Source organism: Bacillus sp. USDA818B3_A (genome assembly GCF_009928415.1).
GTDB lineage: Bacteria > Bacillota > Bacilli > Bacillales > Cytobacillaceae > Neobacillus.
This window is the reverse complement of sequence record NZ_JAABNN010000003.1, coordinates 260,831-491,516: the sequence shown is the minus strand read 5'-3', so window position 1 is coordinate 491,516 and position 230,686 is coordinate 260,831. Positions and strand designations below refer to the sequence as shown.

The following is a 230,686-nucleotide window of genomic DNA, read 5'->3' as shown; positions in this document are numbered from 1 at the left end:
GAGTTGGTAGACATGAAGTGGTCAGAAATTAGTATCCACACAACAAACGAGGCGATCGAACCTATTTCTAATATATTGCATGAAGCCGGGGCGAGCGGTGTAGTCATAGAGGATCCATTTGATTTGACAAAGGAAAGGGAAGATCAATTCGGAGAAATCTACCAACTTAATCCTGACGATTATCCTGAAGAGGGCGTTATTATTAAAGCCTATTTGCCAGTTAACAGTTTTCTTGGGGAAACTGTTGAGGCAATCAAAGAATCAATTAACAATCTTATTCTGCATGATATCGATTTAGGTCTAAACAAAGTAACCATTAGTGAAGTAAATGAAGAAGAATGGGCCACCGCTTGGAAAAAGTATTATAATCCAGTGAAAATATCTGAAAGATTCACGATTGTACCGACATGGGAGATTTATGAACCTGTCAGCAGTGATGAATTGATCATCGAATTGGATCCAGGCATGGCCTTTGGCACCGGTACACATCCAACAACAGTTATGTGTATCCAAGCATTAGAAAAGACCGTGTGTCCTCTTGACCGGGTAATAGATGTTGGAACAGGGTCAGGAGTCCTTAGTATTGCGGCTGCTATGCTGGGAGCAGAAGATGTTAGGGCTTATGATTTGGATGAAGTTGCGGTTACATCAGCTAAGTTAAATATTAAGCTTAACAAGGTAAATGATCGCGTTGTCGTCGCTCAAAACAATCTATTAGACGGTGTTGAGGAGAATTCCGCTGATGTGATTGTTGCCAACATACTAGCAGAAGTGATTTTACGATTCACTGATGATGTTGCCCGTGTGGTGAAACCGGGAGGCTCTTTTATAGCTTCTGGAATTATCCAGCCTAAAAAAGATGTCGTCAAAGATGCTTTAATTGCTTCCGGTTTTGAAATTATTGAAACGATTTTAATGGAAGATTGGGTTGCGATTATTGCAAAAAGGAAATAATGATTGAAAAAGGGGTGGATATAAAACCCCTTTTTATTTTCTTTATGTCCTTAACGTAGTAAAATAAAGAGTAATTTGTTTTTAGAGAGGTGCAATGTATGCAACGCTACTTTGTTCAACAAAAAGTAATGGATGATCACTTTTTTATTGATGAAGAGGACCGTCATCATATTATAAAGGTTATGAGGATGGAAATCGGTGATCAAATCATATGTGTGGATCCAGACGGTAAACAAGCGGTTTGCAGTCTTTCAGAAATTACCAATTCAAGTGTCGTTGCAGACGTTGTACAATGGATGGATGAGAGTCCCGAGCTTCCTATTTCAATTACCATTGCAAGTGGCTTACCAAAAGGGGATAAGCTGGAGTGGATCATTCAAAAAGGTACGGAACTAGGTGCTCATCAATTCCTGCCCTTTTCTGCTGCCCGTTCCGTTGTAAAATGGGATGCTAAAAAAGCGGCAAAGAAAATAGATCGTTGGGAGAAGATTGCTAAAGAAGCAGCTGAGCAATCCCATCGGACTATTTTACCAACCATTATTCATCCTATGACCTTTAAAGATTTGCTTGAAAAAAGCAAAGACTTCGACTATAAATTAGCAGCATACGAAGAGGCAAGCAGGCATAGTGAGACATCGGTCCTTTCTTCTACGTTAAATAATATGGCAAAAGGAAAGTCTCTCCTTTTAGTCTTTGGGCCTGAAGGCGGTTTAGCCGAGGAAGAAGTTCGGCAATTAAAGGAATATGGGTTTGATCTTTGCGGATTGGGACCGCGAATCTTAAGGACGGAAACCGCACCTTTATACACACTTGCGGCTATTTCCTATCATTTTGAACTATTGAGGTGAGATTTAAAGTGGCAACAGTTGCGTTTCATACATTAGGATGTAAGGTTAACCATTATGAAACAGAGGCCATATGGCAATTGTTTAAACAAGAAGGATATGAACGGGTCGATTTTGAATCGATTTCCGATGTATATATTATTAATACATGTACGGTAACAAATACTGGTGATAAAAAAAGCCGTCAAGTAATCCGCCGAGCGGTTCGTAAGAATCCAGATGCAGTTATTTGTGTTACCGGCTGTTATGCGCAAACTTCTCCGGCAGAAATAATGGCGATTCCTGGTGTCGATATTGTCGTAGGAACCCAGGACCGCGTGAAGATGCTGGATTATATTGAACAATTTAAAAAAGAACGTCAGCCTATTAACGGTGTTGGAAATATTATGAAAAACCGGTTTTATGAAGAGCTTGATGTTCCAGCTTTTACAGATAGAACACGTGCTTCTTTGAAAATTCAAGAGGGCTGTAATAATTTTTGTACTTTTTGTATCATTCCTTGGGCACGCGGGCTGATGCGGTCCCGTGATCCTAAAGAAGTTATTCACCAAGCACAGCAGCTTGTGAATGCGGGTTACAGAGAAATCGTCTTAACGGGGATTCATACAGGCGGTTACGGTGAAGATATGAAAGATTATAACCTTGCTGCGCTTCTACGTGATTTAGAGGCTGGTGTAAATGGCCTTGAAAGGTTACGGATTTCCTCGATTGAGGCAAGTCAAATTACGGATGAAGTAATTGAAGTGATTAAACATTCCAATATGATTGTTCGTCATCTTCATATACCTCTACAATCTGGATCAAATACTGTCCTAAAGCGTATGCGCCGTAAATACACAATGGAATTCTTTGCAGAACGTCTCGAACGGCTTAAGGAAGTCCTTCCAGGTCTTGCAGTGACTTCCGATGTGATTGTTGGCTTCCCTGGAGAAACAGAGGAAGAGTTTATGGAGACTTATAATTTTATTAATGAACATAAATTCTCGGAGCTTCATGTGTTCCCATATTCTAAACGAACCGGTACTCCTGCTGCCCGTATGGAAGACCAGGTCGATGAGGAAATTAAAAATGAGCGTGTTCACCGGTTAATTTCCCTTTCAGATCAACTTGCAAAAGAGTACGCGTCCCTTTTTGAAGGTGAAGTATTAGAGGTGATCCCGGAAGAGGAATATAAGGAAAAAGCAAATACAGGACTGTATGCAGGCTATACTGATAACTACTTGAAAGTGGTATTCCCAGCAACCGAAGATATGGTTGGCAAAATTGTTAAAGTGAAGATTACAAAGGCCGGTTATCCATATAATGAGGGGCAATTTGTTAAGGTTGTAGAGAACTCAGCATCATTAAAAGAAGACGTTTTTTCTAGAGAAGAAGCTGCTATATAATAAATGAAAAAAGGACCTCATTGGTCCTTTTTTTCATGAGTATAAACATAGGAATCTACCAAAGCTTATTGAATCGTATTTTTAGGCGCCCTGTCGTGTAAAAACAGAATCATTTCGCCGAATTTCGTTGCAAATGGCAAGATGAGTAATGAGGTAGCAACATTGAAAATGACACTGATATGTGCGAGTTGAACGTCCGTTTGATTGGCTAAGATTCCGGCATATTCCGTCAAAAGTGGGATAAGCGGGATAAAAAGTAAGACTCCAAAAACGTTAAGCCAAACATGGGCAAAGGCGGCTAAACGTGATTCTTTTCCTCCTCCGATCGATGCAATTACCGCGGTAATACAAGTACCAATGTTCGCTCCGAGGACAATTGCAATTCCGGCGTCAAGCTGAAGCAGACCCGCTGTTAAGAATCCCATGGCAATCCCAGTCATCGCTGTACTTGACTGAATAATGGAGGTTATAATGGTACCTGTCAGCAGACTTAATAAGATATTGTCATTAATGGATAAAATAAACTTATTGATTACGGGCAAAGCTGTTAGCGGCTGTGCTGTTAACTCAAAGCCTTTCATTGCTGTAAATACGGAAGCAATTCCAAAAAGCAGCATACCGATGCTTCGTGCCTTTTTATTTTTAAATAAAATAAGTACTGCCCCACTAACAGCTAAGGGAACAAGGATACGATCTATATCAAAAGTAATTAATTCTGTTTTGAAGGTGGTCCCTATGTTAGTTCCAAGAATAATCCCGATCGACTGTGGAAAGGTCATAATTCTCGCTGAAATTAGCCCGATGGTTATAACCATGACTGCGGAGCTGCTCTGCAGGAGGGCAGTAATAAATGTTCCGGTTAACATTCCTTTTAACGGAGTTCGTGTTAGTTTAATTAACCATGTTTTTAATTTGTTGGCTGATAAATTAAATAACCCAAACCTAATAATCGTCATTCCAAAGATAAATAATAGAATACATAGGACAAATAATAGAATGTACAGCATAACTATTGGCCTCCCTCTCTTCAATTGTATGGTGGAAATTCGAGGGACATGCCATTTTTTTAGACAAGCTTTAAGATTACGTGTGAAATTAAGTTGACCTTGTTTCAAGGTTATATTATAATTGCAAGGTACATGGATTGAATGTAAGTGTGTTGTGTTTCGGAGGGAGGGAAAGAGAATGTCTAAAACCGTCGTTCGTAAAAACGAATCGCTTGAAGATGCTCTTCGTCGCTTCAAACGTACAGTATCAAAAACTGGTACTTTGCAAGAGGCAAGAAAGCGCGAATTTTATGAAAAACCAAGTGTAAAACGTAAGAAAAAGTCTGAAGCTGCAAGAAAACGTAAGTTTTAAGAGAGGGTGTAATACATGAGTCTTCTCGAGCGTTTAAACAATGATATGAAACAAGCGATGAAAAACAAGGAAAAAGACAAACTCTCAGTTATTCGGATGGTGAAAGCTTCACTTCAAAATGAAGCGATCAAGCTCGGTACACAAGAGCTTTCCGAAGATGCAGAGTTAACAGTCCTTTCTCGCGAAGTAAAACAACGCAAAGACTCCCTCCATGAATTTGATAAGGCTGGTCGTCAAGACCTAGTTGATAAATTGCGTACAGAGCTTGAGATTCTTGAACTGTATTTACCGAAACAGCTTTCTGAAGAGGAGCTGTCAGAGATTGTCAAAGAAACGATCACTGAAGTCGGCGCAACATCAAAAGCGGAAATGGGAAAAGTGATGGCTGCTATTATGCCTAAAGTTAAAGGTAAAGCAGACGGTTCGCTCGTAAATAAATTTGTACAACAACACCTTTCATAAGTATTCTGACATAAAGACTGCAGGTTTTCATACCTGCAGTCTTTTTACATATAATGATAAATCTGAAACTTTTTAATGGCTAAGGACGTATAACATATAGTCAGAAAGAACTGAATAGAAAGGGGGGCCTTGTATGATTGAATTTTTAACAAACCCTGTTATTGTAACTATCCTATTAACTATTGCCGGAGTAGGAATCGTTTTAGAACTTTTTACTGCCAAATTAGGTATTGCAGGTTTAATAGGGATATTTGCGCTAATTTTATTCTTTTATGCTCACTTTCAAGCAGGTTTAGCAGGATTTGGAACATTACTTCTATTTGTTTCCGGCATTCTGCTTATTTTTTTAGAATTTTTCTTACCTGGGGCGATAGCAGGTACACTAGGATTCGCAGCTTTAATATTAAGTCTATTTTTAGCAGGCCAAGATGCCTTGCAAATGGGAGTTTCCATTTTAATTGCCATTGCTGTCTCAATTTTTATATTCTTTTTGATGATTAAGACTTTCGGAAAAAAACTTGTTTTATTTAATAGGATGGTATTAACCGAGGTGGCTAGAAAAGAGGATGGATATGTTTCAAATATTAATCGAACGGATCTTCTTGGGGTGGAAGGCCATACTCTCACCATCCTGCGGCCGGCAGGGACTATTGTTTTAAACAATGAACGCGTGGATGCTGTTTCGGAAGGCGGCTTTATCGATAAAAATGTCAAAGTGAGAGTTATCAAGGTTGAAGGGGCCCGAATTGTCGTCAGAGAAGTATAAAAAATGAAGGAGGAGATTGAATATGGATTTTGTATCAGGAGGAACTATCTTTATTATTGCAGTTGTTATCATTGCCCTTATTCTTTTAGGAATATTACTGTCATTTGTACCAGTCATGCTGTGGATCTCCGCACTGGCTGCAGGAGTCAGGATCAGCATTTTTACATTAGTTGGTATGAGACTTAGACGAGTAACCCCAAGCAGAGTCGTAAATCCACTTATAAAAGCCCATAAAGCCGGTTTGACTGTCACAACCAATCAGCTTGAGAGTCACTATCTTGCGGGAGGCAATGTCGACCGGGTGGTCAATGCGTTAATCGCAGCGCACCGCGCTAATATTGAATTATCTTTTGAACGATGTGCGGCCATTGACCTGGCAGGACGTGATGTATTAGAGGCCGTACAAATGAGTGTAAATCCTAAGGTAATTGAAACGCCGTTTATTGCTGGTGTGGCTATGAATGGGATAGAAGTGAAAGCGAAAGCAAGAATTACCGTACGGGCCAATATAGAACGTCTTGTTGGTGGTGCTGGAGAAGAAACAGTTGTAGCCCGAGTGGGAGAAGGCGTTGTATCTACTATTGGTTCGTCGGATAGTCACAGCAAAGTTCTTGAAAATCCAGATCTAATTTCGCAAACTGTTTTGTCAAAGGGACTCGACGCTGGTACAGCTTTTGAGATTCTTTCGATAGATATCGCTGATGTTGACATCGGTAAAAATATCGGGGCGGAATTGCAGACAGAACAGGCGGAAGCAGATAAGAAAATTGCTCAGGCAAAAGCAGAAGAACGCCGGGCAATGGCAGTTGCTCAAGAACAGGAAATGAAAGCAAAAGTACAGGAAATGAGAGCTAAAGTAGTGGAAGCAGAAGCGGAAGTACCACTTGCAATGGCAGAAGCGCTTAAATCAGGGAATATCGGTGTAATGGACTATATGAATTTTAAGAATATTTCTGCTGATACTGATATGAGGGGCTCAATTGGAAAAATGACGGGTGACAAAAAGAATGATCAATAATCCCCATGTTGCCAAAAAAGGAGGGAGACAGGTTTGGAAACGATATTAATCATGATTGTCGTTGGAGTCTTCTCAATGATTTTTGGAAAAACAAAAAGCAGCCAAGGACAATCTAGAAGAATACCCTTTGGCAATCGTCTGGGGGACATTCAAACCATGCTAAAAGAAATGATTGATATTCCGAAAGATACAATGGCAATACGGTCAGAAAAGAAGCAGGGGCCGCTGCAAAGTAACCAAGGTAAGCTTGAAAAAGAATACCTGCAGGTCAGACAAGAGTCAGAGGCTGGCAGGATGGGGATGGCATTGGCACGGACCCAAGCAGCAAATGGAGGACCGATAGAAAATCAAGAAGAAATAAAATACCCTATAAAAGAAGGTCCAGATTCGGGTGCAATAATAAATGGGATAATCTGGTCAGAGATACTAGCTGAACCCCGTTCAAAGAATCCGTATATTGTGAAAAAACGCTCGAGTTGATTTGAAACGAGTAGAAAAAGAAGTGCTAGAACCCCCTTTCATCTCATAAATATGAGATGAAAGGGGGTTCTTTTTTATGGCAAAAAAATGGGGCCAGCGTGTTCGAAATTGGATGGCTAATAATATGGATCTTCCTCAAGATGTCATGATGGATCTTCCTCGAATTACGATGATTGGTCAAATCCATATTTATGTGGAAAATCACCGCGGCCTGCTGTCTTTTACTGATAAAGAACTCCGTTTGTTGTTAAAACAAGGCCATCTACTAGTTAAAGGAAAGGGATTTGTCATTAAGACGATCCTGCCTGAGGAAATTTTACTGGAAGGAAAAATAGATCAAGTCATTTATATAAATGAAAATGCGGGAGGCACAAAATGAAGAACCAGTGGATTGAATTTATATATGGCAGGGTTACAGTCAGGGTAACAGGTAAAGGTCTTGAACGGTTTTTAAATGTTTTAACAAGAAACGGGTTACATATATGGAGTGTCAAGCGTCATGGGACAGAGACAATTACCTTTAAAATGCGGGTTCAGGACGCTATGGAAATTAGAAAGTTTGCAAGAAAAAGCGGCTGTAAAATCTCTTTTTTACATCGCAGCGGGGTCCCATTTTTACTAAAAAGGTTATGGAAAAACAGCGGCTTTATGTTGGGAGCCGCCGCCTTTTTATTTCTAATTATGATTCTTTCTAATATGGTTTGGGGGATTGAAATTAAAGGGGCAAAACCAGCAACAGAGTATCAAATACGAAAAGAATTGGACAAGATGGGTGTTAAAATCGGCAAGATACAATTCTTTGTTGATAATGTTGAAGGGATCCAAAGAAAATTAACTAATAATATTGGGGCATTAACATGGGTTGGCGTGGAGCTTAACGGGACAACCTACCACTTGCAAGTAGTGGAAAAGAATGAACCAAAAAAAACTGAACAATTGTCACCGCAAAATTTAATCGCTAAAAAGAAGGCGATTATCGTAAAAATGTTTGTAGAGAACGGACAAAAGGTTGTTGATATTAATGATCATGTCGAAAAAGGCCAATTACTTGTTTCGGGTGCATATGGTCAAGAAGAAAACCCTGAAATTACGGCAGCTAAAGGGAAAGTTTGGGGGGAAACCTGGTATAAAAGCCATGTTGAACTTCCATTAGTCACTAAATTTAACGTGTACAATGGCAAGGAAGTGCAAAAACATTCCCTGCTTTTTGGCGGGTTAGAGGTGCCTATTTGGGGATTTGGTAAACCTGAATTTAAGCACTTTGAGACAGAGAAAAATGAGCATAGAATAAAATTTTTGAAATGGGAGCTGCCCATTTCTTATATAAATAAAACCATCCGTGAACGAGAGCTGTATCAACGGACCTATTCAACGAGTGAGGCGGAAAAAATGGCGCTGGAACTTGCGAAAAAACAAATAAAAAGTAACTTAAATGAAGATGCTATGATAAAAGATGAAAAAGTTTTACACAAGGCAATGGAAAATGGTAAAGTTATACTAGATATCCATTTTAAGATAATTGAAAACATTGCAGTCGGACAACCGATTTCCAAGGAGATTCCTCATGACCGAAAAACTAACAACAATTAATGTGCAGCTAGAAAATCCAGCAGAAGCAATTACCTTGCTGGGGAATTCTGATCAAAACCTAAAAATTATCGAAGAAGAGCTTAATGTGTCAATCATTACAAGGGGTGAATCTGTCAGCTTATCAGGTGATGAAGAACATGTCATCATGGCTGGCGAAATATTAGACAGATTGATCTTTGTGATTCGAAAGGGCATAAATATAAGCCAGCGGGATGTTCTATATGCCGTTCAAATGGCACAAAAAGGCACGCTTGATTATTTTGTGAATCTATACGAAGAAGAAATCGGAAAGAATATAAAGGGTAAGTCGATTCGAATTAAGACGCTGGGGCAAAGGCAATATGTAACAGCCATTAAGAAAAATGATCTTGTGTTCGGGATTGGACCGGCCGGAACAGGAAAAACCTATCTTGCTGTAGTCATGGCCGTTAACGCTTTAAAAACAGGACAAGTCAATAGAATAATTTTAACGAGACCGGCAGTGGAAGCCGGCGAAAGTCTTGGTTTTTTGCCAGGAGATTTAAAAGAAAAAGTGGACCCATACTTACGGCCATTATACGATGCTCTGAACGATGTTCTAGGCGCTGAACATACTCAAAGATTAATTGAACGCGGGACAATCGAAATTGCTCCTCTTGCCTATATGAGGGGCCGTACATTGGATGATGCATTTGTTATCTTGGATGAGGCTCAAAATACCACTCAGGCCCAAATGAAAATGTTTCTGACGAGACTAGGGTTTGGTTCAAAAATGGTTATTACAGGAGACCAAACACAAATTGATTTACCAAAAGGTGCAAAATCAGGACTAATTGCTGCAGGAGACATTTTGCAAAATGTAAAAGGGATTTCGTTTATCTTTTTAGAACAAAGTGATGTGGTTCGTCATCCTCTCGTCGGCAGAATCATCGAGGCTTACGAAAAGCAGGGTAATCAACAGTAAATAAATGAGGGGTAAACCTTATTGGTTTATCCCTTTTTCCATATTTACGTAAAATCTCGTTTTAGAGCGTGAAACTTCACGTGAAAACTGATATGATTTTACATAAAGCGCATTTAGAGCCGTAATATGTTATTCTTTTGAATAGTACTTTGATGGATGGACCGTGTTTGGGGGGATAATAGTTGGATAAACTACAGCAGAACTTCATACGGATACGTAAATTACTTGACATAACTTTTTTCCGAATTATATTTTTTATTTTGTTAGGAATCGTTATGATTGGGACGATGTACAATCATGTAAAACCTGAGAAACTTGACGTCAATCTGTTTTCAGTCGCAGGAAACACGATACGATCCCCCGCAACATTCGAGGATAAGGAAAGTACTGAAAATAAGCGGAAAGATGCCATTAACCAAGTGCAGCCTGTATATGCATTGAAAAATGAATATACCCAAAATCGGGTGGATTTAATAACATCTATCTTTCAAGCAACGATAAAGGTCAATAATGAAATAGAAAAAGAGTTAAAAAAACAGGAAGAAGAAGCTTCAGAGGATACGGATACCACTATAGAAGAACCTAGTGATTCTGAAAAAATGGCACAACTCAAGGCAAAATTAACACCAAGTGTTTTAAAAGAGCTTTCTAGTCAAGTTTTTACAGCTTTGATTCATGCCGATAATGACGAATTAGCTATTGCAAAAGATTTAACTGTTACGGCGATCAATAATGTGATGACCAAGAGAATTTCCGCCGATGAAGTAGAAAATGCTAAAAAGAGGGTGGAAGAAGAATTAAAATATACTACTTTAAATGAAGATCTAAAATTAGCTGCCATTGAGCTGGGAAGGTATGCTGTAATCCAGAATGAGTTTTATGATCCAAATGCAACCGAGGAACTTAGACAGCAGGCGGCAGAAAGTGTCGAACCAGTAAAAATTCTTCAGGGCCAAATTATTGCTGAAGAAGGGGAATTAATCAATCAGGATATTTACCGGCAATTAAAACTGGTCGGACTCATAAATAATAAGCATTCCTATAAACCGTTTATTGGACTAACTGTATTAGTTAGCATCATTCTTTCAGCGATCTATTACTACTTTTATCAAATGACCATACTTGAAAAGCGGCAAACCTCGCTTCTTTTGTTTGGGATCATTTTCATACTTTCCATTTTTATTATGAAAATTATAAGTATGCTCCAAGTATTCAATTTTGAGGGAATCGGCTATCTATTTCCCGCAGCAATGGGCGGTATGTTAATTAAAATACTCATTGATGAAAAATTAGCCATATTTATGTCCATCTTAATGTCCGTTTGCGGGAGTATCCTTTTTAATGAAGGGATTACGGGGACACTGAATTTCTCAGTCGCTATTTACATTCTTTTTAGCAGCGTGGCAGCCATATTGTTCTTGAATAGTCAAAATCGCCGATTAAAAATCTTACAAGGTGGTTCATTGGCAGCCATTGTCAATGTCTTAACGATTGGTGCATTAATGATGCTTCCTAATGGACAGTATTCAGGTGTTGAATACGGTTATTATTTGATTTCAGCCCTTGTTTCAGGGATCAGCTCAGCTGTTTTGACAGTTGGATTACTCCCTTTCTTTGAAGCAAGCTTTGGTATACTCTCAACTATTAGACTTATTGAACTATCAAACCCGAACCATCCACTTCTTAGAAAAATTTTAATGGAGGCTCCGGGAACCTACCATCATAGTATTATGGTTGCTAATTTAGCGGAATCCGCCTGTGAAGCAATAGGTGCAAATGGACTGTTGGCTAGAGTCGGCAGTTACTATCATGATATTGGAAAAACTAAAAGACCGAACTTCTTTATTGAAAATCAAATGCATCATGACAATCCTCATGACAGATTACCGCCTGAAAAAAGTGCTCCTATTATCATCGCTCACGTTGTAGATGGAGCAGCGATTTTAAAAAAATATCACATGCCGAAAGAAATTATTGACATTGCTGAGCAGCATCATGGGACAACCTTGCTAAAATTCTTTTATCATAAGGCACTTCAGAGCGAGCCGGAGATTAAAGAAGAGGATTTTCGATATCCTGGCCCTAAAGCACAAACAAAGGAATCAGCCATTGTAGGCATTGCCGACAGTGTAGAAGCGGCAGTCCGCTCCTTATCACAGCCTACACCTGAATTGATTGAGTCTTTAGTCAAGAAAATAGTGGCGGAGCGTCTTGAAGATGGACAATTAAATGAATGTGATCTTACTATGAAAGAAATAGAAACTGTCTCCCACACATTGTGTGAAACATTGAAGGGAATATTCCATTCTAGGATCGAGTATCCAGAATTAACAAAAACAAAGCAGGTGAAACAAGCATGACATTACTGATTGATAGTGTCGATGAAACAAATGAATTAACAGAGCAGCAAATGCTCGAAATAGAAAGAATAATTAATTTTGCTGCAAGAAATCAGCAGATTGAAGAACATAGCGAGGTTTCTATAACCTTTGTTTCCAATGAGAGAATCCAGGAAATTAATCGAGAGTATCGTGATAAGGATATGCCGACTGATGTCATTTCTTTTGCGATGGAAGAGCTTGGCGAAGGCGAGGTTGAACTTACCGGAATTGACATGCCTCGTGTTTTAGGCGATATTATTATCTCCATCCCCAGAACCAAAGAGCAGGCAGAGGAGTACGGTCATTCATTTGAGCGGGAGCTTGGCTTTTTAGCTGTACATGGGTTCCTTCATCTCTTAGGTTATGACCATATGACAGAAGAAGATGAAAAGGAAATGTTTACATTGCAAAAGGAAATTTTAAATGAATATGGACTCACACGATAAATATAAGCCCATTTCATTAATAAGCTCTTTTTCAGTTGCCGTCATTGGTATTATGACTGCGATTAAAAATGAAAGAAATATGCGCTTTCATCTCATAACTGCCCTGATTGTATTGGTTGTGTCCATCTATTTTTCTATTACCAAAATGGAATGGCTGTTCATTCTTCTTGCAATTGGAGGAATGTTTGCCTTGGAATTAATCAATACGGCCATTGAAAGGGTAGTTGACTTAGTAACAAAAGAGTATCATCCTCTTGCAAAGCAGGCAAAAGATATTGCGGCAGGTGCTGTATTCATATATGCAATACTGTCAGTAATTATCGGGATGGTGATTTTTTTGCCATATATACTCAAAAGATTCTAAAATAAAAAGAATTTAATTGATTTGAAAACCAGTTTCGATTTCGGTAAAATAACTAAAATAATTTGTTTTTAACAAACAAGTTACATTATGAGAAAATTCTAATTTTTTAAAATTTTTTATTACTTTTTCATTGCAAGTAATGATTTTCTCATCATTTTGAGGTAAAATAAAGAAACAGCAGAAACTTGCTGGAAGGGAAGACGTTTTTTGGTGAAGATTGAGCAATTAATGGATGAAGCAAAAATAGCAAGAGAAAAAGCTTATGTTCCATACTCTAAGTTTGGAGTAGGAGCAGCCTTGTTAACAACAGATGGAAAAATATATCATGGCTGTAATATTGAAAATGCCGCCTATAGTATGTGTAATTGCGCAGAACGTACTGCCCTTTTTAAGGCATACTCTGAAGGTGACCGAGATTTTCAAATGATGGCTGTTGTTGCTGATACTGAGCGCCCTTGTTCCCCGTGTGGTGCATGCAGGCAAGTAATATCTGAACTATGCCCGAGTGACATGAAAATCATTTTAACTAATCTTAAAGGCGATGTTCAAGAACTAACCGTAGCAGAGTTGCTGCCTGGTGCCTTTTCTCCGGAGGATCTTAATGGAAAATAAAAGGAATGAAAACGCATACAAGTCAGGTTTTATCTCCATCATTGGCCGGCCGAATGTCGGGAAATCGACATTTTTAAACCGGGTAATTGGTCAAAAAATTGCCATTATGAGTGATAAGCCGCAAACGACTAGAAATAAAATACAAGGTGTATTATCACTTTCTGATGCCCAGATGATCTTTATAGATACCCCGGGTATCCATAAGCCAAAACACAAACTAGGCGATTTTATGATGAAGGTAGCACAAAATACACTTAAAGAAGTTGACTTAGTCTTATTTATGGTAAATGCCGAAGAAGGATTTGGACGCGGAGAAGAATTTATTCTCGAAAAATTTCAATCTGTTAATACGCCAATATTTCTTGTCATAAATAAAATTGACCAATTACACCCTGATGAATTGCTGCCTATTATTGAATCATATAAAGAAAAATATGACTTTAAAGAAATTGTTCCTATCTCCGCATTGGAAGGAAACAATGTTGAACGATTATTAGACCAAATAAAAGCATTTTTACCTGAAGGGCCGCAATACTATCCAGCCGATCAAGTAACCGATCATCCGGAAAGGTTTATTATTACCGAGTTGATTAGGGAAAAAGCACTGCACTTAACGAGGGAAGAGATTCCACATTCACTGGCCGTTGTTCTAGATAAAATGGAACGGCAGCCGAATAAGGATATCATTCATGTCATGGCCACGGTCATAGTTGAAAGAGATTCACAAAAAGGAATTATTATTGGTAAACAAGGGAGCATGCTTAAGGAAATTGGAAAGCGGGCTCGGGTCGATATTGAAAATCTCCTGGGTTCGAAGGTGTTTTTAGAGCTTTGGGTAAAAGTTCAAAAAGATTGGCGCAATCGAATGTCCCAACTCCGTGATTATGGCTTCAATGAAGATGAGTATTAGCATAAACCCTAATTAAAATATTAACTTCTAAACAGGATTATGCATGGACAACATTAACAATTATTTCGTCTTATATTTTGGCAAAGGCAGGCTATGATAATTATAAGGTTTGGGATTTAACATTAGGCTAGTCTAAATAATGAAAGGTGGGGTTTTCGATGATGGATTTTACGTGGAAAGTATTCCTACAGACAGGTAATATTGACACATATCTTCTCTTCAAAGAGCTTGAGAAGGAAAACCAAGAAATACCCGGAAATCAGAATGAAGATCTAGCACAAATTGATTTTCCCGTTTCATAAGTTTGTTTTCGCTCGTACGTTAGAAGGTGGATCAAATGCTTAAGAAGTATGAAGGCATTATTATTAGAACCACAGATTATGGAGAAACCAATAAAATAGTAACAATATATACTAGGGAGGGTGGTAAGATTGGTGTAATGGCGAGAGGAGCCAAAAAGCCAAACAGCCGCCTTTCCTCTATTTCTCAAGTTTTCACTCATGGATATTTTCTTTTGCAGACAGGTTCCGGCCTTGGCAGTCTTCAGCAGGGAGAAATAATTACTTCCTTACGTTCGATAGGGGAAGACATTTTTTTAACAGCCTATGCCAGTTATATTGTTGAACTTACCGATCGATGTACAGAAGACAAAAAAACAAATCCCTTTCATTTTGAATTGCTATATCAAACCTTAAATTTTATGAATGAAGGCTATGACCCCGAGATTCTCATGAATATCTACGAAATGAAGATGCTGAATGTAATGGGCTTATACCCGGTATTAGATAAATGTTCTGTTTGTGGAAGCACAGATGGGCATTTTTCATTTTCAATTAGAGAGGGCGGGTTTATCTGCCATCGCTGCCTGAAAAAAGATCCATACCATTTTCCATTATTACCTGCTACGGTTAAATTATTACGGCTATTTTATTATATTGATCTTTCAAGGTTAGGAAATATATCTGTAAAGGACGAAACAAAGGCTGAATTAAAAAAAATCATTTCTGCTTACTATGATGAATATTCCGGTCTGCATCTAAAATCAAAAAAGTTCCTTAATTCAATGGATCATTTTCGTAATCTGTTATAATTGCCTTGTTGACAATGTTAAAAGTTTTCGTTACTATTTCTTTAATATAATATTTGCTGTGACGGAAAGTAGTAATTAGAAATCTCTATAAAAGCGAACCTAGGGCGGTGTGAGCTAGGGTATAGAGCACTAATGAAGGCATTCCTGAGCAATCGTAATTAAGGAGGCTGCTTTTCTAGCAGCAAATAGGGTGGAACCGCGGGTAACTCTCGTCCCTATGCTTAGCACAAGCATAGAGACGTGAGTTTTTTTATGTCTTTCCTTGTGACTAAGACACATATGTTGATTGGAGCGGCAGGCACGAAGACTCCTGCGGGAGTACGGGGCTAGGGAGACCCCGGAGGCGCAATCGCGCCGAGGAGGCTCCCCGGCACGCCCGCGAACCGCTTGTGCCTGGAGCGGAAATCAACATCCATGTTTAACACAGCATATTTTTTAGAAGGAGCGAGAAAACAATGGGTGTAACAATGGAACAAATCGTATCACATGCAAAACACAGAGGATTTATTTTCCCTGGCTCAGAAATCTATGGAGGACTGGCTAACACTTGGGATTACGGTCCATTAGGTGTCGAATTTAAAAACAATATTAAACAAGCTTGGTGGAAAAAATTCGTTCAAGAGTCCCCCTATAATGTCGGTTTAGATGCAAGCATTTTAATGAACCCAAGAACTTGGGAAGCTTCCGGTCATATTGGGAACTTTAATGACCCGATGATCGACTGTAAAAACTGTAAGGCCCGTCATCGTGCGGATAAACTAATTGAAAATGCCCTTGATGAAAAAGGAATTGAATTAGTAGTTGACGGTCTTCCGTTTGAGAAAATGGAAGAATTAATTAAGGAACATAATATTGCTTGTCCTGACTGCGGCAGCCATGATTTTACCGGCATCCGCCAATTCAATTTAATGTTTAAAACTTTCCAAGGGGTAACAGAAACGAGTACAAATGAAATTTTCCTTCGTCCAGAAACCGCTCAAGGTATCTTTGTTAATTTTAAAAATGTACAACGGACAATGAGAAAAAAATTACCATTTGGAATTGCACAAATCGGTAAAAGCTTCCGTAATGAAATTACACCTGGTAATTTTACATTCCGTACAAGAGAATTTGAACAAATGGAACTTGAATTTTTCTGTAAACCGGGTGAGGAACTCAAATGGTTCGATTACTGGAAGCAGTTTGCAGAAAATTGGTTATTATCTTTGGGTCTTACAAAGGAAAATCTCAGACTCCGTGACCATTCAGAAGATGAGCTTTCTCATTACAGTAATGCAACAACAGATTTTGAATTCAAGTTCCCATTTGGCTGGGGCGAATTATGGGGTGTGGCTTCAAGAACCGATTATGACTTGAAACAGCATATGGAATTTTCTGGTGAGGATTTCCATTACCTTGATCAAGAAACAAATGAAAAATATGTACCTTATTGTATCGAACCATCACTCGGTGCTGACCGGGTTACACTTGCTTTCTTAATCGATGCTTATGATGAAGAGCAGCTTGAAGATGGTACTTCTAGAACAGTTATGCACTTTCATCCAGCCATTGCGCCATATAAAGCAGCAATACTGCCTTTATCGAAAAAACTTTCTGAAGAGGCAAGAGAGGTATTTGCTGACCTTTCAAAACACTTTACGGTTGATTATGATGAAGCGGGTTCTATCGGTAAACGTTACCGCCGTCATGATGAAATTGGAACACCATTCTGCATCACCTATGATTTCGATTCAAAAGAAGACAACATGGTTACCGTTCGTGACCGGGATACGATGGAACAAACACGTCTTCCAATAGCAGAATTAGTAAGCTTCTTGCAAGAAAAAATGGCTTTTTAGTATAAAAGGTGCGGGTGTCCGCACCTTTTAGCTTTTATTTAATATTTAAAATAGAGTGTATGTGGTATATAATATTTCTAATAAATATACAAAGTAAAAAGTACCATATGATATTAGGTGGTGAGTACAATCGAACTGACTAAACGCCAGGACCAAATATTACAAATTGTAAAGGATAATGGCCCGATTACTGGAGAGCAAATTGCGGACCAATTGAATTTAACACGTGCTACGTTAAGGCCAGATTTAGCCATTCTAACGATGGCAGGTTTTTTGGATGCCAGACCTCGTGTTGGCTATTTTTATACAGGTAAGTCGGGGGCCCAGTTATTAACGGAGAACCTCCAGAAAATTTTTGTATCGGACTTTCAATCGATACCAGTGGTTGTGAGTGAAAGTGTTTCTGTGTATGATGCCATTTGTACAATGTTTCTTGAAGATGTTGGCACATTGTTCGTAGTTGATCAACACTCGAGCCTGGTGGGGGTACTATCCAGGAAGGATCTTTTAAGGGCAAGTATTGGGAAACAAGAGCTTTCAAGTATTCCTGTTAATATTATTATGACAAGAATGCCCAACATTACAATGTGTGAACGTGAAGATTTATTATTGGATGTGGCCAAAAAGCTAATTGAAAAGCAAATTGATGCCTTACCTGTGGTAAAAAGAACGGACAGAGGTTTTGAGGTTATTGGCAGAGTCACGAAAACCAATATTACAAAGGCTTTCTTGGCATTAGGTGATGAGGAAATATAAAATAGGATTGGAGCTGAAAAGGGAGAATGAGTACACCTATCATTTATGTGGTCTCTGATTCGGTTGGGGAAACAGCGGAATTAGTGACAAAAGCAGCAATCAGCCAGTTCAATGGTTCTGGTATGACACTAAAAAGATTTCCATATGTTGAGGATAAAGAGCATATCGACGAGGTTTTATCACTGGTTTCCCATGATAGAGGTATGGTGGCCTATACACTTGTTAAACCTGAAATGCGTACATATTTAAAAGAAAGGGCCGATCAGGATGGTATTCAAGCAGTAGATTTAATCGGACCTATCATCGATCAAATTCAGATCTTCAGTGGTAAAACGCCACTATGTGAACCAGGTTTAGTAAGGAAACTGGACGAAGACTATTTTAAAAAGGTGGAAGCAATTGAGTTTGCCGTCAAATATGATGATGGACGAGATCCGAGGGGGCTTTTAAAGGCCGATATCGTGTTGATCGGGGTATCAAGAACCTCCAAAACCCCGTTATCTCAATATTTGGCACATAAACGATTAAAAGTGGCAAACGTTCCTTTGGTACCCGAAGTAGATCCTCCTGAAGAATTATATAAGGTTCCTATAGATAAGTGCTTTGGATTGAAAATTAGCCCGGAAAAGCTGAATAATATTAGAAGAGAGCGATTACTTTCCCTTGGGTTAAACGATCAGGCCAGCTATGCTAATATTGAACGAATAAAAGAAGAGTTAACTTTCTTTGAGAAAATCGTCAAAAAAATAAAGTGCCCCGTAATAGATGTGACCAATAAAGCTGTAGAAGAGACAGCAAACGTCATTTTAAATTATATTCAAAAGGGGAAATCCTGACACATAATCAAATGATTATGTGCTTTTTTGTTAAAAAAAATGAAAAAAAGTTATGGTAAAATGATAACGAATATACTATAATAAAAAATTGTGATAAAAATATATCTTTTTAGGTTTAGAGTTGCATTGGAACGAATAAACTATTTATTGTGAGATGTCAAGGAAGTCCCTTGAAAAAAATTCGACATAAACCCTTTTAATAAAAGTTTACCCTTTTAGAAGGAATATGTGGAGTAATGTAGAATTAATACTTATGGAAAAGCCAAACCGGCTATTTTGTCGATGCAGGTACTTGCCCGGTCGAAGAGGAAATTGTCGAAATTGTAATCTGTCCGCACGCGTTTTTTGTTGCTTCCTGTGATCAACAGTGTGAAAGAAAATCATTACATAGGCAACCTGGAAATACGTTTATTCAGAAATGGTGTTTCAATCTCTAACCATACAGTTAGAGGAGGAGAGGACAGTAAAGGGCAAAAACCTTACAATTTGAGGAGCGAGCAAGAATTGTGTTTCAATCAACAAAAAAAATGTCGAATTTTGCAGGAATTTTAATGATGCCTGCAGAATTCATGTAGTACAAATGGAGTTGTTTTCATGGCAGACCTTATTGCCGAAGAAAAGATTGACCAAATTCGTCAGGCTGTTGATATAGTCGAGGTAATTAGCGACTATGTACAACTGAAAAAACAGGGGCGAAATTACTTCGGATTATGTCCATTCCATGGAGAGAGCACCCCATCTTTTTCAGTATCACCTGATAAACAAATCTTCCATTGTTTTGGCTGTGGAGCAGGAGGAAATGCTTTTTCATTTTTAATGGAGCTAGAAGGGATCTCATTTCAAGAAGCAGCCATTAAACTTGCAGCAAAGGTAAGTATTGATTTAGGTGTAAACTTGCCGCAAACATTTGGCGGTAAAAAAGTTTCCAAAGACTTGCAGGCAATGTTGGACGCGCATGAGCTTTTAAGGAAATTTTATCATCATCTCTTAGTAAATACAAAAGAGGGCCAGCATGCTCTGGAGTATTTACTGAACAGAGGATTTACCCAAGAATCGATTGATAAGTTTCAAATCGGGTATTCATTAAACTCATGGGACTTTGTTTATAAATTCCTTACTAAAAGGGATTTTTCGCCTGAATGGATGGAAAAAGCCGGATTGATTATCAAACGAGAACGGGATGGAACCTATTTTGACCGATTTAGGGACCGGATTATGTTTCCAATTTTTGACCGACACGGTAATACGATTGCTTTTTCAGGGAGATCACTTGGGGCTGATGAGCCAAAATATTTAAATAGTCCTGAAACGGCAATCTTTAATAAAAGCAAAATTTTATATAATTATCACTTGGCAAAGCCGAGTATCAAGAAAATGCAATATGCTGTTTTATTTGAAGGATTTGCTGATGTCATTGCTGCAGACCGTGCGGGTGTAGAAAACGGCATAGCCACTATGGGAACAGCGCTAACAGATGAGCACATCGCTCTTTTAAGACAAAATGTACAAACAATTACCATTTGCTATGATTCCGATAAGGCTGGGATCGAGGCTGCTTTCCGGGCAGGGAATCATCTGAATGAAGCTGGTTTTCATTTAAAAGTTGCCATGATGACAGATGGTCTAGATCCTGATGAATATATTCTGAAAAATAGCGCAGAAAAGTTTCGAAATGAAGTAATTGGCGCTAGTTTAACGTGGATGGCCTTTAAATTTCTATACTTTCGCCGCGGAAAAAACCTTCAGCATGAAGGAGATCAGCTGGCATATATCGAACAGATAATTAAGGAAATCAGCAAACTTGATAAGGCAGTTGAAAGGGATCATTATTTAAGACAGCTGGCAGCAGAGTTTTCCCTATCTTTAGAGGCATTACAGCAGCAGCAAAAACAAATCTATTTTGCTGAAAAAAGAAAATCAAATGGTCAAAAAGAAATAACACACAAGCCGGTTTTAATCATCAAGCCTTCAGAAGGGCTTAAACCGGCATATATTACCGCTGAGCGAAGGTTAATTGCCCATATGCTTAAGAATCGTGACGTAGCTTATAGGGTTCAGGAATTACTTTCAGGACAAACGTTTAATCTGGATGAACATCAGGCAATAATAACCTATCTGTTAGGATTTTTTGAAGATCATATTGAACCTGATACCAGTGCGTTTTTGACCTATATTCAAGATGTTAACCTTAGAAGGCTGGTCGCCGACATTGAGATGATGTCCATCAATGAAGAGATGACAGATCAGGAATTATCTGATTATATCAAACAGGTGTTGAATTATCAAAAAAGGTTAAAGATAAAAGAAAAAGAAGTGGAACTCAAAGAAGCTGAACGAGAGAAAAATTTTACTCAGGCAGCGGCGATTGCCAATGAGATTACAAACTTGCGTAAATCGTTATAAATTTCCTATTATTGTCTTTGATTTTTGGAAGGAGGGGGACATATGGCTGCAGAAAAATCAGCCCGTTCAAAAGAGGTTGAAAATGAATTAACCCTTGAACAAGTAAAAGACCAGTTGACTGAACTGGGTAAAAAAATCGGTGTCCTTGCCTATGATGATATTGCAGAGAAAATGGCTAATTTTGATGTCGATTCCGAACAGATGGATGAATTTTATGAGTCCTTAACTGAGCAGGGAATTGAATTAGTAGGCGATAGTGAAGAGGAAGATCCAGATATTAAGAAAATCGCAAAAGAAGATGATGAAGAATTCGATTTAAATGATCTCAGTGTACCTCCAGGTGTAAAAATTAATGACCCTGTTCGTATGTATTTGAAAGAGATCGGCCGTGTTGACTTGCTCTCTGCCGAAGAAGAAATTAAACTTGCGAATCGAATTGAAGAAGGAGACGAAGAGGCAAAACGCCGTCTTGCCGAGGCGAATTTAAGGCTTGTTGTCAGTATTGCCAAACGCTATGTCGGCCGTGGAATGCTTTTCCTTGATTTAATTCAGGAAGGGAATATGGGTCTCATTAAAGCAGTTGAAAAGTTCGATTATCGCAAAGGCTTTAAATTTAGTACCTACGCTACCTGGTGGATTCGCCAAGCCATCACTCGTGCAATTGCTGACCAGGCAAGAACCATTCGTATTCCTGTTCATATGGTAGAAACGATTAACAAGCTAATTAGGGTTCAGCGGCAGCTGCTGCAAGATCTTGGGCGCGAACCAACACCGGAAGAAATCGGTGAAGATATGGATCTAACTCCTGATAAGGTTAGAGAAATTCTAAAAATTGCTCAAGAACCGGTTTCACTTGAAACGCCAATTGGTGAGGAAGATGATTCACACTTAGGAGATTTTATTGAGGATCAGGATGCAACCTCACCTTCTGAACATGCAGCGTATGAGTTATTAAAAGAACAATTAGAAGATGTTCTAGATACTCTGACTGACCGAGAAGAAAATGTCCTTAGACTCCGTTTTGGATTGGATGATGGACGGACTCGAACTCTCGAAGAAGTAGGAAAAGTCTTTGGTGTTACACGTGAACGTATTCGTCAAATTGAGGCTAAAGCACTCAGGAAATTACGCCATCCAAGCCGAAGCAAACGTTTAAAAGACTTCTTAGAATAAATGTGTATAAATAGCTTACTTCTTACCAGAAGTAAGCTATTTTTTTGTCTGAAAATAAAATGAAAGCACTTTCTGTAATTGTTATTTTACTGAATTGTCTCTCATTTTGCAAATGGACTTTTAGCATTTCAGCACGTTTATTATGGAAAAACATAATAATATAAAATTTTAAAATGTTGGGAATTATTTAGAAATCCTTATATAATAAAAAGAAAGCGCATTCAGTTCGCTTGGGAGGGATGGATATGGATTTTGACTTAACATCTGAACAGCAATTGATTAAACAAACGATCCGGCAATTTGTAATGGAAGAGGTAGCACCAGGAGCAGTTGAGCGTGACCGAACGAAGAGGTTTCCTGTAGAGATATTTAAGAAGCTAAGTGAATTAGGAATGATGGGCCTCCCCTTTTCTGAAGAATATGGCGGAGGCGGAGCAGATACCACCAGCTTTGCAATTGTTGTTGAAGAATTAAGCAAAGGCTGCGGCTCGACGGGGATCACTTACTCTGCACATATTTCATTAGGCGGTGCCCCGCTTCATTTATTTGGTACTGAGGAGCAGAAGCAAAAATATTTAACTCCAATTTGTACAGGAGATTCATTAGGCGCATTTGGCCTTACTGAACCAAATGCGGGATCGGATGCAGGAGGAACTAGGACTTCTGCGAAAGAAGAGCATGGGGAATTTATCATAAATGGAAATAAGTGTTTCATTACCAATGCCAGTTATGCGAAACATTTAGCTTTAACCGCGATAACGGGTGAAAAGGATGGCCAAAAGGAGATTAGTGCCATCATTGTTCCTACGAATTCAGAGGGGTTTACCATCATTGATAATTATGAAAAGATGGGATTGAATGCATCCAATACAACGGAGCTGGTGTTGGAGGATGTCAGAGTACCTGTTGGTAATCTTCTAGGGAAGCGTGGAGAGGGCTTTAAGCAGTTTTTAATTACTTTAGATGGCGGGCGTATTGGTATTGGTGCAATGGCTGTAGGTATCGCTCAAGGTGCCTATGAGAAGGCATTAACTTACGCAAAGGAAAGAAAGCAATTTGGTAAATCCATTTCATCCTTTCAGGCTGTTCAATTTAAACTTGCTGACATGGCCATGAAAATTGAGTTAGCTCGCAACATGGTTTATAAAGCGGCCTGGTTAAAAGACCAAGGCAGGCCGTTTTCAAAGGAAGCGGCCATGTGTAAGTTATATGCTTCTGAAATTTGTATGGAAGTCACGAACCAAGCAATTCAAATCCATGGCGGGTATGGGTATATGAAGGAGTATCAGGTGGAGAGAATGATGCGTGATGCAAAGCTGCTTGAGATTGGAGAAGGTACTTCGGAAGTACAAAGAATGGTTATATCCCGCCTTATAGGGTGTTAAAGGGATGATGAATGCTAAAGAGGCTGAGGAAATAATTTTTTATTTTTTCAGTCTCTTTTTTTCTGTTTTATAAAGATTATAGTGATAAAATAAGTTTAGGGCTTTTCCTTCTGTTATTTTTCAAGTAAAATAGTAGTTGTTTGTAGACTATTTATTTTTAACAGCGTTCGTACATAAGGGAGGTAAGATCATGAAACGGAATCCGGTAATTCCTTACATTCTTGTCATGGTTTTTGGGATCGTATTAGTGTTTGTCCTTTCTTTCAAAGGTCTGGGAGACATGAAAGAGGTCGCCAAGGATAATGGGGAAGGCAGCGAGAAAACAGAGGTTGCAGCATCCAAGCCTGAAGATATCTATGCGCAAACCTGTGTTGGCTGTCATGGGGATCAATATCAAGGGGTAGTTGGTCCTACATTAAAAGGTGTCGGCACGAAGTATTCTAAAGATGAAATCGTTGACATTATTACAAAAGGTAAGGGCAACATGCCAGCAGGTCTTGTTCCTCAAGAACAAGCGGAAGCCATGGCAGAATGGGTATCTAAAATTAAATAATTAAGAAGGGTCCTTTGCATAAGTGAAGGACTTTTTTTATACTGAAACGAAGAGCAGCAGCGCCTAGGCACTGCTGCTGGACATTTCTCTAAGTTCTATGTATAGGTAATATTATATTTTAGTAAATGTGGTGGAAATTTGAATACAGATAAATTATCAGTCAGATTAACGAGAGTTGCCAATTATGTACCAGAGGGGGCAAGGATGGCCGATATCGGATCGGATCATGCCTATTTACCCTGTTATTTAGCTAAAAATATAAAAATTCCCTTCGCTATTGCAGGTGAAGTCGCCGAGGGTCCATACCAATCTGCAGAGAAAAATGTGCTGGCAGAGGGACTGGCAGACCAAATTTCTGTTCGTATGGGGGATGGACTTGAGGTTATTCAACCTGGAGAAGTAGATTGTATTACCATTGCCGGGATGGGTGGTGCTTTAATTTCTACTATTTTGGATAACGGGAAAGACAAGCTTGATTCAGTAAAGCGTTTGGTCCTGCAGCCGAATATAAGCGCAATCTCCATTCGAACATGGCTTCTCTCTAACAATTGGGAGTTACTAGCCGAAGAGATTATTGAGGAAGATGGGAAGATCTACGAAATATTAGTAGCTGAACAGGGGGAACCTGATAGGCCTTATCGGGAAAAAAGGGAAGAAGGGCTTTTATTAGGACCTTTCCTATTGAAACAAAAAAATGAAATCTTTATAAAGAAATGGACAGCTGAAATGAAAAACTGGCAGCGGATTTGCCAAGCTCTAGAGGGTGCGACGGAAACTGCCGAGACCATTGAAAAAAGGAAAGAGCTAATCGAGAAAATCAGATTAGTGGAGGAGGTCCTAAAAAATGAAGAATCCTAACGGTCATGAAATCATTCAACTCTTTGAACAATTCTCTCCGAAGAATTTAGCGATGGAGGGAGACAAAATAGGCTTGCAAATTGGCCGCTTAAATAAAAAGGTAAAAAGGGTCATGATTGCTCTCGATGTTCTTGAAAATGTGATTGACGAGGCTATTGAAAAAGATGTTCAATTAATCATTGCCCATCATCCTATCATTTTTCGGCCGCTTAAAAACTTACTGACAGATACAACTCAAGGGCAAATGATTGAAAAGTTATTAAAACACGATATTGCTGTTTATGCCGCCCATACAAATTTAGATGTGGCCAAAGGCGGGGTAAATGATCTTTTGGCAGAAGCCTTAGGTCTTACGGATGCCGAGGTACTGGTGCCTACATATGATACAAAGCTTAAGAAATTAGTGGTCTTTGTCCCTTCTAGTCATGCCGAGGAAATGAGAAGAGTACTGGGGGATGCTGGGGCTGGTTTTATCGGAGAATACAGCCATTGTTCTTTTTCCGCAAGTGGTACAGGGAGATTTCTGCCTGGAGAAAATACGAATCCGTTCCTGGGAAAACGGGGTCAGCTTGAAGAGGTTGAGGAAGTAAGAGTAGAAACAATTGTACCTGAACCTATTTTAAAGAAAACCATAACTGCGATGATCAAAGCACATCCATATGAAGAAGTGGCCTACGATGTATACCCTTTAGAGAATAAAGGCGAAGTACTTGGCCTGGGGAGAATCGGTAAAGTGGATGAAATGACATTAGCCGAATTTGCTGAAAAAGTAAAAACTGCATTAGGGGTGTCTACAGTAAGAGTTGTCGGGGACTTGAACTCTAAAGTTAAAAAGGCTGCAGTACTAGGTGGAGACGGTAATAAATACTTCATGAATGCTAAGTTTAAGGGGGCAGATGTATATGTAACAGGAGATATATATTATCACACTGCCCATGATGCGATGATGCAGGGATTAAATATGATCGACCCGGGTCACAATGTTGAAAAAGTAATGAAAAAAGGGTTAACAAAAGTATTACAAAAAATGTGTCAAGAGTCAGGATATGAGGTAGACATTCTTCCTTCTGAAGCAAATACAGAACCGTTTCAATTTTTGTAAACCCATGAAAAAAACCGATCTTTAGATTGATCGGTTTTTTATTTATGCTATTTTCCAGCACTTTTTACTCTAGGAAGGATCTTATTTAATTGTACCTGTTTCCGGCGTTCCCATGTGGCTTCATTATTTGGATCAAATTGCTCAAGGAAGGAGACTACTTCCTTAGTGATTGGGGTTGGGGTAGAAGCGCCGGATGTTACGGCAACCGTTTTGGCATCCTTTATCCACTCGATATCTAATTCGGTTATATCGGCAATACGATATGCTCTAGTCCCTGCAATTTCCTCTGAAACCTGGGCAAGCCGGTTCGAGTTATTGCTTTTTGGATCTCCAACAACAATTGTCACATCTGCCTCTGTAGCTTGTTCAGCAACAGCTTCTTGACGGATTTGGGTAGCATGGCAAATCTCATTATAAACCTCCACATGAGGATATTTTTCCTGGACTTTTTCCATTGTTTCCCGTACGTCCCATTGGCTCATGGTCGTCTGGTTTGTAACAATAAGTTTATCACTTTGTATGGTTAATGCTTCAACATCTGCAGGAGTTTCAACTAAATGAACCATACCTGGTGCAACACCTACTGCCCCTTCCGGCTCTGGATGCCCCTTTTTACCGATATAGATAACTTGATAACCTTGCTTCGTCTTTTCCTCAATTAAATCATGTGTTCTGGTAACATCAGGACATGTTGCGTCAATGGCGACTAGGCCCTTTTTCTTAGCAAGCTCACGTACTTCCGGTGAAATGCCGTGAGCGGTAAAAATGACAGTACCTGAATCCACTTTTTCTAAGATATCCAGACGATTCTTACCGTCAAGAGTGATAATTCCCTCTTCCGCAAACGCATCAGTGACATGTTTATTATGAACGATCATCCCTAAAATATAGATAGGGCGAGGCAGTGTTTTATCTAAAGCGGCGTTTCTAGCAATCACCATGGCATCGACGACACCATAGCAGTATCCGCGTGGGGATATTTTAATAATTTGCATATAATAAAGTCCTCCTAATTGAACTTTGTTAACTAAACTTACGGAAAGTCTTTTCTGTTAGACTATGTATTTATTATATAAAACTAATAGATATAATACAAAGATACATTTTTCCTTTTCCAATGTCTGCAAAATAGAAAAGAATGCTGTTCTGCAGCATTCTGAATAATTAGATATACATTTTTGGCATGGAACTTCCTTTTTGATTATTTTTAGAACGTTCCTTCTTGCCCCTGCTTGAGTTGGATTGATGTTTCGAATGATTGGATTCCGTACTTTCCATAGTTGAAGAAGATTCTACAACGGCTTCAGCTTTGGTTTCCTTACTCGATGATTCAGTGTTCTTTGAAGCATTTTTTATACCTCTATATAGCTTCCACATCGCTGGCAGATTTTTTACCATTGGCCCGTACTGCTGGATAACGGGTCCGATGGATTGTGCGGTCTTTAATACTTGCTGAGTATTGTTTAAGATACCATTTAATCCTGCTGGATTACTTAAGGATTGTAATAAACCGCCGCTTCCTGCTGCTCTGTTTACTCCCATCATACCGCCGCCTGTGGCACCTGGTTGTGTTCCTCTTCCGAGAAGTTTGGAGAGTAATCCGCCGCCGCCCGTTTGATTCATCGGCCGGGCCCCCATTCTAGCTCCCATCATTGGATTTCCTCCACCGAAACGTCCTGCTGGGGGCCTATTCATCATTGGATTATACCCGCCTGGTCCCATCATCGGCCCACCTCCGCCGAACATTTGCTGCCCCATTCCGCCGTTAAAGGGCATTCTAGGTCTTGGCTGCATTCTAACGACCTCCTTTCATTCTGGCTTAATACATTAAACTATGCATAAAACTAAAAATGGTTTAGGTTTATACACAGAGAAAAAACTAAATTTCGTTTTAAAAACCAGCCAAAAAGTAAAAGCTGTGTATAAAAAGAATAGTTAACTGGTTATTTAGTTGAAATTTTACTATAATAACATGATGGAAATAGAGAAGGATGTACTTTGAGGAAATACTACTCCATAAGAAGATCAATATGAATAGGAGCTATTATATGAAAGCAAATCAATTTGAGAGATTTAAGTTTCAGCCCTTTATTATAGAAGCACTCAACGAATTTGGATTTTTTGAGCCTACCGAAATCCAGGAACGGATGATCCCATTGGTTCAAAAAGGGGAAAATGCCATTGGTCAGTCTCAAACAGGGACAGGAAAAACATATGCCTATGTGTTGCCGATTCTAGAGAAAATTGATCCTGACAGGCAAGAGGTTCAGGCCGTCATTACAGCTCCAACAAGAGAATTAGCCTCTCAAATATACCAGCAAATTTTGAAAGTCACCGAACATTGTAGTCCTGAAGGACAAATTATGACTAGATGTTATATTGGCGGGACAGATAAGCAGCGAACAATTGAAAAATTAAAAGTTCAGCCGCAAATTGTTGTAGGTACCCCGGGAAGAATTAAAGACCTGATGGTAGAGCAGGCATTATTCATCCATACAGCCAACATTCTTGTTGTCGATGAAGCGGATATGATGCTCGATATGGGATTCATAGAGGATGTGGACAAGGTTGCGGCAAAAATGCCTGATAAACTCCAAATGTTAGTTTTTTCTGCCACCATCCCTGAAAAGTTAAAACCATTCTTAAAAAAATATATGGAAAACCCAAAAACGGTTCAAATTGAATCAAAGAGAAGAGCAGTGGAGAACTTAGAACAGTTCCTTCTGCCTTCAAGGCACCGAAATAAAAAGCAACTGGTTCATGATGCATTGCTTACCTACAATCCATACTTAGCAATTGTCTTTACCAATACAAAAAAGATGGCAGATGAGGTTGCCAATTTTTTAAATGAAAAAGGTTTAAAGGTTGGACGGGTTCATGGTGATTTAAGTCCGCGTGAACGGAAAAAAATGATGAAACAAATACAGGACTTGGAATATCAGTATATTGTTGCGACCGACCTTGCTTCACGGGGGATTGATATTGAAGGTGTCAGCCATGTGATCAATTATGAACTTCCAACCGATTTAGATTTTTATATTCATCGAGTCGGACGAACAGCACGGGCCGGTAATTCAGGGATCGCCCTGACGGTTTACGAGAATTCCGATGAGGATGCTTTAAACCGGTTAGAAAAAATGGGTATTCAGTTTAAGCATGTGGATTTAAAGAATGGGGAATTCATTGATATTGATGATAGAAATAAACGAAAGAGTCGCGTACGTAAAGAGGATGAGGCAGATCGGACCGCTAAATCTATTATCAAAAAACCACAAAAGGTAAAGCCGGGCTATAAAAAGAAAATACAGTGGGAAATGGATAAAATCAAAAAGCGCCAGCGAAAGATAGAGAAAAGAAAGAAATAATCATAATAAGGGAGAGAAAAGAATGTTGAAAATCGGCTCGCATGTATCCATGAGTGGAAAAGATATGCTGCTCGCAGCCAGCGCTGAAGCCGTATCTTATGGTGCCAATACATTTATGATTTATACAGGTGCCCCGCAAAATACAAGAAGAAAGAAAATTGAAGACTTAAATATTGAAGCAGGCAGAAAACATATGGAGCTAAATGGGATAACTGAAATTGTCGTTCATGCTCCTTACATTATTAACATTGGAAATACAACGAATCCGGATACATTTGAGTTAGGGGTCAGATTCCTTCGCACTGAAATTGAACGGACTGAGGCAATCGGTGCAAAACAAATTGTTCTTCATCCGGGAGCACATGTTGGAGCCGGTACGGAGCTAGGCATCAAAAAAATCATTGAGGGCTTAAATGAAGTACTGACAGGTAAGGAACAGGTTCAAATTGCATTAGAAACAATGGCTGGGAAGGGTTCTGAATGTGGGAAATCATTTGAGGAACTTGCGATGATTATGGACGGAGTCAACTATAACGATAAATTATCTGTATGTTTTGATACATGCCATACACATGATGCAGGCTATAATATTGTGGAAGACTTTGATGGTGTCCTAAATGAATTTGATAAAATTATCGGTTTAGACAAGCTGAAAGTCCTTCATATTAATGATAGTAAAAATTCATCCGGAGCGAGAAAAGACCGCCATGAGAATATTGGGTTTGGACATATTGGATTTACGGCATTAAATTATGTGGTGAATCATCCGCAGCTTCAAGATATCCCTAAAATTTTAGAGACTCCTTTCGTTGGTGAGGATAAGAAAAATAAAAAGGCACCTTACAAGTTTGAAATTAACATGCTGCGTGAGCAAGTGTTCAATGAGAATTTGTTAGATGACATTATGCAAGGATAAGTAAAAGCTGTGCCCAGGCACAGCTTTTTATTGCTTCGTTAGTTGAATCAACAGTTTATTGACTTCACGCGCCGTTTCTGGACCGGCAGCTTTAGCAATTTGTTTTACCAATTGGGCCCGCTGTGCAGTATCAAATATATTAATGTTTTTACCTCTTAAGTATTCAGCAATCTTTTTTGCCTGTTGAAGACTAACCCTAATATTAAACTGGTTTGCATACTTTACCAGCTCTTCACCGGTGATGGTATTAATTTTATGATTAATGATGTTTTCAAATATTTTCACCCTCATCACTCCTCCATGCTAATGTATGAAAAAGGGGTTGGAGTGTGACAATGGAAAAAATAGATAGTCGAAAGGGAGTGTAGCATACTTTACATGTGGAAGTTCGTATTGTATACTACTTGAAGTTAAATCGGAATGATTCTTATAATTAAAAGTGAGTGTGTATAGAATGCAATCTATTATTGATATAAAAAATCTTTCTTACCGTTATGAAAAAGATAGTGTTCTTGAGGATATAAACATAACGGTACCAGAAGGTTCCTTTTTAGCTATTGTAGGACCGAATGGCTCAGGGAAATCGACCCTGCTGAAATTGATTTTAGGCTTATTAAAGCTGCAAAAAGGTGAAATTTTTTTATTTGGAGAGGAAATCAGTAAATTTAGAGACTGGCAAAAAATTGGTTTTGTTTCCCAAAAGGCCAATTCCTTTAATACCGGATTTCCAGCAACTGTATTTGAAGTTGTATCGAGCGGAATGACTAAAAAAATTGGTTTGTTTAGATTTTTAAAGAAAGAGCACAAACAGAAGGTCACCGAAGCCCTGGATGCAGTCGGGATGAAGGAGTTTAGCCATAGAAATATTGGCGAGCTATCCGGAGGGCAGCAGCAAAGGGTATTTATCGCCCGTGCACTCGTAAGTGAACCTAAGTTATTGATATTGGATGAACCAACAGTTGGAGTCGATGCGGAAAATGTTCACTCGTTTTACCAAATGCTGGCGGATCTAAATACTAATAGGGGCATTACTCTTCTTTTGGTGACCCATGATATTGGAACCATCTCAGATAAGGTTACACATGTTGCCTGTCTAAATAAACATTTGCATTTTCATGGGATTACCAAAGAATTTGAACAACTTAGCAGCAGGAACGAGTTGTCTAAGGTTTATGGCCATGATGTTCACGTACTTACCCATAACCATGAACATGGAGGCGTTAAAAATTGATCGAAGGTATTTTTCATTATGAGTTTCTACAGAATGCATTTCTAACTGGGATCATGATCGGTATTCTTGCACCATTATTAGGTGTATTTATTGTGGTTAGACGTTTATCGTTAATTGCTGATGCACTAAGCCATGTGACCTTGGCAGGTATTGCTGCCAGTCTGTTAATTGAAAACAAATTTGTTATGCTCGCAGGTTTGAACCCGCTTTATATGGGGATGGTTTTTTCCGTAGGGGGCTCTTTGTTTATCGAAAAATTACGAGGAGTATATAAACACTATCAGGAATTAGCTATCCCAATTATTATGTCGAGCGGAATTGGCCTAAGTGTCATCTTTATTTCACTTGCAAATGGGTTTAACACAGACCTATTCAGTTATCTATTTGGAAGTGTCTCTGCTGTCAGCCGAACCGATTTATGGATTATCCTCATCATTAGTATTGTCGTCATTTTAGCCATTATTTTATTTTATAAAGAACTATTTTTACTTTCTTTTGATGAAGAACATGCTAAAGCTTCAGGAATACCGGCAAAAACGATCCATTTTCTATTTATTGTCATGGTGGCTCTTGTGATCGCTGCTTCCATGAGAATTGTTGGGATATTATTAGTCTCCTCTTTAATGACACTTCCAGTTGCTGCAAGTATCCGAATTGCAAAAGGTTTCAAACAGACCATCATACTTTCAGTTATTTTTGGTGAGCTTTCCGTAGTAGGCGGCCTTTACACCGCCTATTACCTTGACCTTGCTCCTGGCGGTACGATTGTTATGATTGCTGTGCTCATTTTATTAATAGCTATCCTATATAAAAAATCAGTTCGTGCACTAGGAGGAGGAGCTAAGTGAATGTAAATGAAGCCATTCAATATTTAAAGGAAAATGGATTTAAACAGACAGGTAAACGAGAAGACATGCTGCAGCTATTTGCTGATCATGATAAATATTTAACAGCTAAAGAGGTACTTGATTTTTTAAAAGACGATTATCCAGGCTTAAGTTTTGATACCATTTATCGAAATCTCTCGTTATTTGTGAGTATGGGGATACTAGAGATGACCGAATTATCCGGTGAAAAACATTTCCGGTTTACCTGTTCAAGAAATCATCATCACCATCACTTTATCTGTTTGGACTGTGGAAAAACGAAAGAAATAGAAACCTGCCCAATGGATGGGTTAAGTGAAAATTTAAAAGGCTATGATATTTCAGGCCATAAATTTGAAATATATGGCCGGTGTCCGGAGTGCCATTAAAAAACAGCTTGTGATTACACAAGCTGTTTTTTACGTAGTGTTTCATTTGTTTTTAACCAATTTTCCACCCAATCATAAGCCTCTTTCCAATTCCTTACTCGTATAACCCCTTTTGGAACCGGATCCTGATTATAGGGTGTATCAAAAAGAATGACTGGAATCTGGCACTCCTCGTGTATCATGACTGCATTGTCATGTTTATCTTCAAAAAAGAGATCAACTTTATGTTTTTTGGCCGTTTCCACTTTATTATGGGAGCCAATTAATTCAATATGGTGAAAGGTTAATCCGTGCTGAAAAAACCATTGTTCCGTAACATCAAGTAAATGAGACCCGCGGGCACTGATAAAAAAAAGTTCATGGCCATGTTTCCATTTATTTAATACATCAATAGCATCATCTGCTGGAGGGGAGCCTTTATAAATGATTGGTTCATTTTCCGTAAACCAATGTGCAAATTCCTTTTCGTCTACATTCACAAAAGGCGTTAATTCGTACTGATTAACATCCTCATATAAAATATTTAAATTAAAGGCTTTGTTAATAAATGGTAGCAGGGAATCTGGGGAGGTTACCGTTCCGTCTATGTCAATACCAAATCTTTTCATTCTTTCTTCCTTTCGTTTTAGCTCTAAGTTCTCTTTATATTTTACCAAAGACCTCACAACAATAAAGGATTATTTTTATAAGTAAAATTTTCTCGAGTTTCTAATAAAAAACTATTTAAGACAAACATTAACATACTAAAAAACTTCAGGCAGTTCACAATAATAAATGCTCCTATTACTGAAAGTGAGGGATTAGGATGGCAGATGAAAGAGACACGAAAGTGCAAGAAGCGCTTCGAGGGCCAATCATTGGAGAGGATATTCCAAATTCTCCTTCCGCATATCGAGAAGAAACAGCTTCAGAAGTAGCGGCACCAATTAGGACTTCTTACTCCTTAAAGAAGTCTGAGAATACACCTGAGATTGGTGCATCCGTACCTCTCCGAACTTCTCCATACAGAGAAGAATCGGCGGCAGAGATTGCTGCACCAGTTCCTGTCACACTTCGTAAAAATCAAGGTATTACCAACGAAGGGCAGCAAGCTGGAGCAGGAACAGGGATGGGTGTCCTTGCCTTAGCGTTATCGATTTTATCACTGTTTGTAATGCCTATACTGTTTGGTGCAGCAGGAATTGTGTTAGGATTCGTTGCAAGAAGAAGAGGTGCCACAGGCCTTGGTGCATGGGCAATTGGTATTGGAGCTATTTCCATTATCGTTGGCATCTTTATTCTTCCGTTCTTTTAGCAATCTGCGCAGGAGCAAAAAGAAACCCGGTAAATTTACCGGGTTTCTTCATGTTTTTAATTGTTTGTTTTTGTTAGTTTTTCTTCTTCCGCCTTTTTACGGAAATACTCTTCGGCCACTTGGTCGATTTCCTTTTTCAACTCTTCAACCATTTGTGCCTCAGGAACCTTCCGGACGATTTCTCCTTTTCTAAACAGTAACCCTTCACCACGGGCACCAGCTATGCCAATATCCGCTTCACGGGCCTCTCCGGGACCATTTACAGCACAGCCCAATACTGAGACTTTAATTGGCGCTTTAATTGTAGAAATATATTCCTCCACTTCATTCGCGATTGAAATAAGGTCAATTTCAATTCTTCCGCAGGTTGGACATGAAATTAATGTTGCTGCATTAGAGGATAGTCCAAATACTTTTAAAAGCTCGCGGGCAACTTTTACTTCTTCCACAGGATCTGCACTTAAAGAGATACGAAGGGTATTTCCGATTCCCTTACTTATGATGGCCCCTAATCCGGCAGCACTTTTTACCGTTCCTGAGAAAAGAGTACCGGATTCGGTAATTCCTAAGTGTAAAGGATAATCGAAAGCGCGTGCGGCTTTTTCGTAAGCTTCAATCGCCAGATTAACATCTGAGGCCTTCATTGAGACGATAATATCATGGAAGTCCAAGTCTTCAAGTATTTGAATATGATGCAAGGCGCTTTCTACCATACCATCTGCGGTAGGATAACCATATTTTTCAAGAATTTTCTTTTCAAGCGAGCCTGCATTTACCCCAATTCGAATGGGGATACCACGTTCTTTTGCAGCTTTTACTACGGCTTCAACTTTCTCCCGTTTTCCAATATTCCCTGGATTAATCCGAATTTTATCGGCACCGCCTTCAATCGCCTTTAGTGCTAATTTATAATCAAAATGAATATCAACTACTAAAGGAATATTAATCCTCTTTTTAATCTCTGAAATTGCATTGGCAGCACGTTCGTCGGGACAAGCCACTCGGACTATTTGACAGCCTGCTTCTTCCAATCGTTTTATTTCTGCAACGGTTGCCTCCACATCGTGGGTTTTCGTTGTTGTCATGCTTTGAATAATAATTTCGTTATTTCCGCCAATCGTCAAATTACCGACTTTAATAGGGCGCGTTTTGGTACGATGTATAATTTCACTCACAGTGTAATTCGCTCTCCTTTAAAATGGACTCGAATTCGCATAAAATCCGATCTGGTTTAAAAAGCCTTCTTACAATAATAGATAGGGGAGAATCCCTCAGATGAAGGCTCAACTTATTTTATCAGCCATTTGCTATTTTTGACAAGATTAACGACTATCCTCTTTATTTTGAGTAATCAGGAAAATGATATGTAGAACCTATTTGAATTTTTTCAGGAGATTTTCCTTTATTTAATGTCTGGAAGTCCTCGATAAGTTCAGGAATCGATACAGGAAGGGATTTATTTATTTTGTGTTCTACTATGGATATGACTGTTTCACCTGGTTTTACTTTTGCATCAAAAGAAGGGATGCCAGTATCTGTATCTACGGGTGCCGATGCTTGGGTGTCTTCTGCTTTTGCATCTGCCTGTTGAGGAGGGGAGGTGGGAAGGGTGCCGGTTGTAAGGTCATAATATATAACGTATATCACAATTAAAGCTAAAACAAAGCCTAATAATTTCTTCATGGGACATGCCTCCATATGGGGTGTTTGTACATTGGTATGCTTGTCCACACTAGATTAGAACAAAAAAACGCCCTTTTAAAGGACGTCTTTTTGGGCGCTTTTAGGTTTTGGCACTTCTTTAATCGCGAGATATAACACAATGATGACAACGAACCAATTAATAATGAAACTGTTTGGTACGGCTGTTCTTAGGGTAGTCATAATGGTGAAAAACACCGTAGGCAATGTTTCGCTATATGCAGCCATTCGCCACATTTGTCTATAATTCAGTTTTTTACTTCCTTTTAACGCTAAGCCGATCAAGGCTAAAACAGAAACCTCAATGAAACTGGCAGCACTTGAGAATAAATAGATAAACAATGAGACAACCGGAATGATAATTCCTTTCATTCCACCGATTGTATCTAAAAAGTTGAACAAATTGTTATTGGTAATATGTAAATCAGTCATCATTGAATAAGGATAGGATTCAACGGTTCCGGCTGAGGCTAAAGCAAATTTATCCTTCAATAAAGCAAATGCATTTCCTGCCTCGGCCGCATCTTCTTCAGACATCGCTCCTGTAGGGTCAATAATGATTGTAAAATTTCCTTTGTCGATGGTAACAGGTACATCTGTTTTAGCTGTCAGGCGTCCATTTTGTACTGAGAAGGACGGAGCCTCGTCTTTTAGGATTGTTTTTGCAGCATCTATCCCTTCAATCAGGGCAGTACTGAAATAAATAATAGATGGCAGGATGGAAACGAAGGTCAAGAAAAACACATAAAGAATTGTTTTTCCAATTCCCTGAAACCGGAATAAGGCAATATCCCTTGGGGAATAGATACTTTTAAAAAATTGCTTGAAGATATTCATAAATAACCACCTTTAGAGAAAACAAAATTATAAACGAGTTCAAGAGAATAAGAATTCAAATTCTATTGTAGCCTGTGTCATTGAGATATACAAGAAAGTAGCGGCATCGAAACCATTTTGACGCTCATTCGTAGAAGTTAATTACAGAAGGAGGGTGAGAGCGATGGAAATCGTTTATTGGGTTATTATTAGTATTTTGTTCTTAGTAGCCTTTATTGGCTTAGTCTATCCGATTATCCCGAGTGTTTTGTTTTTACTAGCTGGATTTCTTTTATATGGAGTGTTTTTTTCCTTTGCGCCATTTAATTGGCTGTTTTGGATCATTCAAGGATTGTTCGTAGTCTTATTGTTTGCAGCGGATTATATCGCAAACGCAATTGGCATAAAAAAATACGGCGGTTCGAAGGCGGGGGTGTGGGGAAGTACCATTGGTATTATAGCAGGACCGTTTGTCATTCCAATCTTCGGAATATTAATTGGGCCTTTCATTGGGGCGATAATAGCCGAGCTGTTAGTTCATAGAAGATCTTTTAGTGAAAGTGTGAAGGTCGGAGTTGGCTCGGTAATTGGATTTGTAAGCAGCGTTGTTACAAAAACCATCATTCAACTCATTATGGTTGGTTACTTTTTTATGGAAGTTTTATAATAAAGCCACTTGCGATACCCAAGTGGCTTTTGGCTTTTAAAAATTTAATTGGCCTGAGTAATAGTTAATTGATCCCGCAAATTTCCAGTGGACAGTTTTGGCAATCAACTTCCGTTTTTAAATAGGCTAGGTTCTTTATCGTGAATTTTTGATTTTCATATAAAATAACATCCTTTTCTCGGAGCTCTTTTAAAGCACGTTGGATGACCTCTCTAGTGCCATATGTTAAGTTTGCAAGTTCTTGGTGGGTTAACGGAAGGTCGATCAATAGACCGTTTTCAGTTTTTACTCCATAAGAGTTACATAACCGGATAAGGATGGAATATAAGCTGCCTTTTTTGCCATTCATTATTAAGTCTTGACATTTCATCTGGGCCTTTAAATATCCAGTGCTTAGCCATGCAACAAAAGCATTCATAGCTTCTGGGTCTGTTAAGATAAATTCTTCAAATTGTTCTCTTTTAATTTGAAGTAATTCACAATCGGTTAGTGCCTTAGCATAAAACTGGTATTGAGGCTTGGATTTAAAAAGCTGATACTCAACAATGATTTCCTTTTCACTTAAGACTTTTAAAATAAAATCCTTACCCCGTAAATGAACCCTGCCAAGCGCAATGCTCCCTTTTAGTAGTAAATAAACATACTCAACCGGGTCTTTTTCATGAAATAGCGCAGTCCCATTTTTAACTTTTTGAATGGGCTCACTTTTTTGGAAAAAATGAACCATCAGATTATATATCGAAATGCTTGTCATTTGCATATTTGTCACTCCTTTTCACCCTTACAATTTGATTAAAATCCTTTATAAATAACATGTCAATAAGGCATAACCCATTATGGAAGCGATTTATGGGGGGATATGACAAAAATCGTTGACAGAAAGCCAGCTGAATGAATCATGACAAATTTTCGAAAGATTTTAGTAAGCTGGGAGATTGTTTTTAAGAGTATAAATTTCTGACAAAAGGACATTGTATTTATGTTGGGTTTAATCAAGCATTTTATTTGAAAGGAAAAATCAACTTTGGTATCTTTAAAGTAAAGCTTTAGAAATATTCTTATAAATCATTTTGGTTATAAGCAGCTAAAGCCCTAAAAATTAATCGTACATAGGAGGAATTAACCATGGCATTTGAATTACCACAATTACCTTATGCAGAAGATGCACTAGAACCACACATTGACAAAGAAACAATGAATATTCACCACACTCGTCACCATAACACATATGTAACAAATTTAAATAATGCATTAGCAGGAAACGAAGAATTACTTTCAAAATCAGTAGAGGAAGTTATTTCTAATTTGGATGCGGTTCCAGAAGCTGCACGTACAGCTGTACGCAACAATGGCGGCGGACATGCTAACCACTCTTTATTCTGGCAAATCCTTTCTCCAAACGGCGGCGGTGCCCCAACTGGTGAATTAGCTGACGCAATCAATAGCAAATTTGGCAGCTTAGAAAGTTTTAAAGAAGAATTCGCTAAAGCAGCAACTACTCGTTTCGGCTCTGGCTGGGCTTGGTTATCTGTAAATAATGGTGAATTAGAAGTTTCAAGCACTCCAAATCAAGATTCTCCATTAATGGAAGGAAAAACACCTATCCTTGGTCTTGATGTTTGGGAGCATGCTTACTATTTAAAATATCAAAACAAACGCCCTGATTATATTTCTTCTTTCTGGAATGTAGTTAACTGGGATGAAGTTTCAAAGCGTTATAACGCTGCGAAGTAATGGTTAAAAAAGGCAGCTTTTAGCTGTCTTTTTTTACGGCTTGTTCTTCGCTTAATATTTGTATAAGAAATAACTTCTTGATAAAGACTACCCTTATGACAAAGGGGAGTTTTTTTTATGGCAAAAAAATTTAAGATTTTAGGTGACGTTGAACTAACAAAAGACTTATCACTATTGCTTATTATAGGCGGGTTGTACTCACTGAGTGTAGCCTTGTCCAACACATTCGTGAATATTTATCTTTGGAAGCAAACAGGAAAGTATTCCGATATTGCCCTATTTAACCTCTCAATCGTTGTATTACAACCGTTAACGTTTATCTTAGCAGGACGTTGGGCAAAAAAAATTGATAGAGTGATTGTTCTTCGAATTGGTGTCATCTTATTAGCTATGTTTTACTTAGCGGTACTCCTTACCGGAACGCAAGCCTCTACCTACTTACTTCTTTTGGGGGCACTCTTGGGAATGGGTTATGGTTTTTACTGGCTGGCTTATAACGTGTTAACATTTGAAATAACCGAACCGGAGACCAGGGATTTTTTTAATGGCTTTTTAGGAATATTATCGTCTGCGGGTGGAATGATTGGCCCTATTGCTGCGGGATTAATTATAACCAGATTTGAGAAATTTGCTGGATATACGTTTGTTTTTGGATTGTCACTGGCATTATTCGGTTTGGCTGTGTTTTTAAGTTTTTCATTAAAACGGCGCCCTGCTTCTGGAAGGTACTGCTTTAAGAGGATTTTAGAGGAAAGAAAGCAAAACGATAACTGGCGCCTCGTTACAAATGCTCATTTTTTTCAGGGGTTGCGCGAGGGAACATTTGCGTTTGTCATTTCGGTATTTGTTTATATTTCAACGGGAAGTGAAATGTCTTTAGGTACATTTGGCCTGATCAATTCAGGAATATCCTTTGTCGCTTATTATTTCGCCTCGCGATTGATCAAGAAAAACAATCGAAAAAAAGCCATTCTCATTGGCGGGATTATTCTTTACGCTTCAGTTCTTTTGATCATTTGGGATTTGAATTTTGTAAAATTGCTATTATATGGAGGGATGATAGCGATAGCTTATCCGCTATTGCTGGTTCCATATAGTTCAACTACATACGATGTAATCGGGTCTGGCTGGAAAGCAGCAGAAATGAGAATTGAGTACATTGTTGTCCGGGAAATATACCTCAATCTTGGCAGAATAGTATCCATCTTATCTTTCTTAGCAGCGATCACCTGGTTTAATGAAGAGCAAAGTATTCCAATCTTGTTATTCTTTTTAGGTGCCGGTCATCTATTGATATATTTATTCATTAGGCGGGTACAATTGCCTGCGGCATGAAGCGATGAGTTTAACACTCATCGCTTTTTTTGCAGAGAAAAGACTGGTTCAAAAAATCGCCTCATATTGGTCCAGGATTTTTAACAAAATTGGTAAGGGTTATTCATAGAAAAATAGAAGATTATCCGATAAAATAAATAAAGTTATGTAAGAGTAAAGGAAGTGTATATAGAACTTGAACCTTAAAAAGAAAAAGAAAAAGACACATGTCCCTTTTCGTTTAAATATGGTATTTTTTGTGGTGTTTATCCTTTTCTCTGTTCTTGTTCTCCGTCTAGGAGAATTGCAAATTGTCTTTGGTGATGATTTTAAACGTGAAATTGAACGGACAGAAGAGATTACAGTAAATAACCCGGTACCAAGAGGGAAAATGTATGACAGAAATGGTCAGACAATTGTAGACAATAGTCCTCTAAATGCGATTACTTATACAAAAAGTCAAAATGTGACGCAAGAGGAGATGGTTGATACTGCTGAAAAGTTAGCAAAACTAATCGATATTGATACCTCTAAGATCCCCGTCCGTGATAAAAAGGATTATTGGATTATGAAACATCCAAAGTTGGCAAAAGCGAAAGTAACCAAAAAGGAATGGGCGTTATATAACCAAGATAAATTGGATGATAAGGAAATTTATCAGTTGCAGCTTGACCGGGTTACGGATAAGGAGCTAAACAGTTTTAACACAGAGGAGCTTCAAACCCTCGCGATCTATAATAAATTCAATAGTGGTTATGCGTTAACTCCGCAAATTGTTAAAAATAAGAATGTTTCTGCTGAGGAATATGCAATTGTCAGTGAAAATTTAGAAAACTTGCCTGGTGTTGATACAACTACAGACTGGGAACGTAAGTATGCTTTTGGAGAGACTTTAAAATCTATTTTAGGGGCTGTTACTTCCTCTGAATCAGGGATCCCTAAGGAGCAGTTAGAAAAATATCTTGCGCGGGGATATAGCAGAAATGACCGTGTGGGGAAAAGTTACCTGGAATTGAAATATGAAGATGTGCTTCATGGTCAAAAGGCAAAAGTTCAAACAGTAACCGATAAAGCTGGGAAAGTCCTTTCAACAGAGGTGGTTTCGGAAGGAAAGCGCGGGAACGATTTAGTTTTAACCATTGATATGCAGCTGCAGCAGCAGGTTGAAAAAATCATTGAAGAAGAGATGTGGTCTGCTAAGAGCAAACCAAATACGGGTGTAATGGATCGTGCCTTTGTCGTTGTCATGAATCCTAATACCGGTGAATTATTATCAATGGCTGGGAAACTAATTGGCAAGGATGAGAATGGCAAGACAGTCATGAAGGACTATGCAAGCGGTACGTTTACAAGTTCGTATAACGTGGGGTCAGCGGTAAAAGGGGCGACGATTTTAACTGGTTATCAAACTGGTGCCATTCAACCAGGAAGCTACCAAAGAGATGAACCCCTAGTGATTAAAAACACCCCTATAAAGAAATCATGGAAAACCTTTGGAACTATTAATGATTTAAGGGCACTTCAAGTTTCGTCTAACGTATATATGTGGAAAACGGTAATTGCGATGGCTAATGGAAAGTATGTTCCAAATGGAACGCTTAATATGGAGACTTCAAAGACATTTAATACGATGCGCCAATCATTTAGCCAATTTGGTCTAGGGACACGTACTGGAATTGATTTGCCAAATGAAATGAGCGGGTTTCCTGGAACGGAAAACACCTCCCCAGGTAAACTTCTTGACTTTGCGATCGGCCAATATGATACCTATACACCTATGCAGTTAGCACAATACGTCTCTACCATTGCTAACGGGGGTAATCGTGTTCAGCCTCATATTGTGAAGGAAATTCGGGAACCAGTAATGGAAACGAATGAATTAGGGCCAATTGTTGAAGAAAAGGAAACTAAGGTCTTAAATCGTATCGATATGAAGGATGCTTGGATTGAACGGGTCCAAGAGGGCTTCCGGATGGTTATGCAGGTTGGGGATGGTACAGCAAAAAGTTATTTTGGGAGTGCCTCTTACAACCCGGCTGGGAAAACAGGAACGGCACAGGCTTTTTATGACGGTTCAGATAAAACGAAGCGCGGGACAGAGGTCTGGAACTTGAGTCTAGTCAGCTATGCGCCTTCCGATAACCCTGAGGTAGCTGTGGCTGTTGTAGTGCCATGGGCTTATCAAGGCAGCAGTGGACCAAGTATTAACAATTTAATCGGACGAAGAGTGTTGGATGCTTACTTTGACCTGAAGAAAACACGTCAATCTACTGACGGCGCTTCAGGTGCTGAGCAGCAAGCAGACCAAAGTACAACTGAATCTACTCAAAGCACCACAGAAGTGGGACAATAATTTAATATTTTACTAGAAACCTGTCAGTTACACTGACAGGTTTTTTGTTTGCCCTGAATTTACAATATCTAAACATAGATTTACAAAACCTTTACATTCCATTAAAACTACCTTTACGAATATGCTTTATTCTTAATCATGTAAGGCAGACAAACATTATATAACTACCAATTTCTTAGGGGGAATTAGAGAATGAAGAGTCTTAAAAAACTTAGCCTACTGACATTGTTTGCAGCTTTAATGATTTTCACTGCTGCATGTGGAGAGGGAGCTTCAACAAATAAATCCGAAGGAAACAACAACACGGCAGAAGAAAAAGAACTTTCAGGTACACTATCTATTTCTGGTTCATCTGCAATGCAGCCATTAGTAGCAGCTGCCGCTGAAGAATTCATGGCTCAAAATCCGAAGGTTGATATTCAAGTACAAGCCGGCGGTTCTGGTACAGGCTTATCACAAGTTGCTGAAGGATCGGTACAAATTGGTAACTCTGACGTCTTTGCAGAAGAAAAAGAAGGCATCCCAGCTGATGTACTAGTAGATCATAAAGTAGCTGTAGTAGGTATGACTGCTGCAATTAACCCCAAAGTTGGTATTACAGATATTAAAAAAGAGGATTTAATTAAAGTCTTCACTGGTAAAATTACAAACTGGAAAGAACTTGGCGGAAAAGACCAAAAAATTGTGCTTGTAAACCGTCCTGATTCTTCAGGGACTCGTGCGGTATTCAATAAATTCGCTCTAGATGGTGCAACACCTGCAGAAGGAATTACTGAGGATTCTTCCAACACAGTTAAAAAGATTATTAACGAAACAGATGGCGCCATTGGTTACCTTGCATTCTCATACTTTACCGATGAGTCTGTTGCACCTCTTTCCATTGATGGAGTGGAGCCAACCGCTGAAAATGTACAATCAGGTGAATTTCCAATTTGGGCTTACCAACACTCCTATACGAATGGTGAGCCAGAAGGATTGGCGAAGGCGTTCCTTGACTATATGATGTCAGAAGATATTCAAAATAACCTGCTTAAGCAGCAAGGATATCTTCCTGTTACAAAAATGGAAGTAGAACGTGACGCTGAAGGGAACCAAAAAGATTTATAATCTGGCAGTTTAATTGGATATCGGGGTAAGTGCGAACCAGCATTTACCCTCTTATGACGTATTTAGGGGTGTTTAGTGCATTATGGAAAAAATTATTCCTGCAAAAGAGAGATTATTAAAATCTGAAAAGAATTGGAACAATGGTGAATTGCGTGGAAAGATCCTTGTGATCCTATGCGCAGTGATTATGATATCAGCCACAATTTCAATTACTATTTTCCTGGGCACAAAAGGTTTACAATCGTTCATTAAAAATGGTGTCAGTCTTATTGAGTTCTTAACCAGTGCTGATTGGAATCCTACCGATAAATCGAATCCCAAATATGGAGTACTTCCATTTATCTTCGGCTCATTTGCTGTCACCTTCCTTTCGGCACTTATTGCGGCACCTTTGGGGATTGGCGGAGCAATATTCATGACAGAGATTGCACCTTCATGGGGAAGAAAAATATTACAGCCAGTCATTGAGCTATTGGTTGGTATTCCGTCTGTTGTTTATGGATTCATCGGGCTTACAGTATTAGTTCCCTTTGTAAGAGAACATGTAGGCGGATTAGGATTTAGTTTACTTTCGGGAATGATCGTTTTATCTATTATGATTTTACCCACAATTACTACAATTGCGACGGATGCGATGAGTTCATTACCAAAGAACTTAAGAGAAGGCTCTTATGCCTTAGGTGCAACCCGTTGGCAAACCATTCGCAAGGTGCTTATTCCTGCTGCAATGCCTACATTACTCACCGCTGTAGTTTTAGGTATGGCGCGGGCATTTGGAGAAGCATTAGCCGTTCAAATGGTTATCGGAAACGTACGTGACCTGCCTTCAAGCCTGTTGGATGCATCGGCAACGTTAACGACAATTATTACTTTAAACATGGGACATACCACATATGGCAGTGTTGAAAATAATACCCTATGGTCCATGGGCCTAATCTTATTAGTTATGTCGTTTGCTTTTATTCTCCTGATTCGTTATCTATCATCAAGGAGGAAAATGTAATGAATAGTAAAACTGCTGATCGTTTAGCTACTGGAGTCTTTGTTGCCATTGCAATCATTATCATTTCAATTTTAGTTGGTTTATTTTCCTTTATCCTAGTAAACGGGTTTAAACATATTTCACTTGATTTTTTAACATCCCCATCGAGCAATGTGATGGCTGGCGGGGGAATTCGTGATCAATTATTTAATTCCTTTTACGTTCTATTTATTACAATGTTAATTACCGTTCCGCTTGGTATTGGCGGAGGAATCTATATGGCTGAGTACGCAAAACCCGGAAAAGTTACAAATATGATTCGTTCTTGTATTGAAGTACTTGCCTCTCTTCCATCTATTGTGATTGGGATGTTTGGTCTATTAATGTTTGTTAATTTAACCGGTTGGGGTTATACCATTCTTGGCGGAGCCTTGGCATTAACCGTATTTAATCTGCCAGTACTCGTTCGGGTAAGTGAGGATGCGATTCGTTCAGTACCCCGTGATTTAAAAGAAGCCAGTCTTGCTTTAGGAATTACTCATTGGCATACGATTAAAACAGTTATATTGCCAAGTGCATTTCCTTCTATTTTAACTGGTGCCATCCTTGCGGCAGGTAGGGTATTTGGAGAAGCTGCTGCCCTTTTATTTACTGCAGGTCTGTCGACGCCAAGGCTTGATTATACGAATTGGAACCCATTTTCCGATCAGTCTCCATTAAATATTTTCCGTCCTGCCGAAACGCTTGCTGTACACATATGGTCAGTCAATACACAGGGGCTTATTCCCGATGTTGAAGAAGTTTCGAACGGATCAGCAGCTGTGCTAGTTCTTTCGGTTTTGCTATTTAATCTATTAGCAAGATGGATCGGAAGTATGATTCATAAAAAAATCACAGCAACTAAATAAAAGGGCAGGTGAAAACGGATGGTTACAACTCTTTTAGAAAAGGAAGCCATAGAACAATCATTTCAACCAACCGTCCCGTTGAAAATGGAAAATATATTAGAGGTTAATAACTTAGAGATATTTTATGGTGAAAAACGTGCGGTAAATGGTATCTCAATAGATATCGAAAAAAATTCAGTAACAGCATTAATTGGGCCTTCGGGCTGTGGTAAGTCCACGTTTTTAAGAAGTATCAACCGCATGAATGATTTAATTTCCGGGGCAAGAGCTGAAGGACAAATCATATATGAGGATTTAAATATTTTATCTGAACAAATCAATGTGGTGGCATTAAGAAAAGAGATTGGGATGGTGTTTCAAAAACCAAATCCTTTTCCAAAATCAATCTATGAAAATATTACCCATGCCTTAAAATTTAGCGGAGTCAAAAAGAAAGGCCTGCTCGATGATATTGTACAGGAAAGTCTTGAAAAGGCAGCATTATGGGATGAAGTGAAAGACCGCCTCCATAAATCGGCCCTATCCCTTTCAGGCGGGCAGCAGCAGCGTCTATGTATTGCCAGAACAATTGCCATGAAACCGGCAGTTATGCTTCTTGACGAACCGTCTTCGGCGCTAGATCCGATCTCTAACGCGAAAGTAGAAGAATTGATCGTCGACTTGAAAAAGGATTATTCCATTATAATTGTTACCCATAACATGCAGCAGGCTTCCAGAATTTCCGATAAAACCGCATTCTTCTTAAATGGAGATTTGGTTGAATATGATTCTACCGAAAAAATCTTTACCAATCCTTCTGTTAAAAAGACAGAAGAATACATTTCTGGAAGGTTCGGATAAGGGGGAAAACCAATGACAATTTCCACATTGACAAGAGAAGTGTTTGATATCAATCAATTAAATTTATGGTATGGGGACCATCATGCTCTTAAGGACATAAACTTCCCTATAAATAAAAAAGAGGTTACGGCGATTATCGGACCGTCAGGCTGTGGTAAGTCGACCTTTATTAAAACTCTAAACCTTATGATCAATATGGTTCCAAATGTCAAAATGACAGGGGAAATAAACTTCGGCGGAAAAAACATCCTGGATCAAAAAGTGGATCTTGTCGATTTGCGAAAACATGTAGGGATGGTGTTCCAAAAAGGGAACCCGTTTCCACAATCTATCTATGATAATATTGCCTACGGACCAAGAATTCATGGGATAAAAAAGAAAGTCCACCTCGATGAAATCGTCACAAAATCATTGATGGATGTAGCATTATGGGATGAAGTAAAAGATCGATTACACGCACCTGCGCTAGGATTATCCGGGGGACAGCAACAAAGGTTATGTATTGCCAGAGCATTAGCAACAAAACCTGATGTTCTGTTAATGGATGAGCCTACTTCTGCTTTAGATCCGATTTCCACCTTGAAAATTGAAGAACTAATATTAGAATTAAAAGAAAAATATACGATTGTTATTGTTACTCACAATATGCAACAGGCATCACGGGTGTCTGACAAAACAGCGTTCTTCTTAATGGGAGAGTTAATTGAGCTGGATTCTACTGCTGCAATTTTTTCAAACCCTGCGGACTCACGGACGGAAGGGTATATCACTGGAAGATTCGGATGATGGGGTGACTAGAATAATGAATACAAGGTCAAATTTTGATCATAATTTAAATCAGTTAAATGATATGCTAATTTCCATGGCTAAAAAATCGGAAATTGCCATTAAAAATGCGATGCTTTCTTTAGTTAATCAAGACCTGGGGATGGCTAAGGCTGTTCTCCTAGGGGATAATGAAATCGATCAATTGGAACAGGAAATTAATGATAAGGCATTATTATTAATTGCCAGAGAATCACCGGTAGCGACCGACCTTAGAAAAATTAATGCCGCATTAAAAGTCTCATCTGAGGTAGAAAGATTGGCTGATATAGCCGTTAACATCGCCAAATCAGCGATCCACATCGGTGAGGAAGAGCATATTAAAGAAATGGTGGATATTCCACATATGATGGAGTTAGCTTTGGAGATGGTTTCAGAGTCAATCGAAGCTTTTACCACTGAGGATGTTTTTCTTGCAGAGCAATGTGCAAAAAAGGATGACCAGGTTGATCAAATGTTCGGCCATCTGATTCATGAATTGATGGGGTATATTCCGCATAATCCGGAATCAACCAATCAAATTATTCAGTTATCTTTTGTTTGCAGATTTATTGAAAGAATTGCCGACCACTCAACAAATATAGCTGAACATGTGGTTTACCTTGTAACAGGGAAAAGAATTGATTTGAATGCTTAGTTAAAAAAATGAGGCTGCAAAATGCAGCCTCATTTTTTTGTATAATTGGGAAATAGTGTCGAATGCATGCTGATCCACCATTCTAAAATTTGTTGGTTATTGTAAAAACAGAGACCGTTTAGAAATCTAAAAAAATTTCGGAACGGTAAACAAAGCATGCAGTATAGGGTGACCAAATTACGACAAATTGCGTTTATTGTGTGCGTTTTAAACTGATGGTACCATTAAATTATTAATTATTACGAATTGTTTTACGGTTAACTGCATATATTGATTGTTTACAGAATGGAGGAAAAAAATGATAGAGGAAATAATAAAATTAAGAGAAGAGGGTCTTTCATTTCGTAAGATTGCCACAAAATTGCAAACGACGGTAGGCAAAGTTCAGTACCGCTGGAATAAATGGATGGAAGACACCGACCATGAGATGACGAATAAAGTTAATAGGCAATCTACTCAGGATACAAATTCCTCAGATTACTCTATTTCACCTGAAACCATTCCACTAAAAGGTGAGCTCAAAATAAAGCTTGTAACACCTCGCAAAGTAATTCTTTTCTGGGACGTTTCCGAATTACCAAAAAAAATTATGGAACGATTTTTTAATCGGGAGTTTGAAGACCTTGTAACGGTTATTAGAGTGTATGATGTAACAAATCTGTTGTTTAATGGGAAAAATGCACACCATTTTAATGAAGTAACGATTCCTTACCAAAGTGGCCACTGGTTTATTAAAGAGTTGGCGGGAGGACGCAGCTATATTGCTGAAATAGGTGTATACGTTTCTAATCATGATTTTTTTCCTTTTTATCGTTCCAATGCCATACAAACGCCTGCTCCAGATATTCAGGGTGGGATAACCTATCAGCATGAATTACAGCAATTTCAGCGATATGAAGAAGAATCTCCTAAATGGACGGAGCATGTGAGTACTTATAGTTATTACGTGAAATCGAACAACACGGGGGAACGAAATGAATAAACCATATTCACCAACTGATGACTTGGATATAAAAAGCCAACATTCTTCTAGGCTAAAAATATTAATCCTATCCTGGGAGTATCCCCCTAATATTGTCGGTGGACTTTCTAGACATGTATTTGGCTTATCCTCAAATTTAGCACAACTAGGGCATGAGGTTTATGTTTTAACAGCGGGGAAAAATGCTCTTCCTTCTTTTGAAAATATCAATGGTGTAACCGTCCATCGTGTAAAACCTGTTAACGAAAATGATGAAAAGTTTCTAAACTGGATTGCGGGTCTTAATTTAGCCATGGCATTTAAGGCAGAGCAGTTAGCAATGGAGCAGGAATTTGACATCATTCATGCACACGATTGGCTCGTTGGGGCCGCTGCAATCAGCTTAAAAGAACGGTTGGGCATTCCGTTATTAACCACAATCCATGCTACTGAGCATGGAAGAAATAACGGAATATATACAGAAATACAGAAGTTTATTCATGATAAAGAGCAGCAATTAATTTTACTGTCAGACCAGCTTGTTGTTTGCAGCCAATATATGAAGGACGAGCTTCAGCGGGTCTTTGCCAATGTCGATGGGAGTATTGCTGTTATTCCAAATGGAATAGAACCTTTAACAGTAGATTATCCAGTAGCTGAGATATTCCCCGAATTAACAGGAAAAAGATATATTTTTTCACTCGGAAGAATGGTCGAAGAAAAGGGTTTTGAAACGATCATCGAAGCGGCTGCTGTTTCAAAGGATAGAAACAAAGACTTATCTTATGTAATTGCCGGTAAGGGGCCTATGTTAAAGGACTATCGAAAACAGGTAACAGAACGAGGTTTGGATGACGTGGTATCCTTTATTGGCTATGTGACTGATGAACAAAGGAATGCCCTCATCCAAGGCTGTGAGCTGGTGGTTATACCAAGCCTTTACGAACCGTTTGGCATAGTGGTATTAGAATCCATGATTTTTGGGAAACCAACTGTAGTATCTAATACTGGCGGTATGAAGGGGATTGTTAAGCATCTGCAAACGGGAATGCTTATGGTCCCAGGGAATGCTCAAAGTCTTCTAGAACAAATTGACTTTTTAATAAATGAACCTGTTAAAGCAAAAGAGATTGGATCTAAAGGAAAGAAAATCGTTCAAAGCTTGTATGGATGGAAACGAATTGCTGCTGATACAAGCCGGGTTATCCAAGATACAGTATTAAACAATCGAGTAAATGAGAAGGAACAAAAGGCAGCAAAAAATAAAATTTAAATAAGGTGTACATGATGACGAATATTATGACGGAATTTCAAAAAAAGAATGATAGGTCCAACCCTGATTCGGCCATGGAAGCACTGCAATTTGTTCCTGGGATGTGGGTGGATGGTAAATACTTCTGGCTGAAAAACACGATGGAGGAAGTAATTTACGAAGAATCCTTGTTGATAAAAGTAAAGCAAGAACAACTACATTCTAAGATATCTCTTTCAAGTGTATTGGTAAGTAATCATAGTGATCAATCCAAACAGATTACTATTTTAGCTATGCATCATTTTCGTGATAATGAACCAGATCATTTAACTTTTGGATCACCAGTTGATAATCATATTTTTCATCATGCAAATAAAATGATCTATCTCGTTAATGGCCGATGCAGTAAGGCCTGTATGAAAGAGTATACAACTGTACCATTATGGAATGCCTATACGGATCGGATTTGGGCTTCCATCGAGAAGGGAAATCTAAAGTACCAACCAATGGCAAAGGGACCAGCGGCCAGTATATTAACAATGAGCATGTCTATTGAACCTCACCAAACCGCTGAAATGGATACTTGGATAATTAGTGGGACTAACAAGAATGAACTGTTTTCAATAGAAAAAGCACTTCTTAAAAAACACACTAGCATTTCCTTTTGAAAAATGATATTATAGAAAAGTCGTATGAACGAACAGCTTAATCGTTTGGAGGGAAATTAACATGCGTGTAAATATTACGTTAGCTTGCACTGAGTGTGGAGATCGTAACTATATTTCAACAAAAAATAAACGTAACAACCCAGATCGTCTTGAGCTTAAGAAATATTGCCCAAGAGAAAAGCGTACAACAGCACACCGTGAAACAAAATAAGCAGTAGGGCTTCCTGCTGCTTTTTTTGTTGCCTAAAAAAGTAAGGAGGGACAACAATGAGTGATAAAAATAAAGTTAGAAAACGGGTAAAAGAAACTCTTTCTAACCTTTCAAAACCCCAATATGAAGCTTACTCAAAACGAATTGCCGATACGTTATTAAACGATAATGATTGGAAAACTGCTAGAGTCATCGGCATTTATATATCAAATCCCCCTGAAGTAGATACATATCAAATTATTCGTAAGGCTTGGGAGCAAGGCAAGCAGGTTGTTGTCCCTAAATGCAGGCCGGCAGATAAACAACTATCCTTTAGAGCACTGTCTGATTTTACAGAGCTAGAATCGGTTTATTATGGATTACTTGAACCAGTAGAAGCATTAACAAAAGAAATTACTTCTGAAGGGATTGATTTATTAGTAGTCCCTGGACTGGCCTATACTAAGGAGGGGTATCGGCTGGGATTTGGAGGAGGCTATTATGATCGGTTTTTAACTAATTATCATGGTAAAACTCTATCCTTGGCTTTTAAAGAGCAAATTATTTCTAATTTTCCAATTGAAGCTCATGATATCCCTGTTTCAAAATTGATTACAAACGATGGAGTTATCGAAACAAAATGATAGTAAATTCGTTGATTTATATGGTCATAATCATTGGGGCGCTGGCGGGATACTTTCAAAAATCTCTTACTCGATCTGGGGCCTTTGCAGCTATGCTTGTCGGAATGTCCGTTTATACCGGTATGGGTCTAAAAGGTGTTGTGCTGCTTGGAGCTTTTTTTGTATCTTCTAATTTTTGGTCGAAGTATAAAGGAACTGCAAAGAAAATAATGGAAGAGAAACTGGCAAAAGGAGGAACGAGGGATTGGCTCCAGGTTGTTGCAAATGGGGGAGCTGCAGCTCTTTTCAGTCTAGTTTATTTTTTTCAGCCTGAGCAGATTTGGATGCTTGGGTTTGTAGTTTGTCTAGCGAGTGCTAATTCAGATACGTGGGCATCGGAAGTTGGCAGTTTAAGCAGGGAAGATCCAATCTACATCCGGACATTTAAACGAGTGGAAAGAGGAACTTCAGGTGCGGTTAGTGGATTGGGCAGTGCCGCAGCAGCAGCCGGATCCTTCTTTATTGCTATATTGAGTTATGGGTTTTTTCATATTGAAATCAGCCTGCTTATTCTCGTTTTTCTATTTGGTTTTATAGGTAATGTGATTGATACATTGATTGGTGCTTTTTATCAACAAGTTTATCTATGTGAGAAATGTGGTATTCATACCGAGAAAAAGACTCATTGTCATTATCCGACAAAAAGAATAAAAGGTTTGGCATTAGTGGATAATGATATGGTAAATTTTCTTTCCGGTTTGATTGCTGCTGTATTATTAATCGTAATTTTACGACTTTTTTGATAAAATCTTACAATGGATACATATCAATGTTTTACATAGTATCTATATAACTAAATGGAGGAATGAGGATGCTAAGGAGAGTCAATCGTGTTGTCCTAATTGGTACCGGCTTTGTAGGTTCCAGCTATGCATTTGCGCTTTTAAATCAAGGCATTACCGAAGAATTAGTATTAATTGATTTAAATAAGGAAAAGGCTGAAGGAGATGCCATGGATTTAAATCATGGGATGCCTTTTGCTCCGTCACGTACAAAGATTTGGTATGGAGATTACAAGGACTGTGGTGTAGCTGACCTTGTAGTAATTACTGCAGGTGCAAACCAAAAGCCTGGGGAAACAAGATTAGATCTTGTGGAAAAAAACACAAAGATTTTTAAGGGTATTGTAGATGAAATCATGGATAGCGGCTTTAATGGTATATTTTTAGTGGCTACAAATCCAGTGGATATTTTAACCTATGCCGTATGGAAGTTCTCTGGACTTCCAAGAGGACGGGTTATTGGTTCAGGAACGATATTAGATACTGCCCGGTTCCGCTATTTACTTGGCGAGCACTTTGATGTTGATACAAGAAATGTACATGCTTATATTATCGGTGAACATGGTGATACAGAACTACCTGTTTGGAGTCATGCGGATATTGCGGGTACAACGATTTCTGAATGGACTAAAAATAAGCCAGGTCCTACTCAGGAAGAGTTAGATAAAATCTTCTTAAATGTACGTGACGCTGCCTATCATATTATTGAGCGCAAAGGTGCGACGTATTACGGAATTGCAATGGGATTAGTCCGTTTAACCAAAGCGATTTTACGAAATGAAAATTCCGTTCTTACCGTTTCTGCCTATTTGGACGGGGAATACGGTCACGATGATATCTATATTGGTGTCCCTGCTGTTGTCAATCGAAAAGGAGTAAGGGAAATTGTTGAACTTGAACTTAACGACCAAGAGAAAGCACAATTCACCAATTCTGTTCAAGTATTAAAAAAGACCATGGAACCAGTGTTTAAGAATTTTTAATATGAAGGCTGTGTTAATCATGAATGTTGATTTCCGCTTCAGGCGGCTTCGCTTTCCGCGGGCGTGCCGGGGAGCCTCCTCGGCGCTGAAAGCGCCTGCGGGGTCTCCCCTGCCCCGTACTCCCGCAGGAGTCTTCGCCGCCTTCCGCTCCAATCAACATGCTAAAAATCAACAATTACCTTTAACACAGCCAATAGGAAAAAGAGGCGGATTACATTTAATTCGCCTTTTTTCTTTTTATCCAGCGGATAATTCCATTGATAATATCAAAGAATAGTCTTAGGAGGGATGATGATGTCTCGGCTATTAACATCTATTTTTATGATTGGTTCAATTGGATATGTAGTTTTTCGGTATAGGTACAAAATTATTAATGTACTAATAGGAACAGGCTGGATGCGCAGGCTTGCCGTAGGCTCGATTATGAGCTTCCCCGGGATAAGGCAAAAATTAATATCTTCAGTTTTTGGAGGACCATCTGGAAGGTAATGAACCCAGATGGTTCTTTTTATGTCTATTCCGTTAAATTCTTCTCATTAAGGGAGGGTCGGACAATGTATATGGATGGATTTCGTTTATAATATAAGTAACCGGGAAAAATGAATACAGATTATTCCTTCATGGATCTTAGAAAGTAGGGGAGAAATGAATAATAGAGAAGGTTATATTTTTTGGAGGCTGGCATATTCTTTCATTTCTGATTATGGTTATCGAGTTATTCAATTATTTGAAAATCAAAAAGAACTGTGGCTTGAAAAATTAGAAAATAAGAAAGCTCCAGTTATTCGAATGCTGCTCCATGATTTAGATTGGAGCAATGCCATGCAGAGAGATATTGAATTTGCTGCTGCAAATGGTGAAAGAATACGGAAACAAATTAGGAAAAATGAACTGAACGTAATGAATATATATGTGAGTAAGTTTCCACCTGTTGATGAGTACGAACATCGCATTGCAAAACCCTTTGTCTTTCCTCAAGGGAATAAAACAAAAGTCACTTCTATTCTCTTGGCTAATGAGCAATTTGTATCAGGACTTAGTAAAATTTCTGAACAAGTTAATGGGAACATCCAGTTTTCGATTCATGATGAATATTCGGAACAGGAAGTTGATGAGCTGAAAAAATCATCTCTATCTCTGGCTGGAAATAAACTCAAAGCTGAACAAGAGCTCCTTTTCAATGGGAAGCCTTTTTTTACCTATGCATTTATAATCATTCAACTGGCTGTCTTTTTCTGGATGGAAATAAATGGGGGGAGTACAAATACATCAACACTAATAAAATATGGTGCAAAAGTAAATACCTTGATTTATCAGGGGGAATGGTGGAGACTAATCACACCCGTTTTTCTTCACATCGGTTTTTTGCACCTGCTAATGAATACAATGGCCTTATATTTTCTTGGCACCACAGTGGAGCGGATCTATGGGAGAATGCGTTTCCTATTCGTCTATTTATTTGCAGGATTTATTGGGGTTATTGCCAGTTTTCTCTTTAGTTCGAACTTATCCGCCGGTGCAAGTGGTGCTATTTTTGGATGCTTTGGGGCTCTTTTGTACTTTGGTGTCATGTATCCTAAATTATTTTTCCGAACAATGGGAGTAAATCTCATCGTTGTTTTAGGTATCAATCTAGTGTTTGGTTTTTCAGCATCAGGAATTGATAATGCTGGACACCTTGGAGGTTTAGCAGGTGGATTCCTTGCAGCCGGAATGACTCATTTACCAAGGAAAAAAAAACTTTGGCAATTGGTTTTTCTAATTGCTTCTATTGCCATTGTTTGGTTTTCATTATCGTATGGGTTTAGTGCCTCCGCCCAATCAAAGGATGAATATTCAAATTTATTATTGGCTGAGGATTATGTCAAACAAGGTAAATATGATCAAGCATATAAATTATTGAAAGAATCCGAGCAGCAGGCGGCAAACCTTTCTGAAAGAACCTATTTTCTCTTATCTTTTGTGGAGATAAAAAAGGATATGCTGCCAGAAGCGAAAATACATTTACAAAAAGCGATACAATTGGACCCTGAATTTGATGAGGCCTATTTTAATCTTGCGCTCATTAATCTTGAACAAAATGAACTCCAGCAGGCTAAAATGAATGCTGATAAAGCAGCGAATTTAGAGCCCACAAAAGAACAATATACGGATTTGGTAAATAAAATTAATGAATACCTTGAAGGTTCCGGTAAAAAAAATTAGTAAATCCAATGTTCTTGAGGTGAAAATGTGTATAAGTTATACTTTTGTTTAGTAATAGAATAATACTCTCCATTCAAATAAACGAAGGAGGGGAGGTTCCTAAATGAAGACAATCTATGATATTCAGCAATTTTTGAAGAGATTTGGAACAGTAATTTATGTCGGTGATCGAATTGGAGATCTTGAACTCATGATAGCAGAATTAAAAGATTTATATCATTCACAATTAATTGAGCCAAAAGAATATCAGTCAGCCATTTTATTGCTGCGACATGAAATCCAAACTCAAAAAGAAAAAATAAGATAAACCGCCAACAATAAAACCCGTAGAAATACGGGTTTTTATCATTTTTCCTTTAATACACTCATATGTTTTTTTATGATGGGAGGAAGGCAGATGGAGATAAGTGTGCGGACAGGGGATACTCTGTCATATTTAAGCGGTTTATTTAATATCCCGCTCAAATTAATCCTAGATTCTAACTCCAACTTAAATCCAACAAATATGAAACCAGATCAGAAAGTCCAAATACCTGGATATGTGTCAGTACCCTATACAATTAAAGAGGGCGATACATTTGAAAAAATAGCTGCTTCAAAAGGAATAGCGGTTGATTCCCTTTACCTGCTAAATCAATCAAAAAATCCACTCCACTTGGTTATAGGAGAGAGGATATTTGTCCCCGAAAAAGTCGTTATTCCGTTTGTACCAATAACAACCCCGTTAGATTATAAAAGACTTGAAAAATTAGTTAAAAATCTTAAACGCTTATATCCATTTATAAACGTAAAACAAATTGGTACGAGTGTGTTAGGTAATCATATCCATGAAATTAGAATTGGAAAGGGAGAAAGGAAGATCCACATGAACGCTTCCTTTCATGCCAATGAATGGATTACCACCATGGTCCTGATGAGTTTATTAAATCATTTTTTACTCTCCCTGACTAATGGTCAAGTCATTAAAGGGAAAAAAGCGGCTGATCTCTACGAGGCCATTGAGTTATCGCTAGTGCCCATGGTTAATCCCGATGGGGTAGATCTGGTATTAAACGGACCGCCTTCTCATATAGCAACAGAGGTTATCGAAATCAATGAAGGCAGTGATGACTTTATTCATTGGAAAGCAAATATAAGGGGAATAGATTTAAACAACCAATTTCCTGCGAATTGGGACATATGCAGGAAAAATAAAAAGCCCAAAATACCAGCGTCTAGAGATTTTCCAGGTGAGGAGCCGTTAACAGAACCTGAGGCCGTCGCTATGGCGGATTTAGCGAAAAACAATCATTTTGACCTGCTTATTGCCTTTCATACCCAGGGGGAAGAATTTTATTGGGGATATGAGGGACTCGAACCATCAGAATCAGAGGATCTTGCCAAAAAATTCGAAAAAGTAAGTGGTTACCAAGCGATTCGCTATGTAAACAGTCACGCTGGATATAAGGATTGGTTTATACAAGAGTTCAAACGGCCGGGATTTACACTTGAACTAGGAAAAGGAATTAATCCACTGCCGCTTTCCCAATTTCCAACGATCCTTAGTCGATCATTCGAAATATTCGCAGCGGTATTAATAGATTAAAATTTTTTCACCACCTTACTTGTAAAATCTTGCTATTGTCATTAAAATAGAGTGAAGTTAGCTTAAGAAAATTCAGACATTAATACATCTCAACAACGATTACTGATAAAAAAGCCGGAAATTTACGGCTTTTTTCCTGTTTTTCCTTGACTATGAAAAATATTGAAACGTTTATAGAGTAATAGCGTCTAAATCATTATAAAGATAGGGGGAGGCGGCTTAATTGATATGAACAAATTTAAACAAGTGCATCGTATTTTATTTTTGCTTATATTTATTTTGTCGTCTTTTTTATTAGGTGCATGTGCCAATAATCAACATCCTGAACGTAAAAATTCAAAAAATGATAAAAATCAAAAACCTGCCGCATCAGTGGCCGTTGAATGGAAACTGCCTCTAACGATTCCGGAAGATAGGGGTGATTTTTATAAGGTAATCGGCTGGTTTACTAATCAACAAATTTTTTATGTGACCAACTTAAATCAAACATCAAATCTTTTTCTTTATAACCTAATAACAGGAAAAAGTAAGTTGATATATACAACCGAGAATCCTATAGTCAATGTACAGATAAGCCCATCTAAGAAATATCTTATGATCCATACTTCATCGTCCGCAAATGAAGGGATGGTCACCATCATTGATACGAAAGGAACTGAACACTTAATAAAGACCTTTCCCTCGTATGATTTAGTGATTGAGTGGAACCCCTATAATGAGTCAAAATTACTTGTTACGAAGTTTGAGGAAGACTGGAGCTTTCAAATCTCTTTATTAGATACAGAGAATGGCAATACAACGGTACTCAGTTTACCGCAGCCATTTGTTCAATGGAACAAGGAACAAGAGATTGCTTACATAGATTGGGACCAGAACAGTTCTTCATTAACTGCGCCGCTTATTTTTAGTCATTTAGAAAAGGGGACGAACCGGACTGCTTTTTCCCGAGTCATCCAGTTTGCTGCCTATCCCAATCTGCTTATGACGGTAACTGAGAGTGATGGAGATTCGGATAGGGTGGACTATTCATTTTTTGACAAAAAGGAAACCAAGCTTTTCAGCTTTTCAACTCCCCAGTTAAAGCAGTTTTCAGATTGGCTGGTTCCTTTCTATGATTTTAACGGAAGTAAGCAGCAATTTATCACCTTTCAGCCGCTTTCAAGTGGTGATGTGGATACATATACAGAGGGCTTCCAGCTTATACGGTATGACTTGAAGAAGGGCACCAGTCAATTGATTCTTGAAAACTTGGACAATCTGCCCATTTCAATATCACCTTCTGGAGAAGCCGCTTTACTCGGAAATAGCTATGAAAAAATAATCGATTTAAACGAAAAGAAAATTTATGACTTAATAAAGGGATGACAAGAAAAAGTCATTCTTTTTTCTTTTTTGTTAATTATGGTAAAATCACAGAGGAATATAAAATGTTAAAGTGATGGTGATAATTTTGGCGATTGTAGATGTAGCGGTTATTCCATTAGGGACTGAAACACCAAGTGTAAGTAAATATGTAGCCAGTGTTCATAAGGTTCTAAGGAACTATGAAGAGGAAGGGAAAATTAAGTTTCAATTAACACCGATGAATACGATTATTGAAGGAGAACTGCCAGTTCTTTTTGAAGTGATTCAAGCCATGCATGAGGTTCCATTTTCTGAGGGGATTAAGCGGGTCGCTACAACGATTCGCATTGATGACCGAAGGGATGTTAAAAGGACCATGGAATATAAAGTAGAGCGCGTTAATAGTCTGTTAAACGAGGGCTAATTAATAATCAAATAAAAAAGACTGTCAACTGACAGTCTTTTTTATTTGATTAATGTGTTCCGGTTGGGTAACCGGATTCAATAATTGTCATGACTGTAAACCAGCCGAAAACTAGAAATGAAGCTATAGCCCAAAAAGCGCCTAGGAAGTTCTTATCTTTCAGTGTACGAAGTCCTCCAATGGCTGCAAGGATTGTTACGAGAGCAAAAATTATCACTAAACCCATTTTAAATTCCCCCTTTTCGTTGTAAGCCATCCCAAAATTATGTAACTATATTATATACATTCGTATCCTATTTTATAGTTTTTTCATAAATTTGTCGAGGGCAAATGTAGCGCTTTATTATTTGTGATGCTTTCTCAACTTTGCCCTATAGTGTAAAATAAAGCTAATGTACTTTTATATGGGAGGAAATTATATGAAATGGCAGCAAATCCCCTTAGGCCCTTTGCAGACTAATTGCTATCTTGTTGAAAATCCTGATAAGACTTGCTTGATAATTGACCCGGGTGAGGAAGGGAACAAGTTAATTAACTTAATGACTCAAAGAAAATTAAAGCCACTGGCAATGCTTTTAACCCATGCTCATTTTGATCATATTGGTGCAGTAGATATGGTGAGGGAAACTTATAATATTCCAGTGTACCTACATAAACAAGAGGAAAAATGGCTTAGTGATCCAAGGCTTAACGGTTCCCAATTATTTATGCAAATGGAACCGATCACAGCTAAGCCGGCCGAACATATTATCCGAAATGAAGAGGAAATGAAAATAGGAGACTTTTCTTTCCGCATTTTTCATACACCTGGTCATTCACCTGGCAGTATTTCTTATTATTTTGCGAAAAATGAGGTTGTTATTTCAGGGGATGCCCTATTTCAGGGAAGTATCGGCCGTACGGACTTACCTGGTGGGAATTCAGCGCAGCTTTTAAAAAGTATTCATGATAAACTCTTATGCTTGCCGGAGGAAACATATGTCTTACCAGGACATGGTCCTGTCACGACCATAGGAGAGGAAATGGATAGCAATCCCTTCTTAAATGGTTTTTAAAATCTGATAGAGTTTTTCAAAGGGAGCAATCATGATTACCTATTTACAACAATTAATCTCAAATTCCCCAAAAGGGGTGATCTCCTATGCCGATTTTATATCGGCTGCTCTTTATCATCCGGAATTGGGCTATTATATGAAGGATAAACCGAAGATAGGAAAACAAGGAGATTTTATTACTACTGCTAATATTTCGGATGTATATGGAAGACTCCTTGCCAAATGGTTCTCTAACCTTTGCCAAAAAACAAAAATGCCACCTGTTTTTTGTGAAATTGGCGCTGGTACCGGGCGTTTTGCACATGCGTTTTTAACGGAGTGGTATGACTCCATTCAAACACCTATTAAATATATTATGGTAGAAAGCAGTCCTTACCATCGAAAGTCGCAGCGTGAATTATTGTCACCTCATTTTTCGTTTATTCAAGTGGATAATCTGGGCGAGGTTGAGCCTTTCTCTGGAATGATCTTCTCGAACGAACTTTTTGATGCCCTTCCAGTTCATGTGATTGAAAAAATAAATGGACAACTAGTCGAAGTCATGGTTGGAATCAAGGAGGACGGACAGTTATTTGAACAAAGGGAACCGGTAACCAACCAAGCGATTACTAGCTTCTTGGCAGAAAGTAATTTAGCTATAAATGAAAAACAGAGGATTGAAATACCTTTAGCGATGGAGAAGATGGTTGAGGATATTTCTAATGTTTTAATTAAAGGAATTGTTGTTACGGCGGATTACGGCTATACGGCTGAGGAATGGTCAAATCCCGTACATAAACAGGGAAGTTTAAGAGGGTACTATCAACATGTAATGATGGATGATGTATTGCAGCATCCCGGGGAAATGGATATTACCACCCATATCCATTTTGATTTTTTAGTCCAAAAAGGGATGGAGCAAAAGATAGTGTATTTAACGAAACTAAGGCAGGATGAATTTCTGTTAAAAGCAGGAATTTTAGAGGAACTAGAGAGCCATTATGATCCAAATCCTTTTTCAGAGGTAAGTCGAAGAAATCGTGCCATCCGAAGTTTAATTATGCCGTCAGGAATGAGCGCGTATTTTCATGTGATTATTCAAACAAAAGGTCTCAGTATAAAAGAAGAAGATGTTTTCAAACAATAAAAAAACGCCGTATACCGGCGTTTTTTTATTAAGCTCTAAGCGCTTACGCAATTGGTGTTATTCTCCTGCGCCAAGTGGCATCATGAATGTTGTCCAATACGTAAAGCCAGCGAAGAAGATAGTTAAATATGCCCCGAACACATACAAATACATACGTTCGGAAAGCTTTAGGTAGCTAAGCAGAACAAAGAATCCTGTTTGCGCTAAGAATAGCATGGCTGTTCTATCCATATCACCTAAATAGAGCATGACCGTAAAAATACCTGTCCAAAAACCACAAACTCTGAACATGCGATCCATATGTATACCCCCTTTTGTCGTGCGATACCATCAATACAATATTATAAAGTAAAAGGAGGCATAATGTAAACATTGGTTTCGAATTAGTTGGAAACAAGTACCTGGTAAGAACAAGTTTCACAGCCTGTAATCATATTTTCTTTTTCTATCAGTTCTACTGATTCGAATAAAGCGCAAAACATACCTTTTAAAAATTCGTGGTGCATGTTACACACTGCTTCGGTATGTTCTTCTGCCACTTCTTTAAAAGGACAATTGAAAATTTGGAAATAAATTTTGGTTTGATCATCGCTGCCTACTTCAAACTCAGGATAGAAGCCAGCGAGTGTAGCTGCGCTTTTTAAGATGGCAAGTTTTTGGTCAAAGGTGAGTTCTTCACCGAGTGCCCGTTTTGCCAATTCCTGTTCGATTATTTCTGTACCAAAACGCTTACCGGTCATATATAGTGCATCCTTGCCTGCTTCACCAAGGGACATCATTGTTTGAATAGCGACCTTTGATAAAAGCATGTAATCGCGGTAAGGAAAATGCAATTGAATGACATCGTCAGATAAGCGGTAAAGCCGGCTGGGTCTGCCGCCTTTCCCCGTTTTTTTTGTTTCGGATGCTAACATATTAACATCTTCGAGCTTTGATAAGTGTAGTCTGGCCACATTCGGATGAATGTTAAAATTTTCAGCAACCTCTTGAACCGTTACTTCTTGATGACGTTTGGTAATATATTGATAAATGTAGTACCGTGTTGGATCTGACAAAACGTTTGTTATTTTTAATGTTTGTTCCATCACTGTTCACCTCATACCCCCATAATTTATTCCATTATAATACAGCCAAAAAAAAAGGGAATGAAGTTAACAATGTTAACACTATATGTTTAGAAAATGTTCACAAAAGGCTTGGTATTATAGGGTTTTCACAGAATTGTACTATTCAAGTTAACTATATAGGAGATGTTGATGGTACAATGAAAGACTTAGCAGAAGAGTGCTTACTAGTATGTGAAGCAGATGGTTACACAGTCGAAACGATACGTCAAAAAAGAGTGCTTTTAAATCAATTTATTAGATACTGTAACCAAAATGGAGTAGAGGATGTTGAGGAAATTACTTCTGCTTTTTTACGTAAATGGATTATTGATGAAAAGAAAAGGTGCAAGGCTAACAGTATTAATGCGAAGATACAACATATTCGTCCTTTCTTTAATTGGCTCATAGAAGAGGAGATTATTGAAAAAAATCCTTGGGCTAAAATTAAATTATTGGGAGATAGTATGGAAGCAACAATGACTGAAATAATGGTTGATTTACAGGAAGCATATCAGGGTGCAATGGCAAAAAAGAAACCTAACATCAAGAATTTTTTGAGGGAATGTGTTGCTGCTAATCGGGATGAGATTATTAAAAGTTTAAAAAATATGCACTAATTTGAGACAGTTTTTATTCTCGAAACCTACTGCTTTCAAATCTTAGGTGGTATGTTCAGGGAGAAGGATAAAGAGGAATTAATTGAAATCATATCCAGTGGTAGTTTATTCAAAATCAAAGGTCAACTTATAGATGCTTTTTACAATGATCAAGATATAAATCAACTACTAATTTAAATAAGAGGAAATCAAAAAAAGACCCCTAAATGGAGTCCAAAGGTATATATCAAAAGGGGGTCAATTAGTACCTTAATTATATTAACCCATTAAACTGTTAAAAAGAGTAATTAGCACCAAATATTACTAGTTAAAATTATCTAAAAAAGTTTTTAACGGAAGAAGCATATTTAGTTACTTTATTAAGATAATCAAATAAAATTAATTTATGGTTGTATTTTCCAAATCGAAATAAATCGCTACAATAAAGCATAGACGTTTAAAAAAAGTGAGATAAAATAAACACAAACAAGAAATTTTATTAGACGCATCTGTTATTCCTCAATTAAGAGAAACAAAAGGTATCTTCACACAATTACCAGTGATTGTTATAAGTCGAAAAATCATCGAAACAATCGGTGACACTGGTGTAAGACTTCATTATTACTAAATGAGTTACATTAATCCAATTGTTGTGAATTTAATGATGAAGAAACAAAAAATAAAAATGTTGAATATAGGACAAAGGTTAAGAGTGACTTAAAAATGGTCACTCTCTTTACGATTAAATACAGAGTCGTACCATCTTTGATAAACATATATTATAGGCAAATGGCTAATAATCGCTAGAAAAAGTCCAAAATTATTTATCGTGTTCAACTCATAAAGTCCAACTTTTTCAAAAATAAAAGGGCTAATAATAAATGCTTGTATTGCATCTAAAATCATATTAGCACCAAAAAATAACCACAAGTTGGGATAGAACAAATAAAAAACAAGGATGGTAGTAACAGGAAGAAATCCATATGTAAATGAAGAAACATTAGTTAAAAAAAACACATTAGTTTTTACAGTCCACCAATTCCAAATTTCAGCCATTTGGAAATAGATTGTATTCAATAGGACAGTAAAAAACGCAACTGATAAAAAATTTCTTACCCTAATTGAATTTAGTGGTACGAGTAAAAACCATGGTAGTATCATTACAATCCAGGAAAGGATTTGACCCATTAGTGAACCTCCAATTATTTTTTCTTATCTTTTCCTAAATTGGGTAAATCTAATTCAAAACGTTTAGTTTATTGTCAGCTTTGTCTTGTTTAGAGGAAATGAAAAAGAGTATAAATACTCTTCTTCATACCACAATTACTACATTCTTTAATAAATTTCCCTTGACCTACTTTTGATTTAAAGTGAGCATTACCACAATTATCGCAGCGTCCACTTACTTTATCCGGTAATGATTTATAATCGTAAATTTTGTTTAGATATATTGTTGTTCAGTCATGTTGTCACCTACTCTATAGAAATACTTAATAATAACAGTATAAACGTAAAATTAAATATAAAATTATTGATAGTTGTAGAGTGGACTAATTGGCTAACCCTTTATTATTTTAGATTAGAGATACAATTTTTTGGAAACCTTGCAAATATTTTAATTAAATGTTACTATAATAAAGAATTATTTTTGTTCGGTGTAAAGGATAGTATAAGATTAAACTTTTCGTCTTGATGATCACTGAGTGCAAGGATAGTAACATATTGTGTGCAATGCACACAGCAGGAGGAAACACAATGGAAAACGGTAAAGTAAAATGGTTTAATGCAGAAAAAGGTTTTGGGTTCATCGAGCGCGAAGGCGGAGACGATGTATTCGTTCACTTCTCAGCTATCCAAGGCGAAGGTTTCAAATCTTTAGACGAAGGTCAAGCAGTGACTTTCGATGTTGAGCAAGGTCAACGTGGAGCTCAAGCATCTAACGTTCGTAAAGCTTAATAAAAAACACTATCTAACAGGCTCTCTATAGAGTCTGTTTTTTATTTGTTCTTAAAAAACAGGAGCCCCACTCATAAATGAGCAGGGCACACGAAAAAAGTAATTCAAATGGTAAATTTATTGTATCATACATGTTGGGAATTACCTAATCATAATAAAATAAAGCCAATATTTATCCACGATACAAGGTCTACTTTGTATCTGATACTATTGGCTCCTAAATAAGTATAACATAGAAGACTAAAAACGTACCCATAGACACCCTTTTAAACTACAGGTGCGATTCAGACGTACTACTTCCAAATACATCCTTAATGGTTAATATATACGTTTTGATAAAAGCAGCGGTCAGAGGGAAACCGCTACTTATATCTTCGTTTTTTCATTATTTCAGAATAAAGTATATAGGGGAGAATACCAAACCAACGATACCAGAAGTCCGCTTTTGTTTGTTTCTTCTCAATTTTCATTCGTTTTCGTTCATCTTTTGGCTGGTCAGCATACTTAACAATCATTTGGGTCATATATTTTACATAATCGTTCGTTTTCATGGACACACCTGCCTTTATACACCTACATTATGCCCATTTTATATGATCTTAAAACAGATTATTTAACTTGAACCCATTTAATTAAACTTCTTGACCGAGTATCAAAGTAACCGAATCCCACCACTGGTTCGCGCCTTTGAATAACAAGGGTGAAATCCACGATTTGCACGTAGGCAGAGGGAGTTTCTGCACGGTAATCCATTGTTCCGTGCGCATAAACGTATGTTCCTTTGGAAGGAATCGTTCCTTTTGTTTGGTACAACAATTCTATCTTTTTCGCAGTGGATAGAAAATAATATTCTTGCCTAAGCAGTGCTGTTGTTTCTTCTGCCATTTTTTGTTCGGACAATAATTGTTCGATATGCATCGAAAAAAAGATTAGGAAAAGAAGCAGGATGCATAAGGTTAGGGGATAGGTAAAGCCTCGTTGATTATTTATCATGTTGAATTCCATTTTAGGAAGGAAAACGCAGTCAGTAAATATTCTTTTCCCCATACATCCACCACCCTTATTTTTACGGCATTATCCACAATTGAAAAGGAATATTCCGAAACATTTTGAAGGATGATTTCATGTCCAGTAGAGTTTACCCGCCGTCTTAGATTGGAACCATATTTTTCATACTGAATGGTTTCAGAGCCCTTGGTTAAAATTAGCCGCCCTGCGATTACCTCTGCACGTGAAACTGTGGCAATTTCTTGTGTTGCTTGACTGCAAAATACATCCCACTCCATAGATTGTAATTTGGTTTGCATGGTTTTCTGGTTTAGGAGGATATGAAAAACCGGTGCCATGAAGAAAATAATGGTGGAGAAAATCAAAAATGAAATCAACACCTCGATTAGGGTAAAAGCTTTTTCATTCAAGGACACCACAAACATTGGTTTCCGGATGAATTGAATTCTTTTCAACCTTTACACACACCTCCTTTTGTGAGGATACATCAGTATTTGACCAATTAATTTTGTATTCAATCGTATTCAGAATAATGGAGGAGTCAGACATTGTCCCGTTGCCAATGATTTTTGCTTTTAGTTCTTCATACATTAATCTTTGTGCGGTTTTCTCTATCTGGACTTTTTTAGATTGATCTCTCAATTCCATAAATAAGGGAAGTAAAAATAGACTAAGCATTAACATGGTTGAAAGTGATAACAGCAGTTCCAATAAGAAATATCCCTTATTGTTCCGTAACATAAAATCTTCCTTTCCCAATTAAAAAGGTCACCCGATATGTTTTTTTCTTTGTTTGGATATAAAAGGAGCCAAATTTATTTACATTTCCATCAGGAAGGAATTTGAAATAAAGGGGGAGAGACCCTTCGGTAAGATAAATACTTGTGGGGTAACTTCTCTCGACAATAGGTGGTTTATCTCCTTTGGTGATTCCGTAATATATATATTGGTTTGGAACAAACACAATGGATATTTCATCCTGGTGAGAAATAGCATATTGTTGTGAATAAAGGAGATCTGCCTTAAGCTGAGAAATAAAGGCTTCATCTTGCAATACTTCATCTTGCGGCTGTAGAGAAAACACTGTGATGGAGGATATGATCATAAAAATGGAGAGAACTAACAATGATTCTATGAGTGTAAATCCGTTTTGGCTGCGAATCATCCTTAGTTATTCTTCTTTTGCAGCTGCAGTAACATTTCCTTGTGAATCGATGGCAACTTCTTGTCCATTTGGACAGCCCTTTACATTGTTTAAATAGCCATCTGATTGTAATTCGGCAAGGGTTGGGATTTTATTTTTCTCCATTTCATATGCCTGAACTTGTGCCTGGACCATTTTCACGTAGGCCTCGCAGCCTTTATTATTAATATTCGAATTATGTTTGGCGACGTTTGGAATCGTAATCATAAGCAAAACAGAAATGATTAACATGACAATCATCATTTCTATCAATGTAAAGCCTTTTTCATTTTTCTTCATAATTAAAATACCTCCATTTTTTTTATATTCCATCTAGCAGGTGAAACATTGGTAACAATATAGCTAGATACATGGAAACAACTAAACATCCAATAAAAATATATAAAACAGGTTGGATGGTCTTTAAACTTTTTTCAATCCTTTCCTCCATGGATGTGACACAATGCTTGCTGAAAAATAGCAATTCTTGCTCTAATTTTCCATTTTCTTGACCATGTTTTATGATCATTGAGAATTCCTTTTCAAAAAATGAAAAGGAGGAAATAATCGTCTCTAGTTTTTCTCCAGTTACGAGTTTTACTTTAATATCTTCAGCAACTCGGCTGTAAAATAACTGTCTATGATTTCTTTCAAAAAGTGAAAGTGCATGGGAGACAGATATCCCTCCGGACAATAGAAAACTTAATTGAATGGAAAAATAGTGAGTAAATAACAATTTGAGGATCCGGCCAACAATAGGAATGCGAACAAGCAGTGCTCTTTGCTTGAGGACGGATTGTTTCCGGAATACAAGAAAATAATAAGCCGCAGTTAGAACGAGGATTAAAAGGAGAGCAGCAATGACGATTGGGAAATACTGATCAAAAGCATATAAAACCTTGGTGAAAAAATTCTCCTTGAGTCCTAATGAGGCAAATAGTGTTGTAAATCTTGGCAGCAAGGTATTCTCAATGAAAATAAATAGAAATCCTGTGATGAACATTAACAACAACGGATATTGCAGTAGTTTAAAAAGCTTTTGCAAATCTTTTTCTTTTAATAAAGCAAGATTACTTCCTTCCAATAATGCTTCGGCAAAGCTTCCATGCTGTTCGGCAAAATAGACGTATCCGATTAAGTCCCTGTCAAAGCGAAGGTTATTTAGTACTTCATGAAAGGGTAAACCTTGCTTTAAGCCTGTTAAACATTCATGCAATTCCTCCTTTCGATTCAATGATAATTGCAATGCTATGGATTCAATCGCTTCAGCGATTGGATATCCCCGCAGAAGTAAATCCCCTGTTCTCTTTAGGAAGTTAGCTTGCTCGCTTACAGACCACTTATGACGGCTCATAATCGTATACTAGCCGTTCATATTCAGATTCTTGAATGTAGCCGAGAGCAATGCCCTTGTTTATTACCTGTTTTAGTGACCGGTAGTGGGTGTGCAGTCTTTCGCCTTTAGCTGTTTTCATAACGGTATTTAGGTTTCGTCCGGATAAGAGTTCAAAAACACTTGCTCTTTTCCATTTGCCATAGGAATAACACAGTGGTGAACATTCACCTTCACAATAAGGGCAAGTCAATTCTACTAATCTTTGATTGGTAACGGCAATTAGGGTCTGTTCGACTTCCAGCCAGTTTACACCAAATTCTCGCAGCCGGTAAACAGCCCCTTTTGCGTCACGTGTATGCATGGTGGACAATACTAAATGGCCTGTGAGTGCGGCTCTGACAGCAATTTTTGCAGTTTCAGCATCTCTTATTTCACCGACCATGATGATATCGGGATCATGCCGAAGAATCGCTTTTAAACCAGTTGCATAGGTTACACCTGCTTTTTCATTCACTTGTACTTGCAGAACAGAGTCATAGTTTTTTTCAATAGGATCTTCAAGTGTGATGACGTTACGATGAAAGAGATGTGCGGTTTCATTTAGCAGGGAGTAAAGTGTGGTGGTTTTGCCTGAGCCGGTAGGACCCGTGAATATTATTAATCCATGTGCGTGTTTGAGCAGGGCTAATAGCTTTCTAGTCATGGAAGGAAATAAGGAGAGTTGATGAAAAGGGATTTGTTCTTGTTGTGGTAACAGCCGGATAACAAGGCTCTCTCTATTATTGGATGGAAGTGTCGATAGTCTAAGGCCCATTACTTTTCCGTCTACTTCACAAAAAACTGCACCGCTTTGCGGCCGTCTTCTTTCCCCGATGTCCATATTCGCTGTGAATTTAAAATGTGATATTAATCTGTCGCATTCATCTTTCGGAAGGGATAATCGTGGAATAAGTTTGTTGGTTAAACGGATTTGAATCAGTGTGTCTTCCTTACGTGGAATAATGTGAATATCGGTTGCTTGATTTTGTACAGCATCTCTAATAATCCGATTCGCTAGTATTTCAATTGAACTAACAATAAGTATCACCATCCTTTTTATTTTTCATAAATCATAATTCGACAACGTTCATTCTTATCCTTTTTTATTTTTAAGTTTTTTACAATTTTTGTGAACAATCAGTGACAGGCACCATGTGAAATTTTCACATGGTGCCTGTCACTGGAATTTCCCGCGATTATATGGCTTTTTCGGTTAGGTAAAAGAGGCCTCCATTGATAAAGGATATGTTTATTTTCGGTTCGTATTGTTCTTGCAGTGCCATTTTTTCGGTTTCATAATTTTCATTGCCTTCTTCTTCGTCTTCATAGAAATGATCCAGTAACCGTAAGTCTTGCTCCCATCGTTTTCGTGCTTCGTCAGCCCAGGTGTGATCGTCCTCGGCAATTAAGGATTTTAAATAATTTTCCACCCTGATCATTCCGCTTTTCGGTTTAACGAGCGGCGATAAGGTAAAAGAATAATCCGGGATTTTAGGTGTCAAAGGCACTCTCTGTAAACGCTCGTGAAACTCTTCGACCATTTGACCATTTATGAGCTGTAAGCCGATCGATTTAAAGATATCCCGCTTCCGGTCACATTGATACGAGATTTTTACATTCATGCACAACCAAGGAAACAAGGCGGTTTGATTTTGAACCTGTTGATGATTTTCATATAAGCGGATATAACTGGACAACTTTTTTGTCGAAGCAAATATTTGATGAAGGCGAGGGGAGCCAAAATGGATAATTTCCCCTTTCATATTTTCCGGTGCCTTTTTTTGATCAGTAATGAACGTTAACCTCATTGGATTTGGAATGCCGCCTGTTTTTTCAAGATAGTGCCAGTAGAAGGGACGGTTCATCAATTCTTTATCAAGGTCAACGGTTAATTGCACAATTAAATACCCTGGTTTATTTTCGATAATTGGACAATCATTTGCTTGAAAATACTTTAGAAGAAAATCATGAATTTCCTGCTGCTGCATGTGGATCCTCCTCCTTCATTGATTGGGCAAATTCAATCATAGATGATAAATTCTCCATTTTTATACGCATTTCACCTTCAGAACTGGATTGGCCGAAAATATCAATAAGGTGGTCTTCAATATTTCCAAATTCTAATTTTGTTAAGATATCGTCTAATTCCCCAATTACTTTTTCAAATAAATTAATTTTTTCATATAGCAATTTAAGAATATGTTCTTCTACAGTATCTTTGATGGCAAAATTATATATCATGACATCCTTTTCCTGCCCGAGGCGATGAATCCGTCCAATCCGCTGTTCAAGTCTCATAGGATTCCACGGCAAATCAAAATTGATGATGTGATTACAGAACTGAAGATTGATCCCCTCACCGCCAGCCTCAGTAGCAATCAGGACTTGGGCGTGCTTTTGAAAGAGCTCTCGCATCCAGTCTTTTTTTCCGCGCTTAAAACCGCCGCGAAAAGGTACAGAGCTGATTCCATGCTGCTTTAAATACCACTGCAAATACATCTGGGTGGCACGGTATTCTGTAAAAATAATTACCTTATCGTTCACCTTCTGGATTAATTCAAGGGCTTTTTCTGCTTTTGAATTTTGCTGCACAGCTTCAACCTTTTTAATTAAAAATTGTATTTGTTCTTCAAAAGCAGGAGAGGGATCTTCTTTCTTTTGGAGCATATTTTTTAGTGTGTAGAAAACAGCTTCCCTGCTCGAGCATGCCTCACGCTGTAAAGTCATCACAGAAAAAGCGCTTGTTTGAAGCCAATCCCCTTCGCTTTTTAACATGCAAATGGAATCGTAGAGATCCTTTTCAGCAGGTGAGAAGTTGATTGGAATGGTTTCAACCTGTCTTTTTGTCCACTCAATTCCTGTGTCAGCCCGGCGATTTCGGATCATAACCTTGTTGACTAATTCTTTCAAATGTTCATCATCATTCAATGATCTGGCATCGCGCTTATATTTTTCATAAAAGGCTGTCTCGCTTCCTAAGTGGCCTGGCTTTAGGAGTGAAACAAGATTAAAGATTTCTTCAATTCGATTTTGAATTGGCGTTGCCGTTAACAGTAAACAAAATTTCTTTTTAAGATTTTGTACAAATTCGTAGTTTTTCGTTTTATTATTTTTAAGTTTATGTGCCTCATCAATAATAATTAGATCATAGTCCTGATTATAGATAATATCCCGATGAGGATTTCTCTTGGCGGTATCTATGGAAGACACAACCACATCACATTGTTCCCAAACATAACTCTTCCTTTGGGTAACTGCAGGGATAAAAAATTTGCTGTTAAGTTCAATGGCCCACTGAGTCACTAACGATGCCGGGACAAGAATTAATACCTTCTTTACTAGTCCGCGAATCATGTATTCTTTTAATATTAAACCTGCTTCAATGGTTTTACCTAGTCCTACTTCATCACCCAAAATCGCTTTTCCATTCATATTCTCAATAACCTGTTTCGCTGTTTCAAGTTGGTGGGGCAGAGGAGTTAAGTTTGGGAGATGATTTGGAGCCTGCAAACCCTCGAATTCAGGAATGACCAAATGTTTTTCCACATTAATTGCTAGTTTAAACAGCTCCCAATTTCCCCAAGGACCATCGTTGTCAATTCTATGTAAAAAATCATCCTGCCATGAGGAGTCAAATTCGATTTCAACTGACATCATTACAGCTCCCTTACATATAGTGTAGTGTCATGTCTAGTGCAAATTTCCATTGTTATTGTTGTTCTAATTCTCTAATAAATATATTGCTCAATGTTAGGTTTTAATGGTAGGATGGATATAACGTTAGAATGTTTCAAATATTTTCATAATGTAAATTATTTTATAAGTATAATTAGTATTACCATATTGGAAAATATTATAATGCGAATGACAGCAAGGGGAGAGACTACGGAACGTAGCGCCGAAGGAGCAAGCAGAAATGTGAATCTCTCAGGCAAAAAGACACTTGCTTGACGCAACTCTGGAGAGAGCTGCAATGCGCGCAGCCACCAAAGGGGATAACCACTAAGGTAAACTTTCAGGTGCAAGGACAGAGACCTTCTTAGATATTAGGGAGGTTTTCTGTCCTTTTTTATGTTTTAACAAGACTCTTTTCGCAACCTTTATTGCTTTTTTACAATAAAAAAAGGGGGATTTAGGGATGACTGAATTAAAACGGACTCCACTTTATGAAGTGTATAAAGAATACGGGGGAAAAACGATTGATTTCGGGGGCTGGGAGCTGCCTGTACAATTTTCAAGCATTAAAGAAGAACATGAAGCCGTCCGTACTAGAGCAGGCTTATTTGACGTCTCTCATATGGGTGAAATAGAAGTGAGAGGGGCAGACAGTTTAAACTTCTTACAAAAAATGATGACAAACGATATTACAAAAATTAACACTGGAGCTGCTCAATACACAGCTATGTGTTATGAAAATGGCGGGACGGTAGACGACTTGCTAGTTTATAAAATAACGGATCTTCATTATTTACTGGTTGTGAATGCTTCAAATATTGAAAAAGACTACAACTGGCTAAAGGAGCATGCCGAGGGGGATGTAATTCTAGATAATTTGTCTGAAAAAACAGCCCAGCTTGCTATTCAAGGGCCGCTTGCGGAAAAGGTTCTGCAAAAGCTCTCAGGTGAGACAGTTTTAGGTCAGCTCGGATTTTTTAAATTCCAGAAGGAAGTAAATTTAGACGGCAAAAAGGCTCTTGTATCAAGGACAGGATATACCGGTGAGGATGGTTTTGAGATTTATTGTGAGGCCTCCGATGCGGTTGACCTCTGGAAAGCTATTTTAGACGCTGGAAAAGAAATGGGTGTACTGCCATGCGGATTAGGTGCACGGGATACCCTCCGGTTTGAATCTGTACTGGCACTTTATGGTCAAGAGCTTTCCCCAGATATCTCCCCTCTGGAAGCCGGGATAGGGTTTGCCGTGAAATTAACAAAGGAAGCCGACTTTATAGGCAAGGAAGCCTTAAGGAAACAGAAGGAAAATGGCTTAACAAGGAAAATAGTGGGAATAGAAATGATTGACAGGGGGATTCCTCGGCATGGCTATCCTGTTTATAAAGGAACTGAGCAAATTGGTGAAATAACAACCGGTACACAGTCTCCTACTTTAAAGAAGAATATCGGACTCGCTTTGATAAGGACGGAATTCACCGGGCTTGACTCGGAAGTTGAGGTTGAAATTCGTGGGAAACGGCTAAGAGCTGCGGTAGTGCCAATCCCATTTTATAAAAGAGAAAAGAAATAATAGAAGGGAGTAGGGTTATGAGACATCGCTATTTACCAATGACGGAACAAGATAAAAAGGCCATGCTCGAAACGATTGGCGTTTCTTCCATCGATCAACTGTTTAGTGACATCCCTGAACAAGTTAGATTTAAGGGTGAGTACAACATTAAACCTGCCAAGTCTGAAGTATCATTATTGAAAGAGTTATTTCATTTAGCAGATCAAAATGCCGATCTCAAACGAAATGTTTGCTTTCTGGGAGCCGGTGTTTACGACCATTATATACCTGTAATCGTGGACCACGTTATTTCACGCTCTGAATTTTATACAGCCTATACACCCTATCAGCCGGAAATTTCTCAAGGTGAATTGCAGGCTATCTTTGAATTCCAGACGATGATTTGTGAATTAACGGGTATGGATGTGGCTAATTCGTCTATGTATGATGGCGGAACCGCTCTAGCTGAAGCGGCGATGCTTAGTGCTGGTCATACAAAGAGAAAGAAAATCGTTGTATCGGATGCTGTTCATCCTGAATATCGTGAAGTTCTTAAAACGTATGCAAAAGGACAGAACCTTGAGGTCCTAGAGGCACCTATTAAAGATGGGGTCACAGATGTCGACACCTTAAAGAGTCTAGTTACCGAAGAAATTGCTGCAGTAATTATTCAGTATCCCAATTTCTTTGGCCGCATCGAGCCATTAAAAGAGATTGAAGCAATCATACATGCCAGCAAAGGACTGTTTGTTGTTAATAGCAACCCGCTGTCTTTAGGTGTATTAACACCACCAGGTAAGCTTGGTGCTGACATTGTCACAGGTGATGCACAGCCTTTTGGAATCCCAACAGCATTTGGAGGACCGCATTGCGGTTATTTTGCGGTCACGAACAAACTAATGAGAAAAGTACCGGGCCGTCTTGTTGGTCAAACAGTAGATGACCAAGGACGCCGTGGGTTTGTATTAACACTCCAAGCCCGTGAGCAGCATATTCGCCGCGAGAAGGCGACTTCAAATATTTGTTCCAACCAAGCGCTGAACGCTCTAGCCGCATCTGTGGCCATGACAGCTTTGGGTAAAAAAGGTGTACGTGAAATGGCGGCTGCCAATCTGCAAAAAGCACACTACGCTAAACATTCTTTTAAAAAGGCTGGATTTGAAGTGGTTTACGAGGGGTTCGCCTTTAATGAATTTGTTGTAAAGTTAGAAAAACCCGTTAAGGTCATCAATCAATTACTTTTAGAAAAAGGTATTATTGGAGGCTATGATTTAGGGCGTGACTATTCTGGATTGTCCAATCATATGCTGATTGCCGTAACTGAACAAAGAACGAAGGAAGAGATTGATACTTTAGTGAAAGAATTGGGGGATTTGCATGCATAACCAAGACCACGCACAAGCACTTATTTTTGAATGTAGTACTCCAGGTCGAATCGGTTACAGTCTCCCGGAAATGGATATCCCGGAAGTAGACATCAGCACTCTTCTCCCTGAGGTGTACTTACGTGAAGAAGAGCCGGAACTTCCTGAGGTTTCCGAGCTCGATATTATGCGTCACTATACAGCTCTTTCAAAAAGAAATCATGGCCTTGATTCCGGTTTTTATCCATTAGGATCATGTACAATGAAATATAATCCAAAAATCAATGAAAATGTTGCCCGTTATTATGGGTTTGCCCATATTCACCCGTTACAGGACGAAAGTTCGGTACAAGGGGCACTTACCCTCATGTATGATCTTCAGCAGCATTTAATCGAAATTACAGGGATGGACGAAGTCACTTTACAATCTGCAGCAGGAGCGCATGGAGAATGGACGGGATTAATGCTCATTCGTGCGTTCCATGAAGCTAATGGTGATATGGTACGTACCAAAGTAATCGTTCCAGATTCAGCCCATGGAACAAATCCTGCTTCAGCTGCGATAGCCGGGTTTGAAACCATTACGGTAAAATCCACAGACCAAGGTCTTGTTGACCTTGAGGATTTACAACGGGTTGTTGGTGATGATACTGCCGCACTAATGTTAACGAATCCTAATACACTTGGTTTATTTGAGGAACAAATTCTTGAAATCGCTGATATTGTCCATGGAGCAGGTGGTAAGTTGTATTATGACGGTGCAAACCTTAACGCCGTTCTTTCAAAAGCTCGACCAGGCGATATGGGATTTGACGTTGTTCATTTAAACCTGCATAAAACCTTTACTGGTCCACATGGCGGAGGGGGACCTGGTTCAGGTCCTGTTGGGGTTAAAGCGGATTTAGTTCCATTTTTACCAAAACCCATCATTTCCAAGCAAGGAGATCGTTTTCTATTAGATTTTAATCGGCCACAATCCATTGGACGTGTAAAACCCTTCTACGGAAATTTTGGAATCAATGTTCGCGCCTATACGTATATACGTTCCATGGGACCTGATGGCTTAAAAGCAGTCACGGAGTATGCGGTTTTGAATGCCAACTACATGATGAGAAGGCTCGCAGAATATTATGATTTACCGTTTGACAAACATTGTAAGCATGAGTTTGTATTAAGTGGAAGACGTCAGAAGAAATTAGGGGTTCGGACGCTAGATATCGCTAAACGACTGCTTGATTTTGGTTATCATCCACCTACCATTTACTTCCCATTAAATGTGGAGGAATGTATTATGATTGAGCCAACAGAAACAGAATCAAAAGAGACGCTTGATTCGTTTATTGATACAATGATTCAAATCGCCAAAGAAGCAGAAGAAAATTCTGAGATTGTTCAAGAGGCACCACATACAACAGTTGTCGGACGTCTTGATGAAACATTGGCAGCCCGTAAACCAGTTTTAAAGTTTCAAAAAGCTTACTAATGAAAAAGGTCAGATTCAACAAGAATCTGACCTTTTCCTTATGGAATGGGTCCGAGGAAGCTCGCCGCCGAGGCCCAAAGTTATTTTTTCGTCTTTACTTTACCAGACCATTTTTTGAAGCCGCCTTGAAGCTGGGTTAATTCTCTGTACCCTTTACGGTGTAAAAATTGTGCAGCACGTGCACTGCGCATGCCGCTTTGGCAATATAGATAGACCGGCATGTCCTGGCGGATTTCCCCCATGCGCATTTTTAATTGAGACATTGGAATATTGCGTGCTCCTAAGATATGGCCGCCTTCAAACTCGTTCGGTTCACGAACATCTATTAGTTGTGCCTTTCGATATCCTGCACGGAATTCTTCTTCTGTTGCCGTTTTAACAATCCGCTTTTGGTAAAAATAAGTGAAAACGGAGTAGATAATTACGGCTGCAATAATAATTAATAAAGTATAAAGTGAATTCAACTTTTTTTGCTCCCTTCAAGCTTTACTGCACTAGTATTTATTATATAAGTCATTCGATTAAAGATAAAGATGAAAAGGAAAATCTTTTTCATTTTGTCTAATAAAATTATACCAGAAACATCTCGTTTTGAATTCCTATCAGATTTTGGTAGACTAAAATTCGTACGAATTTATTTCAAATGAGGTTTTTACTATGAAAAAAGAAACTTGGCGTTTTATAGATTCTGGTAATGGTTCACCATCTTTTAATATGGCTTTGGATGAGGCGCTGCTTGATTGGCACAGTCAAGGAAAGTTTCCTCCTGTTATTCGGTTCTATGGATGGAATCCGCCAACCTTGTCAGTAGGTTATTTCCAAAAGGTTGAAAAAGAAATTGATATGGATGCAGTAAAGGAGCATCAATTGGGATTTGTAAGAAGACCTACAGGCGGCCGTGGGGTTCTCCACGAGCATGAGCTTACATATAGTGTGATTGTTTCAGAAGACCATCCAGAGATGCCGAAAACAGTTACTGAGGCCTATCGTGTGATTTCTGAAGGGATATTAAAAGGGTTCCACCATTTAGGGCTTGAGGCTTATTTTGCGGTTCCTAAAACAGCTGAAGAAAGGGATGCGTTAAAGAATCCCCGTTCTGCGGTTTGTTTTGATGCTCCAAGCTGGTATGAACTCGTTGTTGAAGGCCGGAAGGTAGCGGGAAGCGCCCAAACAAGACAAAAGGGCGTGATTCTGCAGCATGGTTCTATCCTGCTTGATTTAGATGAAGAAAAGTTATTCAGTTTGTTTAAATACCCAAATGAACGGGTAAAGGAACGGATGAAAAAGGCATTTAAGGATAAGGCAGTGGCCATAAATGAGATTAGCCCGAGAAGGATTACTTTAGAGGAAGCCAAGGAAGCTTTTTATAAAGGTTTTGGTGAGGGGTTAAATATCGAGTTGGAACCATACCAATTAACAGAAGAAGAACTTGCTTATGTGGAGAAAATAGCCAATGAGCGTTATGAGAGTGATGAATGGAATTTCAAAAGATAGGGGAAGTGTGAGCGGCAATCGCCGCTTTTTTTCTTTGATAAGTTCCCTTTATAAAAAAGAGGCAAGCCTCGAATTTTGTTAAATTATCCTGTTATTTGACGAAAAACCGTTAAAATCTTTTATTTTCTTCTAATTCTAGTTTTTTTTGAGTTTGACAAAATAAATGTTATTTGCTCGTCATACAATATATAGTGGTGTCGAAAATATTTTCGGTACTATATGTTGATTTATAGTCTATATCTATGTTAACTTAAATTTATTAAGTCAACTAGATATAGCGATGCTACTAGAATCTAGCACAATATAGAGATTTATATAAAAGGAGTTGTTCTCATGTCTGTAGTTTTTAGACAAAAAATGAATATTGATTTTAAAAGGTTGAATGAGGATATCCGCCTATTCCCCCAAGTGCATCCGGTTACCCCAGATATGAAAATAACTCATAAAGGTGTTTCAAGACTGGTTATGCTCGATCGATACACCTTTAAAGACACTGCAAAAATTACCCTGACAACTGGCGACTTTGTTGTTCTTACAATTAAAGAGGATCCAAAATTCCCAGCACGCGGCTTAGGTACGATTTTGGAGATTGATTGGGAAAATAAAAAGGCAAAAGTATTGGTTGAAGAGGAATTTAGAGGAGTACTTGACCCTGAGGAAGCTGCAACAGGTGAAATCATTAAGTCCTTAGATGTGATTGAGAAGCCATTAGAGCTTTTCTATGAGCAGATTGCAAAGCGGAATGCTACAGGTCTTGCGGCGGTGGAAACAACCGAAGAGAAGCGTAAAGAGTGGACGGAGAAGTTTTATCAAGAGTTAGTGAACTTGAACTTTATTCCGGCCGGCCGGGTTCTTTACGGAGCAGGTGCTAATACGGATGTGACGTATTTCAACTGTTATGTCATGCCGTTTGTTGCGGACTCGCGAGAAGGCATCTCAGACCATCGTAAACAGGTCATGGAAATCATGAGCCGAGGCGGCGGGGTTGGAACAAATGGTTCGACGTTAAGACCACGGAATACTCTGGCTAGAGGCGTAAATGGAAAATCATCTGGTTCGGTTTCTTGGTTGGATGATATTGCGAAATTGACTCATCTTGTGGAACAAGGCGGTTCGCGTAGGGGCGCTCAGATGATCATGCTGGCTGACTGGCATCCAGACATTATTGAATTTATTATTTCCAAAATGCAGAATCCTAGAATTCTACGATTCTTAATTGAAAATACAAATGATGAAACAATCAAAAAACATGCGAAAGATAAACTAAAGTTTACACCATTAACTGTTCAAGAAACGGCAATGTACCAAGGGGTCGTAAATTATAAAAGCATCCCTGGCTTTGGTGGGTTTGATGAAAATATCATTGCTCATGCTGAAGAAAAACTTTTAACTGGCGGAAACTATACAGTTCATAACTCTGAATTCCTAACTGGTGCAAACATTTCTGTGTGTTTAACAAAGGAATTTATGGAAGCTGTTGAAAACGACAGTGAATATGAACTTCGTTTCCCATATGTAGAGCAATACAATCAAGATGAAATGAAAAACTACAATGAAGAATGGCATAAAGTCGGGGATGTCCGTGAGTGGGAAAAACTTGGCCACAAGGTTCGTGTTTATAAGAAAATTAAAGCAAAAGAACTTTGGAACTTAATCAACATCTGTGCAACCTACTCTGCAGAACCAGGTATTTTCTTTATTGATAATGCAAACGACATGACCAATGCTAAAGCATATGGACAACAAGTAGTAGCAACAAATCCGTGTGGTAAAGTGGCTTAGTTTGCCTCACGTAAAAAATTGCGGAATGAAGCGGGAACTCTGAGATTGAGAATCCGAACCGAAGGCTGAAGGTAAAAGTTCAGTCAGGGGCAACGCATACGAAGTGATCCTGCCATAGGCAGACTATAATCTTCGCACGAGGCCGCAACATTACTTTTAGTAATGAAAAGATATGCTGAACTAACGGGAAATCAACCGTTAGAACTAGTGGATAAAAAGCCATTAGGATAACAAATGGAACAACCACTTGCACCATTCTCAGTATGTAACTTAGCAGCAGTTAACCTTGCTGAAATGGCTAATAAGGAAACAAAAACAGTTGATTTTGAGAAACTAAAACAGACAGTAGCAGTCGGTGTCCGTATGCAAGACAACGTTATTAACGCTACACCTTATTTCTTAGAAGAAAACAAAAAACAAGCGCTTGGTGAACGCCGTGTAGGTCTTGGTGTCATGGGATTACATGACCTGTTAATCTACTGTGAAACAGAGTATGGTTCACCAGAAGGTAATGAGCTAGTTGATCAAGTATTTGAAACGATTGCAACAACTGCTTATAGAACATCTGTAGAATTAGCAACAGAAAAGGGAAGCTTCCCATTCTTAACAGCGGAAACACCTGAAGAAACAAATCGCTTAAGACAGGCGTTCATTAACACTGGCTTCATGAAAAAAATGCCTGAAGATATTCGGGAATCAATCCTAGAAAAAGGTATTAGAAATTCACATTTGCTAACTGTTGCTCCAACGGGTAAATATATTGCCCCCGGTGTTCGTAAGAGCGCTGCGTAAACTTAGCTATATGCGGGAAACCCTGGCGTATCTCTTACTACCTTGTCTTGCCAACTTTTCATAGGTAAAAAGGTAAGAGTGTTGGCGAAAGCCTACCAGACAATCCGCAGGGAAGTCGTGGCTGACCCCTCAACGACTACATGCTGAGCAACCACTTAAATGGTTGATGATATAGTCTGACCCATATGGCGACATATGGAGCGGGTACTGATAACCCCGCCCTCTATAAATTATAGAGAGTAACAAACGTGAGTACTGGAACAATGGTCGGCGTCTCTACAGGATTAGAGCCTTATTTCTCATTCTCTTACTTCCGCAGTGGACGCCTTGGCAAATTTATTGAAGTTAAAGCAGATATTGTCCAAGAATATATTGATCAGCACCCAGAAGCAGATCCTAACAACCTGCCAAAATGGTTCGTTACAGCCATGGAGCTTGCACCAGAAGCACATGCCGACGTTCAATGTGTCATTCAGCGCTGGATCGACAGCTCCATTAGTAAAACAGTTAACGCACCAAAGGGATACAGCGTAGAGCAAGTAGAAAAAGTATACGAGCGCCTATACCGCGGCGGAGCTAAAGGCGGTACCGTCTATGTAGATGGTTCACGTGATTCACAAGTATTGACTTTAAAAGCAGAAGATAACACAAATGAACAATTATCCATGTTCGATGAAAAACCGCAACAACATGTCGTTCTTGTAGACACAATCAGCGACCTTCGCTCAACAGACGTAACAATCGGATCAGAGGTCGGCAATACATGTCCGGTCTGCCGTAAAGGAAAAGTCAAAGAAATTGGCGGATGTAATACTTGTACCAACTGTAATGCACAATTAAAGTGCGGGCTATAAAACTTTTTGGAGGATGGAACTAACTGGTTCCATCCTCTTTTTTAATCCAATTTTCAAATGGAAAAACTTCTCTTTATGATTTCTTATTATCTTCCCTGACAACAACTCATACTACTAAAAAACAATTAGAAAAGAGGGAGTCACTATGGACCCTTTTATGCCTCAGCTTGTCTATATCGAGCCTAAAGCATTAGAATATCCGCTTGGCAGGGAGCTAAAAGAAAAATTTACAAAGTTAGGGCTGGAAATTCGGGAAACCACTTCACATAATCAAGTCAGAGGAATACCTGGTGATAACGAACTCCAGCAATACCGAAATGCTAAATCAACCCTTGTAGTGGGTATAAGAAGAACGCTGAAATTTGATACATCTAAACCTTCTGCAGAGTACGCCATCCCACTCGCTACCGGCTGCATGGGTCACTGCCATTATTGTTACCTCCAGACTACACTTGGAAGCAAGCCGTATATACGAACCTATGTAAATTTAGATGAAATTTTTGAGCAGGCGCAAAAGTATATGGATGAACGCAAACCCGAAATTACACGGTTTGAGGCAGCTTGTACATCTGACATTGTCGGAATCGATCATTTAACCCATTCTTTAAAGAAGGCCATAGAATTCTTTGGACAATCCGAGTATGGCCAGCTTCGATTCGTGACAAAATTCCATCATGTCGACCATCTTCTCGATGCGAAACACAACGGGAAAACACGATTCAGGTTTAGCGTCAATTCTCGTTACGTGATCAAGAACTTTGAACCAGGAACCTCCCCGTTTGAAGAACGTTTAAAAGCAGCCCGCAAAGTCGCTAATGCCGGGTATCCGTTAGGTTTTATCGTTGCACCTATCTACATGCATGAAGACTGGAAGGAAGGATATAAGGAATTATTTGAACGTCTTAGTGAGGAACTAAAAGGTGTAGACGTGCCAGATTTGACATTTGAACTCATTCAGCATCGTTTTACCAAACCAGCTAAAAATGTCATTGCCAAACGTTATCCAAAAACGAAGCTCGAAATGAATGAGGAAAAACGAAAGTATAAATGGGGCAGATATGGAATTGGTAAATACGTCTATCCGACCGAAGAAGCAAAGGATTTGGAAACGACCATCCGGGCATATGTTCAAGAATTTTTTCCTGATGCAGTAGTCCAATATTTCACTTAAAATTTTTACTTTGTCCGCCGTACTATATTCTAAGCATGCCGACTAAAGATGTAACAAGTTCATCTATAGGAGTGGCTGCCCATGAAGATAGACGGCGTTTTTTCTGGTGGGGGGATAAGAGGGTTTGCTCTCATTGGAGCCTACGAAGAAATTGAAAACAGAGGATTTCAGTTTGCCCGGGTTGCAGGTACAAGTGCAGGCTCGATTATTGCCGCATTAGTAGTTGCTGGCTACACAAGTAAAGAGGTTTATCAATTAGTGGATGAATTTGATTTGCCGAAAATGCTTGATACCCGAAAAACAATTGTTCCTTTTTCTATTGCTAAATGGCTGCTCGTATACTGGAAACTGGGTCTTTATAAGGGAAATGAACTGGAATCGTGGCTAAAGGAAAAACTCGCAGCCAAGGGATTAAGGACTTTTTCAGACCTGCCTCCGGATGCTTTAAGAGTCATTGCTTCTGACCTTTCAAATGGGCAAATGGTGGTTCTGCCTGATGATTTACCGAAGTTCGGGATTGATCCTGGATCTTTTTCAATCGCTAAAGCCATAAGAATGAGCTGCAGTATCCCTTATTTTTTTGAGCCGGTAAAATTACGGTCAAGGGATGGAGTGAATGTCATAGTGGATGGGGGAGTATTAAGTAACTTTCCTATTTGGCTGTTTGATACGGAGCATGTGAAAAAAGTCCGGCCTGTACTAGGAATAAAACTAAGCCCAAGTGAATATGAACATGAGAAACATCATATCAAAAACGGGATTCAACTATTTGGGGCCTTATTCGAAACCATGAAGGATGCGCATGATCAAAGATATATCTCAAGAAAACATGTTGATAATATCCTCTTTATAAAAGCTGAAGGAGTTTCTTTAACCGAATTTGATTTGACTCACGAAAAAAAACTAAAATTATTTGACATCGGCCGGGAACAGGCAAAAAAGTTTTTAAATAAATGGAGTTATTAAATATTTGCTAATGTCTATCTTCAGCGCCTGTTCAAGGCGCTTCCGCTTTTCTAAAAAAAATCGAGCTGTCTAAAAAGACGCTCGATTTTTCTTTTTACTCTTTTTGCCGTCAATTACGGTTAAATGAGCAGGTGATTTCTTTTTGGTCCTGGTGCTTTTCTTTAATTTTGCTAATGTTCCAAGAGAGGAGCCTTTGGCAGAAGTATCCCCACTTTTTTGCTGCAGTCGCTTTTTAGATTTTTTTGCTGCCTTAAGAAATGCCTGCTGCTCTTTTTTCTGAGGGTTCGAATTTGAAAACCTTCGAAAAAGGAAATAAATGACTAAACCAATCAAAGCCATGACAGCTATTCCCTGAATGAAACCGGCAGGATTTGCTGTAAATGAACCTACAAGTCCAAGCAATGCAAGTATAATAAGTATCCCAACAATGGTTGTTGAAATCCGATTTTTCAAGAAAGCCACCTCCCTAAGAGCATCTTAAGCATTTTTTTATTCTTTTAAACACATAGGTAAAAAGATTTAGACAATTTCCTCATTTTTTGCATCAAACTCTGTTTCACGCTCTCTCCTTAATAATTCTTGGAAAGAGAGAATTGCCACTTCTACTTGGTCATTAGTTGGTTCCTTTGTTGTTAACAATTGAAGCCAAAGTCCTGGTAGACCTAAATACCTTAATACCGGTATATCTCGTAATTTGTTCGTCACCTGTAAGACTTCAAATGAAATTCCTAATACTACAGGTATGAGAAGAAGACGGTCCACCACACGTAACCATAATGGCGTGGTGGGGACTAGTAAATAAACAAACACACCGACAACGACCGTAAAAAGGATAAAACTGCTGCCACAGCGGTAGTGCAGCCGAGAATGGGCCTGCACATTTTCAACTGTTAACTCTACCCCTGCTTCAAAGGTGTTAATTACTTTATGCTCTGCACCATGATATTGAAACACTCTTTTTATAAGTGGGGTAAGTGATACAAAGTATATATATGAAAGGAGCAGTAAGAGCTTAAAAAACCCTTCAACCATTACTTGAGCAAAATCGGATGGGAATATAGGCTTTGTTAGGAAAGCTAAAAAAACCGGAATTAGAGTGAAAGCAAATTTCCCAAACAAGAATGAGATGACTCCTATAACGGCTACTCCTAAATACATCGATACTTTCGAAACTTCTTTTTCTTTAATTGTATGATCATCTTGAGGATCTACATCATATCTTTCGGTTGAAAAGTTTAAATGTTTTGAGCCATTTGCACTAGCTTCAATAATGGCAATTATTCCGCGTAATAAAGGAATTTTCTTTAATCGTGAGAAAAAGGGATTAGCTTTCCGTGGTAAGTGAAAGTATTCTACAGAACGATCTTTTCTGCGAATGGCAGTAACGTAATGATGCTTTCCGCCAAACATGACACCCTCAACAACTGCCTGACCGCCATATATTGGTTTTTGAGATTTAGACATGGTTATTAACACCAACCTATTAACTTAGTTGCACAATAGCAGAATAGATTTATCTGTATGTACTTAATTTTATTCTACTAGAAAAGTGAAAAAACCTCTAGGATGACATGATTTTTCCAGAAAAATAACTAAAAAAATTTTTTCTATGTAAGGAATGATACGCTAAGGGCATAATAATGTTGGAATTTAGTTAAATAAACACGACAAACTTGCGAAGTAAAAATAAATCGGAGGTATTTTAATGTCAAATGAACAGCAGATAAAACATTATCCAAAACCCATGTCTTTTTTAATGATGGTTTTTTGGACCGGTTTATTCGGAGGGCTTTTTTGGGGTATTATCGGCTACATTGCATATTTTTTTAATTTCACAGAAGTTAGTCCTAATGTCATACTAGAGCCCTGGGCGTTAGGTAATTGGAAATATGGCTGGCTTGGGAAAGTTATTTCGTTGGTCTTTTTAGTAATGGTTTCAATTCTAACTGCATTTCTATACTATGCGGTTCTAAGAAAGCTCAAGGGCATCTGGTTCGGAATGGGATTTGGTATTGTCCTGTTCTTATTAGTCTTTTTTGTTCTTAATCCCATTTTTCCTGGAATTAAACCATTTACAGAGTTGGGCAGGGATACCATTATAACTTCTATTTGTTTATATATCCTATATGGAACTTTTATTGGTTATTCCATTAATTATGAATATGAAATTAATACTGTAAAAGACAAAGAGGCTTCCACGTAAATTTGAATTAGTCGAATATAAGAGGTTATGATAAAATATTTTTATCTTTAACCAAAGAAAAAGGGAGAGTGGGGAAATGCCAAAATTAGAAAAATTACGATCTGCTTTTTCGGCAAATAATATTGATGGAATATTAATTACCAGTCCATACAATCGCCGCTACATATCTAATTTTACAGGAACAGCAGGTGTGGTATTAATTAGTGCTGACAAGGCACAGTTTATTACAGATTTTCGCTATATTGAACAGGCTCAAGAACAATGCCAGGGATTTGATATTATTAAATTTTCTGGTTCCATAGCGGAAGAAGTTGCTCATCAAGTGGAAAAATTAGGGATTAAAAAGCTGGGTTTTGAGGCGGATTTTTTAACATATTCTGCTGTTAAAGTATATGAAAAAGAAGTAGATGCTGAACTTATCCCAATTTCAGGTGTCATTGAAAAGTTACGCTTGATTAAGACGGACGCAGAGATTAAGATATTAAAGGTAGCAGCAGATATTGCTGATGCTGCATTTAAACATATTTTGGATTTTATCCGTCCAGGAAAAACCGAATTAGAAGTGTCAAATGAGCTTGAGTTTTTTATGAGAAAGGCTGGCGCTACTTCCTCATCTTTCGATACTATCGTTGCTTCTGGTCATCGTTCCGCACTGCCTCATGGTGTGGCAAGTAATAAAGTAATTGAAGCGGGAGATATTGTCACTATGGACTACGGCTGCTATTATAACGGTTATGTCTCAGATATTACCCGGACTGTTGCCGTTGGCGAACCTGATCCGAAGCTGAAAGAAATTTATAATATTGTTCTTGAAGCACAATTACGCGGGATGGCAGGATTTAAACCTGGGATTACAGGGAAGGAAGCAGATGCTATCACTAGAGATTACATAACAGAAAAGGGTTATGGGGAATACTTTGGCCACTCTACTGGTCATGGGATTGGACTTGAGATACACGAAGGACCTGGTTTATCCATGAAGTCTGATATGATATTAGAACCTGGCATGGTGGTTACTTGTGAACCAGGAATCTACATACCGGGTCTTGGCGGCGTTCGAATTGAAGACGATACCTTAATTACGGACACTCATAATGAAGCGCTTACCCACTCTACAAAGGAACTCATTATATTGTAAGAATTTTTAGGAGGATTTACACATGATTTCAGTTAACGATTTTAAGACGGGACTAACAATCGAAGTCGATGGCGGCCTATGGCGCGTTCTTGACTTCCAACACGTAAAACCAGGAAAAGGAGCGGCATTTGTTCGTTCAAAGCTCCGTAATTTAAGAAACGGAGCGATTCAAGAGAAAACGTTCCGTGCAGGTGAAAAGGTAGAAAAAGCACAGATTGACAATCGTAAAATGCAATATCTTTATGCAAGCGGTGATTCTCACGTGTTCATGGATATGGATTCTTACGAACAAGTGGAACTTCCAGCTGCAAACATTGAATATGAATTAAAGTTCTTAAAAGAAAATATGGAAGTCCACATCATGATGTTCCAATATGAAACACTTGGTATAGAATTGCCAAATACGGTTGAATTAGAAGTTACCGAAACAGAACCTGGCATTAAAGGGGATACAGCTTCTGGCGGCACAAAACCTGCAACACTTGAAACGGGTCTTATTGTTCAAGTTCCTTTCTTTATAAACCAAGGAGATAAACTCATCATTAATACAACGGAAGCAAGCTATGTTTCTCGTGCATAATCTATACCAACCTTAGATCATAAAATGGTCTAAGGTTTTTTTGACCAATTAACACATTTTATTCAAAGTTTCTCCTAAGTTTCTGCACATTTATTTTTTATATTAAATGTGTAAATAACTTAAAGGAGCAGATAAACATGAATATGACACATTATATGGGGCTGCTGGCCGATAATCAGCCTTGGAATTTATTAATTTTTATGGCAGTACCGGTCATCTGTGCAGAGATCCTTGCAATAACAGAAATAGCCATTTTATTTACTAGGAAATTAGATGGTGCTTTAAGAAAATTGAATAAGGTAACAGGAATCTTTGCCGGTTTTTATTTTACAGGTATATTTATTTACTTAATGAAAAATGCGTACATCCCACTAACAGTAAATGGTGAATGGAAAGGCTGGATTGACGTTGTAGCGGTCACTTTCTACCTGCTTGGTATTATTCCGTTTCTTGGCATGGCATTACTTGATTTAGGCCTGATTTATAAAAATAGGACAGAAGAAGAAAAGTTAAAAATCCATGCCATTTTTGTTAGTATCTTCTTAGTTGTTGCCCATATTGCGATGATTTTCGGTATGATTGATCCCTCGCTAGGTACAAGTTCTGCAGGCGGCCATGACATGATGAATATGTAGTAACAACAGGAGGCAGCGTTTAGGCCTCCTTTTTACCTAAATAAGTGTAATTTACTTTAGTAAGCTTAAAAACTTCACTAAATAGTAAGAAATTAGAATAAGTGTAGATATCCCTATTTGCTAAAATAACAGTTGTATAAGAATATTAGGAAAGGGGTGAATACTAGATGAAAAGAATAACTACTTTCTTCTTCCTTTTCATTCTATTAGCAATCATTGCTGCAGGATGCAGTTCCAAGCTTGATGACCAAAGTTGGAAACTTGATAAGAAGCATCAGCCACTGCCGGATTTCGTATTAAACTCTTCTGAAAAAGTTCAAGAAACATATATAATGGCCTCAACACATCCAGAAGTCGTTGCACAAGTTCCCTGTTATTGTGGCTGCGTGGCAGATGGCCATAAGAGCAATCTAGACTGTTTCGTTAAGAGTGTTGGAGATAACAATGCTGTACAAGAATGGGATTCACATGGGATATCGTGAGATACTTGTGTCAATATTGCCCGGGAGGCAATAGATATGCATCTTAACGGTAAGAGTCCTGAGAAGATCTACAAATTGATTACTGAAAAGTATGAAGACCTTGGGGAACCAACCCCAACACCTGAGCCAAAGTAGGGGTAACCCATGAAGAAAATACTTATTGGATTTTATATTTTGGTTGTTATTGGTATTATTTTTTGTATAAGTAATAGTAATATATTCGACAAAAAGAATTCACAGGCTATTGAAGCGGGTGAAAAGGTATACAAAACTAATTGTCTGGTTTGTCATGGTGAAACTGGAAAAGGTGAAGGGAAATATGCTGGTACAGCTTTAAATAATCAACATTTCTTAAACTCTGTAACAGATAAGACTTTATCTAATTACATAAAGTTTGGCAGAGAAGGAACCGGTATGCCTGCCTATGGACCGAGATTATCAGCCGGTGAGTTAAAAAACCTTACAGCCTTTATCAGGAATTGGCAAACGGAGGAAATCAAATTTAATGTACCTAAAAACATCACTGGGAATCCTGAAAATGGCAAAAAGCTTTATGATCTATACTGCAAGAACTGTCATATGGATAACGGTGCCGGTATGCTGCGAATGGGAACCGCCCTATCACATCGACAATATTTAAAATTTACAACTGATAAGCAAATATGGATTAGTACAGCATATGGACGTGAAGGAACAAGAATGGGTCCTTCGTTAAAAGGTCTTGACGGTGTACGTCAATTAAAGAAACAGGATATTTCTAACATTGTTATGTATATCCGATCCTTAGAAGAAAAGAAATAGTTATATTAGTAAAGAAAACCTGTGCCCAATTGAGGGTACAGGTTTTTTACTATTTTAATAAATGACAATCCGACAAAATCCCTAATAAACCATGAAGATATTGTAAATGTGAACAATTTGTGGTGGTTTTTTGTCAAAAAGTCAAACGTTTCCACCCTTTAACAAAATGTTCAAGAGTGATTCAACTCTATCGCTTATAGAACACTTATATTTATTTTTAAGAGGACTATAGTGAAAATTAAGATGTCTATGGATGAGTTTTCTAAGCCAAGGAGGATTATTATGCTTAAGAAAAAATGGTTAGCAATGTTTGTGATTTTCTCATTCCTAACTAGTTTTACAGGTTCTAGAACGAGCGCCGAAGCTGTGTTCCAAGCGGAGAAATTTCCCTTTAAGGAAATGCAGGTACAAGTAATGCCGGAATTTGATTATCCCGAAGATTGGGGATCAAGAGATGTTCCATCATTACTAGTCGGACAGTATGGAACAATTATTAACAAAAGTGGCCAGGATTATAAGGGGAAAATTGAAATACCTATTCCTGCGTTGGACAAGGGATTTGAGGCCTCGTTGGTTGCAGAGTTTCCAGAGGAAAATAAGCCAGAAGTAGAGCGGCCGTATGATGTTGATAAAGAAAAGGGAATCATTACTTGGAAACCGGCAAAGGCAATTAAGAATAATGAAACCTATCAATTTGTTATCGAATTTTACACTAAAACGATTAATGTGAAGGAACAAAAAAGTTTTACATATCAGTTACTGAATAATGCACAAATTGACCAATTAGATGTCATCTTTTACTCCCCAATGGAAGCCGAAAATATTAAGTTAGAGCCAAAAACGGCAAACAACATACAAAGTGAATACGGGGAAGAGCTTTATTATTACCAATACAAAAATGTAAAGGCCAAAGAAAATCTAAAATATACTTTTTCATACACAAAGGATGGAACCGAATCCACATTGGAGGCCATTAATAAGCAGCAGGCGCCAAATGATGAAACCCATAGTGGTGTAACCGCAACAGACCAAGTCAGTAAAGAGGGTTCAAGCAGTAAAACAGAGCAGCCGCTTATTGGGGTTGGTGGAGCATCTATTATAGGTATTGCTTTGATCATTGCCGGAATCTTCGTTTATTTTGGATTAAAAGGAAGAACTCCTGTAAACCGTCGTAAGGAGGCAATTGGTAAAAATAAAAAGTCTCAATCAACAAAACAGCCCGCCGAAAAAAAAGATCGTAACAAATCTCTAAATGACGAAGAAAAAAAGGAACTGCGTAAAAAACTATTAACTGGAAAGATTGACCAAGAAATGTACGAAGAAGAAATGAAAAAATTAATCTAATGGAGTGAGAGGGATGAAAAAAAATACTCTTGTAATGTTAGGCGGATTCATTATTGCTGGTGCAATTGTATTCTTATTGATGGCTGCTACACCTGGGTCAAGTGGTGTGGAGTTAACGATGAAAGAACTATTGGCAACTCAAGAACAGCATAAAGACGATTTTGTAACTGTTGAGGGCTTATTAATGGAAGACACAATTAAATGGAACTCGGACAAAATCGAATTAAAATTTGACGTTAAAGATAATCATGGCAATGTCATGCATGTCTTGTACCATGGTACAAAACCCGATAACTTTTCTGAAGGAGTCATTACTATCCTGCAAGGTTCCCCAACTAAAAAGGATACATTTGCTGCTGAATCGGTTAAAACTAGATGTCCTTCAAAATATGAGGGGAAAGATATGAAAAACTATGATCCTGAGAAACATAAACAATTGTTAGATCAACCAGCTACAGAAAAATAACAAGTCAACGTAAGAAGGTGACGAAATGTATTTATTTGCTAATGCTACCATATTTATTGGGTTAGCTATCGCAATTTACTCCCTGCTAATTATGACCCTCGGAATTAGCACAAAAAATCAAAAACTAGTTAATAGCGGCAAAGGGGGGATGATTGCATTATTTGTTTGTGCCGCCATGGCAATGCTCTCCTTATTCTACCTTTTAGCAACATCTCAATTTCAATATGAATATGTTGCCGATTATACCAGCAGTGAACTTCCTGTGATATATAAACTTACTGCCTTATGGGCTGGGAATGCGGGCTCACTATTATTATGGACATTCTTTTTAACTCTTTATATGGTGATGATTGCGTACTCAAGAAAGATGAAAGGCAACCCAATGGTGCCTTACATCTCTGCTATTTTATTGGCTAATGCCGTTTTCTTTTTCTTCATTTTAGGCTTTGTTGCAAAACCTTTCGTCTTATTGGATACCATTCCTACGGAAGGAAAGGGTCTAAACCCTATGCTTCAAAACCCAGGGATGATTATCCACCCGGTAACACTTTATCTGGGATATGTCGGGCTTGCTGTACCATTTGCTTTTGCAATGGCAGCATTACTATTGAAAAATGTTGATGATTTCTGGATTAAAATGACTCGAAGATGGACCATTATTGCCTGGTTATTTTTAAGCCTTGGTAATATCTTTGGCGGCCAATGGGCTTATGTGGAACTGGGATGGGGCGGTTACTGGGCCTGGGACCCTGTTGAGAATGCATCATTTATGCCATGGTTAACCGCAACGGCATTCCTGCATTCCGTAATGATCCAGGAACGGAAGAACATGCTGAAGATATGGAACATTAGTTTAATTATTGTTTCTTACGCAATGACATTATTTGGAACGTTTCTTGTCCGAAGCGGTGTATTAACTTCTGTACATGCGTTTGCAAATTCAAATCTTGGATTATATTTTTTAATTTTTATGGGTGTTGCGGTGATTTTATCATTATACGTACTAATGAGCCGCTATAACCTGCTTAAACGCAGTGCCGGAGAATTTAATTCATTTATTTCAAAAGAGAGCAGTTTTCTAGTTAATAACCTCTTATTAGTTGGTGCGGCTTTTGCTGTATTCTGGGGAACTATTTTCCCGCTTGTATCTGAAGCTGTTCGTGGTACTAAGGTAACAGTGGGCTTGCCTTTCTTTAATAAAGTGGAAGCTCCGATCCTATTGTCAATGATGTTTGTGATGGCTGTCTGTCCGCTGCTTGCCTGGCAGAAGTCTACCGTGAAAAATCTAAGAAAAAACTTTTTAATTCCGGCCATTCTTGCCGTAGCTGGTATGGTTCTAATGGTTGTCCTCGGAATTCAAAAAGCGTGGGCTGTAATTGGATACGGGGTCATTATTTTATTACTGATCACACACTTTTTAGAGTTTTATAGAGGTGTTAAAGCAAGAAGAAAGATGACAAAAGAAACCCCGTTAGTTGCTTTATATCGTCTGATGATCCGTAATCGCCGGCGCTACGGAGGATATATCGTCCATCTTGGAATTGCCTTTATAACGATGGGAATCATCGGTTCACAAAACTATGATGTTGAAACAATGAAAACAGTTGCCTTGGGTCAATCAATTGAACTTAAAGACTACCGAATTAATTATGATCGGCTCGACCAAAAGAAAGAAGGTATTAATGATATCGTCTATGCTGATGTGACCGTTTTTAGAAATGGTAAAAAGCTAGGTACCTTCCAGCCGGAAAAAGTGTTTTATGGCAACTGGGAACAGCCATCTTCTGAAGTAGCCATCATTTCATCTATAAAAGAAGACTTATATATTGTATTAAGTGCCTGGGAAGATGATGGAAAAGCGACCTTTGTTGTCAAAATTAATCCAATGATGGATTGGCTATGGATTGGTTCTTTTATGATCGTAATTGGTGCACTATTTGCCGTCTGGAACGGAAAATATGGAAATGTTACTCCGAGGTACACAGGAGTACGCAAAGAGGTGTCTTAAAATGAGGAAAAAACTTTATCTTGGACTCCTTGTAATTGCGTTTATCTTTCAGGTCTCCTTCCTCCGGGTGGAAGCTAGCCAGATTGATTATAAATCAGCAGAGTTTAAAGCTGTTGCTCAGCAGTTTGCCTGTACTTGCGGCTGTGGTCAGGATCATTATGAGTGTGATCCGAATACCTGTAATCTCACTACGGAGTTTAAAAAGGATTTAGTTGAGATGATGAACAAAGGCTGGGATAAGGATAAAATCCGCCAGTATTATGTAAATATTTATGGTGAAGAAATCTTAACATCCCCTGAGAAAAGCGGTTTTAGTTTAACAGCTTGGGTTCTTCCATTTGTCGTATTAGGAGTAGCTGCAGTTGCTGTGTTTTTCATTATCCGTAAGTGGGTGAAGAGAAAAGGTACCCAAGGCGACATAACTGATTATGAAAGCGCAGTGGATGAAGTAGAAGGAGAAATTCTTTCCTCTATGATCGATGAAGAACGCAAAAAGTATCTTTAGGATGTGGACAAAATGCATGATATCTCAATCATTTCAATTATTTTTACTGCAGCTTTAGCGTTGATATGTTTATTTTTACTATTAGCTCCTTTTTTTAAGTGGGAAACATTTATTCAATTCAGTTCCAAAGATCAACATCTAGTTAGCACAAAAGAGGCGCTGTTTACGACTCTAAACGAAATAGAGTTTGAGTACAAAATGGATAAAATCTCACATGCAGATTACAAAAATTTAAAGAGACAATATGAAACAGAAATTGCCAATATTATGAAAGAAGAAGAAATGTTTGTAGACCCGAGTATTGATAAAGATTTACTAGCAGAAGTGGAGAAAGAAATTGAAGCACAGATGAAAGTTTATGCAAGAAAAAGGGGGAAGGAAAGTGATTAAAAAAATCACTATTATTCTCCTAGGACTGATGCTGCTAGCCCCCTTCCAAGGTTTAGCAGCATCAGATTCAAAGGTATCCATTGATATGCATTATCTCGTTGTCAGCCCGGCGGAAGATGGATCAACTAATATGATGAATATGGTGAACTATTCAAACCATTCGACCGGGGAATATAAAGGTGATGGTCAGAGCGAGGCTGTATTAAAGGTAACATTGCCAGCTCATGCAAAAGCTCTAAATTTCCTAGATAATAAAATTGCCTTTAAACAAGTGGATAAGGGGTTTATTACCACAACTCCCATTCCTAAGAATCAAACCACCGTCCTCCCATACAGTTATAGAATGCCAAAAGGAGAAGAAATCAAATTAACCATGGATTATCCGGTTGATATGATGCAAATTCTTGTACCTGAAGGCATGGGCAGTGTGGAAGTGACTGGTGCGGTTGCAACTAGCCAAGGTCTATTCAAATTTGATGATCAAAATTACTATGGTTATAGCATTGAGGGTCTGAAGGTAAATCAAACATTTTCACTTATATATAATAAGGATGTTCAACCTTCAGCGGATGAAACCGAACAGTCTCAAGCAAGTACAGACAATGAAAGCACTAGCGGTGTTACTCACACAGCCCCTGCATTTCATAATCCTGGACATCTTAGAATGTGGGCACAATCGCCTTTACACAGCTTTAACCCACATATCTTTTTAATTATTATCGGGGCCATCATTATTGCAGGTATTGCTTCTTTTATCTACTTTAAGAGAAAAGCTAGATTAGAAGAAGAAAGACTCGGAGCAGATCAAGAAGAACAGGCATTTCAGCAATTAATGTCAAAACAAAAAGCCATTATGGAAAAGGTTATTGAACTGGAAGAAACTTTTGATGATGGGAAACTCACAGAAGAAGAGTACCATGGAAAGCTTGCTGCGTACAAACAGCATTTAGTGCAAGTAAAGCTAAGTTTACGGAGCTTCATTGAGTAACAGCTGGGATGGGAGGGAAAGCGTGATGATTGAAATTAATAAACTGACGAAGCAGGCTGATAATAAGCTGATCTTACGTGGTGTAGACCTCTCAATAAGTAAAGGAGAAACAGTGGCTGTCTTAGGACCAAATGGTGCGGGTAAAAGTACGCTCTTAAAGGTACTGGCAACCTTAATTAAACCAACTTCAGGTCAAGTGATCGTGGATGGTTTGGAACTCCGCAAGAATCAATTAGCCATAAAAAAACTATTGGGATATTTACCCCATTCCAGTTTGCTCTATGATCATTACTCTCCATTAGAAAACCTCGTTTTTTTTGGCAATATTTACGGGGTTAAAGATGTTGAGCAAAAGGCCAGAAAGCTTGTAAAAGAAGTGGGATTATCATTTTTTTTAAACGATCCTGTCAAAAATTTCTCAAGAGGGATGATTCAAAGAATTGCTATTGCAAGGGCAATAATTCATGATCCAGAGATCCTCCTGCTGGACGAACCTCATACCGGTTTGGACCAAGGGGCCATTTCGATATTGAATAATGTCATCCTGGCTATGAAAGCAAAAGGGACAACAACATTAATGGTTACCCATGATTTTAAACAAGCAGCTGAGATTTGTGACCGGATCATTATTGTAAAGAATGGAAAAATTGTTGATGATTTTAGAATGGATCATCACAATCTTGGAATAGTTAATGAAAAATATGACTTTCATATGGAGGGCGTATCATGAATTTTTTTCGGACTGCCCTCTTATTAGCACAAAAGGACTTATATTCAGAACTGAAAACAAAACAAATTTTAACAACACAAATAATTTTTGCAGGTCTTGTAATCGTTGTCTTCAGCTTTGCTTTTGACCCAGCCAATAATACTACTAAAGCGGTAATCCCAGGGGTTATCTGGGTCATTATTGTTTTTGCAGGGATACTAGGACTTAATCGATCGTTTATTTCCGAACAGCGAAATGATACGATGCAAGGTTTATTAACAGCCCCAATGGAAGCGGCGAGTATCTATTTAGGCAAGTTTTTGGCGAACTTTACCATGATGCTGATTGTGGAAATGGTATCTATCCCATTTTTATTTTTACTGTTTGATTTTAAATTTCTCGGCAGTTTTGGCTTTTTTATCCTAGTCATCTTTTTGGGGAGTTTTGGCTTTATTGCCATTGGTACGTTTTTAGCAGCGCTTGCAGCAAATTCAAAAAGCAGTGAAATGCTGCTGCCCCTTTTATTATTTCCCATTACAACACCAATACTAATCGGTGTTGTACAAGCAACAAAGATAATCTTAACTAATATGGAAAAGTTATCGAGTGCAATAGCCTGGATCCAACTGGTTGCAGCCTATGATGTGATCTTCTTTGTTGTTTGTTTCTTATTAATAGATTATGTGCTGGAGGTTTAAGTGATGAGTATAAATCTCGAACAAGAGAAAGCGGTTCTTCACAGAGCGCAATTGCAGGAAACGAAGACAAGCAATCTTTTAGGGATCCTGTTTGGTGCGTCAGTTATTTCCATGTTAGTTGCCATCTATTTTATTTTTATCTACGCTGCCGAAGAAAAAACAATGGGGGCGGCACAAAAAATCTTTTATTTTCATGTGAGTTCTGCCTGGCTGGCATTTATGGCTTTTTTCGTTACATTCGTGTTTAGTATTCTTTTTTTAATTAAGCGAAAAAGAATATTTGACACCTATGCCTATATATCTGCCGAAGTCGGTGTAGTTTTTACAATTATTGTGCTAACTACAGGTCCGATATGGGCAAAATCTTCATGGAATACCTGGTGGGTTTGGGAACCTCGGTTAATCACGACGTTAATTCTATTTTTTATTTATATTGCCTATATCATGATCCGTCAAATGGATGGAGTTTGGGATAAAAAAGCCAGGCTCGCTGCAGTATTCGGTATTATTGGATTTGCAGATGTTCCAATTGTTTTTTTCGCCATTCGCTGGTGGCAGACAAAATTCCATCCAATCGTTTTTGGTGAGGGAGCGTCGCAGCAAGGCGGAGGAATTGATGGGACGATGCTTACAGCATTATTTGTCTCGCTTGCAGCATTCACCATTCTCTATTCGTACCTTTTGTATAAAGGTGTTACCTTTGAAAATATGAAAATAAAAGTGGAACATTATAAAGAAAAATTAAGAGCAGATCTAGATAAATAATCGGAGGGATCATTCATGGGTTTTGAATATATGTACGGGGCTTATACTGTTGCTTGGGTTGTCATTTTTGCTTATATGTTCATTTTAGGAAAAAGGCATACAAAGTTAAAAAAGGAAATTGAGTTTTTAAAAGAACTAGATAAGTGATTTTTTTGGGACCTGTGAACCAAATCCAGGCCCTTTGTAAAAACTGTCAGGGGGAAACATGATGAACCAGCGAGTCATCAAATTACTCGTATTAATTCTGATTGTAGGAATGTTTAGTTTTTTTGGGTACAGTTTGGTAACAAAAGGGAAAAATACCGATGTCGGTGATAAGGCTTATAACTTTGAACTGCCTAAATATGAAGGAGGCACCACTAAACTCTCTGAATATAAAGGGAAAGTTGTTATTATCAATTATTTTGCGAGCTGGTGTGAACCTTGTAAAGAGGAATTTCCTGAACTAGCGGCGTTTCAAAAAGACTATGGGGCAAAGTATCCATTTCTAATGATAAACCGTGGGGAAACAATCGATAGGATAAAAAAATCAACCAAAGACAACAAAGAGGGAATGAATTATTTATTTGATTATAATGCAAAGGTTTCAAAACTGTATAATGTTACAGGACAGCCTGAAACTTTTGTTATTGATAGACAAGGAATAATCAGAGTGCACTTTAATGGACCTGTGACAGAGATGCAGTTATATAACTGGGCTAAGAAATATGATAAATAATCACATCAAATAAAAAAGGAATGATCAATAAATAAGGATCATTCCTTTTTTACTTTTATCATCAGTTGTTCGTGTGATAGTGAAATTCTGCTGATACGATAGCTCTTACTTGGATTTGTCCAGGCTCAACTGGTGTGGAACTAAGCCCTTTTGCTAGCGATTCGGCAGGAAAATGTATGGGCTGAATAGGAGATCCGCTTTCAATGATCATGATAGGAGTTGGTACTAAGGCAACCTGCAAGGTTGAAGCAATCGCTTTAGCTTTATTAGTTGCATTGTTTAGTGCAAGAGACAAGGCTTGCAAATAATAAGTCTCTGTATTTTTAAGACTAAATTGTACATTGGATACATAATTGGCACCACTTTGAACGGCAGCATCAATCAGTTTTCCTGCTGCTTGTAAATCTTCTAATTTCACTTGTAGAAGGTGAGTGATTTTATACCCGCGAAACAGTTGTTTTCCATCTTGATAATCGTAGACTGTCTCAATCCGATAATCAAACGTTTGAATAAGATTTTTAGGTACCCCAAGACTCTGCAGTACACTGACCACTTTTGACACTTCAACCGCATTTTGCTGCCCGGCAGATACCAGCTCCTTCGCTTCCGTTATGACTCCTAAATTGACTGAGGCAGTATCGGGTGGAACGGAAAGTTCCCCCTCACCTGTTACTTTGATTAAATTACTTTTAGGCTGTGAACCATTTCGGTTAGGCACATGATAATGATACAATTTTTTCCCCCTCCATTTCATACCTTTAATAAATTATTTGGCCCCTCCCTAAAGTGTTCTTAACTGACCATCAAGTCTATTAAATATGAATATAGTGTTCTAGCATTCGTACCCCCAAAATAGAATGAAATTACAGATTTACAAGTCATATTGTGTCCAAGCAGGCATACATTTTAAATAATGAGAAAGGAAAATCGAGGAGGAAATATACGTGGAAACAATTCTTAGCTTTTTACCTAAAAACCTTGCCAATCTAATCAGCCAAATCCCTCCTAAGCAGAAAGAAGAAGTAGAAGAAATTCGAATCCGAATCAATCGTCCAATTGAGATTACCTTAAAGGGGGCCCCGAGATTTTTATCCTATATTATTAGCCCTGAGGATGCTATTCATCTTCTTAATAAAATTAGTCAGTTTTCCATTTATACACTTGAGGAAGAACTTAAGCGGGGGTACATTACCGTTTCAGGGGGTCACCGGATTGGACTAGCTGGCAAGGTTATTCTGGAAGATGGGAAGGTCAAGGCGATTAGGGATATTTCATCGTATAATATTCGAATTGCCAGGGAGAAGGTTGGGATTGCAGAGGCCATCATTCCATTTATATATAAAGAAGACTGGATGCATACCATGATTATTGGACCGCCGCAAACAGGAAAAACAACCCTGCTTAGAGATCTTGCAAGAATTATCTCATCAGGACATCCAGCGGCAAATATTAATGCAAGTAAAGTGGGCATTGTGGATGAACGAAGCGAGATTGCTGGCTGCGTTAATGGAGTGCCTCAATTGACATTTGGCCATCGCCTTGATGTCCTGGATGCCTGTCCAAAAGCTGAGGGAATGATGATGATGATTCGATCGATGAGTCCGGATGTAATAGTCTGTGACGAAATCGGCAGACAAGAAGATGCGGTGGCCATTCAAGAAGCCGTCCATGCAGGAATAAAACTAATAATGACTACCCATGGTTCTACTTTAGATGAAATTAAGAAACGTCCTTCTTTAAAGGAAATCATCGACCAAAAAATATTTGATCGGTTTGTCATCCTAAGCAGAGCATCTGGACCTGGAACGATTACCCGCATTCTTGATGCCACTGGTAAGGAAATGCAGCAAAAAGTGAGAGTGACATAAAATGATTAAGTTAATTGGTGCCATTATCATCATTGTTGCAACCACCTGGACTGGGTTTGAAGCGGCACGAAATTTTAGTGACCGGCCCAAACAGTTAAGGGCATTACGATCCGCTCTACAGTCGCTCGAGGCTGAAATTATGTACAGCCATACACCCTTGCACGAAGCAGCTAGGAGATTAGCTGAACAACTAGCAAATCCACTTGCAAACTTTTTTAAAACCTTTGCAAGTAGACTAACGAATACCGAAACAACAGTAAAAGATGCCTGGGAGACTAGTTTACAAGAAATATGGAAGTTAACTGCATTAAAAAAGGGCGAGTTTGAAATAATGAGGCAATTTGGGGAAACACTTGGCCGTCATGACCGCCTTTCCCAGCAAAAGCATATTTTGCTCACACTTTCCCACCTTGAAAGAGAAGAAGCGGATGCCATCAACGCCCAGGCAAAATATGAAAAAATGCTAAAGAGTTTGGGATTCTTATCCGGATTGTTACTGATTATTCTATTATTTTAGGGGGAAAAGCAATGGGTTTAGAAGTGGATATTATCTTTAAGATTGCTGGGGTAGGAATTGTTGTTGCCTTTTTGCATACTGTTTTAGATCAAGTAGGTAAAAAAGAATATGCACAATGGGTAACGCTTTTTGGGTTTATTTATATTTTGTTCCAGGTAGCCACGATTGTTGATGACCTTTTCCAAAAAATAAAGTCCGTATTCTTGTTTCAATAGAAGGGAGGGCTCAGCCATTGAAATCATCAAAATAGTTGGAGTAGCCCTAATTGCCACGTTTCTTGCATTAATCATAAAAGAGCAAAAACCTAATTTTGCCTTTCTATTAGTCGTCTTTGTCGGTTGTGTAATCTTTCTGTTTTTAATCGATAAGATCTTTGAGATTATTCATATGCTTGAGAAACTGGCAGTAAACGCCAAAGTCAATATGGTCTATGTGGAGACGATACTAAAAATAATCGGTATTGCCTACATTGCAGAATTTGCCACCCAGATTACGAAGGATGCTGGTCAAGGAGCAATTGCTTCAAAGATCGAATTAGCTGGAAAAATCATCATCCTTGCTATGTCCATCCCTATCTTAACGGTTCTAATTGAAACAATTATTAAACTTATTCCGAGTTGAGGACAGCCCCTAAAAAGAGGTGTAGAAATTGAGGCAAAAGCTGCAGTTTATTCCTATTATGATTCTCTTACTCTTGTTTTTTTATATTCCAAATGTACAAGCCGCCGAAGAAGCAAAAGACACTCAAGCAACACTCTCAGCCCAGGAGTTAGTCGACCAACAGGTAGAGTCATTGGATATAAGTGACCTCGAGCAATATTGGGAGGATATTACCACTAAATATGGCGGTTTTCTTCCGGAAAGTCAGAAGGGAAGTCTATATGATTTTATTAAAGGAGACAAGACTTTCTCCTTTAAAGAATGGGGAAAGGGTTTACTGAATTTTGCCTTTCATGAGTTTGTAGCTAATGGCAAGTTATTAGGCTCGATTATCATGTTGACCATTTTCAGCATGTTCCTTCAATCCATGCAAAATGCTTTTGAAAAAAGTACGATAAGTAAAGTTGCCTATTCGATCATTTATATGGTGCTGGTCATTCTAGCATTAAATAGTTTTCATATTGCCATTAGCTATACGAATGAGGCAATTGGAACGATGATCTCATTTGTACTGGCACTTGTTCCTCTTCTGTTAGCTTTAATTGCTGCTTCAGGAGGGATTGTATCCGCTGCCTTTTTCCACCCAGTCATTCTCTTTTTAATGAATTCGAGTGGATTAATTATGCAATATATCATCTTGCCTCTCCTCTTTTTAGCGACTTTATTAAGTATTGTCAGTACAATGTCGGAACAATACAAAGTATCGCAGTTAGCTGCGCTCCTCAGGAATTGGAGCATCGGATTAATGGGGCTCTTCTTAACCGTTTTTCTCGGTGTTATATCAGTTCAGGGTGCCTCAGCGGCTGTAACCGACGGGGTTGCAATCCGGACAGCCAAATTTGTCACCGGTAATTTTATCCCTGTGATCGGAAGAATGTTTACAGATGCAACTGACACCGTTGTCAGTGCTTCGGTGCTGTTAAAAAATACGGTTGGAATCGCAGGTGTCGCCATTTTGTTAATTATTGTGGCGTTCCCCGCTTTAAAAATATTAATGATTTCCTTTATTTATAAATTTGCAGCTGCCATTCTTCAACCCTTAGGGGGAGGGCCTGTGATTAAATGCTTGGATATTATCAGTAAAAGTGTCATCTATGTCTTTGCCGCTCTTGGCATTGTTTCCCTAATGTTCTTTTTAAGTATTACTGTAATTGTCGCTGCAGGGAATTTGACGATGATGATGAGGTAAGGGGGTGGTTCCATGGATTTTTTAAAAGAATGGGTAACGAATATTATCCTTTTTATCCTGTTGGCAACAGTCATTGATATGCTTCTTCCGAATTCTAGTATGCAAAAATATACTAAGATGGTTACCGGATTGCTCTTAATTGCTATCATTCTTACTCCAATTTTGAAGCTCATCTCCGAGGATTTTGAAACAACCATGAGTTCCATCCCTTCATACCAAGCACCAGGAGAAAAAAATATGAAAAATTCAATAGAATTAAAGAAAAAAGAAATACAAGCCTCCCAACATGCATATATTTTAGAAGAAATGGCTGTCCAGCTAAAAAAGGATGTTAAGGAGGAGTTGATGAATCAATACGGATTGGAGATAGATAAAATCGATCTAGCAGTAAACGAAGAAAGCGATAAAGCATTCCCTGAAAACCTCCAAAAGGTTACGGTTCTTCTGAAACAGCCAGACAGCGGCACAAAGACAGTCGAAGCAATCAAACAAATCGAAATAAACACAGAAAGACCTCTTCCATCTGCAGGATCCACAGTTGAAACAAAAAAAATCGTTTCTTTTTTGTCAGAAAAATGGAAAGTAACAGAGGGAACAGTAGAGGTTTCGGTTGAAGGGGGGATTATGAAGAATAATGAATAACAACAAAGGACCATTATCATGGTTGAAAAAAATATTAAAACCGGCAGATAAGAGTGAAAAGAAACCTGGGAAATATCAGTATATGCTGTTGGTCCTCTGTATTGGGGCTGCTTTTATGCTAGTTGGTAATATTGTTTTTAAAGATAATTCAACCTCACTAGCCGAGACCGCATCCACCAATAGTAAAGCAGCAACGGAAGATGTCCCTGCATTTGGAATAAAGAAATCTTCCGAAAATAAGACCATTGCTGAGTATGAGGAAAAATATGAAAACCAAATGAAAAAGGCCTTGGAAGAAATGCTTGGCGTGGATGATGTGACCGTCGTAGTAACGATCGATTCAACCGATAAAAAAGTCCTCGAAAAAAATACAGTCACAAAATCGCAGACAACGGATGAAACCGACCGGGAAGGCGGGCAGCGTAAAGTCGTTGATTCTTCTACAGACGAACAGCTGGTTATTGTGCGAAATGGAGATAAAGAGGTTCCTATTGTTGTAGAAACTAAGAAACCTGATATTCGCGGTGTCTTAGTAGTAGCCAAAGGGGCAGATAACATAGAGGTAAAAAAATGGATTAAGGAAGCAGTTACAAGAGCTTTAGGAGTTCCAAGCCATCGAGTTGCTGTTATGCCTAAAAAATAAAGGGGGAAATAAAATGCTTTTGAAAAAACAGACAGTTTGGTTATTAACAATGTTAAGTTTAGTAGTGGTTCTCTCAGTTTATTACATTACCTCACCGGAGCAAAAGGTCAACGATCTAACCGCTGTTCAGCAAAAGGCTAAGGATCAAAATACGGGCAAATCTAAAACTGAAACAACAAAGGTGAAGGATGACAATACAGTTGTATCTAGTGTTGCCGGCGATGTCGCTTTTGAAGAACTACGTATGCAGCTAGAGGACTTACGAAGCGAACAGCAGGAAGACTTAACAAGCCAATTGGCTTCTACGGATCTTTCACCAGATGAAAAAAGCAAGGTAAAAGATCAAATGGATAGACTCAATCAGATTGCTCAAAGTGAAGAGCTGCTAGAAACATTTATCAAGACCATGGGATATGAAGATGTTCTTGTAAGAGCAGATGGTTCTAAAGTAATCGTTACGGTAAAGGCAAAGAAAAAGCCATCTGCATCTGATGCAAATAAGATTATGCTTGAAGTGAAAAAAGAAATTGATGAAACAAACTATGTTGCTGTCGAATACCAGCCTGCAAAATAATAAACACAAGAAAGAGGAAAGTCTCGGGGACTTTCCTTTTTCTTGTATTTCTGTTAATGAAGAAGTAGGTAAAAAATATCATTTGTTTCGTTGTAAACCGAAAAAATTTCTTTTTTTTTTCAAAAAAGATTAATATAAGGGGGAAGGCTGATTAGAAATTCTTATTCGTTTCAATGAAGAGGATTGAACTTTTACTAGCTATTATCGTATAGTATTAGTAGTTAGTACTAATTAAGTTGTACAAGGAGTGTTACTCAATGTTAAAAGTACAAGAAATTCGCGAATTGATTAAACTTGTTGATCAATCTAGTATCGATGAATTTGTATATGAAATTGAAGGTTCAAAAATTAAAATGAAGAAAAATAATTCAACTACAGTGGTTTCACAGGTTGCTTCCATACCACAACAACCAGCACTAATTCCTGCAGTCCAGTCTGTCCCTTCGGCTCAGCCAGCACCTGCCGTTCAAGTTCAAGAACCTGCAGCAGAACCAGTGAGTGCGCCAGCTAATGAACCAGCCGTGCAGGCGAACTTACACAAAATCACTTCACCAATGGTTGGAACTTTTTATTCATCACCAACTCCAGATGCTGATAATTATGTAAAAGCAGGAGACCGGGTATCAAAGGATTCAATCGTTTGTATTGTTGAGGCGATGAAATTATTTAATGAAATCGAGGCAGAAGTAGACGGAGAAATCGTTGAAATACTGGTTAAAAATGGCCAATTAGTTGAATATGGTCAACCGCTATTTCTAGTAAAGCCAGAATAAGGAGCGATAACAGGATGATAAAGAAACTGTTAATTGCAAACAGAGGAGAAATTGCCGTCAGGATTATTCGTGCCTGCCGGGAAATGGGGATTGAATCGGTAGCCGTTTTTTCAGAAGCCGACCGTGAAGCCCTGCATGTTCAACTCGCAGATGAAGCCTATTGCATAGGACCAACATCATCAAAAGACAGTTATTTAAACGTTACAAATATTATTAGTGTGGCAAAATTAACCTCATGTGATGCGATTCATCCAGGATATGGGTTTCTAGCTGAAAATGCAGATTTTGCAGAGCTCTGCCGTGAGTGTAATATTACATTTGTCGGCCCAAGCCCGGAAGCCATTACGAAAATGGGTACCAAGGACATTGCCAGGGAAACCATGCGTGAAGCGGGTGTACCAATCGTCCCAGGCTCTACAGGGATCATTAATGATATCGATGAAGCACTAGAGCTTGTTAAACAAATCGATTACCCTGTCATCATTAAGGCAACTGCAGGCGGGGGCGGTAAAGGGATCCGTGTTGCCAAAAATGAGCAGGAATTAATAAAAGGAATCAATATCACTCAGCAGGAAGCGTTGACGGCTTTCGGGAATTCTGGTGTATACATAGAAAAATATATCGAGGATTTCCGTCACGTTGAGATACAGGTCTTGGGTGATAAACATGGAAATACGATTCACTTAGGTGAAAGAGATTGCTCGATCCAGCGCCGTCTGCAAAAACTGCTGGAAGAATCGCCTTCACCAGCTTTAGATGGTGAGATTCGCGAAGAAATGGGAACTGCAGCTGTAAAAGCGGCAAAAGCAGTTGATTATTCGGGAGCCGGCACAGTAGAATTTATCTATGACTACCGCAACCGTAAGTTTTATTTTATGGAAATGAACACAAGAATTCAGGTCGAACATCCGGTAACAGAAATGGTCACTGGAACTGACCTGATCAAAGAACAAATCCGCGTTGCAAACGGAGAAAAACTAACCCTGAAACAGCAGGATGTTACGTTTACAGGCTGGGCGATTGAGTGCCGGATTAATGCAGAAAATCCTGAAAAGAACTTTCTTCCTTCAGCCGGAAAGATTAAGATGTATTTACCGCCGGGCGGGTTAGGAGTCCGTATTGATTCAGCGGCATATCCAGGGTATACAATACCGCCTTACTACGATTCCATGATTGCAAAAGTCATCGCATATGGCAGCACCAGAGAAGAAGCAATCTCAAGAATGAAGCGGGCATTAAGTGAGTTTGTTGTTGAAGGAATTCATACAACCATACCTTTCCATTTGAAATTGTTGGATCATGAGAAATTTGTTGAAGGCAATTTTAATACAAAATTCTTGGAATTGCATGATGTGATGAAGTCTGTCTAAAATCTGGAGGTGTTTTGAATGAGTGAATTTAGTGTCTTGGAAATGGACCAAGGAAGTAATGGACACGGGAAAATTGAAATTGCTCCGGAAGTCATTGAGGTCATTGCCGGTATTGCTGCATCCGAGGTAGAAGGTGTCTCCGGAATGCGTGGTAATTTTGCCACGGGTGTTGTCGAACGCCTAGGGAAAAAGAACCATGGTAAAGGTGTTAAGGTAGAGCTAACTGAAACAGGAATAAAAGTTGATGTTTATTGCTTAATGAAGTTCGGTATGTCTATTCCAGCGGTTGCAGGTAAGGTTCAGGATAATATTCGTCAGGCCTTGTTGAATATGACCGCCTTAGATGCTGAGGAAGTTAACATTCACGTAGTGGGTATCCATTTTGAAACCCAAAAGAATGATCAAGAAATCGACTCTGAACTGTAATAATGAGAACCAAAGGAATTCAATCCTTTGGTTCTTCTGTTTTTTAGGAAAAATCCATTAGAGCTCAGGTGATTCCTCTATAAAATAATAAGACATACCGTGCGCTTCCCTTTTAGTTATGCTATTATCTTTTTATGTGCAAGCTAGTTACTAGTGAAAAACAGTCGGTCATGTACAAATTTAAACAAATTTAGTTATATACATAAAGGAGTTAACGGTAAAATGAAGAGAAGAACAGCTAGGGAAAAGGCGCTGCAAGCACTTTTTCAAATTGATGTCAGCAGTACAGAACCATCATTAGCAATTGACCATGTCTTGGAAGGGGAGGCAAGTGACGAGTACTTAAACCAATTGGTTTTAGGGGTTGTCGAACAGAAGGATGCAATTGATCCTCTTATTAGCAAGCATCTTGAGAAGTGGACTTTAGATCGATTGGCTACAGTCGACCGGAATTTACTGAGAATGGCTGCTTATGAATTGAAATTTTCTAGAGATATACCGCAAAATGTTATATTAGATGAAGCGATTGAAATTGCTAAAATTTATGGGGACGACCAATCAAGTAAGTTTATTAATGGTGTTTTATCTAAATTAAAAGAAACACTTTAAATAATAATTTATTTATTAACTGGATACAGGGGAGGAGCTATCATGACAGCACAAATTATTAATGGAAAAGAAATCGCCGCGAAAAAAAGGGTGGAAATTGCCCAGGAGGTTGAGAAACTTAAAAACCTTGGCGTGACTCCGGGTTTAGCTGTGATTCTTGTTGGGAATAATCATGCGTCTAGAACCTATGTAACGAATAAGGAAAAGGCATGTCAAGAATTGGGGATGAATTCTTCATTAATTGAAATGCACGAAGAAGTTTCTCAAGAAGAGTTATTGGCGAAAATCACCGAACTAAACGAATCACCTGATATTCATGGAATCTTGGTTCAGCTGCCGCTTCCAAAGCACATTGATGAAAAGAAAGTAATTGAATCCATTTCTCCTCTAAAGGATGTTGATGGTTTTCACCCCATTAATATTGGCAGAATGATGACTGGCCAAAATGCCTTTTTGCCTTGTACTCCTTATGGGATAATGGTGTTACTTGAAGAAACAGGCATTTCCATTCCTGGTAAGCATGTTGTCGTCGTGGGAAGAAGCAATATTGTAGGGAAGCCAGTTGGTCAATTATTTTTAAATCAAGATGCAACAGTTACCTACTGTCATTCTAAAACAAAGGATCTGCCTTTTCATACAAACCAAGCGGATATCCTTATCGCAGCGGTTGGTATACCAAACTTCATTAAGGCAGAGCATGTGAAGGATGGAGCGGTTATTATTGATGTTGGAATAAATCGTAATGAAGCTGGTAAACTTTGTGGCGATGTTGCTTTTGATGATGTCGTAGAGAAGGCAGGTTACATCACTCCGGTTCCAAAAGGAGTTGGACCGATGACCATTACTATGCTTATGTATAACACTGTTAAGTCTGCTGCAGAAAGTTTAAATCGTAATTAAGCAAATGATTGTCCTTATCTTACTGCATTTAGTTCCTATTTGTTTTTTACAGACAAACAATAGAGCTAAATGTATAATAGATAAGGACAGTTTTATTCTAGCGTATTAAAGGAGCCCTTCATGGAGGAACAACGATACTTATCAGTGAATGCTTTAACTAAATACATAAAGCGGAAATTTGATGCTGATCCCCATTTACGAGAAGTTCATGTAAGAGGTGAAATCTCAAATTTCAAGCAGCATTCAAGCGGACACATGTATTTTACATTAAAGGACGAGAAAGCAAGAATTCTTGCCGTCATGTTTGCTGGACAATCACGTTTTATGAAGTTTTCACCTGAAAACGGGATGAATGTGATTGTGAAGGGTGAGGTCAGTGTTTATGAACCGAGCGGACAATATCAAATTTATATAAGAGAAATGCAGCCGGATGGCATTGGTGAATTATATTTAGCTTATGAACAGCTTAAACAGCGTTTGGAGGCGGAAGGGTTATTTGCTCCTGAAACAAAAAAGACCATTCCTCTCTTCCCCAAGACGATTGGCGTAATCACTTCGCCAACCGGTGCTGCTATAAGAGATGTAATTACTACAATTAAAAGGCGTTTTCCTATCGCAAATATTCTTGTTTTTCCAGCACTTGTCCAAGGTGAGAATGCTGCTCCTTCGATAGCCAAAGCGATTGAAATGGCTAATAACACGGAGGGAGTAGAAGTTTTAATTGTAGGGCGCGGTGGAGGTTCTATAGAGGAGTTATGGGCATTTAACGAAGAATTGACTGCCCGTGCGATTTTTTCATCAAAAATACCGATCATCTCAGCGGTTGGTCATGAAACAGACTTTACCATCGCTGATTTTGTTGCGGACCTTCGTGCTCCGACGCCAACAGGTGCAGCAGAACTTGCTGTCCCCCATATTGAAGAGCTGGCAGAACGAATTCTTCAGCGGCAAACACGATTGATACGAGTGATGAGCGGGAAATTCAAATTTGAAAAAGAACGGCTAAATCGTGTGCAAAAATCGTATGCCTTTCGATATCCACATCGGCTTTACGAGCAAAAACTTGAGCAGGTCGATCGTTTAACAGAAAGGTTAATTCGCGGAACCTCGAGATTATCTGAAGTAAAAAAAGGACAGCATGAAATATTATCAAAACGTTTACTTCGTAACCATCCGGAGGAAAGTCTGCTGGAGGCAAAGAAAGTTTTTGAAAGAACACAAAAAGATCTAGAGCGGACGCTAAAGCAAATTTATGTAAAAAAACAAACAGAATTTGACCGCATTTTATCTACTCTTCAGGCGCTAAGTCCGTTAAAAATAATGGAACGGGGCTATAGTTTGGCTTACACAGAAGATAACCAGCTAGTTAAAAGTGTAAGACAAGTAAAAGAAAATGAACAGGTTCAAATTCATTTAACAGATGGCAGCCTTTTCTGTAATGTCGAAACGATAAAGGAGAGAGAATCCAATGACCAATGAAAAAACATTAACCTTTGAAGAGGCAATGTCAAAGCTTGAGCAAATTGTTGAAAAGCTTGAAGAAGGTGATGTTCCATTAGAAGAAGCCATTTCTTTTTATAAAGAAGGTATGGAACTTTCTAAACTATGTCATGATAAACTAAAAACTGTGGAAGAACAGCTTACGCAAATTATTACGGAGGATGGACGTACGGAGCGTTTTTCGATACAAGAGGAGGATTAGGGCTTGGAAACCGGGTTACTTGACGCATTTAAAAGAGAATATCAACAACTGCTAAATCAGAATTTACAAGCGTTAGTAGAAAAACTGGATGCCCCTTCCGTAATAAAGGATTCCATGATCTATTCACTTGAAGCAGGCGGTAAGAGAATCCGACCGTTATTACTGTTTGCAACCTTAGATGCATTTGGGATTGATCCTAAAAAGGGCCTGCCAGCTGCGGCGGCAATTGAAATGATTCATACGTATTCCTTAATTCATGATGACCTTCCAAGTATGGATAATGATGATTTAAGAAGAGGAAAACCTACCAACCATAAAGTTTTTGGAGATGCCGTTGCGACCCTCGCTGGGGATGCTTTATTAACCTATAGTTTTGAGGTAATTAATATGCTCTCCGACGAATTTGTCTCACCATCTGCAAAGGTGAAATTGGTGATTGAAATGGCAAAAGCGGCTGGTGCAGAGGGAATGGTCGGCGGGCAAGTGGCTGATATGGAAGGCGAGAACAAGGTCCTCACTCTTGATGAACTGGAATATATACATATTCACAAAACAGGTAAGCTGCTTAAATTCAGTGTGTTAGCAGGAGCAATTATGGCTCAAGCAAATGAACGCTTAAAACAAGATTTATCGGCCTTTGCTCATCACTTGGGACTTGCATTCCAAATCCAGGATGATATTCTAGACTTGACAGGCAATCAAGAAATAATTGGAAAGCCTGTCGGCAGTGATACGACTAACCATAAAAGTACCTATCCACAACTATTGTCCCTGGATGGGGCAAGAGAAGCCCTTCAGCAGCAAATAAAGCTGTCAAAAGAATACTTACAAAAGACAGACTTAAAAATCACAGTGCTAAATGAAATAACGGATTTAATTGCTACAAGGGACCACTAGTTGTTTTGAGGGTGAATTTTATAAGTATTTATCGTTCACATGCAGAGAATTGTTAATTGCCGTTATCACTAAGTGTGTTAGCGGCTATTTTTTCAAATTTAGATACCAATACTATATAAACAAATAGTTTAGAACGAAAAAGTATGAAAGTGAGTGGTCCAGAAATGGATTTATTATCAATAAAGGACCCATCCTTTTTAAAAGGGATGCAGAATCAGGAGCTGGAAGCTCTTAGTCAAGAAATACGCGAGTTTTTAATTGGAAAATTGTCTGTGACAGGCGGTCATATAGGACCTAATTTAGGTGTGGTGGAATTGACCATTGCTTTACATAAATGTTTTGATAGTCCAAAGGATAAAATTATCTGGGATGTGGGCCATCAATCATATGTGCATAAAATATTAACCGGCAGGGCTTGTGAATTTGATACGTTAAGGCAATTTAAAGGATTATGCGGATTTCCTAAGCGTGTGGAAAGTGAACACGATGTTTGGGAGACAGGACACAGCTCTACTTCTCTTTCTGCTGCCATGGGTATGGCCATTGCACGTGATATAAAAAAGGAAAAATCCTTTGTTATTCCGGTGATTGGTGATGGTGCCTTAACAGGTGGTATGGCTCTTGAGGCTTTAAATCATATTGGGCATGAGAAAAAGGATATGATTGTGGTTCTTAATGATAATGAGATGTCGATTGCACCCAATGTGGGCGCCCTTCATAATATTCTTGGTCAATTGCGGACTGCTGGCAAGTATCAATGGGTAAAAGACGAACTTGAAGTACTATTAAAGAAAGTTCCCGCTGTTGGCGGAAAACTTGCGGCAACGGCGGAGAGGATTAAGGATAGTCTCAAGTATTTAGTTGTTTCAGGCATGTTTTTTGAAGAATTAGGATTTACCTATCTAGGACCTATTGATGGTCATAATTTTGATAATTTATTTGAAAGCCTTCATTATGCAAAAAAGACCGAGGGACCGGTCCTTTTGCATGTCATTACGAAAAAGGGGAAAGGGTTTAGACCGGCTGAAAGTGACAAAGTTGGGACGTGGCACGGGACCGGACCATATAAAATGGATACTGGTGATTTTGTTAAGCCAAATAAAAAACAGCCGCCTGCATGGAGCAGTGTGGTGAGTGAAACAGTCCGAAAACTGGCAAGAAAAGATGAAAGAATTGTTGCCATCACCCCGGCAATGCCGGTGGGATCAAAACTAGAAGGTTTTGCTAGCGAGTTCCCAGACCGGATGTTTGACGTTGGAATTGCCGAGCAGCATGCAGCAACAGTTGCTGCGGGTTTGGCCACACAAAATATGAAGCCATTTTTAGCAATTTACTCAACCTTTTTACAACGAGCATATGATCAAGTCTTGCACGATATTTGCAGGCAAAATTTAAATGTCTTTATTGGGATTGACCGTGCTGGTTTAGTCGGTGCTGATGGAGAGACACATCAGGGAGTGTTTGATATTGCTTTTTTAAGACATCTCCCTAATATGGTCTTAATGATGCCTAAAGATGAAAATGAAGGACAGCATATGGTTTATACGGCTTTAAATTATGATGATGGACCGATTGCGATGAGGTTCCCGCGTGGAAATGGAATTGGGGTACCAATGGATGAAGAATTCGAAGCCATTCCAATTGGGACTTGGGAGACATTAAAAGAAGGAACAGACGTCGCGATATTAACTTTCGGAACTACGATCCCAATGGCGTTGGAAGCTGCGAAGAGTCTTGAAAATCAAGGGTTGTCTATCAGGGTAATCAACTCCAGGTTCATAAAGCCGATCGATGAAAATATGCTTACGGAACTTCTCGATAAAAATATCCCAATCCTTACCATCGAGGAAGCTGTCTTGCAAGGGGGATTTGGAAGTTCCATCCTTGAGCATGCAGGGGAAAAGGGATATCATCATGCCCTTATTGATAGAATGGGGATACCTGATCAATTTATTGAACATGGTGATGTTGATTCCCTGCTTGAGGAAATTGGTTTAACGACAGATGAAGTGATAAAAAGGACTTCTGTTTTAGCGGCTTCGAGAAAAAAACAACAAAGGGCTTCCATTTATGAAAAATAAAGAACGATTAGATGTATTATTAGTGGAAAGAGGACTAATTGAGACACGAGAAAAAGCAAAGAGAGCAATTATGGCAGGCTTAGTTTATACAAATGAAGAACGGTTGGATAAACCTGGCGAAAAAGTGAAAGTTGATATCCCATTGAATATAAAGGGGAATGTCCTGCCATATGTAAGCAGGGGAGGCTTAAAGCTGGAGAAGGCTTTAAAGGTCTTTGATGTGGATGTGACAGCCAAGGTGCTATTAGATATCGGTGCATCGACAGGTGGTTTTACAGATTGTGCCCTGCAAAATGGAGCCAAGATGTCATATGCACTCGATGTTGGTTACAACCAGCTGGCCTGGAAGCTGCGCCAAGATGAGCGGGTAGTCGTAATGGAAAGAACGAATTTCCGCTATGTTACACCTGCAGATTTAAGTGGTGAAATGCCAAGCTTCGCGACCATCGATGTTTCATTCATCTCTTTAACTTTAATCTTGCCTGTATTAAAGACTCTTTTAATCCCAGGAAGTGATATCGTTTCACTGGTAAAACCTCAATTTGAAGCGGGGCGCGAGCAAGTTGGCAAAAAAGGTATCGTCAGGGATAAAAAAGTCCATTTGCAGGTACTAGATAAAATCATTAATTTTGCTCTAAAGGAAGGTTATACAGTGAAGGATCTATCCTATTCTCCTATTACGGGTGGGGATGGAAATATTGAATTTTTACTTCACCTTAAATGGGAAGGTGAACGGGAACATGGGATCAATCAACTGCAATTTCAGCCTGCTGAAGTTGTGGAGAAATCCCATCAGGAATTTCATACAAAGAGTGAAGAAGGGTAGGCCAAAAGCCTATCCTTTTATAATTAAATTAAATGTGAATACATTATACACAGTTTTATCCGTCCAGCTTCAGCGCCTAGGGGCTCGGGGTCATAAGCCAATCCGTCAAGAAGGCTAAAGTACAAGCCTTCTCGCCGGCTTGTCTTATGCCTGTCGCCCCTAATCAAGGCGCTTCCGCTTTTGGGTGTATTTTTATTAAAAAAATGTACATTCACTAAGAAATGGGCTAACATATTGGTATATAGGATACTTGGACAAATTTTCTGATGTTCCTTTTATTACGAGGTGAAAAAGATGAATAAAGGCCAACGCCATATTAAAATAAGAGAAATAATTGCAAGCAATGATATTGAAACCCAAGATGAATTAGTCGATGAATTAAAGAATCAAGGTTATAATGTCACGCAGGCGACAGTATCAAGGGATATTAAAGAATTACACTTAGTGAAGGTCCCATTAACAGATGGCCGTTATAAATACAGTTTGCCGGCTGATCAGCGATTCAACCCGTTGCAAAAACTAAAAAGATCGCTTATTGACGCTTTTGTCAGAATTGATTCGGCAGGGCATTTACTTGTCATGAAATGTTTGCCGGGGAATGCCATGGCAATAGGTGCACTCATCGACAATCTTGACTGGGATGAAATTTTAGGAACCATATGTGGTGATGATACAATGTTAATTATTTGTCGAACACCGGAGGATACAGAGGTCATTACAAATAGGTTCCTTGACATGCTTTAAATTGGGGGAGAGTTCTTTGTTAGCAGAACTATCAATTAAAAACTTTGCGATCATTGAGGACTTATCGATCTCATTTGAAAAGGGGTTGACTGTCCTCACAGGGGAAACAGGTGCAGGTAAATCGATCATCATTGATGCTATCCATTTATTAGTTGGAGGCAGGGGATCGGCAGAATTTGTCCGTCATGGAGAAGAGAAGGCCGTCATTGAAGGCTTGTTCCAAATTGATGATTCTAACCATCCTGTTATTTTAAAAGCATATGAATTTGGAATTGAAATTGAAGAGGGAATGGTTATATTAAGACGTGATATAGCCCGGACTGGAAAAAGTGTTTGCCGGATAAATGGCAAACTTGTGACCATTTCCACCCTAAGGGAAATCGGATCCACACTGGTTGATATTCATGGTCAGCATGAACATCAAGAATTAATGGACGAAACTAGACATCTGCCCTTACTCGATCAATTTGGTGCAGAGGAAATTTATCCTGCCCAGAATGAATATTCACAGATATTCCGCCGCTACGAGAATACCCTTGGTAAGCTTAAATCATTAAGTGAAAATGATCAGCAGACTGCTCACCGCTTGGACTTAATTCAATTTCAATTAGATGAAATTCAAAAGGCAAACTTAAAGCCGAATGAAGATGAAGAGCTGCTTGAGGAAAAGAGAAGATTAGGTAATTTTGAAAAAGTATTTGAAGCCATCCAGACCGGTTATAATGCTTTAAAAGGTGAACAAAAGGGACTCGATTGGATTGGCATGGTGATGGGCTGCCTTGAGGACGCTGCTGCGCTTGATTCAAGCTATAAAGAGTTGTCCGACTCGGTTTCTAATAGTTTTTACCAATTAGAGGATGCAGCACATTCATTAAGGAATGAATTAGATGTTCTAGAATATGACCCACGAAGATTAAATGAAATTGAAAGCCGCTTAAATGAGATCAATCAGCTTAAACGGAAGTATGGGAAAACAATGGCGGAAATTTTAGAATATGCTGCTAAGATTGAAGAAGAAATTGAAACGCTTCAGAATAAAGAAACCCATATTGGCGAGTTAGAGAGTGAATTAGCGTCCATCAAAAAAGACCTAGAACTCGAAGCAAAGCAATTAACAGAACTGCGGCAGAAGTGGGCAGAAAAGCTGACAAAATTAATTCATAAAGAATTAAAAGAGTTATATATGGAGAAAACTATTTTTGAAATTCGTTTCGAAGCTGAACAGCATCATTTTGCAAAAAATGGTGTCGATCATATCGAGTTCTATATTTCAACTAACCCTGGAGAACCATTAAAACCGTTATCAAAGGTAGCTTCAGGGGGGGAATTATCACGAATTATGCTTGCATTGAAGAGTATTTTCTCAAAACATCAAGGCGTAACTTCGATTATCTTTGATGAAGTCGATACTGGAGTTAGTGGAAGAGTTGCCCAATCCATTGCTGAAAAAATTTACAAAGTTGCGTCAGGTTCACAAGTACTTTGTATTTCCCATTTACCTCAAGTGGCAGCTATGGCTGATACACATTTATTTATTGCAAAGATCATTAAGGGCGGGCGCACGAAAACTTCCGTTACTCCTTTGAAGACTGCAGAAAAAATTAAGGAAATTGGCCGTATGATCTCTGGGACAGAGATTACCGACTTAACAAAGAAACATGCGGAAGAATTACTACAATTAGCTGGCAAAAATAAGTTAAAATGAAAAGCTATCCAAATTGGGTAGCTTTTTTATGTTGAACGAAGTTATAAAGTCTTGTCAAGGAGGCAAAATTATAGATGTAGCCATTTTTATAAGTGCAGTGAAAAGAAGCGAGGAGAGTGAAGGATTTGAAGTTAGAAATAATCAGAAAGATCATTGGTGGAATTCTCCTTGTTTCATTAATTAGCCTAATTTTTTTTCAGCCTATACAGCAGTTTCTTGCAATACCCAAGTCAATAACTGTATTTGAAGGACAGGATTATACGTTCCAAAAGGCTGCTCCGGTAACAGCCGCCTTAGCTTCTCACAATTCAACGATCACACTTAATCAGGAAAAAAAGTCGGTATCTGTTAACGCAAATGAACACGGCAAAAATGAAATGCTTCTAGAGTATGCAGGAATACCAATTAAAAAGGTCGATGTACATGTCTTAAAAGATTTCCGTGTTTTACCAGGCGGACAATCAATTGGCGTAAAATTAAACACAGTTGGAGTATTAGTGGTTGGTCACCACTTAATAAACACTTCAACCGGTAAAAAATCTCCAGGTGAAATTGCAGGAATTAAAGTTGGAGATATTATTACAGAAATCAATGGAAGTAAGATAGAAAAAATGACAGACGTGGCCCCGTTCGTCCAGTCTGCCGGACAAGATGGAAAACCCCTCAATTTAGTTGTAAGCAGAGAAAGTGGAAAATTCACCACCAAATTGACTCCTTTAAAAGATAAAGGGGAAAATGCCTATAAGCTCGGGTTATATATTAGAGATTCTGCAGCAGGAATCGGAACTATGACGTTTGTTCACCCACAATCTAAAAAATATGGTGCCCTTGGGCATGTAATATCAGACATGGATACAAAAAAACCAATCGTTGTGGAGGATGGTCAAATTGTCCGATCTACTGTCACCTCGATTGAAAAAGGAAGTAATGGAGATCCAGGTGAAAAGCTGGCTCGCTTTTCTTCTGATCATGAAATAGTTGGAAATATTCAAAAGAACAGCCCGTTTGGAATTTTTGGAGAATTGAATAGAGATTTAAAGAATGGAGTATTGGACAAACCGCTTCCTATTGCTTTATCACATCAGGTTAAAGAAGGACCAGCAAAAATTTTAACAGTAGTAAATGATGATCGAGTGGAAGAATTTGATATAGAAATCGTTAGTACAATTCCGCAAAAGTTTCCAGCAACAAAAGGCATGGTTATTAAAGTAACTGATCCAAAATTGCTTGAGAAAACAGGAGGCATTGTACAAGGGATGAGTGGAAGTCCGATTATCCAAAAAGGTAAGCTTGTCGGGGCTGTGACTCATGTTTTTGTTAATGATCCTACATCAGGCTATGGAGTTCATATTGAGTGGATGCTAAATGAAGCTGGAATTAATATATATGAAACACCGAAAGAAAAAGCAAGCTGATCTTGTCAAACCTAAGCAAAGTAGGTGATAATGCCTATTTTGCTTCTTTTTTTAAAACAGATTATTCGACAAAAGGCAGTTATATTATGGAAAATATGCGATATGAGTCGAAAAAGTAAGTAAAACAAAGAAAAGATAAGATTTTATCACTATTTTAACAAATAATAAAAAAATCAAAGGAATTTTAGTTGCATTGTCGAATTTCTAATTTAGAATAGAATTAAGAGAAAATAAATGATTGTAATGTGCGTTTGAAAATAGAGATCGTATTTGTAATGAGGGAGGAACTGGAATTGAAAAAAATAAAGGTATGTGTTGTTGATGATAATAGGGAGTTAGTTGGATTATTAGAGGACTATATCTCTTCCCAAGAAGATATGGAAGTCGTTGGTATTGCTCATAACGGTCAAGAATGTTTAGACATGCTTTCTACAGTAGATCCTGATGTACTTGTACTGGATATTATTATGCCCCACCTTGATGGATTAGCCGTTTTAGAGCGTTTACGTGATGTTAAAAAAGGAACGATCCCTAACGTCATTATGCTTACTGCTTTTGGACAAGAAGATGTAACGAAAAAGGCAGTTGAGCTGGGTGCTTCCTACTTTATTTTAAAACCTTTTGATATGGAAAATCTAGGTAATCACATTAGGCAAGTAAGCGGTAATACCAATTCCTTTACAAGAAAGGCTCCAATGGTGACCTATCGTTCGCAATCGGAGCAAAAGCCAAAAAATCTTGATGCGAGTATTACTAGTATCATTCACGAAATTGGCGTACCTGCTCATATCAAAGGGTATTTATATTTACGTGAAGCCATTTCAATGGTTTATAACGATATTGAACTTTTAGGCTCCATCACCAAGGTTCTTTATCCGGATATTGCCAAAAAATATAATACTACGGCAAGTCGTGTCGAGAGAGCGATTCGTCATGCGATTGAAGTCGCTTGGAGCCGTGGAAACATTGATTCCATTTCCTCTTTATTCGGTTATACAGTAAGTATGTCGAAAGCGAAACCTACAAATAGTGAGTTTATTGCAATGGTAGCCGATAAATTACGTCTTGAACATAAAGCTTCATGAAATGAATAAGAAATAAATAAAAGCCTTCATTCTTTGTGAATGAAGGCTTCTTTATGGTCTATTTTTCTTTATTATCTTTATTATCTATTTCCATCAGTTTTTTTATGAGAATATGCTGCGGTAAATGCATAAGCTGTTCTAACGGTACGTTTAATTCCTTTGAAAGTTTTAGGGCAGTTTCAGTCGATAATTGTAATGGTCTCATGTAAATCCTCCAATTTTAGGTTTAGGAAGTGAAATAATGACACAAATATTTGCTCATCGGGGTTATTCCACTGCATTTGCCGAAAATACGATGGGTGCTTTTATTGAAGCTGAGAAAGCTGGCTCAGATGGAATAGAAATTGATGTTCAGTTAACAAAGGATGGTGAAATTGTCGTCATCCATGATGAAAAGGTGGATCGAACCACTACCGGGAGTGGGTTTGTCAAAGATTTATCATTTAAAGAAATTAGAAAGTTAAATGCTAATAAAAATGGATTAAAAAAAGAACAGGTCCCATCCCTGACAGAAGTTTTAGAATGGATGCGATCTAACAAATTAATCTGTAATATTGAGTTGAAAAATGGACTCATCCCTTATGAAGGAATGGAACAAAAGGTAATACAGCTTGTTAGAGCTTATGGATTGTCCGATCGGATTATCTTATCCTCTTTCAATCATTACAGCATTGTATACAGTTACAGAATGGCTCCTGAAATAGAAACTGCTCCTCTTTTTATTGAAGGGATATACATGCCTTGGATCTATGCGGAGTCGATTAGGGCAAAGGGAATTCATCCCAAACATTCTGCAATGTCTGACAATATTTTAACCAATACAATGGATAATGGAATAGCTATCCGTCCTTATACCGTAAACAAAGATGCAGATATGCACCGTCTGTTTAATATAAATTGTACGGCAATTATAACTGACGATCCTGTTAAGGCTCTGCGCATTCGAAAACAATACGAAAAGAAATCTTAACGCTTAAAATTACAAAGGAGAGTGAGTTCGAATAGAACGTCCTCTCCTTTTTTAATACCGTTTAAATTTATTTTGAACCTTATTACGCTTCCTATCTCTGTGCAAAATGAATCCTGCGACAAACCCTAGGCCTCCAATAAAAAAGATCAACCCTGCTAAAAATTGCAGGATTAAATTGGGAAAAGGAGCTTGCAGAATACCAAATGTCATATCGCGCATTAACTTAATTCCTAATGCAGCTAATGCACCCGGAATGACTAAAATGATGAGGGCAACAATTCGTATCATAAATAAATCCTTCCAATTACTGAAAAATTCAATACTTCTATTTCATTATATCTCAAAAAAAAAGGATTACATAGAAGAAAATTGTCAAGAGTGGATTTTAGTTATAAAATAGTAATGAAGAAAATTGCAGGGAATCTCCTTTACATAATGAAAAAAATTTCCTACTATCAAAGGGGTACAAATAAATGCAGAACATAATGATTGTTGGTGCTGGTAAAGGTGGAACGGCAATCTTAAAAATATTAAAAGAATCAGAAGTGCTTAATGTTCATGCTGTTATTGATCGAAACGAAAAGGCACCAGGAATCATCCTTGCGCAAAAAGAGGGAATTAGAACAGGGACAAGCTGGGAACCTTTTTTAAATGAGAACATTGATATTGTTATCGAGGTTACAGGCAATAATGAAGTTTTTAAAGAGATCCGAAACGCAAAGAATAAACAAACGGTATTAATACCAGGCAGTGTTGCTTATTTAATATCCAGGTTAATGGAAGAAAGGGAGGAGCTTGTTTCCAAGCTTCAAAACGATTCGTATAAGCAGGATCTTATTTTTAATGCTGTAAATGATGGCATGGTGGTTATTGACCGTCAAGGAAAAATCATTCTTTTTAATAAAAGAGCTGAAGAAATCATGGGGGTCACAAGAGATCAGGTCATTGGTAAGGATGTATTGGACGTCATTCCTACAAGCAGACTGCTAATGATCCTAAACACAAGAAGAACGGAATCTAATCAGGAAATGGTTTTAAATAATGGACGGAAAATTATTACAACCCGGATTCCTGTTATTGAAGAGAATGGTACCTTGATTGGTGCATTTGCGGTTTTTAAAGATATTACTGAAGTGGTCAACTTAGCAGAGGAAATTACTGATTTAAAGGAAATACAAACCATGCTTCAAGCCATCATCCATTCTAGTGATGACGCTATTTCCGTTGTTGATGAACACGGACGTGGACTTCTCATTAATCCTGCCTACACTCGGCTTACTGGCCTTACAGAAGAGCAAGTTATTGGAAAACCAGCAACAGCAGATATTTCTGAGGGTGAAAGTATGCATATGAAGGTCCTGAAGACAAGAAGGGCTGTTCGTGGGGTACCTATGAGGGTCGGTCCTAACAAAAGAGAAGTAATTGTCAATGTCGCCCCTATTATTGTCAAAGGAAAGTTAAAAGGCAGTGTTGGTGTTATACATGATATGTCAGAAATGAAATCATTAAGCAGAGAATTGACCCGAGCCAGGCAAATCATCCGAACCCTTGAAGCAAAGTATACCTTCGAGGATATAATCGGACTCTCGGAGGAGATGGTTATTGCGATTGAACAGGCAAAACTGGGAGCAAAAACCCCGGCAACCGTACTTCTGAGGGGCGAATCAGGCACGGGGAAAGAATTGTTTGCCCATGCCATCCATAATGCCAGTGACCGAAAATACAATAAATTTGTCCGTGTGAATTGTGCAGCTATTTCTGAATCGTTATTAGAGAGTGAATTGTTTGGTTACGAAGAGGGTGCCTTTTCTGGGGCGATAAGAGGCGGCAAACGCGGACTGTTTGAGGAAGCTAATAATGGCAGTATCTTTCTCGATGAGATAGGGGAGTTATCTTCCAATACACAGGCAAAGCTCTTACGAGTCCTTCAGGAAAGTGAAATCATCCGTGTCGGGGGTACCAAACCGATTACTATAAATGTGCGGGTCATTGCTGCGACAAATGTGAACCTAGAAAAGGGTATTGCCAATGGTTTGTTTAGGGAAGACTTATATTATCGGTTAAATCGCATGCCAATTCAAATCCCGCCCCTTCGCAAACGGAAAGAGGAAATACCTGCCTTATGCGGCAGGCTGATAGAGAAGATTAATCGTGATTATGGAAGAAATGTTGAAGGGGTAACGAAGGAAGCGTTAAAACAGTTAATGGTATATGATTGGCCTGGTAATGTAAGGGAATTGGAAAATATCCTCGGAAGGGCCATTATCTTTATGAATTATAGCGATACGTTAATCGACATCCATCATTTTCCTGAACTGAGAAACAAAAATAGCGGACAGGAATCGGGGAAAGCCGTCGATTCTGAAGTTTCCTTTCACCCAGGAAGGACTTTATCCGAGAGGGTAGAGGAGTATGAGGCAAAGATCATTCAGGAAACACTTCTACAATTAAATGGAAATAAAACTCTAACAGCGAAAGCGTTAGGCTTATCGGTAAGAAACCTTTACTATAAGCTGGAAAAATTCAATCTTGAAAAAAATAGCATGCAATAATTTTCATAGCATGAAAATTATTGCGCTGCTTTGAAGATAAAAATAAAACGTTTACATATAAGTGTTTTGGCATAAAACTTGCAAGTTTTATAGTGGGTTGCAGGAATCAAAGAAAGGGTTGATGACCGCTGTTGTTAGAATCACTGATAGACCAAGCAAGCCGCAAAGGTCAAAATACGGTTGCTGTTGCTGCAGCAGATAGTGCTGAAGTTATTGAGGCCGTAATGGATGCATTGGATCGAAAGCTTGCGGCTTTTATTTTATATGGAAACAAAGAAAAAATTACTTCTTTGATTAACTCGCAAAAACAGCAGCTGTTGAATAATCATAAATTAAAAATTGTTCATTCAAATTCCGATATAGAGGCAGCAGAATCCGCCGTTCAAGCTGTTAAAAATAAACAAGCAAATGTCCTGATGAAGGGGAATATTCCGACCAACATACTATTAAAAGCTGTTTTAAATAAAGAATTTGGGCTCCGGACCGGGAATGTTTTATCGCATACTGCATTTTTTGAAATCCCTGGTTTAAATCAATTGCTCTTGGTTACAGACGCCGCTATGAATATAGCACCTAATCTGGAACAGAAAGTACAAATTCTGAATAATTCAGTTTCACTGGCAAAGTCAATCGGAATCAAGCTGCCCAAAGTTGCTTGTCTTGCTGCAGTAGAGGCAGTTAATCCTGATATGCAGGCAACGCTTGATGCTGCTGCACTTACGATGATGAATCGACGAGGCCAAATTAGCGGCTGCATTGTCGATGGGCCCCTCGGTTTTGATAATGCTGTCTCAGAACTGGCTGCCAAACAGAAAGGAATTAAAAGTGAAGTAGCAGGAAAGGCAGATATTTTATTAGTGCCAACCATTGAAGTTGGCAATGTGTTATATAAATCATTCATTTACTTTGCTAACGCAAAAGTTGGTGCTGTCATTGCTGGAGCGAGTTCCCCCATTGTACTGACATCGAGAGCCGATTCTGCAAAAAGCAAACTCTATTCCCTCGCGTTAGCATTATGCTGTGTAGAAACATAAGTTTTTTCCCATCTGAGGAGGAATAAGTTCATGGAGATTTTTAACTACTTAGAAAAATATGATTATGAGCAATTAGTATTTTGCCAAGATAAAGAGTCCGGTCTAAAAGCGATTATTGCCATTCATGATACAACACTCGGCCCAGCATTGGGCGGAACACGCATGTGGACATATGCCTCAGAAGAAGCAGCCATTGAAGATGCTCTTCGTTTGGCTAGAGGAATGACCTATAAAAATGCAGCGGCAGGCCTAAATCTGGGGGGCGGTAAAACCGTAATTATTGGGGATCCCCGTAAAGATAAAAGTGAAGCATTATTTAGAGCATTTGGCCGTTATATACAAGGATTAAATGGCCGCTACATTACAGCTGAAGATGTGGGTACCACTGTTAGTGATATGGATATCATTCACGAAGAGACAGATTTTGTAACTGGAATTTCTCCTGCGTTTGGTTCGTCAGGGAATCCCTCTCCCGTCACTGCTTTTGGTGTCTACCGCGGGATGAAAGCAGCGGCAAAGGAAGCTTTTGGAACAGATTCTCTTGAAGGGAAAATTGTTGCCGTTCAAGGAGTAGGGAATGTAGCTTATACATTGTGCGAATATTTGCATGAAGAAGGAGCACAGCTTGTTGTAACGGATATTAATAAAGAAGCCGTTAACCGTGCAGTCGGAGCCTTTGGAGCCCGGGCCGTGGACCCAGATGATATTTATGGTGTGGAGTGTGATATTTATGCCCCATGTGCTTTAGGAGCAACGATCAATGACCATACCATACCTCAATTAAAGGCAAAAGTGATCGCTGGTTCCGCTAATAATCAACTAAAAGACACCCGTCATGGAGATATCATTCATGAAATGGGAATCGTATATGCTCCGGACTATGTAATTAACGCAGGCGGTGTGATTAATGTCGCAGATGAGCTTTATGGATATAATCAAGAGCGGGCGATGAAAAAGGTTGAACAACTTTATACGACCATTGAGAAAGTAATTGAGATATCTAAGCGCGATGGAATTCCGACCTATGTTGCTGCTGATCGAATGGCAGAAGAAAGAATCGCTCGAATTCGCAAGTCTAGAAGTCAGTTTTTACAAAATGGCCATCATATTTTAAGTCACCGTATTTCTAGGTAAGCCATGATTCAAATAAAGTGGATACATGGTATCAAAAGTTGGATCTGTTATTAGTAATGTCCTGGCAGAGCGCTGAACCTCAGATTCAGCGCATTTGCCTGTAAGCAGATGTTTTGTAAAGTGGAGGTTACGACGTTGCCAGATTATGAATTTCGCATTCTTACCATAAACCCAGGATCAACATCCACTAAAATTGGTGTTTTTGATAATGAAGTTTCTATGTTTGAAAAGACAATTCGTCATGACGCAAAGAAAATTAATTCATTTCCTACTATTATTGACCAATACCAATTTAGAAAAACGGCAATTTTGGAAACACTGGATCATGAAGGGATAAATATATCGAAAATTTCAGCTGTATGTGCACGCGGCGGCTTATTACGTCCTATTGAAGGAGGGACCTACGCGGTCAATGATTTAATGCTTGAGGATTTGCGTTCAGGTTATGCTGGGCAGCATGCATCGAATTTAGGAGGCATTATAGCATACGAGATTGCTAAGGGTCTTAATATACCTGCCTTTATTGTCGATCCAGTCGTTGTTGACGAACTTGCTCCGATTGCAAGAGTGTCTGGTTTTACCTTAATTGAGAGAAAAAGCATCTTTCATGCCTTAAACCAAAAAGCCGTTGCGAGAAGAGTGGCAAAAGAGCTCGGAAGAGAATACAGTGAAGTGAATCTGATTATTGCCCATATGGGCGGGGGGATTACTGTCGGTGCACATCAACAAGGAAAAGTAGTGGATGTAAACAATGGACTGCACGGTGATGGCCCATTTAGTCCCGAACGGGCAGGTACAGTGCCCGCTGGTGATTTAATAGCACTTTGTTATGCAGGCGATTATTATCGGGAAGAAATGATGAAAATGCTGGTTGGGCAAGGGGGTCTTGTTGGTTATCTGGGCACAAATGATGCCGAAGAGGTCGAACACAGAATGGCTGCAGGTGACGAAAAAGCCCAATTAATATACGAAGCGATGGCTTATCAAGTGGCAAAAGAAATAGGTGCTTGCAGTACGGTGCTTTCAGGTAAGGTGGATGCCATTATCCTTACAGGTGGTCTGGCCTGTGCTAAAAGGTTTGTAAAGCTAATATCTGATCGGATTAATTGGATTGCTGATGTGATTGTACATCCTGGTGAAGATGAGCTTCAAGCGTTGGCAGAAGGGGCACTTAGAGTTTTAAGCGGTGAAGAAGAAGTGAAAATATATCTAGAGAATTTTTCAACTTCAAAAATCTAAAAAGTACGGGGAGGAAAACATTTGTGGCACAAGAGTATGATTTGGTCATCCTAGGAGGCGGCACAGGCGGCTATGTTGCAGCCATACGCGCATCACAGCTTGGCCTAAAAACAGCCATTGTTGAAAAAGGAAAATTAGGCGGTACTTGTCTGCATCAAGGCTGTATCCCAAGTAAGGCCCTGCTCAGAAGCGCGGAGGTATTTGCGACAACAAAGCGCGGTTCGGAGTTTGGCGTGATCACTAGTGATGTTTCATTAGATTTTGGAAAAGTCCAGGCTAGAAAAAATAAAATTATAGACCAATTACATAAGGGTGTACAACATCTAATGAAACAAGGGAAAATCGATGTTTTCGAAGGAATTGGCCGGATTCTGGGGCCCTCGATTTTTTCACCCATGCCTGGCACTATATCTGTTGAAATGAGCAGCGGAGCTGAAAACGAAATGCTCATTCCTAAAAATGTAATAGTAGCGACTGGTTCACGGCCAAGAACATTGCCTGGCTTGGAAATAGACGGTCAGTTGGTCATGACTTCTGATGAGGCGTTACAGCTTGAGAAACTGCCAAAAACAATCATCATTGTTGGCGGGGGTGTCATTGGAATAGAATGGGCCTCGATGTTATCGGATTTTGGAGTCGATGTCACGGTTATTGAGTATGCTGATCGAATCATTCCAACCGAAGATAAAGAAATCTCAAAAGAAATGCAGCGTGTAATGAAAAAGAAGGGCATCAAACTTATAACCAGTGCAAAAGTACTGCCTGAAACGATCACAAAAGAAAAAGAGGTTAGTATCTCAGCAGAGGTAAAGGGAGAATTAAAACAATTTCAAGCGGAAAAACTCTTAGTCTCAGTTGGCCGGCAGGCAAATATTGAGGGAATAGGACTTGAAAATACTGATATTCAAATCGAAAAGGGTTATATTGCAACGAATGAATATTATCAAACAAAAGAATCACATATTTATGCGATTGGTGATTGTATAGGTGGCCTGCAGCTTGCCCATGTAGCTTCACACGAAGGGATCTTAGCTGTGGAGCATATTGCGGGTGAAAAAACATCTCCAATGGATTATTCACTAGTTTCGAGATGCATTTATAGTAGTCCGGAAGTATCAAGCGTCGGAATAACCGAAGAACAGGCTAGGGCCAAAGGTGTAAACGTAAAAATAGGTAAATTCTCTTTTCGGGCAATTGGAAAAGCCCTTGTTTTTGGTGAATCAGACGGATTTGTAAAAATTGTTGCCGATGTTCTGACGGATGATATCTTAGGTGTTCATATGATTGGTCCGCATGTAACAGATTTGATTACAGAAGCAGGGCTTGCCATGGTACTAGATGCCACACCATGGGAAATCGCTCATACGATACACCCTCATCCGACTTTAACAGAAGCGATTGGGGAAGCAGCACTTGCTGTGGATGGGAAGGCCATTCACTCTTAAATAAACATAAAGTTTAGTCATGGCTTTTAGTCGATCGAACAAGCGGGAGGTAATGAATAAATGATAGAAAAGCGTCACGAAGTTTTAGGCTTAAGCGACCAGAAAGTATTGGAAATGTATGAGACAATGCTTTTGGCCCGGCGCATTGACGAGCGCATGTGGCTATTGAACAGGGCTGGTAAAATACCATTTGTTATTTCATGCCAGGGGCAGGAGGCTGCGCAGGTTGGGGCGGCTTTTGCACTTGACCGGGAGAAAGACTATATCCTTCCATATTACCGGGATATGGGGGTTGTGCTGGCGTTTGGTATGACACCCAAAGAATTGATGCTCTCAGGTTTTGCTAAGGCAGAGGATCCAAATTCAGGAAGCCGCCAAATGCCTGGGCATTTTGGACAAAAGAAAAATAGAATTGTAACAGGTTCCTCACCGGTTACCACCCAGGTTCCCCACGCTGTAGGAATTGCCCTGGCAGGAAAGATGGAGAAAAAGGACTTAGTGACCTTTGTTACGTTTGGTGAGGGGTCATCCAACCAAGGAGATTTCCATGAAGGGGCCAACTTTGCAGGCGTTCATAAACTCCCGGTAATCTTTATGTGTGAAAATAATAAATATGCGATCTCAGTTCCTATTGAAAAGCAGTTAGCCTGTGAAAAGGTTTCAGACAGGGCAATAGGATATGGGATGCCAGGTGTAACGGTTGATGGTAATGATCCGCTGGAAGTTTATAAGGCAGTTAAAGAAGCAGCAGACCGGGGCCGCCGCGGTGAAGGTCCAACATTAGTAGAAACGGTTTCTTACCGTCTTACACCACACTCTTCTGATGATGACGATCGTTCTTATCGTGCACCGGATGAAGTGGCAAAAGCAAAAACAAAGGATCCAATTATAACTTATGGTGCTTATCTAAAAGAAACAGGCGTTTTAAGTGATGAATTGGAAAAAGAAATCAATGAACGAGTGATGAAACTGGTGAATGAGGCAACAGATTATGCTGAAAATGCTCCTTATTCTGCACCAGAAGATGCATTGAAATATGTTTATGCGGATACGGAAGAGTAAGGGGGATGTAAGATGGCGATTATTTCATATATAGATGCAATTACAATGGCAATGCGTGAGGAGATGGAACGGGATTCAAAGGTTTTTATCCTCGGTGAAGATGTAGGAGTAAAAGGCGGAGTTTTTAAAGCGACCCAAGGTCTATATGAACAATTTGGTGAAGAGAGAGTCATTGATACACCTCTTGCTGAGTCCGCGATTGCAGGAGTAGGAATTGGTGCTGCCATGTACGGAATGCGTCCAATCGCAGAGATGCAGTTTGCTGATTTTATTATGCCTGCTGTCAACCAAATTATTTCCGAAGCTGCAAAAATCCGCTATCGTTCGAATAATGATTGGAACTGCCCGATGGTCATACGCGCTCCATATGGCGGCGGAGTACATGGGGCACTTTACCATTCCCAATCAGTTGAAGCGGTTTTTGCTAATCAGCCTGGCTTAAAAATCGTTATGCCATCTACACCATACGATGTTAAAGGACTGTTAAAAGCAGCGATCCGCGACAATGACCCCGTTCTCTTTTTTGAACATAAACGTGCCTATCGTTTAATCAAGGGTGAGGTCCCTGTAGATGACTATACTCTGCCAATCGGTAAAGCGGACATAAAGCGAGAAGGGGAAGATATTACCGTTATTACGTATGGTCTATGTGTACATTTTGCCCTTCAAGCGGCAGAAAAATTAGCCCATGATGGAATTTCTGTTCATATTCTTGATTTACGAACCGTCTATCCGCTTGACAAAGAGGCAATCATTGAAGCGGCTTCTAAGACTGGGAAGGTTTTACTAATTACTGAGGACAATAAGGAAGGAAGTATCATAAGTGAAGTTTCGGCAATTATAGCTGAACATTGCTTATTTGATTTAGATGCTCCAATTAAGAGGCTTGCAGGACCAGATGTACCGGCAATGCCGTATTCTCCGACAATGGAAAAATTCTTTATGATTAATCCGGATAAAGTAGAAAAAGCCATGCGTGAGCTGGCAGAATATTAAGGGGGTTTGGAAATAAGTGACAGTTGAACAAATTAAAATGCCTCAGTTAGGGGAGAGTGTAACCGAGGGTACGATCAGTAAATGGCTAGTATCCGTTGGAGATAAGGTTAATAAGTATGACCCCTTAGCTGAAGTCATGACCGATAAAGTAAATGCAGAAGTCCCATCCTCCTTTACTGGTGTGATAGAAGAATTAATTGCTGAAGAAGGCGACACACTTGCTGTTGGGGAAATCATTTGTACGATTGAAGTGGGAGATAGTCATACCACAGACCCTTCAGCAACTGAAATAAGAGAGCCGGAAGAAACGAATAGAGAACTGCCGAATAACTCTGTAGTTCCTGTCAATAAAGCACGTTACTCTCCTGCAGTTTTAAAAATTTCTCAAGAACATGGTATTGATTTAACTAAAGTTTCAGGTACCGGTGCCGGGGGAAGGATTACTCGCAAAGATTTAGTGAAATTAATTGAATCTGGGAATATTCCAGCTGCAGGTGAAAAAGTAGGAACTGGAAAAGAATCAATACCGCCTGTTAGCAATATAAAACAACCAGATCAGTCAGCTTCCATTCAGCCGCTGGGTGTTCAAGCGTCATCAGCACAACAAGCAGTTGTTTCTGAAACTGCAGGTGACATAGAGATTCCTGTCACTGGGGTGCGTAAAGCAATCGCAGCTAATATGCTTCGCAGTAAACATGAAGCCCCGCATGCCTGGATGATGATTGAGGTGGATGCAACCAATCTTGTGGAATATCGGAATAGTATAAAAGATGACTTTAGGAAGAAAGAGGGATTCAATTTAACTTTCTTCGCCTTCTTTGTAAAGGCAGTGGCCCAAGCCTTAAAAGAGTATCCGCAAATAAATTCGATGTGGGCGGGCGATAAAATCATCCAAAAGAAGGATATTAATATTTCCATTGCTGTTGCCACTGATGATGCTCTATTTGTACCTGTTATTAAAAATACCGATGAAAAGACCATTAAGGGTATTGCCCGAGAAATCTCTGAACTAGCCGTAAAGGTGAGAACAGGGAAACTGAAATCAGAGGATATGCAGGGTGGAACATTCACGGTCAACAACACAGGTTCTTTTGGCTCCGTTCAATCAATGGGAATCATTAATTATCCACAAGCCGCCATTCTTCAAGTGGAATCTATTGTCAAGCGGCCTGTCGTCATGAATAATAACATGATTGCTGTCCGTGATATGGTGAACCTTTGTATGTCACTGGACCATAGAGTTTTGGACGGACTTATTTGCGGCCGTTTCTTAGGACGCGTAAAAGAAATTATTGAAAACATTTCAAAATCAACAACATCGATCTATTAGTAAAGTTAAAACCGCTGCTTAGGATTGGCAGCGGTTTTAACTATTCTTTACCGGTGAAAGCAATAGGTTGACCAAAAATTCTTGGTAAGATGGTTTTCATTGCTTGAATTCCATTTGTACCATAAAATAGAAATAAGTAGAATTGATTGAATTTTACTTCAATTTCACATGAAAGGGGAGAGGGAGTTGGAAAAAATAAAAAATCAATCTTTTTCACCAATTACTCTACATGATTGGCAAGTCAAAGCGGAAGCCTCACTAAAAGGGAAAAATATAAAATCATTAACTAATGGTACATACGAAAACATCATTTTGAAACCGCTTTACACGCGTAAGGATGAGTTTCAAGTTCCGGATTATTCCGGGGCTTCCGACTTTAGACGAGGGATTTATCCGCTTGGGTACATTACAAACAAGTGGAAGGTGGCTCAACAGTTTCCTTACAAAACATCAGAAGAATTAAAAGAGAAGTTACATGAGGCAATCAAAAAAGGGCAAGAGGCTTTATCTTTTATCATTTCAGAAGAATTAATTGAGACAAATGACGGCTTATTAAGTGTTTTAGAAGGGCTTTATAATCGTTATCCTTTAGCCATTAATACCAGAGGGTGGCATACCCGCATGTCAGCCGTGTTAGCAAAAATGGCAGAAGCTGAAAATCAATCTGACCAAATCACCGGTTATATGGGTTCCGATCCCATTTCTTTATTTGTAGAGGACGGGGTTGTCTCTAGGGAGTTTATCGATGAGTGGAAGATCAGTGTTATCCAGACCGATAAAAAACTTCCGTCTTTATGCACCATTCTAATTGACACGATCCCTTATCATAATGGAGGAGCGAGTGTGGTTCAAGAGCTTGGGATTGCCATGGCAACCGGGGTATATTACCTCGATACTCTCCAAGAAGACGAGATGGAACTGAATCAAATTCTCAAAAAAATGGTCTTTCAATTTTCAATTGGAAGTAACTTCTTCATGGAAATTGCAAAACTTCGGGCAGCACGGGTACTGTGGAATCGAATTACACAACTTTACGGTACCAAAGATGAATCCTGCAAGATGATTATTTCCGCCGAAACCTCTAACTTTACAAAATCCATACAAGACCCCTATGTTAACCTGCTTCGAGCTGGAAATGAAGCATTTGCTGCCGTTTTAGGAGGGGTTCAATACTTACATGTGGCTCCTTACAATAGTCTAACAGGCTCTACTCCATTTTCTGAAAGAATCGCTAGAAATACACAACTAATCCTACAGCACGAAGCCCTTCTGGAAAAGGTTATTGACCCAGCCGGTGGTTCCTGGTATGTCGAAAAAATGACAAATGAACTTGCAGAAAAAGCTTGGGGATACTTTCAACAAATTGAATCCCTAGGCGGTATTCTAAATGTCTTAACCTCCAATTGGCTCCAGAATGAAATAAAAACTGTTTTTGATAAGAAGATATTGGACATTCAAACAAGAAAGCACAGTATAGTCGGCACCAATGTCTATGCCGATTTAAATGAAAACCATCACAGTTTCCTTAAAAAAGATAAAAAGAGTTTGTTTGCTTGTGGAACATACTCATTAACCAACATGGAATCAATTCCGGTAAGGAGATTAGCCGAACCATATGAAAGTTTACGAAGCAAGGCAAAAAATTTAGAAGAAAAAACTGGTTCCATTCCCTTGGTTGGGATGCTATGCCTTGAGGGAATAAAGGAACATAAATCAAGACTTGATTTTATGAAAGGATTTTTTGCGGCAGGAGGCTTAACTACGGTTGTCAGCGATCCAAACTTAACGCTTGCGGGTGCTAAAAAATTTATTTTAGAATCATCTACTTCTTATTTCTGCTTTTGTGGAACAAATGAACAGTACGAATTAACTGGACATGGGCTCCTCTCTTCCTTAAAATCCGAATTCCCAAATCACCATTTTTATTTAGCTGGACTTCCCGAGGAATGTACTCAGATTCAATGGGAGAGTGAGGGAATCGAACAGTTTATTCATGCCAAAACAAATTGCTATGAAACGCTGTACACTATTCTCACAAATATGGAGGTGAATACGGTTGAAGAAACAAAGGCCTAACTTTCAAAACCAATCATTGTTTGCTGACCAAAAGTTCATCACCAAAAAAGAGTGGGAAGAAAAAATTAATGAAGAAATGGCTGTTTCCTTTGAAGATTTATTGTTTGAAACAAACGAACAGATTCTTCTTAAGCCAATTTATACAAAGGAAGACAGGGAGGGGTTAGAGCATATTGATGACCTTCCAGGACTGCCTCCTTATACGCGTGGTCCGTATCCGGCCATGTATGTCAATCGCCCTTGGACTGTCAGACAGTATGCGGGCTTTTCAACAGCAGAAGAAAGTAATGCTTTTTACCGGAGAAATCTGGCCATGGGACAAAAGGGGTTATCAGTAGCCTTTGATTTAGCTACCCACCGCGGTTATGACTCTGATCATCCTCGTGTAATAGGGGATGTTGGAAAAGCAGGAGTGGCCATAGACTCTATTCTCGATATGAAGACCCTGTTTGCCGGCATTCCATTGGACCAAATGTCTGTATCAATGACCATGAACGGTGCTGTTCTACCGATTTTAGCTTTCTTTATCGTAACGGCTGAGGAGCAGGGAGTCAGTCAGGAAAAACTTTCGGGAACGATTCAGAATGATATTTTAAAAGAATACATGGTTCGCAACACATATATCTATCCTCCAGTCATGTCAATGAGGATTATTGCTGACATTTTTGAATATACATCGAAATTCATGCCTAAGTTTAATAGCATTAGTATTTCCGGCTATCATATGCAAGAAGCGGGTGCACCTGCAGATATAGAATTAGCGTATACCCTTGCTGATGGTTTGGAGTATGTACGTACAGGTCTTAAAGCAGGTATTGATATTGACTCATTTGCACCGAGACTGTCCTTTTTTTGGGCAATTGGGATGAATTACTTCATGGAAGTCGCAAAAATGCGGGCAGCCAGATTCATTTGGGCAAAAATGATGAAGTCTTTTGAACCAAGAAATGAGAAGTCATTAGCATTACGAACACATTCACAAACCTCAGGATGGAGCTTAACCGAGCAAGATCCCTTTAATAATGTTACCCGAACACTTATAGAAGCACATGCTGCTGTAATGGGTCATACCCAATCACTCCATACAAATGCTCTAGATGAAGCCATTGCTTTACCGACAGATTTCTCAGCCCGGATTGCCCGCAATACTCAATTGTTTTTACAAGAGGAAACAGGAATCACCCATGTGATTGACCCGTGGGGAGGCTCTTATTATGTAGAAAAGCTGACGGATGAATTGGAGAAAAGAGCTTGGAAACATATTGAAGAAATTGAAGAATTGGGGGGCATGGCTAAAGCCATTGAAACGGGTCTGCCAAAAATGAGAATCGAAGAAGCAGCTGCCAGAAGGCAGGCTCAAATTGATTCGGGTAAGGAAATTATTGTCGGTGTTAATCAATACAGGCCCGAAAATGTTGAACCAATTGATATTTTAGACATTGATAATACAGCAGTCCGCTTAAAGCAAATGGAGAAGCTAACCCAACTAAAAGCAACGCGTGATAATCAAAAAGCAGCGGCAGCACTTAACGCTTTAACTGAAGCGGCAAAGACAGGAAATCAGAATTTATTACAACTAGCAGTAAATGCTGCGAGAGTCAGGGCAACGCTTGGAGAAATATCTGAGGCGATTGAGCGTGCGGCAGGCCGGCATAAAGCTGTGATTCGATCGATAAGTGGTGTATATAGTACTGCCTATAGCAATGAGGAAGAGATAACTGAAGTGAAAAAGATGACGGATGAATTCCTTGAAAATGAGGGAAGGCGGCCGAGAATCCTAATTGCCAAAATGGGGCAGGATGGCCATGATCGTGGAGCAAAAGTGATTGCTACCGCCTTTGCGGATTTGGGTTTTGATGTTGATATTAGTCCATTATTCCAAACTCCGGTAGAAACCGCCAATCAAGCGATTGAAAATGATGTTCATGTTGTTGGAATGAGTTCACTTGCTGCCGGTCATAAAACATTGCTTCCTCAGCTCGTGGAAGAACTGAAAAAACTTGGCCGGGAAGATATTTTGGTGGTAATTGGCGGTGTCATTCCTGTACAAGATTATCAATTTTTATATGAACATGGTGCAGCCGCAATTTTTGGACCAGGAACGATTATCCCGGTAGCAGCACAAAAAGTGATTAGGGAAATCTATTTAAAACTCGGTTATGAGGAAGTGTCGCAATAAATGGGGAAGGATTCTAAGCCGGAATGGAGTGACTCAAATACACCTGAATATTGCTCTAGTATGTTAAGAAGAGTTCTAGAAGGTCAAGATGTCTCGGTTGATAGAAACACCCGTTTTCAAAAACGCAAATCAACCGAGCCTTCCATTGACACGCTTTACGATGGCGTTATGAATGGTGACAGAAGTTTGCTTGCAAGAGCGATTACCTTAATAGAAAGCAATGCAGAGCAGCATTTTAAAAAAGGCCAGCAGTTGCTGCATAAGCTCTTGCCCAAAACTGGTAAATCAATCAGGATCGGGATTACAGGTGTACCAGGTGCAGGTAAAAGTACTTTTATCGAGGCTTTTGGAATGTACCTGTGCGGTCTTGGGCACAGGGTGGCTGTGTTAGCAATTGACCCAAGTTCTAGTATTAGCGGGGGAAGTATCCTCGGCGACAAAACAAGGATGGAACATCTATCCAAACATGCAAACGCTTTTATCCGCCCATCACCTACGGCAGGAAAGCTTGGCGGTGTCCATCGGAAAACAAGGGAAGCCATATTGATTTGTGAAGCTGCCGGTTTTGATGTTATCTTGATTGAAACAGTCGGGGTAGGTCAAAGTGAAGTGATTATCCGAGATATGGTTGACTTTTTCATGCTGCTTGTCCTAACAGGAGCTGGGGATGAACTGCAGGGAATGAAGAAAGGGATAATGGAATTGGCAGATGCCATTCTCGTTCATAAAGCGGATGGGGCAAATAAACAGAAGGCTGAACAAACTAGGCTGGAGTATAACCGAATTCTCCACTTTCTTCAGCCTGCTACAAAAGGCTGGACGACGAGGGCCTATACTTGTTCTTCAATCACACATGATGGAATCAGCGACATCTGGCGTGTGATTCAATCCTTCGAACAAACTGCGAATTCTTCTGGGGTTTTTGAGGATCGAAGAAGAATCCAAGCACGGGAATGGTTATATGCAATGATTACTGACCAGCTTCAATTTATGTTTTATCATCACGATGGTGTAAAAAGCGCCCTGCCTAACCTCGAAAATAAAGTGATTTCAGGGGAAACGACAGTAGCAACAGCAGTAGAAACCTTATTTGAAACTTTTTTAGCATCCAATAAAAATTAAATGGCTTTTTACTAACAATTTTTACTGCCTCTTTTTGATTACATTTCATTTGGAGAAAACATATTTTTACTGTTATGATGTAGTTATATACGGAAAATAAGGAGTGTGTTTTTATGAGCATGGATTTTAACTTTTTCATGAATGATGTAGTAAAGCAGGCGCGTGAAGAAATCGCAGCTGCTGGGTATAAAGAATTAAAAACTCCCGCAGAAGTAGAAGAAGCTTTTGCTCAAAAAGGTACGACATTAGTGATGATTAATTCTGTGTGTGGTTGTGCTGGGGGGATTGCGCGCCCTGCAGCTGCTCATTCCCTTCATAATGATAAACGGCCAGACCATTTGGTAACGGTATTTGCTGGTCAGGATAAGGAAGCAACTGAAACGGCTAGAAGTTATTTCACAGGCTATCCGCCATCCTCTCCATCATTTGCTTTGTTAAAAGATGGAAAGATCCTAACGATGATTGAACGTCATCAAATCGAGGGATATGATCCTGCAACCGTAGTTTCAAAGCTTCAAAGTGAATTTGATCAATACTGTGAAGAAATATAAAAATACAATACCAAAAAGTCAAATCTTTAATGGATTTGACTTTTTTATTGTCCAGGAATGATTTTTAGTGTATATTTATTAATTATTTCGTAATTTTAATCATTCATTAAAGAGGTGTTTTAACATGAAGGAGTTATTAAAAAATCATTTAGATATTATACAAAACAATTTATGGGCGATAAGCGACCACTTGTATCATCATCCTGAGCTGGGAGATAATGAATTTGAATCTATGAAACTATTAGTAGAGTTTCTTGAGCAACATCAATTTTCAGTGGAAAAAGGAATTGTTGGCCGGCCTACAGCATTTAAAGCTGTTTATGATAGTAAGAAAAAGGGACCGACTATTGCCTATTTGTCTGAATATGATGCATTGCCGGAGGTAGGACATGGCTGCGGCCACAATATGATTGGAACAATGAGTGCCGGGGCAGGAGTTCTTTTAAGTAAAGTAGTAGATGAAATTGGCGGACGTGTAGTTGTATTAGGTACACCAGCAGAAGAAACAAATGGCGCTAAAGTACCAATGGCAGAGCGAGGAATCTTTAACGATATTGATGCAGCAATGATTTTGCACCCAGCAGATGTGTCTTATGAGAGTGGTGATTCGTTAGCAATGGATGCCATTCAATTTGATTTCCGCGGCAGAACAAGTCACGCTGCAGCATCACCAGAAAAAGGTATTAATGCATTGGATGCGGTTATTCAATTATTTAACGGGATCAATGCTTTGCGTCAACATGTTACCTCAGATGTTAGAATTCATGGAATTATTAAAGAAGGCGGATTAGCTGCTAACATTGTTCCAGATAAAGCAGTCGCACAATTTTATGTTAGAGCGAAAGACCGGAATAACTTAAACGAGATTGTTCAAAAGGTCATTAACATTGCAAAAGGTGCATCATCAATGACAGGTGCAGAGGTTCATATTGAAAATTACGAATTAAGCTATGACAATATGGTAACAAACGATACTTTATCCCAGTTGTTTACAAACAATCTCCTATCAACAGGTGTTAAACAAGTGGAAAAAGCGAAGGATAGTTATGGTTCAATTGATATGGGGAATGTAAGTCATGTGGTTCCAGCCATTCATCCGTATATTGGCCTTGATTCCCCTGGATTAGTTGCCCATACCAGGGAATTTGCGGACTTAACGATTACTGACAACTCTCACAAAATTCTTTCTCAGGGTGCTTTGGCTCTTGCACTGACAGGTTATGATCTAATTACGGATAATGAAGTATTTGAAAAGATGAAAAATGAATTTCATAAGGCCGAGATGATTAAAGCCTAACCCCAAAATACCTCTTTTAAAGAGGTATTTTTTTAAAAAATCAAACAATATACTGATATACTAAATTTTTAGAATATTTTTATATTAAAAAACATATTTTCAAAAAATAGTTCATGTGTTATTATTCGTTATGTTGAATAAAAATCCAAGAATATATGCAAGATTTTATATAACTCAAGGGGGCACATCATGAAGAAGTCTATATTAATTTTAATGCTTATTTTTACATTAGTCGTAATGGCAGCTTGTGGTCAAAAGGACGAAACGAACGAAGCAAAAAACACTGACAAGAAAGTATTAACAATGGCAACATCAGCTGATTTTGCACCATTTGAATCAAGAAATCCATCAGGAAAGGTTGAAGGATTTGATATTGACCTAGCTAATGCCATTGCTGATGAATTAGGTTATAAACTTGAAATTAAAGATATGAAGTTCGATGGTTTAGTCGGTGCATTACAAGCAAAACGGGTTGACATGGTACTTGCAGGTATGTCGGCAACTGAAAAACGTAAAAAAAATGTTGATTTTTCTACAGCTTATAACCATTCTGGTGAAATGTTCTTAACGAAAAAAGATTCTTCAATTAAAACAGTTGATGATCTAAAAGGAAAAACCGTTGCAGTACAGTTAGGAACGATTCAGGAAGAAGGAGCCAAAACACTTCAGAAAAAAGTTGATTTTACGCTTAAACCTTTAGATAATTCAACAACTTTGATTCAAGAGCTAGTAACGGGTCGTGTTCAAGTAGCTTATTTAGATAAATCAGTAGCAACAGGATACATGAAGGAACAGGGCTTAGCCGGTTTTGATGATCCAACATCTAGTTCTCCAGGAATGGCTGTAGCTTTTCCTAAAGGCAGTAACTTAGTTGACGATGTGAATAAAGCACTTCAAAAACTTGAAGAGAACGGAAAACTTCAAGAACTGAAGGACAAATGGTTAAAAGATCAACAATAAGCAATAAAGACTAAATTCATTAGTTTGATTCAATGATAGTAAAGAAAATATTGAAGTGAGGTGTAAGGCATGAATTTGGATTTTAGCCAAATTGTGCCTTATATTCCTTTTATCCTAGAAGGAATATGGGTTACATTAAAGTTTGTTATTATTTCCATTATATTAGGTTTTATCCTTGGTACGATTCTAGCGTTATTTAAAATTTCACGAATAAAGGCTTTAAATTGGTTTGGTGACGCTTATACATCTATATTTCGTGGTACACCATTAATCTTGCAATTAATGCTCATCTATTTTGCGATTCCGCAATTAACAGGTTATGATATATCACCATTTTTATCTTCCATTTTAGCTTTTGGTTTGAATTCATCAGCCTACGTTTCAGAGATCATCAGGGCAGGAATCCAAGCAGTTGATAAAGGTCAAACGGAAGCAGCTCAAGCACTGGGAGTTCCCTATCGTCTTATGATGAAGGACCTTATATTGCCTCAAGCTTTAAAAAATATTTTACCAGCTCTTATGAATGAATTTATTACCTTAACAAAAGAATCTGCTCTTGTATCGACGATTGGATATTTAGATCTGATGCGCCGTGCACAAGTAGTGGGAGCAGATACTTATCGAAATTTTGAACCACTTATATTTGTTGGATTAATCTATTGGATTTTAGTTATGGTGCTGACACTCGCTGGTAAATGGGTGGAAAGGAGGATGAAATTCAGTGATTAAAGTTGAGAACCTCTATAAACAATTCGGGGAAAATGAAGTCTTAAAAAATATTTCAACCAATATAGATAGTGGTGAGGTAGTTTCTATCATTGGACCTTCAGGTTCGGGTAAGTCCACTTTTCTTCGTTGTTTAAATTTGTTAGAGACACCAACGAAAGGAAAAGTGTGGATCAATAATCAAGAGATTACTGATAGAAAAACAAATATAATGAAAGTTCGAGAACAAATCGGAATGGTTTTTCAGCACTTTTATTTGTTCCCACATTTAACAGTCTTGGAGAACTTAACATACGCTCCAATTAAAGTTAAAGGAGAATCACGTGAATCTGCTGTAGCAAAAGCTCGTGAATTGCTTTCAAGAGTAGGCCTTTCTGAAAAAGAGACTGCTTTCCCTAATAATCTGTCAGGCGGGCAGAAGCAGCGTGTTGCGATTGCTCGTGCTCTTGCAATGGAACCGGAACTAATGTTATTTGATGAGCCTACTTCGGCGCTTGACCCAGAAATGGTAAAGGAAGTATTAACCGTTATGAAGGATCTCGCCCAATCAGGAATGACGATGGCCATTGTAACACATGAAATGGGATTTGCTCGTGAGGTTTCTGACCGTATTATCTTCCTGGATGAAGGGAAATTATTGGAAGAAGGCTCACCTGATGAATTTTTCAATCGTCCTCGAACAAGCAGAGCAAAGGACTTTTTAGAAAAAGTATTATAAAAATAACGTTCATTCGATCTTATAAAAACCGTTTATTTGAAAAAAATGGTTTAATAGAGATATGCTAAAGATGGTCTTAATGATCATCTTTTTATTTTTTCTAAGCCTAGGAGACGATTTATGAAATTTCGAATTGGTTATCGGACGATTAAAACTGCCGTTGGAACAGCTTTTTCTATTTTAATTGCTCAGCAGCTGGGCTTAAACAACTTTGCATCTGCTGGAATCTTAACCATTTTGTGTATACAGGTAACAAAAAGACGGTCGCTTCGCACAGCGTGGGATCGATTTTTAGCATGTGTATTAGCAATGCCTTTTTCAGCCCTTTTTTTTGAAGGAATCTCCTATCATCCGATTGTAATTGGAGTCATGCTGATCCTTTTTATTCCAACTATCGTTATGTTAAAAGCGCCGGACGGAATTGTCACAAGTAGTGTTATTATTTTACATGTCTTTATGGCTCGCCAAATTACATTGGCTTTATTTTTAAATGAATTAGGGGTAATAACAGTTGGTATAGGTGTTGCATTACTTATTAACTTGTATATGCCGAGTGTTGATCGCAAACTTAGAGATTATCAAGTGATGATTGAGGATAACTTCAAATTAATTCTTTTAGAGATCGTGAGATACTTAAGAACAGGAGAGAGCAGCTGGGACGGAAAAGAAATTACCGAAAGTGCTAAGCTGTTTGATGAAGCAAAAATGCTTGCGTTAAGAGATTTTGAAAATCATTTTCTCCGTGAAGAGAACCTGTACTTTGAATATTTTAAAATGAGAGAAAAACAATTCGAAATCCTTGAACGTGTTTTACCAATCGTCACATCACTTACTAGTACGGTTGTACAAGGGAAAATGGTTGCTGCCTTTCTTGAGGAGCTTTCAGAGAATATACATCCTGGTAATACGGCTCATATTTATATAGATAAATTAAGAGAGATGAAGAAAGAATTCGAAGAAATGGAACTTCCGAAAACAAGGGAGGAATTTGAAGTCCGGGCAGCACTTTTGCAATTAGTCAATGAAATGAATGAGTATCTAATTATTAAAAGTTCTTTTCATGTGATCCAAACAAGCGCGCATGAAAAGAAGAAAGCGGTGGTAAACTAGAGAAAAAAGGCAGGTGGTTGGATTGATTAAACTATTGTCGCCGCTCCTCATGACTTTTTTTCTCGCACCCCTTTGGCCAATAGGGCCAAATCCTTTACCTGGTGACCCTTTCGTAATTGTCAATAAGACTAAAAATGAATTAGCGTTTATTGATGACAATAAAATTCAAACCATTGTCAGTGTGGGTACCGGGAAAACCCAGGAACTAACGCCTGAAGGTCTTTTTACGATTACGGTAAAGGCAAAAAAACCATATTTTCGTAAAAAGAATATTCCTGGAGGCGACCCCAAAAATCCACTTGGAGCCAGATGGATCGGTTTTAATGCCAAAGGAACCGACGGAAGAATATATGGTATCCACGGTACCAATCAGCCAGCCTCGATAGGCAAATATGTTTCTCAAGGCTGTATCCGCACCCAAAATGAGGTTGTTACCTCTCTTTTTCCATTAATCCCACTTGGAACGAAAATATTGGTTACATCCTCAAATAAATCGTTCGAGGATCTTGCAAAAGAAAACAGAGCTATTCAATAGAAAAGGGACTGTTCCAAGTTGAACAGTCCCTTTTCCTATTTTTAAGATATAAGATTAGCAATCCCTAATAGGAGGGTTGAGGCTAACATCGCAAAAAGCATTAGATAGACAATTATTTTTCTTGTTTTCTTTTTAGACAATATGAATACCTCCTTTGTCTTTCATAGCTTATCCCTATTGTACTAAGAAACTCCTGAATGGACAACGGAACAACTAAGCAAATCAGGAAGGATTTATGAATTTTGTAACGAATAAGGTAATTGTCTGATTTATTTTAATTTTGGGAACAGAGGGGAGAACATGATTAAAAAAGTCGACCATATTGGGATTGCTGTAAAGTCACTTGAACACACATTGCCTTTTTATACGGACGTATTAAAACTATCACTACTGGGAATTGAAGTGGTTGACAGCCAAAAGGTCAAGGTGGCTTTTCTAAAAGCAGGGGAAACCAAAATAGAGCTTCTAGAACCAACCACAGAAGATAGCCCGATTGCCGGCTTTATTGCGAAGCGAGGTGAGGGAATTCATCATGTGGCTCTTGGTGTGTCATCAATTGAAGAAAGAATCGCGGAAATGAAAGAACAGGGGATCCGGATGATTGATGAAACATCAAGACCAGGGGCAGGAGGGGCACAAATTGCTTTCATGCACCCTAAATCTGCAGCCGGTGTTCTGGTAGAGCTCTGCGAGAAAAAAGGGGATGAAGGGGTTAAATGATCGACATTTACGAAAAAATTAATGAATTGTATGATCGGCGCAGGGAAGTGGAGCTTGGAGGCGGGGATGAAAGGATTGACAAACAGCACGCAAAAGGAAAATTGACAGCTAGAGAAAGAATTGACCTGTTAGTAGATAAGGATAGTTTTGTTGAATTAAATTCTTTTATTGAACACCGAACCAATGATTTTGGTTTAGATGAACAAAAGGGTCCGGGCGATGGTGTGGTGACAGGCTATGGAAAAGTAAATGGCCGGCCCATTTATTTATTTTCGCAGGACTTTACCGTTTTTGGCGGTGCATTAGGGGAAATGCACGCTAAAAAAATTGCCGCTGTCATGGATTTAGCAGCTAAAAATGGTACACCCTTTGTTGGTCTTAATGATTCAGGCGGAGCGCGTATCCAAGAAGGTGTTGTTTCATTGGATGGGTATGGGCATATCTTTTACCGAAACGCGATATATTCTGGAGTCATTCCACAAATATCTGTTATCATGGGGCCATGTGCAGGTGGTGCGGTTTATTCTCCTGCCATTACAGATTTTGTCTTCATGGTTGAAAAAACAAGCCAAATGTTTATTACAGGACCAAAGGTCATTGAAACGGTAACAGGTGAGAAAATCTCTCCTGAAGATCTTGGCGGGGCAAATGTTCATAACTCTATAAGTGGAAATGCCCACTTCCAAGCAGAGACGGAAGCTGAAGTGCTGGAAAGTGTCCGGAAACTGTTAGGCTATCTTCCTCAGAATAATGAAGAAAAGCCGCCAGGACTAGAGGCGGGGAAGGAAGATGATTATCGTCCTGATTTAATGGATATTGTCCCCTTCGATGCCGTCCGTCCATATGATGTTAGAAAAGTGATTGAACAAGTAGTTGATGATGGTTCCTTTATGGAAATCCATCAAAATTTCGCAAAAAACATTGTTGTTGGATTAGCGCGTATGAAAGGTGAAACGGTTGGACTTGTCTGCAATCAGCCCAAAGTAATGGCGGGCGGTTTGGATATTGATTCCTCTGATAAGGCTGCAAGATTTATTAGGACCTGTGATTCCTTTAATATTCCTATTATTACCTTTGAGGATGTAACCGGTTTCTTTCCTGGCGTTAAACAAGAACATGGGGGGATTATCCGCCATGGAGCCAAAATTTTGTTTGCTTATTCCGAAGCCACTGTACCTAAATTAACGGTTATTTTACGAAAGGCCTATGGCGGTGCATATGTGGCTTTAAATAGTAAATCCATCGGTGCTGACTTAGTATTTGCATGGCCTAATGCTGAAATTGCTGTAATGGGTCCGCAAGGGGCAGCGAATATTATTTTTTCAAAGGAAATTAACAGCAGCAGTAATCCGGAGCTTACTAGACAGCAAAAAATAGAAGAATATCGCCAAAAATTTGCAAACCCCTATGTGGCAGCAAGCAGGGGCATGGTAGATGATGTAATAGACCCGCGTGATACAAGAATAAAAATTCTTCAAGCTTTGGAGATGCTTAAAAATAAAAAAGAATCTAGACCGAAAAAAAAGCATGGAAATATCCCTCTCTAATGATTACTTATCTCTTACATTTGATGATAGCTTAAATAAAGAGGTATACTGAAATAGAAAGCGGAAGCGCCTTGAACAGGGGCGTGAGTCTAGACGAGCCTTCTTGTCGGATTGGCTTAGACCTAAGAGCCCCTAGGCGCTGCAGCTAGATTAAGGTGAGTACATATATTGGAGGGTCATAATGTGGTAAATCAGGAACGACTGTTAAATGAATTCTTAGAACTTGTACAAATTGATTCTGAAACAAAATTTGAAGCTGAAATAGCTAAAATACTTAAACAAAAGTTTACCGAGTTAGGTCTCGATGTTTTTGAAGACGATACAACGGCTGTAACGGGTCATGGTGCAGGAAACCTAATTTGTACACTGCCTGCTGTGAAAGAAGGAGTAGATCCTATTTATTTCTCTTGCCATATGGACACAGTGACACCTGCTAAGGGGGTAAAACCTTCTATAAAGGACGGGTACGTTGTTACAGATGGGACAACGATTTTAGGCGCTGATGATAAAACTGGTATAGCTGTTATGCTTGAAACCATTCGTCTCCTTAAGGAACAGAATATCCCTCATGGCTTCATTCAATTTGTCATCTCAGTTGGGGAAGAGTCAGGCTTACAGGGTGCAAAAGCAATTGATCCAGCCTTACTTAAAGCAAAATATGGTTATGCCCTTGACAGTGATGGCTTAGTAGGGAATATAGTTGTGGCTGCTCCAACGCAGGCTAAAGTAAAAGCGGTTATCTACGGGAAAACGGCACATGCGGGTGTCGCGCCGGAGAAAGGGGTTTCTGCGATTACGATTGCTGCTAAATCGATTGCCAAGATGCCTTTAGGGAGAATTGATCATGAAACAACGGCCAATATCGGCCGTTTTGAAGGCGGCCAAGCTACTAATATCGTTGCCGATCGTGTAGATATTTTGGCAGAAGCACGTTCACTTATTCCTGAAAAAATGGAGGCTCAAGTGAACAAAATGAAAAATGCGTTTGAAACGGTAGCTGCGGAAATGGGCGGAAGAGCGGAAGTGGACGTGGAAGTCATGTATCCTGGATTTAAATTTGCTGAAGGTGACCAAGTTGTTGAAGTTGCCCGCCGAGCGGCAGCAAAAATTGGCCGCAGCTGTGAACTGCAGCATAGCGGCGGCGGCAGTGATGCCAATGTATTTAATGGTTTTAATATTCCAACTGTCAATTTAGCTGTGGGGTATGAAGAAATTCATACTACCAACGAGCGTATGCCGATTGAGGAATTATATAAGCTTGCCGAAATGACAATCGCTATAATCAACGAAGTTACTAATCAATAATTACCCTTTCGGAAGGAGAGCCAATTGGCCTCCTTCTTTGTTATACTATTATAGGAATTCCTGGTTTTTTAGGGGGGTATTTATGAAAGAAATGTATCCAAAAAACGGTCGAGTTATTTTACATGTAGATATGAATAGTTTTTATGCTTCTGTTGAAATGGCCTTTGATCCTGAACTAAAGGGAAAACCGCTTGCCATTGCTGGAAATGTGGAGGAACGAAGGGGAATCATTGTAACCTGCAGCTATGAAGCTAGGAAATTAGGTGTCAAGACGACCATGCCTCTTTGGGAAGCGAAAAAACTTTGTCCAAAGCTGATCGTTATGAAGCCTAATTTTGAACGCTACCGTGCGGCGTCAATTGCTATGTTTGAAATTCTTAGGCAATATACGGAACTAGTTGAACCGGTTTCAATTGATGAAGGTTATATGGATATTACGGAAAGTTTCTCATTAGGGAGTCCTATTGAAATCGCAGAAAGTATTCAAAAAAGAATCCTTGAACAGTTGGACCTGCCATGCAGTATTGGAATCGCCCCAAATAAATTTTTAGCAAAAACGGCATCAGATATGGAAAAGCCAATGGGAATCACCGTCTTGAGGAAACGTGATATCTCTTCCGTACTTTGGCCTTTAAACACAAATGAAATGCATGGAGTAGGTAATAAGACAGCCGAAAAACTTAAATCAATTGGAATTTATACCATTGGTGACTTAGCAAGCGGGAACGAGATTCAATTAAAATCCTTGCTTGGAATTAATGGGACCAGACTAAAAGAAAGGGCAAACGGGATCGATGTCAGGTCCGTCGATCCAGAGTCTGTTTCCGAATTCAAAAGTATTGGGAATTCAACGACCCTGCCAAGAGATATTAGTAATCAGCAAGAGCTGTTTCATGTGCTGGAAGGATTAGCTGGAACCGTATCAACTAGATTACGGAGGAAAACAGTGATGGCATCTGCCTTGGCCATTACGATCCGCTATAAAGATCGGAAAACAATAACCAAGAGTATGAAATTGTTGAATCCTATTAGTCAGAAAGAGGATATTTCGACATATGCAAAACAGCTTTTCTTGAAAGCATGGAATGGAGACCCTGTTCGTTTGTTAGGGATTACAGGGAATGATTTAGTCGATCAAGATCATGCTTATAAGCAATTGGATTTATTTTCTTATGAAAAAGATGCTAAAAAAGAACCACTATTAAAAACTCTTTCCAGTTTGCGCGAAAAGTATGGAAAAAATATTATTGAATCCGCCGGCTCAAATGCTAACAAAACAACTGACAATGTTGGTACCGGTACAAGTTTTAATAAGGATTTTTTACGTTCTTTTCCCGAAAAAAAGAAGGACAAACAATAAAAGCTCCACTTTGTTAGTAACAAAGGGAGCTTTTATTTATTTCGACTTCGAGAATTGTCCAGCTCCAGGCGCCATCGGCTCGAGGTCACAAGCCAATCCGTCCAAAAGGTTAAAGAACAACCTTTCGGCCGGCTCGTCTTGTGCTTGTCGCCGATAGACGGGCGCCCTACGCTTTTCTTATTTACAAATATCAACCTCTAGATCAGTAACTGGCCACCAGAAGAAGCCGTCTTTTTCTAAAAGCTCATCTGCTGCATCTGGACCCATTGTTCCGGATTGATAATTAGGAAATTCTGCTTTTGTTTTTTCCCAAGCGCCTGAAATTTTATCTACAAATGCCCATGAGTAGGCTACTTCATCCCAATGTGTGAAATTAGTAGCATCTCCTCTCATACAATCGTACAAGAGCTTCTCATAGCCTTCTGGAGTGTTCATCGCATGGATGCCTGTATTGGCAAAGCTTAATTTTACTTCTTGTGCATCGAGATGTCCGCCTGCTTTTTTAGCGTTCAGATGCAATGTAATTCCTTCTTCAGGTTGAATATGAATGACAAGTAAGTTTGGATTTAACATTTTTTCTGGCTGATAATATAAATTCATCGGAATATCTTTAAATTGAACAACAATTTTCGTTGATTTAGTCGCCATTCTTTTACCTGTACGGATATAAAAAGGTACACCCGCCCAACGGAAGTTATCAATCATAATCTTCCCGGCTACAAAGGTTTCGGTGTTGGATTCTTTATCGACCATTGCTTCATCACGATATTTTGGAACCTTAACATCCTCAATGGTTCCTTCTCCATATTGGCCGCGGACAAAATATTCTTTTACTTCCTGTTCCTCGATGGTTCTAAGGGATCTGAATACTCTTACTTTTTCAGAACGAACTTCATCAGTAGTCAGACTGATCGGTGGCTCCATTGCAAGCAATGCCACCATTTGCATCATGTGATTTTGCAGCATATCCCTTAGTGCGCCGCTTGTTTCATAATAACGGCCGCGCTCTTCCACTCCGAGTGTTTCGCTCGAAGTAATTTGTATATTGGAGATATAGCGGTTATTCCAGAGAGGTTCAAAGATTGCGTTAGCAAAACGAATAACCTCGATATTTCGTACCATTTCTTTTCCTAAATAATGGTCAATCCGGTATACCTCTTTTTCTTCAAAGGCACTTCTGATTTGTTCGTTTAACTTTTTGGCAGACTCTAAGTCATGGCCAAATGGTTTCTCAATGACAAGTCGTTTGTATCCTTTGACATCTGTCAAACCATCGGATTTTAAATGCAGGGCAATTGGACCAAAGAATTCTGGTGCCATTGCCAAATAAAAGATTCGATTTCCAAGAAGGTCATAATTCTTATCCACTTGATCAGCGAAATTTCTCAATGTTACATATGAGTTGGAATCCGATACATCATGTGATTGATAGTAGAAATGGGAAATGAACTCATCTAAATTTTCTTTGTTGCCTAGGGCCGATATTACTGATTCCTTAACAGATGCTTGAAACTCATCATTAGAAAGAGACCTTCTGGCAACACCGATCACGGCAAATTTTTCAAGTTTATTCCGTGAAAACAACCGGTAAAGTGACGGGAATAATTTTCGTTTGGCCAAATCTCCAGTTGCTCCAAAGATCATAATTAACGAAGTCATGTTGTTTTGTTCCACTTTTGTACCTCTTTTCTCATAGCCTTGTTATGTATTTTTATTTGCTTTTATTTAATTTATCTGTTTTCTTTAGGTTTCGCAAATATAAAGAATTGCATGTAACAAAAAAATAATCGTTGCAGGAAGAAATTATGGGTAATTAAGCATTTAAAAAAAGATTGTGATATAGTATCCATAAGAATGAGGAGTAGAGAGGAGTGTTCTTTTGGATATCTTTTTCTTAGGAACAGGAGCAGGGATGCCTGCCAAACTTCGAAATGTTACGTCCATAGCTCTCAAATTGCTGGAAGAAAGAGGGTCAGTTTGGCTATTTGATGCTGGAGAGGCGACCCAGCATCAAATATTACATACATCGATTAAACCGCGGAGAATTGAAAAAATTTTTATTACCCATCTGCACGGTGATCATATATATGGGCTTCCGGGACTATTATCAAGCCGTTCTTTCCAGGGGGGCGAATCACAAGTGACGATCTATGGGCCTAAAGGAATTAAAGAATATATCGGTGTTAGTCTTTCAGTAAGTCAAACCTATTTAAAGTATCCATTAAAAGTGATTGAAATTGAAGATGGAATGATTTTCGAAGATGAACAGTTCACCGTAGAGGCCCGGCTGCTAGAGCATGGAATTCCCTCCTATGGATATCGAATCGTTGAGAAGGACAGGCCGGGCACACTTCTTGCGGATAAATTGCAGGAAGCAGGGGTAAAGCCGGGACCCATTTTTAGAAAAATAAAAAATGGGGAAACCGTTGTTCTTGAAGATGGCAGGGTTATTGAACCGAATGATTTCCTTGGACCCTCCCAAAAGGGCCGGATTGTTACCATCCTTGGGGATACAAGAGTTTGTGAAAATTCACGAAGACTTGCTCAAGAGGCGGATTTTTTAATACATGAAGCGACCTTTGCTAAAGGGGAGGAACAGCTTGCCTTTGATTATTTTCATTCAACAACACACCAAGCAGCAGAAATTGCTAAACAAGCCGGCTGCAAACATTTGTGCTTAACTCACATAAGCTCGCGCTATGACAGGCAGGCATGGCTGGAACTGGTTGAGGAAGCAAAAGAAGTGTTTCCAAATACAGAGATTGCCGAGGATTTTAAAGAATTTAATATAGTTTTTACGTAAAAAAAAGCACTTACCATTTTTAAAAGGTAAGTGCTTTTTTTGCTTTATAGTGGTTTGCCAACTTTTAATTCGGAACTTAAGGCCTTACCCATTTTTTTAGATTGGGCAGTTGCGGCTTTAATACAAGATATAAATGCCTGCTGTACTTCGAATTCCTCTAGGACCCGGATCCCTGCTTCTGTTGTTCCGCCAGGACTTGTTACTTCACGTCGCAGCTGCTCGGGAGATTTTGAGGAGTTTTTCACCATTTCTGCTGCCCCGATTAGTGTTTGAACAATTAATTCTTGGGCCATATACTTGTCGAGACCGATCTCATCCGCACTATTCTCCATGGCCTCAATTAGGTAATAAATATAGGCCGGACCGCTTCCTGACAATCCGGTTACCGCGTCAAGCTGCTCCTCCTCAACGAGCCTTGCTAAACCGACGGATTCGAATAGTTTTTTGATGGATTCCAGCTGTTCGGCGGTAACCCGTTCATTTACGGCAATGGCCGTAGCTGATTTCCCAACTGCCGCCGATGTATTAGGCATTGAGCGGGCAACTGAAAGTGGCTTTCTAGCCAGGCTTTCAATCGTGCTCATCGATACGCCTGCGAGAACGGAAACAATAAGCATGTTCTCAGTTAGATGTTCATGAATATAGTCAATTGCGGTATCAGCATCCTTTGGCTTCATAGCCAGCATCACGATGTCCGCTCCATTAAAAAGGTCATTTAATTCATACGTGCTGCAGATTCCATACCGTTCTTCGAGCTGCTTTAATCTTGCCTTATTAGCATGATTTGTTACCCAGATGTTTTTTCTATCGATTAATTCATTTTCTAGTAAGCCTGAGATGATGGCTTCCGCCATCGAACCAGCACCTACGATTGCAATTTTTTTCATTCTTACTCCTCCTATTGAATTGAGGTGATTATCCTTGATATCCCATCTATTTGTCAAGAATCAATTATAAGAATTTTTACTTTTTTCTAAGTTTTTATAGACGCAGCTTGACTATTTATCTTTTATCGAGGAAATTATTAGTAGTACTAGACAGCCTGTATTCTCCTTAACTGCAAATAGGTCAGGCTTTTAAACACAGATGGGGTGCTAAAATGGTAAGGGAACAATTAAAAGGTAAAAATATCGTCATTACAGGTGCATCCGGCGGGATTGGTGCTGAAATCGCCAAACTTTGCGCTGCTAGTGGTGCTAATCTTATCCTGCTTGCCAGAAGTGTGGATAAGCTCGAACAGTTAAAATCAAGCCTTGCACAGCAGTTTCAAATAAATGTAGATGTATTTCAGCTTGATGTATCAGATACAAACCGTGTAAAAGAAGTTTTCGAGCACATCCTTAAGAAAATAGGGTATATCGATATACTTGTTAATAATGCCGGATTTGGGGTATTCCGGGAAGCCCATGAGGCTAAGATGGATGAAATTAAGGGGATGTTTAATGTAAATGTGGTCGGCCTGATGGCATGCACCAGTATGGTCTTGCCAAAGATGCGGGAACGGCGTTTCGGCCATATTATCAATATTGCATCCCAGGCCGGTAAACTCGCAACACCAAAGTCAAGTGTTTATTCAGCCACCAAGCACGCCGTTCTTGGCTATACAAACGCCCTTAGGATGGAGCTTGCTGATTATAATGTCCAAGTGACCTCAGTAAATCCAGGACCCATTGCGACGAACTTTTTTAATATTGCGGATGAACAGGGTACCTATGTGAAAAATGTGCAGCGGTTTATGCTTCAGCCAGAGTATGTCGCCCAAAAAGTCGTCGATAGCATGCTGACAAAAACAAGAGAAATCAATCTTCCACGCTGGATGAACATGGGCAGTGTTGTCTATGTTCTTTTTCCGAGATTGTTTGAGCGGATAGGAAAACGAGTACTGAATTCTAAATAGATAGATTGAAAAGCTGCTTAAGCAAAATAGCAGCTTTTTTTAAAGCACATTTTATTAAAATATAGCCTGTGTAAAAGAACCCTGTTGATTGGAGTGGAAGGCGGCGAAGACTCCTGCGGGAGTACGGGGCAGGGGAGACCCCGCAGGCCTTAAGGGCCGAGGAGGCTCTCCGGCACGCCCGCGGAAAGCGAAGCCGCCTGGAACGGAAATCAACAACCTAATTTAGACCACAACCTAATTTTAAGAAATGGTATAATGGAATAATTCATTGGATAGACAGAACTGCCTTCGGGAGGAGTCAGATTTGAGTATTAAAATAAATCAAAAAATGATTAAAGAATTGTGCGGGACCGTCTCCTTTAAAAGAGGCGAAGCATTTTTCCGCTCTAATAAAGTATTATTTAAAAAATATGGACCCGAGCGATATGAAGCCACCGTCCTTGGAACAGAGAATTTTTCCGTGGTGATTGAACGTATGGACCATAATCAGTTTCTTTCCAGTTGCAGCTGCCCTAAACTCGCCTCCTTTCAAAAGGAATGTCAGCATATTGCGGCTGTTCTATTAGCAATTCATGATTTTCAAACGAAAGGAACGAGCCCGATTAAAACTGTCAGGGGTATGCAGGGGGAATTGGCTGAAGGGATGCTGAACATTTTTCAAAGCAAGCCAAGAAGGCCCAGCGGTCATCAGCTTCATTTTGAAGATAGAGCCGTTCTTGAGTTGGAGTTTATTATTAAACCAATTAAGGTGAAAAAAGGACATCCTTCACTTGGATTGGAACTGTTCATTCAAGGGACAAAAGTGGCGGATATCAGGAATTTTCTGGAGGGAGTCCAATCTGGTCGTCCATTCCCGCTTCCTGGCCTGTTTTTGTATGATCCAAACCTGCACTGCTTTTCATCAGAGGCAGATTCGGTTATGAGGCATCTCATCCAGCTCATTCATGATGAGGAAGGATCATCTGTGGTTAACACCCCAGAATTGCTGCCGATTCCACCATCTTCCTGGAAGCAGCTGCAAACCTTGTTAACGAGGGCGCCCTTCGTCAACTTAGAATATGAGGGGGGGACTGTCAGTCCACTGCAAATAACAGAAGAACTGCCGCCCTTACAGTTTGAATTTTTAGAGGCTGAAACCACTGGTTATTGGTTAAAGGTAAAAGGGCTGTCCCGTCTGGTTGTTTTAACTGCTTATGGTTCGGTAGTGTCTGAGAGTAAAATTATTAACATAAAAGCCGAGGATTGTCAGCACTTGGAAGAGATTAAACAGATGCTGGATATCTCAGGAACAAATCAACTTTTTATTCACCAAGAGCAAATCACGTCATTTTTCGAAAAAGTAGTCCCTGGGTTGAGAAAATTAGGTCATGTCCAGTTATCGAATGCCCTTACCAGAAAATTCATGAAAACACCGTTGACAGCGAAACTGTATTTAGACCGGGTGAAAAACCGGCTGCTGGTTGGACTTGAGTTTCATTATGAAAATTTCGTGATTAATCCTTTGGAAGATCAAACCGTTTTTGCGGGCGTTCGGATGATCAGGGATAAAGAAAAGGAAGAGCAAATTTTAGAATTAATGGAGGAAAGCTCGCTTGTTAAAACGGATAGCGGCTATTTTTTACACAATGAAGAATTAGAGTATGAATTTCTTTACCATGTTGTCCCAAAGCTGCAAAAGCAGGTGCAAATTTACGCGACAACGGCAGTAAGAAATCGGATCTTTAGAGGACCTGCCCGCCCGGCTCTCAGGGTAAGACTAAAAAAAGAACGAACGAATTGGCTGGAATTTAAATTCGAACTTGATGGCATTTCAAATCAGCAAATTAAAGACATATTAATAGCTTTAGAAGAAAAGCGTAAATATTACCGTTTGCCGAGCGGCAGTCTTCTCTCGTTAGAGACAAGGGAGTTTGAAGAAATTCAGCGCTTCTTAACAGAACTTCCCGTTCAAAGGAATGAGATTGAAAACATCTTTGAGGTTTCCATTATGCAGGGGCTCCCGCTGTTTGATTCGGTTGATGACAGCAAGGTGCTAAGGCTCGAGGACTCTTTTCACCGTTTTCTTGAAACATTGAGGAATCCTAATAGTCTAAGCTTTGAGGTGCCGGTGAGTTTGGAGTCTACTCTGCGTGATTATCAAAAACACGGTTATCGATGGATGAAGACACTTGCCCATTATGGCTTTGGCGGAATTCTTGCGGATGACATGGGACTTGGCAAAACATTGCAAAGTATTACGTTTATTTTATCGGAGCTCCCCGCTATTCGGAAAGGTAAACAGCCAGTTTTAATCGTTTGTCCGTCCTCTTTAACTTATAACTGGTTAAATGAAATGATGAAATTTGCTCCGGGGCTGCAAGCTATTGTTGTAGATGGTACTCAGCGGGAAAGGAATAGAATCCAGAGGGAGGCTGTAGGACTGGATGTACTAATCACCTCCTACCCACTTTTGCGGCGGGATATTCAATGGTATGAGAAACAAACCTTTCATACTGTCTTTTTTGATGAGGCACAGGCCTTTAAAAACCCTGCTACGCAGACGGCAAGGAGTGTAAAAAGGCTTAGATCCGACTATCGCTTCGCTCTTACCGGCACACCGGTAGAGAATTCATCGGAAGAATTGTGGTCCATTTTTCACGTTGTCTTTCCTGAATTATTTAAGGGATTAAGAGAATTTAGCCATCTCCCCAAGAAGAAGATTGCTCTTAGAGTGCGCCCCTTTTTGCTGCGGAGAATGAAGGAGGATGTAGCCTCTGAACTTCCCGAAAAGTTAGAATCCCTCGAAATAGCAGAACTTCTTCCCGACCAAAAGAAGTTGTATGCCGCTTATTTGGCGAAATTAAGGGAGGATACGTTGAAGCATCTGGATAAGGAGACAATTAGGAAAAATCGGATCAAAATTCTCGCCGGCCTCACCCGGCTGCGCCAGATTTGTTGTCATCCTAGCTTGTTTGTTGACGGTTATAAAGGGGGCTCTGCCAAATTGGACATGCTGCTTAAAATTGTAGAAGAGTCCAAGATGGCCGGACGCAGGGTCCTGATCTTTTCACAGTTTACCAAAATGCTTGAGTTAATCGGAAGAAATTTAAGCTTACAGGGACTTCCTTTTTTCTATTTGGATGGTAAAATGCCTGCGCAAGAAAGAGTGGAAATCTGCCGTCGTTTTAACGAAGGTGAATGTGACTACTTTCTCATTTCTTTAAAAGCGGGCGGCACAGGTCTGAATTTGACCGGTGCAGATACGGTTATCCTGTATGATCTATGGTGGAATCCAGCCGTTGAGGATCAAGCTGCGGACCGTGCTCACCGAATAGGCCAAAAAAATACGGTTCAAGTCATTAAACTTGTTACTCGCGGGACGATTGAGGAAAAAATCAATGAACTCCAAGATAAAAAGCGTCATCTGATTGAAGAAATCATTCATTCGTCTAATGAAAAGGAAACCTCTTTTTTAACCGAAGAAGATATCCGCGAAATACTATCTTAATATATTAAAGAATAAAAGCCTCTCTTTTTTGAAAGGAGGCTTTTTTAATTTGTCAAATATTCATAAATGACATCATTGACAACCTCATATAAATTCGCTGCCGGTTCTTCCCCTTTTGTTTGAAGGATACGATTGACTAACAGATCTAAATCTTGTTCGCTTATCGGGAGTGAATCTGTTTCGTAATATTGTTTAAAACAATTTTTTATCATTTTGACCACCAGTTTTTTATCCATCAACGACACCTCTCCCTGATTATAACGTTTTTCCTCATTGGAAACCTCTCAAAAAATTTCCATTGAATACGAACGAATATTCGCTTAAAATATGAATAGACTAAAGAACAAGTGTTCTATATTTAACTGTGAGGGAAAAGTCATGATTGATTACAGCGCGATGCCGAAAAGTAAAATTTTATGTGTGGACATGAAGAGTTTTTATGCAAGCTGTGCAGCTGTTATGGAAGGTCTTGACCCTTTGGATTGTTATTTGGCCGTTGTAGGTGAGAAAAAGCGGCAGGGCAGTATCGTACTTGCTGCTTCACCGCGCTTAAAAAAGGAGTTTGGAATAAAAACAGGTTCACGCATGTTTGAGATTCCAGATGATCCCAAGATTAAAATTGTCGAGCCGAAAATGGCCACTTATTTACGGATTTCAACTGAAATTACCCGTGTGTTTAACCGCTATGTTCCGAAGGAAGCCATCCACGTCTATAGTGTGGATGAAAGCTTTATTAAAGTGGACGGGGCGGTTCATTTATGGGGGGATGCCTGTACCATTGCCGAAAAAATAAAAAACGATATTGAGCGGGAATTCCAGCTGCCCTGTGCCATTGGAATCGGGCCTAACATGTTATTGGCGAAGCTTTGTCTTGACCTGGATGCTAAGAAAAAAGGGGTAGCTGAATGGACATATGAAGATGTTCAGAAAAGACTTTGGAATGTCTCACCGCTCAGGGAAATGTGGGGGATCGGCAGACGTGTCGAAAAAACATTAAACAGTATGGGGATTTTCACCGTTGGCCAGCTGGCCCGTTTTGATTTGGAGAAGCTCGAAAAGAAATTCGGGATTATGGGAAACCAGCTTTACTATCATGCCTGGGGAGTTGATTTATCCGATTTAGGCGCCCCCATTATTCAAGGTCAAATCAGTTTTGGAAAGAGCCAAATTTTATTGAGGGATTATAAAGAGGAGGAAGAGATTAAGGCTGTCATGTTAGAAATATGTGAGGAGGTGGCCCGTAGAGCGCGGACGCATCGGAAGGCGGGAAGAACGATCAGCCTGGGAGTGGGGTATAGTCAAGACGAATTTGGCGGCGGTTTTCATCGCTCCCGAACGATCAGCCAGCCTACGAATGTAACAATGGAGCTTTACCGTGTCTGCCTCGAATTATTTAATGAACATTATAGTGGAAAAACAGTAAGGCAAATTTCCATTGCGATTGGAAATCTGGCCGATGACCGAGAACTTCAGCTTGATCTGTTTGATAGGGGTGCGTCTAAGAGGCGCGAGCTTGGCTATGTTGTGGATTCCATCCGCAGACGTTTCGGGTCAGGTGCCTTGCTCCGGGCTGTTTCCTATACGGCTGCCGGAACCGCTAAACATCGAGCCACACTAGTTGGCGGACACAAAATGTAAGGAAAGAAGGAATACCTATGATTCGCGATCGCGGAAAAATCAAATGGACGTCTATGATGCTCCCTGAACACGTCAAGATGTTAAGAGATTGGGTAAAAGAGGATCAGTACGAACAGAAACGAGAGATGGATGAGCAGCAGCTGGAGTTTATGAATGAAACGATAGCTGAAGCCAGTGAGTTTAACCAGTTTGTTACGATTATCTATTATCAGAAGCGTAAATATGAAATGGTCATCGCTAAAATCCATTATTGGGATGAATGGGCGCAAAAGCTTCATGTCATCGACCACTTTGAAGAAGTGCACCGAATACCGATTGCAGATATTGCAGATATTCGGTTAACAGATGTATAAAATAAGAGCGGCTTAGAAAGCCGCCCGCTCGTAACTAGTCTTCTTTTGAAACTCTAACTTGTGATTCAAATTTCCCTTTATGAGAACCATCGCAAAACGGTTTATTATTAGACAAACCGCAGCGGCATAGAGAAAAAGCTGGCTTTGTTGTGTAAACATTGCCTTCCCCATCAAGTAATTCCACATCACCCGTAATTCTTAGTGAACCATTATCATTGACTTTAATTTGAACCTTTGACATGTTAAGCCCCCTTAAAAATTCATCTTAACATGAGAATATATGGAATTACAGGTAAAATCAATTAAAAGTTTTTAACTTGGCAGAGCATGGTCAACATATTTCTGCAAGAATTCATCAATCGCCCGTTCGTAATCGGCGCGGTTTTCATTGAAGGACTGGGCATGACGGCCATTCTCTGCAATATAAAGCATTTTTGGCCCCTTTTTTTGTTCATATAAATCCTTTGACATGTAAGGGAGGATAAAATCATCTTTTTTACTATGGATAAACAATACCGGATGCTTAATATTTTCAATCACCGAAATGGGGGAAACATGACGGATCGAATACTTATCGCGCAGCCGTAAAAAGGCATCACCAATTGGCAGTAAAAGACTGGGGATAAGCTTAAAGTCTCTTTTAATCAGATAGGCAAGCTGTTCCTTGAAATCGGAAAAAGGACAGTCTGCAATATAAAAATCCGCTCCGTCTTCCAAGAGACCTGCATATAAAAGCATGGTTGCCGCGCCCATCGATTCACCGTGAATTCCCAATTCAAGCTGAGGCCCTTTCTCCTGTTTTAACCAATCAACAACTGTTTTTAAATCGAATTTTTCATAATGTCCAAAGCTGGTAGTTTTTCCGCCTGATTCTCCGTGGCGGCGATGGTCATAAATTAATGTATTAAATCCGCGCTCTAAAAAAAGGTTTGCATATTTAATCGAGTTAATTTTGGTTTCCGTTACTCCATGAGAAATAATGACATACCGGTTCGTCGGATGTGGTTCAACAAGGAGTGCCTTAATGGTATAACCAAACGGTGAGGGAATGTCCACATCCCGCTTTGGGAGTGATTCAAATTCTTTAGGATTATATCGCCCGGCATCTGTTTCCCGCCTTAAAATTAAATCCTCGTTCTTCTTTTTCATATACATCAATCGGTTTGTAAAATACAAACCCAGAGATACCCAGAAAAACAATAGAACAAACAAAGCCCGAAATGCCTTTCTCATAATGGCACCTCCCGTAAGAAATAAGGTATTAATAAACTATGTAAAACAAATACATCGTGCCCATATTTTAACAGAATAAATTTTAACATAAAAAAAGCCGCTGATACCAATGAGCGGCTTTAAGTATTATGGCGCTTCCGCTTTTCTTCATGTCCAGCTCCAGCGCCTAGGGGCTCGGGTCATAAGCCAATCCGACAAGAAGGCCAAAGACCAGCCTTCTCGCCTGCTCGTCTTATGCCAGTCGCCCCTGTACAAGGCGCTTCCGCTTTTCTTATTGCTCAGAATTTTGTCGTTTTGTCGGGTGGAGGGCTTTTTCCATTTCTTCGGCAGCCATCATCCGTTTCCCGCCGCCTGCAGTGTCAGCATAGTTTTTCCCGCTTTGGCTATTTCCTTTCTCACGCTTCTGACTCATATTCTGTCTCCCTTCCTTCTTGGTAGTCTCAGTTATTAAGATGGTTGATATGGAGATTCCTTATTCATAAAAATGTTTCTAAACTGTTTGGGCGTAAAGGCGGTAATAGCCGGTCTCAATTTTTCTTGATAGATGAGGGATTACAACTTCAATAGCGGACATTAATTTGTCTAGGTTAACACCTGTTGTGATTCCCATTCTCTCAAGCATATAAACCACGTCCTCAGTTGCAGCATTGCCTGCCGCACCGGGGGCAAACGGGCAGCCACCGAGACCCCCTGCAGAGGTATCAAATCGGTCAATTCCGGCTTGGAGGGCGGCTAGTATATTAGCAAGGGCAAGCTTGCGGGTATCATGGAAATGGGCAGTTAACAGGGTTTCAGTGAACTCCGCTTTTAATTTGGAAAAAAGAGAGAAGGATTCATTGGGTGTGGCCATGCCGATCGTATCCGCAACGCTTAGTTCGTCGACCCCGGCAATGATAAATTCACGGCAAAGCTCTATGGTATCTTTCTCACTTATTTTGCCCTCATAAGGGCAATAGAAGGCTGTAGAAATACACGCACGAACAAAATAGCCCTTTTCTTTTAATTCACGAATAATCGGCTTTAATTCAGTTAAACTGTCCCGAGTTGTTTTATTGATGTTTTTTAAATTAAAGCTATTACTGACACCGACAAATACAGCAACGGCCTGACAATCAGTCGAATACACTCGCTCAATTCCTCTCCGATTAGGGGCAAGGACGATATTTCTGATTTTTTCGTCTAAACAATGGGCTGTAATTTCAGCAGCATCGGCCATTTGCGGCACCCATTTTGGTGATACAAATGAAGTCAGCTCGATTTCTTGGAGTCCGGCGGCCTTTAGCCGTGCAATAAATTGCTTTTTAATATCCGTAGGAACCAGTAATTTCTCATTTTGAAGTCCATCCCGTGGACCAACTTCAATAATCGTCACTTTGTTAGGTAAATTTAACATCATTTTCCCCCTCCAATCCTCATACCTTCATTGTAGTGGTGGCGTTTTCAGAAAGGCAAGAGTTAATAGAATTTTGACAAAATTAGAGGAATTTTTCATCTGAAAGTAGAAATAGTAAATGTAAATGAGGAAGGAAAAAATTTATGATTACCTTAACTTAAGGGGGAGAGAAAAAGGATGAAGAAGATTTGTACGTCCTTTGAGGATGCAGTTGCTGATATCCAAGACGGAGCAACATTGATGGTAGGCGGTTTTGGTTTATGCGGTATTCCGGAAAATTTGATATTGGCTTTAGCCGAAAAAGGAGTCAAGGACTTAACGGTCATATCAAATAACTGTGGAATCGATGAGTGGGGGTTAGGCCTGCTATTAAATAATAAACAAATCAAAAAAATGATAGGATCATATGTTGGAGAAAATAAAGAGTTTGAGCGGCAGGTTTTAACAGGAGAGTTGGAAGTAGAGTTAACCCCGCAAGGAACTTTGGCTGAAAAAATACGTGCCGGCGGTGCCGGGATTCCAGCCTTTTATACTCCAGCAGGGGTAGGGACACCTATAGCTGAGGGGAAAGAGACAAAGATATTTAATGGCCGTGAATACCTGTTGGAAAAAGCGCTTACAGCCGACTTTAGTCTCGTAAGGGCGTGGAAAGGAGATAAAATGGGGAATCTCGTTTACCATAAAACAGCCCGAAACTTTAACCCAATGATTGCGGCTGCTGGAAAAGTAACGATCGCTGAAGTGGAAACGCTTTACGAAATAGGTGAATTAGATCCAAACTTTATCCATACACCAAGTATTTATGTTCAAGCCCTTATTGAAGGCAAACAGGAAAAGCGAATAGAAAGATTAACCGTAAAAAAATAGAGTGGGGGAAGGGAGTAATAGTTATGGTAAATGATAAAGCCAATGTCAGAGAAAGAATTGCAATTCGAGCAGAGAAGGAAATAGAAAATGGCTTTTATGTAAATCTAGGAATCGGTATGCCAACCCTCGTTGCAAACTATATTACCGATAATAAGCAAGTGGTATTACAATCAGAAAACGGTCTTCTCGGCATCGGACCTTACCCTAGTGAAGAAGATGTAGATCCTGATTTGATTAATGCGGGTAAAGAGACCGTCACAGCTATAAGCGGGGCAGCCTATTTCGATAGTGCTGAATCTTTTGCCATGATTCGGGGAGGACATGTTAATATCGCTATTCTTGGCGGAATGGAAGTGTCAGAAACAGGAGATTTAGCTAACTGGATGATTCCAGGAAAAATGATTAAAGGAATGGGCGGAGCAATGGATTTAGTTCATGGTGCTCAAAAGATCATTGTTATCATGGAACACGTAAATAAAAAAGGAGAATCGAAAATATTAAAAAAATGTACACTGCCTCTGACTGGAAAAGGGGTAGTAGATCGAATAATCACAGAGCGGGCAGTAATGGATGTTACTGATTCTGGATTAAAACTAGTGGAAGTCGCGAGTGGATTTACTGTTGAGGATATTGTCCAGTCAACAGAAGCAGCATTAACTATTGATCAAGATGTTAAATTAGATGCTTATTAATGCGGTAAACGGGCTGTAAGACACAGCCTGTTTTTTGATTTTTTGGTATAATAATAGAGATTTTTTTAGATGGAGGGCGTTTAGAATGAAAAAACAAAAGAGACAAATCAATCAGTCTAAACCAAAAAAGGAAGATCCAGCTGTTACCCTAAAAGATTTAATTAATCCAGATTTAATGAAGCAGCTAAAAGAACAGCAGGATCAGCTTAAGGCAGAAGAAGAGAGAAAAAAAGCAGAAGAAGAACGAAGAAAACGAGAAGAACGAAGATTAAAAGAAAAGAACAAATCATTTGAAGAATTATTAAATGAAAGTGGCATGAACTGGAAAGAATTCAAATAATTATTGAAAAACACTCTGTTGATTGGCGCGGAAGGCACGAAGACTCCTGCGGGAGTACGGGGCTGGGGAGACCCCGCAGGCGCTTCCGCGCCGAGGAGGCTCCCCGGCACGCCCGCGGAAAGCGAAGTGTCTGGAGCGCCAATCAACAGACATGTTCCAAATCTAAAACTATATTTTATAACATAGCCTGAAGGTGATTTATATTATCTGTGTTCCCTATAAATACCTGGCTTTGTTAACTCTTTAATAATCGAAACCTCTTCTTGGGTGAGTGGATTACTTTTTACTGCGGCAACATTGCTTCTAATCTGTTCAGGGCTGCTTGCACCTGCAACAACAGAAGCGACAGCAGGATTCGCTAAATTGTACTGGAGAGAGACCTCTGTAAATGAACGCGAATGAGCAGCTTTTTCTTTTAACAAAGGTAAGATTTCCACTAAGTCTTGGTAGCTGTAATCCAGATAGCCCTTTTCAGATGCCTTGCCAAGCAGCTTATCGCTAAGCAGTCCTTTAGCAAGCGGACCTCGTGTGACTGCGCTTATATCATGTTCATGTAAAAGGGATAGGATTTCTTCCTCTGGTCTGCGGTCTAACATACTGTATTGCATCATAACGGACACCAGATTAGATTTTTTTATATATTCGCGGATGACATTGGGCCGGATGGAGGAAATCCCATAATAGCGAATGTATCCTCCTGCTTTTAATTCTTCAAACGCTTCAATCGTCTCATCTATATTATCTTCAGTCGTTCCGCCATGCAGTTGATATAAATCAATATAGTCCGTTCCTAGACGCTTTAAGCTGCATTTTACTTCTTCCTTTATATAGGCTTTGGAAGGGTCCCATGTCCAGCCAGTTTTATCTGGTTTCCAGCGGTTTCCTACCTTAGTTGCAAGAATGACCTGTTCTCGAACAGGTTTTAAAGCCTGTCCGACAATTCTCTCATTTTCACCAAAATCATAAAGATCTGCCGTATCAAAATAATTTATTCCTTCCTCAAGTGCAGCCTCGATAATTTTTCTAGCCGTTTTTTCCTCTGTGCCGATGGACATACAGCCGAGGCCCAATTCAGTAACATACAAATCGGACTGGCCTAATTGTCTTTTCTTCATAAATTACAACCCCTCCTGCTCTTTCCTACAATATTAATAAAGAAAAGGGCAGACTACAAATGACAGCTACTATTTTTGCGAAATATCCTGAACCCAATCGGTGACTAAAACATAATCCTTTTGATATTCCTTTAATTTCTGAATGATTTCCCAGGCTTTGCCGACTAGAGTAATCCCATCTTCGTGGATATAGACTTTCATAACCTGCTCCTCCAATTAAAGTATGGTAAAATATACGTATATTTTTACAGAATAGAACGGAGTGACAATAAAATGGACAACCTAACAGAAAAAACAATTAAGAGCGAAGAGATATTTTCAGGAAAGATTATCAGCCTTCATTTACAAGATGTGGAGCTGCCAAATGGGAAGCAGTCGAAGCGTGAAATCGTAAAACATCCTGGGGCTGTAGCGGTGATAGCAGTTACCGACGAAAACAAGGTAGTAATGGTGGAACAATATCGGAAAGCATTAGAAAGAACGATTGTGGAAATTCCTGCGGGGAAACTGGAAAAAGATGAAGAACCTGAAATCTGTGCCCGAAGAGAATTAGAAGAAGAAACAGGTTATGTTTGCAGCAGTTTAGAACTAGTCACCTCTTTTTATACATCACCAGGTTTTGCAGATGAAATTGTCCATGTCTATTTAGCAAAGGGACTCGTTAAAAAGGAGGATTCAGCTAGTCTTGACGAAGATGAATTTGTTAATCTTGAAGAAATAAGTCTCGAAGAAGCACAGGAATATGTAACAAATCAAAAGATTTTTGATGCAAAAACCATTTTTGCTGTCCAATATTTACAATTACAAGAGGCGCTGAAACATAAATGAATCGCTATTATGTAGATTTACACATTCATATTGGCCGGACTTGGACAGGCAAGCCGGTGAAAATTACGGGTGCTAAATCTCTGACATTTACCAATATTATTGAACATGCAAGGCATGAAAAGGGATTAAATATGGTAGGGATCATAGACAGCCACTCACCCGAAGTAATCTTGGAAATGGAAAGTCTAATTGAAAGTGGAGAGATCATTGAGCATCCGGATGGAGGTTTAATATTTGGGGATTTAACGGTCATTCCTGGTTCGGAACTAGAGATTTATGATGAACAAACCAATGGTCCCATTCATCTGCTCATGTATTTCCCTAATCTGAGTGTCATGCGTGAATTTTCAGCTTGGCTTTCAGGCCATTTAAAAAATATTCAACTGAGTTCGCAACGGGTTTATGTAACAGGGCTTGTTCTGCAAAAAAAGGTCAAAGAACTAGGCGGGATTTTTATTCCTGCCCATGTTTTTACCCCCTTTAAAAGTTTGTATGGTAAAGGGGTTAATAAGTCACTGACCGAGGTGCTCGATCCTGATTTAATTGATGGGATTGAACTGGGGTTAAGCTCAGATACATATATGGCAGACCAGTTAGAAGAACTTCATCAATATACGTTTGTAACTAATTCAGATGCACACTCACTTGCAAAAATCGCTCGAGAATATCAAGAAATCTCCATGAAAGAGCCGACTTTTTTGGAACTGCAAAAGGCATTAAAGGGAGAGGAAGGCCGTCATATCATTGCCAATTATGGTCTTGATCCTTTATTGGGGAAATATCATAAAACCGTTTGTGCGAAATGCTTTACCCCTCTAAATATGGAGGACCAACTCTGTCACTTGTGCGGAAGTAATAAAATTATTAAAGGTGTGTCAGACCGAATCCTGGAGTTAAAAACCGCAGATTCAAGTCCACAAGGTCGTCCGCCGTATGTCCATCAAGTCCCGCTGGAGTTTATTCCTGGCTTAGGACCGCGCCTATTGGAAAAGCTGGTGAATCATTTTGGCAGTGAAATGGCTATCTTGCATGAAGTTCCATATTCAGCTTTAACAGAAGTTGTCCCTGCCAAGATTGCCGATCTCATTATGAAGGCGAGAGAAGGCAAAGTAAATCTTGCAGCCGGAGGCGGCGGGAAATATGGAAAAATTGCAGACTAATATGGAATCATCCCCGGCAAGCTTATCAACTGCCGGGTTTTTTCATCGATAAAAATTTTATCCTTTCTAAAATCTATTATTTTTCGTCATAGAATAACTAGACTAACATAGACTTTAATAAGCGATCCTTAGTTAGTAGGAGGAAATTAAAGATGAAAAAACGTTTGTACCAGTCAGATGCCGCCAGTTATTTTCGCGAACATTCCTCAATCTTTTTATTTATTGTTGTCTTATTTTTAATGGGAGTCATTTTCGGAGCGATTGTCGTCAATAGCATGAGTATTACCCAGAAAGAAGATTTATTTTATTATTTATCACAATTTTTCGGACAAGTGTCTGACGGGACGGTAGCCGAGGATAATGATCTATTTTTACAAAGTTTTTTACACAACAGTAAATTTATTGGCCTAATGTGGATTCTAGGAATCTCGATCATAGGACTTCCTATTATATTAATTCTCTTATTTCTTAAAGGAATGGTTGTAGGTTTTACGGTGGGCTTTTTAGTGAGTCAAATGGGCTGGAAAGGCTTTTTGATGGCTTTTGCTTCCATACTTCCGCAGAATCTGATTATCATTCCGGTATTTATACTAATCGCAGCATTCTCAGTGATTTTTTCAATTAGAATGATTAAAAGACAATTTATGAAGAAATATGCACAGCCAATCATGCCTTTTTTTAAACGGTACATTGTCGCCTTAATGGCTGCCGTACTATTCATTTCAGCGGCTTCAGGAATAGAAGCGTATTTGTCCCCATGGTTAATGAAAAGTATTATAAGTTCCATCACATTAAAATAATTATCATTTTATATAAATTATAAATAGTTATTTATAATAATTTTATTTTGAATCTCTATACTCATCTGTTATAATGAAAATTAACAGTGGCGAGGGAGGGACTTCAGAATGGAAACTAGAATTGAAAGAATTAAGAAACAGCTGCATTCAGCGAGTTATAAATTAACTCCCCAGCGTGAAGCAACTGTTAGAGTTTTGTTGGAAAATGAAGAGGATCATTTGAGTGCAGAAGATGTGTACCTCCTCGTAAAAGAAAAATCGCCTGAGATTGGTTTAGCAACTGTTTATCGAACATTAGAATTGCTAACAGAGTTGAAAATTGTCGATAAAATAAATTTTGGTGACGGAGTTTCGCGCTATGACCTTCGCCAGGAAGGCGCAGCCCATTTCCATCATCATCTAGTTTGTATTGAGTGCGGGGCTGTAGATGAAATCCAAGAGGACTTACTGGAAGATGTTGAAGCTATAGTGGAGAGAAGATGGAATTTTAAAATAAAAGACCACCGTTTAACTTTTCATGGGATTTGCCATCGCTGCCATGATCCTGAAGAAGAGACTGAGAAAACAGAATAATATAAACGGAAAGTCCCTTTCAGGAGAAAAGGACTTTTTTCTTTTATCCAAATGGACCGGAGAAGGTATAAAGTTTGTCCATTTTGGCATACCTTTTAATAGAAAATTAGTATTGGGGGATGTCAAATGGTCTCTTTTATTAAAGTTGTATTCCAGACATTAAAAGTATTTATCCTTTTCACTGGGTGCACGGTTTTGTTTTATTATGGTATCATGTGGGTATCTGAAGAATATCAAAATTATCATCGCTACGATGTACCAGAAGGATCTTCTTTAAAGGTATCAAACGCAGTGGAAGATGACAGTTCATCCATAATTGATCGGTTGATGTTGTTTTATTTGAATGGAGAGTAATGGTAATGGAAGACCAGTTAAGAACTTTTTTAGATTACTTAATAGTGGAAAAAGGGTTAGCTAAGAATACAATTATCTCCTATGAACGGGATTTAAAGAGCTACCTTAAATATCTAAAAAGCGTGGAGGCAGTGTCGTCACTAAACGAGGTACAGCGTATTCATATTATTCATTTTTTAAATTATTTAAGAGAGCAAGGGAAATCGTCGAAAACTTTAGCTAGACACATAGCCTCAGTAAGAGCGTTTCATCAGTTTTTATTAAGGGAAAAGGCAGCGGACCAGGACCCATCTGTTTTGATAGAAACGCCAAAACTAGAAAGGTCTATTCCAAAGGTTTTGAGCTTACAGGAAGTAGAGCAGCTGCTAAATGCACCTAACTCCATTGATCACTTTGGTGTAAGGGACAAGGCTATGTTAGAACTACTATACGCAACAGGGATTAGGGTAAGTGAATTAATCGCATTGGAAATAGAAGATGTTCATTTAACGCTTGGATTTATTCGCTGTGTTGGGACGGGACATCGGGAACGGATTATTCCAATTGGGAAAACCGCTTTAGCAGCAACTAAACAATATCTCGAAAATGGCAGAGCCTATTTTGTTACAGAAAAGCACAAGGATAATGCCTTATTTTTAAATCATCAGGGGCATCGATTAACTAGGCAGGGTTTTTGGAAGATTTTAAAGAAACTAGCAATGGAGGCAAAGATTGATAAGGAATTAACTCCTCATACTCTGCGCCACTCGTTTGCTGCCCATTTGCTTGAAAATGGTGCTGATTTAAGAGCGGTCCAAGAAATGCTCGGACATGCGGATATTTCAACTACTCAAATATATACAAACCTATCAAAATCGCGAATGATGGATGTCTATAGTAAGTTTCATCCTCGGGCCTAATAGGATGATAGTGAAATGTAATTCACAAAAGTGTTAAAAGCTGCCTGAGAATTTTGGCGGTTTTTTTCTTGTATTTTCAAAAACTTAGAGTAAAATAGAGATGTCAGACTTCTGACGAATGATTTATTAATTTACTTTCATAATCCTATTTTTAAGCGGACAACCTAAAGTTGTCTATTTATCGTTTGGAAACGTTTTCTATGTTAAAAGGAGGTAAGTGTATGACAACAAATACATATAAGCGCATTTTTATTATTGTGATGGATTCAGTTGGAATCGGTGAGGCGCCAGATGCTGAAAAATTCGGGGACAAGGGTGCAGATACATTTGGACATATTGCTGAAAGAATGAATGGTCTGAATATGCCTAATATGGGTAAGTTAGGATTAAGTAATATTCGTGAAATTAATGGAATAGATAAAGCTGCTCAGCCGCTAGCTTTCTATACAAAAATGAAAGAGGCTTCTAACGGGAAGGATACCATGACAGGGCATTGGGAGATAATGGGTCTAAATATTCAAACACCCTTCCGTGTGTTCCCGGAAGGCTTCCCGGATGAACTGATTACAGAGCTAGAGAAACGAACTGGCAGAAAAATTATCGGAAATAAACCGGCGAGCGGGACAGAAATTTTAGATGAACTTGGCGAAGAACATATGAAAACAGGTGCTTTAATTGTTTACACGTCTGCCGATTCGGTTCTTCAAATTGCCGCACACGAAGAGGTTGTCCCACTCGAAGAGTTGTATAAAATTTGCAAAATCGCACGTGAATTGACTCTCGATGAAAAATACATGGTAGGACGAGTGATCGCACGGCCGTTTTTAGGTGAACCAGGAAACTTTAAACGTACACCTAACCGCCACGATTATGCCTTAAAACCTTTTGATCGAACGGTGATGAGTGAGTTAAGGGACGCAGGCTTTGATGTCATTGCAATTGGAAAAATATCTGATATTTATGACGGGGAAGGGGTAACTAAATCTCTCAGAACGGTTTCCAACATGGATGGAATGGATAAGCTTGTCGAAAGCTTTGATATGAATTTCACTGGCATTAGTTTTTTAAACTTGGTTGATTTTGACGCGTTATATGGTCACCGCCGGGATCCAGAAGGCTATGGAAAGGCGCTTGAGGAATACGACGCCCGCCTGCCAGAGGTATTTGAAAAAATGACCGATGATGATTTGTTAATGATTACAGCTGACCATGGAAATGATCCGATTGCACCTGGAACAGACCATACTCGCGAATATGTTCCATTACTCGTTTATTCAAAGCGAATGAATGGAGGGAAGGAGCTTCCGTTACGTGAGACATTTGCAGATCTTGGTGCGACCGTTGCTGACAACTTCGACGTTAAAATGCCTAATTACGGTAAAAGCTTCTTAAATGAATTGAAATAAGGAGAGGAATATTTAATGAATATAGAAAGTATTCAAAATGCATCTCAATTTTTAAAAGAAAAATATCAAACAACACCAAAATTAGGCCTCATACTAGGATCAGGACTAGGTGTATTAGCGGATGAAATAGAAAATCCGGTTAAAATACCTTACAACCAAATCCCTGATTTTCCTATTTCAACAGTTGAGGGTCATGCTGGACAACTAGTCCTTGGTCAGTTAAATGGGGTAGAAGTAGTAGCGATGCAAGGCCGATTCCATTTTTATGAAGGCTACAGTATGGATAAAGTGACCTTCCCTGTCCGTGTGATGAAAGAAATGGGTGTGGAAGTATTAATTGTCACCAACGCAGCAGGAGGGGTAAATGAAAGCTTTTCCCCTGGCGACCTGATGATTATTACCGATCATATTAATAACATGGGAACCAATCCACTAGTAGGACCTAATGATACTAAGCTTGGTGTCCGTTTCCCTGACTTGTCTGAAGCTTACTCCAAAGAATTAAGACATATGGCAAAAGAGATAGCAGAACGTTTAAATATAAATGTCAGAGAAGGCGTATATTTTGGCAATCCTGGCCCTGTTTATGAAACTCCTGCGGAAATCCGGATGATTCGTCTTTTAGGCGGAGATGCTGTAGGAATGTCCACTGTTCCTGAGGTAATTGTGGCCCGGCACAGCGGGATAAAGGTTCTGGGGATTTCTTGTATCTCTAACATGGCTGCTGGAATCCTTGATCAGCCGTTAACCCACGATGAAGTCATTGAAACAACTGAAAAAGTAAAAGCGGACTTTCTATTATATATTAAAGAAATTGTTAAAGGGATAGGTCAGTAATCCTTCCGCTAGAATGCGGGATTCAAAATGATTATAAAAATGTGGTGATTAAGAATGAGAATGGTCGACTTAATAGAAAAAAAGAGAGATGGGCAAGAATTATCAACTGATGAAATAAAATTTATTATCAATGGGTATACAGATGGCAGTATCCCGGATTATCAAGTCAGTGCCTTAACAATGGCGATCTATTTTAAGGGTATGACTGAAAAGGAAAGAGCAGATTTAACCATGGCAATGGTGGAATCTGGTGATCAAATAGATTTATCGCCAATCGAAGGGATTAAAGTCGATAAACACTCAACAGGGGGAGTTGGGGATACAACCACTTTAGTTTTAGGCCCTTTAGTGGCAGCAGTGGGTGTACCAATTGCTAAAATGTCCGGACGAGGTTTAGGTCATACAGGCGGGACCATTGATAAATTAGAGGCCGTTAAAGGTTTCCATGTAGAAATCAAAAATGAAGAATTTATTGACTTAGTTAACAAAAATAAAATTGCCGTAATCGGACAAAGTGGAAATCTAACGCCCGCTGACAAAAAACTGTATGCCCTGCGGGACGTAACCGCAACCGTTGACAGCATTCCACTTATTGCAAGTTCGATTATGAGTAAAAAAATCGCTGCTGGGGCCGATGCGATTGTTCTTGATGTTAAAACAGGTGCAGGTGCCTTCATGAAGACACTGGACGATTCAAGAGAATTAGCTAGTGCCATGGTGAGAATCGGTAATAATGTTGGCAGAAAGACAATGGCTATAATCTCCGATATGAGCCAGCCGCTTGGCTACGCGATTGGGAACGCCCTTGAGGTAAAAGAAGCGATTGATACCCTAAAAGGACAGGGACCAGAAGACTTGACAGAGCTCTGTTTAACGCTTGGCAGCCACATGGTATACTTAGCTGAAAAAGCAAGCTCCATAGAGGATGCTCGTCAAAAGCTTGAGAATGTAATTAAAGACGGATCGGCTCTAGAGAAATTAAAAGTCTTTTTAAGTTCTCAAGGTGGGGATGCTTCCATCGTGGATAACCCATCAAAAATGCCACAAGCAAAATATACGTACGAACTTGAAGCAAAAGAAGATGGTTATGTAGCGGAAATAGTGGCAGATGAAGTAGGAACGGCTGCAATGATCCTCGGAGCGGGGAGAGCAACAAAAGAATCAACAATCGATTTAGCTGTTGGACTCGTATTACAAAAGAAAATCGGCGACCAGGTCAAAAAAGGGGAATCATTGGTTACCATATACAGCAACTATGACAATGTAAACGAAGTAAAACAAAAGCTATATGAAAATATAAAAATCACCACAGAAAAAGTGGAAGCGCCAATCCTTATTCACGGAGAAATAACCCAATAAAAAAATGCAGGGTGACAGGCACCATGTGAAGAATTCACATGGTGCCTGTCACCCTTTTTTACGTATTTATAGGAAATAACTGTATAAAGTAAAAGGTTTTGGAAAAAATGGATAGTATAAAGAATGGAGGGTTATGGGAATGAAACGATTTGTCTCTTTCATTGTGACAACTTTTTTACTATCAAGTTTATGGATTCCATCTGCTTTTGCTGCTGAAGAGAAAAAGAATGCCGATATTGTCAGTAATGTTAAATCCGCTATTTTAATTGAACGAGACACAGGCACAGTTCTTTATGAAAAAAATAGTAACGAAGAGCTCCCGCCTGCGAGTATGACCAAAATTATGACGATGCTCCTTATCATGGAGGCAATCGACCAAGGCAAACTATCTTGGAATGAAAAAGTAAGAGCAAGTGAGTATGCGGCTTCTATGGGCGGCTCGCAAATTTTTCTTGAACCTGGTGAGGAAATGACCGCCAAAGAAATGTTACGCGGGATTGCGATTGGTTCAGGAAACGATGCATCCGTAGCGATGGCTGAAAGAATAGCAGGTTCGGAAGAAGCATTTGTCGATATGATGAACGCTAAAGCCAAAGAGTTAGGATTAAAGCATACGCACTTCAAAAATACAACAGGACTCCCGGTCAACGGCCATTATAGTACGGCTGCGGATATGGCCATGATGGGCAAAGAGCTCCTTAAATATGAAAATATAACAAAATTTACAGGCATGTACGAAGCATACCTTCGTGAAAATACAGATAAAAAATTCTGGCTGGTAAATACAAATAAACTAGTCCGCTTTTATCCTGGGGTAGATGGACTAAAAACTGGTTTTACAGCTGAAGCAAAATACTGTTTAACGGCTACTGCCCAAAAAGATGGCATGCGTGTCATTGCGGTTGTTTTTGGAGCGCCAACTTCCAAAGAAAGAAATGCCCAAGTAACGAAAATGCTAAACTTTGCCTTTGCCCAATATCAAACACATCCAATGTTTAAACGAAATCAAACCATTGGTCTGGCAAAAGTAAGTAAGGGCAAGGATAAGAATGTTAATGCAGTTACAAGCGAACCGATTTCGATTCTAACTAAAAAGGGTGAAAAAACTCAGGATGTTAAACAAAAAGTCACCATGGCAAAGAATTTAAAGGCTCCGATAACAAAAGGTGACCAAGTTGGGACGATTCAACTAATGAAAAATGGAAAAGTAATTCTGGAAAGTCCATTAGTAGCAAGTAAAAGCGTGAAAGAGGCAGGTTGGTGGACCATGTATAAACGCGCATTTGGCATGTTTACAAAGTCCGGCAAATAGCACAATCTCCTCTTAGAAAATACCTTTTAGCCGCTATATGTCGAAAAAGAGCATTACAAAACTATTTTTAGCGAAATACAACTAGTTTTGTATGTATAGAAGGATATTTTCAATAATAAAGCGAATTGACTCACTATACCAGATTAAGGAGGACGGGAATAGTGAGTCTTAACATTAATATGGAAACAAAACATGATGTTTTGTGCATCCGGTTAAGCGGGGAGCTGGATCATCACACAGCAGATGAACTTCGCGAACAGGCTTCAACAGTTATTGAGAAAAATGATATACGTCATATTGTTTTAAATTTAGAACAACTCTCTTTTATGGATAGTTCTGGTTTAGGGGTTATTTTAGGAAGATACAAACAAATAAAACAGGTGCACGGTGAAATGGTCGTTTGTGCGATTTCCCCTGCAATACAAAGATTATTCGATATGTCAGGTTTATTTAAAATCATCAAAATGGAACCGACAGAGGAATTTGCATTGCAAAGATTGGGGGTGGCATGAGTGAAGAATGAAATGAATCTTCAATTCAGTGCTTTAAGTCAAAACGAGTCATTTGCCCGTGTAACCGTTGCTGCTTTTATAGCCCAGCTTGATCCAACAATGGATGAGCTGACAGAAATTAAAACAGTCGTTTCAGAGGCAGTAACAAATGCAATTATTCACGGTTATGAAAATGACCCTACTGGTATGGTCTATATTCATGTAACGATTGAGGACAGTTTGATTGATATGACGATCAAAGATGTTGGTTTAGGTATAGCAGATGTGGAGGAAGCTCGTCAGCCATTATTTACAACAAAGCCGGATCTAGAACGTTCCGGCATGGGATTCACCATCATGGAAAATTTCATGGATGAGGTTGAGGTTCATTCACAGCCAGGCAGCGGAACCGAGGTTAGATTACGGAAGCATTTAAAACTTAACAAAATGCTTTGCAATTAAGGAGACTTGCCGATGGATGTGGAGGTCAAGAACGATAAAAGTCAAACATATTTAAAAGATCATGAAGTCAAAGAGCTCATTAAAAAGAGCCAAGCTGGAGATCAAGAATCTAGAGATTTAATCGTTGAGAAAAATATGCGTCTGGTCTGGTCTGTGGTCCAGCGGTTTCTTAATAGGGGTTATGACCCGGATGATTTATTCCAAATTGGATGTATTGGATTATTAAAATCTGTTGATAAGTTTGACCTATCCTATGATGTCAAATTTTCCACGTACGCAGTTCCAATGATTATTGGTGAAATCCAACGTTTCATCCGTGACGACGGAACAGTGAAGGTCAGCCGCTCACTGAAAGAAATGGGGAACAGAATCCGCAAAGCAAAGGATGAATTATCAAAAATACTTGGAAGAATTCCGACGGTGAATGAAATTTCAGCCCATTTGGAACTCTCCCCCGAGGATGTAATCCTCGCTCAGGAAGCCAGCAGGACACCATCGTCCATTCATGAGACAGTTTATGAAAATGATGGAGATCCCATCACTTTATTAGATCAGATTGACGATGGCAACGAGGGGAAATGGTTTGATAAAATCGCATTAAAAGAAGCCATTCGTGAGTTAGATGAACGAGAACGGCTAATTGTTTATTTACGATATTATAAAGATCAAACCCAATCTGAGGTCGCGATGAGATTGGGGATATCTCAAGTACAGGTTTCAAGACTTGAGAAGAAAATACTTCAACAAATGAAAGACCGTATGGATCTCTGATCCATACGGTTTTTTATTTTCTTACATGAAAGGACTCGATTATATCCATACTATACATGAGGAAATTATTGTGTGGGAAGTGAATGTTTTGGAAAAAACAATCTACATCCGCATGCGGCACCGAGTCCATGTACGGCCAGAAGAAAAGGTTTATTTGAAGGATGTTGCCCAGATTATTGCCCCAGAAGCGATCCTTTCTGAGTTACAAACAATGATTGTTTACCAAGTAACGGAACTCGACCGAAATATCATCGTTATTGATGTCATGGAAGTGATTAGAAAAATAACCCATAAATTTATAGATGCCGATGTTCAATCGATTGGTCCATCCCAAACGATAGTCGAGGTTGTTTTTAAGAAAAAAGAGGTTTCATTGTCGATATTTATTTTAATATGGTTTTTATTATTTTTTGGTTCGGCCATGTCGATTATGAACTTCCATGATGATGTAAGTATGCAAAGTGTTCAGGAAAAGATATATACCATCATAACTGAAAAAAAAGCAGTGAAACCATTACTTTTCCAAATTCCATATTCAATTGGACTGGGCCTTGGTATGATTCTATTTTTTAATCATGTGTTTAAGCACCGCTTTAATGAAGAACCTAGCCCATTGGAAGTGGAGATTTTTAATTATCAGCTTGATTTAGATAACTATGTAGTTATCCATGAAAATAAAGAAAGTATGAAGCATATTGATGACGATTAAAATTTTGTTGGTCGTATTTATTGGTCTTGCCAGCGGATTAATGGTGGGTGCTGGTTTTGTTGCTTTTTTAACCGTTCTTGGGATTATTCCAAGACTGACACAGCTTTCTAAATCAATAAGCATGATCCACTACTACGAATGGGCTGTAATTTTGGGAGTCCTAGTAGGTGTGTTCGCAAGTTTAAGAGACCCAACCTTACATATCTCTGTCTATTTTTTAATCCCGTTAGGACTTACGGGAGGAGTGTTTGTAGGAATGCTCGCAGCTGGTTTAACAGAGGTAGTGAACGTTTTTCCAATCCTCGCTAAGAGGATCCGCCTGGATGGACAAATTATTATTTTAATAATGGCAATCGTTATTGGAAAGATTTTCGGCTCCATCTTTCAGTGGATTTATTTTATTCACCAATAAAAAGGAGAGGTTAGGGAAGCCAGGATAATCATTTTACGGACAATTAATTTTTATAGGAAGGACATCAAAGTATGAGTATTCAAAGACGCGTCATTTTAATTACTGACGGTGATGAATATGCAAAGAGGGCTGTTGAACATGTAGCCAAAGAAATTGGCGGGCGATGTATTACTAGTTCCTATGGTAATCCTTCCAAATTAACTGGACCTGAGCTTGTTAGGTTAATAAAAAAGGCACCACACGACCCAGTTTTAGTTATGTTTGATGATAGCGGGATTGTGGGTGAAGGAGTTGGTGAAGCAGCTCTAAAATATGTAGCCACACACAAAGATATTGAAGTTTTAGGAGCGATTGCCGTTGCAGCGAGGTCCAGAGATGAGGAATGGAGCCGGGTGGATGTAAGTATTGATCGTGATGGGGTGTTGACGCCATATGGCGTTGATAAATATGGAATACAAGAACTTGAAATTGGGAGGATAAATGGTGATACGGTTTATTGCCTTGATGAGTTAAATTTACCCATTATCGTTGGAGTAGGCGATATTGGAAAGATGGCCCGGCATGACTCTTATAAATTTGGTGCACCAATCACCAAAAAAGCGGTAGAACTTATACTTGAAAGGAGTGGCTTTCATGTCAAGAAGCAATGAACAGAAATGGCCGATTCCTCAATCCGTTAATGAAATAGAAAATTATATGAAGCAAAGAGTCGGACTGGGTATCAGCTTTGACTTAGGTGTTCGAAAACTGAAGGTTCTCAAAAAAGACGTTCAGATCTATTTCTGTAATGGTCTTTGTGATACTCGTTATATCATTGAACTAATAGAAGAATTAGTCCAAATTAACGACCATGAAAGACAAACAACAGATATTTATAAACTTATTTATAACCGGCTCCTAAATCAATCTGTACAACCTATTTATAAATTAGACGAACTTGTGGATTTAGTTCTTTCGGGGCAAATTGTCGTAGTAATTGAAGGTGAAAATACTGCATTAGCCGTTGATGTAAGGAGTTATCCAGGGCGCTCGCCGCAAGAACCGGATACGGAAAAGGTTGTTCGTGGTTCACGAGATGGATTTGTAGAGAATATTATCCTCAATACTGCATTAACGAGAAGAAGAATTAGAGATGAGCGCTTGCGCTTTGAAATGATTAAGGTGGGAGAAAGATCAAAAACAGATGTTGCCCTCGGATATTTAGAGGATGTCGCAGATGCTGATTTACTGAATATTTTAAGAAAAGAGATAAAGGCGATTGAAGTAGACGGAATACCAATGGGGGATAAAACGATTGAAGAATTCATCGTTAAACAAGGGTGGAATCCTTTTCCAATGGTTCGATATACTGAAAGAGCTGATGTAGCCGCAGCGCATATACTAGAAGGACATATCATTATTTATTGTGATACATCACCAAGTGTAATCATCACACCTGCGACGTACTTTCATCATGTTCAGCATGCGGAAGAATTTCGGGAATCTCCGGCAATGGGCACTTTTGTAAGATGGACAAGATTTTTGGGAATAATCGCTTCAATCATTTTACTGCCACTGTGGTTACTGTTTGTATTAGAACCCTCACTATTACCTGAAAAGATTGCTTTTATTGGACCGAATGACCAAACCAATATCCCTGTTGTAGTGCAATTAATATTAGCTGATTTTGGTATTGAATTTTTGAGGATGGCCGCTATACATACTCCAACACCGTTATCAACAGCCATGGGCTTAATTGCTGCTGTTTTGATTGGACAAATTGCCATTGATGTGGGTTTGTTTGTTCCTGAAGTTATCCTTTATGTAGCCGTAGCAGGTATTGGTACTTTTACAACTCCAAGTTATGAATTAGGTGTAGCAAATAAGATTGCCAGAATCATTCTCATGATTTTGGTGGCCATGTTCCATACACCTGGTTTTATAATTGGTTGTACATTAATGTTTTTATTTGTTGTCAATATGCGGGCGTTCAATACTCCATACTTTTGGCCATTCCTTCCTTTTGAACCAAAAGGATTTATGCAGATTATTATTCGTCGTGCAATCCCCGGATCCTTGTTAAGGCCGAGCATTGTACGCCCTCGAAATCGTTTCAGGCAGCCGCCTGGTGCAAATGAGAGATAATGGCTCCATTTTTATTTGCAGTTTTTTTTTAGATGTGCTAAATTTATTTTATTTAAATAAAGGGATAAAAAAATAGGCAGTATCTTTTATAGATTCTGTCTATTTGTTTTTAGGTTTGTCTCATAGACTATTAGTAGCGAATGGAGAGAGGGAGAGGGCATGTATTTTTACGGATCAACGGGTGTGAATAAGAATGGGAATCTGGAGATAGGCGGCGTAGACGCTGTTGAACTAGCAAAGCAATATGGGACACCTCTGTATGTTTATGATGTAGCCTTAATAAGAGAAAGAGCAAAGGGATTTAAACAAACTTTCGATGAGTTGAATGTTACGGCCCAGGTAGCTTATGCCAGTAAAGCATTTTCAACCGTTGCAATGATACAGTTAGCGGAAGAAGAAGGATTATCTCTAGATGTTGTATCTGGAGGGGAGTTATACACTGCAATTGTTGCAGGATTTCCGGTAGAAAGAATTCATTTTCACGGAAATAATAAGAGCAGAGAAGAATTGGAGATGGCGATAGACCACAGGATTGGCTGCATTGTTGTCGATAATTTTACTGAACTGGAATTATTAAAATCCATTTGTACGGAGAAAAATGCAATCGTTAATATTCTTTTAAGAATTACACCTGGAATTGAAGCACATACCCATGATTACATCTTAACTGGTCAAGAGGACTCAAAGTTTGGCTTCGACCTCCAAAATGGCCAGGCTGAACAGGCCTTAAGATCAGCAATCGACTGTAACTCATTTGATGTCCTCGGACTTCATTGTCATATCGGTTCACAAATATTTGAAACAACGGGTTTCTTGCTAGCGGCTAAGAAAATCGTCGAGAAGCTGGAACAGTGGAAAACTGAAATTGGCTTTGAATCCAAAGTCTTAAACTTAGGCGGAGGATTTGGAATCCGCTACACTAAGGAAGATGAACCAATCCAGCCATCGCAATACGTCAGGGAGATTATTACTGAAGTCAAGCACTTGACTGAGCAGCACTCCCTAAAGATGCCGGAAATTTGGATTGAACCTGGCCGCTCACTTGTTGGTGATGCAGGGATTACCTTATATCAGGTTGGATCATCTAAGGAAGTGCCGGGCGTAAGAAAATATTTGGCTGTTGATGGAGGAATGAGTGATAATATCCGTCCGGCTCTTTATCAAGCCAAATATGAAGCGGTCCTTGCTAATAAGCCTTTAGCTAAAGCAAATCAAACTGTCTCGATCGCTGGAAAATGCTGCGAATCTGGTGATATGTTGATTTGGGATCTGCCGCTTCCGGAAGCTGGCGAAGAGGACATCCTTGCAGTGTTTTGTACCGGTGCTTACGGTTATTCAATGGCAAACAACTATAATCGGATTCCTCGTCCAGCAGTTGTATTTGTGGAAAACGGCAGGGCCACACTCGTTGTAAAAAGAGAAACTTATGAAGATTTAGTTAGATTGGATTTGCCTTTAAAATGATTAGTTTATAAAAGCTGACGCGAGTTGCGTCAGCTTTTTTTAGAATTAAGAAAATATTGATTTAATCGTATCGATTAACCAAATAAAAAATTGTTTTAGCTTTTCTAAAAATCCCTGTCCTTCATCCGATTTTAAGAAATTAGAAATCTGGTCCTTCGCCTTATTTAGCTGATCGCTCACTTGGCTCCAATCAATATTTAAGTCCATAAGCTTATTAAAAAAGTCCATTAATGCTTTCAATTCTGCATCTGACAGTGTCACATTTAACTCTTTAGCCGCTTGTTCAATGATGTTCTGTAATTCTGCATCATTTTTTGGTTTATTTTTGGCAATTTCTTCTTTAACTTTTGCTATTAATGCAGCGGCATTCTCTTTCCCAATCGAATCCCCAAGCTTCGCCGTCTCGACCATTTCTTCATTTGCAGCCTGTTTGACATCTTCAGGAATCGTTTCTTCAGCAGAAATCTCATATGCCTTGATGATGCCGGTTAATGCCGCAGTTCCTGATACTGAAATAGGAGCAGTGATATAGATGTCAGCATCTTTGACTCCTGCAGTAATTAGAGCATTTACATACATCTCATCAGTAACCCAATTAATATTCTTGGTTTTGACAGTAATACCTGCCCCCTGTGAGGCTATGGTAATGGCAGATGATGAAATAGCTTTTGTGCCAATTAAAGCTTTTGAAATGTACTTTCCTAAATATTGATGTTCTTCCTGGTTTGACACCGTAACAATTTGAACATTTGAAGGTGCGCCCATTTCTTCTAGAAGACTGTCTTTTTGTTCCTCCGTTAGATTTTCTCCTAAAGTGACAATCATATCCCCTTCAGCTAGGTCTGCAAAGCTTTGGAGAGGATAAAGACATAAAAGAGAGATAATAATTAGAAAGGTAAATAATCTTTTCATTGTATGCCTCCTTCAATGATAGCGGGTGGTTAAATAAATACCGAATCCCTTCTAATAATATAACCTAAACAATAAGATAAACGAAGAATTTCACTTGGAAGTTTCATAGATTTAATCCTTTCTTAGAGCTATAAGTATAAAAAAAAGAGAAAATAGATTATTTTTGTTAATTAGTGTAGAATGGTTGCAGGGTAGAAATGCTTTTGGAGGAAAGTTTCTGTTATGAAAAGTAACTGGTTATTATTTGGAATTCTTATTGGTCTTTCGGTGGTCTGGGGATTAATTTACTGGGTCTTTATCTTTCCTGGTAAATAACTCACATACCTATTTGATGATAGCCCAATATTTATGTATGATGTTATTTAATGAAACATAATAAATTCAAATTACATACAATGAATAAATGTTTATTATTCAAAAATTAGGAAAAAATATACTATTGTTAAACCAGACAGAAAAACGGTTTATTTACTATAATGAGGGATAAAAATGTTAATTCGATACAAGAAGACATTCGAAAAGATTGCCATGGGCCTGTTGTCCTTTATGCCGACAGAAAAGGACCTGAAGAAGCTTCAGGCGACCATGAAGGAATATGAAACAGAAGAGGATTGGCAGCTTTTCCTGTGGAAGGAAGAAGATATTATCGGACTTCTCGGAGTTCTTTATGATCATCCTCGCAATACGATTGTCATTCAACATATATCCGTTAACCCATCACATCGGTTACAAGGTATAGGGAAAAAAATGGTGAAGGCTTTAAAAGAGATGTATGGGGATAAGGAAATCATTTCAAATGAGTACACGGCTCCATTTATTGAGAAATGTGATGTTTGCTAAGATAGGAAAAAGGCAGCGGATTAGCCGTTGCCTTTTCTTGTATTTAGTGCTTGATTTCTTTCTTCTATCACGCTTGTTCGATCCCGTAACAAATGGCGATGGACAAGATTTTGATCAGTAAGAACACTTTCTTGCCCCCAGACCAACCCATGTTCTTTGCAATAACTCTTACCTAGTTCTAAAAGGGCAGAGTCATAAAGTGGAAGGTTAAAGCTTACATATCCTTGCTGATTCGAAATGAGCGATAAACGTTCCTTTAATAAAGTGAAAAATACTTGTGAGTCAATGCCGAGCTTACTTAAACAATCAGACTGTGCCTTTAAAATTGTTTCCGCTTTTTCAAGGGTTTTTTTGGCACCTTTATAATTATTTCTGCGGTGATGGTAGGTCGAAACGGCTAGTAAAATAAGTCCGACCCATACGGAATTTTTCGTTTTTTTACTGTTTTTTTTCCAATATTCCTCAAGTATCTCGTGACACTCAAAATAATCCCTGTCACCATGAAAATGAGCTAAAAATTGGATATATTCTTTTGGGTACAAAAAATCCCCCCTATAAATGATATGTGTTTAGTTTATCATATCGCTCTTATTCCTTTAATAAAAAACGACCTGCCAAGATTGGCAGGTCTCTAGTTCCATAATCTTTAGTGCGTTACCTTGCGTCTAATCGGCGCTCGTGTATACTTAGTAAACCCAGGAAGCACCAACAATGATTAACAAAATGAATAAAACGACGATTAAAGCAAAACCGGATCCAAATCCGCCATCCATATTGAAAGACCTCCTTGTAAGTTTTTTTACTTTCCTTGTCATCATATGAAGGATAGTTGTCCATTGTTATGGGCATACATCCAGACTTCAAGATATAGATGGAAAGGTTGATTTTTCTATTGGACAACAAACTTGAATCCTCTATACTAATAAAGAACATGATGCAGACAAAGTACATTTTATTTTTGAGAATTTTGGTGAATATAAATGCCTTACCAGGTAAAAATCGATGCATTTGAAGGACCTTTAGATTTACTTCTTCATTTAATAAATCGGCTTGAAATTGATATATATGATATCCCGGTAGCTGAAATAACCGAGCAGTACTTACTATATATTCAAACGATGAATGAATTACAGCTGGATGTTGCCAGTGAGTTCTTAGTGATGGCTGCAACACTACTTGCGATTAAAAGCAAAATGCTTTTACCTAAGCATGAAGAGATATTAGATGAAAATGACCCCGAGATCGCCTATGAGGATGATCCAAGGGATGAACTTGTTGAACGCTTAATTGAATATCGAAAATATAAGGAAGCTGCGCATGACCTGAAAAATCTAGAAGAAGAACGGGGCCTGATGTTTACCAAACCGCCAAGTGACCTTTCTGATTTTACAAAGGAACAAAATTCTGAACAATCAGAGCTAAATGTATCATTATATGATATGCTTGCTGCTTTTCAAAAACTGCTGCGCAGAAAGAAATTGCAGCGTCCCATGGCGACTAAGATTACCCGCCAGGAAATATCGATTGAGAAGCGAATGACTGAGATAATGGATGATCTGACTCTAATGGTGGGAAAAAGGAATTTTAATGACTTGTTCCCTTATCCGGCTAAGGACCATATTGTGGTTACATTTTTAGCGATATTAGAACTAATCAAGAGACAAGCCATTGACGTAGAGCAGAAGGAAAACTTCGGGGATATTTTCGTTGAAGCTTTGAAGGAGGGGGCAAATTAGGTGGAAATCATTAATTGGAATAGCATATTAGAAAGTCTTTTATTTGCCGCTGGAGATGAGGGCTTATCCCTTAAGCAGCTTGCCGAGGTAATAGAAGTGGATGAGCTGCATGCTAGTGAAATGATTGAGAATCTGCGGCAAGAATATGAACGAGATGGAATGAGAGGCATTATGATTGTTCAATTGGCAGGTACATTCCAGCTGGCCACTAAAAAGGAAAATGCCGCCTATTTAAAAAAATTAGTAGATTCGCCTCATACTTCAACCTTATCACAGGCTGCATTAGAAACCTTGGCGATCATTGCTTATAAACAGCCGATTACACGGGTTGAAATTGAAGATATCCGAGGGGTAAAAACGGAGCGGCCGCTACATACCTTAATGGCAAAGGTGTTAATTAAAGAAGTTGGCAGAGCGGAAGGAACAGGACGGGCTATTTTATACGGGACCACAAAAGAATTTTTGGATTATTTTGGGTTGAAAAATTTAAAAGAGCTGCCGCAATTGCCTGAAAAGGTTGAAGAAGAATTTATCCAGGAAGAAGCAGACCTGTTTTTTGAGAAATTTCAAGAAACAATTAACTCATAACCCAATCCTCGGCCAAAATTTATGCTAAAATATATATAAATTAAATATATTAATTGCACCAGCCAGTTGATAAGGAGAGGGAGTATATTGCTAATTAGTGTATGTAAGGGTTATGAATTAGAAAAAGAAAAATCAAATACTTCGGAGGATTTCTTTAATAGAAGTGAAGTTACGTTTATTGAAAACGGACAAGAAAGAACACTCCATGTTTTATATCTCAGGTATTTTGATGAACTTTTTCATGAGTTTACTCCATACAAGCAAGACCCTATAATAGCTGATGGAACCACTAATGTTTACTTTAAGGATATCGTAGCACTTGTTTGTCTCTTGAAAAATCCAGGACTTCGCACCCGAAAAAGATTATATATTAATTCAAAGCATGAATTTGCTTCCTACTTCCAAAATATAAATCTTAATAAATTACCTGAAATATTTAAAGGTATCCAGCAAAACAAAGAATTTGAGCTTCATTCTCCACTTGAGTTCATACTGCAGTGACATTAATTAGCATGGTTAATTTAGGAGGGTAATTATGGGAAATACACTGGTTAAAACACAACTTAATGATGTCAAAGATTTTTTAACAAAATCAATTATTGTACTTGAAAATTTTTTAAATGAAACAACTGTTTCTCAACTAAATGCAGAAAATGAAGAAGATTATAATTATGTTAAATTAATCCTTGCGAACATGAGAAAGTTAGTCGTGTATAGTGAAGAGGGGTTAGAAGCATGTTCTGTTCTTTTACAAAGTGAACCTTTCCCAAAAGCAGCGGCAGAAAAAACTTTGTATAAGATTTATCATCAATGTATTGAAGAGTTTTTCTCACCTAAAAATGATGCTTGGTTTGAAAATAGCCGCTCGGCATATACAGGCAGAAATTCTATTAAATTTTACCGAAATGTTTCTGAAAAGATATCAACTCTTATAAAGAGTCTAGAAAGTGATTTCCAAAGAATACGGGAAGAACTTGAATATTATGAAACTGATTATCGAACAAAGATGATCCAGTCTAAATAACTCTTTACTAGGTTAGTTGAGTGAAAGAATAAATGATTATAAAAAAGACTGTTCCGGCTGGAGCAGTCTTTTTTCGTTCTTAATAAGTGGAAGTTCTCATACCATTTAGGGGGATTATTTCTTGGATGAAATGGGGGTCCTAGGGTGGGACAGTTTAGGAAATACGTTAATGACTTATTTATATGGAATGAACAAATGAAACATTTTCTTCAGTCTGAACAGGTGGGAGAAGACTCAGAACTATGGGGAAAACTTGATGAATTCGCAGATTTAATTGAGAGCACTAACCGGGAGTTATCTAATGAGGAGCTGCTCAGTCTCCAAGCAAAGGCAGAAAATATTCATCAGAATATGGAGAGTTATTTTCGGAATAAGCAGCAATCCGGGAGTATGTGGGTCCCGGAGAAGGCAGTTCCACCAGGCGGTCATACATTACCTGAACTTTCTTACGACTACAACGCCTTGGAACCATATATATCCGAGGAAATTATGAGGCTGCATCATCAGAAGCATCATCAATCATATGTAGCTGGTTTAAACCGGGCCGAAGTAAATTTAAAGAAAGCTAGAGAAACGAATGATTTTTCACTAATCAAACATTGGTCAAGAGAGCTCGCTTTTCACGGATCCGGACATTATCTGCATACGATTTTTTGGAAAAACATGGATCCCAATGGCGGAGGAATTCCTCAAGGTGTAATCAAAGGGGAGATCGATAAGTACTTTGGAAGTTTTGATGGATTTAAGCGGCAGTTCTCGGAAGCCGCTAAACAGGTTGAAGGAGTTGGCTGGGCGATATTAGTATGGAGTCCAAGAGCCAGACATTTAGAGATCCTACAGTCAGAACGTCATATGATTCTCACACAATGGGATACGATCCCTTTACTCGTTCTCGATGTTTGGGAGCATGCCTATTATTTGCAATATAAAAATAATCGAGGTGAATATGTAGACAAATGGTGGAACCTTGTAAATTGGCATGATGTTGAAATGCGATTTGAAAAAGCGGCTGATATCAAATGGCCTGCTTTCTAGAATATACTCGCCTATCGGCGAGTTTTCTTTATTTGCTGTCATAACATAACTCGTCCCGCATAAACATGTACAAACAAGAAAAGCGGAGGCGCCTCGTTCAGGGGCGACAGGTATAAGACAAGCCAGCGAGAAGGCTGTTCTTTGGCCTTCTTGACGGATTGGCTTATAACCCCGAGCCCCTAGGCGCCGTAGCTAGACAATAAGAAAAGCGGAGGCGCCTCGTTCAGGGGCTGCAGCTGGACTATTTGATAGAGATAAAGGAGACGAGGTTAATCTGATGAGAATGATTTCAAAGCTAATTATCTTGGCCCTCATGGTTTCACTAATGACCGTAAACATTCCTCAAAAGGTTGATGCTTCCCTTGGTATAAGTGCTGCAAGTGCCGTTTTGATTGAACAGAAATCTGGGCGGGTCTTGTTTGAAAAAGATGCACATACGAAGAGAAGAATAGCTAGTATAACTAAAATCATGACTGCTATACTTGCGATTGAATCGGGAAAAATGAACCAATATGTAAAAGTAAGCGAACAAGCAACAAGAGCTGAAGGGTCTTCCGTATATCTAAAACCTGGAGAAAAAATAAAACTTAAGCATCTAGTCTACGGCTTAATGTTAAGATCAGGGAATGATACAGCAGTAGCTATTGCTGAGTCCGTCGGAGGCAGTGTCGATGGCTTTGCCTATTTAATGAATCAAAAGGCAAGAGAAATTGGAATGTTTAATACCCATTTTGCCAATCCGCATGGACTGGATGATCAGGAAGATCATTACTCAACAGCCTATGATATGGCAATCCTCATGCGTTATGCAATGCAAAACAAAACTTTTCAAGAAATATCAGGCACGAAGGTTTACCGGGCACCTAACCCAACGGAAGAGTGGGACCGAGTATGGAGGAACAAAAACCGGCTTCTAACAAAATATAAATATACAACCGGGGGAAAAACAGGATACACCAAACGGGCAAAACGAACACTTGTGACAACAGCAACCAAAGGGGATATGGATTTAATTGCTGTAACCCTAAACGGACCTGATGATTGGAATGATCACATTTCAATGTATGAAAATGGTTTTAAGGGCTATGATATGGCTGAAGTTTTACAAAAGGGTAAAGTGGAAGTCACAAAAAATAAACTATACAAAGGTCATCTCTACGTCAAAAAATCAATTGTATATCCAGCCACCAGTGAGGAAATGGACGAGTTCTCGATTAAATATAAATTGGAAAAGCCAAGCAAAAGATTGACAGCCAAAGATGAAGCAATCGTAGGGAAGGCAGAAGTGTATTTGGATGAGAGAGTGGTTCAAGAAGTTCCTATCTATTTCGAAAAGGCTGCTGAGAAAAAAGAGAAGAAGGGTTTTCTAAACTCTATCAAAGAAATCTTTCTTTTAGTCATTGGTGTGAAAGTCAATGGTTAACTATATCTGGGTAGCGATGACTGTGATTGGAATTGTATTTGCATTAATTAACGGTAACATGGAAGCGGTAAATAAAGCAGTTTTTGATGGAGCAAAAGAGGCCGTTACACTGTGTATCGGGCTAATCAGCGTTTTAGTCTTCTGGCTCGGTATGATGCGGATTGCAGAAGAATCAGGGCTTCTTCAGAAACTAACGAGATTATTTCGGCCGCTAGTAAAGACGTTATTTCCAGATGTACCTGCCAATCATCCTGCAATGGGATACATTCTATCAAATATGATATCAAACATGTTTGGACTAGGTAATGCCGCAACCCCTCTGGGCATAAAGGCAATGGAAGAACTTAAAAAATTAAATGGTGGAAAAAACGATGCCTCTCGAAGCATGATTACCTTTCTGGCCCTCAACACAGCTAGTATTACCATAATACCAACAACAGTAATTGCCATAAGAATCAATTATCATTCCGCATCACCAACAGAAATCGTTGTTCCAACCATTATCGCTACCATTCTATCGGCAATAGGTGCAGTATTGATTGATCGCTATTTTTATTATCGCAGACGGCGAAAAGGATGATGAGTATGGGGTTCCTATCGTATGTTTCGCTAACTTTTATACCTTTACTAATAGGATTTATTCTATTATATGGCACATATAAACGAGTTCCGACCTATGAGAGCTTTGTTGAGGGGGGAAAAGAAGGAATTAAGATTGCGGTATCCATTATTCCTTTTTTAGTAGGAATGCTTGTCGCCATTTCTATTTTTCGAGCTTCAGGTGCATTAGACGCCTTAATGAATTGGCTTAGACCTTTCATGAAGACAATGGGAGTACCCGCTGAAATTGTTCCCTTACTGATCATCAGACCGATTTCTGGGACCGCAGCACTTGGGATGACAAGTGATTTAATTGGCGTTTACGGACCTGACTCGTTTATTGGCCGACTGGCATCTGTCCTTCAGGGAAGTACGGATACAACCTTTTATGTATTAACGGTTTATTTTGGTGCGGTCGGGATTAAAAAGATGGGAGATGCACTTAAGGTAGGTCTCCTGGCAGACGTAGTGGGGATTATTGTATCGATTTTAATCGTGTCAATAATCTTTGGTACAACATAAGTCAGAAAGCATGTTCCTTTACTGGAGCATGCTTTTTTATTTTTTTTTGAAATTTAAAAATAAAACTTATTAGGTTTAAAAAACATCACAAATTCTTTTTTGTTGTAATTAATACCCGTTACTTTGAAAAGTGGAGAAATTGTGTCATAATTCATTAGGATAGAATAGTGATTTTTCTTGGATAATAATATCATTTTACAAACGCCAGGGAAACTACTAACAGAATTTTTGAGGTGAAATAATGGAAAGATTGCAAAAGGTAATTGCGCGAGCAGGGATTGCCTCTAGAAGAAAAGCCGAAGAATTAATAAAAGAAGGCAAAGTAAAGGTAAATGGTAAGGTAGTAACAGAACTAGGGCTTAAGGTTACTCCATCTGATAGAGTTGAGGTCAATGAAGTACAAATTGAAAAGGAAGAGCCTGTTTACTTTCTTTTGTACAAACCAAGAGGGGTCATTTCAAGTGTAAGCGATGACAAGGGGAGAAAGGTGGTTACCGATTATTTTTCCCATTATAAAGAAAGAATTTTTCCTGTCGGGCGTCTTGATTATGACACGTCCGGATTATTGTTATTAACAAACGATGGGGAATTTGCCAATTTGCTTATGCACCCTAAAAATGAAATCGATAAAGTGTATGTAGCTAAGACTAAAGGAATACCCTTAAAAGAAAATCTAAGGAAATTAGAAAGAGGTATCCATCTAGAAGATGGCAAAACAGCACCTGCTAGAGTGAAGTTGCTTTCGGCTGATAGAAATAAACAGACTGCGATTGTTGAGATAGCCATCCATGAGGGCCGAAATCGTCAAGTGAGAAGGATGTTTGAGGCAATAGGTAACGAAGTGTTGAAATTAAAACGTGAACGTTATGGCTTTTTGACATTGAGCGGCTTAAGAGCAGGAGAAGCAAGGGAATTGACTCCACATGAGGTGAAACAGCTTAGAGCGCTTGCTTCGGACCAATCAAAGAAAAATTCATAAATTTGTCACATTTACTTTTAACTGTTAACACTGTGTTTCTGTTGTTAAATGCTATAATTTTAGAAAATGCGCGGGAGAGTTACTGGAGGGGAAGTTATGAAAAAACGGCGCTTAGTCATTAGAACGTTGATTTTACTCGTTTTAGGTGTTGCCGTTGCCTATTCACTTTATGCTAATCTAACAAAGGATTCAAAACAGAAGGTCGCAGTCGGAGACACAGCTCCAGATTTTGCGTTAGTTGATATGCAGGGAAACAAACATCGTCTTTCTGACTATCGCGGGCAAGGGGTATTTTTAAATTTTTGGGGAACTTGGTGCCCCCCATGTAAGAAAGAAATGCCATACATTAATAATCAGTATCATCAATATAAGGATCAAGGGGTTCAAGTCTTGACAGTAGATATTCAGGAGCCTGAACTTGCTGTTAATCAATTTGCAGAGCGGCTTGGGTTAGACTTTCCAATCATGATTGACACGGAAAAAGAAGTGATGAATGTATACGGGATTGACCTCTTACCGGCTACATTCCTTGTGGACAAGGATGGGAAGGTAGTCAAATATTATACAGGGGAACTAACTGAAAATAAGATAAAGGATTTTATGGAGCAAATAAAACCTTAAGGGACCTGAGGGAGTTTTTTCAATGAATGATGTTAAATGTGAATGTGGTCATGTTAATCCACATGGGACCGTGTTGTGTGAAGCATGTGGAAAAGTACTGGATGAACAAGAGAAAAATAATCAAGACCTTCTTGACATGCGCTATGAGGGAAGTGCACGACGTTCACAAACATACAATAAGACCATTATCGATAAAATTTGGAACTTTTTTTCATCAGTCAAAGTGGGGGTCTGGCTGATTGTAATTACATTACTTGCATCCACTCTTGGAACCATCCTTCCTCAAGAAATGTATATCAATCTTCCACCAGAAGTGTATTATGAGCAGGAATATGGCTGGTTTGGAAAATTGTATTACAACCTGGGGTTACATGATTTATACGGATCATGGTGGTACTTAATATTAATCGCAATGATCGGAATTTCTTTGGTTATCTGTAGTCTTGATAGGGTAGTACCCCTTTATAAGGCCTTAAAGGCCCAAAGGGTTACAAGGCATGAAGGTTTCTTAAAACGCCAGAGAATATTTGGTGTGACAGAGGATGCAAACCAAAAGGAATTCGATATTATCCGGAATCATTTAAAGGAAAGACGCTATCGAGTGAGAGAGGAAAATGGGGATTTGTTAGCCGAAAAGGGCCGCTTTTCTCGCTGGGGTCCTTACGTTAACCATGTGGGACTGATCATTTTCTTATTAGGTGCCATGCTCAGGTTTATCCCTGGTTTCTATGTCAATGAAGACCTGTGGGTAAAGGAAGGCGAAACGGCTGTTATACCTGAGACAGGAGAACAGTATTATATAAAAAATAATCAATTTATTTTGCAGCATTATGATAAAAACAAAGATAAAACATTCGAAAAAGCGATTGAACAGGCAGGTCAAGTGGTCAAAAATTATCAATCAAATGTTGTCTTATACGAACGGGTAAGTAATAATCTCCCAGGTGAAAAGCCTGAATTGAAAAAGCTGAAGGAATATAAAATCAAGGTTAACCACCCGTTGGATTTTAATGGCTATTCAGTGTTCCAGTCATCTTATCGCAGTGAGCTTAAAGAAATGGACTTTGTGCTGGCTAATAAAAAAACTGGTGAAACTTTTGGCGCCGTTAAAGTTAACTTGGAGGATCCAAAGGCGAATTATGATTTAGGCAGCGGTTATTCCGTAAAAATCATTAATTATTTTCCAGACTTTGAGTTTGATAAAAATGGTGAACCTTCAACTAAATCAAGGCTGCCAAATAACCCTGCCTTTGTATTCCAAATGACTACACCGGATAAATCCGAGCCGGAGACTAGCTTTGTTGCAATAAAGCAGACAATCGAACCATTTGGGGAAAATACGTATAAACTGGCTTTTCAAGGGATTCAGACCAAGAATGTATCAGGATTCACTGTACGAAAGGACTCCTCCTTATGGGTGATTATTTTAGGCGGTATCATCTTCATGATCGGTGTGATTCAAGGAGCTTATTGGAACCATCGGCGGATTTGGGTTCAGAATAAGAATGGACAAGTATGGATTGCTGCCCATACTAATAAAAACTGGTATGGTTTAAAGAGGGAAATAGAGACGGTTTTAAAAGATACCAAGCTTGAGATCCCAGAAGATCAGCAGCAAAAGGAAAATATGGATAAGGAGGGAGTCTAGTTGGCAACAATAAGTAGTAATTTATTATTCATTGCTTTTATTCTTTATTTAATTGCCACCTTATTTTATGGCGGGTCTATTAAATCGAAGAAAAAAACAAATGAAAAAGCTGAAACAAATACATGGGGGAAAATTGCAGTACTTCTAACAATCGCAGGTTTTATTTCTCAACTCGGTTATTTTATCACTAGATGGATTGCAGCTGGTCATGCTCCGGTAAGTAATATGTTTGAGTTTACTACCTTTTTTGGAATGGCTCTTGTTGGTGCATTTATTGTTATTTATTTTATTTATAGAACAACCCTGCTAGGACTATTTACAATGCCTGTTGCAATTCTTGTCATTGCCTATGCAAGCATGTTTCCAAGAGAAATTACACCGTTGATACCAGCCTTACAAAGTTATTGGCTTCATATTCACGTAACTACTGCTGCCATGGGGGAAGCAATCCTCGCGATTAGCTTTGCAGCAGGGTTAATTTATCTTGTAAAAGCAATTGACCAAACAAAGGCAAACAAACAAACCTTTTGGCTTGAAATGGTGATGTTTTCACTTGTAACAGTACTAGGATTTGTAGCGGTATCATCTGTCTTCTCCGCGCTGGATTATCATGCAAAATTCAATTGGGTAGATAAACATGACAACCAAGTGGTAATGGAGTATAAGATGCCTGCCATTACCGGCCCTCATGACGGTGATTTGCAATCAACTAATCGTTTTGAACCATTGATCGAAATGCCAGCATTCATTAATGCCAAAAAGTTAAATTCGGTTATTTGGTCATTATTTGGCGGCCTGGTCCTATACGGTCTGATTCGTGCCGTGCTGCGCAAGCGAATTGCGGCTGCGCTGAAACCATTGGTGAAAAATATAAAACTGGATTTTGTAGATGAGATTAGTTACCGTTCCGTCCTAATTGGCTTTCCGGTATTTACCCTAGGCGCTCTCATTTTTGCAATGATTTGGGCGCAGATGGCCTGGTCGAGATTTTGGGGCTGGGATCCAAAGGAAGTATGGGCTTTAATCACGTGGCTTTTTTATGCGGCATTTTTACATCTGCGCTTGTCAAAAGGCTGGCATGGAGAGAAATCGGCATGGCTTGCCGTGGTCGGCTTTGTCATCATTATGTTCAACCTAGTTGCTGTTAACCTGGTAATCGCAGGACTTCATTCCTACGCCGGATAAGAAATTAGAAATATAGCTTTATGCCTTCACTTACAAAAGTGAAGGCTTTTATAAAATCAAGCAAATTTTCATGGGAAAGTTAATTTGTCAAATTATTGACACAGTTTGTGGGAGTAATTACCTTGAAAATGTAGCAAAATGCTGTTCCATTTTGTAAAATAAACTCCATGGGGGGATTAATAATGGAAAAAGACGTAAGGATTTTAGTTGTAGATGATGAGGAAAGAATTCGCCGTTTATTGAAAATGTATTTAGAGCGCGAAGAATATATAATTGACGAAGCAGAAGATGGAAATGAAGCCTTAACAAAGGCGTTAGCGAATGATTATGATGTGATTTTACTTGATTTAATGATGCCAGGAAAAGACGGAATTGAAGTTTGCCGTGAACTAAGAGAAAAAAAGGCCACTCCTGTTATTATGTTGACAGCTAAAGGTGAGGAAATCAACCGTGTACAGGGATTTGAAGTTGGAACAGATGATTACATTGTAAAACCATTCAGCCCAAGGGAAGTGGTTTTGCGGGTAAAAGCACTGTTACGACGGTCATCTCAAACTAGTTATTTGCAAACAGAAACAACAACAAAAGACGTCATTGTGTTTCCACATTTGACCATTGACAATGATGCACACCGAGTGCTGGCCGATGGAAAGGAAGTAAGCTTAACACCGAAAGAATACGAGCTGCTATATTTCCTGGCAAAAGCACCTGACAAAGTGTTTGACCGTGAACAATTATTAAAAGAAGTATGGCATTATGAGTTCTTTGGGGATCTGCGCACGGTTGATACTCATGTAAAACGTCTCCGTGAAAAGTTAAACAAGGTTTCCGAGCAAGCGGCAAGAATGATTGTTACTGTATGGGGAGTGGGCTACAAATTTGAGGTAATTAATGAATGACCTTTTTACGAAGTGTCGTTGGTAAACTATGGTTTACCATCATTTTATTAGTTTCGTTTGTTCTGTTTATTTTGACAATCATGCTTCTTGAGCTGTTTCAAAACCACAACATTCTTGAAACAAAAAACAATTTAACTCAAACTGCAGAAAAGATTGCTAATGTCTTAGAAGCACACCCAAATGACAAATTCCCGCTCGGCTTAGAAATTTCTTGGGAGATCATTGATGATGTGACCAAAGTAGTGATTGTAAAAAATGATGATGAAATCTATTATTCCCCAAATACTGAAAAGGACAAAAAATTGTCCTTTGAGGATATCAAAAAGGATGCTGATTTTTTAGCGGTATACCATCACAATAAATCGGTTGATAAGGTGTCCAGCCTATCTTCAGAAAATAACAATCAGGATACGAGCTATTCAATCATTGGCGTTCCATTAAATTTGCCTGGTGAAAAATATGGCGCCGTTTTTATTTATCAATCACTTGAGGTAATGAAGGAAACATCCAATGAAACAACGAAATATATTTTGCTTGTTGCTGGTGTTGCGATCATTTTAACCACAATCTTTGCGTTCTTCTTGTCTACCAGAATCGCAGCTCCGCTTCGAAAAATGCGTGAGGCTGCCTTTGAAGTAGCCAGAGGGAAGTTTGATACAAAGGTACCGATTTTAACGCATGATGAAATAGGAGAACTGGCAACCGCCTTTAACCAAATGGGCAGACAATTAAAGTTCAATATGAATGCATTGAGCCAAGAGAAAGAGCAGTTGGCGAGTATTCTCAGCAGTATGGCTGATGGGGTAATCACTTTTAATCGGGATGGTACTATATTAATTACAAATCCACCTGCGGATCGTTTTTTGCAATATTGGTATTATGAAAAAGGCGATTTTGCAACTGATGCAGAGGCTATCCCATCAAAAGTGATGGAGCTTTTCCAGAAATCTCTGGAAACTGAAAAAGAGCAAATTGGAGAAATATCACTTCAAGGGCGCCACTGGGTAATCTTGGTGAGCCCGTTATATAGCAATCGATTTATTCGCGGAGCAGTGGCTGTCCTAAGGGATATGACTGAGGAAAGACAGCTGGAAAAGATGAGGAAGGATTTCATAGCCAATGTTTCTCATGAGCTTAGGACCCCTATTTCTATGTTACAAGGTTATAGCGAAGCAATTGTAGATGATATTGCTGAATCACAGGAAGAGAAAAAGGAAATGGCAAAAGTCATCTACGATGAATCATTAAGAATGGGCCGCCTGGTTAATGAATTATTGGATTTGGCTCGGATGGAGGCTGGACATATCCATCTATCGATGGAAGATGTTAATCTATCCGCTTTTATCAACCGAATCATCTATAAGTTTCAAGGTTTAGCAAAAGATAATGAAATTCTATTGTTTTCTGAAGTGGAAAATGAAAGTTTAACTGCTGTATTTGATCCTGACCGAATTGAACAAGTGTTAACGAATTTAATTGATAATGCGATAAGACATACACCAAAGGGTGGAAAAGTGAAAGTAACGGTACTCTCCGAGGACAGAGGGATAAGAATGGAAGTAAAGGATTCTGGCTCAGGTATTCCTGAAGAAGATTTGCCGTTTGTTTTTGAAAGATTTTATAAAGCAGATAAAGCTAGGACAAGGGGCAGGGCTGGTACAGGATTAGGACTTGCCATTTCCAAAAATATCATTGAAGCCCATCTGGGATCCATATCTGTTCGCAGTAAAATGGGCACTGGAACGACTTTTTCCTTTTTCCTACGAAAAAAGTAAAATTTACAAAAAAATTGCCGATTGTTCTTGATTCACGGGAAACAAATTGATTTCAGGATTCCCCAGGCACCAGCGGCAAAGGTGAGAAACTATTAAATTTAAGCAAAGCTCATCACAATACGATGAGCTTTTTCTCGTGGTCAAGGAATCAAGGAAATAGTCATTGTGGATAAGTTTATTGCTAGCGGTATTTTACTTGAAATATCTTCCTTTTTATCTAAAAAAAGTCTATATTTAAAAGAGTGAAACTTTTTTTATGAATAATCGACTAATATTAATGAACGGGGAGGGGAAGGGATGGACTCCGTTTTCGATGAGCTTTATCAGAAATATCACCATGACGTGTTTCAGTTCTTATTTTATATGGTTAGAAATAAGGAGCAAGCTGAGGACCTTGTCCAAGAAGTGTATATTCGTGTTTTCAAGGCTTATCATCGTTTTGAAGGAAAAAGCAGCGAAAAAACGTGGCTTTTTTCAATCGCTAGAAATGTTGCAATTGATTACTTTCGTAAACAAAAAGGCTGGAAGGATCGATTACTGGAAAGGTTTGATTGGTCAACCAATCAGGTGAAGGATGAATATCCCATCCCAGAAGAAATTACTATCCAAAAAGAAGAAATTCAATGGATATACAGATGTCTAGAGTTATGCACATTGGATCAGAGATCTGTTATTATTCTTCGTTATCTACAGGATTTATCTATTTCTGAAACAGCTAAGGTTCTAGGCTGGACAGAAAGTAAGGTAAAAACTACGCAGCATCGCTCCTTAAAAGTATTGAAAAAGCACATGGAAATGTTTTATGAAAAGGGGGGATTACTAAGTGAAAAAGTCAGAGTGGAGCGATAGAGAGCTCGAGGAACTATTAAGGCAAATGCCTAGAATACAAGATCATCGCGATCCTCATGACATTTACCAAAATATTTCTCTTAAAAAGAAAAAAACCAGACCATGGCTTTTACCGGGTTTTGCGGCTGCAGCTTGTTTTCTTCTTCTCTTTATTCTAGTCCCAAAGTTAATGGGGGGGATCAATTTCTCCTATCAGAGCAGTGAAGAAGAAAAATCATCTTCAGCAGGCAGGACAACTGCCAAAGATAGCAGCGCTTCTTCAAAGAAAGAAACGGAAGCTTCCGAGGCTAAGCAGGCAGATTTGCTAAATACTGAAAAAGTAAACACAGCAGTTTATGAAGACGAAATTGGTAATAATACAGTGTTCACTTACTGGATTCCTGATGCCCAGGCACAAATTTTGATTCCTGTTTCAATCATTGTACCACAAACCTTAGGACCTTTCTGGATTACTCAGTATACGGACATAATGGCAAACTTACAGGAAGAGGAATGGGGTTTATCAGATTTCTACCCGATAAATGCAAATTTTAGCCTAGATAAAAGCCAAAATACTGTAATTGTTGATCTTCCTTCAAATCATTCATACGGATTGGGTTCAACAGCTGAAACTAATTTTCTTAATATATTAAATAAAGATATCTCATCCAATAGCAATTATAAAAAAATTAAATTTATGACAAATGGTCAACCAGGTATTGAATTAGGGAATTTCGGCAGAATGGATGAAATGGATATTATTCCTGAGACAAACCATGGCTACTTTTTTTATTACGCTGAGGGCAGTGATTTACCCTTCTTAACACCATCTGCTGATACCTTTAATGATATCGGCTCTGCCATTAATGCAATGAAAGCAGAGCAGCCTATGGGTCTAAAAAGTTCTTTACAGTCCCTGCCTCCAATAAATAATGTATCAATTTCTAATAAAATTATGTATGTATCGTTCGAAGAGGGTTCAATTATTGAGGACAATCAGCAGTCGATCTTATGTATTGAGGCTATGCTCTTAACAGCCAAAGAGTTTGGGGCAGAGAAAATGATCATAAAAAATGCTTCCCTAACAAACATTGGCAGATTTGATCTATCCAATGAAATAAAGGTTCCTATAGCACCAAACTTACGTAAAATACCATAAATATACAAAATCAACCATTGTGGTTGATTTTTTTATGAATAAAAAAAGCCAAGTCTCCAAAATATAACAAATATGCTCAAACTCTCCATAGATCTTACCATTATGTCCGTTCTATTTAGGCTAGAGGTGACATATGGTTTGGAAGAGAGGAAAAGACAAGGAGGATAAGTTAGTAATGCGTGACTACATAAAGAGGTTTTTAATTGCCATCATAATGGCGCTTTGTGTCAGTTTATTATTTTTAGGTGGAAAACATTCCGAAGCAGCAGGTACAGATACAGTCGAACGATTAAATGACCGCTGGATGTGGCCGGCAGATGGAATCATATCCGACACATATGGAACAAGAGAGGGAAGACATAAAGGAATTGATATCGCAGGAAGAATCGACACTCCCATCCTTGCTGTCGAGGATGGCATAGTTGAGAAGTCGTATTATTCCAATACATACGGAAATGTTGTTTTTATAAAGCATCCTAGTCACTTTGTAACCGTTTATGCTCACCTAAACAAACGGAATGTATCAAAAGGTCAGTCAATCCAGCAGGGTGATGTGATTGGGAGGATGGGAAGAACAGGACAAGCTACTGGGACACATCTCCATTTTGAGACACATCAGCTGGAGTGGAGATATGATAAAAAGAATGCACTGGATCCTGAAAAGCTTTTAGGGAATGCAGAAGTTGGCAACTCTGTTCAAGCAGGCATAGCAAGCAGTGTTGATTTAGTTTTAGCTGCAAGTTCACAACTGCACACACAACAGCATGAAACTACAAACAGTCCAGGAATTTTGAATAAATATGTTGTAAAACAGGGGGATACTTTATCCTCAATCGCACAAAGACTGGATGCTACAGTACAGGAAGTGAAAAAAGTAAATCAATTAACTTCCGATTTGATTAGACCAAATCAGATATTAATCATACCCTAGATGAGCCTGAGTAAAATCCGCAGTCGGTCACTGCGGATTTTTTTACATAACATCTTTTGCTTAACAAATACACGTTTCTTTAGTATAATAAAATCGTAATTTAATAATGATCTATCTTCGGGGCAGGGTGAAATTCCCGATCGGCGGTATTAGAGTATGACTCTTCAGCCCGCGAGCCTTTTTTAGGGCAGGATTTGGTGTGATTCCAAAGCCGACAGTATAGTCTGGATGGGAGAAGATGGAGGTTCTGCAGACATTCAAAAAATGATGGTTATTTGAATGTTTCTTAAGCGTGCCTTGTTAACTCCCTCAAGTTTTTTTACTTGGGGGATTTTTTATTACCTGGGTCGTTTGTTTGCTGAACCTCTCTTCCTACACTTGATGGATCGAAAAGAGGAGAGAGGAAAAATGGAAAAAAGAAAAAGATTAAACGTTAAAGCTTTTGTTTCAATTGGAATGCTAAGCAGCCTAGCCTACTTATTAATGCTGTTAAATTTCCCGCTGCCGGTGTTTCCTAATTTTCTTTTTGTCGACTTCAGCGACATCCCAGCGTTAATTGCTGCGTTAATTTTCGGACCGCTTGCAGGAATTTTAGTTGAGTTTTTCAAAAATGTGCTTAATTATTTTGCAACTGGAAGCCAAACGGGAGTTCCGGTAGGCCATATTGCCAATTTCATTGCAGGAATCGTCTTTGTTCTTCCTACTTTATTTGTCTATAACCGATTAAAAACAAAAAAAGGAATGACGATTGCTTTAGTGGCTGGTACCGTTATTATGGCTGTAGTGATGAGTGCTTTAAATTATATTGCAATCCTGCCAGCTTATACACTGTTAATGGGATTCCCAGATATGAGAAATTTGGTCATACCCGCAATTTTACCTTTTAATATCTTAAAAGGCATTATGATGTCTGTCATTTTCATGCTTCTGTTTATTCGAATGCAAACATGGATTAATAAATTTTCAACAATAAAAGCATAAAAAACAAAACAAGAGCGCCATATGGTGCTCTTGTTTTGTTAGGTTATTCACTTTGGAAGGGGATTGAAAAACCTCGTCTTTTTAAAAGACGAGGTATGCATAAGCGGATGTTTTATTCGAATTTAGTTGCATTACCATCAAATGGCTCATCTGCAACTTTAATAGAATCAGTTGGACAGCCTTCGAAAGCATCCATCATGTCATCGATTAATACATCAGGAATCTCAACAATTCCCTCATTATCGTCAAGGGTTACAAATGCAATACCTTCATCATCATAATCATAGATATCTGGTGCTGCTGCGCCACATGCACCACATGCGATGCAAGTTTCCTTATCAACAATTGTATACTTTGCCATTGAAAAAAACCTCCCAGTAAATAAATAACAAATATTATGCTTCTCTGTTTCCTATTGTAAATATGGAAACGAATTACTCATTCCTATTGTAAAACTGTATGGTCAACTTTTCAATAGAAAAATGATATTACTGTAACGTAGATGTGTTTCGTATAGCGGAATTCTTCTTGGTAATTAGTCAACCAGAGAATCAAATTTCATGTTAAAATAAAATAAGAAAAAAATGTGGATTTTTGTCGATAAATTGGTAAGGTGGTGAGTTAGATGCTTCAATTAAAAAACGTTATTTTATATTGTTTAAAACAACTAAATAATGAACGGACCATCTACTCCATCTATCATCTTCTGAATGGAAAGAAATCATCACAAACGATCCAAGATGCACATTTATTTTCCATTAAGGAGTTTTTTGGTATATATGAAAATCTAACTAGAGAAACCTTTGATCAAGTAACGGAAGAATTAGACAAAGCCGACTATATCGAAATATGTGGAAACCAAAGGTATCAAATAACAATTCTTGGACTTGATTATTTAGAGCATACATTTAAGGAACATTATTTGAATGGCTGGAATCTTCACTCCTTTACTACACTATTTTGGGAGAGATTGTCGCTGCTTATACAGGTCACTTCCAATCTTGTTTATCAAGAAGCAAAATACATTCCTATTCAAAAAAGTAAAGTCGTGCATAATTGGCTTAAATCATTCTTAAAAGAAATGAGTATTCCAAGGAAAGAAATAGGCAGGGGTTTATTTTCGGAATTATTGAAATGCTTTGATGAGGCAAAGAATCTAGACCCGTCTATTGTCGTCTTTCGATTAACTGGTTATCAGAGAATAGGCTTGACCCCGCTGCAAGCTGCGAGAAAACTTAATATGGATGAACATGATTTTCAAATAGAATTTATTAACATACTGCATTATTTAATGCAGAAAATCATGGAGGATAAAAACCGCTTCATGCTGCTGGCCTTCCTTACTAAAAATTTTGAAAAAGAAAATGAATTAACTCTTTCTTCCAGGAAAACATTGAATCTCTTGATGCAAGGTTACACGGCAGAAGAAATTGCAGCTGCAAGGAATTTGAAATTAAGCACCATAGATGACCATTTAGTGGAATTTGCCCTTCAGCTTGAGAATTTCTCTATTGACCCTTTTGTAGATTTGGAGTTACAACAACAGATTCTGGAACATTCACGCAGGATTGGAACAAGACAATTAAAATTAATAAAAGATCAACTGAAGTCGGCCACATACCTTCAAATCAGGTTAGTGCTAGCAAAGCATGGTGAATAAGATGGAATTAGAGACATATTTAAGAAAGTACTTTGGTTATTCTTCATTTAAAAAAGGACAAAAAGAAGTGATTACCTCCATACTTGCCGGTCAGCATACGTTAGCGATGCTGCCTACAGGCACAGGTAAGTCACTGTGTTACCAACTTCCCGGCTATATTTTAAGCGGGCAGACTTTGATTATTTCCCCACTACTTTCTTTAATGCAGGACCAAGTAGAGCAATTCAAACGATTAGGGGAAAAAAGAGTTGTTGCGCTAAATTCTTTTTTGTCTATAGCAGAGAGAAATGACATCATTCGTCATTTAGACAGCTATAAATTCATATTTATATCACCTGAAATGTTAAGGGTTCCTTTTATAATTAGTATTCTGCAGAAGCTTCATATTTCATTGTTTGTTGTAGATGAAGCCCATTGTATCTCACAGTGGGGATTTGATTTTCGTCCGGACTATTCAAAATTAGGTGATATCCGAAAGAAATTAGGGAATCCACTGACACTTGCACTTACAGCAACTGCAACAAAAAAAGTGCGTGAAGACATTATTACTTCCCTTGGAATAAAAGATGAACAAATAAAAAAGATAGAATCAACCATCGACCGGCCCAATATTGCCTTTCATTTCGAGAAATTAACTCATTATCACGAGAAACAAGATCGAGTGATAGAGCTTGTTTCTCAATTACAAAAACCAGGAATCATTTATTTTTCAAGTAAGAAGGCTGCCGATCAAATGGCCTCCCTTCTGAGTGAAAAAGGGATTTGCCAAGCGATGGCGTATCATGGTGGATTGGATCCCAATTCAAGAGTATTGATTCAACAGCAATTTATTCACAATCAGCTTGATGTTGTCTGCGCTACGAGTGCATTTGGGATGGGAATCAATAAAGAAAACATCCGCTTTATTATTCACTATCACCTGCCAATGCAAATTGAGTCGTATCTACAGGAAATAGGCAGGGCTGGACGAGATGGTTTGCCGAGTCTGGCTATTTCTTTATACGCTCCTGGAGATGAGCAGCTTCCTTTTCAACTTGCAGAAAGTGAACTGCCATCTGAGCTGCAAATTGATTGGTTGTTTACTAATTTATCCGGACAGTACAAACTAAAGGATGGAAAAATGGAATTGAATCAAGAATTATGCTCACTTGGAGGGTTCTCAGAGATTCAATGGAGAATTATTAATGAATTCGTCAATAATCCAAGACACGAAATATCTAATTTTGAATCGTTAAAAATTCCCATGAAGGAATATATCAGAGAGAGGTTACAAGTAAAGCATGATAATATCTACCAAATGAAAAAATTGGTGGATACTTCTATGTGCAGAAGGGAATATATATTACACTATTTTGATGAGAAAATGGTTGATAAGATTCCTTCTTGCTGTGATGTCTGCGGCGTTAACCTTAGTGATTATCGTGCTGTTGTCAATTTCCCTTCGACACAGACTAAGGAAGATAACTGGAAAAATTATCTGGCCAAAATATTAATTAATTGTGAGTTGAGTGAATGAAAAAAAAGTATCATCATATTATTGCAGATTTGACTGACAAAGAACTGCTTTTTCACCTATACCTGACCCAAATTATTCTTTTAGTTATTTCGTTCATTTTAGGAGCCCTTTTTTACGACCATTTTTCTTACTTGCAGTTTATTAATCTTAGTGATTATCATATTCTCACAATTGGTATCCCAGCTGGTCTATTGATTGTTTTAATGGATATTATTTTAATGAAGTGGCTGCCTTCCTCTTTCTATGATGATGGAGGGTTGAACGAAAGGATCTTTAAGAACAGACACGTACTTCATACATTTTTCATTGCTCTTTTTGTAGCGTTCTGTGAAGAACTGCTATTTCGGGGGATTATTCAAACTAAGGTTGGTTTAATATTGGCAAGTATCATCTTTGCTATTATTCATTATCGTTACCTTTTTAATTGGTTCCTATTTGTGAATATTATTCTATTGAGCTTTTTAATCGGGGTCATTTACAAATGGACCGGCAATTTGGCAGTAACCGTTATGATGCATTTTGTCATAGACTTTCTTCTTGGAGTATATATAAAATTCAGACACACAACAGTTGACAAGAATGGGGAGGAACCTCTGTGAATAAAGAAGAACCATACAGAGACCAAGCGGAGCGATTAAAACGACGAATTCAAAAGATAAATGAAAAAGTGGAAGGTAACAGTGAAAAACTACCGCCCAGGGAGCAAGTGCACAGGCATAAGAAAAAGAAAACAAAATGGAAGGTTAAATATCCGGTTATCCGCTTATTAGTCTTGTGTTTTATCCTTCTTCCAATCATTATTTTCAGTGTGATTTCATACCGGGAAAATGGTGTAAAAATTAATGGAACACAAAAAACATCCGGAAGTTCAGTCGGCTATGAAACGATTAAAATAAAAAAATCTCAACCTGAAAATGAAGAATCAAAGGTTGAATCATCTAAATCTCAGAAAGAAGATGCTGACAAGTCGGCTGATTCAGAAGAATAAGACAACTAACCGATCCTCGATTGGCTCAGCTTGTTTAGAAAGGGTTTTTATCTTTGCAATTTTTTATAATTGTAAGAATCTAAATGCCATATTAATAGATTGTCCCTGCAATAGGGCCTGTTGATTTCCGCTCCAGGCATTCGCTTTCCGCGGGGAGGTCCTGGAGCCTCCTCGGCGCTTGCGCCTGCGGGGTCTCCAGTTACCTCTCTATCCCGCAGGAGTCGAATGCCTTCCGCTCCAATCAACAGGGAGGCAAATCAACTTAAAGTATTGCAACACACTTTTTCTAATCTTGCTAAGTGTTTTGCAATCTTTTTTATATTTTGACAGGCTGCAATAAGAAGTGCCTGTTCACTTGCATTCTTTAAGCCCCTTACCGGTAGTAGCAAAGGCTTTGCAGCCCTACATTGATTTCAACACTTTTTATTATGTATTAGTTCAGTATAGGAACCTATTTAATAACACTCTGGTGATTGGCGCGGAAGGCACGAAGACTCCTGCGGGAGTACGGGGCTGGGGAGACCCCGCAGGCGCTTCAGCGCCGAGGAGGCTCCCCGGCACGCCCGCGGAAAGCGAAGTGCCTGGAGTGCCAATCACCAGACATGTTCCTAAGTCCTTAACCGATTTTTGATCGGTTTTTATTTTTATATCATAAATCGTGGGACAAGATCATAAATATATATATCGAAACTGGGGGTGAAAGGGTTGGATACAACGATCAAAGAGCTTGAATTTACGGATCAGGCGACGAAACAAATGTTAGAAAATGTAAGAAAAAGAAAAAAGAAATTTGATGATATAAAAAAGTGGCATTATTTTTCGATATACGGAACACTGTTTTTTGCCTTTATCTTTATTGTTTACTTCTACTTAACTTTCGTTAGAAGTTATTCCTTTTCCTTTTTAGCCATGTTATCAGCAGTATTAAATGATTCTGTTGCAGTTTACTTATTGGCGATTACTATTATTGGATTTGGAGCAATGAATTTATTAAAACAGCAAAAGGATAAAAAGGAAAAAGAGTATCAGGAGTTAAGGTGTGAAATTGTTGATCGGAGTAAAGACCTGTGGAAGAAGGAAGAACAATGGAAAAATCGTCATATTGTGTTTGAGAAAATGAAGAAACAATATGATATCAATTTATATCATGAAAAAAAATAAGAAGCAGATCCTGTAGCTGCTTCTTAATTACTATTAAAATATTCTTTTTTTTCCCCGCTCTTCTTTTAATATTTCTACAGCTTCCCGGAAACGTTGTGAATGGATGATTTCTCTTTCCCTTAAGAACCTTAAACCGTCATTTAAATCAGGGTCGTCACTAAGATTTATAATCCACTGGTAGGTAGCCCTTGCTTTTTCCTCAGCGGCAATGTCTTCATAAAGGTCTGCAATTGGGTCCCCTTTAGCTTGAATATAAGTAGCAGTAAATGGAACACCTGCAGCGTTATGATAGAATAATGCTTTGTCATGGTCAACATAATGATCTTCAATCCCTGCAGCCTTTATTTGTTCAGGTGTAGCATCTTTCGTTAATTTATAGACCATGGTAGCTATCATTTCAAGATGCGCAAATTCTTCTGTTCCAATATCGGTTAAAAGACCTATTACCTTATCGGGAATCGTATATCTTTGATTTAAGTATCGAAGTGCAGCAGCAAGTTCACCATCGGCGCCTCCATATTGCTCGATTAAATATTTAGCTAATCTTGGATTACAAGTACTTACACGGACAGGATATTGCAACTTTTTTTCGTAAATCCACATTTGTGACCCTCCCTTGAAATTGGTTATTTTTCCGATTTAAACCTGCCATGGCCATGGTGAATCATCCCAATTCCAAGGATATCCTGAGTAACTATTTCCAAATTGCTGTAATGGACCAAACTGGCTTTCAAACATCTTCTTAATCCGTTTCCTTTCTCTTGCATAATGATTAAATTGATGGATGGCTTCCTGGTCGTCGTTATGTGTATCAAGATACAATGTTAATTCAACTAACACAAAGTCTACTGCCTGCAGCTGCTCCATTAGTTGATAATATTCGGCAGGAACTTGTTTCATTGCGGAAGTCCCCCTTTTCCGGGTTCAAGTGGACTGAACCAGGGGTCATAAAAGGCTTTCCATAGCGTCCCGGCTCGTAACGCTTCAAGGGGTGTAAACTGTTCTAAATTCGGCGGTTGAAAGCCCATATATAAATTCGGTGGTGTGGAATATGCCTTTTCAAGGATGGGTATACAAGGGTCAAACGGACTAGCATAAGGATGATAGGTCTTAATATGTGTATTCATAGTCGCCCTCCCTTTATAGTTATCATTTAATCTTATGAGATAATTTCCGTTAGATGACATAATTCTTTATAATAAAGAGAGGTTTTGATTGTTATGTGGAAGTATAATTAGTACATAGAATTATATTTGAGGTGATGGGAAATGTTTGTTAAAAATATCATGATCCCTAAGCATGAATGCTTTGTTGCTCAAGTTACTGTTACGCTAAAGGATGCCTTGGAAATCTTAGAAAAACAGCAAATAGACGGGTTACCCATCTTAAATGGGGATAAGTATGCAGGTGTGGCAACACGGTTTAACATATACGAAGGATTTTTTAAGTCGGGAAAACAGAGGGAAGACTATTTAACTTCCACAACTGTAAATGACATTGTCTCGCATAAAGATAAATTTTTGCTTGGCGGAGAGTTGTTTGAAAAAACTCTGCTTGATTTGAAAGATTTTCCGTTATTAGCCGTTGTGGATGATCATAATACCTTCCTTGGTGTTGTCACCCGGTCGGATATTTTAAGTTCATTTGAAAGTGCATTTGGTGTAAATCGTCCAGGGGTAAGGATTGCCTTCACATCAGTGGAGACCGAAGGACGGATTGCTCGCCTGTCTGAAATTGCCCATCAATTCCATGAGCATATTATCTCCCTTGTAACCTTCGATGAGACGGATAAGCTTGTACGCAGAATTGTAATGAAGATTGAAAAAAAGGACAATATTGCTCGTTTTACAAAGAAGCTTGAAGAACACGGCTTCAGAATCCTAAGTATTCAAGAGGATTAAGAGTGAAAAGGTAAAGAATAAACATCCCTCTCATACACTGTATGGGAGGGATGTTTTATGTTTAAAAGACTATGGCTGCTTTTGATCATATTTATTAGTGGTTTCTTATTGATAGAGTGGATTCCTATTGAACATCCTTTTGTACTATCTGATTTTTTCATTTCCCTCGTCCTTAATCCTTTAAAGTTTTTTGCTGCAGCTTTGGCGTTCTTTATCGGGCTTATGTGCTGCGGGAAGATGATCCGTGAATTAATTGATCGTACAAAAGTAGGATGGGTAAACCATCTCAAATGGATGGTCCTGCTCTTCATAGAATACTTGGGACTAATCTTGGTTTTTCTTCTTCTCTTCAAAATTGGCTGGGAGACTACACTTGTCTTTTTTAGTTTAAGTGTCCTATATGGTATGATTTCCGTAGAACATTAAGTGGGGGGGGGAACATGTGATTATTTGGGTGACAGTTGGATTATTAATCTTGGGGGGCATTTTTCTCCTCTTGTATATGCTGAAACAGGCCTTTATAAATCAAGTTGAAGAGCATGAATTAACCTTCCCTGACTTTCCTGATACCTTTGGTAAGGTGGCCATTTTTTTTATTTCAGATATTCATAGGCGGGCTATTTCTGATGTGATTATTACAAAGGCCAAAGGGAAAGCGGACATGGTTATCATTGGAGGAGATTTAACCGAAAAAGGAGTATCGTTTCAACAGGTGAAGGAGAACTTATTAAAATTAAAGCAAATTGGACCCGTTTATTTTGTGTGGGGCAACAATGATTATGAGGTTGATTTTAGGAAATTAGATGCAATCCTGCTGGATTTAGGAGTAAAACCTCTTGACAATACAGCAGTAACTTTCGAATCTGCACAAGGAGAAAAAATATCCCTCCTAGGTGTTGATGACTGCAGCCAAGAAAGGGACCGGCTTGATTTGGCATTAATGGATGCAGAAGAAAGCAGTTTTAAAATTTTGGCTTGTCATATACCAACTATTACAGAAAAGATCCTTCCTGAACATAAAATAAGTTTGGTGTTGAGCGGACATACCCATGGGGGACAAATACATATTCTGGGATATAGCCCGTTTGAGAAGGGGAAAATAAAAAAGCTAAAATCTACGATCCTTTTCATTAGTAATGGGTATGGCACAACTACCTTACCGCTAAGGTTAGGTGCCCCTGCACAAACTCATCTTATTACACTTAAACGTGGATCTTTAGAAGATAGGTTGAGGTAAACAATTCACCAATACCCCTTTGCCCGCATACATTGAAAATAAGAGTTACGTCACGGCAGGGGGCAGAAGCATGCGCTTGGAACGCTTAACGGCCAATAAAATAAAAATATTTTTAACCTCTGATGATTTGTTCGAAAGAGGGCTTTCAAAGGAAGATATTTGGAAGGACTCAAGTAAGTGGAATCAACTATTTCATGATATGCTTGAAGAGGCAAGCGAGGAATTTGATGTTGATATTCAAGGTTCTGTAGCTGTGGAAATTTTCTCCCTTCAAGCTCAAGGTATGATCCTAATCATTACTGTAGATGAAGTAAAAGATGATGAAGAATTATTATACGATGGTTATATTGAAATGCAGGTAAGGGTTGAAGGATGTGAGGACCTCCTATATGAATTTGGTGAGTTTGAGGACCTGGTTGGTCTTGCAAAAAGGCTTGCCATTGTAGATATATATGGTGGAAGTCTTTATTGGATGAATAATCGTTATTACCTGCTAATGGATAATGTCGAGGCTGTAAAAAAGGAAAAGGCTGCCTGCATCCTTTCGGAATTCGGATCACCAACCATTCTTAGTCCTTATATTCTAGCGGAATACGGTAAGCCAGTAATGAAGCATTTTGCTGTTGAAACCCTTATTCATTTTTTTAAATAACCTATCATTCAAGTAAAGGGGCAGGACGCCCCTTTATTAATGGATAGGAGAATATACGTTAAGAAAACCTGAATTTATCTATCATTTATATAGTATACAACCCTTTTATAAGGGGGTTTTTACCATTTTTTCTTCTTGCATTAATCCCTTAAACGTGTATACTTGTCTCTGAATAGACAACAATCGTAAAGCTTTTCTAGGAGGATTTTAAATGGTTGCGGAAAAAGCAAATGGTCAAACTAATCAAGAGGGAGAACATCACGATGTGTTGAAATCAACACAAACAGTTATACATAAGGCCCTTGAAAAGTTAGGTTATCCTGAAGAAGTTTATGAGCTCTTAAAGGAGCCGCTTCGTTTGCTGACAGTGAAAATTCCAATAAGAATGGATGACGGTTCAATTAAAATATTTACCGGATACCGTGCTCAACATAATGATGCCGTTGGTCCAACAAAGGGCGGTATTCGTTTCCATCCCAATGTAACAGAAACCGAGGTGAAAGCCCTTTCGATTTGGATGAGTCTGAAGTGCGGGATTGTCGATCTTCCTTACGGCGGAGGAAAAGGAGGAATCGTCTGTGACCCGCGTGATATGTCTTTTAGAGAGCTTGAAAGATTAAGCCGCGGGTATGTAAGGGCAATAAGCCAAATTGTTGGACCGGCAAAGGATATTCCCGCTCCAGATGTATTTACTAATTCACAAATTATGGCCTGGATGATGGACGAATATAGTCGGATTGATGAAATTAATTCCCCTGGATTTATTACCGGAAAACCGCTTGTATTAGGTGGTTCACATGGACGAGAATCTGCAACTGCAAAAGGTGTAACCATCTGTATCCGTGAAGCCGCCAAAAAGAAAGGCATTCAAATTGAAGGAGCCAAGGTGGTGGTTCAAGGCTTTGGGAATGCAGGAAGTTATTTATCAAAGTTTATGCATGATGCAGGTGCAAAAGTAGTCGGTATTTCAGATGCTTACGGGGCATTGTATGATCCAAACGGCTTGGACATTGATTACCTATTAGATAGAAGAGACAGCTTTGGAACAGTAACTAAACTATTTAATAATACAATTACGAATAAAGAACTACTTGAACTTGATTGTGATATTTTAGTGCCTGCAGCGATTGAAAATCAAATTACAGGAGAAAATGCTCATAATATTCGTGCAAAAATTGTGGTTGAGGCAGCGAATGGCCCTACTACTTTAGAGGCAACAGAAATATTGACGGAGCGTGGTATTTTATTGGTTCCGGATGTATTAGCATCTGCCGGAGGGGTAACAGTTTCCTATTTTGAGTGGGTACAAAATAATCAAGGTTATTATTGGACAGAAGAAGAAGTAGAAGAAAAGCTTGAAAAAGTTATGGTAAAGTCGTTTAATAATATATTCGATACAGCGCAGACACGCCGTGTGGATATGCGGCTTGCGGCCTATATGATCGGCGTAAGAAAAATGGCTGAAGCCAGTCGATTCAGAGGCTGGATTTAGACGCACAACTATCTATAGAAGTTTTGTTTGTTGAAACAAGACGAGAAATCTCCTATCATGATACGGTAGGAGTTTTTTTTTATAAAAATAATCCTTATATATAATTTATTGTTAAGGAGCTGGCAATAATGGAAGATGTCATCATCGTCGGTGGGGGACCTTGCGGATTAGCCGCAGCTATTGCTTTACAAGAAGCCGGCAAGAAGCCTTTAATCATAGAAAAAGGCAATGTCGTGAATTCAATTTATCATTATCCAACACATCAAACCTTTTTTAGTACGAGTGAGAAATTAGAAATAGGCGGATTCCCTTTTGTTACAGACAGTTATAAACCGAAAAGAAACCAGGCACTGGTGTATTACAGGGAAGTAGCTAAGCGTAAACAATTGAGGATAAATGCCTTTGAAACCGTATTAGAAGTTTCAAAGGAGAATAGTATTTTCCAGGTTAAGACTGATAAAGATACCTATCAGACCCAATATGTTGTGATTGCTACCGGATATTATGACCATCCAAATTATATGAATGTTCCCGGAGAGGATTTGTCAAAGGTTTTCCATTATTTTAAGGAAGCACATCCCTATTTTGATAAAGATGTATGCGTGATTGGGGGCAAGAATTCGAGTGTAGATGCGGCAATTGAACTTGTAAAGGCGGGAGCGCGTGTCACCGTTTTATACCGGGGGAAAGAATATTCATCTAGTATAAAACCATGGATTCTTCCTGAGTTTGAATCGTTGGTGAAGAATGGGACAATCATCATGGAGTTTCAAGCAGAAGTAAAAGAAATTACCCCTGAACATGTCATCTATAGTAAGGAAGGGGAACAAAAAACGATTAAGAATGATTTTGTTTTTGCGATGACAGGCTACCATCCAGATCATAAGTTTTTAGTGAAAATGGGTGTTGGAATTGATGAAGAAACAGGACGGCCAATTTATAATTTTGATACAATGGAAACGAACATAAACGGTATCTATATTGCAGGAGTAATTGCTGCAGGTAATAATGCTAATGAAATATTTATCGAAAATGGCCGCTTCCATGGCGGGCAGATTGCACAATCTATATTAGAAAAGGAAGCTAAAGGGTGATTAGCAAATGAAAAAAGTCGTACTTTTAACAACAGGCGGTACAATTGCCAGTAAACCTAATAAAACTTCTGGGAAATTAGCTTCAGGAGCCATAACAGGCGAAGAACTTGCTGCCATGTGTAATTTGCCAAACGAAATAGAAGTGATCGTTGAGTCTGTTTTTCAAAAAGCTAGTATCCATATTACCTTTGATGATTTAATCCATTTGAAAAATAAAATAAACGATTACTTTAAGGATGAAACTGTCTCCGGTGTTGTAGTCACCCATGGGACGGATACGATGGAGGAGACTGCTTATTTTCTGGATTTAACCATAAACGACCGCCGGCCTATTGTTGTTACAGGATCGCAGCGTTCACCGGAAGAACTGGGCAGTGATGTATATATTAATTTACGACATGCAATCTATTCAGCTTGTTCTTTGGATTTACTAGATGTCGGTACAGTGGTTGTATTTAATGAACGGATTTTTGCCGCCAGGTATGTAAAAAAGGAGCATGCTTCGAACATTCAAGGATTCAATGCTTTTGGTTTTGGCTATCTGGGGATTATCGATAATGATCAGGTCCATGTTTTTCAAAAACCTATTAAAAGAGAATATTATCCGCTCAAATCTTCTATTCCTGAAGTTGAAATTATTAAATGTTATATCGGAGCGGATGGTAAATTTATTAAAGCTGCTCGAGAAGCAGGTGTAGCCGGTATCGTTCTCGAAGGGGTTGGCCGAGGCCAGGTAGCTCCAAAAATGATGGAAGAAATTGAAAAATCCATTAAAGCAGGCATAAAGATAGTGATTACGACCAGCGCAGAAGAAGGAGCTGTGTATACAACCTACGATTATGAAGGCAGTGCCTATGACCTTTACAAAAAAGGAGTAATTCTAGGCAGTGATAACGATTCTAAAAAAGCTAGAATGAAATTGGCAGTAGCTATGGCTAGTGGATTGGATACCATTAATTTTTAGATGCGGATTCATACTTGGGGTTGGTAATCTATAGGTGAAAAGAGAGAATCTTTCATTTTAATTATAGACTATACATGGTACCATTAAGAAAAAGGATTGGAAAAGAGGTTCAGCATGCTTGGAATATTATCTGCCGGAGTTGCTCCAGGTTTGGCTTTATTAAGTTATTTTTATTTGAAAGATGAGTATGAGCCAGAGCCTATTTCCTTTGTTTTTCGAACTTTTTTGTATGGAGTCCTGCTTGTTTTTCCCATTATGTTTATTCAGCACGTATTAGAAACTGAGCACTTATTGAAGTCCGATCTATTAGATGCCTTCTTCGGCTCAGGCATTCTCGAAGAATTTTTTAAATGGTTTATCCTTTTTTATCTTATATACCAACATGTGGAGTTTGATGAACCATTTGATGGGATTGTCTATGGGGTAGCAGTTTCCCTAGGCTTTGCTACTGTTGAAAATATTTTTTATCTAATTGCAAATGGAATTGAGCATGCCATGACTCGTGCATTATTACCAGTTTCAAGCCATGCCTTATTTGGCGTTATTATGGGCTATTATCTAGGTAAAGCCAAGTTTACCAAAGGAATTAAAGTAAAATGGCTCTTACTGTCTTTGGTTTTGCCAATTCTCCTACATGGTTCCTATGATTATATTTTGCTATCCCTTGAAAATTGGTTATATATTATATTCCCATTTATGATTTTCTTATGGTGGTTCGGTTTAAGAAAAGTAAAAAATGCGAAAATATTAAGTGCTAATCACTTTAAAAAACAATTCCCGGATCAAAAAGCTCAAGCACCGGTTTAACTTTTATGAGCTCGGAAACCCCTTCAACTTTGTTGAAGGGGTTTTTTTCTATATTAATTGGAATAAAAACACTAATAAAACAAAAAATAGGGTTACTGCTAAAAAGATTCATAAGGGGGTTATTATTCCATGACTAAGAAAAGTATTCTAATCAAAGTTTCTATTCTAATCTTTTCTTGTCTTATGCCATTTTCTTTATTGGAAAATCATAAGGTATTTGCCTTTACCAATCAGGTAATCCAAAGAGGAGCATCTGGTGAGGATGTCATTGAACTGCAGTCCAGGCTTAAGTATATCGGTTTCTATCACGGGAAGATTGATGGGGTTTTTGGATGGAGTACATACTGGGCATTAAGAAATTTTCAATATGAATTTGGGCTGCCGATTGATGGACTTGCTGGAGCAACAACCAAAGCGAAGTTAACCAAAGCTACAAAATATAATAAACAAACAGCAAAAAATTCTGCTGCACCTAAATCAACTGGAACAAAAACGACTGCAACAAATACACCCAAGGGCTTTTCACAGAATGATATTCGCTTAATGGCCAACGCGGTAAATGGGGAATCACGAGGAGAACCGTATACTGGTCAAGTTGCAGTTGCTGCCGTTATTTTGAATCGAGTCAATAGTCCTTCGTTCCCAAACACAGTTTCCGGGGTTATTTTTGAACCAGGTGCATTTACGGCTGTCGCTGATGGCCAAATTTGGCTGACACCTAACGAAACTTCAAAAAAAGCAGTATTAGATGCTATTAATGGATGGGATCCGACTGGTGAAGCGTTGTACTACTTCAATCCTGCTACAGCTACAAGCAGCTGGATTTGGGGAAGGCCGCAAATTAAACGTATTGGTCAACATATTTTCTGTAAATAGAGAGGTGATTATAAATGATTAGAGGTATTTTGATCGGTATTCTAGCAATAGGTGTTGCAGGGACAGCTTATTGGGGCTATCAAGAACATCAAGAGAAAAACGCAGTTCTTATTAATGCAGAAAACAACTATCAACGAGCATTTCACAATTTAACGTATCGAATGGACCTACTGAATGATAAGATTGGGTCCACCTTAGCAATGAATTCGAAAGAATCCCTATCTCCATCACTCATCGAAGTATGGAGACTAACATCACAGGCCCATGGGGATGTGGGACAGCTCCCGTTAACACTTTTACCATTTAATAAAACAGAAGAGTTCTTGGCGAATATTGGGGATTTCAGTTATCGGACTGCAGTAAGAGATTTATCGAAGGATCCTTTGACGGACAAGGAATATCAAACCCTTAAAACATTGTACAAACAGTCCGGTGATATTCAGGGAGAACTTCGAAATGTTCAGCATTTGGTATTGAAAAATAACCTTCGCTGGATGGATGTCGAACTTGCACTTGCAACTGGAAAGGAAAATACAGATAATACAATAATTGATGGTTTTAAGACCGTTGAGAAGACGGTAACAAACTTTGAAGAATCTGATTTTGGTTCCACATTTGCAAATTTACAAAAAAAGGACGAAAACTATAATAAAATAAAAGGTAAAACCATTTCTCGACAAGAAGCAATCCAGATTGCTAAGAAATATATGAAATTTGACGGTAATGCCACAGTAAAGGTGACGAATAATGGAAAAGGATCAGATTTTGGTTTTTACAGCGTTTCCATTAAAAACAAGAAAACTGGTCAAGAATCCAGTATGGATATTACCAAAAAAGCTGGACACCCAATTTGGTTTATTAATAACAGGGACATAAAGAAACAAACACTAAGTTTAAATGAGTCAACTAATAAAGCAGCAAAATTTTTAAAAGATACCGGTTTTGAAAAAATGGAAATATTTGAGAGTGCGCAATATGACAATATAGGAGTATTTAATTTTGTAACAAATTTAAATGGAGTTAGGATTTACCCAGAAGCTGTGAAGGTTAAGGTAGCTCTCGATAATGGGGATATCATTGGTGTTTCTGCAGAGGAGTATTTAAAGTCCTTTCAAACTCGAACAATTGAGAAACCTGTGCTTACCCTTGAGCAGGCTCGGGCAAAGGTAAATCCAAAATTAAAAGTGATGGAAAATCGTCAAGCCGTAATTGTGAATGATTTAAATGATGAAGTATTATGCTATGAGTTCTTAGGGACATTGGGTGATGATACGTACCGCATCTATATTAATGCTAAATCAGGAATAGAAGAAGAAGTAGAAAAGCTGAAAAATGCTGAAGCAACCTACGAAGATGTTCTATGAGGGGAAAACCAGGTTTTTCCCTCTTTTTTTAAATTCCCAGCAGAACCAGTGACGAATAAAAGCGAATAGCCGCTCCAATAATAAAGAATATATGGTCATGGAGTGATTATCATGAAGACGGTTGAGAGAATCCTAATTAAATTGGTCATCGTTCAATTCACCTTTTTATTTTTATCACAAATACTATTTCATCAGATGGATATCTTTCCACAAATTAAACATTTGGCAAGGTATGAAGGTGTTAATAATAGTACCTTTACGGAAATTCTTCAAACCTTTCAGAAAAAGAATGAATAAACCAAAGAATCCCTTAATAGGAAAGCATTCCTTCCGTATTAACTGGAAGGAGTATGCTTTCCTATTTTCTTAGAAGCGGACTTCATTTAATTATTTTTCTTTGAATTAACATGTAAAAAAAAGAGGCTTATCTATATCTTGTGGTAAAATATATAGTGTAGATGTGATTTTCAAGCATTTAGGAGGATTTATGGAAAACAAAATATCAATCGCAATTGACGGTCCAGCCGCAGCCGGGAAGAGTACAGTAGCAAAAATAGTGGCAGAAAAATTATCCTATATTTATATCGATACTGGCGCAATGTATAGAGCTTTGACATATAAAGCAATAATTAACGAGCTGGATTTAGAAGATGAGGAATCTTTATTGGATACACTTCTATCTGCGGTTATTGAACTAAAGCCCTCTGAAAAAGGACAATTAGTTTATCTAGACAATGATAATGTAACTGATTTAATCCGCTCGGCTAAAGTCACTAATTCTGTATCCTATGTGGCCAGGCTGCCAAAAGTAAGAGAAGAAATGGTTAAGAGACAACAAGCATTTGCGGTAGAATGCGGAGTTGTCATGGATGGACGAGATATTGGGACACATGTTTTGCCTAATGCGGAAGTAAAGGTGTTTTTGCTTGCCAGTGTTGAGGAGCGGGCTGAAAGGCGCCATGCTGAAAACCTCGAAAAGGGCTTCCCATCTGATTTGGAAAAATTAAAAGAAGAAATTGCAAAGAGAGATAAACTTGATTCAGAACGTGAAGTAGCCCCATTAAAGAAGGCAAGTGATGCGATTGAAATCGACACAACCTCTATGACCATTCCTGATGTCGTTGATCAAATAATGGCTCTTGTGCATGAAAGGATTGGATGAGTGTGACGTTTTACGGATTTGCTAGATCTGTGGTTTATACCATTTTTAAACCGTGGTACAGAATTCAAGCGATTGGAGTAGAAAATATCCCCAAAGAGGGAGGAGTACTTCTTTGTGCCAACCATATTTCCGTACTCGACCCAATTGTTGTCGGTATTATGTGTCCCCGCCCTGTTCATTATATGGCTAAGGACGAGCTTTTTCAGGTTCCGGTCCTTGGAGGGATTGTTAGAAAGTGTAATGCTTTCCCGGTAAAAAGGGGATTTAATGACCGAGAGGCTCTGAGGACAGGATTAAAGCTTTTAAAGGACGGAAATGTTTTTGGACTTTTTCCAGAAGGAACAAGAAGCAAAAACGGTGAATTAGGAAAGGGGCTTTCAGGAGCAGGTTTTTTTGCATTAAGAACAGATGCTCAGGTAGTTCCATGTGCAGTCATTGGTCCGTATAAAAGTCTGAACAAATTAAAAATGGTATACGGCAAACCAATTGATATGACTGAAATGAGGCAGTCAAAAGCTTCAGCAGAGCAGGTTACTGAATTAATTATGTCAGAAATTGATAAACTTATAAAAGAGCATAAATAGGTTCTGCTTGACAAAAAAGGTGATTTGTAAGAAGTTTATAAAAAGGGATTTTTTTTGAAAATTCTTGTTGTTTGGTTTTATATGTGGTGAAGCTGTGTGCTTATCACCAAATCATATATAGATTTTTATGAGTAAATGGATTAAGGAGGAATACATATGTCGGAAGAATTAAATCAAGTTGAAGTGAAAAGCTTTGAAATCGGGGATAAAGTAACTGGACAAGTTACAAAAGTAGAAGAAAAACAGGTGCTTGTTAATATTCCAGGCAGTAAACTAGATGGTATTATCCCAATCAGTGAACTTTCAAGCCTCCATATTGAAAAGGCATCTGACGCTGCTAAAGAAGGCGATGAACTAGAATTAGAGGTGACTAAAGTAGAGGAAGATGCTCTAGTTCTATCAAAGCGGAAAGTGGATGCAGAGAAAGCCTGGGAGATATTAGAACAAAAATTCCAAGCTGGAGAAGTATTCGAAACAGAGGTTAAGGACGTTGTAAAAGGCGGTCTAGTTGTTGATCTCGGCGTTCGCGGATTTGTTCCAGCTTCACTAGTGGAAGCGCATTTTGTCGAGGATTTCAGCGATTACAAAGGCCGTACACTTTCCTTTAAAATCGTTGAACTTGATAAGGAAAAAAATCGTCTGATACTTTCCCATCGTGCTGTAGTAGAAGAAGAAAAAGGAAAATTAAAACAAAACCGATTAGGTTCAATAGAAGCTGGGCAGGTTATCGATGGCACTGTTCAGAGAATTACTGATTTTGGTGCATTTGTAGATATCGGTGGGATCGATGGACTTGTTCATATTTCACAGCTATCACATGAACATGTGAATAAGCCAACAGATGTGGTGCAAGAAGGACAGCAAGTCAAAGTAAAAGTATTAAGTGTTGATCGCAATAATGAGAGAATTTCCTTATCAATAAAGGATACCCTTCCAGGACCTTGGAGTAATATCTCTGAAAAGGCTCCAAAAGGAAGTGTGCATACTGGAACAGTAAAAAGATTAGTTTCTTACGGTGCTTTTGTAGAGGTATTCCCTGGTGTAGAAGGACTTGTTCATATTTCACAAATTGCTCATAAACATATTGGTACCCCTCATGAAGTTTTAAAAGAGGGTCAGGAAGTACAAGTGAAGGTTCTTGATGTAAATGAGCAGGATCAGCGTTTATCATTAAGCATTAAGGAATTGCTTGAAAAAGAAGTCGAGGAAAACTTTGATTACGAGCTTCCGGAAGAATCTAAAGGATTCCAGCTTGGAGAAATGATCGGAGATAAACTAAAGAATCTAGGAAAATAATGGTGATGTAAGTGTCTAGAGCTGAACGAAAATGGGATCACATTCGCTTTGCCCTTGAAAATAGGCAAAACCGTTCTACAGTTTTCGATGATATTAAATTTATTCACCAAAGCTTACCGGATATCAATGTATCTGAGGTTCAATTAAATGATGAAATTGGCGAACTTTCTTTAAGTTCGCCAATTTTTATCAATGCCATGACAGGCGGCGGCGGAGAAAAAACATATCAAATCAACAAGCAGCTCGCAATCGCTGCAAAACAAACAGGGCTGGCAATGGCTGTAGGATCACAAATGTCTGCAATTAAAGATCAACATGAAAGATATACATATGAAATTGTCCGTAAAGAAAACCCTAACGGACTTGTCATAGCCAATTTAGGCAGTGAGGCAACTGTGGAAAATGCAAAATTAGCAATTGATATGATTGATGCTGATGCCTTACAAATCCATTTAAATGTCATTCAGGAACTAACCATGCCTGAGGGAGATCGAGACTTTTGTGGTTCACTAAAAAGAATAGAAGAAATCTCAAAAGGAGTGGGTGTACCTGTAATTGTAAAGGAAGTAGGCTTTGGTATGTCTAAAGAAACCATTTCTTCCTTATTTTCAGCAGGGGTTTCAATTGTCGACGTTGGGGGTTCCGGGGGGACCAATTTTGCGGAAATTGAAAATAAGCGCAGGAAGCAGCCCCTTCCTTTCTTTAATGATTGGGGGATACCTACCCCTATTTCAATCCTTGAGGCCGCGAGTACAGCTAATGGGGGGCCGATCATTGGTTCCGGCGGATTTTCCTCAAGTTTAGATATCGCTAAGGGATTAGCCCTTGGAGCAAGTGCCATCGGTATGTCTGGTTATTTCCTGAAAATTCTTTTAGAAGAAGGCATGGATGAATTAATCGAAGGAATAAGAACCTTGCATCAGGAATTAATTATGATCATGACTGCATTAGGTGCTATGTCTATTCCGGATTTAAGGAAGGCTCCTCTTATTATTTCTGGTGAAACCTATCACTGGTTGGATCAAAGAGGGATAGATACGAAAAAATACAGCCAGCGTAAGATAAAATAAAGCTCTCGCGTCCGCGAGAGCTTTATTTTATCTACTCATCGTACTTTCCGTCGTTTAAATCCCTTGCTTCCTCGGGACTTGATAATTTTGTGGCGCCTTTATAATGTAATGCCTGGTCACGATCTGACTCCACTTTTCTACTAGCCTTCAACTTTTTTTCTTGGCGGTCTTTTCCCATTTTCCACACCTCCTCTTTATAAGATGAATCACGATTGAAATATTATTCAAAGAAGTATGAAAGTACATAATGTTTACCAATAATGAAAATAATAGGAGGTGTATGTATGGAAGGTTCGATGTTTTATTGGATCTGTTGGTCCTTTTGGGTGTATTTGACATTTCTGACAGATAAGAAAAACCCCTACCGACTTAAGCTATCTGCCATTATTCTAATTGTCATCCTTTTATCCAATTATCAATTTGGTATTGGTGAATTTAAAATTCATACTAGCGGCTTATTTTTATTAGTAATGTGCTATCTATTTTTCAGTCAAGAAAAACGAGGGAAAGTGATTTACTACTATATTTGTTCGTTAATTGTTTCAATTGGTTATGTGACCTTTCATTTATTTGAGATTTTTGATCCCATCTGGATTATTTTTAAAAAGGAATGGATGATGGGAATTTGTTTTGGATACCTGGCCATTCTGCTCCAGAAAACCTTAAAAGGCAGAATATTGATAACCATTTGCGGCACTCTGCAAGGGGAGTTTTTATATGCTTATACGCTAAGTAAGATCCCTTTTCCATATACAATAAGCGGGTTTGAATATCTTGATGTTTGTGCGCTAATTTCCGCTTTACTGTGGGGATGGAGTGTAATTGAAAATGCAGGTTCCTATATTCAAACTCATTATCCAGTTTTTGAAAAGGGAAAACAAAAATCGTCTCAAATCAGATGATTGGATAATCCCTTCCATTGCGGGAAAGGTTTAACATTGTTAAAATAATTGAAGTTAGGCCCTTCTTGTTCTTTAGAAGGGTTTCTTTACTTAAGTAAGAACTTTCAATTTGATCATGCTAACTTAATCATTTTTTATGAAATATATTTAGAAAGGATGGCGATTTTAATGGTAAAACCCGTTATTGCCATTGTAGGAAGACCAAACGTAGGAAAATCCACCATTTTTAATAGGATTGTTGGTGAGCGTGTCTCCATAGTAGAGGACATACCAGGAGTAACGAGAGATCGGATTTACAGTTCAGGTGAATGGTTAACACATGACTTTAATGTGATTGATACAGGTGGAATTGATATCGGTGATGAACCGTTTTTAGAGCAAATTCGTCAGCAGGCAGAAGTGGCTATCGATGAAGCGGATGTCATTATCTTTTTAGCAAATGGCCGGGAAGGGGTAACAGCTGCTGATGAAGAAGTAGCAAAAATCCTCTATAAGTCAAAAAAACCAGTCGTATTAGGGGTTAATAAGATAGATAACCCTGAAATGAGGGAATTTATTTATGATTTCTATTCATTAGGATTTGGTGAACCTATTCCTGTTTCTGGGTCACATGGACTCGGCCTTGGGGATTTATTAGACGAGGCAGCTAAGCACTTTCCAAAAAATAAGCCATTGGAATATGATGAAGATGTAATCAAATTTTCGTTAATTGGACGGCCAAATGTTGGTAAGTCTTCATTAGTAAATGCTATATTAGGAGAAGAACGGGTAATTGTCAGCAATATTGCTGGTACCACTCGGGACGCGGTCGATTCTCCATATACTTATAACGGCCAAAAATATGTCATTATTGATACAGCGGGAATAAGAAAAAAGGGTAAAGTCTATGAGAGTACAGAAAAGTATAGTGTGCTGCGAGCTTTAAGAGCAATCGAACGTTCCGATGTTGTTTTAGTAGTAATAAATGCAGAAGAAGGAATTATTGAGCAAGACAAGAAAATTGCGGGATATGCCCATGAGGCCGGACGAGCTGTTGTTATCGTAGTAAATAAATGGGATGCAGTCGAAAAAGATGAGAAGACCATGAAAGAGTTAGAACAAAAAATTAGAGAACATTTCTTATTTTTAAGTTACGCTCCGATTGTCTTCTTATCGGCTAAAACGAAAAAACGGATCCATACATTGATGCCAATGATCGATACCGCAAGTGAAAACCACTCAATGCGTGTGGAAACAAGTGTATTGAATGATGTGATTATGGATGCAGTCGCAATGAACCCTACACCATCTGACAAAGGGAAACGGTTAAAGATTTACTATGCAACACAAGTAGCAGTTAAACCTCCAACCTTTGTTGTGTTTGTCAATGAGCCGGAATTAATGCATTTTTCCTATCAGCGTTTTCTAGAAAATAGGATCAGAGATGCTTTTGGATTTGAGGGAACGCCAATTAAGATTTATGCGCGAGAAAGAAAATAATAAAAAGGTGAGGTGAATAGTTATGCAGGAGGTAAACAAGACCACAATAGCAGTTATTGGGGCAGGAAGCTGGGGAACTGCCCTTGCAATTGTATTGGCAGATAACGACCATGAAGTACGTTTGTGGAGTCATAACGAGGATCAGGTGAAGGAAATCAATCAATCCCACACGAATAAAAAATATTTACCTGAGATCATTCTGCCAGAGTTAATTGTCGGTTATGCCTCACTTAGTGATGCCTTGGCGGGAGTAGATAACATCATCCTAGCTGTTCCTACAAAAGCCATCCGGGAAGTGCTTGGGAAAATCCGGGCTATTCAAAAAACCCCGCTTGTGATCACTCATGTAAGTAAAGGGATTGAGCCTAACACCTTGTTACGAATTACCGAAATTATTCAAGAAGAAATGCCAAAAGAGATTCTGAAGGATGTTGTGGTTTTATCGGGCCCAAGTCATGCCGAAGAGGTGAGTCTGAGACACCCGACAACAGTTGCTGTTTCATCTGAAAATATGGAAGCGGCCGAACTTATCCAAGATTTATTTATCAATCAAAACTTCCGTGTCTATACTAATTCAGATGTCGTTGGTGTGGAGATTGGCGGGGCATTGAAGAATATTATTGCCCTGGCTGCAGGCATCACAGACGGACTTGGTTACGGTGACAATGCCAAAGCGGCTTTAATGACACGTGGATTGGCTGAAATTGCCCGGCTCGGAACAAAAATAGGTGCTAACCCTTTAACATTTTCAGGATTAACAGGAATCGGAGATCTCATTGTTACGTGTACAAGTGTTCATTCAAGAAACTGGAAGGCAGGGAATCTGCTGGGTAAGGGAAAAACACTTAACGAGGTACTAGAAAGCATGGGCATGGTGGTTGAAGGGGTAAGAACAACAAAAGCGGCCTATCAGCTTGCACAAAAGTATGATGTTCAAATGCCAATTACAACTGCTCTTTATAATGTATTATTTAATGGTAAAAACGCCAAGGATGCCGTTGATGTGCTGATGTCGCGGGGCCGGACACATGAAATGGAAGATTTAGTGAATGTCCTTGAAGAAAAATCACTTGAAGACTAAAAAATGTGCGTTTTTATTAAGAAAATAGGCTATTTTCTGATGCTTTTTTTCTCTAGGTTGCATACAATGCAACGAAGCAACCTGGTAGTAACCGTTGGAGAATGGGTTATTTAGTCCAAAACTGGCTGAAGTAAAGAATTCGCCCCTCTTTACTTCAGTTTTTTTATTTAAAATTTTTTTATAATAATACCTATGTTATAATTAATTTTTGAAAAAGGGGGAATATGTTTTGTCACCAGCTATGATGAAGATGTGGATATCCATTGCAGGTATGGCTTTAATGTTTCTTGCCATTATCACCATTTATTTAAGCAGGTATAAGTTTAAAGGGGTATTTCGTATCATAACTGCTATAATGGCTTATTTATTTATGATTGTTGCAGGATTGACCTTATTGATTGTTTTCTTGACTTGAATAATAATTGAACATACATAGGTGATTTTATGAAAAGAAAAATGCTGATTAGCTTTTTTATGATTACAGCTGTGCTCTTATCGGGCTGTATGTATCCAAAAGAGGAATTGACTCAAAATCAAGTGCCGTATAAAGATCAAATGAAAGCGGTCCAAACGGCTGTTGATGAATTTCAAAAAGACAATGGCGGGATTCTGCCGATTAAAACGAAGGAAGCGGGTACGCCTATTTATCAAAAGTACCCAATAGAATTTAAAAAAATTGCCCCAAAGTATATGGCTGAACCGCCAGGAAATGCCTTTGAGAGTGGTGGTATCTTTCAATATGTGCTTGTTAATGTTGAGACAGACCCCACTGTTAAATTGTTGGATTTAAGGATGGCTGAAACGATTCGTGAAATAAAATTAAGGATCGAATCAACTGGTTATCCCCCATATAAAGAACAAATTGCCAAAAATGTTTTTTCGCTCGATTTTACCAAACTTGGATACAAGAAAGCACCCTTTGCGGTCAGTCCATTTACTAATCAAAACCTTTCATTCGTTATCACTGGCGATGCAGAGGTATATATTGATTATCGCCCTGATCTTTACCAGATGTTAAAAAAGACAGGAATTAAACCAAACCCAGGCGAGGATATACTATCAATCTTAGTAAATGACTCGATGTTTGTTCCGGCATATTCTCTTCCCATTACCATCGATTCTAAGACGAAAGAACCTGTTTTTTTAGAAGAATAACTTAGTCCAGTCCCCTAGAAATAGTGCAGCATACTGTACCGTTTTAATTTTTGTCATAACCCTTTTCCTATGAAATATATTGTAGGAGAAGGGTTTTTTATGCTAATTCAATTAATGGCGATATGACTCGGTGAACGTATCGGTTAGCCATGGTTAGAAACCCTCCATTCTACCTAAAGAGCAAAGTAAAACAGATATCAGTACATCAAGTGAATTTTTAACAAGGGGGTAAAAAATTTTATAAAAGTGTCATAACAAGATAGGACAACATCATAAATATATACTGTCCAAAAATACCTAATATGGATGATATTATCCCACTTTACTCTATGATCGGGAGGGGATCACTTGGAAAAGGTTGATATTTTTAAAGATATTGCCGAGAGAACAGGCGGTGATATTTATTTAGGAGTAGTCGGAGCAGTTCGAACAGGAAAATCAACATTTATAAAAAAGTTCATGGAGCTTGTTGTCTTACCGAATATAAGCAGTGAAGCAGAAAGGTCTCGGGCACAGGATGAGCTGCCGCAAAGTGCAGCTGGTAAAACCATTATGACCACCGAGCCGAAGTTTGTTCCTAATCAAGCGGCCACTGTGAATGTCGACGAGGGGCTTAATGTTAATATCAGGTTAGTAGATTGCGTGGGTTACACAGTCCCTGGTGCTAAAGGGTATGAAGATGAAAATGGGCCGAGAATGATTAATACACCTTGGTATGAGGAACCTATCCCATTCCATGAAGCTGCAGAAATTGGTACAAGAAAAGTGATTCAAGAACATTCCACCATTGGAGTTGTGGTTACCACTGATGGTACAATCGGTGAAATTCCAAGAAGTAATTATATTGAGGCGGAAGAAAGAGTAATAAATGAGTTAAAGGAAGTTGGAAAACCATTTATTATGGTTGTCAACAGTGCTCAGCCATATCACCCTGCTACTGAAACGTTAAGATCAAGTTTAGCAGAGAAATATGATATTCCTGTTCTTGCAATGAGTGTTGAAAGTATGCGGGACAGTGATGTGCTCAATGTCCTTCGTGAGGCATTATACGAGTTCCCAGTACTAGAGGTGAATGTGAACCTTCCAAGCTGGGTCATGGTGTTAAGAGAGAATCATTGGCTCCGTGCAAGCTATCAGGATGCTGTTAAAGAAACAGTTAAAGATATCAAGAGATTGAGAGATGTTGACCGTGTGGTTCAAAGTTTCAGCGACTTTGAATTCATTGAAAGGGCTGGATTAGCAGGTATTGAAATGGGTTCCGGCGTGGCTGAAATTGATTTAATTGCGCCCGATGAATTGTATGATGATATATTAAAAGAAATTGTCGGAGTGGAAATTAGAGGGAAGGATCACTTACTTGAATTAATGCAGGATTTCGCTCATGCCAAGGCAGAGTATGATCATATTGCTGATGCCTTGAAAATGGTGAAACAAACAGGGTATGGAATTGCTTCCCCTACACTAACGGATATGAGTCTAGAGGAACCAGAGATCATCCGTCAGGGAGCTAGATTTGGCGTCAGGCTGAGAGCAGTAGCTCCATCGATTCATATGATCAAAGTCGATGTTGAATCTGAATTTGCTCCTATTATCGGTACCGAAAAACAAAGTGAGGAATTAGTCCGATACCTGATGCAGGACTTTGAGGATGATCCGCTTTCCATCTGGAATTCAGACATCTTTGGCCGGAGTTTAAGTTCCATCGTACGCGAGGGAATTCAAGCTAAGCTTTCCTTAATGCCAGAGAATGCAAGATATAAGTTAAAAGAAACGTTAGAGAGAATTATTAACGAAGGTTCTGGCGGATTAATTGCTATTATCCTCTAAATGTATGGCTCCAATTTGGAGTCTTTTTTTTTGCCTAAATCTATTTCTAAAAATAAGACAAAAATAGCAGAATATTGATGAACCAAAGAAAAGATTACCATTATTTCATGAAATCTTCTTGATATGCGGAAATGATTATGATAATCTTTTAACAGAATTACGTTATAGTCCTTGAAACCTTTATTTCTCAAGGGTTTTTATTAAAAAAATAGATTAAGGACCATAAAGTAGTAAAAATGTATTACTTTGGTAATAAAACCTTACTATGACGTATAGAAATTAGAAAAATTGTTTAGAAATGTAGATAAGTAATCTTATTTACGAATCTTGATAATTTCTTTGGGAGGAGGTGAATGGCATGAACAAGACAGAACTTATTAATGCAGTTGCTGAAGCGAGCGAGCTTTCAAAAAAGGACGCTACAAAAGCAGTTGATGCTGTTTTTGATGCGATTTTAGATGCTTTAAAAAATGGTGACAAGGTTCAATTAATTGGTTTTGGTAACTTTGAAGTACGTGAGCGTGCTGCTCGTAAAGGGCGTAACCCTCAAACAGGTGATGAAATCGAAATCGCTGCAAGCAAGGTACCAGCTTTTAAACCAGGTAAAGCGCTTAAAGATGCTGTTAAGTAATTACATAAATGATTGCTTTAAGTGGGTAGCTTAAGAGCAAAGGTCATGGGAAAGTCCATGGCCTTTTTTTATCGTTTAAGAAATTATTAAATTTTCGCTTGTGGGATAACTGTTAATAAAAAGGACTGTCGACGTCCAGCTCCAGCGCCTAGCCCCTCGAGGTCACAAGCTTATCCAGTTGCGGCTCCTTGGGACTGAAGCCTAACCCACCCCCTGAAGAAGGCAAAAAGCGCCTTCTTGCAGGGTGCGTCTTAGTCTATCGTCCCAGGGCAGTCGCCTCCACATTTAGGTCAATCCGTCCTAAAGGTTAAAGAACAACCTTTCGGCCGGCTTGTCTTTTGCTTGTCGGGGCTGGTCAAGGCGCTTCCGCTTTAGTTTGTAAGAAAACGTCTATTTTTTTGCTTGCATAGAAATGATTGTGCTAATATGTAAATGTTGTTTATTCTTAAAAGATATACTTTAGGAGGAATTCGGTATGTCGCAAATCAATCGTCCGCAAATTGAAGAGGCGGTACGTTTAATATTAGAAGCAATTGGTGAGAACCCAAATCGTGAAGGCCTGCTTGATACACCAAAACGGGTAGCTAAAATGTATGAGGAAGTTTTCAGCGGATTAAATGAGGATCCAAAACAGCATTTCGAAACTATTTTTAGTGAAGATCACGAAGAGCTTGTCTTAGTTAAGGATATCCCATTTTATTCCATGTGTGAACATCATTTAGTACCTTTCTTTGGAAAAGCACATGTGGCATATATTCCGCAAAATGGCCGTGTTACAGGTCTGAGTAAATTAGCACGTGCCGTAGAGGCTGTTGCAAAAAGACCGCAGCTTCAGGAGCGGATTACATCGACAATAGCTGATAGCATGATGGAAAAGCTTGACCCCCGCGGTGTAATGGTTGTTGTGGAGGCTGAGCATATGTGCATGACCATGCGCGGTGTAAAAAAACCAGGTTCTAAAACCGTCACAACAGCAGTCCGTGGGACGCTTGCGGATGATGCAGTTGCAAGATCAGAAGTATTATCTTTAATAAAATATTAAGGATAATATGATTTCTACAAGTAATGGAGGGTTGAATTTGGAGAAACGAAATTCACAAAACAGCGATTATGTGGTGATTAAAGCAGAAGATGATGGAGTTAGTGTAATTGGCTTAACAAGAGGATCTGATACAAGATTCCATCATTCAGAAAAGCTTGATAAAGGGGAAGTGCTGATTGCTCAGTTTACGGAACATACCTCCGCAATTAAAATTCGTGGAAAAGCTAAAATTCTCACTCAATTTGGCGAGATTGAAAGTGAAGCAAAGAAATAGGATGGGCAGGGAAAACGTTATCTTAACATCAGTGATTATTTTGTGAATTTCTGCCCATGGTTGACCTTTTATGATATAATGATGTCTGCCTTGTTGTTAATTGAGTTATTTAATTTTATGGTAAATGGGGCATTATATGGGCATGAAAATCCCAAACAAAATAGATAATTAAAATACATAAAGTGATTACATTGGGGATGTAAGGGTGATGAAAGTGCATGATATTCGACAAAAATTCACTAAAATAAAAGAGCAGGTCGAACAAAGGGTTTTTGATCCCTACTTACTTCAGTATATAGAAGCCCCAATTATTGACGAGGATAAGCTGCTAATCCTTGTCTCCATAATGGAACCATTAGAACTTTCTTTTAAAAAGCTGCAAAACTATTCCTTGTCTGCAATGCTAATCCAAATTGCCCTTGACACCCATGAATACATATCAGGTGATGCAGTTGATGAGAAAAAACGTCAGTTAACAGTCCTTGCGGGAGATTATTTCAGCGGACTTTACTATAAGCTTCTTGCAGATTTAGAAGATGTAGAAATGATAAAATCTCTTTCAAAAGGGGTAAAGGAAGTAAACGAAAACAAGATTCTTGTTTACCAGGCTGACTTTGATGGAATAGAGAGTTTAATGACCAGTATAATTAGGATGGAAAGTTCTATACTGACAAAAGTCTCTGATTATTTTAAAGCAGAGGATTGGAATGGTTTTATTGCCAATCTTTTATTATTTAAACGAATATTAAAGGAAAGAGAACAATATTTTCAATTTGGACAATCTTATTTATTTCAATCATTGCAACAGATTCTTTTCTTTGATACCAAAATAGAAGAATTAACACCAAAGCAGTCACAAGGACTGCTTCAGGTTTGTGACGATTATTTAGAGGGTTTAAAAGAAGCCGTTGAAGATGGGTTAAAACATCTGCCGAACTTAAATGAATTCCTTACAAAAAGGGTTGAAGTATTATTAAGTCAATACCGGCCAAATGCAAAAACTTTTGTGGAAGAAGGGTAAAACATGCAGCAATCGAAAGAACAGCGCGTTCATAATGTGTTCGAAAAGATATCTGATAACTATGATAAAATGAATTCAGTTATTAGTTTTCAGCAGCACATTAAATGGCGGAAAGATACCATGAGAAGAATGAATGTTCAACCTGGTTCAAAAGCTCTCGATGTTTGCTGTGGAACCGCAGATTGGACCATTGCTTTAGCAGAAGCAGTTGGCCCGTCAGGAAAAGTTTCAGGTCTAGACTTTAGCCAAAACATGCTAAATGTCGGGAAAGAGAAGGTGAAGGAGTTAGGACTCGAGCAGGTCACATTAATCCATGGCAATGCTATGGAATTACCATTTCCTGATAACAGTTTCGATTATGTGACGATAGGTTTTGGTTTACGTAATGTACCGGACTATCTGCAGGTATTAAAGGAAATGCAACGGGTTCTGAAGCCTGGCGGGATGGCAGTCTGCCTGGAAACATCCCAGCCTACCTTAATTGGCTACAAACAGCTCTATTACTTTTATTTTCGTTTTATCATGCCTATGTTTGGAAAGCTGCTTGCTAAAAGTTACCGGGAGTATGCTTGGCTCCATGAATCTGCACGTGATTTTCCAGGGATGAAAGAGCTGGCTAAGTTATTTGAAAAAGCTGGATTTAAAGATGTGAAATATAAACCGTACAGTGGTGGTGCTGCGGCAGTCCATTTCGGTAAAAAATAGAATTAAGTAAAAATGAAGACAGGATGAAAAGCAGGGTGAATACAAATGAAATTAAAAATGATGTATTCATTTTTGAATTCGGATATTAACATAATAGAGAAAGAGCTCGAAGAGACGATCCAGCCGGAGTCTCTTCTTTTGAAACAAGCTTCTATGCATACATTACAAGCCGGAGGAAAACGAATTCGTCCTGTTTTTGTTTTGCTTGCAGGGAAATTTGGGTCTTATGACATTCATGTGCTGAAAAATGTTGCTGTTGCCTTGGAATTAATTCACATGGCCTCCCTCGTACACGATGATGTCATCGATGATGCAGATCTTCGCCGCGGACAGCCAACCGTCAAATCAAAATGGGATAATAAAATTGCCATGTATACAGGTGATTTCGTTTTTGCCCTTGCCCTTGAATTAATGACCAATATTAATAAACCAGAAGCACATAAAATACTGGCCAATACCATTGTGGAAGTTACGGTCGGGGAAATTCAGCAAATTAAGGATAAATATCGTTTTGATCAAAATCTAAGGGACTATCTAAGAAGAATAAAAAGGAAGACGGCCCTGTTAATCGCTGTAAGCTGTCAGTTAGGAGCCATTTCTGCAGGAGTGGAAGAACATTATCATAGGAAACTTTTCCAGTTTGGGTATTATGTTGGTATGTCCTATCAGATCATAGATGATATTTTGGATTTCACCTCAACTGAAAAGGAGTTAGGTAAACCGGCTGGAAGCGATCTTTTACAAGGAAATATTACCGCCCCTGCCCTATTTGCTATGAACGATTTTCAGATACTAAGCGAAATAAAAAAGGTACACGAAAAAATGATGCCCGAGGAAATAAATAGAATTATATCTCTCATTAAACAATCTGGTGCCATAGAAAAGGCGTTCATTTTAAGTGATCACTACTTAGATAAAGCATTAACCGTTTTAGAAGAATTGCCTGAGAATAAAGCAAAAAAGACCTTGCGCGACATTGCCAAATATATAGGCAGACGAAAGTTCTAGTTTCCTAAGCAAATGTAAGCTTGCTAAATATTCAAAAAAATGATAACATTTTCATGGATTGTTCAACCTAACAACCATATACATAATATTTTTAGGGGTGGAATTCATGGAGAGAACATTTTTAATGGTAAAGCCGGACGGAGTTCAACGTAACCTTATTGGGGAAATTGTATCTCGTTTTGAAAAGAAAGGCTTCCAATTAGTTGGGGCAAAATTAATGAGTATTCCGAATGAACTTGCTGAAGAACATTATGGTGAGCATAAAGAGCGTCCTTTTTTTGGGGAATTAGTAAGCTTTATCACATCTGGACCTGTTTTTGCGATGGTTTGGCAAGGTGAGAATGTGATCGCAACGGCCCGCCAAATGATGGGTGTTACTAATCCAAAGGACGCTGCACCAGGAACCATTCGCGGTGATTTTGGTCTGATTGTTGGTAAAAATGTCATTCATGGTTCGGATTCCCCTGCAAGTGCAGAACGTGAAATCGGTCTATTCTTTAAAGAAGAAGAGTTGGTCGATTATTCAAAGCTGATTAACCAATGGATTTATTAATTTAATGGCTTTGTTAAAGAACATTGTTGATTTTTAAACCAACTGTTGATTGGAGCGGAAGGCACGAAGACTCCTGTGGGAGTACGGTTCAGGGGAGACCCCGCAGGCGTAAGCGCCGAGGAGGCTCACCGAAACGCCCACGGAAAGCGAAGTGCCTGGAGTGGAAATCAACAGCCATGTTTAACACAGCCAATTTAATAAAAGCGGCACTTGTATAATACATTATGCAAGTGCCTTTTTTGTATCCGATTTCAAAAAAATTTATTCTTATTTTCTGAATAGTAGTACTATGTTTATTTTGTTCAATATGTTATATTGATACATAATTCTTTAATGAGTTGAAGGGGGAAAGAGCAATGGGAATGAGATATTTAACAGCAGGAGAATCCCATGGGCCGCAGTTAACGACGATTCTAGAGGGCTTGCCAGCGGGAATGCCGCTTGAAGCTTCTGACATAAATGATGAATTGGCAAGACGTCAAAAAGGTCATGGACGAGGAAGACGGATGCAGATTGAAAAGGATACAGCTGAAATTGTATCAGGAGTTCGTCATGGACACACCTTAGGTTCCCCGATTGCTTTAGTAGTCAAAAACAATGATTGGAAGCATTGGACTAAAATTATGGGA

Annotated in this window: 254 protein-coding genes, 3 pseudogenes, 2 riboswitches and 1 other annotated feature (1 of these 260 only partly in view); of the genes and pseudogenes, 210 read left to right on the top strand and 47 right to left on the bottom strand. The window is 38.8% G+C overall.

Features of this window, described 5'->3' with window-relative positions; translation table 11 throughout:
* Positions 1-12: 12 nt before the first annotated feature.
* The 3 genes from prmA (at position 13) to mtaB (ending at position 3,184) form a co-directional block, all read left to right on the top strand.
* A complete protein-coding gene (gene prmA, locus GXK58_RS08795) occupies positions 13-954 on the top strand; it encodes a 50S ribosomal protein L11 methyltransferase (protein WP_160721786.1) in 942 nt (313 codons plus the stop codon).
* Positions 955-1,052: 98 nt separating this feature from the next.
* Complete coding sequence (locus GXK58_RS08790; RefSeq protein WP_160721784.1) at positions 1,053-1,802, top strand: 16S rRNA (uracil(1498)-N(3))-methyltransferase; 750 nt, start codon at positions 1,053-1,055, stop codon at positions 1,800-1,802.
* An 8-nt stretch (positions 1,803-1,810) separates the two neighbouring features.
* Positions 1,811-3,184, top strand: a complete 1,374-nt coding sequence (gene mtaB / locus GXK58_RS08785; protein WP_160721783.1) for a tRNA (N(6)-L-threonylcarbamoyladenosine(37)-C(2))-methylthiotransferase MtaB — start codon at positions 1,811-1,813, stop codon at positions 3,182-3,184.
* A 65-nt stretch (positions 3,185-3,249) separates the two neighbouring features.
* On the opposite strand, the gene GXK58_RS08780 is transcribed toward mtaB, so the two are convergent.
* On the bottom strand, positions 3,250-4,191 hold the full coding sequence (locus GXK58_RS08780; RefSeq protein WP_160721781.1) for a Na/Pi symporter: 942 nt from the start codon (positions 4,189-4,191) through the stop codon (positions 3,250-3,252).
* A 178-nt stretch (positions 4,192-4,369) separates the two neighbouring features.
* On the opposite strand from GXK58_RS08780, the gene rpsU reads away from it, so the two are divergent.
* The 24 genes from rpsU (at position 4,370) to GXK58_RS08660 (ending at position 26,509) form a co-directional block, all read left to right on the top strand.
* Positions 4,370-4,543, top strand: coding sequence for a 30S ribosomal protein S21 (gene rpsU, locus GXK58_RS08775; RefSeq protein WP_007087607.1), 174 nt, complete (start codon positions 4,370-4,372; stop codon positions 4,541-4,543).
* A gap of 15 nt (positions 4,544-4,558) precedes the next feature.
* Entirely contained in the window at positions 4,559-5,005 is a 447-nt protein-coding gene (locus GXK58_RS08770; protein ID WP_160721780.1) for a GatB/YqeY domain-containing protein, read from the top strand.
* A 133-nt stretch (positions 5,006-5,138) separates the two neighbouring features.
* Complete coding sequence (locus GXK58_RS08765; protein ID WP_160721779.1) at positions 5,139-5,771, top strand: NfeD family protein; 633 nt, start codon at positions 5,139-5,141, stop codon at positions 5,769-5,771.
* Between the two features lie 22 nt (positions 5,772-5,793).
* Positions 5,794-6,789: a flotillin-like protein FloA gene (gene floA, locus GXK58_RS08760; protein ID WP_160721777.1), complete on the top strand. Its 996-nt coding sequence runs from the start codon at positions 5,794-5,796 to the stop codon at positions 6,787-6,789.
* Between the two features lie 33 nt (positions 6,790-6,822).
* Positions 6,823-7,269 (top strand): hypothetical protein, encoded by a 447-nt coding sequence (locus tag GXK58_RS08755; protein WP_160721775.1) that lies wholly within the window; start codon positions 6,823-6,825, stop codon positions 7,267-7,269.
* Between the two features lie 76 nt (positions 7,270-7,345).
* On the top strand, positions 7,346-7,648 hold the full coding sequence (gene yqfC, locus GXK58_RS08750; RefSeq protein ID WP_160721773.1) for a sporulation protein YqfC: 303 nt from the start codon (positions 7,346-7,348) through the stop codon (positions 7,646-7,648).
* Entirely contained in the window at positions 7,645-8,859 is a 1,215-nt protein-coding gene (gene yqfD / locus GXK58_RS08745; RefSeq protein ID WP_160721771.1) for a sporulation protein YqfD, read from the top strand. Before yqfC ends, yqfD begins: the two co-directional genes overlap by 4 nt.
* Positions 8,834-9,802, top strand: a complete 969-nt coding sequence (locus tag GXK58_RS08740; protein WP_160721769.1) for a PhoH family protein — start codon at positions 8,834-8,836, stop codon at positions 9,800-9,802. The genes yqfD and GXK58_RS08740 overlap by 26 nt, the downstream gene beginning before the upstream one ends.
* A 182-nt stretch (positions 9,803-9,984) precedes the next feature.
* Entirely contained in the window at positions 9,985-12,162 is a 2,178-nt protein-coding gene (locus GXK58_RS08735) for an HD family phosphohydrolase (RefSeq protein ID WP_160721767.1), read from the top strand.
* Entirely contained in the window at positions 12,159-12,629 is a 471-nt protein-coding gene (gene ybeY, locus GXK58_RS08730; RefSeq protein ID WP_160721765.1) for an rRNA maturation RNase YbeY, read from the top strand. The genes GXK58_RS08735 and ybeY overlap by 4 nt, the downstream gene beginning before the upstream one ends.
* The gene (locus GXK58_RS08725; protein WP_160721763.1) at positions 12,607-12,993 is read left to right on the top strand and encodes a diacylglycerol kinase family protein; all 387 of its coding nucleotides are present in this window, start codon (positions 12,607-12,609) and stop codon (positions 12,991-12,993) included. The genes ybeY and GXK58_RS08725 overlap by 23 nt, the downstream gene beginning before the upstream one ends.
* Positions 12,994-13,203: 210 nt before the next feature.
* Positions 13,204-13,605: a cytidine deaminase gene (locus GXK58_RS08720; protein ID WP_237389620.1), complete on the top strand. Its 402-nt coding sequence runs from the start codon at positions 13,204-13,206 to the stop codon at positions 13,603-13,605.
* Positions 13,595-14,515, top strand: a complete 921-nt coding sequence (era, locus tag GXK58_RS08715; RefSeq protein ID WP_160721761.1) for a GTPase Era — start codon at positions 13,595-13,597, stop codon at positions 14,513-14,515. Before GXK58_RS08720 ends, era begins: the two co-directional genes overlap by 11 nt.
* Before the next feature lie 158 nt (positions 14,516-14,673).
* Complete coding sequence (locus GXK58_RS08710) at positions 14,674-14,817, top strand: YqzL family protein (protein ID WP_098529956.1); 144 nt, start codon at positions 14,674-14,676, stop codon at positions 14,815-14,817.
* 35 nt (positions 14,818-14,852) lie between these two features.
* Positions 14,853-15,605 (top strand): DNA repair protein RecO, encoded by a 753-nt coding sequence (recO, locus tag GXK58_RS08705; protein ID WP_160721759.1) that lies wholly within the window; start codon positions 14,853-14,855, stop codon positions 15,603-15,605.
* Positions 15,606-15,654: 49 nt separating this feature from the next.
* Positions 15,655-15,825 (top strand) — a binding site (T-box leader).
* A 235-nt stretch (positions 15,826-16,060) separates the two neighbouring features.
* Positions 16,061-17,443 (top strand): glycine--tRNA ligase, encoded by a 1,383-nt coding sequence (locus GXK58_RS08700; RefSeq protein WP_160721757.1) that lies wholly within the window; start codon positions 16,061-16,063, stop codon positions 17,441-17,443.
* A 120-nt stretch (positions 17,444-17,563) separates the two neighbouring features.
* Complete coding sequence (locus GXK58_RS08695) at positions 17,564-18,199, top strand: helix-turn-helix transcriptional regulator (protein WP_202171322.1); 636 nt, start codon at positions 17,564-17,566, stop codon at positions 18,197-18,199.
* Between the two features lie 26 nt (positions 18,200-18,225).
* Positions 18,226-19,035 carry a pyruvate, water dikinase regulatory protein gene (locus GXK58_RS08690; protein ID WP_160721753.1) on the top strand — a complete coding sequence of 270 codons (810 nt, stop codon included), beginning with the start codon at positions 18,226-18,228 and terminating at the stop codon, positions 19,033-19,035.
* Between the two features lie 594 nt (positions 19,036-19,629).
* Positions 19,630-21,438, top strand: a complete 1,809-nt coding sequence (gene dnaG, locus GXK58_RS08685; protein ID WP_160721751.1) for a DNA primase — start codon at positions 19,630-19,632, stop codon at positions 21,436-21,438.
* Positions 21,439-21,480: 42 nt separating this feature from the next.
* Complete coding sequence (gene rpoD / locus GXK58_RS08680; RefSeq protein ID WP_160721749.1) at positions 21,481-22,611, top strand: RNA polymerase sigma factor RpoD; 1,131 nt, start codon at positions 21,481-21,483, stop codon at positions 22,609-22,611.
* A gap of 245 nt (positions 22,612-22,856) precedes the next feature.
* Complete coding sequence (locus GXK58_RS08675; protein ID WP_160721747.1) at positions 22,857-23,996, top strand: acyl-CoA dehydrogenase family protein; 1,140 nt, start codon at positions 22,857-22,859, stop codon at positions 23,994-23,996.
* 190 nt (positions 23,997-24,186) lie between these two features.
* Positions 24,187-24,549, top strand: a complete 363-nt coding sequence (gene cccA, locus GXK58_RS08670) for a cytochrome c550 (RefSeq protein ID WP_160721745.1) — start codon at positions 24,187-24,189, stop codon at positions 24,547-24,549.
* Between the two features lie 138 nt (positions 24,550-24,687).
* Positions 24,688-25,407 (top strand): tRNA (adenine(22)-N(1))-methyltransferase, encoded by a 720-nt coding sequence (locus tag GXK58_RS08665; protein ID WP_160721743.1) that lies wholly within the window; start codon positions 24,688-24,690, stop codon positions 25,405-25,407.
* Complete coding sequence (locus GXK58_RS08660) at positions 25,394-26,509, top strand: Nif3-like dinuclear metal center hexameric protein (protein ID WP_160721741.1); 1,116 nt, start codon at positions 25,394-25,396, stop codon at positions 26,507-26,509. The genes GXK58_RS08665 and GXK58_RS08660 overlap by 14 nt, the downstream gene beginning before the upstream one ends.
* Before the next feature lie 47 nt (positions 26,510-26,556).
* On the opposite strand, the gene GXK58_RS08655 is transcribed toward GXK58_RS08660, so the two are convergent.
* Positions 26,557-27,504, bottom strand: coding sequence for a 4-hydroxy-3-methylbut-2-enyl diphosphate reductase (locus GXK58_RS08655; protein WP_160721739.1), 948 nt, complete (start codon positions 27,502-27,504; stop codon positions 26,557-26,559).
* A gap of 169 nt (positions 27,505-27,673) precedes the next feature.
* Positions 27,674-28,303 (bottom strand): YqfQ family protein, encoded by a 630-nt coding sequence (locus tag GXK58_RS08650; protein WP_237389604.1) that lies wholly within the window; start codon positions 28,301-28,303, stop codon positions 27,674-27,676.
* 254 nt (positions 28,304-28,557) lie between these two features.
* Between GXK58_RS08650 and GXK58_RS08645 the strand changes: the two genes are divergently transcribed.
* On the top strand, positions 28,558-29,874 hold the full coding sequence (locus GXK58_RS08645) for a DEAD/DEAH box helicase (RefSeq protein WP_160721737.1): 1,317 nt from the start codon (positions 28,558-28,560) through the stop codon (positions 29,872-29,874).
* 22 nt (positions 29,875-29,896) lie between these two features.
* The gene (locus GXK58_RS08640) at positions 29,897-30,790 is read left to right on the top strand and encodes a deoxyribonuclease IV (protein WP_160721735.1); all 894 of its coding nucleotides are present in this window, start codon (positions 29,897-29,899) and stop codon (positions 30,788-30,790) included.
* A gap of 27 nt (positions 30,791-30,817) precedes the next feature.
* Here GXK58_RS08640 and GXK58_RS08635 read toward each other — a convergent pair whose 3' ends face one another.
* Entirely contained in the window at positions 30,818-31,075 is a 258-nt protein-coding gene (locus GXK58_RS08635) for a DUF2624 domain-containing protein (protein WP_160721733.1), read from the bottom strand.
* 169 nt (positions 31,076-31,244) lie between these two features.
* Here GXK58_RS08635 and GXK58_RS08630 point away from each other — a divergent pair, with 169 nt between their 5' ends.
* From GXK58_RS08630 to GXK58_RS08620, 3 genes are read left to right on the top strand one after another with little or no spacing between them, the layout of a single operon-like run.
* On the top strand, positions 31,245-32,021 hold the full coding sequence (locus GXK58_RS08630; protein WP_160721731.1) for a metal ABC transporter ATP-binding protein: 777 nt from the start codon (positions 31,245-31,247) through the stop codon (positions 32,019-32,021).
* On the top strand, positions 32,018-32,869 hold the full coding sequence (locus GXK58_RS08625) for a metal ABC transporter permease (RefSeq protein WP_160721729.1): 852 nt from the start codon (positions 32,018-32,020) through the stop codon (positions 32,867-32,869). Before GXK58_RS08630 ends, GXK58_RS08625 begins: the two co-directional genes overlap by 4 nt.
* Positions 32,866-33,276, top strand: a complete 411-nt coding sequence (locus GXK58_RS08620) for a Fur family transcriptional regulator (protein WP_160721727.1) — start codon at positions 32,866-32,868, stop codon at positions 33,274-33,276. Before GXK58_RS08625 ends, GXK58_RS08620 begins: the two co-directional genes overlap by 4 nt.
* 14 nt (positions 33,277-33,290) lie before the next feature.
* Here GXK58_RS08620 and GXK58_RS08615 read toward each other — a convergent pair whose 3' ends face one another.
* Complete coding sequence (locus GXK58_RS08615) at positions 33,291-33,884, bottom strand: 5' nucleotidase, NT5C type (protein ID WP_160721725.1); 594 nt, start codon at positions 33,882-33,884, stop codon at positions 33,291-33,293.
* Positions 33,885-34,201: 317 nt separating this feature from the next.
* On the opposite strand from GXK58_RS08615, the gene GXK58_RS26995 reads away from it, so the two are divergent.
* Entirely contained in the window at positions 34,202-34,570 is a 369-nt protein-coding gene (locus GXK58_RS26995) for a DUF4190 domain-containing protein (protein ID WP_442862465.1), read from the top strand.
* Between the two features lie 56 nt (positions 34,571-34,626).
* Here GXK58_RS26995 and ispG read toward each other — a convergent pair whose 3' ends face one another.
* The 3 genes from ispG to GXK58_RS08595 all read right to left on the bottom strand — a co-directional run bounded on the left by ispG (position 34,627) and on the right by GXK58_RS08595 (position 37,108).
* Positions 34,627-35,736, bottom strand: coding sequence for a flavodoxin-dependent (E)-4-hydroxy-3-methylbut-2-enyl-diphosphate synthase (ispG, locus tag GXK58_RS08605; RefSeq protein WP_202171330.1), 1,110 nt, complete (start codon positions 35,734-35,736; stop codon positions 34,627-34,629).
* A gap of 172 nt (positions 35,737-35,908) precedes the next feature.
* Positions 35,909-36,253, bottom strand: coding sequence for a hypothetical protein (locus GXK58_RS08600; RefSeq protein WP_160721721.1), 345 nt, complete (start codon positions 36,251-36,253; stop codon positions 35,909-35,911).
* A 75-nt stretch (positions 36,254-36,328) separates the two neighbouring features.
* Positions 36,329-37,108 carry a DUF1189 domain-containing protein gene (locus tag GXK58_RS08595; protein ID WP_160721719.1) on the bottom strand — a complete coding sequence of 260 codons (780 nt, stop codon included), beginning with the start codon at positions 37,106-37,108 and terminating at the stop codon, positions 36,329-36,331.
* 163 nt (positions 37,109-37,271) lie between these two features.
* On the opposite strand from GXK58_RS08595, the gene GXK58_RS08590 reads away from it, so the two are divergent.
* Positions 37,272-37,754 carry a DUF456 domain-containing protein gene (locus tag GXK58_RS08590; RefSeq protein WP_160721717.1) on the top strand — a complete coding sequence of 161 codons (483 nt, stop codon included), beginning with the start codon at positions 37,272-37,274 and terminating at the stop codon, positions 37,752-37,754.
* 64 nt (positions 37,755-37,818) lie between these two features.
* Here GXK58_RS08590 and GXK58_RS08585 read toward each other — a convergent pair whose 3' ends face one another.
* Complete coding sequence (locus tag GXK58_RS08585) at positions 37,819-38,514, bottom strand: Crp/Fnr family transcriptional regulator (RefSeq protein WP_160721715.1); 696 nt, start codon at positions 38,512-38,514, stop codon at positions 37,819-37,821.
* 365 nt (positions 38,515-38,879) lie between these two features.
* Here GXK58_RS08585 and GXK58_RS08580 point away from each other — a divergent pair, with 365 nt between their 5' ends.
* From GXK58_RS08580 to GXK58_RS08475, 22 genes are all read left to right on the top strand, one after another.
* Positions 38,880-39,488 carry a superoxide dismutase gene (locus tag GXK58_RS08580; RefSeq protein WP_160721713.1) on the top strand — a complete coding sequence of 203 codons (609 nt, stop codon included), beginning with the start codon at positions 38,880-38,882 and terminating at the stop codon, positions 39,486-39,488.
* Positions 39,489-39,605: 117 nt separating this feature from the next.
* Complete coding sequence (locus GXK58_RS08575) at positions 39,606-40,823, top strand: MFS transporter (protein ID WP_160721711.1); 1,218 nt, start codon at positions 39,606-39,608, stop codon at positions 40,821-40,823.
* A 226-nt stretch (positions 40,824-41,049) separates the two neighbouring features.
* Positions 41,050-43,155 carry a peptidoglycan D,D-transpeptidase FtsI family protein gene (locus GXK58_RS08570; protein WP_442862464.1) on the top strand — a complete coding sequence of 702 codons (2,106 nt, stop codon included), beginning with the start codon at positions 41,050-41,052 and terminating at the stop codon, positions 43,153-43,155.
* Between the two features lie 192 nt (positions 43,156-43,347).
* Positions 43,348-44,262 carry a phosphate ABC transporter substrate-binding protein gene (locus tag GXK58_RS08565; protein WP_160721707.1) on the top strand — a complete coding sequence of 305 codons (915 nt, stop codon included), beginning with the start codon at positions 43,348-43,350 and terminating at the stop codon, positions 44,260-44,262.
* A gap of 82 nt (positions 44,263-44,344) precedes the next feature.
* Complete coding sequence (pstC, locus tag GXK58_RS08560; RefSeq protein ID WP_160721705.1) at positions 44,345-45,265, top strand: phosphate ABC transporter permease subunit PstC; 921 nt, start codon at positions 44,345-44,347, stop codon at positions 45,263-45,265.
* Positions 45,265-46,152: a phosphate ABC transporter permease PstA gene (gene pstA / locus GXK58_RS08555; RefSeq protein WP_160721703.1), complete on the top strand. Its 888-nt coding sequence runs from the start codon at positions 45,265-45,267 to the stop codon at positions 46,150-46,152. Before pstC ends, pstA begins: the two co-directional genes overlap by 1 nt.
* Before the next feature lie 84 nt (positions 46,153-46,236).
* Complete coding sequence (gene pstB / locus GXK58_RS08550; RefSeq protein ID WP_237389618.1) at positions 46,237-46,992, top strand: phosphate ABC transporter ATP-binding protein PstB; 756 nt, start codon at positions 46,237-46,239, stop codon at positions 46,990-46,992.
* Positions 46,993-47,004: 12 nt separating this feature from the next.
* Positions 47,005-47,778, top strand: a complete 774-nt coding sequence (pstB, locus tag GXK58_RS08545) for a phosphate ABC transporter ATP-binding protein PstB (protein WP_160721699.1) — start codon at positions 47,005-47,007, stop codon at positions 47,776-47,778.
* Between the two features lie 16 nt (positions 47,779-47,794).
* Positions 47,795-48,454: a phosphate signaling complex protein PhoU gene (gene phoU / locus GXK58_RS08540; RefSeq protein ID WP_160721697.1), complete on the top strand. Its 660-nt coding sequence runs from the start codon at positions 47,795-47,797 to the stop codon at positions 48,452-48,454.
* 298 nt (positions 48,455-48,752) lie between these two features.
* Entirely contained in the window at positions 48,753-49,436 is a 684-nt protein-coding gene (locus tag GXK58_RS08535; protein WP_160721695.1) for a DUF4912 domain-containing protein, read from the top strand.
* On the top strand, positions 49,429-50,688 hold the full coding sequence (locus GXK58_RS08530) for a glycosyltransferase family 4 protein (RefSeq protein WP_160721693.1): 1,260 nt from the start codon (positions 49,429-49,431) through the stop codon (positions 50,686-50,688). Before GXK58_RS08535 ends, GXK58_RS08530 begins: the two co-directional genes overlap by 8 nt.
* A gap of 14 nt (positions 50,689-50,702) precedes the next feature.
* Positions 50,703-51,335, top strand: a complete 633-nt coding sequence (locus GXK58_RS08525; RefSeq protein ID WP_237389603.1) for a hypothetical protein — start codon at positions 50,703-50,705, stop codon at positions 51,333-51,335.
* Between the two features lie 61 nt (positions 51,336-51,396).
* Entirely contained in the window at positions 51,397-51,546 is a 150-nt protein-coding gene (rpmG, locus tag GXK58_RS08520; RefSeq protein WP_015594975.1) for a 50S ribosomal protein L33, read from the top strand.
* Between the two features lie 56 nt (positions 51,547-51,602).
* Positions 51,603-52,169 carry a 5-formyltetrahydrofolate cyclo-ligase gene (locus tag GXK58_RS08515; RefSeq protein ID WP_160721689.1) on the top strand — a complete coding sequence of 189 codons (567 nt, stop codon included), beginning with the start codon at positions 51,603-51,605 and terminating at the stop codon, positions 52,167-52,169.
* A complete protein-coding gene (locus tag GXK58_RS08510; RefSeq protein ID WP_237389602.1) occupies positions 52,166-52,951 on the top strand; it encodes a DUF92 domain-containing protein in 786 nt (261 codons plus the stop codon). The genes GXK58_RS08515 and GXK58_RS08510 overlap by 4 nt, the downstream gene beginning before the upstream one ends.
* 68 nt (positions 52,952-53,019) lie before the next feature.
* Positions 53,020-53,973, top strand: a complete 954-nt coding sequence (locus GXK58_RS08505) for an L-lactate dehydrogenase (RefSeq protein WP_160721687.1) — start codon at positions 53,020-53,022, stop codon at positions 53,971-53,973.
* A gap of 294 nt (positions 53,974-54,267) precedes the next feature.
* A complete protein-coding gene (locus tag GXK58_RS08500) occupies positions 54,268-54,462 on the top strand; it encodes a hypothetical protein (RefSeq protein ID WP_160721685.1) in 195 nt (64 codons plus the stop codon).
* A 156-nt stretch (positions 54,463-54,618) separates the two neighbouring features.
* On the top strand, positions 54,619-56,178 hold the full coding sequence (locus tag GXK58_RS08495) for a rhomboid family protein (protein WP_160721683.1): 1,560 nt from the start codon (positions 54,619-54,621) through the stop codon (positions 56,176-56,178).
* Positions 56,179-56,281: 103 nt separating this feature from the next.
* The gene (locus GXK58_RS08490) at positions 56,282-56,485 is read left to right on the top strand and encodes a YqgQ family protein (RefSeq protein ID WP_160721681.1); all 204 of its coding nucleotides are present in this window, start codon (positions 56,282-56,284) and stop codon (positions 56,483-56,485) included.
* A gap of 90 nt (positions 56,486-56,575) precedes the next feature.
* Positions 56,576-57,763, top strand: a complete 1,188-nt coding sequence (locus GXK58_RS08485; protein WP_160721679.1) for a M14 family metallopeptidase — start codon at positions 56,576-56,578, stop codon at positions 57,761-57,763.
* A 228-nt stretch (positions 57,764-57,991) separates the two neighbouring features.
* Positions 57,992-59,128 carry a hypothetical protein gene (locus GXK58_RS08480; protein WP_160721677.1) on the top strand — a complete coding sequence of 379 codons (1,137 nt, stop codon included), beginning with the start codon at positions 57,992-57,994 and terminating at the stop codon, positions 59,126-59,128.
* 85 nt (positions 59,129-59,213) lie between these two features.
* Positions 59,214-59,531: an MTH1187 family thiamine-binding protein gene (locus GXK58_RS08475; RefSeq protein ID WP_160721675.1), complete on the top strand. Its 318-nt coding sequence runs from the start codon at positions 59,214-59,216 to the stop codon at positions 59,529-59,531.
* A gap of 49 nt (positions 59,532-59,580) precedes the next feature.
* On the opposite strand, the gene GXK58_RS08470 is transcribed toward GXK58_RS08475, so the two are convergent.
* Positions 59,581-59,757 carry a DUF2759 domain-containing protein gene (locus GXK58_RS08470; RefSeq protein WP_160721673.1) on the bottom strand — a complete coding sequence of 59 codons (177 nt, stop codon included), beginning with the start codon at positions 59,755-59,757 and terminating at the stop codon, positions 59,581-59,583.
* A gap of 193 nt (positions 59,758-59,950) precedes the next feature.
* On the opposite strand from GXK58_RS08470, the gene GXK58_RS08465 reads away from it, so the two are divergent.
* Positions 59,951-60,586, top strand: coding sequence for an MBL fold metallo-hydrolase (locus GXK58_RS08465; RefSeq protein WP_160721671.1), 636 nt, complete (start codon positions 59,951-59,953; stop codon positions 60,584-60,586).
* A 31-nt stretch (positions 60,587-60,617) separates the two neighbouring features.
* Positions 60,618-61,712 (top strand): class I SAM-dependent methyltransferase, encoded by a 1,095-nt coding sequence (locus tag GXK58_RS08460; RefSeq protein WP_160721669.1) that lies wholly within the window; start codon positions 60,618-60,620, stop codon positions 61,710-61,712.
* A 57-nt stretch (positions 61,713-61,769) separates the two neighbouring features.
* Here the strand turns inward: GXK58_RS08460 and GXK58_RS08455 are convergent, their stop codons facing one another.
* Both GXK58_RS08455 and GXK58_RS08450 read right to left on the bottom strand, forming a co-directional pair.
* On the bottom strand, positions 61,770-62,012 hold the full coding sequence (locus tag GXK58_RS08455; RefSeq protein ID WP_160721667.1) for a DUF2626 domain-containing protein: 243 nt from the start codon (positions 62,010-62,012) through the stop codon (positions 61,770-61,772).
* Positions 62,013-62,095: 83 nt separating this feature from the next.
* Positions 62,096-62,797, bottom strand: a complete 702-nt coding sequence (locus tag GXK58_RS08450) for a helix-turn-helix transcriptional regulator (RefSeq protein ID WP_160721665.1) — start codon at positions 62,795-62,797, stop codon at positions 62,096-62,098.
* A gap of 179 nt (positions 62,798-62,976) precedes the next feature.
* Between GXK58_RS08450 and GXK58_RS08445 the strand changes: the two genes are divergently transcribed.
* On the top strand, positions 62,977-63,435 hold the full coding sequence (locus tag GXK58_RS08445; protein WP_160721663.1) for a tyrosine-type recombinase/integrase: 459 nt from the start codon (positions 62,977-62,979) through the stop codon (positions 63,433-63,435).
* 696 nt (positions 63,436-64,131) lie between these two features.
* Here GXK58_RS08445 and GXK58_RS08440 read toward each other — a convergent pair.
* The gene (locus GXK58_RS08440) at positions 64,132-64,602 is read right to left on the bottom strand and encodes a hypothetical protein (RefSeq protein WP_160721661.1); all 471 of its coding nucleotides are present in this window, start codon (positions 64,600-64,602) and stop codon (positions 64,132-64,134) included.
* A 567-nt stretch (positions 64,603-65,169) separates the two neighbouring features.
* On the opposite strand from GXK58_RS08440, the gene GXK58_RS08435 reads away from it, so the two are divergent.
* Entirely contained in the window at positions 65,170-65,370 is a 201-nt protein-coding gene (locus GXK58_RS08435) for a cold-shock protein (protein ID WP_160721659.1), read from the top strand.
* 362 nt (positions 65,371-65,732) lie between these two features.
* Here GXK58_RS08435 and GXK58_RS08430 read toward each other — a convergent pair whose 3' ends face one another.
* The 10 genes from GXK58_RS08430 to GXK58_RS08385 all read right to left on the bottom strand — a co-directional run bounded on the left by GXK58_RS08430 (position 65,733) and on the right by GXK58_RS08385 (position 72,590).
* Positions 65,733-65,921 carry a YqzE family protein gene (locus tag GXK58_RS08430; RefSeq protein ID WP_160721657.1) on the bottom strand — a complete coding sequence of 63 codons (189 nt, stop codon included), beginning with the start codon at positions 65,919-65,921 and terminating at the stop codon, positions 65,733-65,735.
* Positions 65,922-65,979: 58 nt separating this feature from the next.
* Positions 65,980-66,363: a competence type IV pilus minor pilin ComGG gene (gene comGG, locus GXK58_RS08425; RefSeq protein WP_160721655.1), complete on the bottom strand. Its 384-nt coding sequence runs from the start codon at positions 66,361-66,363 to the stop codon at positions 65,980-65,982.
* Positions 66,360-66,833: a competence type IV pilus minor pilin ComGF gene (comGF, locus tag GXK58_RS08420; protein WP_237389601.1), complete on the bottom strand. Its 474-nt coding sequence runs from the start codon at positions 66,831-66,833 to the stop codon at positions 66,360-66,362. Before comGF ends, comGG begins: the two co-directional genes overlap by 4 nt.
* Positions 66,781-67,119, bottom strand: a complete 339-nt coding sequence (locus GXK58_RS08415; RefSeq protein WP_160721653.1) for a hypothetical protein — start codon at positions 67,117-67,119, stop codon at positions 66,781-66,783. The genes comGF and GXK58_RS08415 overlap by 53 nt, the downstream gene beginning before the upstream one ends.
* Positions 67,103-67,543 carry a competence type IV pilus minor pilin ComGD gene (gene comGD, locus GXK58_RS08410; protein ID WP_160721651.1) on the bottom strand — a complete coding sequence of 147 codons (441 nt, stop codon included), beginning with the start codon at positions 67,541-67,543 and terminating at the stop codon, positions 67,103-67,105. Before comGD ends, GXK58_RS08415 begins: the two co-directional genes overlap by 17 nt.
* 6 nt (positions 67,544-67,549) lie before the next feature.
* Positions 67,550-67,861: a competence type IV pilus major pilin ComGC gene (gene comGC / locus GXK58_RS08405; RefSeq protein WP_160721649.1), complete on the bottom strand. Its 312-nt coding sequence runs from the start codon at positions 67,859-67,861 to the stop codon at positions 67,550-67,552.
* A gap of 22 nt (positions 67,862-67,883) precedes the next feature.
* The gene (comGB, locus tag GXK58_RS08400) at positions 67,884-68,915 is read right to left on the bottom strand and encodes a competence type IV pilus assembly protein ComGB (RefSeq protein ID WP_160721647.1); all 1,032 of its coding nucleotides are present in this window, start codon (positions 68,913-68,915) and stop codon (positions 67,884-67,886) included.
* The gene (comGA, locus tag GXK58_RS08395) at positions 68,902-69,987 is read right to left on the bottom strand and encodes a competence type IV pilus ATPase ComGA (protein ID WP_160721645.1); all 1,086 of its coding nucleotides are present in this window, start codon (positions 69,985-69,987) and stop codon (positions 68,902-68,904) included. Before comGA ends, comGB begins: the two co-directional genes overlap by 14 nt.
* Before the next feature lie 145 nt (positions 69,988-70,132).
* Entirely contained in the window at positions 70,133-70,924 is a 792-nt protein-coding gene (locus tag GXK58_RS08390; RefSeq protein ID WP_160721643.1) for a YqhG family protein, read from the bottom strand.
* Positions 70,902-72,590: a DEAD/DEAH box helicase gene (locus tag GXK58_RS08385; protein ID WP_160722202.1), complete on the bottom strand. Its 1,689-nt coding sequence runs from the start codon at positions 72,588-72,590 to the stop codon at positions 70,902-70,904. The genes GXK58_RS08390 and GXK58_RS08385 overlap by 23 nt, the downstream gene beginning before the upstream one ends.
* A gap of 210 nt (positions 72,591-72,800) precedes the next feature.
* Positions 72,801-72,889: riboswitch (glycine riboswitch) on the top strand.
* 185 nt (positions 72,890-73,074) lie between these two features.
* Here GXK58_RS08385 and gcvT point away from each other — a divergent pair.
* The 3 genes from gcvT to gcvPB are packed head-to-tail and all read left to right on the top strand — an operon-like array spanning position 73,075 to position 77,007.
* Positions 73,075-74,181: a glycine cleavage system aminomethyltransferase GcvT gene (gene gcvT, locus GXK58_RS08380; RefSeq protein ID WP_160721641.1), complete on the top strand. Its 1,107-nt coding sequence runs from the start codon at positions 73,075-73,077 to the stop codon at positions 74,179-74,181.
* Positions 74,182-74,198: 17 nt separating this feature from the next.
* The gene (gene gcvPA, locus GXK58_RS08375; RefSeq protein WP_160721639.1) at positions 74,199-75,545 is read left to right on the top strand and encodes an aminomethyl-transferring glycine dehydrogenase subunit GcvPA; all 1,347 of its coding nucleotides are present in this window, start codon (positions 74,199-74,201) and stop codon (positions 75,543-75,545) included.
* The gene (gene gcvPB / locus GXK58_RS08370; RefSeq protein ID WP_160721637.1) at positions 75,538-77,007 is read left to right on the top strand and encodes an aminomethyl-transferring glycine dehydrogenase subunit GcvPB; all 1,470 of its coding nucleotides are present in this window, start codon (positions 75,538-75,540) and stop codon (positions 77,005-77,007) included. The genes gcvPA and gcvPB overlap by 8 nt, the downstream gene beginning before the upstream one ends.
* 80 nt (positions 77,008-77,087) lie before the next feature.
* Here gcvPB and GXK58_RS08365 read toward each other — a convergent pair whose 3' ends face one another.
* The gene (locus tag GXK58_RS08365) at positions 77,088-77,471 is read right to left on the bottom strand and encodes a rhodanese-like domain-containing protein (protein ID WP_160721635.1); all 384 of its coding nucleotides are present in this window, start codon (positions 77,469-77,471) and stop codon (positions 77,088-77,090) included.
* A gap of 193 nt (positions 77,472-77,664) precedes the next feature.
* Between GXK58_RS08365 and GXK58_RS08360 the strand changes: the two genes are divergently transcribed.
* From GXK58_RS08360 to GXK58_RS08335, 6 genes and pseudogenes are all read left to right on the top strand, one after another.
* The gene (locus GXK58_RS08360) at positions 77,665-78,501 is read left to right on the top strand and encodes a lipoate--protein ligase family protein (RefSeq protein WP_160721633.1); all 837 of its coding nucleotides are present in this window, start codon (positions 77,665-77,667) and stop codon (positions 78,499-78,501) included.
* A gap of 333 nt (positions 78,502-78,834) precedes the next feature.
* Positions 78,835-80,271: pseudogene (locus GXK58_RS08355) on the top strand (vitamin B12-dependent ribonucleotide reductase); the annotation flags it as partial.
* A gap of 249 nt (positions 80,272-80,520) precedes the next feature.
* Positions 80,521-81,036 (top strand): annotated as a pseudogene (locus GXK58_RS08350) (vitamin B12-dependent ribonucleotide reductase); the annotation flags it as partial.
* A gap of 290 nt (positions 81,037-81,326) precedes the next feature.
* A pseudogene (locus GXK58_RS08345) lies at positions 81,327-81,929 on the top strand (hypothetical protein); the annotation flags it as partial.
* Between the two features lie 145 nt (positions 81,930-82,074).
* Complete coding sequence (gene splB, locus GXK58_RS08340) at positions 82,075-83,100, top strand: spore photoproduct lyase (RefSeq protein ID WP_160721629.1); 1,026 nt, start codon at positions 82,075-82,077, stop codon at positions 83,098-83,100.
* Positions 83,101-83,181: 81 nt separating this feature from the next.
* Positions 83,182-84,066, top strand: coding sequence for a patatin-like phospholipase family protein (locus GXK58_RS08335; RefSeq protein WP_160721627.1), 885 nt, complete (start codon positions 83,182-83,184; stop codon positions 84,064-84,066).
* Between the two features lie 69 nt (positions 84,067-84,135).
* Here GXK58_RS08335 and GXK58_RS08330 read toward each other — a convergent pair whose 3' ends face one another.
* Complete coding sequence (locus GXK58_RS08330) at positions 84,136-84,528, bottom strand: SA1362 family protein (protein WP_337248168.1); 393 nt, start codon at positions 84,526-84,528, stop codon at positions 84,136-84,138.
* Between the two features lie 57 nt (positions 84,529-84,585).
* On the bottom strand, positions 84,586-85,530 hold the full coding sequence (locus GXK58_RS08325) for a DUF1385 domain-containing protein (protein WP_160721624.1): 945 nt from the start codon (positions 85,528-85,530) through the stop codon (positions 84,586-84,588).
* A gap of 241 nt (positions 85,531-85,771) precedes the next feature.
* Between GXK58_RS08325 and GXK58_RS08320 the strand changes: the two genes are divergently transcribed.
* The 17 genes from GXK58_RS08320 to GXK58_RS08235 all read left to right on the top strand — a co-directional run bounded on the left by GXK58_RS08320 (position 85,772) and on the right by GXK58_RS08235 (position 98,496).
* Positions 85,772-86,269 (top strand): YqhR family membrane protein, encoded by a 498-nt coding sequence (locus GXK58_RS08320; protein WP_160721623.1) that lies wholly within the window; start codon positions 85,772-85,774, stop codon positions 86,267-86,269.
* A gap of 76 nt (positions 86,270-86,345) precedes the next feature.
* Positions 86,346-87,407, top strand: a complete 1,062-nt coding sequence (locus GXK58_RS08315) for a M24 family metallopeptidase (protein ID WP_160721621.1) — start codon at positions 86,346-86,348, stop codon at positions 87,405-87,407.
* A gap of 22 nt (positions 87,408-87,429) precedes the next feature.
* Entirely contained in the window at positions 87,430-87,987 is a 558-nt protein-coding gene (efp, locus tag GXK58_RS08310) for an elongation factor P (RefSeq protein WP_160721620.1), read from the top strand.
* Between the two features lie 137 nt (positions 87,988-88,124).
* The gene (locus GXK58_RS08305; RefSeq protein ID WP_160721618.1) at positions 88,125-88,622 is read left to right on the top strand and encodes a DUF6803 family protein; all 498 of its coding nucleotides are present in this window, start codon (positions 88,125-88,127) and stop codon (positions 88,620-88,622) included.
* 167 nt (positions 88,623-88,789) lie between these two features.
* Complete coding sequence (locus tag GXK58_RS08300) at positions 88,790-89,239, top strand: PCYCGC motif-containing (lipo)protein (RefSeq protein WP_272928132.1); 450 nt, start codon at positions 88,790-88,792, stop codon at positions 89,237-89,239.
* Between the two features lie 9 nt (positions 89,240-89,248).
* Positions 89,249-89,905, top strand: a complete 657-nt coding sequence (locus GXK58_RS08290) for a c-type cytochrome (RefSeq protein WP_160721614.1) — start codon at positions 89,249-89,251, stop codon at positions 89,903-89,905.
* Positions 89,906-90,187: 282 nt separating this feature from the next.
* Entirely contained in the window at positions 90,188-91,249 is a 1,062-nt protein-coding gene (locus GXK58_RS08285; protein ID WP_160721613.1) for a hypothetical protein, read from the top strand.
* Positions 91,250-91,262: 13 nt separating this feature from the next.
* Entirely contained in the window at positions 91,263-91,715 is a 453-nt protein-coding gene (locus GXK58_RS08280) for a cytochrome c maturation protein CcmE (RefSeq protein WP_160721611.1), read from the top strand.
* A 25-nt stretch (positions 91,716-91,740) separates the two neighbouring features.
* On the top strand, positions 91,741-93,723 hold the full coding sequence (locus GXK58_RS08275) for a heme lyase CcmF/NrfE family subunit (protein ID WP_160721610.1): 1,983 nt from the start codon (positions 91,741-91,743) through the stop codon (positions 93,721-93,723).
* Position 93,724: 1 nt separating this feature from the next.
* Positions 93,725-94,228: a cytochrome c-type biogenesis protein CcmH gene (locus GXK58_RS08270; RefSeq protein ID WP_160721609.1), complete on the top strand. Its 504-nt coding sequence runs from the start codon at positions 93,725-93,727 to the stop codon at positions 94,226-94,228.
* Positions 94,229-94,240: 12 nt separating this feature from the next.
* Entirely contained in the window at positions 94,241-94,618 is a 378-nt protein-coding gene (locus GXK58_RS08265; protein ID WP_160721607.1) for a hypothetical protein, read from the top strand.
* Complete coding sequence (locus GXK58_RS08260) at positions 94,611-95,606, top strand: hypothetical protein (protein WP_160721606.1); 996 nt, start codon at positions 94,611-94,613, stop codon at positions 95,604-95,606. Before GXK58_RS08265 ends, GXK58_RS08260 begins: the two co-directional genes overlap by 8 nt.
* A gap of 25 nt (positions 95,607-95,631) precedes the next feature.
* Positions 95,632-96,336: an ABC transporter ATP-binding protein gene (locus GXK58_RS08255; RefSeq protein ID WP_160721604.1), complete on the top strand. Its 705-nt coding sequence runs from the start codon at positions 95,632-95,634 to the stop codon at positions 96,334-96,336.
* A complete protein-coding gene (locus tag GXK58_RS08250; protein ID WP_160721603.1) occupies positions 96,333-97,013 on the top strand; it encodes a heme exporter protein CcmB in 681 nt (226 codons plus the stop codon). The genes GXK58_RS08255 and GXK58_RS08250 overlap by 4 nt, the downstream gene beginning before the upstream one ends.
* Positions 97,014-97,016: 3 nt before the next feature.
* A complete protein-coding gene (locus GXK58_RS08245; RefSeq protein ID WP_160721602.1) occupies positions 97,017-97,778 on the top strand; it encodes a cytochrome c biogenesis protein in 762 nt (253 codons plus the stop codon).
* 15 nt (positions 97,779-97,793) lie between these two features.
* The gene (locus GXK58_RS08240; RefSeq protein ID WP_160721600.1) at positions 97,794-97,925 is read left to right on the top strand and encodes a CcmD family protein; all 132 of its coding nucleotides are present in this window, start codon (positions 97,794-97,796) and stop codon (positions 97,923-97,925) included.
* Positions 97,926-97,983: 58 nt separating this feature from the next.
* Entirely contained in the window at positions 97,984-98,496 is a 513-nt protein-coding gene (locus GXK58_RS08235) for a TlpA family protein disulfide reductase (protein WP_237389600.1), read from the top strand.
* Between the two features lie 61 nt (positions 98,497-98,557).
* Here the strand turns inward: GXK58_RS08235 and GXK58_RS08230 are convergent, their stop codons facing one another.
* Positions 98,558-99,229 (bottom strand): SIMPL domain-containing protein, encoded by a 672-nt coding sequence (locus tag GXK58_RS08230; protein WP_160721599.1) that lies wholly within the window; start codon positions 99,227-99,229, stop codon positions 98,558-98,560.
* Positions 99,230-99,440: 211 nt separating this feature from the next.
* Between GXK58_RS08230 and spoIIIAA the strand changes: the two genes are divergently transcribed.
* The 22 genes from spoIIIAA (at position 99,441) to spo0A (ending at position 119,122) form a co-directional block, all read left to right on the top strand.
* Complete coding sequence (gene spoIIIAA / locus GXK58_RS08225) at positions 99,441-100,364, top strand: stage III sporulation protein AA (protein ID WP_160721598.1); 924 nt, start codon at positions 99,441-99,443, stop codon at positions 100,362-100,364.
* 1 nt (position 100,365) lies between these two features.
* Positions 100,366-100,881 carry a stage III sporulation protein SpoIIIAB gene (spoIIIAB, locus tag GXK58_RS08220; protein ID WP_160721596.1) on the top strand — a complete coding sequence of 172 codons (516 nt, stop codon included), beginning with the start codon at positions 100,366-100,368 and terminating at the stop codon, positions 100,879-100,881.
* Between the two features lie 11 nt (positions 100,882-100,892).
* Positions 100,893-101,096: a stage III sporulation protein AC gene (gene spoIIIAC / locus GXK58_RS08215; protein ID WP_026572556.1), complete on the top strand. Its 204-nt coding sequence runs from the start codon at positions 100,893-100,895 to the stop codon at positions 101,094-101,096.
* 16 nt (positions 101,097-101,112) lie between these two features.
* Positions 101,113-101,502: a stage III sporulation protein AD gene (gene spoIIIAD / locus GXK58_RS08210; RefSeq protein WP_237389617.1), complete on the top strand. Its 390-nt coding sequence runs from the start codon at positions 101,113-101,115 to the stop codon at positions 101,500-101,502.
* A 28-nt stretch (positions 101,503-101,530) separates the two neighbouring features.
* On the top strand, positions 101,531-102,730 hold the full coding sequence (spoIIIAE, locus tag GXK58_RS08205; protein WP_160721595.1) for a stage III sporulation protein AE: 1,200 nt from the start codon (positions 101,531-101,533) through the stop codon (positions 102,728-102,730).
* A 12-nt stretch (positions 102,731-102,742) separates the two neighbouring features.
* Positions 102,743-103,372, top strand: coding sequence for a stage III sporulation protein AF (gene spoIIIAF, locus GXK58_RS08200; protein ID WP_160721594.1), 630 nt, complete (start codon positions 102,743-102,745; stop codon positions 103,370-103,372).
* Positions 103,365-104,015: a stage III sporulation protein AG gene (spoIIIAG, locus tag GXK58_RS08195; protein WP_160721592.1), complete on the top strand. Its 651-nt coding sequence runs from the start codon at positions 103,365-103,367 to the stop codon at positions 104,013-104,015. The genes spoIIIAF and spoIIIAG overlap by 8 nt, the downstream gene beginning before the upstream one ends.
* Positions 104,016-104,028: 13 nt before the next feature.
* Entirely contained in the window at positions 104,029-104,589 is a 561-nt protein-coding gene (locus GXK58_RS08190) for a SpoIIIAH-like family protein (protein ID WP_160721591.1), read from the top strand.
* Positions 104,590-104,846: 257 nt separating this feature from the next.
* Positions 104,847-105,362: an acetyl-CoA carboxylase biotin carboxyl carrier protein gene (gene accB, locus GXK58_RS08185; protein ID WP_160721590.1), complete on the top strand. Its 516-nt coding sequence runs from the start codon at positions 104,847-104,849 to the stop codon at positions 105,360-105,362.
* A gap of 14 nt (positions 105,363-105,376) precedes the next feature.
* A complete protein-coding gene (gene accC, locus GXK58_RS08180; protein ID WP_160721588.1) occupies positions 105,377-106,732 on the top strand; it encodes an acetyl-CoA carboxylase biotin carboxylase subunit in 1,356 nt (451 codons plus the stop codon).
* A gap of 18 nt (positions 106,733-106,750) precedes the next feature.
* Positions 106,751-107,158 carry an Asp23/Gls24 family envelope stress response protein gene (locus GXK58_RS08175; protein WP_160721586.1) on the top strand — a complete coding sequence of 136 codons (408 nt, stop codon included), beginning with the start codon at positions 106,751-106,753 and terminating at the stop codon, positions 107,156-107,158.
* A 222-nt stretch (positions 107,159-107,380) separates the two neighbouring features.
* Positions 107,381-107,767, top strand: a complete 387-nt coding sequence (nusB, locus tag GXK58_RS08170) for a transcription antitermination factor NusB (RefSeq protein WP_160721584.1) — start codon at positions 107,381-107,383, stop codon at positions 107,765-107,767.
* Between the two features lie 42 nt (positions 107,768-107,809).
* Complete coding sequence (folD, locus tag GXK58_RS08165) at positions 107,810-108,667, top strand: bifunctional methylenetetrahydrofolate dehydrogenase/methenyltetrahydrofolate cyclohydrolase FolD (protein ID WP_160721582.1); 858 nt, start codon at positions 107,810-107,812, stop codon at positions 108,665-108,667.
* A gap of 120 nt (positions 108,668-108,787) precedes the next feature.
* Positions 108,788-110,146: an exodeoxyribonuclease VII large subunit gene (gene xseA, locus GXK58_RS08160; RefSeq protein WP_160721580.1), complete on the top strand. Its 1,359-nt coding sequence runs from the start codon at positions 108,788-108,790 to the stop codon at positions 110,144-110,146.
* On the top strand, positions 110,136-110,369 hold the full coding sequence (locus GXK58_RS08155; RefSeq protein WP_160721578.1) for an exodeoxyribonuclease VII small subunit: 234 nt from the start codon (positions 110,136-110,138) through the stop codon (positions 110,367-110,369). Before xseA ends, GXK58_RS08155 begins: the two co-directional genes overlap by 11 nt.
* 3 nt (positions 110,370-110,372) lie before the next feature.
* Complete coding sequence (locus tag GXK58_RS08150; protein WP_160721576.1) at positions 110,373-111,266, top strand: polyprenyl synthetase family protein; 894 nt, start codon at positions 110,373-110,375, stop codon at positions 111,264-111,266.
* 164 nt (positions 111,267-111,430) lie between these two features.
* Positions 111,431-113,347 (top strand): 1-deoxy-D-xylulose-5-phosphate synthase, encoded by a 1,917-nt coding sequence (dxs, locus tag GXK58_RS08145; RefSeq protein WP_160721574.1) that lies wholly within the window; start codon positions 111,431-111,433, stop codon positions 113,345-113,347.
* The gene (locus tag GXK58_RS08140; RefSeq protein WP_160721572.1) at positions 113,337-114,173 is read left to right on the top strand and encodes a TlyA family RNA methyltransferase; all 837 of its coding nucleotides are present in this window, start codon (positions 113,337-113,339) and stop codon (positions 114,171-114,173) included. The genes dxs and GXK58_RS08140 overlap by 11 nt, the downstream gene beginning before the upstream one ends.
* A 294-nt stretch (positions 114,174-114,467) precedes the next feature.
* Positions 114,468-114,917 carry a transcriptional regulator AhrC/ArgR gene (gene ahrC, locus GXK58_RS08135; RefSeq protein WP_160721570.1) on the top strand — a complete coding sequence of 150 codons (450 nt, stop codon included), beginning with the start codon at positions 114,468-114,470 and terminating at the stop codon, positions 114,915-114,917.
* A 16-nt stretch (positions 114,918-114,933) separates the two neighbouring features.
* Positions 114,934-116,622: a DNA repair protein RecN gene (gene recN, locus GXK58_RS08130; RefSeq protein ID WP_160721568.1), complete on the top strand. Its 1,689-nt coding sequence runs from the start codon at positions 114,934-114,936 to the stop codon at positions 116,620-116,622.
* A gap of 116 nt (positions 116,623-116,738) precedes the next feature.
* On the top strand, positions 116,739-118,037 hold the full coding sequence (gene spoIVB, locus GXK58_RS08125) for a SpoIVB peptidase (RefSeq protein ID WP_442862458.1): 1,299 nt from the start codon (positions 116,739-116,741) through the stop codon (positions 118,035-118,037).
* Between the two features lie 293 nt (positions 118,038-118,330).
* Entirely contained in the window at positions 118,331-119,122 is a 792-nt protein-coding gene (spo0A, locus tag GXK58_RS08120) for a sporulation transcription factor Spo0A (protein ID WP_160721564.1), read from the top strand.
* Positions 119,123-119,180: 58 nt separating this feature from the next.
* Here spo0A and GXK58_RS08115 read toward each other — a convergent pair whose 3' ends face one another.
* A complete protein-coding gene (locus GXK58_RS08115; RefSeq protein ID WP_160721562.1) occupies positions 119,181-119,327 on the bottom strand; it encodes a YycC family protein in 147 nt (48 codons plus the stop codon).
* A gap of 36 nt (positions 119,328-119,363) precedes the next feature.
* Between GXK58_RS08115 and GXK58_RS08110 the strand changes: the two genes are divergently transcribed.
* The gene (locus GXK58_RS08110; RefSeq protein WP_160721560.1) at positions 119,364-120,092 is read left to right on the top strand and encodes a glycerophosphodiester phosphodiesterase; all 729 of its coding nucleotides are present in this window, start codon (positions 119,364-119,366) and stop codon (positions 120,090-120,092) included.
* 51 nt (positions 120,093-120,143) lie between these two features.
* On the opposite strand, the gene GXK58_RS08105 is transcribed toward GXK58_RS08110, so the two are convergent.
* The gene (locus tag GXK58_RS08105) at positions 120,144-120,380 is read right to left on the bottom strand and encodes a DUF2627 domain-containing protein (RefSeq protein ID WP_160721558.1); all 237 of its coding nucleotides are present in this window, start codon (positions 120,378-120,380) and stop codon (positions 120,144-120,146) included.
* 185 nt (positions 120,381-120,565) lie between these two features.
* Between GXK58_RS08105 and GXK58_RS08100 the strand changes: the two genes are divergently transcribed.
* The 18 genes from GXK58_RS08100 to GXK58_RS08015 all read left to right on the top strand — a co-directional run bounded on the left by GXK58_RS08100 (position 120,566) and on the right by GXK58_RS08015 (position 142,158).
* A complete protein-coding gene (locus GXK58_RS08100) occupies positions 120,566-122,644 on the top strand; it encodes a sigma-54 interaction domain-containing protein (RefSeq protein WP_160721556.1) in 2,079 nt (692 codons plus the stop codon).
* A 128-nt stretch (positions 122,645-122,772) separates the two neighbouring features.
* Positions 122,773-123,678, top strand: coding sequence for a phosphate butyryltransferase (gene yqiS / locus GXK58_RS08095; protein ID WP_160722196.1), 906 nt, complete (start codon positions 122,773-122,775; stop codon positions 123,676-123,678).
* Positions 123,679-123,708: 30 nt separating this feature from the next.
* A complete protein-coding gene (gene bcd, locus GXK58_RS08090; protein ID WP_160721554.1) occupies positions 123,709-124,812 on the top strand; it encodes a branched-chain amino acid dehydrogenase in 1,104 nt (367 codons plus the stop codon).
* Positions 124,813-124,920: 108 nt separating this feature from the next.
* On the top strand, positions 124,921-126,051 hold the full coding sequence (gene buk / locus GXK58_RS08085) for a butyrate kinase (protein ID WP_442862457.1): 1,131 nt from the start codon (positions 124,921-124,923) through the stop codon (positions 126,049-126,051).
* 23 nt (positions 126,052-126,074) lie between these two features.
* Positions 126,075-127,496, top strand: a complete 1,422-nt coding sequence (gene lpdA, locus GXK58_RS08080; protein WP_160721550.1) for a dihydrolipoyl dehydrogenase — start codon at positions 126,075-126,077, stop codon at positions 127,494-127,496.
* Positions 127,497-127,556: 60 nt separating this feature from the next.
* Complete coding sequence (locus GXK58_RS08075) at positions 127,557-128,558, top strand: thiamine pyrophosphate-dependent dehydrogenase E1 component subunit alpha (protein WP_160721548.1); 1,002 nt, start codon at positions 127,557-127,559, stop codon at positions 128,556-128,558.
* Positions 128,559-128,570: 12 nt separating this feature from the next.
* Positions 128,571-129,554 (top strand): alpha-ketoacid dehydrogenase subunit beta, encoded by a 984-nt coding sequence (locus GXK58_RS08070; protein WP_160721546.1) that lies wholly within the window; start codon positions 128,571-128,573, stop codon positions 129,552-129,554.
* Positions 129,555-129,591: 37 nt separating this feature from the next.
* Positions 129,592-130,884 (top strand): dihydrolipoamide acetyltransferase family protein, encoded by a 1,293-nt coding sequence (locus GXK58_RS08065; RefSeq protein WP_442862463.1) that lies wholly within the window; start codon positions 129,592-129,594, stop codon positions 130,882-130,884.
* A gap of 186 nt (positions 130,885-131,070) precedes the next feature.
* Positions 131,071-132,960 (top strand): methylmalonyl-CoA mutase family protein, encoded by a 1,890-nt coding sequence (locus tag GXK58_RS08060; protein ID WP_160721542.1) that lies wholly within the window; start codon positions 131,071-131,073, stop codon positions 132,958-132,960.
* Between the two features lie 37 nt (positions 132,961-132,997).
* Positions 132,998-135,139 carry a methylmalonyl-CoA mutase gene (gene scpA, locus GXK58_RS08055; protein WP_442862462.1) on the top strand — a complete coding sequence of 714 codons (2,142 nt, stop codon included), beginning with the start codon at positions 132,998-133,000 and terminating at the stop codon, positions 135,137-135,139.
* Positions 135,140-136,261 (top strand): methylmalonyl Co-A mutase-associated GTPase MeaB, encoded by a 1,122-nt coding sequence (meaB, locus tag GXK58_RS08050; protein WP_160721538.1) that lies wholly within the window; start codon positions 135,140-135,142, stop codon positions 136,259-136,261. It abuts the gene before it with no gap.
* Positions 136,262-136,374: 113 nt separating this feature from the next.
* Positions 136,375-136,812, top strand: coding sequence for a BrxA/BrxB family bacilliredoxin (locus tag GXK58_RS08045; RefSeq protein ID WP_160721536.1), 438 nt, complete (start codon positions 136,375-136,377; stop codon positions 136,810-136,812).
* A gap of 124 nt (positions 136,813-136,936) precedes the next feature.
* Entirely contained in the window at positions 136,937-138,109 is a 1,173-nt protein-coding gene (locus GXK58_RS08040) for a M20 family metallopeptidase (RefSeq protein ID WP_160721534.1), read from the top strand.
* 189 nt (positions 138,110-138,298) lie between these two features.
* Positions 138,299-139,069, top strand: a complete 771-nt coding sequence (locus tag GXK58_RS08035; RefSeq protein ID WP_160721532.1) for a transporter substrate-binding domain-containing protein — start codon at positions 138,299-138,301, stop codon at positions 139,067-139,069.
* Positions 139,070-139,138: 69 nt separating this feature from the next.
* Positions 139,139-139,798: an amino acid ABC transporter permease gene (locus tag GXK58_RS08030; protein ID WP_098530096.1), complete on the top strand. Its 660-nt coding sequence runs from the start codon at positions 139,139-139,141 to the stop codon at positions 139,796-139,798.
* Entirely contained in the window at positions 139,791-140,513 is a 723-nt protein-coding gene (locus GXK58_RS08025) for an amino acid ABC transporter ATP-binding protein (protein ID WP_160721530.1), read from the top strand. The genes GXK58_RS08030 and GXK58_RS08025 overlap by 8 nt, the downstream gene beginning before the upstream one ends.
* Before the next feature lie 120 nt (positions 140,514-140,633).
* On the top strand, positions 140,634-141,623 hold the full coding sequence (locus GXK58_RS08020; protein WP_160721528.1) for an aromatic acid exporter family protein: 990 nt from the start codon (positions 140,634-140,636) through the stop codon (positions 141,621-141,623).
* 49 nt (positions 141,624-141,672) lie between these two features.
* On the top strand, positions 141,673-142,158 hold the full coding sequence (locus tag GXK58_RS08015) for a L,D-transpeptidase (RefSeq protein ID WP_160722194.1): 486 nt from the start codon (positions 141,673-141,675) through the stop codon (positions 142,156-142,158).
* Between the two features lie 41 nt (positions 142,159-142,199).
* On the opposite strand, the gene prli42 is transcribed toward GXK58_RS08015, so the two are convergent.
* Entirely contained in the window at positions 142,200-142,298 is a 99-nt protein-coding gene (gene prli42, locus GXK58_RS08010; protein ID WP_160721526.1) for a stressosome-associated protein Prli42, read from the bottom strand.
* A 160-nt stretch (positions 142,299-142,458) separates the two neighbouring features.
* Here prli42 and mce point away from each other — a divergent pair, with 160 nt between their 5' ends.
* The 4 genes from mce (at position 142,459) to GXK58_RS07990 (ending at position 147,090) form a co-directional block, all read left to right on the top strand.
* Entirely contained in the window at positions 142,459-142,878 is a 420-nt protein-coding gene (gene mce, locus GXK58_RS08005; RefSeq protein ID WP_160721524.1) for a methylmalonyl-CoA epimerase, read from the top strand.
* Positions 142,875-144,425 carry an acyl-CoA carboxylase subunit beta gene (locus GXK58_RS08000; protein ID WP_160721522.1) on the top strand — a complete coding sequence of 517 codons (1,551 nt, stop codon included), beginning with the start codon at positions 142,875-142,877 and terminating at the stop codon, positions 144,423-144,425. Before mce ends, GXK58_RS08000 begins: the two co-directional genes overlap by 4 nt.
* Before the next feature lie 183 nt (positions 144,426-144,608).
* Positions 144,609-145,730, top strand: coding sequence for a tripeptidase T (locus GXK58_RS07995; protein ID WP_160721520.1), 1,122 nt, complete (start codon positions 144,609-144,611; stop codon positions 145,728-145,730).
* Positions 145,731-145,812: 82 nt separating this feature from the next.
* Positions 145,813-147,090, top strand: a complete 1,278-nt coding sequence (locus tag GXK58_RS07990; protein WP_160721518.1) for a DNA polymerase IV — start codon at positions 145,813-145,815, stop codon at positions 147,088-147,090.
* 177 nt (positions 147,091-147,267) lie between these two features.
* Here GXK58_RS07990 and zwf read toward each other — a convergent pair whose 3' ends face one another.
* Positions 147,268-148,734: a glucose-6-phosphate dehydrogenase gene (gene zwf, locus GXK58_RS07985; protein ID WP_237389616.1), complete on the bottom strand. Its 1,467-nt coding sequence runs from the start codon at positions 148,732-148,734 to the stop codon at positions 147,268-147,270.
* Between the two features lie 235 nt (positions 148,735-148,969).
* Here zwf and rnz point away from each other — a divergent pair, with 235 nt between their 5' ends.
* On the top strand, positions 148,970-149,893 hold the full coding sequence (gene rnz, locus GXK58_RS07980) for a ribonuclease Z (RefSeq protein ID WP_160721516.1): 924 nt from the start codon (positions 148,970-148,972) through the stop codon (positions 149,891-149,893).
* 44 nt (positions 149,894-149,937) lie between these two features.
* Here rnz and proC read toward each other — a convergent pair whose 3' ends face one another.
* The gene (gene proC, locus GXK58_RS07975; protein ID WP_160721514.1) at positions 149,938-150,780 is read right to left on the bottom strand and encodes a pyrroline-5-carboxylate reductase; all 843 of its coding nucleotides are present in this window, start codon (positions 150,778-150,780) and stop codon (positions 149,938-149,940) included.
* A gap of 212 nt (positions 150,781-150,992) precedes the next feature.
* Here proC and GXK58_RS07970 point away from each other — a divergent pair, with 212 nt between their 5' ends.
* Positions 150,993-151,790, top strand: a complete 798-nt coding sequence (locus GXK58_RS07970; RefSeq protein WP_160721512.1) for an SDR family NAD(P)-dependent oxidoreductase — start codon at positions 150,993-150,995, stop codon at positions 151,788-151,790.
* Between the two features lie 304 nt (positions 151,791-152,094).
* Entirely contained in the window at positions 152,095-155,277 is a 3,183-nt protein-coding gene (locus GXK58_RS07965) for a DEAD/DEAH box helicase (RefSeq protein ID WP_160721510.1), read from the top strand.
* Positions 155,278-155,321: 44 nt separating this feature from the next.
* Here the strand turns inward: GXK58_RS07965 and GXK58_RS07960 are convergent, their stop codons facing one another.
* Complete coding sequence (locus tag GXK58_RS07960; RefSeq protein WP_160721508.1) at positions 155,322-155,513, bottom strand: YqzH family protein; 192 nt, start codon at positions 155,511-155,513, stop codon at positions 155,322-155,324.
* Between the two features lie 142 nt (positions 155,514-155,655).
* Between GXK58_RS07960 and GXK58_RS07955 the strand changes: the two genes are divergently transcribed.
* Together GXK58_RS07955 and GXK58_RS07950 are read left to right on the top strand one after the other, a co-directional pair.
* Positions 155,656-156,915, top strand: a complete 1,260-nt coding sequence (locus GXK58_RS07955) for a Y-family DNA polymerase (protein WP_160721506.1) — start codon at positions 155,656-155,658, stop codon at positions 156,913-156,915.
* Positions 156,916-156,932: 17 nt separating this feature from the next.
* Positions 156,933-157,268, top strand: coding sequence for a YolD-like family protein (locus GXK58_RS07950; RefSeq protein WP_160721504.1), 336 nt, complete (start codon positions 156,933-156,935; stop codon positions 157,266-157,268).
* A gap of 34 nt (positions 157,269-157,302) precedes the next feature.
* Here the strand turns inward: GXK58_RS07950 and GXK58_RS07945 are convergent, their stop codons facing one another.
* From GXK58_RS07945 to GXK58_RS07935, 4 genes are all read right to left on the bottom strand, one after another.
* Positions 157,303-157,509, bottom strand: a complete 207-nt coding sequence (locus tag GXK58_RS07945; RefSeq protein WP_160721502.1) for a CDGSH iron-sulfur domain-containing protein — start codon at positions 157,507-157,509, stop codon at positions 157,303-157,305.
* Between the two features lie 71 nt (positions 157,510-157,580).
* A complete protein-coding gene (locus GXK58_RS07940; RefSeq protein WP_160721500.1) occupies positions 157,581-158,501 on the bottom strand; it encodes an alpha/beta hydrolase in 921 nt (306 codons plus the stop codon).
* A 271-nt stretch (positions 158,502-158,772) separates the two neighbouring features.
* Positions 158,773-158,913, bottom strand: a complete 141-nt coding sequence (locus GXK58_RS26990; RefSeq protein ID WP_202171320.1) for a hypothetical protein — start codon at positions 158,911-158,913, stop codon at positions 158,773-158,775.
* A gap of 78 nt (positions 158,914-158,991) precedes the next feature.
* A complete protein-coding gene (locus GXK58_RS07935) occupies positions 158,992-159,897 on the bottom strand; it encodes a hydroxymethylglutaryl-CoA lyase (protein ID WP_160721498.1) in 906 nt (301 codons plus the stop codon).
* Between the two features lie 174 nt (positions 159,898-160,071).
* On the opposite strand from GXK58_RS07935, the gene GXK58_RS07930 reads away from it, so the two are divergent.
* The 3 genes from GXK58_RS07930 (at position 160,072) to GXK58_RS07920 (ending at position 161,793) form a co-directional block, all read left to right on the top strand.
* Positions 160,072-160,761 (top strand): CoA transferase subunit A, encoded by a 690-nt coding sequence (locus GXK58_RS07930; RefSeq protein ID WP_160721496.1) that lies wholly within the window; start codon positions 160,072-160,074, stop codon positions 160,759-160,761.
* Positions 160,762-160,784: 23 nt separating this feature from the next.
* Positions 160,785-161,453 (top strand): CoA transferase subunit B, encoded by a 669-nt coding sequence (locus GXK58_RS07925; protein WP_160721494.1) that lies wholly within the window; start codon positions 160,785-160,787, stop codon positions 161,451-161,453.
* Between the two features lie 85 nt (positions 161,454-161,538).
* Complete coding sequence (locus tag GXK58_RS07920) at positions 161,539-161,793, top strand: YqkE family protein (RefSeq protein ID WP_160721492.1); 255 nt, start codon at positions 161,539-161,541, stop codon at positions 161,791-161,793.
* Positions 161,794-161,996: 203 nt separating this feature from the next.
* Here the strand turns inward: GXK58_RS07920 and GXK58_RS07915 are convergent, their stop codons facing one another.
* On the bottom strand, positions 161,997-162,908 hold the full coding sequence (locus tag GXK58_RS07915; RefSeq protein ID WP_160721490.1) for an aldo/keto reductase: 912 nt from the start codon (positions 162,906-162,908) through the stop codon (positions 161,997-161,999).
* 69 nt (positions 162,909-162,977) lie between these two features.
* Positions 162,978-163,109: a Z-ring formation inhibitor MciZ gene (gene mciZ, locus GXK58_RS07910; RefSeq protein WP_160721488.1), complete on the bottom strand. Its 132-nt coding sequence runs from the start codon at positions 163,107-163,109 to the stop codon at positions 162,978-162,980.
* Between the two features lie 72 nt (positions 163,110-163,181).
* Between mciZ and GXK58_RS07905 the strand changes: the two genes are divergently transcribed.
* From GXK58_RS07905 to lysA, 18 genes are all read left to right on the top strand, one after another.
* Positions 163,182-163,736, top strand: a complete 555-nt coding sequence (locus tag GXK58_RS07905; RefSeq protein WP_160721486.1) for an NUDIX hydrolase — start codon at positions 163,182-163,184, stop codon at positions 163,734-163,736.
* Positions 163,733-164,896, top strand: a complete 1,164-nt coding sequence (locus GXK58_RS07900) for an endonuclease Q family protein (RefSeq protein WP_160721484.1) — start codon at positions 163,733-163,735, stop codon at positions 164,894-164,896. The genes GXK58_RS07905 and GXK58_RS07900 overlap by 4 nt, the downstream gene beginning before the upstream one ends.
* A gap of 152 nt (positions 164,897-165,048) precedes the next feature.
* On the top strand, positions 165,049-165,696 hold the full coding sequence (gene spoIIM / locus GXK58_RS07895; RefSeq protein WP_160721482.1) for a stage II sporulation protein M: 648 nt from the start codon (positions 165,049-165,051) through the stop codon (positions 165,694-165,696).
* A gap of 108 nt (positions 165,697-165,804) precedes the next feature.
* A complete protein-coding gene (gene fur, locus GXK58_RS07890) occupies positions 165,805-166,269 on the top strand; it encodes a ferric iron uptake transcriptional regulator (protein ID WP_160721480.1) in 465 nt (154 codons plus the stop codon).
* A 126-nt stretch (positions 166,270-166,395) separates the two neighbouring features.
* On the top strand, positions 166,396-166,623 hold the full coding sequence (locus GXK58_RS07885) for a YqzK family protein (RefSeq protein ID WP_160721478.1): 228 nt from the start codon (positions 166,396-166,398) through the stop codon (positions 166,621-166,623).
* Between the two features lie 5 nt (positions 166,624-166,628).
* On the top strand, positions 166,629-167,522 hold the full coding sequence (xerD, locus tag GXK58_RS07880) for a site-specific tyrosine recombinase XerD (RefSeq protein WP_160721476.1): 894 nt from the start codon (positions 166,629-166,631) through the stop codon (positions 167,520-167,522).
* 221 nt (positions 167,523-167,743) lie between these two features.
* Positions 167,744-168,928, top strand: coding sequence for a phosphopentomutase (gene deoB, locus GXK58_RS07875; protein WP_160721474.1), 1,185 nt, complete (start codon positions 167,744-167,746; stop codon positions 168,926-168,928).
* A 15-nt stretch (positions 168,929-168,943) separates the two neighbouring features.
* Positions 168,944-169,765, top strand: coding sequence for a purine-nucleoside phosphorylase (locus tag GXK58_RS07870; RefSeq protein ID WP_160721472.1), 822 nt, complete (start codon positions 168,944-168,946; stop codon positions 169,763-169,765).
* A 54-nt stretch (positions 169,766-169,819) separates the two neighbouring features.
* On the top strand, positions 169,820-171,124 hold the full coding sequence (locus GXK58_RS07865) for a pyrimidine-nucleoside phosphorylase (protein WP_160721470.1): 1,305 nt from the start codon (positions 169,820-169,822) through the stop codon (positions 171,122-171,124).
* A gap of 139 nt (positions 171,125-171,263) precedes the next feature.
* Entirely contained in the window at positions 171,264-172,436 is a 1,173-nt protein-coding gene (locus GXK58_RS07860) for a D-alanyl-D-alanine carboxypeptidase family protein (RefSeq protein ID WP_160721468.1), read from the top strand.
* Positions 172,437-172,597: 161 nt separating this feature from the next.
* Complete coding sequence (gene spoIIAA / locus GXK58_RS07855; protein WP_160721466.1) at positions 172,598-172,948, top strand: anti-sigma F factor antagonist; 351 nt, start codon at positions 172,598-172,600, stop codon at positions 172,946-172,948.
* Entirely contained in the window at positions 172,949-173,389 is a 441-nt protein-coding gene (spoIIAB, locus tag GXK58_RS07850; RefSeq protein WP_160721464.1) for an anti-sigma F factor, read from the top strand.
* Positions 173,390-173,401: 12 nt separating this feature from the next.
* Entirely contained in the window at positions 173,402-174,160 is a 759-nt protein-coding gene (gene sigF, locus GXK58_RS07845) for an RNA polymerase sporulation sigma factor SigF (RefSeq protein WP_160721462.1), read from the top strand.
* A gap of 88 nt (positions 174,161-174,248) precedes the next feature.
* Complete coding sequence (locus GXK58_RS07840; protein ID WP_160721460.1) at positions 174,249-174,869, top strand: stage V sporulation protein AA; 621 nt, start codon at positions 174,249-174,251, stop codon at positions 174,867-174,869.
* Positions 174,859-175,281 (top strand): stage V sporulation protein AB, encoded by a 423-nt coding sequence (locus tag GXK58_RS07835; protein ID WP_160721458.1) that lies wholly within the window; start codon positions 174,859-174,861, stop codon positions 175,279-175,281. The genes GXK58_RS07840 and GXK58_RS07835 overlap by 11 nt, the downstream gene beginning before the upstream one ends.
* Positions 175,282-175,352: 71 nt before the next feature.
* Positions 175,353-175,931, top strand: coding sequence for a stage V sporulation protein AE (locus GXK58_RS07830; RefSeq protein ID WP_160721456.1), 579 nt, complete (start codon positions 175,353-175,355; stop codon positions 175,929-175,931).
* Entirely contained in the window at positions 175,915-177,405 is a 1,491-nt protein-coding gene (locus tag GXK58_RS07825) for a spore germination protein (RefSeq protein WP_160721454.1), read from the top strand. The genes GXK58_RS07830 and GXK58_RS07825 overlap by 17 nt, the downstream gene beginning before the upstream one ends.
* Before the next feature lie 159 nt (positions 177,406-177,564).
* Entirely contained in the window at positions 177,565-178,869 is a 1,305-nt protein-coding gene (lysA, locus tag GXK58_RS07820; RefSeq protein ID WP_160721452.1) for a diaminopimelate decarboxylase, read from the top strand.
* A 45-nt stretch (positions 178,870-178,914) separates the two neighbouring features.
* Here the strand turns inward: lysA and GXK58_RS07815 are convergent, their stop codons facing one another.
* Entirely contained in the window at positions 178,915-179,781 is an 867-nt protein-coding gene (locus GXK58_RS07815) for a DUF1002 domain-containing protein (RefSeq protein ID WP_160721450.1), read from the bottom strand.
* A 489-nt stretch (positions 179,782-180,270) separates the two neighbouring features.
* Here GXK58_RS07815 and GXK58_RS07810 point away from each other — a divergent pair, with 489 nt between their 5' ends.
* A complete protein-coding gene (locus tag GXK58_RS07810; RefSeq protein ID WP_160721448.1) occupies positions 180,271-180,621 on the top strand; it encodes a GNAT family N-acetyltransferase in 351 nt (116 codons plus the stop codon).
* Between the two features lie 20 nt (positions 180,622-180,641).
* Here GXK58_RS07810 and GXK58_RS07805 read toward each other — a convergent pair whose 3' ends face one another.
* Together GXK58_RS07805 and GXK58_RS07800 are read right to left on the bottom strand one after the other, a co-directional pair.
* Positions 180,642-181,163: a DUF309 domain-containing protein gene (locus tag GXK58_RS07805; protein WP_160721446.1), complete on the bottom strand. Its 522-nt coding sequence runs from the start codon at positions 181,161-181,163 to the stop codon at positions 180,642-180,644.
* 144 nt (positions 181,164-181,307) lie between these two features.
* A complete protein-coding gene (locus tag GXK58_RS07800; protein ID WP_160722190.1) occupies positions 181,308-181,394 on the bottom strand; it encodes a YjcZ family sporulation protein in 87 nt (28 codons plus the stop codon).
* Between the two features lie 207 nt (positions 181,395-181,601).
* Between GXK58_RS07800 and GXK58_RS07795 the strand changes: the two genes are divergently transcribed.
* The 18 genes from GXK58_RS07795 (at position 181,602) to GXK58_RS07710 (ending at position 198,555) form a co-directional block, all read left to right on the top strand.
* Positions 181,602-182,357 (top strand): segregation/condensation protein A, encoded by a 756-nt coding sequence (locus GXK58_RS07795; RefSeq protein ID WP_160721444.1) that lies wholly within the window; start codon positions 181,602-181,604, stop codon positions 182,355-182,357.
* A complete protein-coding gene (gene scpB / locus GXK58_RS07790) occupies positions 182,358-182,945 on the top strand; it encodes an SMC-Scp complex subunit ScpB (protein WP_160721442.1) in 588 nt (195 codons plus the stop codon).
* An 87-nt stretch (positions 182,946-183,032) separates the two neighbouring features.
* Positions 183,033-183,446 (top strand): hypothetical protein, encoded by a 414-nt coding sequence (locus GXK58_RS07785; protein ID WP_160721440.1) that lies wholly within the window; start codon positions 183,033-183,035, stop codon positions 183,444-183,446.
* A gap of 34 nt (positions 183,447-183,480) precedes the next feature.
* Positions 183,481-183,969 carry a YpuI family protein gene (locus GXK58_RS07780; protein ID WP_160721438.1) on the top strand — a complete coding sequence of 163 codons (489 nt, stop codon included), beginning with the start codon at positions 183,481-183,483 and terminating at the stop codon, positions 183,967-183,969.
* A gap of 144 nt (positions 183,970-184,113) precedes the next feature.
* Positions 184,114-185,004: a superoxide dismutase gene (locus GXK58_RS07775; RefSeq protein WP_202171319.1), complete on the top strand. Its 891-nt coding sequence runs from the start codon at positions 184,114-184,116 to the stop codon at positions 185,002-185,004.
* Between the two features lie 277 nt (positions 185,005-185,281).
* Positions 185,282-186,427: a D-alanyl-D-alanine carboxypeptidase family protein gene (locus GXK58_RS07770; protein WP_160721436.1), complete on the top strand. Its 1,146-nt coding sequence runs from the start codon at positions 185,282-185,284 to the stop codon at positions 186,425-186,427.
* Positions 186,420-187,007: a nucleoside recognition domain-containing protein gene (locus GXK58_RS07765; RefSeq protein ID WP_160721434.1), complete on the top strand. Its 588-nt coding sequence runs from the start codon at positions 186,420-186,422 to the stop codon at positions 187,005-187,007. Before GXK58_RS07770 ends, GXK58_RS07765 begins: the two co-directional genes overlap by 8 nt.
* A gap of 5 nt (positions 187,008-187,012) precedes the next feature.
* Complete coding sequence (locus GXK58_RS07760; RefSeq protein WP_160721432.1) at positions 187,013-187,549, top strand: spore maturation protein; 537 nt, start codon at positions 187,013-187,015, stop codon at positions 187,547-187,549.
* A gap of 241 nt (positions 187,550-187,790) precedes the next feature.
* Positions 187,791-188,528: a 23S rRNA pseudouridine(2605) synthase RluB gene (gene rluB / locus GXK58_RS07755; protein WP_160721430.1), complete on the top strand. Its 738-nt coding sequence runs from the start codon at positions 187,791-187,793 to the stop codon at positions 188,526-188,528.
* A gap of 96 nt (positions 188,529-188,624) precedes the next feature.
* Positions 188,625-189,149, top strand: a complete 525-nt coding sequence (gene resA, locus GXK58_RS07750) for a thiol-disulfide oxidoreductase ResA (protein WP_160721428.1) — start codon at positions 188,625-188,627, stop codon at positions 189,147-189,149.
* Positions 189,150-189,171: 22 nt separating this feature from the next.
* Positions 189,172-190,797, top strand: a complete 1,626-nt coding sequence (gene resB / locus GXK58_RS07745; RefSeq protein WP_160721426.1) for a cytochrome c biogenesis protein ResB — start codon at positions 189,172-189,174, stop codon at positions 190,795-190,797.
* Entirely contained in the window at positions 190,798-191,982 is a 1,185-nt protein-coding gene (gene ccsB, locus GXK58_RS07740) for a c-type cytochrome biogenesis protein CcsB (protein ID WP_160721424.1), read from the top strand.
* A 182-nt stretch (positions 191,983-192,164) separates the two neighbouring features.
* Positions 192,165-192,881, top strand: coding sequence for a response regulator transcription factor (locus tag GXK58_RS07735; protein ID WP_160721422.1), 717 nt, complete (start codon positions 192,165-192,167; stop codon positions 192,879-192,881).
* Positions 192,878-194,656 (top strand): ATP-binding protein, encoded by a 1,779-nt coding sequence (locus tag GXK58_RS07730; RefSeq protein ID WP_160721420.1) that lies wholly within the window; start codon positions 192,878-192,880, stop codon positions 194,654-194,656. Before GXK58_RS07735 ends, GXK58_RS07730 begins: the two co-directional genes overlap by 4 nt.
* A 297-nt stretch (positions 194,657-194,953) precedes the next feature.
* On the top strand, positions 194,954-195,505 hold the full coding sequence (gene sigX, locus GXK58_RS07725; RefSeq protein WP_160721418.1) for an RNA polymerase sigma factor SigX: 552 nt from the start codon (positions 194,954-194,956) through the stop codon (positions 195,503-195,505).
* Positions 195,480-196,643, top strand: a complete 1,164-nt coding sequence (locus GXK58_RS07720; protein WP_160721416.1) for a hypothetical protein — start codon at positions 195,480-195,482, stop codon at positions 196,641-196,643. Before sigX ends, GXK58_RS07720 begins: the two co-directional genes overlap by 26 nt.
* A 133-nt stretch (positions 196,644-196,776) precedes the next feature.
* The gene (locus GXK58_RS07715) at positions 196,777-197,574 is read left to right on the top strand and encodes a peptidoglycan DD-metalloendopeptidase family protein (protein WP_237389599.1); all 798 of its coding nucleotides are present in this window, start codon (positions 196,777-196,779) and stop codon (positions 197,572-197,574) included.
* 109 nt (positions 197,575-197,683) lie between these two features.
* A riboswitch (FMN riboswitch) is annotated at positions 197,684-197,818 on the top strand.
* A 164-nt stretch (positions 197,819-197,982) separates the two neighbouring features.
* A complete protein-coding gene (locus GXK58_RS07710) occupies positions 197,983-198,555 on the top strand; it encodes an ECF transporter S component (protein WP_160721414.1) in 573 nt (190 codons plus the stop codon).
* A 112-nt stretch (positions 198,556-198,667) separates the two neighbouring features.
* On the opposite strand, the gene GXK58_RS07705 is transcribed toward GXK58_RS07710, so the two are convergent.
* Entirely contained in the window at positions 198,668-198,916 is a 249-nt protein-coding gene (locus GXK58_RS07705; RefSeq protein ID WP_063251244.1) for a ferredoxin, read from the bottom strand.
* Between the two features lie 264 nt (positions 198,917-199,180).
* On the opposite strand from GXK58_RS07705, the gene GXK58_RS07700 reads away from it, so the two are divergent.
* From GXK58_RS07700 to GXK58_RS07680, 5 genes are all read left to right on the top strand, one after another.
* Positions 199,181-200,215, top strand: a complete 1,035-nt coding sequence (locus GXK58_RS07700; RefSeq protein ID WP_160721412.1) for a helix-turn-helix domain-containing protein — start codon at positions 199,181-199,183, stop codon at positions 200,213-200,215.
* Between the two features lies 1 nt (position 200,216).
* The gene (locus GXK58_RS07695; RefSeq protein ID WP_160721410.1) at positions 200,217-201,731 is read left to right on the top strand and encodes a RecQ family ATP-dependent DNA helicase; all 1,515 of its coding nucleotides are present in this window, start codon (positions 200,217-200,219) and stop codon (positions 201,729-201,731) included.
* Positions 201,728-202,330 (top strand): CPBP family intramembrane glutamic endopeptidase, encoded by a 603-nt coding sequence (locus GXK58_RS07690; RefSeq protein ID WP_160721408.1) that lies wholly within the window; start codon positions 201,728-201,730, stop codon positions 202,328-202,330. The genes GXK58_RS07695 and GXK58_RS07690 overlap by 4 nt, the downstream gene beginning before the upstream one ends.
* Complete coding sequence (locus GXK58_RS07685) at positions 202,327-202,719, top strand: hypothetical protein (RefSeq protein ID WP_160721406.1); 393 nt, start codon at positions 202,327-202,329, stop codon at positions 202,717-202,719. The genes GXK58_RS07690 and GXK58_RS07685 overlap by 4 nt, the downstream gene beginning before the upstream one ends.
* 705 nt (positions 202,720-203,424) lie before the next feature.
* Positions 203,425-203,880, top strand: a complete 456-nt coding sequence (locus GXK58_RS07680) for a DUF2663 family protein (protein WP_160721404.1) — start codon at positions 203,425-203,427, stop codon at positions 203,878-203,880.
* A gap of 33 nt (positions 203,881-203,913) precedes the next feature.
* Here GXK58_RS07680 and GXK58_RS07675 read toward each other — a convergent pair whose 3' ends face one another.
* From GXK58_RS07675 to GXK58_RS07665, 3 genes are read right to left on the bottom strand one after another with little or no spacing between them, the layout of a single operon-like run.
* Entirely contained in the window at positions 203,914-204,483 is a 570-nt protein-coding gene (locus tag GXK58_RS07675) for a manganese catalase family protein (protein ID WP_160721402.1), read from the bottom strand.
* Between the two features lie 36 nt (positions 204,484-204,519).
* Positions 204,520-204,780, bottom strand: coding sequence for a spore coat protein CotJB (locus GXK58_RS07670; RefSeq protein ID WP_160721400.1), 261 nt, complete (start codon positions 204,778-204,780; stop codon positions 204,520-204,522).
* Positions 204,777-205,007: a spore coat associated protein CotJA gene (locus GXK58_RS07665; RefSeq protein ID WP_160721398.1), complete on the bottom strand. Its 231-nt coding sequence runs from the start codon at positions 205,005-205,007 to the stop codon at positions 204,777-204,779. The genes GXK58_RS07670 and GXK58_RS07665 overlap by 4 nt, the downstream gene beginning before the upstream one ends.
* A gap of 141 nt (positions 205,008-205,148) precedes the next feature.
* Between GXK58_RS07665 and GXK58_RS07660 the strand changes: the two genes are divergently transcribed.
* The 15 genes from GXK58_RS07660 (at position 205,149) to fni (ending at position 218,379) form a co-directional block, all read left to right on the top strand.
* Positions 205,149-205,781 (top strand): CBS domain-containing protein, encoded by a 633-nt coding sequence (locus GXK58_RS07660; protein ID WP_160721396.1) that lies wholly within the window; start codon positions 205,149-205,151, stop codon positions 205,779-205,781.
* Positions 205,782-205,838: 57 nt separating this feature from the next.
* Positions 205,839-206,207 (top strand): hypothetical protein, encoded by a 369-nt coding sequence (locus GXK58_RS07655; protein ID WP_160721394.1) that lies wholly within the window; start codon positions 205,839-205,841, stop codon positions 206,205-206,207.
* A gap of 76 nt (positions 206,208-206,283) precedes the next feature.
* Positions 206,284-207,018, top strand: coding sequence for a metallophosphoesterase (locus GXK58_RS07650; protein WP_202171328.1), 735 nt, complete (start codon positions 206,284-206,286; stop codon positions 207,016-207,018).
* Positions 207,019-207,088: 70 nt separating this feature from the next.
* A complete protein-coding gene (locus GXK58_RS07645) occupies positions 207,089-207,670 on the top strand; it encodes a genetic competence negative regulator (RefSeq protein ID WP_160721392.1) in 582 nt (193 codons plus the stop codon).
* Between the two features lie 211 nt (positions 207,671-207,881).
* Positions 207,882-209,162, top strand: coding sequence for a Glu/Leu/Phe/Val family dehydrogenase (locus tag GXK58_RS07640; protein ID WP_160721390.1), 1,281 nt, complete (start codon positions 207,882-207,884; stop codon positions 209,160-209,162).
* Between the two features lie 128 nt (positions 209,163-209,290).
* Complete coding sequence (locus tag GXK58_RS07635; protein ID WP_202171318.1) at positions 209,291-210,256, top strand: YpdA family putative bacillithiol disulfide reductase; 966 nt, start codon at positions 209,291-209,293, stop codon at positions 210,254-210,256.
* A gap of 7 nt (positions 210,257-210,263) precedes the next feature.
* On the top strand, positions 210,264-211,220 hold the full coding sequence (locus GXK58_RS07630) for an asparaginase (RefSeq protein WP_160721388.1): 957 nt from the start codon (positions 210,264-210,266) through the stop codon (positions 211,218-211,220).
* A gap of 114 nt (positions 211,221-211,334) precedes the next feature.
* Entirely contained in the window at positions 211,335-212,027 is a 693-nt protein-coding gene (gene prsW, locus GXK58_RS07625) for a glutamic-type intramembrane protease PrsW (protein ID WP_160721386.1), read from the top strand.
* A gap of 183 nt (positions 212,028-212,210) precedes the next feature.
* Positions 212,211-212,903, top strand: coding sequence for a spore cortex-lytic enzyme (gene sleB, locus GXK58_RS07620; protein ID WP_442862461.1), 693 nt, complete (start codon positions 212,211-212,213; stop codon positions 212,901-212,903).
* 14 nt (positions 212,904-212,917) lie between these two features.
* Positions 212,918-214,267: a germination protein YpeB gene (gene ypeB / locus GXK58_RS07615; protein ID WP_160721382.1), complete on the top strand. Its 1,350-nt coding sequence runs from the start codon at positions 212,918-212,920 to the stop codon at positions 214,265-214,267.
* 111 nt (positions 214,268-214,378) lie between these two features.
* Positions 214,379-214,564, top strand: a complete 186-nt coding sequence (locus GXK58_RS07610; protein ID WP_160721380.1) for a YpfB family protein — start codon at positions 214,379-214,381, stop codon at positions 214,562-214,564.
* Positions 214,565-214,754: 190 nt separating this feature from the next.
* Positions 214,755-215,429 carry a (d)CMP kinase gene (gene cmk, locus GXK58_RS07605; protein ID WP_160721378.1) on the top strand — a complete coding sequence of 225 codons (675 nt, stop codon included), beginning with the start codon at positions 214,755-214,757 and terminating at the stop codon, positions 215,427-215,429.
* A gap of 2 nt (positions 215,430-215,431) precedes the next feature.
* Entirely contained in the window at positions 215,432-216,013 is a 582-nt protein-coding gene (locus tag GXK58_RS07600; RefSeq protein WP_160722180.1) for a lysophospholipid acyltransferase family protein, read from the top strand.
* 156 nt (positions 216,014-216,169) lie between these two features.
* On the top strand, positions 216,170-217,309 hold the full coding sequence (gene rpsA / locus GXK58_RS07595; RefSeq protein ID WP_160721376.1) for a 30S ribosomal protein S1: 1,140 nt from the start codon (positions 216,170-216,172) through the stop codon (positions 217,307-217,309).
* Positions 217,310-217,320: 11 nt separating this feature from the next.
* On the top strand, positions 217,321-218,379 hold the full coding sequence (gene fni, locus GXK58_RS07590; protein ID WP_160721374.1) for a type 2 isopentenyl-diphosphate Delta-isomerase: 1,059 nt from the start codon (positions 217,321-217,323) through the stop codon (positions 218,377-218,379).
* A gap of 31 nt (positions 218,380-218,410) precedes the next feature.
* Here the strand turns inward: fni and GXK58_RS07585 are convergent, their stop codons facing one another.
* Entirely contained in the window at positions 218,411-218,557 is a 147-nt protein-coding gene (locus GXK58_RS07585) for a YpzI family protein (RefSeq protein ID WP_160721372.1), read from the bottom strand.
* A 106-nt stretch (positions 218,558-218,663) separates the two neighbouring features.
* Here GXK58_RS07585 and GXK58_RS07580 point away from each other — a divergent pair, with 106 nt between their 5' ends.
* From GXK58_RS07580 to aroC, 14 genes are all read left to right on the top strand, one after another.
* Entirely contained in the window at positions 218,664-219,281 is a 618-nt protein-coding gene (locus tag GXK58_RS07580) for a YphA family membrane protein (RefSeq protein ID WP_160721370.1), read from the top strand.
* Positions 219,282-219,449: 168 nt separating this feature from the next.
* Entirely contained in the window at positions 219,450-220,760 is a 1,311-nt protein-coding gene (gene der / locus GXK58_RS07575) for a ribosome biogenesis GTPase Der (RefSeq protein ID WP_160721368.1), read from the top strand.
* A 22-nt stretch (positions 220,761-220,782) separates the two neighbouring features.
* Positions 220,783-221,841, top strand: coding sequence for an NAD(P)H-dependent glycerol-3-phosphate dehydrogenase (locus GXK58_RS07570; protein WP_160721366.1), 1,059 nt, complete (start codon positions 220,783-220,785; stop codon positions 221,839-221,841).
* Between the two features lie 229 nt (positions 221,842-222,070).
* Positions 222,071-222,256 (top strand): DUF2768 domain-containing protein, encoded by a 186-nt coding sequence (locus GXK58_RS07565; RefSeq protein ID WP_160721364.1) that lies wholly within the window; start codon positions 222,071-222,073, stop codon positions 222,254-222,256.
* 29 nt (positions 222,257-222,285) lie between these two features.
* Positions 222,286-222,996 (top strand): hypothetical protein, encoded by a 711-nt coding sequence (locus GXK58_RS07560; RefSeq protein ID WP_160721362.1) that lies wholly within the window; start codon positions 222,286-222,288, stop codon positions 222,994-222,996.
* A 348-nt stretch (positions 222,997-223,344) separates the two neighbouring features.
* Entirely contained in the window at positions 223,345-224,823 is a 1,479-nt protein-coding gene (gene spoIVA / locus GXK58_RS07555) for a stage IV sporulation protein A (protein WP_160721360.1), read from the top strand.
* A gap of 358 nt (positions 224,824-225,181) precedes the next feature.
* Complete coding sequence (locus tag GXK58_RS07550; RefSeq protein WP_007084878.1) at positions 225,182-225,454, top strand: HU family DNA-binding protein; 273 nt, start codon at positions 225,182-225,184, stop codon at positions 225,452-225,454.
* A 475-nt stretch (positions 225,455-225,929) separates the two neighbouring features.
* On the top strand, positions 225,930-226,496 hold the full coding sequence (gene folE, locus GXK58_RS07545; protein ID WP_160721358.1) for a GTP cyclohydrolase I FolE: 567 nt from the start codon (positions 225,930-225,932) through the stop codon (positions 226,494-226,496).
* A 37-nt stretch (positions 226,497-226,533) separates the two neighbouring features.
* Positions 226,534-226,770, top strand: coding sequence for a trp RNA-binding attenuation protein MtrB (gene mtrB / locus GXK58_RS07540; RefSeq protein ID WP_237389598.1), 237 nt, complete (start codon positions 226,534-226,536; stop codon positions 226,768-226,770).
* Positions 226,771-226,978: 208 nt separating this feature from the next.
* Entirely contained in the window at positions 226,979-227,791 is an 813-nt protein-coding gene (locus GXK58_RS07535) for a heptaprenyl diphosphate synthase component 1 (protein ID WP_237389597.1), read from the top strand.
* A 3-nt stretch (positions 227,792-227,794) separates the two neighbouring features.
* Positions 227,795-228,496 carry a demethylmenaquinone methyltransferase gene (locus GXK58_RS07530; protein WP_160721354.1) on the top strand — a complete coding sequence of 234 codons (702 nt, stop codon included), beginning with the start codon at positions 227,795-227,797 and terminating at the stop codon, positions 228,494-228,496.
* 45 nt (positions 228,497-228,541) lie between these two features.
* A complete protein-coding gene (hepT, locus tag GXK58_RS07525) occupies positions 228,542-229,504 on the top strand; it encodes a heptaprenyl diphosphate synthase component II (RefSeq protein WP_160721351.1) in 963 nt (320 codons plus the stop codon).
* A 106-nt stretch (positions 229,505-229,610) separates the two neighbouring features.
* A complete protein-coding gene (ndk, locus tag GXK58_RS07520) occupies positions 229,611-230,057 on the top strand; it encodes a nucleoside-diphosphate kinase (protein ID WP_160721349.1) in 447 nt (148 codons plus the stop codon).
* A 362-nt stretch (positions 230,058-230,419) separates the two neighbouring features.
* Positions 230,420-230,686, top strand: partial view of a chorismate synthase gene (gene aroC / locus GXK58_RS07515; protein ID WP_160722176.1) — the start only. Its footprint extends 906 nt past the window's final position; the window shows 267 of its 1,173 coding nt (coding positions 1-267); its start codon is at positions 230,420-230,422; its stop codon lies beyond the right edge, outside the window.

Coding starts and splice junctions, on each gene's coding strand:
- GXK58_RS07550 (WP_007084878.1), top strand. CDS start 225,182: ATGAACAAGACAGAACTTATTAATGCAGTTGCTGAAGCGAGCGAGCTT.
- GXK58_RS08470 (WP_160721673.1), bottom strand. CDS start 59,757: ATGGGTTTAGTGATAATTTTTGCTCTCGTAACAATCCTTGCAGCCATT.
- GXK58_RS08780 (WP_160721781.1), bottom strand. CDS start 4,191: ATGCTGTACATTCTATTATTTGTCCTATGTATTCTATTATTTATCTTT.
- GXK58_RS08270 (WP_160721609.1), top strand. CDS start 93,725: ATGAGGAAAAAACTTTATCTTGGACTCCTTGTAATTGCGTTTATCTTT.
- GXK58_RS26990 (WP_202171320.1), bottom strand. CDS start 158,913: ATGAGTCAGAAGCGTGAGAAAGGAAATAGCCAAAGCGGGAAAAACTAT.
- GXK58_RS08530 (WP_160721693.1), top strand. CDS start 49,429: ATGAATAAACCATATTCACCAACTGATGACTTGGATATAAAAAGCCAA.
- pstA (WP_160721703.1), top strand. CDS start 45,265: ATGAATAGTAAAACTGCTGATCGTTTAGCTACTGGAGTCTTTGTTGCC.
- GXK58_RS08445 (WP_160721663.1), top strand. CDS start 62,977: ATGAAAGACTTAGCAGAAGAGTGCTTACTAGTATGTGAAGCAGATGGT.
- deoB (WP_160721474.1), top strand. CDS start 167,744: ATGACAACAAATACATATAAGCGCATTTTTATTATTGTGATGGATTCA.
- GXK58_RS08100 (WP_160721556.1), top strand. CDS start 120,566: ATGCAGAACATAATGATTGTTGGTGCTGGTAAAGGTGGAACGGCAATC.
- resB (WP_160721426.1), top strand. CDS start 189,172: ATGAATGATGTTAAATGTGAATGTGGTCATGTTAATCCACATGGGACC.
- comGA (WP_160721645.1), bottom strand. CDS start 69,987: ATGGTGATACTTATTGTTAGTTCAATTGAAATACTAGCGAATCGGATT.
- GXK58_RS08485 (WP_160721679.1), top strand. CDS start 56,576: ATGGAGATAAGTGTGCGGACAGGGGATACTCTGTCATATTTAAGCGGT.
- GXK58_RS07670 (WP_160721400.1), bottom strand. CDS start 204,780: ATGAAACAAGTTCCTGCCGAATATTATCAACTAATGGAGCAGCTGCAG.
- GXK58_RS07705 (WP_063251244.1), bottom strand. CDS start 198,916: ATGGCAAAGTATACAATTGTTGATAAGGAAACTTGCATCGCATGTGGT.
- GXK58_RS08030 (WP_098530096.1), top strand. CDS start 139,139: ATGAATTTGGATTTTAGCCAAATTGTGCCTTATATTCCTTTTATCCTA.
- GXK58_RS07870 (WP_160721472.1), top strand. CDS start 168,944: ATGAATATAGAAAGTATTCAAAATGCATCTCAATTTTTAAAAGAAAAA.
- GXK58_RS08035 (WP_160721532.1), top strand. CDS start 138,299: ATGAAGAAGTCTATATTAATTTTAATGCTTATTTTTACATTAGTCGTA.
- accC (WP_160721588.1), top strand. CDS start 105,377: ATGATAAAGAAACTGTTAATTGCAAACAGAGGAGAAATTGCCGTCAGG.
- GXK58_RS08255 (WP_160721604.1), top strand. CDS start 95,632: ATGATTGAAATTAATAAACTGACGAAGCAGGCTGATAATAAGCTGATC.
- pstB (WP_237389618.1), top strand. CDS start 46,237: ATGGAAAATATATTAGAGGTTAATAACTTAGAGATATTTTATGGTGAA.
- GXK58_RS08570 (WP_442862464.1), top strand. CDS start 41,050: ATGGTATTTTTTGTGGTGTTTATCCTTTTCTCTGTTCTTGTTCTCCGT.
- lysA (WP_160721452.1), top strand. CDS start 177,565: ATGTATTTTTACGGATCAACGGGTGTGAATAAGAATGGGAATCTGGAG.
- GXK58_RS08615 (WP_160721725.1), bottom strand. CDS start 33,884: ATGAAAAGATTTGGTATTGACATAGACGGAACGGTAACCTCCCCAGAT.
- meaB (WP_160721538.1), top strand. CDS start 135,140: ATGGGGAAGGATTCTAAGCCGGAATGGAGTGACTCAAATACACCTGAA.
- GXK58_RS07945 (WP_160721502.1), bottom strand. CDS start 157,509: ATGTCAAAGGTTCAAATTAAAGTCAATGATAATGGTTCACTAAGAATT.
- GXK58_RS08240 (WP_160721600.1), top strand. CDS start 97,794: ATGGGTTTTGAATATATGTACGGGGCTTATACTGTTGCTTGGGTTGTC.
- recO (WP_160721759.1), top strand. CDS start 14,853: ATGCTTAAGAAGTATGAAGGCATTATTATTAGAACCACAGATTATGGA.
- GXK58_RS07695 (WP_160721410.1), top strand. CDS start 200,217: ATGGAATTAGAGACATATTTAAGAAAGTACTTTGGTTATTCTTCATTT.
- GXK58_RS08155 (WP_160721578.1), top strand. CDS start 110,136: ATGACCAATGAAAAAACATTAACCTTTGAAGAGGCAATGTCAAAGCTT.
- rpmG (WP_015594975.1), top strand. CDS start 51,397: ATGCGTGTAAATATTACGTTAGCTTGCACTGAGTGTGGAGATCGTAAC.
- spoIIM (WP_160721482.1), top strand. CDS start 165,049: ATGAAAAAACGTTTGTACCAGTCAGATGCCGCCAGTTATTTTCGCGAA.
- GXK58_RS08455 (WP_160721667.1), bottom strand. CDS start 62,012: ATGGATCGCATGTTCAGAGTTTGTGGTTTTTGGACAGGTATTTTTACG.
- GXK58_RS08435 (WP_160721659.1), top strand. CDS start 65,170: ATGGAAAACGGTAAAGTAAAATGGTTTAATGCAGAAAAAGGTTTTGGG.
- GXK58_RS07960 (WP_160721508.1), bottom strand. CDS start 155,513: ATGGATAAAAAACTGGTGGTCAAAATGATAAAAAATTGTTTTAAACAA.
- GXK58_RS08045 (WP_160721536.1), top strand. CDS start 136,375: ATGAGCATGGATTTTAACTTTTTCATGAATGATGTAGTAAAGCAGGCG.
- xerD (WP_160721476.1), top strand. CDS start 166,629: ATGGAAGACCAGTTAAGAACTTTTTTAGATTACTTAATAGTGGAAAAA.
- folE (WP_160721358.1), top strand. CDS start 225,930: ATGTCGCAAATCAATCGTCCGCAAATTGAAGAGGCGGTACGTTTAATA.
- GXK58_RS07580 (WP_160721370.1), top strand. CDS start 218,664: ATGGAAGGTTCGATGTTTTATTGGATCTGTTGGTCCTTTTGGGTGTAT.
- GXK58_RS08385 (WP_160722202.1), bottom strand. CDS start 72,590: ATGTCAGTTGAAATCGAATTTGACTCCTCATGGCAGGATGATTTTTTA.
- comGG (WP_160721655.1), bottom strand. CDS start 66,363: ATGATAAATAATCAACGAGGCTTTACCTATCCCCTAACCTTATGCATC.
- GXK58_RS08275 (WP_160721610.1), top strand. CDS start 91,741: ATGTATTTATTTGCTAATGCTACCATATTTATTGGGTTAGCTATCGCA.
- GXK58_RS08640 (WP_160721735.1), top strand. CDS start 29,897: ATGTTGAAAATCGGCTCGCATGTATCCATGAGTGGAAAAGATATGCTG.
- GXK58_RS08015 (WP_160722194.1), top strand. CDS start 141,673: ATGACTTTTTTTCTCGCACCCCTTTGGCCAATAGGGCCAAATCCTTTA.
- GXK58_RS07925 (WP_160721494.1), top strand. CDS start 160,785: ATGGTAAATGATAAAGCCAATGTCAGAGAAAGAATTGCAATTCGAGCA.
- GXK58_RS07950 (WP_160721504.1), top strand. CDS start 156,933: ATGATTCGCGATCGCGGAAAAATCAAATGGACGTCTATGATGCTCCCT.
- spoIIIAF (WP_160721594.1), top strand. CDS start 102,743: ATGGATTTTTTAAAAGAATGGGTAACGAATATTATCCTTTTTATCCTG.
- GXK58_RS08630 (WP_160721731.1), top strand. CDS start 31,245: ATGCAATCTATTATTGATATAAAAAATCTTTCTTACCGTTATGAAAAA.
- GXK58_RS08360 (WP_160721633.1), top strand. CDS start 77,665: ATGAAAAAAGAAACTTGGCGTTTTATAGATTCTGGTAATGGTTCACCA.
- buk (WP_442862457.1), top strand. CDS start 124,921: ATGTTTTGTAAAGTGGAGGTTACGACGTTGCCAGATTATGAATTTCGC.
- GXK58_RS07920 (WP_160721492.1), top strand. CDS start 161,539: ATGAAAAAACAAAAGAGACAAATCAATCAGTCTAAACCAAAAAAGGAA.
- GXK58_RS08335 (WP_160721627.1), top strand. CDS start 83,182: ATGAAGATAGACGGCGTTTTTTCTGGTGGGGGGATAAGAGGGTTTGCT.
- comGB (WP_160721647.1), bottom strand. CDS start 68,915: ATGAGCCGTCATAAGTGGTCTGTAAGCGAGCAAGCTAACTTCCTAAAG.
- prsW (WP_160721386.1), top strand. CDS start 211,335: ATGCTTGGAATATTATCTGCCGGAGTTGCTCCAGGTTTGGCTTTATTA.
- hepT (WP_160721351.1), top strand. CDS start 228,542: ATGAAATTAAAAATGATGTATTCATTTTTGAATTCGGATATTAACATA.
- GXK58_RS08740 (WP_160721769.1), top strand. CDS start 8,834: ATGACCGAAAAACTAACAACAATTAATGTGCAGCTAGAAAATCCAGCA.
- floA (WP_160721777.1), top strand. CDS start 5,794: ATGGATTTTGTATCAGGAGGAACTATCTTTATTATTGCAGTTGTTATC.
- GXK58_RS07710 (WP_160721414.1), top strand. CDS start 197,983: ATGGAAAAAAGAAAAAGATTAAACGTTAAAGCTTTTGTTTCAATTGGA.
- GXK58_RS08535 (WP_160721695.1), top strand. CDS start 48,753: ATGATAGAGGAAATAATAAAATTAAGAGAAGAGGGTCTTTCATTTCGT.
- GXK58_RS07730 (WP_160721420.1), top strand. CDS start 192,878: ATGACCTTTTTACGAAGTGTCGTTGGTAAACTATGGTTTACCATCATT.
- sleB (WP_442862461.1), top strand. CDS start 212,211: ATGCCATTTTCTTTATTGGAAAATCATAAGGTATTTGCCTTTACCAAT.
- folD (WP_160721582.1), top strand. CDS start 107,810: ATGACAGCACAAATTATTAATGGAAAAGAAATCGCCGCGAAAAAAAGG.
- GXK58_RS07535 (WP_237389597.1), top strand. CDS start 226,979: ATGAAAGTGCATGATATTCGACAAAAATTCACTAAAATAAAAGAGCAG.
- GXK58_RS08250 (WP_160721603.1), top strand. CDS start 96,333: ATGAATTTTTTTCGGACTGCCCTCTTATTAGCACAAAAGGACTTATAT.
- GXK58_RS07905 (WP_160721486.1), top strand. CDS start 163,182: ATGGACAACCTAACAGAAAAAACAATTAAGAGCGAAGAGATATTTTCA.
- GXK58_RS07970 (WP_160721512.1), top strand. CDS start 150,993: ATGGTAAGGGAACAATTAAAAGGTAAAAATATCGTCATTACAGGTGCA.
- GXK58_RS07915 (WP_160721490.1), bottom strand. CDS start 162,908: ATGAAGAAAAGACAATTAGGCCAGTCCGATTTGTATGTTACTGAATTG.
- mce (WP_160721524.1), top strand. CDS start 142,459: ATGATTAAAAAAGTCGACCATATTGGGATTGCTGTAAAGTCACTTGAA.
- GXK58_RS07530 (WP_160721354.1), top strand. CDS start 227,795: ATGCAGCAATCGAAAGAACAGCGCGTTCATAATGTGTTCGAAAAGATA.
- rpoD (WP_160721749.1), top strand. CDS start 21,481: ATGGCTGCAGAAAAATCAGCCCGTTCAAAAGAGGTTGAAAATGAATTA.
- GXK58_RS07885 (WP_160721478.1), top strand. CDS start 166,396: ATGGTCTCTTTTATTAAAGTTGTATTCCAGACATTAAAAGTATTTATC.
- GXK58_RS07640 (WP_160721390.1), top strand. CDS start 207,882: ATGGTTGCGGAAAAAGCAAATGGTCAAACTAATCAAGAGGGAGAACAT.
- GXK58_RS08315 (WP_160721621.1), top strand. CDS start 86,346: ATGCCAAAATTAGAAAAATTACGATCTGCTTTTTCGGCAAATAATATT.
- GXK58_RS08190 (WP_160721591.1), top strand. CDS start 104,029: ATGCTTTTGAAAAAACAGACAGTTTGGTTATTAACAATGTTAAGTTTA.
- GXK58_RS08575 (WP_160721711.1), top strand. CDS start 39,606: ATGGCAAAAAAATTTAAGATTTTAGGTGACGTTGAACTAACAAAAGAC.
- GXK58_RS08075 (WP_160721548.1), top strand. CDS start 127,557: ATGATAGAAAAGCGTCACGAAGTTTTAGGCTTAAGCGACCAGAAAGTA.
- GXK58_RS08415 (WP_160721653.1), bottom strand. CDS start 67,119: ATGTTACGGAACAATAAGGGATATTTCTTATTGGAACTGCTGTTATCA.
- mciZ (WP_160721488.1), bottom strand. CDS start 163,109: ATGAAAGTCTATATCCACGAAGATGGGATTACTCTAGTCGGCAAAGCC.
- GXK58_RS08390 (WP_160721643.1), bottom strand. CDS start 70,924: ATGCAGCAGCAGGAAATTCATGATTTTCTTCTAAAGTATTTTCAAGCA.
- phoU (WP_160721697.1), top strand. CDS start 47,795: ATGAATACAAGGTCAAATTTTGATCATAATTTAAATCAGTTAAATGAT.
- rpsA (WP_160721376.1), top strand. CDS start 216,170: ATGTCGGAAGAATTAAATCAAGTTGAAGTGAAAAGCTTTGAAATCGGG.
- nusB (WP_160721584.1), top strand. CDS start 107,381: ATGAAGAGAAGAACAGCTAGGGAAAAGGCGCTGCAAGCACTTTTTCAA.
- GXK58_RS07655 (WP_160721394.1), top strand. CDS start 205,839: ATGTTTAAAAGACTATGGCTGCTTTTGATCATATTTATTAGTGGTTTC.
- GXK58_RS08320 (WP_160721623.1), top strand. CDS start 85,772: ATGTCAAATGAACAGCAGATAAAACATTATCCAAAACCCATGTCTTTT.
- GXK58_RS07810 (WP_160721448.1), top strand. CDS start 180,271: ATGTTAATTCGATACAAGAAGACATTCGAAAAGATTGCCATGGGCCTG.
- GXK58_RS08140 (WP_160721572.1), top strand. CDS start 113,337: ATGAAAAATAAAGAACGATTAGATGTATTATTAGTGGAAAGAGGACTA.
- der (WP_160721368.1), top strand. CDS start 219,450: ATGGTAAAACCCGTTATTGCCATTGTAGGAAGACCAAACGTAGGAAAA.
- GXK58_RS08645 (WP_160721737.1), top strand. CDS start 28,558: ATGAAAGCAAATCAATTTGAGAGATTTAAGTTTCAGCCCTTTATTATA.
- GXK58_RS08690 (WP_160721753.1), top strand. CDS start 18,226: ATGAGTACACCTATCATTTATGTGGTCTCTGATTCGGTTGGGGAAACA.
- GXK58_RS08510 (WP_237389602.1), top strand. CDS start 52,166: ATGATAGTAAATTCGTTGATTTATATGGTCATAATCATTGGGGCGCTG.
- GXK58_RS08565 (WP_160721707.1), top strand. CDS start 43,348: ATGAAGAGTCTTAAAAAACTTAGCCTACTGACATTGTTTGCAGCTTTA.
- gcvT (WP_160721641.1), top strand. CDS start 73,075: ATGACTGAATTAAAACGGACTCCACTTTATGAAGTGTATAAAGAATAC.
- GXK58_RS08490 (WP_160721681.1), top strand. CDS start 56,282: ATGAAGACAATCTATGATATTCAGCAATTTTTGAAGAGATTTGGAACA.
- GXK58_RS07765 (WP_160721434.1), top strand. CDS start 186,420: ATGGTTAACTATATCTGGGTAGCGATGACTGTGATTGGAATTGTATTT.
- GXK58_RS08495 (WP_160721683.1), top strand. CDS start 54,619: ATGAATAATAGAGAAGGTTATATTTTTTGGAGGCTGGCATATTCTTTC.
- GXK58_RS07690 (WP_160721408.1), top strand. CDS start 201,728: ATGAAAAAAAAGTATCATCATATTATTGCAGATTTGACTGACAAAGAA.
- GXK58_RS07560 (WP_160721362.1), top strand. CDS start 222,286: ATGAAAAGAAAAATGCTGATTAGCTTTTTTATGATTACAGCTGTGCTC.
- accB (WP_160721590.1), top strand. CDS start 104,847: ATGTTAAAAGTACAAGAAATTCGCGAATTGATTAAACTTGTTGATCAA.
- era (WP_160721761.1), top strand. CDS start 13,595: ATGGAAAATAAAAGGAATGAAAACGCATACAAGTCAGGTTTTATCTCC.
- GXK58_RS07645 (WP_160721392.1), top strand. CDS start 207,089: ATGCGCTTGGAACGCTTAACGGCCAATAAAATAAAAATATTTTTAACC.
- GXK58_RS08580 (WP_160721713.1), top strand. CDS start 38,880: ATGGCATTTGAATTACCACAATTACCTTATGCAGAAGATGCACTAGAA.
- GXK58_RS07835 (WP_160721458.1), top strand. CDS start 174,859: ATGACGATTAAAATTTTGTTGGTCGTATTTATTGGTCTTGCCAGCGGA.
- ahrC (WP_160721570.1), top strand. CDS start 114,468: ATGAATAAAGGCCAACGCCATATTAAAATAAGAGAAATAATTGCAAGC.
- GXK58_RS07585 (WP_160721372.1), bottom strand. CDS start 218,557: ATGGGAAAAGACCGCCAAGAAAAAAAGTTGAAGGCTAGTAGAAAAGTG.
- GXK58_RS08285 (WP_160721613.1), top strand. CDS start 90,188: ATGCTTAAGAAAAAATGGTTAGCAATGTTTGTGATTTTCTCATTCCTA.
- GXK58_RS08585 (WP_160721715.1), bottom strand. CDS start 38,514: ATGCAAATGACAAGCATTTCGATATATAATCTGATGGTTCATTTTTTC.
- GXK58_RS08430 (WP_160721657.1), bottom strand. CDS start 65,921: ATGAAAACGAACGATTATGTAAAATATATGACCCAAATGATTGTTAAG.
- sigX (WP_160721418.1), top strand. CDS start 194,954: ATGGACTCCGTTTTCGATGAGCTTTATCAGAAATATCACCATGACGTG.
- GXK58_RS08595 (WP_160721719.1), bottom strand. CDS start 37,108: ATGAATATCTTCAAGCAATTTTTTAAAAGTATCTATTCCCCAAGGGAT.
- resA (WP_160721428.1), top strand. CDS start 188,625: ATGAAAAAACGGCGCTTAGTCATTAGAACGTTGATTTTACTCGTTTTA.
- GXK58_RS08110 (WP_160721560.1), top strand. CDS start 119,364: ATGACACAAATATTTGCTCATCGGGGTTATTCCACTGCATTTGCCGAA.
- GXK58_RS08105 (WP_160721558.1), bottom strand. CDS start 120,380: ATGATACGAATTGTTGCCCTCATCATTTTAGTCATTCCGGGTGCATTA.
- GXK58_RS08655 (WP_160721739.1), bottom strand. CDS start 27,504: ATGCAAATTATTAAAATATCCCCACGCGGATACTGCTATGGTGTCGTC.
- dnaG (WP_160721751.1), top strand. CDS start 19,630: ATGGCAGACCTTATTGCCGAAGAAAAGATTGACCAAATTCGTCAGGCT.
- GXK58_RS08440 (WP_160721661.1), bottom strand. CDS start 64,602: ATGGGTCAAATCCTTTCCTGGATTGTAATGATACTACCATGGTTTTTA.
- GXK58_RS08070 (WP_160721546.1), top strand. CDS start 128,571: ATGGCGATTATTTCATATATAGATGCAATTACAATGGCAATGCGTGAG.
- GXK58_RS08175 (WP_160721586.1), top strand. CDS start 106,751: ATGAGTGAATTTAGTGTCTTGGAAATGGACCAAGGAAGTAATGGACAC.
- dxs (WP_160721574.1), top strand. CDS start 111,431: ATGGATTTATTATCAATAAAGGACCCATCCTTTTTAAAAGGGATGCAG.
- GXK58_RS08450 (WP_160721665.1), bottom strand. CDS start 62,797: ATGGAACAAACATTAAAAATAACAAACGTTTTGTCAGATCCAACACGG.
- GXK58_RS07955 (WP_160721506.1), top strand. CDS start 155,656: ATGATTGATTACAGCGCGATGCCGAAAAGTAAAATTTTATGTGTGGAC.
- GXK58_RS07940 (WP_160721500.1), bottom strand. CDS start 158,501: ATGAGAAAGGCATTTCGGGCTTTGTTTGTTCTATTGTTTTTCTGGGTA.
- rluB (WP_160721430.1), top strand. CDS start 187,791: ATGGAAAGATTGCAAAAGGTAATTGCGCGAGCAGGGATTGCCTCTAGA.
- GXK58_RS07770 (WP_160721436.1), top strand. CDS start 185,282: ATGAGAATGATTTCAAAGCTAATTATCTTGGCCCTCATGGTTTCACTA.
- gcvPB (WP_160721637.1), top strand. CDS start 75,538: ATGCATAACCAAGACCACGCACAAGCACTTATTTTTGAATGTAGTACT.
- GXK58_RS08725 (WP_160721763.1), top strand. CDS start 12,607: ATGAATATGGACTCACACGATAAATATAAGCCCATTTCATTAATAAGC.
- GXK58_RS08660 (WP_160721741.1), top strand. CDS start 25,394: ATGAAGAATCCTAACGGTCATGAAATCATTCAACTCTTTGAACAATTC.
- GXK58_RS07935 (WP_160721498.1), bottom strand. CDS start 159,897: ATGATGTTAAATTTACCTAACAAAGTGACGATTATTGAAGTTGGTCCA.
- GXK58_RS08235 (WP_237389600.1), top strand. CDS start 97,984: ATGATGAACCAGCGAGTCATCAAATTACTCGTATTAATTCTGATTGTA.
- spoIIIAG (WP_160721592.1), top strand. CDS start 103,365: ATGAATAACAACAAAGGACCATTATCATGGTTGAAAAAAATATTAAAA.
- pstB (WP_160721699.1), top strand. CDS start 47,005: ATGACAATTTCCACATTGACAAGAGAAGTGTTTGATATCAATCAATTA.
- comGC (WP_160721649.1), bottom strand. CDS start 67,861: ATGAAGAAAAATGAAAAAGGCTTTACATTGATAGAAATGATGATTGTC.
- spoIIIAC (WP_026572556.1), top strand. CDS start 100,893: ATGGGTTTAGAAGTGGATATTATCTTTAAGATTGCTGGGGTAGGAATT.
- GXK58_RS07800 (WP_160722190.1), bottom strand. CDS start 181,394: ATGGATGGCGGATTTGGATCCGGTTTTGCTTTAATCGTCGTTTTATTC.
- cmk (WP_160721378.1), top strand. CDS start 214,755: ATGGAAAACAAAATATCAATCGCAATTGACGGTCCAGCCGCAGCCGGG.
- GXK58_RS08245 (WP_160721602.1), top strand. CDS start 97,017: ATGAGTATAAATCTCGAACAAGAGAAAGCGGTTCTTCACAGAGCGCAA.
- GXK58_RS07635 (WP_202171318.1), top strand. CDS start 209,291: ATGGAAGATGTCATCATCGTCGGTGGGGGACCTTGCGGATTAGCCGCA.
- GXK58_RS07930 (WP_160721496.1), top strand. CDS start 160,072: ATGAAGAAGATTTGTACGTCCTTTGAGGATGCAGTTGCTGATATCCAA.
- GXK58_RS08480 (WP_160721677.1), top strand. CDS start 57,992: ATGAACAAATTTAAACAAGTGCATCGTATTTTATTTTTGCTTATATTT.
- GXK58_RS08325 (WP_160721624.1), bottom strand. CDS start 85,530: ATGTCTAAATCTCAAAAACCAATATATGGCGGTCAGGCAGTTGTTGAG.
- GXK58_RS08790 (WP_160721784.1), top strand. CDS start 1,053: ATGCAACGCTACTTTGTTCAACAAAAAGTAATGGATGATCACTTTTTT.
- GXK58_RS07700 (WP_160721412.1), top strand. CDS start 199,181: ATGCTTCAATTAAAAAACGTTATTTTATATTGTTTAAAACAACTAAAT.
- GXK58_RS08460 (WP_160721669.1), top strand. CDS start 60,618: ATGATTACCTATTTACAACAATTAATCTCAAATTCCCCAAAAGGGGTG.
- GXK58_RS08305 (WP_160721618.1), top strand. CDS start 88,125: ATGAATATGACACATTATATGGGGCTGCTGGCCGATAATCAGCCTTGG.
- prmA (WP_160721786.1), top strand. CDS start 13: ATGAAGTGGTCAGAAATTAGTATCCACACAACAAACGAGGCGATCGAA.
- GXK58_RS07830 (WP_160721456.1), top strand. CDS start 175,353: ATGAGTATTCAAAGACGCGTCATTTTAATTACTGACGGTGATGAATAT.
- GXK58_RS07780 (WP_160721438.1), top strand. CDS start 183,481: ATGGGAAATACACTGGTTAAAACACAACTTAATGATGTCAAAGATTTT.
- pstC (WP_160721705.1), top strand. CDS start 44,345: ATGGAAAAAATTATTCCTGCAAAAGAGAGATTATTAAAATCTGAAAAG.
- GXK58_RS07660 (WP_160721396.1), top strand. CDS start 205,149: ATGTTTGTTAAAAATATCATGATCCCTAAGCATGAATGCTTTGTTGCT.
- GXK58_RS07795 (WP_160721444.1), top strand. CDS start 181,602: ATGCCTTACCAGGTAAAAATCGATGCATTTGAAGGACCTTTAGATTTA.
- GXK58_RS08000 (WP_160721522.1), top strand. CDS start 142,875: ATGATCGACATTTACGAAAAAATTAATGAATTGTATGATCGGCGCAGG.
- fur (WP_160721480.1), top strand. CDS start 165,805: ATGGAAACTAGAATTGAAAGAATTAAGAAACAGCTGCATTCAGCGAGT.
- zwf (WP_237389616.1), bottom strand. CDS start 148,734: ATGATCTTTGGAGCAACTGGAGATTTGGCCAAACGAAAATTATTCCCG.
- GXK58_RS07990 (WP_160721518.1), top strand. CDS start 145,813: ATGAAAGAAATGTATCCAAAAAACGGTCGAGTTATTTTACATGTAGAT.
- sigF (WP_160721462.1), top strand. CDS start 173,402: ATGGATGTGGAGGTCAAGAACGATAAAAGTCAAACATATTTAAAAGAT.
- GXK58_RS07860 (WP_160721468.1), top strand. CDS start 171,264: ATGAAACGATTTGTCTCTTTCATTGTGACAACTTTTTTACTATCAAGT.
- GXK58_RS08280 (WP_160721611.1), top strand. CDS start 91,263: ATGAAAAAAAATACTCTTGTAATGTTAGGCGGATTCATTATTGCTGGT.
- spoIIIAB (WP_160721596.1), top strand. CDS start 100,366: ATGATTAAGTTAATTGGTGCCATTATCATCATTGTTGCAACCACCTGG.
- yqfD (WP_160721771.1), top strand. CDS start 7,645: ATGAAGAACCAGTGGATTGAATTTATATATGGCAGGGTTACAGTCAGG.
- rpsU (WP_007087607.1), top strand. CDS start 4,370: ATGTCTAAAACCGTCGTTCGTAAAAACGAATCGCTTGAAGATGCTCTT.
- comGD (WP_160721651.1), bottom strand. CDS start 67,543: ATGATTCGCAGCCAAAACGGATTTACACTCATAGAATCATTGTTAGTT.
- GXK58_RS08115 (WP_160721562.1), bottom strand. CDS start 119,327: ATGAGACCATTACAATTATCGACTGAAACTGCCCTAAAACTTTCAAAG.
- GXK58_RS07630 (WP_160721388.1), top strand. CDS start 210,264: ATGAAAAAAGTCGTACTTTTAACAACAGGCGGTACAATTGCCAGTAAA.
- GXK58_RS08770 (WP_160721780.1), top strand. CDS start 4,559: ATGAGTCTTCTCGAGCGTTTAAACAATGATATGAAACAAGCGATGAAA.
- efp (WP_160721620.1), top strand. CDS start 87,430: ATGATTTCAGTTAACGATTTTAAGACGGGACTAACAATCGAAGTCGAT.
- gcvPA (WP_160721639.1), top strand. CDS start 74,199: ATGAGACATCGCTATTTACCAATGACGGAACAAGATAAAAAGGCCATG.
- GXK58_RS07610 (WP_160721380.1), top strand. CDS start 214,379: ATGAAGACGGTTGAGAGAATCCTAATTAAATTGGTCATCGTTCAATTC.
- ndk (WP_160721349.1), top strand. CDS start 229,611: ATGGAGAGAACATTTTTAATGGTAAAGCCGGACGGAGTTCAACGTAAC.
- GXK58_RS08710 (WP_098529956.1), top strand. CDS start 14,674: ATGATGGATTTTACGTGGAAAGTATTCCTACAGACAGGTAATATTGAC.
- GXK58_RS07570 (WP_160721366.1), top strand. CDS start 220,783: ATGCAGGAGGTAAACAAGACCACAATAGCAGTTATTGGGGCAGGAAGC.
- GXK58_RS08590 (WP_160721717.1), top strand. CDS start 37,272: ATGGAAATCGTTTATTGGGTTATTATTAGTATTTTGTTCTTAGTAGCC.
- GXK58_RS08700 (WP_160721757.1), top strand. CDS start 16,061: ATGGGTGTAACAATGGAACAAATCGTATCACATGCAAAACACAGAGGA.
- GXK58_RS08020 (WP_160721528.1), top strand. CDS start 140,634: ATGAAATTTCGAATTGGTTATCGGACGATTAAAACTGCCGTTGGAACA.
- GXK58_RS08505 (WP_160721687.1), top strand. CDS start 53,020: ATGCTAAGGAGAGTCAATCGTGTTGTCCTAATTGGTACCGGCTTTGTA.
- GXK58_RS08675 (WP_160721747.1), top strand. CDS start 22,857: ATGGATTTTGACTTAACATCTGAACAGCAATTGATTAAACAAACGATC.
- cccA (WP_160721745.1), top strand. CDS start 24,187: ATGAAACGGAATCCGGTAATTCCTTACATTCTTGTCATGGTTTTTGGG.
- GXK58_RS07665 (WP_160721398.1), bottom strand. CDS start 205,007: ATGAATACACATATTAAGACCTATCATCCTTATGCTAGTCCGTTTGAC.
- GXK58_RS08040 (WP_160721534.1), top strand. CDS start 136,937: ATGAAGGAGTTATTAAAAAATCATTTAGATATTATACAAAACAATTTA.
- GXK58_RS07865 (WP_160721470.1), top strand. CDS start 169,820: ATGAGAATGGTCGACTTAATAGAAAAAAAGAGAGATGGGCAAGAATTA.
- GXK58_RS07650 (WP_202171328.1), top strand. CDS start 206,284: ATGCTGAAACAGGCCTTTATAAATCAAGTTGAAGAGCATGAATTAACC.
- yqfC (WP_160721773.1), top strand. CDS start 7,346: ATGGCAAAAAAATGGGGCCAGCGTGTTCGAAATTGGATGGCTAATAAT.
- GXK58_RS08765 (WP_160721779.1), top strand. CDS start 5,139: ATGATTGAATTTTTAACAAACCCTGTTATTGTAACTATCCTATTAACT.
- GXK58_RS07675 (WP_160721402.1), bottom strand. CDS start 204,483: ATGTGGATTTACGAAAAAAAGTTGCAATATCCTGTCCGTGTAAGTACT.
- ypeB (WP_160721382.1), top strand. CDS start 212,918: ATGATTAGAGGTATTTTGATCGGTATTCTAGCAATAGGTGTTGCAGGG.
- bcd (WP_160721554.1), top strand. CDS start 123,709: ATGGAGATTTTTAACTACTTAGAAAAATATGATTATGAGCAATTAGTA.
- xseA (WP_160721580.1), top strand. CDS start 108,788: ATGGAGGAACAACGATACTTATCAGTGAATGCTTTAACTAAATACATA.
- GXK58_RS08525 (WP_237389603.1), top strand. CDS start 50,703: ATGACGAATATTATGACGGAATTTCAAAAAAAGAATGATAGGTCCAAC.
- GXK58_RS07815 (WP_160721450.1), bottom strand. CDS start 179,781: ATGAAAAGATTATTTACCTTTCTAATTATTATCTCTCTTTTATGTCTT.
- GXK58_RS08515 (WP_160721689.1), top strand. CDS start 51,603: ATGAGTGATAAAAATAAAGTTAGAAAACGGGTAAAAGAAACTCTTTCT.
- GXK58_RS08465 (WP_160721671.1), top strand. CDS start 59,951: ATGAAATGGCAGCAAATCCCCTTAGGCCCTTTGCAGACTAATTGCTAT.
- GXK58_RS08290 (WP_160721614.1), top strand. CDS start 89,249: ATGAAGAAAATACTTATTGGATTTTATATTTTGGTTGTTATTGGTATT.
- splB (WP_160721629.1), top strand. CDS start 82,075: ATGGACCCTTTTATGCCTCAGCTTGTCTATATCGAGCCTAAAGCATTA.
- GXK58_RS08065 (WP_442862463.1), top strand. CDS start 129,592: ATGCCTCAGTTAGGGGAGAGTGTAACCGAGGGTACGATCAGTAAATGG.
- proC (WP_160721514.1), bottom strand. CDS start 150,780: ATGAAAAAAATTGCAATCGTAGGTGCTGGTTCGATGGCGGAAGCCATC.
- GXK58_RS07900 (WP_160721484.1), top strand. CDS start 163,733: ATGAATCGCTATTATGTAGATTTACACATTCATATTGGCCGGACTTGG.
- GXK58_RS08650 (WP_237389604.1), bottom strand. CDS start 28,303: ATGCAGCCAAGACCTAGAATGCCCTTTAACGGCGGAATGGGGCAGCAA.
- GXK58_RS07825 (WP_160721454.1), top strand. CDS start 175,915: ATGTCAAGAAGCAATGAACAGAAATGGCCGATTCCTCAATCCGTTAAT.
- ybeY (WP_160721765.1), top strand. CDS start 12,159: ATGACATTACTGATTGATAGTGTCGATGAAACAAATGAATTAACAGAG.
- GXK58_RS08600 (WP_160721721.1), bottom strand. CDS start 36,253: ATGAAGAAATTATTAGGCTTTGTTTTAGCTTTAATTGTGATATACGTT.
- GXK58_RS07735 (WP_160721422.1), top strand. CDS start 192,165: ATGGAAAAAGACGTAAGGATTTTAGTTGTAGATGATGAGGAAAGAATT.
- GXK58_RS07715 (WP_237389599.1), top strand. CDS start 196,777: ATGGTTTGGAAGAGAGGAAAAGACAAGGAGGATAAGTTAGTAATGCGT.
- GXK58_RS08500 (WP_160721685.1), top strand. CDS start 54,268: ATGTCTCGGCTATTAACATCTATTTTTATGATTGGTTCAATTGGATAT.
- GXK58_RS08265 (WP_160721607.1), top strand. CDS start 94,241: ATGCATGATATCTCAATCATTTCAATTATTTTTACTGCAGCTTTAGCG.
- GXK58_RS07760 (WP_160721432.1), top strand. CDS start 187,013: ATGGGGTTCCTATCGTATGTTTCGCTAACTTTTATACCTTTACTAATA.